Annotated in this window: 194 protein-coding genes, 7 tRNA genes, 3 rRNA genes, 2 pseudogenes and 1 riboswitch (2 of these 207 running past the window's edge); of the genes and pseudogenes, 148 read left to right on the top strand and 58 right to left on the bottom strand. The window is 72.4% G+C overall.

From position 1 onward, the window contains the following. Nucleotides 1-1,183: the 3' portion of a transcriptional regulator gene (locus OG802_RS06595; protein ID WP_329408091.1), read on the top strand. Its footprint begins 158 nt before the window's first position; the window shows 1,183 of its 1,341 coding nt (coding positions 159-1,341); the start codon falls outside the window, past its left edge; the stop codon is at nt 1,181-1,183. Between the two features lie 120 nt (nt 1,184-1,303). Then, nucleotides 1,304-1,834 carry an NUDIX hydrolase gene (locus OG802_RS06590; RefSeq protein WP_329408090.1) on the top strand — a complete coding sequence of 177 codons (531 nt, stop codon included), beginning with the start codon at nt 1,304-1,306 and terminating at the stop codon, nt 1,832-1,834. A gap of 213 nt (nt 1,835-2,047) precedes the next feature. Here the strand turns inward: OG802_RS06590 and OG802_RS06585 are convergent, their stop codons facing one another. Continuing rightward, entirely contained in the window at nt 2,048-2,908 is an 861-nt protein-coding gene (locus OG802_RS06585; protein ID WP_329408088.1) for a 3-hydroxybutyryl-CoA dehydrogenase, read from the bottom strand. Between the two features lie 182 nt (nt 2,909-3,090). Between OG802_RS06585 and OG802_RS06580 the strand changes: the two genes are divergently transcribed. Beyond that, entirely contained in the window at nt 3,091-4,311 is a 1,221-nt protein-coding gene (locus tag OG802_RS06580; protein ID WP_329408085.1) for a glycoside hydrolase family 10 protein, read from the top strand. Between the two features lie 48 nt (nt 4,312-4,359). On the opposite strand, the gene OG802_RS06575 is transcribed toward OG802_RS06580, so the two are convergent. After that, nucleotides 4,360-4,563, bottom strand: a complete 204-nt coding sequence (locus OG802_RS06575; protein WP_329408083.1) for a DUF1918 domain-containing protein — start codon at nt 4,561-4,563, stop codon at nt 4,360-4,362. A gap of 94 nt (nt 4,564-4,657) precedes the next feature. After that, nucleotides 4,658-5,584 (bottom strand): DMT family transporter, encoded by a 927-nt coding sequence (locus tag OG802_RS06570; protein WP_329408080.1) that lies wholly within the window; start codon nt 5,582-5,584, stop codon nt 4,658-4,660. Between OG802_RS06570 and OG802_RS06565 the strand changes: the two genes are divergently transcribed. The 3 genes from OG802_RS06565 (at nt 5,583) to OG802_RS06555 (ending at nt 8,197) form a co-directional block, all read left to right on the top strand. Further along, nucleotides 5,583-7,034: an aminotransferase-like domain-containing protein gene (locus OG802_RS06565; RefSeq protein ID WP_329408079.1), complete on the top strand. Its 1,452-nt coding sequence runs from the start codon at nt 5,583-5,585 to the stop codon at nt 7,032-7,034. The genes OG802_RS06570 and OG802_RS06565 overlap by 2 nt on opposite strands. Nucleotides 7,035-7,061: 27 nt before the next feature. Further along, complete coding sequence (locus OG802_RS06560) at nt 7,062-7,499, top strand: GNAT family N-acetyltransferase (RefSeq protein ID WP_329408077.1); 438 nt, start codon at nt 7,062-7,064, stop codon at nt 7,497-7,499. A gap of 104 nt (nt 7,500-7,603) precedes the next feature. Beyond that, nucleotides 7,604-8,197, top strand: coding sequence for a histidine phosphatase family protein (locus OG802_RS06555; protein ID WP_329408075.1), 594 nt, complete (start codon nt 7,604-7,606; stop codon nt 8,195-8,197). On the opposite strand, the gene OG802_RS06550 is transcribed toward OG802_RS06555, so the two are convergent. Then, nucleotides 8,179-8,622: a DUF6314 family protein gene (locus OG802_RS06550; RefSeq protein ID WP_329408073.1), complete on the bottom strand. Its 444-nt coding sequence runs from the start codon at nt 8,620-8,622 to the stop codon at nt 8,179-8,181. The two genes, OG802_RS06555 and OG802_RS06550, sit on opposite strands and share 19 nt — an antisense overlap. Nucleotides 8,623-8,757: 135 nt before the next feature. On the opposite strand from OG802_RS06550, the gene OG802_RS06545 reads away from it, so the two are divergent. The 6 genes from OG802_RS06545 to OG802_RS06520 all read left to right on the top strand — a co-directional run bounded on the left by OG802_RS06545 (nt 8,758) and on the right by OG802_RS06520 (nt 16,464). After that, entirely contained in the window at nt 8,758-11,241 is a 2,484-nt protein-coding gene (locus tag OG802_RS06545; protein ID WP_329408071.1) for an alpha-L-arabinofuranosidase C-terminal domain-containing protein, read from the top strand. Nucleotides 11,242-11,544: 303 nt separating this feature from the next. Beyond that, the gene (argC, locus tag OG802_RS06540) at nt 11,545-12,573 is read left to right on the top strand and encodes an N-acetyl-gamma-glutamyl-phosphate reductase (RefSeq protein ID WP_329408069.1); all 1,029 of its coding nucleotides are present in this window, start codon (nt 11,545-11,547) and stop codon (nt 12,571-12,573) included. An 88-nt stretch (nt 12,574-12,661) separates the two neighbouring features. Further along, complete coding sequence (argJ, locus tag OG802_RS06535; protein WP_329408067.1) at nt 12,662-13,813, top strand: bifunctional glutamate N-acetyltransferase/amino-acid acetyltransferase ArgJ; 1,152 nt, start codon at nt 12,662-12,664, stop codon at nt 13,811-13,813. Beyond that, nucleotides 13,810-14,715 (top strand): acetylglutamate kinase, encoded by a 906-nt coding sequence (gene argB, locus OG802_RS06530; protein ID WP_329408065.1) that lies wholly within the window; start codon nt 13,810-13,812, stop codon nt 14,713-14,715. Before argJ ends, argB begins: the two co-directional genes overlap by 4 nt. Further along, the gene (locus OG802_RS06525; protein WP_329408063.1) at nt 14,712-15,911 is read left to right on the top strand and encodes an acetylornithine transaminase; all 1,200 of its coding nucleotides are present in this window, start codon (nt 14,712-14,714) and stop codon (nt 15,909-15,911) included. Before argB ends, OG802_RS06525 begins: the two co-directional genes overlap by 4 nt. A 7-nt stretch (nt 15,912-15,918) precedes the next feature. Beyond that, complete coding sequence (locus OG802_RS06520) at nt 15,919-16,464, top strand: arginine repressor (RefSeq protein WP_329408061.1); 546 nt, start codon at nt 15,919-15,921, stop codon at nt 16,462-16,464. A gap of 247 nt (nt 16,465-16,711) precedes the next feature. Here the strand turns inward: OG802_RS06520 and OG802_RS06515 are convergent, their stop codons facing one another. The 6 genes from OG802_RS06515 to OG802_RS06490 all read right to left on the bottom strand — a co-directional run bounded on the left by OG802_RS06515 (nt 16,712) and on the right by OG802_RS06490 (nt 22,721). After that, on the bottom strand, nt 16,712-17,500 hold the full coding sequence (locus OG802_RS06515) for an FAD:protein FMN transferase (RefSeq protein ID WP_329416966.1): 789 nt from the start codon (nt 17,498-17,500) through the stop codon (nt 16,712-16,714). A 4-nt stretch (nt 17,501-17,504) separates the two neighbouring features. Further along, entirely contained in the window at nt 17,505-18,617 is a 1,113-nt protein-coding gene (locus tag OG802_RS06510; RefSeq protein WP_329408059.1) for an FMN-binding protein, read from the bottom strand. Nucleotides 18,618-18,675: 58 nt separating this feature from the next. Next, nucleotides 18,676-20,058, bottom strand: coding sequence for a ferredoxin reductase family protein (locus tag OG802_RS06505; protein WP_329408057.1), 1,383 nt, complete (start codon nt 20,056-20,058; stop codon nt 18,676-18,678). Nucleotides 20,059-20,234: 176 nt separating this feature from the next. Beyond that, nucleotides 20,235-20,969, bottom strand: coding sequence for a L,D-transpeptidase family protein (locus OG802_RS06500; protein WP_329408055.1), 735 nt, complete (start codon nt 20,967-20,969; stop codon nt 20,235-20,237). 80 nt (nt 20,970-21,049) lie between these two features. Next, complete coding sequence (locus tag OG802_RS06495) at nt 21,050-21,631, bottom strand: pyridoxamine 5'-phosphate oxidase family protein (RefSeq protein ID WP_329408053.1); 582 nt, start codon at nt 21,629-21,631, stop codon at nt 21,050-21,052. A 181-nt stretch (nt 21,632-21,812) separates the two neighbouring features. Continuing rightward, entirely contained in the window at nt 21,813-22,721 is a 909-nt protein-coding gene (locus tag OG802_RS06490) for a hypothetical protein (RefSeq protein WP_329408051.1), read from the bottom strand. A 229-nt stretch (nt 22,722-22,950) separates the two neighbouring features. Here OG802_RS06490 and argH point away from each other — a divergent pair, with 229 nt between their 5' ends. The 4 genes from argH (at nt 22,951) to OG802_RS06470 (ending at nt 27,922) form a co-directional block, all read left to right on the top strand. After that, a complete protein-coding gene (gene argH, locus OG802_RS06485; RefSeq protein ID WP_329408048.1) occupies nt 22,951-24,384 on the top strand; it encodes an argininosuccinate lyase in 1,434 nt (477 codons plus the stop codon). A gap of 241 nt (nt 24,385-24,625) precedes the next feature. Beyond that, nucleotides 24,626-25,597, top strand: coding sequence for an aldo/keto reductase (locus OG802_RS06480; protein WP_329408045.1), 972 nt, complete (start codon nt 24,626-24,628; stop codon nt 25,595-25,597). A gap of 145 nt (nt 25,598-25,742) precedes the next feature. Beyond that, nucleotides 25,743-26,384: a TetR/AcrR family transcriptional regulator gene (locus OG802_RS06475; RefSeq protein ID WP_329408043.1), complete on the top strand. Its 642-nt coding sequence runs from the start codon at nt 25,743-25,745 to the stop codon at nt 26,382-26,384. A 14-nt stretch (nt 26,385-26,398) separates the two neighbouring features. Then, nucleotides 26,399-27,922, top strand: coding sequence for an MFS transporter (locus OG802_RS06470; RefSeq protein WP_329408041.1), 1,524 nt, complete (start codon nt 26,399-26,401; stop codon nt 27,920-27,922). A gap of 553 nt (nt 27,923-28,475) precedes the next feature. On the opposite strand, the gene OG802_RS06465 is transcribed toward OG802_RS06470, so the two are convergent. After that, nucleotides 28,476-29,147: a lysophospholipid acyltransferase family protein gene (locus OG802_RS06465; protein WP_329416965.1), complete on the bottom strand. Its 672-nt coding sequence runs from the start codon at nt 29,145-29,147 to the stop codon at nt 28,476-28,478. A gap of 652 nt (nt 29,148-29,799) precedes the next feature. Here OG802_RS06465 and OG802_RS06460 point away from each other — a divergent pair. From OG802_RS06460 to OG802_RS06450, 3 genes are all read left to right on the top strand, one after another. Continuing rightward, a complete protein-coding gene (locus tag OG802_RS06460; RefSeq protein WP_329416963.1) occupies nt 29,800-30,993 on the top strand; it encodes a glycerophosphodiester phosphodiesterase in 1,194 nt (397 codons plus the stop codon). Nucleotides 30,994-31,060: 67 nt separating this feature from the next. Next, nucleotides 31,061-31,567 (top strand): RNA polymerase sigma factor, encoded by a 507-nt coding sequence (locus OG802_RS06455; protein WP_329408039.1) that lies wholly within the window; start codon nt 31,061-31,063, stop codon nt 31,565-31,567. Nucleotides 31,568-31,612: 45 nt separating this feature from the next. After that, nucleotides 31,613-32,110 carry a GNAT family N-acetyltransferase gene (locus OG802_RS06450; protein WP_329408035.1) on the top strand — a complete coding sequence of 166 codons (498 nt, stop codon included), beginning with the start codon at nt 31,613-31,615 and terminating at the stop codon, nt 32,108-32,110. A gap of 11 nt (nt 32,111-32,121) precedes the next feature. Here the strand turns inward: OG802_RS06450 and OG802_RS06445 are convergent, their stop codons facing one another. Then, a complete protein-coding gene (locus OG802_RS06445; protein ID WP_329408034.1) occupies nt 32,122-32,541 on the bottom strand; it encodes a hypothetical protein in 420 nt (139 codons plus the stop codon). 1 nt (nt 32,542) lies between these two features. Next, nucleotides 32,543-32,902, bottom strand: a complete 360-nt coding sequence (locus tag OG802_RS06440) for a hypothetical protein (protein ID WP_329408031.1) — start codon at nt 32,900-32,902, stop codon at nt 32,543-32,545. Nucleotides 32,903-33,730: 828 nt separating this feature from the next. Here OG802_RS06440 and OG802_RS06435 point away from each other — a divergent pair. The 8 genes from OG802_RS06435 (at nt 33,731) to OG802_RS06400 (ending at nt 45,614) form a co-directional block, all read left to right on the top strand. Then, nucleotides 33,731-34,774, top strand: a complete 1,044-nt coding sequence (locus tag OG802_RS06435; protein ID WP_329408029.1) for a methionine ABC transporter ATP-binding protein — start codon at nt 33,731-33,733, stop codon at nt 34,772-34,774. A gap of 62 nt (nt 34,775-34,836) precedes the next feature. Further along, nucleotides 34,837-35,517: a methionine ABC transporter permease gene (locus tag OG802_RS06430; protein ID WP_443055436.1), complete on the top strand. Its 681-nt coding sequence runs from the start codon at nt 34,837-34,839 to the stop codon at nt 35,515-35,517. Nucleotides 35,518-35,627: 110 nt separating this feature from the next. Beyond that, on the top strand, nt 35,628-36,464 hold the full coding sequence (locus OG802_RS06425) for a MetQ/NlpA family ABC transporter substrate-binding protein (RefSeq protein ID WP_329408024.1): 837 nt from the start codon (nt 35,628-35,630) through the stop codon (nt 36,462-36,464). A gap of 152 nt (nt 36,465-36,616) precedes the next feature. Next, a complete protein-coding gene (locus tag OG802_RS06420; protein ID WP_329408022.1) occupies nt 36,617-37,255 on the top strand; it encodes a GNAT family N-acetyltransferase in 639 nt (212 codons plus the stop codon). A gap of 85 nt (nt 37,256-37,340) precedes the next feature. Continuing rightward, the gene (gene cbiE / locus OG802_RS06415; protein ID WP_329408020.1) at nt 37,341-38,558 is read left to right on the top strand and encodes a precorrin-6y C5,15-methyltransferase (decarboxylating) subunit CbiE; all 1,218 of its coding nucleotides are present in this window, start codon (nt 37,341-37,343) and stop codon (nt 38,556-38,558) included. 366 nt (nt 38,559-38,924) lie between these two features. Next, nucleotides 38,925-43,352 carry a nicotinate-nucleotide--dimethylbenzimidazole phosphoribosyltransferase gene (gene cobT, locus OG802_RS06410; protein ID WP_329408019.1) on the top strand — a complete coding sequence of 1,476 codons (4,428 nt, stop codon included), beginning with the start codon at nt 38,925-38,927 and terminating at the stop codon, nt 43,350-43,352. A gap of 147 nt (nt 43,353-43,499) precedes the next feature. Then, nucleotides 43,500-44,732 (top strand): uroporphyrinogen-III C-methyltransferase, encoded by a 1,233-nt coding sequence (cobA, locus tag OG802_RS06405; protein ID WP_329408017.1) that lies wholly within the window; start codon nt 43,500-43,502, stop codon nt 44,730-44,732. 63 nt (nt 44,733-44,795) lie between these two features. Continuing rightward, nucleotides 44,796-45,614 (top strand): TrmH family RNA methyltransferase, encoded by an 819-nt coding sequence (locus OG802_RS06400; protein ID WP_329408014.1) that lies wholly within the window; start codon nt 44,796-44,798, stop codon nt 45,612-45,614. A 38-nt stretch (nt 45,615-45,652) separates the two neighbouring features. On the opposite strand, the gene OG802_RS06395 is transcribed toward OG802_RS06400, so the two are convergent. After that, the gene (locus tag OG802_RS06395; protein WP_329408012.1) at nt 45,653-47,050 is read right to left on the bottom strand and encodes a serine/threonine-protein kinase; all 1,398 of its coding nucleotides are present in this window, start codon (nt 47,048-47,050) and stop codon (nt 45,653-45,655) included. Between the two features lie 197 nt (nt 47,051-47,247). Between OG802_RS06395 and OG802_RS06390 the strand changes: the two genes are divergently transcribed. The 5 genes from OG802_RS06390 to OG802_RS06370 all read left to right on the top strand — a co-directional run bounded on the left by OG802_RS06390 (nt 47,248) and on the right by OG802_RS06370 (nt 51,039). Further along, entirely contained in the window at nt 47,248-47,523 is a 276-nt protein-coding gene (locus tag OG802_RS06390) for a hypothetical protein (protein WP_329408009.1), read from the top strand. A gap of 197 nt (nt 47,524-47,720) precedes the next feature. Beyond that, a complete protein-coding gene (locus OG802_RS06385) occupies nt 47,721-47,915 on the top strand; it encodes a hypothetical protein (RefSeq protein ID WP_329408007.1) in 195 nt (64 codons plus the stop codon). A gap of 326 nt (nt 47,916-48,241) precedes the next feature. After that, nucleotides 48,242-49,183 (top strand): phosphotransferase family protein, encoded by a 942-nt coding sequence (locus OG802_RS06380; RefSeq protein WP_329408004.1) that lies wholly within the window; start codon nt 48,242-48,244, stop codon nt 49,181-49,183. A gap of 80 nt (nt 49,184-49,263) precedes the next feature. After that, the gene (locus OG802_RS06375; RefSeq protein ID WP_256920575.1) at nt 49,264-49,569 is read left to right on the top strand and encodes a TFIIB-type zinc ribbon-containing protein; all 306 of its coding nucleotides are present in this window, start codon (nt 49,264-49,266) and stop codon (nt 49,567-49,569) included. 276 nt (nt 49,570-49,845) lie between these two features. Beyond that, nucleotides 49,846-51,039 carry an IS30 family transposase gene (locus OG802_RS06370; protein ID WP_329416962.1) on the top strand — a complete coding sequence of 398 codons (1,194 nt, stop codon included), beginning with the start codon at nt 49,846-49,848 and terminating at the stop codon, nt 51,037-51,039. Nucleotides 51,040-51,100: 61 nt separating this feature from the next. Here OG802_RS06370 and OG802_RS06365 read toward each other — a convergent pair. From OG802_RS06365 to OG802_RS06345, 5 genes are all read right to left on the bottom strand, one after another. Further along, nucleotides 51,101-51,172: transfer RNA gene (locus OG802_RS06365), tRNA-Val, on the bottom strand. 34 nt (nt 51,173-51,206) lie between these two features. Beyond that, nucleotides 51,207-51,278, bottom strand: a tRNA-Val gene (locus OG802_RS06360). Between the two features lie 26 nt (nt 51,279-51,304). Beyond that, nucleotides 51,305-51,376, bottom strand: a tRNA-Val gene (locus OG802_RS06355). A gap of 1 nt (nt 51,377) precedes the next feature. Continuing rightward, a tRNA-Cys gene (locus OG802_RS06350) sits at nt 51,378-51,451 on the bottom strand. A gap of 38 nt (nt 51,452-51,489) precedes the next feature. Continuing rightward, nucleotides 51,490-51,562, bottom strand: a tRNA-Gly gene (locus tag OG802_RS06345). A gap of 188 nt (nt 51,563-51,750) precedes the next feature. Here OG802_RS06345 and OG802_RS06340 point away from each other — a divergent pair. The 3 genes from OG802_RS06340 to OG802_RS06330 all read left to right on the top strand — a co-directional run bounded on the left by OG802_RS06340 (nt 51,751) and on the right by OG802_RS06330 (nt 54,548). Then, entirely contained in the window at nt 51,751-52,803 is a 1,053-nt protein-coding gene (locus OG802_RS06340; RefSeq protein ID WP_329407999.1) for a chorismate-binding protein, read from the top strand. Continuing rightward, nucleotides 52,800-53,621, top strand: coding sequence for an aminotransferase class IV (locus OG802_RS06335; RefSeq protein WP_329407997.1), 822 nt, complete (start codon nt 52,800-52,802; stop codon nt 53,619-53,621). Before OG802_RS06340 ends, OG802_RS06335 begins: the two co-directional genes overlap by 4 nt. Before the next feature lie 102 nt (nt 53,622-53,723). Continuing rightward, nucleotides 53,724-54,548, top strand: coding sequence for a GNAT family N-acetyltransferase (locus tag OG802_RS06330; RefSeq protein WP_329407995.1), 825 nt, complete (start codon nt 53,724-53,726; stop codon nt 54,546-54,548). 122 nt (nt 54,549-54,670) lie between these two features. On the opposite strand, the gene OG802_RS06325 is transcribed toward OG802_RS06330, so the two are convergent. Beyond that, entirely contained in the window at nt 54,671-55,231 is a 561-nt protein-coding gene (locus OG802_RS06325; protein ID WP_329407993.1) for a DsbA family protein, read from the bottom strand. A gap of 323 nt (nt 55,232-55,554) precedes the next feature. Here OG802_RS06325 and OG802_RS06320 point away from each other — a divergent pair, with 323 nt between their 5' ends. Beyond that, nucleotides 55,555-56,031 carry a hypothetical protein gene (locus OG802_RS06320; protein WP_329407991.1) on the top strand — a complete coding sequence of 159 codons (477 nt, stop codon included), beginning with the start codon at nt 55,555-55,557 and terminating at the stop codon, nt 56,029-56,031. Between the two features lie 163 nt (nt 56,032-56,194). Further along, nucleotides 56,195-56,398 (top strand): hypothetical protein, encoded by a 204-nt coding sequence (locus tag OG802_RS06315; protein ID WP_329417643.1) that lies wholly within the window; start codon nt 56,195-56,197, stop codon nt 56,396-56,398. A gap of 99 nt (nt 56,399-56,497) precedes the next feature. Here the strand turns inward: OG802_RS06315 and OG802_RS06310 are convergent, their stop codons facing one another. Both OG802_RS06310 and OG802_RS06305 read right to left on the bottom strand, forming a co-directional pair. Then, nucleotides 56,498-57,058 carry a CGNR zinc finger domain-containing protein gene (locus OG802_RS06310; RefSeq protein ID WP_329407989.1) on the bottom strand — a complete coding sequence of 187 codons (561 nt, stop codon included), beginning with the start codon at nt 57,056-57,058 and terminating at the stop codon, nt 56,498-56,500. A gap of 275 nt (nt 57,059-57,333) precedes the next feature. Next, nucleotides 57,334-57,747: an SsgA family sporulation/cell division regulator gene (locus OG802_RS06305; protein ID WP_004002642.1), complete on the bottom strand. Its 414-nt coding sequence runs from the start codon at nt 57,745-57,747 to the stop codon at nt 57,334-57,336. A gap of 191 nt (nt 57,748-57,938) precedes the next feature. Here OG802_RS06305 and OG802_RS06300 point away from each other — a divergent pair, with 191 nt between their 5' ends. From OG802_RS06300 to OG802_RS06270, 7 genes are all read left to right on the top strand, one after another. Continuing rightward, on the top strand, nt 57,939-58,400 hold the full coding sequence (locus tag OG802_RS06300) for a TIGR02611 family protein (protein ID WP_329407986.1): 462 nt from the start codon (nt 57,939-57,941) through the stop codon (nt 58,398-58,400). A 90-nt stretch (nt 58,401-58,490) separates the two neighbouring features. Beyond that, nucleotides 58,491-58,562: transfer RNA gene (locus OG802_RS06295), tRNA-Val, on the top strand. Between the two features lie 1,482 nt (nt 58,563-60,044). Beyond that, complete coding sequence (locus OG802_RS06290) at nt 60,045-61,334, top strand: ABC transporter substrate-binding protein (protein WP_329407985.1); 1,290 nt, start codon at nt 60,045-60,047, stop codon at nt 61,332-61,334. A gap of 14 nt (nt 61,335-61,348) precedes the next feature. Beyond that, entirely contained in the window at nt 61,349-62,305 is a 957-nt protein-coding gene (locus OG802_RS06285; RefSeq protein ID WP_329407984.1) for a carbohydrate ABC transporter permease, read from the top strand. Continuing rightward, nucleotides 62,302-63,177, top strand: coding sequence for a carbohydrate ABC transporter permease (locus tag OG802_RS06280; RefSeq protein WP_329407982.1), 876 nt, complete (start codon nt 62,302-62,304; stop codon nt 63,175-63,177). Before OG802_RS06285 ends, OG802_RS06280 begins: the two co-directional genes overlap by 4 nt. 10 nt (nt 63,178-63,187) lie before the next feature. Next, the gene (locus OG802_RS06275) at nt 63,188-63,787 is read left to right on the top strand and encodes a hypothetical protein (protein WP_329407980.1); all 600 of its coding nucleotides are present in this window, start codon (nt 63,188-63,190) and stop codon (nt 63,785-63,787) included. A gap of 106 nt (nt 63,788-63,893) precedes the next feature. Further along, nucleotides 63,894-66,632 (top strand): exo-rhamnogalacturonan lyase family protein, encoded by a 2,739-nt coding sequence (locus tag OG802_RS06270; protein WP_329407977.1) that lies wholly within the window; start codon nt 63,894-63,896, stop codon nt 66,630-66,632. Between the two features lie 93 nt (nt 66,633-66,725). Here OG802_RS06270 and OG802_RS06265 read toward each other — a convergent pair whose 3' ends face one another. Then, a complete protein-coding gene (locus OG802_RS06265; RefSeq protein WP_329407976.1) occupies nt 66,726-69,149 on the bottom strand; it encodes an SCO7613 C-terminal domain-containing membrane protein in 2,424 nt (807 codons plus the stop codon). A 64-nt stretch (nt 69,150-69,213) separates the two neighbouring features. Between OG802_RS06265 and OG802_RS06260 the strand changes: the two genes are divergently transcribed. Together OG802_RS06260 and OG802_RS06255 are read left to right on the top strand one after the other, a co-directional pair. Then, nucleotides 69,214-69,660: an SRPBCC family protein gene (locus OG802_RS06260; RefSeq protein WP_329407973.1), complete on the top strand. Its 447-nt coding sequence runs from the start codon at nt 69,214-69,216 to the stop codon at nt 69,658-69,660. Between the two features lie 39 nt (nt 69,661-69,699). Next, nucleotides 69,700-69,771 (top strand) — tRNA-Val (locus tag OG802_RS06255). Nucleotides 69,772-69,903: 132 nt separating this feature from the next. Here the strand turns inward: OG802_RS06255 and OG802_RS06250 are convergent. Further along, nucleotides 69,904-70,629 (bottom strand): 3'-5' exonuclease, encoded by a 726-nt coding sequence (locus OG802_RS06250; protein ID WP_329407971.1) that lies wholly within the window; start codon nt 70,627-70,629, stop codon nt 69,904-69,906. Nucleotides 70,630-70,796: 167 nt separating this feature from the next. Here OG802_RS06250 and OG802_RS06245 point away from each other — a divergent pair, with 167 nt between their 5' ends. From OG802_RS06245 to thrS, 3 genes are all read left to right on the top strand, one after another. Then, nucleotides 70,797-71,363, top strand: coding sequence for a DUF4365 domain-containing protein (locus OG802_RS06245; protein ID WP_329407969.1), 567 nt, complete (start codon nt 70,797-70,799; stop codon nt 71,361-71,363). Continuing rightward, complete coding sequence (locus OG802_RS06240) at nt 71,360-72,610, top strand: hypothetical protein (protein ID WP_329407966.1); 1,251 nt, start codon at nt 71,360-71,362, stop codon at nt 72,608-72,610. Before OG802_RS06245 ends, OG802_RS06240 begins: the two co-directional genes overlap by 4 nt. An 89-nt stretch (nt 72,611-72,699) precedes the next feature. Further along, a complete protein-coding gene (thrS, locus tag OG802_RS06235) occupies nt 72,700-74,676 on the top strand; it encodes a threonine--tRNA ligase (protein ID WP_329407964.1) in 1,977 nt (658 codons plus the stop codon). Nucleotides 74,677-74,703: 27 nt separating this feature from the next. Here thrS and OG802_RS06230 read toward each other — a convergent pair whose 3' ends face one another. Next, nucleotides 74,704-75,387, bottom strand: a complete 684-nt coding sequence (locus OG802_RS06230; RefSeq protein WP_329407962.1) for a potassium channel family protein — start codon at nt 75,385-75,387, stop codon at nt 74,704-74,706. Between the two features lie 67 nt (nt 75,388-75,454). Between OG802_RS06230 and OG802_RS06225 the strand changes: the two genes are divergently transcribed. Next, nucleotides 75,455-76,018, top strand: a complete 564-nt coding sequence (locus tag OG802_RS06225; RefSeq protein ID WP_329407960.1) for an HIT family protein — start codon at nt 75,455-75,457, stop codon at nt 76,016-76,018. A gap of 175 nt (nt 76,019-76,193) precedes the next feature. Here the strand turns inward: OG802_RS06225 and OG802_RS06220 are convergent, their stop codons facing one another. Next, entirely contained in the window at nt 76,194-77,855 is a 1,662-nt protein-coding gene (locus OG802_RS06220; RefSeq protein WP_329407958.1) for a hypothetical protein, read from the bottom strand. Between the two features lie 207 nt (nt 77,856-78,062). Continuing rightward, nucleotides 78,063-80,249 carry an elongation factor G-like protein EF-G2 gene (locus OG802_RS06215; RefSeq protein ID WP_329407956.1) on the bottom strand — a complete coding sequence of 729 codons (2,187 nt, stop codon included), beginning with the start codon at nt 80,247-80,249 and terminating at the stop codon, nt 78,063-78,065. A 221-nt stretch (nt 80,250-80,470) separates the two neighbouring features. On the opposite strand from OG802_RS06215, the pseudogene pgsA reads away from it, so the two are divergent. The 16 genes and pseudogenes from pgsA to OG802_RS06135 all read left to right on the top strand — a co-directional run bounded on the left by pgsA (nt 80,471) and on the right by OG802_RS06135 (nt 97,165). Then, nucleotides 80,471-81,233, top strand: a pseudogene (gene pgsA, locus OG802_RS06210) (phosphatidylinositol phosphate synthase). After that, nucleotides 81,230-82,147 (top strand): phosphatidylinositol mannoside acyltransferase, encoded by a 918-nt coding sequence (locus OG802_RS06205; protein WP_329407954.1) that lies wholly within the window; start codon nt 81,230-81,232, stop codon nt 82,145-82,147. Before pgsA ends, OG802_RS06205 begins: the two are co-directional and overlap by 4 nt. Then, nucleotides 82,144-83,313: a glycosyltransferase family 4 protein gene (locus tag OG802_RS06200; protein ID WP_329407953.1), complete on the top strand. Its 1,170-nt coding sequence runs from the start codon at nt 82,144-82,146 to the stop codon at nt 83,311-83,313. Before OG802_RS06205 ends, OG802_RS06200 begins: the two co-directional genes overlap by 4 nt. 169 nt (nt 83,314-83,482) lie before the next feature. Beyond that, a complete protein-coding gene (locus OG802_RS06195; RefSeq protein ID WP_329407951.1) occupies nt 83,483-84,025 on the top strand; it encodes a hypothetical protein in 543 nt (180 codons plus the stop codon). 103 nt (nt 84,026-84,128) lie between these two features. Further along, nucleotides 84,129-85,040, top strand: a complete 912-nt coding sequence (gene pdxS / locus OG802_RS06190) for a pyridoxal 5'-phosphate synthase lyase subunit PdxS (RefSeq protein WP_069771884.1) — start codon at nt 84,129-84,131, stop codon at nt 85,038-85,040. Between the two features lie 7 nt (nt 85,041-85,047). Further along, the gene (gene pdxT / locus OG802_RS06185) at nt 85,048-85,659 is read left to right on the top strand and encodes a pyridoxal 5'-phosphate synthase glutaminase subunit PdxT (protein WP_329407949.1); all 612 of its coding nucleotides are present in this window, start codon (nt 85,048-85,050) and stop codon (nt 85,657-85,659) included. A gap of 72 nt (nt 85,660-85,731) precedes the next feature. Beyond that, a complete protein-coding gene (locus OG802_RS06180) occupies nt 85,732-86,484 on the top strand; it encodes a YebC/PmpR family DNA-binding transcriptional regulator (protein WP_329407947.1) in 753 nt (250 codons plus the stop codon). Between the two features lie 142 nt (nt 86,485-86,626). Next, nucleotides 86,627-87,175 (top strand): crossover junction endodeoxyribonuclease RuvC, encoded by a 549-nt coding sequence (ruvC, locus tag OG802_RS06175; protein ID WP_329407945.1) that lies wholly within the window; start codon nt 86,627-86,629, stop codon nt 87,173-87,175. Beyond that, complete coding sequence (ruvA, locus tag OG802_RS06170; RefSeq protein ID WP_329407943.1) at nt 87,172-87,777, top strand: Holliday junction branch migration protein RuvA; 606 nt, start codon at nt 87,172-87,174, stop codon at nt 87,775-87,777. Before ruvC ends, ruvA begins: the two co-directional genes overlap by 4 nt. Nucleotides 87,778-87,787: 10 nt before the next feature. Then, on the top strand, nt 87,788-88,882 hold the full coding sequence (gene ruvB, locus OG802_RS06165; protein ID WP_329407941.1) for a Holliday junction branch migration DNA helicase RuvB: 1,095 nt from the start codon (nt 87,788-87,790) through the stop codon (nt 88,880-88,882). A 177-nt stretch (nt 88,883-89,059) separates the two neighbouring features. Beyond that, a complete protein-coding gene (yajC, locus tag OG802_RS06160; RefSeq protein ID WP_329407939.1) occupies nt 89,060-89,578 on the top strand; it encodes a preprotein translocase subunit YajC in 519 nt (172 codons plus the stop codon). Between the two features lie 133 nt (nt 89,579-89,711). After that, nucleotides 89,712-91,505 carry a protein translocase subunit SecD gene (gene secD, locus OG802_RS06155; protein WP_329407937.1) on the top strand — a complete coding sequence of 598 codons (1,794 nt, stop codon included), beginning with the start codon at nt 89,712-89,714 and terminating at the stop codon, nt 91,503-91,505. A gap of 3 nt (nt 91,506-91,508) precedes the next feature. Then, a complete protein-coding gene (gene secF / locus OG802_RS06150; protein WP_329407935.1) occupies nt 91,509-92,621 on the top strand; it encodes a protein translocase subunit SecF in 1,113 nt (370 codons plus the stop codon). Further along, nucleotides 92,618-93,166, top strand: a complete 549-nt coding sequence (locus tag OG802_RS06145) for an adenine phosphoribosyltransferase (protein ID WP_329407933.1) — start codon at nt 92,618-92,620, stop codon at nt 93,164-93,166. The genes secF and OG802_RS06145 overlap by 4 nt, the downstream gene beginning before the upstream one ends. Before the next feature lie 171 nt (nt 93,167-93,337). After that, nucleotides 93,338-95,875 (top strand): RelA/SpoT family protein, encoded by a 2,538-nt coding sequence (locus OG802_RS06140; protein ID WP_329407931.1) that lies wholly within the window; start codon nt 93,338-93,340, stop codon nt 95,873-95,875. A gap of 75 nt (nt 95,876-95,950) precedes the next feature. Continuing rightward, nucleotides 95,951-97,165: an IS30 family transposase gene (locus tag OG802_RS06135; protein ID WP_443055187.1), complete on the top strand. Its 1,215-nt coding sequence runs from the start codon at nt 95,951-95,953 to the stop codon at nt 97,163-97,165. A gap of 80 nt (nt 97,166-97,245) precedes the next feature. Here the strand turns inward: OG802_RS06135 and OG802_RS06130 are convergent, their stop codons facing one another. Beyond that, entirely contained in the window at nt 97,246-98,475 is a 1,230-nt protein-coding gene (locus OG802_RS06130) for a DUF349 domain-containing protein (protein WP_329407929.1), read from the bottom strand. Nucleotides 98,476-98,641: 166 nt separating this feature from the next. Next, entirely contained in the window at nt 98,642-99,463 is an 822-nt protein-coding gene (locus OG802_RS06125) for a peptidylprolyl isomerase (RefSeq protein ID WP_329407927.1), read from the bottom strand. Between the two features lie 179 nt (nt 99,464-99,642). On the opposite strand from OG802_RS06125, the gene OG802_RS06120 reads away from it, so the two are divergent. The 18 genes from OG802_RS06120 to nusB all read left to right on the top strand — a co-directional run bounded on the left by OG802_RS06120 (nt 99,643) and on the right by nusB (nt 118,134). After that, a complete protein-coding gene (locus tag OG802_RS06120) occupies nt 99,643-100,359 on the top strand; it encodes an MBL fold metallo-hydrolase (RefSeq protein WP_329407925.1) in 717 nt (238 codons plus the stop codon). A 13-nt stretch (nt 100,360-100,372) separates the two neighbouring features. Continuing rightward, entirely contained in the window at nt 100,373-101,635 is a 1,263-nt protein-coding gene (gene hisS / locus OG802_RS06115; RefSeq protein ID WP_329407923.1) for a histidine--tRNA ligase, read from the top strand. 212 nt (nt 101,636-101,847) lie between these two features. Then, the gene (locus OG802_RS06110) at nt 101,848-102,507 is read left to right on the top strand and encodes a vitamin K epoxide reductase family protein (protein ID WP_329407921.1); all 660 of its coding nucleotides are present in this window, start codon (nt 101,848-101,850) and stop codon (nt 102,505-102,507) included. 53 nt (nt 102,508-102,560) lie between these two features. Beyond that, complete coding sequence (locus OG802_RS06105; protein ID WP_329407919.1) at nt 102,561-103,916, top strand: replication-associated recombination protein A; 1,356 nt, start codon at nt 102,561-102,563, stop codon at nt 103,914-103,916. Nucleotides 103,917-104,214: 298 nt separating this feature from the next. Beyond that, on the top strand, nt 104,215-104,829 hold the full coding sequence (rpsD, locus tag OG802_RS06100) for a 30S ribosomal protein S4 (RefSeq protein WP_329407917.1): 615 nt from the start codon (nt 104,215-104,217) through the stop codon (nt 104,827-104,829). A 197-nt stretch (nt 104,830-105,026) separates the two neighbouring features. Then, a complete protein-coding gene (locus OG802_RS06095) occupies nt 105,027-105,467 on the top strand; it encodes a DUF948 domain-containing protein (protein ID WP_329407914.1) in 441 nt (146 codons plus the stop codon). A gap of 9 nt (nt 105,468-105,476) precedes the next feature. Then, nucleotides 105,477-105,848, top strand: coding sequence for a hypothetical protein (locus OG802_RS06090; protein ID WP_329407912.1), 372 nt, complete (start codon nt 105,477-105,479; stop codon nt 105,846-105,848). Beyond that, nucleotides 105,848-108,520: an alanine--tRNA ligase gene (gene alaS / locus OG802_RS06085; RefSeq protein ID WP_329407911.1), complete on the top strand. Its 2,673-nt coding sequence runs from the start codon at nt 105,848-105,850 to the stop codon at nt 108,518-108,520. Before OG802_RS06090 ends, alaS begins: the two co-directional genes overlap by 1 nt. Before the next feature lie 8 nt (nt 108,521-108,528). After that, complete coding sequence (gene ruvX / locus OG802_RS06080; RefSeq protein WP_329416960.1) at nt 108,529-108,993, top strand: Holliday junction resolvase RuvX; 465 nt, start codon at nt 108,529-108,531, stop codon at nt 108,991-108,993. 123 nt (nt 108,994-109,116) lie between these two features. Continuing rightward, on the top strand, nt 109,117-110,913 hold the full coding sequence (gene mltG / locus OG802_RS06075; protein ID WP_329407909.1) for an endolytic transglycosylase MltG: 1,797 nt from the start codon (nt 109,117-109,119) through the stop codon (nt 110,911-110,913). Then, complete coding sequence (locus tag OG802_RS06070; protein ID WP_329407907.1) at nt 110,894-111,751, top strand: shikimate dehydrogenase; 858 nt, start codon at nt 110,894-110,896, stop codon at nt 111,749-111,751. The genes mltG and OG802_RS06070 overlap by 20 nt, the downstream gene beginning before the upstream one ends. Before the next feature lie 172 nt (nt 111,752-111,923). After that, nucleotides 111,924-113,108: a chorismate synthase gene (gene aroC / locus OG802_RS06065; protein WP_329407905.1), complete on the top strand. Its 1,185-nt coding sequence runs from the start codon at nt 111,924-111,926 to the stop codon at nt 113,106-113,108. Further along, nucleotides 113,105-113,620, top strand: coding sequence for a shikimate kinase (locus tag OG802_RS06060; RefSeq protein WP_329407903.1), 516 nt, complete (start codon nt 113,105-113,107; stop codon nt 113,618-113,620). Before aroC ends, OG802_RS06060 begins: the two co-directional genes overlap by 4 nt. After that, a complete protein-coding gene (gene aroB, locus OG802_RS06055; RefSeq protein ID WP_329407901.1) occupies nt 113,617-114,711 on the top strand; it encodes a 3-dehydroquinate synthase in 1,095 nt (364 codons plus the stop codon). The genes OG802_RS06060 and aroB overlap by 4 nt, the downstream gene beginning before the upstream one ends. Nucleotides 114,712-114,939: 228 nt before the next feature. Next, on the top strand, nt 114,940-115,833 hold the full coding sequence (locus OG802_RS06050) for a Pro-rich N-terminal domain-containing protein (protein WP_329407900.1): 894 nt from the start codon (nt 114,940-114,942) through the stop codon (nt 115,831-115,833). Nucleotides 115,834-115,978: 145 nt separating this feature from the next. Next, entirely contained in the window at nt 115,979-117,085 is a 1,107-nt protein-coding gene (locus OG802_RS06045; protein ID WP_329407898.1) for an aminopeptidase P family protein, read from the top strand. Between the two features lie 51 nt (nt 117,086-117,136). After that, complete coding sequence (gene efp, locus OG802_RS06040; RefSeq protein WP_020117452.1) at nt 117,137-117,703, top strand: elongation factor P; 567 nt, start codon at nt 117,137-117,139, stop codon at nt 117,701-117,703. Nucleotides 117,704-117,705: 2 nt separating this feature from the next. Continuing rightward, entirely contained in the window at nt 117,706-118,134 is a 429-nt protein-coding gene (gene nusB / locus OG802_RS06035; RefSeq protein ID WP_329407896.1) for a transcription antitermination factor NusB, read from the top strand. 219 nt (nt 118,135-118,353) lie between these two features. On the opposite strand, the gene bldD is transcribed toward nusB, so the two are convergent. Next, on the bottom strand, nt 118,354-118,854 hold the full coding sequence (gene bldD, locus OG802_RS06030; RefSeq protein WP_030785871.1) for a transcriptional regulator BldD: 501 nt from the start codon (nt 118,852-118,854) through the stop codon (nt 118,354-118,356). 240 nt (nt 118,855-119,094) lie between these two features. Here bldD and pyrR point away from each other — a divergent pair, with 240 nt between their 5' ends. From pyrR to OG802_RS05960, 14 genes are all read left to right on the top strand, one after another. Further along, nucleotides 119,095-119,685 carry a bifunctional pyr operon transcriptional regulator/uracil phosphoribosyltransferase PyrR gene (gene pyrR / locus OG802_RS06025; RefSeq protein WP_329407895.1) on the top strand — a complete coding sequence of 197 codons (591 nt, stop codon included), beginning with the start codon at nt 119,095-119,097 and terminating at the stop codon, nt 119,683-119,685. 105 nt (nt 119,686-119,790) lie between these two features. Next, entirely contained in the window at nt 119,791-120,771 is a 981-nt protein-coding gene (locus OG802_RS06020; protein ID WP_329407894.1) for an aspartate carbamoyltransferase catalytic subunit, read from the top strand. 4 nt (nt 120,772-120,775) lie between these two features. Continuing rightward, nucleotides 120,776-122,062: a dihydroorotase gene (locus OG802_RS06015; RefSeq protein WP_329407892.1), complete on the top strand. Its 1,287-nt coding sequence runs from the start codon at nt 120,776-120,778 to the stop codon at nt 122,060-122,062. Further along, entirely contained in the window at nt 122,059-122,628 is a 570-nt protein-coding gene (locus OG802_RS06010; RefSeq protein WP_329407890.1) for a PH-like domain-containing protein, read from the top strand. Before OG802_RS06015 ends, OG802_RS06010 begins: the two co-directional genes overlap by 4 nt. Next, complete coding sequence (gene carA, locus OG802_RS06005; protein WP_329407888.1) at nt 122,625-123,782, top strand: glutamine-hydrolyzing carbamoyl-phosphate synthase small subunit; 1,158 nt, start codon at nt 122,625-122,627, stop codon at nt 123,780-123,782. Before OG802_RS06010 ends, carA begins: the two co-directional genes overlap by 4 nt. Then, the gene (gene carB / locus OG802_RS06000) at nt 123,775-127,083 is read left to right on the top strand and encodes a carbamoyl-phosphate synthase large subunit (RefSeq protein ID WP_329407886.1); all 3,309 of its coding nucleotides are present in this window, start codon (nt 123,775-123,777) and stop codon (nt 127,081-127,083) included. The genes carA and carB overlap by 8 nt, the downstream gene beginning before the upstream one ends. 51 nt (nt 127,084-127,134) lie before the next feature. After that, nucleotides 127,135-128,241, top strand: a complete 1,107-nt coding sequence (locus tag OG802_RS05995) for a quinone-dependent dihydroorotate dehydrogenase (protein ID WP_329407885.1) — start codon at nt 127,135-127,137, stop codon at nt 128,239-128,241. Beyond that, the gene (gene pyrF / locus OG802_RS05990; RefSeq protein ID WP_329407883.1) at nt 128,238-129,080 is read left to right on the top strand and encodes an orotidine-5'-phosphate decarboxylase; all 843 of its coding nucleotides are present in this window, start codon (nt 128,238-128,240) and stop codon (nt 129,078-129,080) included. The genes OG802_RS05995 and pyrF overlap by 4 nt, the downstream gene beginning before the upstream one ends. A gap of 309 nt (nt 129,081-129,389) precedes the next feature. Next, nucleotides 129,390-129,713 carry an integration host factor gene (locus OG802_RS05985; protein ID WP_003977346.1) on the top strand — a complete coding sequence of 108 codons (324 nt, stop codon included), beginning with the start codon at nt 129,390-129,392 and terminating at the stop codon, nt 129,711-129,713. A gap of 60 nt (nt 129,714-129,773) precedes the next feature. Beyond that, nucleotides 129,774-130,367, top strand: a complete 594-nt coding sequence (gene gmk / locus OG802_RS05980; RefSeq protein ID WP_329407881.1) for a guanylate kinase — start codon at nt 129,774-129,776, stop codon at nt 130,365-130,367. 70 nt (nt 130,368-130,437) lie between these two features. Further along, nucleotides 130,438-130,710 carry a DNA-directed RNA polymerase subunit omega gene (rpoZ, locus tag OG802_RS05975; protein ID WP_003988945.1) on the top strand — a complete coding sequence of 91 codons (273 nt, stop codon included), beginning with the start codon at nt 130,438-130,440 and terminating at the stop codon, nt 130,708-130,710. Nucleotides 130,711-130,834: 124 nt separating this feature from the next. Beyond that, entirely contained in the window at nt 130,835-132,037 is a 1,203-nt protein-coding gene (coaBC, locus tag OG802_RS05970; RefSeq protein ID WP_329407879.1) for a bifunctional phosphopantothenoylcysteine decarboxylase/phosphopantothenate--cysteine ligase CoaBC, read from the top strand. A gap of 240 nt (nt 132,038-132,277) precedes the next feature. Next, nucleotides 132,278-133,486, top strand: coding sequence for a methionine adenosyltransferase (gene metK / locus OG802_RS05965; RefSeq protein ID WP_329407877.1), 1,209 nt, complete (start codon nt 132,278-132,280; stop codon nt 133,484-133,486). A gap of 389 nt (nt 133,487-133,875) precedes the next feature. Continuing rightward, nucleotides 133,876-136,038, top strand: a complete 2,163-nt coding sequence (locus OG802_RS05960; RefSeq protein ID WP_329407875.1) for a primosomal protein N' — start codon at nt 133,876-133,878, stop codon at nt 136,036-136,038. Nucleotides 136,039-136,489: 451 nt separating this feature from the next. On the opposite strand, the gene OG802_RS05955 is transcribed toward OG802_RS05960, so the two are convergent. Next, a complete protein-coding gene (locus OG802_RS05955; RefSeq protein WP_329407872.1) occupies nt 136,490-137,092 on the bottom strand; it encodes a hypothetical protein in 603 nt (200 codons plus the stop codon). A gap of 266 nt (nt 137,093-137,358) precedes the next feature. Between OG802_RS05955 and fmt the strand changes: the two genes are divergently transcribed. Both fmt and OG802_RS05945 read left to right on the top strand, forming a co-directional pair. After that, complete coding sequence (gene fmt / locus OG802_RS05950; RefSeq protein ID WP_329407870.1) at nt 137,359-138,291, top strand: methionyl-tRNA formyltransferase; 933 nt, start codon at nt 137,359-137,361, stop codon at nt 138,289-138,291. Nucleotides 138,292-138,595: 304 nt separating this feature from the next. After that, complete coding sequence (locus OG802_RS05945; protein WP_329407868.1) at nt 138,596-140,023, top strand: RsmB/NOP family class I SAM-dependent RNA methyltransferase; 1,428 nt, start codon at nt 138,596-138,598, stop codon at nt 140,021-140,023. A 71-nt stretch (nt 140,024-140,094) separates the two neighbouring features. On the opposite strand, the gene argG is transcribed toward OG802_RS05945, so the two are convergent. Both argG and OG802_RS05935 read right to left on the bottom strand, forming a co-directional pair. Further along, nucleotides 140,095-141,549 carry an argininosuccinate synthase gene (gene argG / locus OG802_RS05940; protein ID WP_329407866.1) on the bottom strand — a complete coding sequence of 485 codons (1,455 nt, stop codon included), beginning with the start codon at nt 141,547-141,549 and terminating at the stop codon, nt 140,095-140,097. Nucleotides 141,550-141,576: 27 nt separating this feature from the next. After that, nucleotides 141,577-143,727 carry an MMPL family transporter gene (locus OG802_RS05935; protein WP_329407864.1) on the bottom strand — a complete coding sequence of 717 codons (2,151 nt, stop codon included), beginning with the start codon at nt 143,725-143,727 and terminating at the stop codon, nt 141,577-141,579. Nucleotides 143,728-143,888: 161 nt separating this feature from the next. Here OG802_RS05935 and rpe point away from each other — a divergent pair, with 161 nt between their 5' ends. The 6 genes from rpe to OG802_RS05905 all read left to right on the top strand — a co-directional run bounded on the left by rpe (nt 143,889) and on the right by OG802_RS05905 (nt 149,955). Continuing rightward, nucleotides 143,889-144,575 (top strand): ribulose-phosphate 3-epimerase, encoded by a 687-nt coding sequence (gene rpe / locus OG802_RS05930; protein ID WP_329407862.1) that lies wholly within the window; start codon nt 143,889-143,891, stop codon nt 144,573-144,575. A gap of 90 nt (nt 144,576-144,665) precedes the next feature. Beyond that, the gene (locus OG802_RS05925; RefSeq protein ID WP_256917843.1) at nt 144,666-145,709 is read left to right on the top strand and encodes a sugar-binding transcriptional regulator; all 1,044 of its coding nucleotides are present in this window, start codon (nt 144,666-144,668) and stop codon (nt 145,707-145,709) included. A gap of 140 nt (nt 145,710-145,849) precedes the next feature. Continuing rightward, nucleotides 145,850-146,155 carry a barstar family protein gene (locus OG802_RS05920; RefSeq protein WP_329407857.1) on the top strand — a complete coding sequence of 102 codons (306 nt, stop codon included), beginning with the start codon at nt 145,850-145,852 and terminating at the stop codon, nt 146,153-146,155. A 131-nt stretch (nt 146,156-146,286) separates the two neighbouring features. Continuing rightward, nucleotides 146,287-147,729: a GuaB1 family IMP dehydrogenase-related protein gene (locus OG802_RS05915; protein ID WP_329416959.1), complete on the top strand. Its 1,443-nt coding sequence runs from the start codon at nt 146,287-146,289 to the stop codon at nt 147,727-147,729. 287 nt (nt 147,730-148,016) lie between these two features. Beyond that, nucleotides 148,017-149,492, top strand: coding sequence for an amino acid permease (locus OG802_RS05910; RefSeq protein WP_329407855.1), 1,476 nt, complete (start codon nt 148,017-148,019; stop codon nt 149,490-149,492). Nucleotides 149,493-149,502: 10 nt separating this feature from the next. Continuing rightward, the gene (locus tag OG802_RS05905) at nt 149,503-149,955 is read left to right on the top strand and encodes an Lrp/AsnC family transcriptional regulator (protein ID WP_055638498.1); all 453 of its coding nucleotides are present in this window, start codon (nt 149,503-149,505) and stop codon (nt 149,953-149,955) included. On the opposite strand, the gene OG802_RS05900 is transcribed toward OG802_RS05905, so the two are convergent. Further along, a complete protein-coding gene (locus OG802_RS05900; protein WP_329407851.1) occupies nt 149,944-150,411 on the bottom strand; it encodes a hypothetical protein in 468 nt (155 codons plus the stop codon). The two genes, OG802_RS05905 and OG802_RS05900, sit on opposite strands and share 12 nt — an antisense overlap. Before the next feature lie 219 nt (nt 150,412-150,630). Here OG802_RS05900 and OG802_RS05895 point away from each other — a divergent pair, with 219 nt between their 5' ends. From OG802_RS05895 to OG802_RS05885, 3 genes are all read left to right on the top strand, one after another. Then, a complete protein-coding gene (locus tag OG802_RS05895) occupies nt 150,631-151,791 on the top strand; it encodes an MFS transporter (RefSeq protein ID WP_329416958.1) in 1,161 nt (386 codons plus the stop codon). A 770-nt stretch (nt 151,792-152,561) separates the two neighbouring features. Beyond that, a complete protein-coding gene (locus OG802_RS05890) occupies nt 152,562-153,350 on the top strand; it encodes a carbon-nitrogen hydrolase family protein (protein ID WP_329407849.1) in 789 nt (262 codons plus the stop codon). Nucleotides 153,351-153,403: 53 nt separating this feature from the next. Beyond that, nucleotides 153,404-155,101 (top strand): flavin monoamine oxidase family protein, encoded by a 1,698-nt coding sequence (locus OG802_RS05885; RefSeq protein WP_329407847.1) that lies wholly within the window; start codon nt 153,404-153,406, stop codon nt 155,099-155,101. Between the two features lie 25 nt (nt 155,102-155,126). On the opposite strand, the gene OG802_RS05880 is transcribed toward OG802_RS05885, so the two are convergent. Together OG802_RS05880 and OG802_RS05875 are read right to left on the bottom strand one after the other, a co-directional pair. After that, a complete protein-coding gene (locus OG802_RS05880; RefSeq protein ID WP_329416957.1) occupies nt 155,127-155,777 on the bottom strand; it encodes a DUF5995 family protein in 651 nt (216 codons plus the stop codon). A 182-nt stretch (nt 155,778-155,959) separates the two neighbouring features. Next, nucleotides 155,960-157,339 carry a uracil-xanthine permease family protein gene (locus tag OG802_RS05875; protein ID WP_329407845.1) on the bottom strand — a complete coding sequence of 460 codons (1,380 nt, stop codon included), beginning with the start codon at nt 157,337-157,339 and terminating at the stop codon, nt 155,960-155,962. Between the two features lie 130 nt (nt 157,340-157,469). Between OG802_RS05875 and OG802_RS05870 the strand changes: the two genes are divergently transcribed. Then, nucleotides 157,470-157,928, top strand: a complete 459-nt coding sequence (locus OG802_RS05870) for an acyl-CoA thioesterase (RefSeq protein ID WP_329407843.1) — start codon at nt 157,470-157,472, stop codon at nt 157,926-157,928. Here the strand turns inward: OG802_RS05870 and OG802_RS05865 are convergent. Further along, entirely contained in the window at nt 157,888-159,108 is a 1,221-nt protein-coding gene (locus tag OG802_RS05865; RefSeq protein WP_329407841.1) for an MFS transporter, read from the bottom strand. The genes OG802_RS05870 and OG802_RS05865 overlap by 41 nt on opposite strands. A gap of 133 nt (nt 159,109-159,241) precedes the next feature. Between OG802_RS05865 and OG802_RS05860 the strand changes: the two genes are divergently transcribed. The 10 genes from OG802_RS05860 (at nt 159,242) to OG802_RS05815 (ending at nt 168,748) form a co-directional block, all read left to right on the top strand. After that, nucleotides 159,242-160,687 (top strand): ROK family transcriptional regulator, encoded by a 1,446-nt coding sequence (locus tag OG802_RS05860; RefSeq protein ID WP_329407839.1) that lies wholly within the window; start codon nt 159,242-159,244, stop codon nt 160,685-160,687. Between the two features lie 338 nt (nt 160,688-161,025). Further along, nucleotides 161,026-161,156, top strand: a riboswitch (FMN riboswitch). 146 nt (nt 161,157-161,302) lie between these two features. Beyond that, nucleotides 161,303-161,926, top strand: coding sequence for a riboflavin synthase (locus tag OG802_RS05855; protein WP_329407837.1), 624 nt, complete (start codon nt 161,303-161,305; stop codon nt 161,924-161,926). Next, nucleotides 161,923-162,564, top strand: coding sequence for a nicotinamide riboside transporter PnuC (gene pnuC / locus OG802_RS05850; protein WP_329407835.1), 642 nt, complete (start codon nt 161,923-161,925; stop codon nt 162,562-162,564). Before OG802_RS05855 ends, pnuC begins: the two co-directional genes overlap by 4 nt. After that, nucleotides 162,561-163,850, top strand: a complete 1,290-nt coding sequence (locus OG802_RS05845; RefSeq protein WP_329407833.1) for a bifunctional 3,4-dihydroxy-2-butanone-4-phosphate synthase/GTP cyclohydrolase II — start codon at nt 162,561-162,563, stop codon at nt 163,848-163,850. The genes pnuC and OG802_RS05845 overlap by 4 nt, the downstream gene beginning before the upstream one ends. A gap of 67 nt (nt 163,851-163,917) precedes the next feature. Next, a complete protein-coding gene (ribH, locus tag OG802_RS05840) occupies nt 163,918-164,403 on the top strand; it encodes a 6,7-dimethyl-8-ribityllumazine synthase (protein WP_109001591.1) in 486 nt (161 codons plus the stop codon). Between the two features lie 33 nt (nt 164,404-164,436). Further along, a complete protein-coding gene (locus tag OG802_RS05835; RefSeq protein WP_018534786.1) occupies nt 164,437-164,709 on the top strand; it encodes a phosphoribosyl-ATP diphosphatase in 273 nt (90 codons plus the stop codon). A gap of 70 nt (nt 164,710-164,779) precedes the next feature. After that, nucleotides 164,780-165,637, top strand: coding sequence for an ATP phosphoribosyltransferase (gene hisG / locus OG802_RS05830; RefSeq protein ID WP_329407830.1), 858 nt, complete (start codon nt 164,780-164,782; stop codon nt 165,635-165,637). A gap of 14 nt (nt 165,638-165,651) precedes the next feature. Then, nucleotides 165,652-166,134, top strand: coding sequence for a PH domain-containing protein (locus tag OG802_RS05825; RefSeq protein ID WP_329407828.1), 483 nt, complete (start codon nt 165,652-165,654; stop codon nt 166,132-166,134). 206 nt (nt 166,135-166,340) lie between these two features. Further along, the gene (locus tag OG802_RS05820; protein WP_329407827.1) at nt 166,341-167,666 is read left to right on the top strand and encodes a hemolysin family protein; all 1,326 of its coding nucleotides are present in this window, start codon (nt 166,341-166,343) and stop codon (nt 167,664-167,666) included. Continuing rightward, nucleotides 167,663-168,748: a hemolysin family protein gene (locus tag OG802_RS05815; protein ID WP_329407825.1), complete on the top strand. Its 1,086-nt coding sequence runs from the start codon at nt 167,663-167,665 to the stop codon at nt 168,746-168,748. The genes OG802_RS05820 and OG802_RS05815 overlap by 4 nt, the downstream gene beginning before the upstream one ends. 18 nt (nt 168,749-168,766) lie before the next feature. Here the strand turns inward: OG802_RS05815 and OG802_RS05810 are convergent, their stop codons facing one another. After that, complete coding sequence (locus OG802_RS05810) at nt 168,767-170,644, bottom strand: AAA family ATPase (RefSeq protein ID WP_329407823.1); 1,878 nt, start codon at nt 170,642-170,644, stop codon at nt 168,767-168,769. 440 nt (nt 170,645-171,084) lie between these two features. Further along, on the bottom strand, nt 171,085-171,705 hold the full coding sequence (locus OG802_RS05805; RefSeq protein WP_329416955.1) for a uridine kinase family protein: 621 nt from the start codon (nt 171,703-171,705) through the stop codon (nt 171,085-171,087). Nucleotides 171,706-172,017: 312 nt separating this feature from the next. Between OG802_RS05805 and OG802_RS05800 the strand changes: the two genes are divergently transcribed. The 3 genes from OG802_RS05800 (at nt 172,018) to OG802_RS05790 (ending at nt 174,374) form a co-directional block, all read left to right on the top strand. Continuing rightward, on the top strand, nt 172,018-173,394 hold the full coding sequence (locus OG802_RS05800) for a peptidase C39 family protein (RefSeq protein ID WP_329407821.1): 1,377 nt from the start codon (nt 172,018-172,020) through the stop codon (nt 173,392-173,394). A gap of 90 nt (nt 173,395-173,484) precedes the next feature. Then, a complete protein-coding gene (locus OG802_RS05795; protein ID WP_329407820.1) occupies nt 173,485-173,625 on the top strand; it encodes an SCO1431 family membrane protein in 141 nt (46 codons plus the stop codon). Between the two features lie 74 nt (nt 173,626-173,699). Next, nucleotides 173,700-174,374, top strand: coding sequence for a TetR/AcrR family transcriptional regulator (locus OG802_RS05790; protein ID WP_329407818.1), 675 nt, complete (start codon nt 173,700-173,702; stop codon nt 174,372-174,374). Nucleotides 174,375-174,458: 84 nt separating this feature from the next. Here OG802_RS05790 and OG802_RS05785 read toward each other — a convergent pair whose 3' ends face one another. After that, complete coding sequence (locus OG802_RS05785) at nt 174,459-174,683, bottom strand: hypothetical protein (RefSeq protein ID WP_443055185.1); 225 nt, start codon at nt 174,681-174,683, stop codon at nt 174,459-174,461. Nucleotides 174,684-175,059: 376 nt separating this feature from the next. Then, entirely contained in the window at nt 175,060-175,515 is a 456-nt protein-coding gene (locus OG802_RS05780) for a hypothetical protein (RefSeq protein ID WP_329407814.1), read from the bottom strand. A 241-nt stretch (nt 175,516-175,756) separates the two neighbouring features. Here OG802_RS05780 and OG802_RS05775 point away from each other — a divergent pair, with 241 nt between their 5' ends. The 4 genes and pseudogenes from OG802_RS05775 to fxsA all read left to right on the top strand — a co-directional run bounded on the left by OG802_RS05775 (nt 175,757) and on the right by fxsA (nt 180,069). Next, nucleotides 175,757-176,197 (top strand): Lrp/AsnC family transcriptional regulator, encoded by a 441-nt coding sequence (locus OG802_RS05775; RefSeq protein ID WP_329407812.1) that lies wholly within the window; start codon nt 175,757-175,759, stop codon nt 176,195-176,197. A gap of 45 nt (nt 176,198-176,242) precedes the next feature. Continuing rightward, nucleotides 176,243-177,859, top strand: a complete 1,617-nt coding sequence (locus OG802_RS05770) for an amidohydrolase (protein ID WP_329407810.1) — start codon at nt 176,243-176,245, stop codon at nt 177,857-177,859. A gap of 568 nt (nt 177,860-178,427) precedes the next feature. Further along, a pseudogene (locus tag OG802_RS05765) lies at nt 178,428-179,231 on the top strand (polyprenol monophosphomannose synthase); the annotation flags it as partial. Between the two features lie 310 nt (nt 179,232-179,541). Then, the gene (gene fxsA / locus OG802_RS05760; RefSeq protein WP_329407808.1) at nt 179,542-180,069 is read left to right on the top strand and encodes an FxsA family membrane protein; all 528 of its coding nucleotides are present in this window, start codon (nt 179,542-179,544) and stop codon (nt 180,067-180,069) included. Nucleotides 180,070-180,488: 419 nt separating this feature from the next. Here the strand turns inward: fxsA and OG802_RS05755 are convergent, their stop codons facing one another. The 4 genes from OG802_RS05755 to yczE form a co-directional block, all read right to left on the bottom strand. Next, complete coding sequence (locus OG802_RS05755; RefSeq protein WP_020128921.1) at nt 180,489-180,863, bottom strand: RNA polymerase-binding protein RbpA; 375 nt, start codon at nt 180,861-180,863, stop codon at nt 180,489-180,491. 279 nt (nt 180,864-181,142) lie between these two features. Then, nucleotides 181,143-182,495 (bottom strand): MFS transporter, encoded by a 1,353-nt coding sequence (locus tag OG802_RS05750; RefSeq protein WP_329407805.1) that lies wholly within the window; start codon nt 182,493-182,495, stop codon nt 181,143-181,145. Between the two features lie 52 nt (nt 182,496-182,547). Next, nucleotides 182,548-183,315: a glycerophosphodiester phosphodiesterase gene (locus OG802_RS05745; protein WP_329407803.1), complete on the bottom strand. Its 768-nt coding sequence runs from the start codon at nt 183,313-183,315 to the stop codon at nt 182,548-182,550. Next, entirely contained in the window at nt 183,312-184,064 is a 753-nt protein-coding gene (gene yczE / locus OG802_RS05740) for a membrane protein YczE (protein ID WP_329407801.1), read from the bottom strand. The genes OG802_RS05745 and yczE overlap by 4 nt, the downstream gene beginning before the upstream one ends. A gap of 34 nt (nt 184,065-184,098) precedes the next feature. Here yczE and OG802_RS05735 point away from each other — a divergent pair, with 34 nt between their 5' ends. Continuing rightward, a complete protein-coding gene (locus OG802_RS05735) occupies nt 184,099-185,595 on the top strand; it encodes an SCO1417 family MocR-like transcription factor (protein WP_329407799.1) in 1,497 nt (498 codons plus the stop codon). A gap of 231 nt (nt 185,596-185,826) precedes the next feature. On the opposite strand, the gene OG802_RS05730 is transcribed toward OG802_RS05735, so the two are convergent. Next, nucleotides 185,827-187,812, bottom strand: coding sequence for a hypothetical protein (locus tag OG802_RS05730; protein ID WP_329407797.1), 1,986 nt, complete (start codon nt 187,810-187,812; stop codon nt 185,827-185,829). 40 nt (nt 187,813-187,852) lie between these two features. Further along, nucleotides 187,853-188,047: a hypothetical protein gene (locus tag OG802_RS05725; protein ID WP_069772012.1), complete on the bottom strand. Its 195-nt coding sequence runs from the start codon at nt 188,045-188,047 to the stop codon at nt 187,853-187,855. A 263-nt stretch (nt 188,048-188,310) separates the two neighbouring features. Between OG802_RS05725 and OG802_RS05720 the strand changes: the two genes are divergently transcribed. After that, on the top strand, nt 188,311-188,718 hold the full coding sequence (locus OG802_RS05720) for an ankyrin repeat domain-containing protein (RefSeq protein WP_329407794.1): 408 nt from the start codon (nt 188,311-188,313) through the stop codon (nt 188,716-188,718). Between the two features lie 311 nt (nt 188,719-189,029). Then, nucleotides 189,030-190,451, top strand: a complete 1,422-nt coding sequence (locus tag OG802_RS05715; RefSeq protein WP_329407792.1) for a HEAT repeat domain-containing protein — start codon at nt 189,030-189,032, stop codon at nt 190,449-190,451. Nucleotides 190,452-191,354: 903 nt separating this feature from the next. On the opposite strand, the gene OG802_RS05710 is transcribed toward OG802_RS05715, so the two are convergent. From OG802_RS05710 to OG802_RS05690, 5 genes are read right to left on the bottom strand one after another with little or no spacing between them, the layout of a single operon-like run. After that, nucleotides 191,355-192,224, bottom strand: a complete 870-nt coding sequence (locus tag OG802_RS05710; RefSeq protein ID WP_329407790.1) for a biotin-dependent carboxyltransferase family protein — start codon at nt 192,222-192,224, stop codon at nt 191,355-191,357. Next, nucleotides 192,221-192,847, bottom strand: a complete 627-nt coding sequence (locus OG802_RS05705; RefSeq protein WP_329416953.1) for a 5-oxoprolinase subunit B family protein — start codon at nt 192,845-192,847, stop codon at nt 192,221-192,223. The genes OG802_RS05710 and OG802_RS05705 overlap by 4 nt, the downstream gene beginning before the upstream one ends. Nucleotides 192,848-192,849: 2 nt before the next feature. Next, the gene (locus OG802_RS05700) at nt 192,850-193,644 is read right to left on the bottom strand and encodes a LamB/YcsF family protein (protein ID WP_329407788.1); all 795 of its coding nucleotides are present in this window, start codon (nt 193,642-193,644) and stop codon (nt 192,850-192,852) included. A 20-nt stretch (nt 193,645-193,664) separates the two neighbouring features. Continuing rightward, nucleotides 193,665-194,519: a putative hydro-lyase gene (locus OG802_RS05695; RefSeq protein ID WP_329407786.1), complete on the bottom strand. Its 855-nt coding sequence runs from the start codon at nt 194,517-194,519 to the stop codon at nt 193,665-193,667. Then, complete coding sequence (locus OG802_RS05690; RefSeq protein WP_329407784.1) at nt 194,516-195,817, bottom strand: MFS transporter; 1,302 nt, start codon at nt 195,815-195,817, stop codon at nt 194,516-194,518. Before OG802_RS05690 ends, OG802_RS05695 begins: the two co-directional genes overlap by 4 nt. Nucleotides 195,818-195,991: 174 nt before the next feature. On the opposite strand from OG802_RS05690, the gene OG802_RS05685 reads away from it, so the two are divergent. The 4 genes from OG802_RS05685 to OG802_RS05670 all read left to right on the top strand — a co-directional run bounded on the left by OG802_RS05685 (nt 195,992) and on the right by OG802_RS05670 (nt 204,272). Continuing rightward, a complete protein-coding gene (locus tag OG802_RS05685; RefSeq protein ID WP_329407782.1) occupies nt 195,992-196,699 on the top strand; it encodes a GntR family transcriptional regulator in 708 nt (235 codons plus the stop codon). Between the two features lie 349 nt (nt 196,700-197,048). Further along, entirely contained in the window at nt 197,049-198,575 is a 1,527-nt protein-coding gene (locus tag OG802_RS05680) for a hypothetical protein (RefSeq protein WP_329407780.1), read from the top strand. A 118-nt stretch (nt 198,576-198,693) separates the two neighbouring features. Continuing rightward, the gene (locus tag OG802_RS05675; protein ID WP_329407778.1) at nt 198,694-199,572 is read left to right on the top strand and encodes a hypothetical protein; all 879 of its coding nucleotides are present in this window, start codon (nt 198,694-198,696) and stop codon (nt 199,570-199,572) included. A gap of 68 nt (nt 199,573-199,640) precedes the next feature. Continuing rightward, complete coding sequence (locus tag OG802_RS05670; RefSeq protein ID WP_329407777.1) at nt 199,641-204,272, top strand: hypothetical protein; 4,632 nt, start codon at nt 199,641-199,643, stop codon at nt 204,270-204,272. Nucleotides 204,273-204,513: 241 nt separating this feature from the next. On the opposite strand, the gene OG802_RS05665 is transcribed toward OG802_RS05670, so the two are convergent. Beyond that, nucleotides 204,514-205,092 carry a hypothetical protein gene (locus tag OG802_RS05665; RefSeq protein ID WP_329416952.1) on the bottom strand — a complete coding sequence of 193 codons (579 nt, stop codon included), beginning with the start codon at nt 205,090-205,092 and terminating at the stop codon, nt 204,514-204,516. Between the two features lie 421 nt (nt 205,093-205,513). Here OG802_RS05665 and OG802_RS05660 point away from each other — a divergent pair, with 421 nt between their 5' ends. The 4 genes from OG802_RS05660 to OG802_RS05645 all read left to right on the top strand — a co-directional run bounded on the left by OG802_RS05660 (nt 205,514) and on the right by OG802_RS05645 (nt 210,022). After that, nucleotides 205,514-208,363: a sensor histidine kinase gene (locus OG802_RS05660; RefSeq protein WP_329407774.1), complete on the top strand. Its 2,850-nt coding sequence runs from the start codon at nt 205,514-205,516 to the stop codon at nt 208,361-208,363. After that, nucleotides 208,360-208,791 carry a roadblock/LC7 domain-containing protein gene (locus tag OG802_RS05655; protein ID WP_329407772.1) on the top strand — a complete coding sequence of 144 codons (432 nt, stop codon included), beginning with the start codon at nt 208,360-208,362 and terminating at the stop codon, nt 208,789-208,791. Before OG802_RS05660 ends, OG802_RS05655 begins: the two co-directional genes overlap by 4 nt. Nucleotides 208,792-208,800: 9 nt before the next feature. Next, nucleotides 208,801-209,196, top strand: coding sequence for a DUF742 domain-containing protein (locus OG802_RS05650; protein WP_329407770.1), 396 nt, complete (start codon nt 208,801-208,803; stop codon nt 209,194-209,196). A gap of 220 nt (nt 209,197-209,416) precedes the next feature. Continuing rightward, complete coding sequence (locus OG802_RS05645; RefSeq protein WP_329407768.1) at nt 209,417-210,022, top strand: GTP-binding protein; 606 nt, start codon at nt 209,417-209,419, stop codon at nt 210,020-210,022. A gap of 43 nt (nt 210,023-210,065) precedes the next feature. Here the strand turns inward: OG802_RS05645 and OG802_RS05640 are convergent, their stop codons facing one another. Both OG802_RS05640 and OG802_RS05635 read right to left on the bottom strand, forming a co-directional pair. After that, entirely contained in the window at nt 210,066-211,256 is a 1,191-nt protein-coding gene (locus OG802_RS05640; RefSeq protein ID WP_329416950.1) for a lipid-transfer protein, read from the bottom strand. Next, nucleotides 211,253-211,699, bottom strand: coding sequence for a Zn-ribbon domain-containing OB-fold protein (locus tag OG802_RS05635; protein ID WP_329407766.1), 447 nt, complete (start codon nt 211,697-211,699; stop codon nt 211,253-211,255). The genes OG802_RS05640 and OG802_RS05635 overlap by 4 nt, the downstream gene beginning before the upstream one ends. A gap of 242 nt (nt 211,700-211,941) precedes the next feature. Here OG802_RS05635 and OG802_RS05630 point away from each other — a divergent pair, with 242 nt between their 5' ends. After that, nucleotides 211,942-212,478: an NUDIX domain-containing protein gene (locus OG802_RS05630; RefSeq protein ID WP_329407764.1), complete on the top strand. Its 537-nt coding sequence runs from the start codon at nt 211,942-211,944 to the stop codon at nt 212,476-212,478. Here the strand turns inward: OG802_RS05630 and OG802_RS05625 are convergent. Further along, nucleotides 212,469-214,844, bottom strand: a complete 2,376-nt coding sequence (locus tag OG802_RS05625; protein ID WP_329407762.1) for a TIM-barrel domain-containing protein — start codon at nt 214,842-214,844, stop codon at nt 212,469-212,471. The two genes, OG802_RS05630 and OG802_RS05625, sit on opposite strands and share 10 nt — an antisense overlap. A gap of 211 nt (nt 214,845-215,055) precedes the next feature. Here OG802_RS05625 and OG802_RS05620 point away from each other — a divergent pair, with 211 nt between their 5' ends. Both OG802_RS05620 and OG802_RS05615 read left to right on the top strand, forming a co-directional pair. After that, complete coding sequence (locus OG802_RS05620; protein ID WP_329407760.1) at nt 215,056-217,023, top strand: acetoacetate--CoA ligase; 1,968 nt, start codon at nt 215,056-215,058, stop codon at nt 217,021-217,023. 211 nt (nt 217,024-217,234) lie between these two features. Beyond that, nucleotides 217,235-218,131, top strand: coding sequence for a hypothetical protein (locus OG802_RS05615; protein WP_329407758.1), 897 nt, complete (start codon nt 217,235-217,237; stop codon nt 218,129-218,131). 85 nt (nt 218,132-218,216) lie between these two features. On the opposite strand, the gene ptsP is transcribed toward OG802_RS05615, so the two are convergent. Both ptsP and OG802_RS05605 read right to left on the bottom strand, forming a co-directional pair. Then, nucleotides 218,217-219,887: a phosphoenolpyruvate--protein phosphotransferase gene (gene ptsP, locus OG802_RS05610; protein WP_329407756.1), complete on the bottom strand. Its 1,671-nt coding sequence runs from the start codon at nt 219,885-219,887 to the stop codon at nt 218,217-218,219. 80 nt (nt 219,888-219,967) lie between these two features. Then, a complete protein-coding gene (locus OG802_RS05605) occupies nt 219,968-220,417 on the bottom strand; it encodes a PTS sugar transporter subunit IIA (RefSeq protein ID WP_329407754.1) in 450 nt (149 codons plus the stop codon). 570 nt (nt 220,418-220,987) lie between these two features. Here OG802_RS05605 and OG802_RS05600 point away from each other — a divergent pair. The 7 genes from OG802_RS05600 to OG802_RS05570 all read left to right on the top strand — a co-directional run. Continuing rightward, nucleotides 220,988-222,513 (top strand): 16S ribosomal RNA (locus OG802_RS05600). 315 nt (nt 222,514-222,828) lie between these two features. Next, nucleotides 222,829-225,950: ribosomal RNA gene (locus OG802_RS05595) — 23S ribosomal RNA — on the top strand. A 91-nt stretch (nt 225,951-226,041) separates the two neighbouring features. Continuing rightward, nucleotides 226,042-226,158, top strand: a 5S ribosomal RNA gene (gene rrf, locus OG802_RS05590). Together the 16S, 23S and 5S rRNA genes form the textbook arrangement of a ribosomal RNA operon. Before the next feature lie 109 nt (nt 226,159-226,267). Next, nucleotides 226,268-226,876 carry a CDP-alcohol phosphatidyltransferase family protein gene (locus tag OG802_RS05585; RefSeq protein WP_109000976.1) on the top strand — a complete coding sequence of 203 codons (609 nt, stop codon included), beginning with the start codon at nt 226,268-226,270 and terminating at the stop codon, nt 226,874-226,876. A gap of 112 nt (nt 226,877-226,988) precedes the next feature. After that, nucleotides 226,989-229,484, top strand: a complete 2,496-nt coding sequence (locus OG802_RS05580; protein ID WP_329407751.1) for a mannose-1-phosphate guanyltransferase — start codon at nt 226,989-226,991, stop codon at nt 229,482-229,484. 166 nt (nt 229,485-229,650) lie between these two features. Then, a complete protein-coding gene (locus tag OG802_RS05575) occupies nt 229,651-230,487 on the top strand; it encodes a DUF881 domain-containing protein (protein ID WP_329416948.1) in 837 nt (278 codons plus the stop codon). Further along, a protein-coding gene (locus OG802_RS05570) for a small basic family protein (protein ID WP_020133151.1) crosses the window boundary here: on the top strand, nt 230,484-230,686 show its 5' portion. It continues 130 nt past the right edge of the window; only the first 203 of its 333 coding nucleotides appear in the window; its start codon is at nt 230,484-230,486; the stop codon falls past the right edge of the window. The genes OG802_RS05575 and OG802_RS05570 overlap by 4 nt, the downstream gene beginning before the upstream one ends.

Raw genomic sequence — 230,686 nt, 5'->3', positions numbered from 1 at the left:
CGGCCAGGTGCCCGACCTCATCTGCGAGGTGCTCGCGGTGCGGCTGCACCGGCCGGTCACCCTCGACGACATCGGCCTCGGCGTGCCGGGCGAGCCGTCCACCCCGCACGGCGCCTCGCTCTCCGGCTTCGTCGAGCGGGCCACCGCCCTGTGGCGCTCGGACGAGCAGCAGCGCCCGCACCTCCTGGGCGCTCCCGCCGTCACCGGCACGCCGGCCGTGATGCCGGTGTGGGAGTGGGAGAACCCGCCGGAGGACGTGGACGTCTCGCGCGGCGGCCGGCACCGGGTGACCTCCGGCGACATCGAGATGCTGCGCGCCGCTCGCGCCCACTACGAGCAGATGTACCGCAAGGCGGGCGGCATCGCGACCCGCAGCCGTGTCGTCGGCTTCCTGAACGCCGAGACCGCGCCCTTGCTGCGCGGCAGCTACACGGACGAGACGGGACGTCAACTGCACCGCGCGACCGGCGGGTTGGTGGCGGTGGCGGGGATCTGCGCCTACGACTCCGACGCGCACGGCCTCGCCCAGCGCTACTTCCACCAGGCGCTCAGGCTGGCGAAGGCCAGCGGTGACCGGGGACTGGGCGCGTACGTCATCGCCCTGCTGGTGAACCAGTCGCTGTTCATGCGGGAGTACCGGCAGGCCGTGGCGTTCGCGGAGGCGGCGCTGCGGGCGGCGGGCAGGCACATCACGCCCGCTCTCGCCTCCGACCTGTACGCGATGCAGGCGAAGGCGTACGCGCACCTCGGAGACGGCACGAGCGCCCTGTCGTGCATCCGGCGGGCCGAGACAGCCGCCGACCGCATCCGGCGTGGACACGAGCCCGACGAGACCGGATATGTCCAGCCCGGCCTGGTCAACGTCCAGGTGGCCGAGGCGCTGCTCAGCCTCGGCGATCTCACCGCGGCCGCCGAGCACGCGACGGCCGCCGTGGGCACCCCGGCGCACGACCGAGGCCGGGTGCACCGGCTGGCCATGCTCAGCACCATCGAGCTGCGGCAGGGCAACGCGGACAAGGCGGTGGTCACCGCTGTGCGGATGGCCGAGCAGGCGCGCGGGATGGAGTCCCAGCGGCTGCGCGACCGGCTCCGGTCGGTGCGCGAGCACCTCGTGCGCAGCGGCTGCGCGGGCACGGCCGAGGCGGCCGACCTCATCGACGGGGCGCTGCGCGTCCCGCTGTAGGCGGGGCGTCGCGGGCGCCCGCATCCCGGCGGCCGAGGAGGCGCCGGCCCGGCGTCCGCGCCGACGCCGCATGGTTCCTGCTGCGATATTGCCACTTACTCGACGGAAGGTGGCAGAACCGTGCAGTGGACAAAACAGAACGAACAAACTGTGTATGAAAACCGCTGGTTCAGCGTCAACCTGGCAGATGTGGAGCTGCCCGACGGCCGGCATCTGGACCACTTCCTCATACGGCTGCGGCCCGTCGCCGTGGCGACCGTCGTCAACGACGCCAACGAGGTCCTCCTGCTGTGGCGGCACCGCTTCATCACCGACAGCTGGGGCTGGGAGCTGGCCGCGGGCGTGGTGGAGGACGGCGAGGACGTCGCCCGGGCGGCCGCCCGGGAACTGGAGGAGGAGACCGGCTGGCGGCCGGGGCCCCTGCGCCACCTGATGAGCGTGGAGCCGTCCAACGGGCTCACCGACGCCGTCCACCACATCTACTGGTCGGACGAGGCGCGGTACACGGGGCACCCCGTGGACGACTTCGAGTCGGACCGCAGGGAATGGGTCTCCCTCAAGCGCGTCCCCGACCTGGTCGCCCGGGGGGAGGTCCCGGCCGCCAACATGGCGGCCGCGTTGATGCTGCTGCGTCACATGAGGCTCGGCTGAACCCACCGGGCGTGAGGCGCGGACAGCGCACCGGCCCCCACGGTTCCTGCTCCTGCCGCGTGAGGGAGTGACGCGACCTCCCTCCGAAACCCCCTCACAGCCCCCTGGGGGCGGCGACGAACGCCGAAGACCGCTCCCCGCATACCGGGGGAGCGGCCTTCAGCGTGGTGCGGGGACCTGCACAGATCCGCGGCGGAGCCGGATTTCGGCAGGTCAGCCGTACGTGTAGAAGCCCGAGCCGGTCTTGCGGCCCAGCCGGCCCGCGTCGACCATGCGCTGGAGCAGCGGGGGAGCGGCGTAGAGCGGCTCCTTGTACTCCTCGTACATCGAGAAGGCGACCGAGGCGACCGTGTCCAGACCGATCAGGTCGGACAGCTTCAGCGGGCCCATCGGGTGGGCGCAGCCCATCTCCATGCCGTTGTCGATGTCCTCGCGGCTGGCGATGCCCGTCTCGAACATCCGGATCGCGGACAGGAGATAGGGGATCAGCAGCGCGTTGACCACGAAGCCGGAGCGGTCCTGGGCGCGGATCGCGTGCTTGCCGAGCACCTTCTCGGCGAACAGCTGCGCCCGGCCGAGCGTGCCCTCCGAGGTGGTCAGCGCCGGGATCAGCTCGACGAGCTGCTGCACGGGCGCCGGGTTGAAGAAGTGGATGCCGACGACCTGGTCGGGCCGCGAGGTGGCGACCGCCAGCTTCACCAGCGGGATGGAGGAGGTGTTGGAGGCGAGGATCGCGTCAGGGCGGGTCACCACCTGGTCGAGGACCTGGAAGATCTCGGTCTTGACCTGCTCGTTCTCGACGACGGCCTCGACGACCAGATCACGGTCGGCGAACTCGCCGAGGTCCGTGGTGAAGCTCAGGCGCGCCAGCGCGGCGTCCCGCTCCTCCTCGGAGATCTTGCCGCGCTCGGCGGCCTTGGCCAGGGAGTTGAGCAGCCGGGTCCGGCCGATCTCCAGGGCCTCGCCATTGGTCTCGGCGACCTTGACGTCGAGGCCGGCGCGCGCGCAGACCTCGGCGATGCCCGCCCCCATCTGGCCGCAGCCCACCACTCCGACCCGCTCGATGTCGGTCACATCGCACCTTTCGCCGCGCTGACTCTGTTGGCTGTGGCAGGTCTGCCGGGTCCCGGACGGCCTGCTCCGATCGTGCACGTTACTAGCAAGTATCGATGATCGATCGCCGGGGTGGGGGCATGCTGGGCCCCGGAAACGATCCGTGACCGAACGGATCCGCAGAGTATGTGGGGATGTGTGCGATGGGGCGACTGACCCGGCGGGCGTTCGCGCTGGCAGCGCTGTCGGCGTTCACCACGACGGGCGCGGCGGCCGCTCCCGGGCGGGAGCGGCGGGCGACGGGCGAGATGCGGGGCATGTGGCTGGCGACCGTCTCCAACCGGGACTGGCCGTCACGGACCGGACTGACCGCCGCCGCCCAGCGCGCCGAACTGATCGCCCTGCTGGACGTGGCGGTGCGCAGACGGCTGAACACGGTGATCCTCCAGGCGCGGCCCACGGCCGACGCGTTGTGGCCGTCGCCGTTCGAGCCGTGGTCGGAGGTGCTCACCGGCGTCCAGGGCAGGGCGCCGGGCTGGGATCCGCTCGGCACGGCCGTCGAGGAGGCCCACGCCCGCGGCCTCCAGCTGCACGCCTGGTTCAACCCGTACCGCATCGCGACCCACGACGACCCCTCCCGGCTGGTCGCCGCGCACCCCGCGCGCCGGCACCCGGACTGGGTGGTGCGGTTCGGCGGCCGGCTCTACTACAACCCCGGCCTGCCGGAGGTCCGCGCCTTCGTGCAGGACGCGATCCTCGACGCGGTCGCGAAGTACCCCGTGGACGCGGTGCACTTCGACGACTACTTCTATCCGTACCCGGTCGCCGGGCAGACCTTCGACGACCAGGACGCCTACGACGCCCACGGCGGCGCCTTCGCGACCCGGGCCGCCTGGCGGCGCGACAACGTCGACCGGCTGGTGCTGGAGACGGCCGCCCGGATCCGGGACACCCGGCCCGGCACCCAGTTCGGGATCAGCCCGTTCGGCGTGTGGCGCAACGCCGCCACCGACTCGCGCGGCTCCGACACCCGGGCCCTTCAGTCGTACGACGACATCCACGCCGACACGCGCAAGTGGGTCAAGGAGGGCTGGATCGACTACGTCGTCCCCCAGCTGTACTGGAACATCGGGCTGCCGGTCGCCGACTACGCCAAGCTGGTGCCCTGGTGGGCGGAGGTGGCCAGGGGCAGCCGCACCCGGCTGTACATCGGCGAGGCCCTGTACCGGGCGGGCGACCCGGCGCAGCCGGCCGCCTGGCAGGACCCGGCCGAACTGTCGGCCCACCTCGACCTGGCCGCCGCCCACCCCCAGGTGCGCGGGCACGTGTTCTTCGCCGCCGAGGACGTGAGGAAGGACCGGATCGGAGCGATGGCCCGGGTGGTCGCCGATCACTACCCGCAGCCGGCCGCGCCCCCGAGCTGAGCGGAGCGAGCCGACGGGGAACCGAAGAGGGGCTTTACAGGCTGGGCCCTACGGGCGCCGTTCTCCGGCGGTGCGGTGGCGGATCTCGGTGTCGGGGCCGGGCGAGCACACGCCCGTGTGTCCGTCCTCGAAGCGGACGCGGTACGGGGGGTCGCCGCCCGGGCCCAGCACCTCGACGATCTCGCCGACCTTGTCGTGTTGCCCGACCACCCTGCCGTGCTGGACAAGCTGGTCACCCGTGGTTGCGCGCATCTGGGCCTCCTCACAGAGCCGGGCGGGGATCCGTGCCGTCGGGCCGGCGCCTCGCGTCCCGCACGGGCCGTCGCGGGCGGCGGGCGGCTCGTGGTCAGCCGCGCGCCCGCTGGGTGACGGCGATGCAGACGACGACGGCCGCGGCCGTCAGCGGCGCGGCGGGCGTGAGGTGCTCGCCCAGCAGCAGCACCGACCACACCAGTGTGAGCAGCGGCTGCGCCAACTGCAACTGGCTGGCCCGGGGGACTCCGATGGCCGCCATGCCCCGGTACCAGACGACCAGCCCGAGGAACTGCGAGCCGGCGGCGACCCACAGCAGTCCGGCCACGCTGTGCGCGGTGAGGCGGACGGGTTCCACGGCGAGGGCGAGCGCGGCGGCGGGCAGCGTGAGGGGCAGGCAGAGCACCAGCGCCCAGCCGATCACCTGCCAGCCCGGCATCACCCGGGCCAGCCGACCGCCCTCGGTGTAGCCGGCCGCGCACACCAGCAGCGCCCCGAACAGATAGAGGTCGGCGGTGGTCAGGGCCCCGCCGCTCTGCTGCACGGTGAACGCGGCCACCGCGGCCGCGCCGGCCAGGGCCGCCGCCCAGAAGGCCCGCGACGGGCGGGCGCCCGTGCGCAGGGCGGACAGGAGCGCGGTCGTCAGCGGCAGCAGACCCACCACGACGGCCGCGTGCGCGGTCGTGGACGTCCGCAGCGCGAGCGTGGTCAGCAGGGGGAACCCGACGACGACCCCGCCGGCGACGACGGCGAGCCCGGCCCAGTGCCGCCGGGCGGGCGGCGCGATCCTCAGGGAGAGCAGACACACCCCGGCGATCAGCGCGGCCAGGACGCTGCGCACCGCCACCAGCGCCCAGGGGCCGAAGCCCTCCAGGCCCCAGGCGGTGGCCGGGAACGTCAGCGAGAAGGCGACGACGCCGAGAGCGGCCTGGAGGGTGCCGGGACCGCTCCGCCCTTCGGCGGGGTCCGGGATGCTGACCGCTATCGGCGACGGCGCGATAGCGCTACTCTGTGTCTTCATGCATGAGCGTAGCAGTGTGGGTGAACTGGTGGAACGCCTGCGTGAGGAGTTCGACCGCTACTCGCCGGGTGGGAAGCTGCCGTCGAGCCGGGCCCTGGTCGAGAGATACCGGGTGAGCCCGGTGACCGTCTCGCGGGCGCTGGCGCACCTCGCCGCCGAGGGGCTCGTGGCCACCCGCCCCGGCGCGGGCGCCTTCCGGGCCCGCCCGTCGCACACCGCCGCTCCCGCCGGCGACACCTCCTGGCAGGAGGTGTCGCTGAGCGCGGACGGGACGGGCGACCTCGTCCCGCGCTCGGTGGACGCCTCGGGCGTCACGGTCTCGCTGTCCGCCCCGCCGCCCGGAGTGATCGAGTTCAACGGCGGCTACCTCCACCCCTCGCTCCAGCCGGAGCGGGCCATGGCCGCGGCCCTGGCCCGTGCGGGCCGCCGGCCCGGCGCCTGGGGACGGCCGCCGATGGAAGGGCTGCCGGAGCTGCGCGACTGGTTCGCACGCACCGTCGGCGGCCCGGTCACCGCGGCCGAGGTCCTGGTCAGCGGCGGCGGCCAGGCCTCGCTGACCACCGCGCTGCGCGCCCTGGCCCCGCCCGGCGCGCCGGTGCTGGTGGAGTCCCCGACCTACCCCGGCATGCTGGCGATCGCCCGCTCCTCGGGGCTGCGGCCGGTCCCGGTCCCGGTCGACCCGGACGGCGTCAGGCCGGACCTGCTCGCCGACGCGTTCCGGGCGAGCGGCGCCCGCGTCTTCGTCTGCCAGCCGCTGTTCCAGAACCCCACCGGCGCCGTCCTCGCCGCCGGCCGGCGGGCCGAGGTGCTGCGCATCGCCCGGGAGGCGGGCGCGTTCGTCGTGGAGGACGACTTCGTGCGCCGTCTCGCGCACGAGGACGCCGGCCCGCTGCCGCGCCCGCTCGCCGCCGAGGACCCCGACGGCGTCGTCGTCCACGTGGGCTCGCTGACCAAGGCGACCTCGCCGAGCTTCCGGGTCAGCGCCCTGGTGGCCCGCGGCCCGGTGCTGGAGCGGCTGCGCGCCATCCAGGTCGTCGACAGCTTCTTCGTGCCCCGCCCGTTGCAGGAGGCGGCCCTCGAACTCGTCGGCTCGCCGGCCTGGCCGCGCCACCTGCGCTCCGTCGCGGCCGAGCTGCGGGCCCGGCGGGACGCGATGGCCGCGGCCCTGCGGCTGCGGCTGCCCCGCCTCGCCCTGCCGCACATCCCGTCCGGCGGCTACCACCTGTGGCTGCGCCTGCCGGACGGCACGGACGAGGCGGCCTTCACCGCCGCCGCGCTGCGCGCCGGGGTCGCCCTCACGCCGGGCAGGCCCTACTTCAGCGCCGAACCCCCCGCCGCCCACGTCCGGCTGAGCTTCGCCGCCGTCGCCGGGACGCAGGAGATCGCGGAGGGCGTGCGGCGGCTGGAGGCCGCGTGCGCGGAGGCGCTGCCCGCAAACCGTTCGACATGACGTCCCGCGCGCTGTGAGGATCCCGCCATGAGCGACGCACCAGGCTTCCCCGACGGCTACGAGATGTCCACCGACCCCGACCGCATCGACGTCGCCCGCGTGCACCGCTGGCTCTCGTCCGACGCGTACTGGGCGATCGGGCGGACCCTGGACAAGCAGGAACGGGCGACGGCGGGCTCGCTCAACTTCGGGGTGTACGACACGGCGTCCGGCGAGCAGGTCGCCTACGCCCGCGTGGTGACCGACCTGGCCACCTTCGCCTGGCTGTGCGACGTGTACGTCGACCCGGCCGCGCGCGGCAAGGGGCTCGGCACCGCGCTGACCGAGGCGGTGCGCGACCACCTCACGCCGTACGGGCTGCGCCGCATCCTGCTCGCCACGCACGACGCGCACGGCGTGTACGAGAAGGCCGGTTTCCGGCCGCTCGCGGCGCCCGACCGGTGGATGGCGCTCGTTTTCGAGTGACTTGCCCTGTGGTGTCCAGACCTTCGGCCAAGGTTCGGCCCAGTCGTGACAACTAGCGGATAACACCTCTTGACCTGCGCACTTCCGCGGCTCACCATCGCCGCATGCCACTTCGGGTCACGTTCGTCGCCGCCGCTCGCAGCTCCTCGCTGCTCGCGGAGCGCTTCGAGGACGACCGCCCGCTGGACCAGCCGGGCTGGGACGAGGTGCAGCGGGCGGTGCCCGATCTCCTGCCGCTCGCCGCCGCCGGCCTGCGGTACTGCTCGCCCACCCCGCGCAGCCGCGCGACCGGCGACGCCCTCGGGTACGCGCCCCTGGTGCAGCTCGCGCTGCGCGACTGCGACATGGGCCGCTGGCGCGGTCTCACGCTCGGCGAGGCGATGGCCCGGGAACCGCAGGCGGTGGACGCCTGGCTGGCCGACCCGCTGGCGACCCCGCACGGCGGCGAGTCCCTGCTGGACTTCGTCACGCGGGTGGGCGACTGGCTCGACACCCGGCCCGTCGGCGACGGCGACAAGATCGTCGCGGTGGCCGAGCCCAGCGTGATCCGCGCCGCCGTGGTCTACGTGCTCAAGGCGCCGCCCGCGACGTACTGGAACATCGACGTACGCCCCCTGTCGGCGACCACCGTGACCGGCCGGGGCGGGCGCTGGAACCTGCGCCTCGAAGGGGTGCCGGTTCAGCCGACGCGCGTGTAGCGGGTCGTCAGCAGCAGGTCCTTGGCCGGACCGCCCACCCGCCACACCGTCCGCCAGCGGTCCGCGTCCGCGACGGTGTACTCGACCCGGTAGAGGTCGGCCGCGCAGGGGTGCTCGCTCGTGTGCCGTCCGGTCGTCAGGTCCAGGTCGTGGAAGGGACGGCCGTCGGCGAACCGGACGTCCGCCGCGCCGGGCGCCGGCCCCGGCAGGAAGCGCAGGGTGCGCTCGGCCGGCCGGGCGACGCCCCGCCAGGTGAACGTGCCGCTCTCCCGGTGCAGCAGCCCGCCGCCGTCGAGCGGCGCGAAGACGGTCGTGCCCGTGAACGCGCCCGTGTCCCCGCTCGCGAGGTCCCGCACGGACCGCTCCGTCCGCCAGCTCCCGGCCAGATGGGCCAGCACGTCGGTCACTGGCCAGAACTCGCCCATCACCGTTCACTCCCGAAACTTCCGCTGCCGCGCGACCCATTGACGCTCCCCGGCCCCCTCCCTATCTTGCCGTTCGAAGTGCTGATCAGCGTCCGGTATCTCGAACATTCGTGCACGCAGAGCCTCGGAGCATCCATGTCACGCAGCACCGTCCGACTGAGACTCGGTCTCGGGGCGAGCGCCCTCCTGCTGGCCGCGGGAGCGGTCCCGGCCCCCGCGCAGGCCGCCGGCGCCACCGACTACACCCTCGCCGTCGACCCCGCCGCCAAGGGCGCGAAGATCGGCGACACGATGTACGGCGTCTTCTTCGAGGACATCAACCGGGCCGCCGACGGCGGTCTGTACGCCGAACTCGTGCAGAACAGGTCCTTCGAGTACGCCCCCGTCGACAACGGGTCGTACACCCCGCTGACCTCCTGGACGGTCGGCGGCTCCGCCCGGGTCCTCGACGACGCCGGGCGCCTCAACGACCGCAACCGCGCCTACCTGTCCCTGGACGCCGGATCGTCCGTCACCAACTCCGGCTACAACACCGGCATCCGGGTCGAGCAGGGCAAGAAGTACGACTTCTCGGTCTGGGCCCGCGCCGGGCACGGCAGCACCCTCACCGTGAGCCTCCAGGACGCCGGCGGCACGCTCGCCCCCGCCCGCCGGGTGGCCGTGCGCGCCGGCGGCTGGGTCCGGTACCGGACGTCCTTCACCGCGGCCCGCACCAGCGGCGACGGCCGGCTGACGGTCGGCTCCTCGGCCGCGGCCGCCCTCGACATGGTCTCCCTGTTCCCCCGCGACACCTACAAGCACGAGCCCAACGGCCTGCGCAAGGACCTCGCCGAGAAGGTCGCCGCCCTGCACCCGGGCTTCGTGCGCTTCCCGGGCGGCTGCCTGGTGAACACCGGTTCCATGCAGGACTACAGCGAGGCGTCCGGCTGGCAGCGTGCCCGGTCCTACCAGTGGAAGGACACCGTCGGCCCCGTCGAGGAGCGCGCGGTCAACTCCAACTTCTGGGGCTACAACCAGAGTTACGGACTCGGCTACTACGAGTACTTCCGCTTCGCCGAGGACGTCGGCGCGATGCCGCTGCCCGTGGTCCCCGCCCTGGTCACCGGCTGCGGCCAGAACAAGGCGGTGGCCGACGGGGCGCTGCTGAAACGGCACGTCCAGGACACCCTCGACCTCATCGAGTTCGCCAACGGCCCGGTCACCTCCACCTGGGGCCGCAAGCGCGCGCAGATGGGCCATCCCAAACCCTTCCACCTCACCCACCTCGAGGTCGGCAACGAGGAGAACCTCCCGGCCGAGTTCTTCGCCCGCTTCCAGGAGTTCCGCGCCGCCGTCGCGGCCAGGTACCCGGACGTCACCGTCGTCTCCAACTCCGGCCCCGACGACTCCGGTGCGACCTTCGACACGGCCTGGCAGCTCAACCGCGCCGGCAAGGTCGACATGGTCGACGAGCACTACTACAACAGCCCGCAGTGGTTCCTGCAGAACAACGACCGCTACGACTCCTACGACCGCGGCGGCCCCAAGGTCTTCCTCGGCGAATACGCCTCACAGGGCAACGCCTTGCAGAACGGCCTGGCCGAAGCCGCGTTCATGACCGGCCTGGAGCGCAACGCCGACGTCGTCCAGCTCGCCTCCTACGCGCCGCTGTTCGCCAACGAGGACTACGTCCAATGGCGTCCGGACCTGGTGTGGTTCAACAACCACGCCTCCTGGAACTCGGCCAACTACGAGGTGCAGAAGCTGTTCATGACCAACGTGGGCGACCGCGTGGTCCCGTCCACGGCCAGCGGCACCCCGTCCCTCCAGGGCCCGATCACCGGCGCCGTCGGCCTCTCCACCTGGGCGACCGCCGCCGCCTACGACGACGTGCGGGTGACCGGCGCGGACGGCGCCACGCTGCTGAGCGACGACTTCTCCGGCGACGCCTCGCGATGGACGCACACCGGCGGCGGCGACTGGTCGCTCCAGGACGGGCAGTACGCGCAGACCGACACCGCCGCCGAGAACACCATGGTCTCGGCCGGCGACCCCGCCTGGCACGACTACGACCTTCAGGTGAAGGCCACCAAGAAGTCCGGCAAGGAAGGCTTCCTCGTCGCGTTCGGCGTCAAGGACACCGGCAACTACTACTGGTGGAACCTGGGCGGCTGGAACAACACCCAGTCCGCCGTCGAACAGGCCGTGGACGGCGGCAAGTCGACGCTGATCTCCAAGGCCGGCTCCGTGGAGACCGGCCGCGCCTACGACGTCCACGTCAAGGTGCGGGGCCGCCAGGTCACCCTGTACCTCGACGGCCGGGAGTGGGGCGCCTTCACCGACGACAAGCCCGCCGAGCCGTTCCGCCAGGTCGTCACCGAGGACGGGAAGACCGGCGACCTGATCGTCAAGGTCGTCAACGCCCAGTCCGCCGACGCGCGCACGGCGATCGACCTGGGCCGGGCGAAGGTCGCGTCCAGGGCCCGGGTGACCACGCTCGCGGCCGCGCCGGACGCGGTCAACTCGGAGACGGCGACCGCGGTCGCCCCGGTGACCTCCACGTTCACCGGCGTCGCCCGGAAGTTCACGTACACCTTCCCGGCGAACTCGGTCACCTTCCTGCGCATCGGGCGGCGGTAGCCGGACCCGGCCGGCGGGCGTGGACGGCCGCCGTCCACGCCCGCCAGGCGCCCTTGCGCCGCGACCAGCCCCTCTCGGCCGGCCGATCCGGCACCAGGGGGAAGAAGTGGACCGACAGCAGCACTCCCACGGCGTCGGACCACACCCCCGGCTTACTCCACCGGGTCGTCGTCCTGGCCGAAGCCTTCCGCGATGAAGATGAAGATCGACAGGGGGCGATGCCGCTGCCCGGCGCGTGGACACCGCATGGATTGCATAAACGTGCAACGAAACGTATAGTCATGCCGTCCAGGAGGAGGAGTCATGGTGGTACGTGCGGCGGTGGCCGGAGCGAGCGGGTACGCGGGCGGAGAGCTGCTGCGCCTGCTCCTCGCGCACCCCGAGATCGAGATCGGCGCCCTGACCGGCCATTCCAACGCCGGTCAGAAGCTCGGCGGCCTCCAGCCGCACCTGCTGCCGCTGGCCGACCGCGTGCTCCAGGAGACCGCCCCCGAGGTGCTCGCCGGACACGACGTCGTCTTCCTCGCGCTCCCGCACGGCCAGTCCGCCGCCGTGGCCGAACAGCTCGGCCCGGACGTCCTCGTCGTCGACATGGGCGCCGACTTCCGGCTGAGGAACCCGGCCGACTGGGAGCGGTTCTACGGCAGCGCGCATGCCGGGACCTGGCCGTACGGCCTCCCCGAACTGCCGGGCGGCCGCGCCGCGCTGGAGGGGTCCAGGCGCATCGCGGTCCCCGGCTGCTACCCCACGGCCGTCTCGCTGGCCCTGTTCCCCGCGTACGCCGCCGCCCTCGCCGAGAACGAGGCCGTGATCGTGGCCGCCTCGGGCACCTCCGGCGCGGGCAAGGCCGCCCGGACGCACCTGCTCGGCTCCGAGGTCATGGGCTCCATGTCGCCCTACGGTGTGGGCGGCGTCCACCGGCACACCCCCGAGATGATCCAGAACCTCAGCGCGGCGGCGGGCGAGCCGGTGACGGTGTCCTTCACGCCGACCCTCGCGCCCATGTCCCGCGGCATCCTCGCCACGTGCAGCGCCAAGGCCCGGCCCGGCGTCGGCGCGGAAGCCGTCCGCGCCGCCTACGCCAAGGCCTACGCCGACGAACCGTTCGTCCGCCTCCTCCCCGAGGGGCAGTGGCCCGCCACGGCGTCCGTCTACGGTTCCAACGCCGTCCAGGTGCAGGTCGCCCACGACGAGGCCGCGGGCCGCGTCATCGCCGTCAGCGCCATCGACAACCTGACCAAGGGCACCGCGGGCGGAGCCGTGCAGAGCATGAACATCGCCCTGGGACTCGACGAGAGCACCGGGCTTTCCACGACCGGAGTCGCCCCGTGAGCGGCGCAGCCGCGGCCACCGGGCCGCGGACGACGACGATCGCCGCCGCGCCGCGCCGCGCGGCCGCAGAATCGAACGAGGAGATGCAGTGAGCGTCACGGCAGCCAAGGGATTCACGGCGGCGGGCATCGCCGCCGGGATCAAGGAGAACGGCAACCCGGACCTGGCCCTCGTGGTCAACACCGGGCCGCGCCGAGCGGCCGCGGGCGTCTTCACCTCCAACCGCGTCAAGGCCGCGCCCGTCCTGTGGTCCGAGCAGGTCCTCAAGGGCGGCCAGGTGAGCGCGGTGGTCCTCAACTCCGGCGGCGCCAACGCCTGTACCGGCCCGAAGGGCTTCCAGGACACCCACGCGACCGCCGAGCAGGCCGCCGAGGTGCTCGGGCACAACGCGGCCGAGGTCGCCGTGGCCTCGACCGGCCTCATCGGCGTCCTGCTGCCCATGGACAAGCTGCTGCCCGGCGTCCGGGCCGCCGCCGCACAGCTGTCCGAGCACGGCGGCGAGAAGGCCGCCATCGCCATCAAGACCACCGACACCGTCCACAAGACGTCCGTGGCCCAGGGCGACGGCTGGACCGTCGGCGGCATGGCCAAGGGCGCGGGCATGCTCGCCCCCGGCCTCGCCACCATGCTGGTCGTCCTCACCACCGACGCCGACGCCGACAGCGAGACCCTGGACAAGGCGCTGCGCGACGCCACCCGGGTCACCTTCGACCGCGTCGACTCCGACGGCTGCATGTCCACCAACGACACCGTGCTGCTGCTCGCCTCCGGCGCCTCCGGCGTCACCCCCGGGTACGAGGAGTTCGCCGCCGCCGTGCGCGCCGTCTGCGACGACCTCGGCCAGCAGCTCGTCCGGGACGCCGAGGGCGCCAGCAAGGACATCAGGATCGAGGTTGTGGGCGCCGCCGACGAGGACGACGCCGTCGAGGTCGGCCGCTCCATCGCCCGCAACAACCTCCTCAAGTGCGCCATCCACGGCGAGGACCCCAACTGGGGCCGCGTGCTCTCCGCGATCGGCACGACGAAGGCCGCCTTCGAGCCCGACCGGCTGAACGTCGCCATCAACGGCGTCTGGGTGTGCAAGAACGGCGGCGTGGGCGAGGACCGCGACAAGGTCGACATGCGCTACCGCGAGGTGCACATCGTCGCCGACCTCGCCGCCGGATCCGAGACGGCCACGATCTGGACCAACGACCTGACCGCCGACTACGTCCACGAGAACAGCGCCTACTCCTCATGAGCAACGTGACCCGCAAACACACCGCGCTTCCCAAGGCGCAGATCCTCATCGAGGCGCTGCCCTGGCTGGTACGCCACAACGGCAGGACCGTCGTCATCAAGTTCGGCGGCAACGCCATGATCGACGACGACCTCAAGGCCGCCTTCGCGCAGGACGTCGTCTTCCTGCACCACGCCGGCCTCAAGCCGGTCGTCGTGCACGGCGGCGGCCCGCAGATCAGCGCCGCCCTCGACAAGCACGGCATCGTCAGCGAATTCAAGGCCGGCCTGCGCGTCACCACCGAGGACGCCATGGACGTCGTACGGATGGTGCTCGCCGGGCACGTGCAGCGCGAGCTGGTCGGCCTGCTCAACCAGCACGGGCCGCTCGCCGTCGGACTGACCGGCGAGGACGCCCACACCATCACCGCCACCAGGCACCGGCCCGAGATCGACGGCGAGCAGGTCGACATCGGACGGGTCGGCGAGATCACCGCCATCGACACCGGCGCCATCGAGGCCCTGCTCGCCGACGGCCGCATCCCGGTCGTCTCCTCGATCGCCCGCTCACAGGACGACGGACATGTCTACAACGTCAATGCTGATACGGCGGCTGCGGCACTCGCTGCTGCTCTGGGCGCCGAGACCCTCATGGTCCTCACGGACGTCGAGGGACTCTACGAGGACTGGCCCCACAGCGACGAGGTGATCAGCCGCCTCACGGCCGCGCAGCTGGAGAAGCTGCTGCCGGACCTCAGCTCCGGCATGGTCCCGAAGATGGAGGGCTGTCTGCACGCCGTCCGCAACGGCGTGAACACCGCCCGGGTCATCGACGGACGGGTCCAGCACTCGATCCTGCTGGAGATCTTCACCGACGAGGGAATCGGCACGATGGTCGTGCCCGACGGACAGGGGGAGCCGTGAGCGACGCCAACCAGGAGCTGACCGCGCGGTGGCAGGGCGCGTTCATGCACAACTACGGCACCCCGCTGCTGCCCCTGGCGCGCGGCGCGGGCAGCCGGGTCTGGGACGCCGACGGCAAGGAATACCTCGACTTCGTCGGCGGCATCGCCGTCAACGCGCTCGGCCACGCCCACCCGGCCGTCGTGGACGCGGTGAGCCGGCAGATCGCGTCCCTCGGCCACATCTCCAACTTCTTCATGGCCGAGCCGACGGTCGCCCTCGCCGAACGGCTGCTCCAGCACTTCGGCCGGGACGGCAGGGTCTTCTTCTGCAACTCCGGCGCCGAGGCCAACGAGGCCGTCTTCAAGATCGGCCGGCTGACCGGGCGCACGCACGTCGTCGCCACCGAGGGCGCCTTCCACGGCCGGACCATGGGAGCCCTGGCGCTCACCGGGCAGCAGGGCAAGCGCGAGCCGTTCCTGCCGCTGCCGGGCGACGTCACCCACGTGCCGTTCGGCGACGCGCAGGCCCTTGCCGCCACCGTCACCGAGGAGACCGCGCTCGTCGTCCTGGAGCCCGTCCAGGGCGAGCTGGGCGTCGTCGTCCCGCCCCCGGGCTACCTCAAGGCGGCCCGCGCCATCACCGCCGCGACCGGCGCGCTGCTCGTCCTGGACGAGGTGCAGACCGGTGTCGGCCGCACCGGCAACTGGTTCGAGTACCAGGCCCACGAGGGCGTCCTGCCGGACGTCGTGACCCTGGCGAAGGGCCTCGGCGGCGGACTGCCGCTGGGCGCGACCGTCGCCTTCGGCCGGGCGGCGGACCTTTTGCAGCCCGGCCAGCACGGCACGACGTTCGGCGGCAACCCCGTCGCCTGCGCCGCCGGGCTCGCCGTGCTCGACACCATCGAGAACGAAGGGCTGCTCGAGAACGTCAAGCGGCAGAGCGAGACGCTGCGGGACGGGATCACGGGTACGGGGCACCCGTTGATCGATTATGTCCGGGGCGCGGGTCTCCTCCTGGGTATCGTGCTCACCGAGCCCCTCGCGCCCCAGGTGCGCCAGGCGGCTCAGGAGGCCGGGTTCCTGGTGAACGCGCCCGCCCCCGACGTCGTTCGGCTGATGCCGCCGCTGAACCTGCGCGACGACGAGGTGGAGGCGTTCCTGCGGGCACTGCCCGGCATCCTCGACGCAGCGAACGGGGACGGATCCGGGGAATGAGACGACGATGAGCCAGGCGCAGGACCATGACCAGGCCGGAGCGGGCGGCGCCGCCGTGCCGCAGACCCGCACCGCGCGTCACCGCCGGATCGTGGACATCCTCAACCGGCAGCCGGTGCGCTCGCAGAGCCAGCTGGCGAAGCTGCTCGCCGACGACGGGCTGAGCGTCACCCAGGCGACGCTGTCGCGGGACCTGGACGAGCTGAACGCCGTCAAGATCCGCAACAACGACGGCGACCTCATCTACGCCGTGCCCAGCGAGGGGGGTTTCCGGACCCCGCGGGCGCCGCTCGGGGAGTCGGCGAAGGAGGAGCGGATGCGGCGGCTGTCGCAGGAGCTGCTCATCTCCGCGGAGGCGTCCGCCAACCTCGTGGTCCTGCGGACCCCTCCGGGGGCCGCCCAGTTCCTCGCCTCGGCCATCGACCAGGCGGAGCTGCACGACATCCTCGGCACCATCGCGGGCGACGACACGCTGCTGCTGATCAGCCGGGAGCCGGCGGGCGGACAGGCGCTGGCGGACCATCTGCTGCGGCTGGCCCAGAACGGGCACTAGGTCCGTTGCGGCGCTGTGACGGTGGGTGACCTCGGCCTCGGTGTTCGGTGCGGGTGGGGGGGGTTCTGCGCAGTTCCCCGCGCCCCTGAAGGGGTTGGTGCCGGGTGGTCGTTCGCGTGCGGGTGGGTGGGGGCTGGTCGCGCGGTTCCCCGCGCCCCTGGGTGGGTGACCTCGGCCTTGGTGTCCGGTGCGGGTGGGTGGGGGCTTTGCGCGGTTGCCCGCGCCCCCCTTCTCCGGGGCCGGGGGTTCAGCCCAGGCGGCGGGCCAGGCCTCCCGTGCAGCGGACCTCGTCGCCCGCCGTGATCAGCAGCGCCTCGACGTCCGGGAGCGCCTCCAGCCACGCCAGCGCCTCCCGCGACCCCATCGCGAACGCCGCCGTCGCCCAGCAGTCCGCCCAGGTCAGCCGGGGCGTCACCACGGTCACGGCCACCAGGTCCGTCACCGCGGAGCGGCCCGTGCGAGGGTCGACGATATGGGCGCCGCGTTCCGCCGTGCCCGACGTGGCGACCGCCAGTTCGTCCGCGCCCGCCGCCGACACCACGGCCGCCAGGCCGCCCGGCCGCAGGGGGTCGGACACCCCGACCCGCCACGGCCGCTCCGGGCCGGGAACGCCCAGCAGCTGCACGTCCCCGCCGCCGTTGACGCTGACCCCGCTCGCGCCCGCCGCCGAGATCAGCCGGGCCGCGCGCTCGGCGGCCCAGCCCTTGACGACGCCGGTCGGGTCCAGCCGGCCCTGGTAGCGCATGCTGAACCAGCCCTCGCTGACCCGTTCCGCCTCCTCGCCCAGCGCCAGTACCTCGGCGACCTCGGGGTCGCACTTCCCGGCGGTCAGTTCACCGCGCGCCAGCCGGGACACCTGACTGTCCTCGCGGTAGGTGCTGAACACCTCGTTCACCCGGTGCAGGGAGGCGATCGCCTCCTCCAGCGCCGCCCGCACCGGCTCGGGCTCGCCGCCGCGGACGTCGAAGGAGAAGACGGTCCCCATGACCTCTTCGGCATGCCGCATCACGGCGGGGGCGGGGGCGGGCTCCGTCACGGTGTCAGCCACCGGCCTGGTCCAGCGCCGACTGAAGCGACTTCTTGTAGCCCTCGCTGGTGTAGGTGGCGCCGGAGACGGAGTCGATGTCGGCGCTGCCCTTGGCGACGGCCTCCTGGTTGAGCTTGGGGACGGACAGTTCGGTCTTCTGGTCGCTGGTGCCGCCCTTGGGGGCCTGGACCGCCTCCGCCTTGGTGATCTTGCCGCCGGCGACCGTGATCCGGACCTGGACCGGCCCGTACTGCGTCTGCTGGACGGCGCCCGTGACGGTCTTGGCCTGTGCGGCGCCCGCCGAGGATCCCGCGTTCCCGGAGCCCGACGCGGAGCCGGACCCCGAGCCGCCCTTCGCCTTCGCCTGGTCCAGCGCCGACTGAAGCGACTTCTTGTAGCCCTCGCTGGTGTAGGTGGCGCCGGAGACGGAGTCGATGTCGGCGCTGCCCTTGGCGACGGCCTCCTGGTTGAGCTTGGGGACGGACAGTTCGGTCTTCTGGTCGCTGGTGCCGCCCTTGGGGGCCTGGACCGCCTCCGCCTTGGTGATCTTGCCGCCGGCCACCGTGATCCGGACCTGCACGGTTCCGTACTGCGTCTGGACCGCCGCGCCGGTGAAGGCCCCCGAGGCCTGCGCGCTGCCCGACCCCTGGGAGGACCCGGGCCCCGGCCGGGCGCTCGCGTTCGCCTTGTCGATCGCCGACTGAAGCGACTTCTTGTAGCCCTCGCTGGTGTAGGTCGCCCCCGAGACGGTGTCGATGTCGGGGCTCTGCTCGGCGACGACGGCGGCGTTGAGCTTGGGCACCGCCAGCGCCGTCTTCTGATCGCTGGTGCCGCCCTTGGGGGCCTGGACCGCCTCCGCCTTGGTGATCTTGTTCGCGACCACGGTGATCCGGACCTGAACGGCCCCGTACTGCGTCTGGACGGCGTCGCCGGTCATCGTGCCGGTCACCGGCGCGCCGGCTCCGCCCTGCGCCGCTTCCTGCGCCGCCGCCGCGCCCGTCCCCGAGCCCGCGGCCTGCGCGGAAGCGGGGTCGGACGACGGCTTCAGCGACAGCAGCAGCACGATCCCTGACACGGTGGCGGCGGTGGCCAGCACGACCCGCCGAAGAGGGTGGCTCTTCCTCATCGCTTGACTGAGCTCCTGGTTCCGGTTGGTGGGCGAGGTTCCCGTGCGTACGGGTCGCTCACATCTCGAACGACTCGTGGTGGATGCGGCGGGCGGGAACCCCGGCGCCGCGCAGTGCCTCGTGCACGCCCTGGGCGAACCCGTTCGGCCCGCACATGAAGACGTCGTGGTTCTCGATGTCGGGGATCTTGCGCTGGAGGGACTCCGACGAGATGTCGGGGCGCTCCCCGTCGGGGCTGTTGACCGCGTACATCAGCCGCGCCCCGCGCTCGTCGGCGATCTTCGCCAGCTCGTCCCACAGGGCCAGGTCCTGGGTGCTGTTGGCCCGGTAGAGGAGAGTGATGTCACCGGCTCCGCCCGGCAGCGTCTCGAACAGCGCCCGCATCGGCGTGATGCCGACCCCGCCGGCCACCAGCAGCACCTTGCCGCGGCTGCGCCGGGACGCCGTCATCGCACCGTACGGACCCTCGGCCCACACCTTGGTGCCGGGCGTCAGCTCGCGCAGCGCCGCACTGTGGTCGCCGATCGCCTTGACGGTGATCCGCAGCAGCTCCGGGCGGGGCGCCGCCGACAGCGAGTACGGGTGGGAGCTGAGGCGCATCCCCGGCGCCATGAACCGCCAGCGGAAGAACTGTCCGGCCTCCGCGCCCATCCGGTGCAGTTTGCGGCCGCCGATCAGCACGGACACGATGCCCGGCGTCTCCTCGATGACGGCCTCGACGTACATGCGGTGACGCAGGTTCAGCCGGAGCGGGGTGATGACCCGGTACCAGACGACGAGCGCGGTGACCGACCCGTACAGCGCGTACCAGGCGGTCTTCGCGGTCGGTTCGACGGCGAAGTCGTTGCCGGTGGTGATCTGGTGCCAGAAGGTCAGGAACACGGCCCCGTACGTCAGCAGGTGGATGTGGTACCAGGTGTCGTACGGCATCCGCCGGCGCACCGGCGCGATCGAGACCAGCCCGATCAGCAGGAAGAGGCCGGTGCCGATGGCCGCCTTGCCCATGTCGGGCAGCTGCTCGACGGAGTCGACCGTCTGCTGGACGATGTCCCCCAGCGTCTTGCCGGCCTGCAGCGCGTACCCCCACATGATGAGGAAGACGTGCGCGAAGACCAGGCAGAGCGTGTACCGGCCGCTCATCGCGTGCCAGCGGGCGACCCGGTCCGAGCCCACCCGCCGCTCCAGTGCGGGCACCCGCGCCATCTGCAGCACGACGAGCGCCATCAGGTACCCGGCGAGCAGCCCGGTGATCCGTCCCGCGTTGAGGATCTTGCTGTTGTCGTCCGCGATGTTCGGCGTGTTGCTCCACCACAGCCACAGCACGCCCGCCGCGCCCGCCCACACGGCGAGCAGCAGCGGAACGGCCGGTGAGCGGCGCGGACGGATGCGGCGCATCGTCTGGCGGCGGGCGGCACGGCCGCCGGCGATCGTCGTGGTCACTGTTCCTCCGTGGGTACTGACCCTTGGCCCTCAGATACGGGCCGCGAGCGCGGAGTGTTCATCTGCGCACCGAGACGTCGGGAGCGTTATGGGAGCGGTCCGGGAGCGGGGCGACCGCCGGTAACCCGTGCTCGGGCGCTCGGTCCGGGCCCGCACCGCTCCGGGAGCGCGGCGGCTCAGTACCGGGTGATCGCCGTCGGCCCGGCGGACGTGCCGATCGCGATGTGCGGACGCCCGTCCGGCCGCGCCCAGGCGAGGATCCGGCGCAGCGCGTCCGCGGGGGCCGACACACAGCCCGCCGTCGCTCCCCGCCCGTCGACGTGGAGGAAGATCCCCGCTCCGCGACCGCGCACGGGCCTGTCGTAGTTGAACCCGATCACGAGCGCGTGGGCGTACTGCGTCCGGTACGTCACCAGATGCTCGGACTCGGCGGCACGGCAGTCCGCCGGCCGCGGCTGGGTCCACCGGTTGTAGGCGCCGGACGCGTTGTCCTGGCACCACCAGGAGTCCTGGCGCACGGGACGGTAGGGATACGTCGTCCCGCGCGGCGCGGGCCGCAGCCCGAAGGCGAACGGGAGGCCGTACAGGCCCGTCGGAGTGGTGTTCGTCCCCTGGCGGCGGGCGGCCCCCTCGACCAGCCCGTTCGCGCCGAACCGGGCGGGGGCGGATCCGGCGCGCACCCAGCGGCCGCCCCGCAGGTCCCACCAGGCGAGCGTGCCCGAGGCGCCGTCCGCCTTCGGGGCCACGGCGGTGATCAGCTGGGTCCCGCCGCCGGTGGCCGCCATCCTCGCGGGCAACGGCGTGCCGGCGCCGGGGAGCGGGGCGGCCGGGCCGGAGTGCGGGGCGGCGGCGCCGGGCAGGAGCAGCGAATGCCACAGGAGGACGGCGGCGATGACGGCGGGGGAGCGCATGATCAGACGCTAGGCGCGGGCTCCGGCGTCGGCAGGCGGGGTGGGCCGACCGTGAACGCCGGCGCCCGGGCGGGGGAAGGTCAGAGCGGGCTCAGGGGCAGCGGCAGCCCTGGCAGGCCGTCCAGGCTCGTGGCGATGTGGTCCTTCTTCGCGAAGTAGGCGCTGAGCGAGTCGTCGTCCTCCCGCGCGAACCGCCTGCCGTGCAGCTCGCGGTCCTCGTCGTACGTCATGAACGGCACCGCGTACCCGCAGCTGTCCCGGACGAGTTCGGCGTGCACGACGATGATCGCGCGCAGCCCGTGCCGGGTCGGATCGATGTCGGGGAAGCGGGCGAGCAGCTCCCGGAAGCGGGGGTCGTCGCGGAAGACCGGCTCGCCCCGCCCGTGCACCCGCACGATGTTCGGCGGGCCCTGGAAGGCGCACCACATCAGCGTGATCCGGCCGTTCTCGCGCAGGTGCGCGACGGTCTCCGAGGTGGATCCGGCGAAGTCGAGGTAGGCCACGGTGTGCTCGTCGAGCACCGCGAACGAACCCCGGAGTCCCTTGGGGGAGAGGTTGACCGTGCCGTCGCCCGCCAGCGGCGCGGTCGCGGTGAAGAAGAGGGGCTGCTCCTCGATGAACGTCCGGAGCCTGCCGTCTATGCGCTCATAAGTCTTTCCCATGTCTAATGATTATCCGGGAAAGCCTTTCGTGTGTCTAAGGAGATACGGGATCCGTCCGTCCCGCCGGCTCCGCACGACCGGGAATGCGCGACCGCGAGTATGCGACCGGGTGTGTGCGGACGGGCAGGCGGCCGCCCCGGCCCGGGTCACTCCGGGCGGGGCGGCCACCGGGCCTGTCACGTCACTTGTTCAGCGTGCAGGCGGCGAGGACGTTCAGCCCCTGCGGCTTGGTCCCCTTGCGGCCGATCGAGATGGCGATGCGGTCGATGGTGGACTCGCGCTTGCCCTGGAGCGGGCCGAGGATCGCGTTCTGCACGAAGTTGGGGCCGCCCTGACCGACCGTGTTCTTCAGCCGGGTGTTGGCCTCGTTGATCTGCGTCTGGAGCAGGGCGAGGTTGCGGTCGACCTCGGCCTTGGCGGTGGCGGGCACGGCCGGCAGCTGCGAGGCGACGTCCGGGCAGGTGATCGTGCCGACCGCACCGGCGTTGCCCGCGTTCCCGGCGTTGTTGTTGCCGTTGCCGTTGTTGCCCTGGTTCCCGGCGTTGCCGTTGTTGCCGTTGTTCGCGTTGTTCCCCGCGTTGCCGTTGTTCCCGGCGTTCCCGTTGTTCCCGTTGTTGCCCGTCGCGGGAGCGGCCGCGCCGCCTCCGTTGAGGGCGCACGGGGCCAGCGCGTCGAGGCCGGCCGGCTTGGCCGCCGTGCGGCCGATCGCCGTGGCGATGCGGTTGACGGTCGAGACGCGCTTGTCCTTCAGCGGACCGAGGATCGCGTTCTGCACGAAGTTGGGGCCGCCCTGACCCACGGTGTTCTGCAAGCGCGTGTTGGCCTCGCTGATCTGCGTCTGGAGCAGGGCGAGGTTGCGGTCGACCTCGGCCTTGGCGGAGGCGGGAATCGCCGGCAGCTGCGAGGCCACGTCCGGGCACGTGATGGTGCCGGGACCGGCGGCGAGGGTCTGGGCGTTGGTCGCGCCGCCGCCCTTGGACTCCCCGGCCAGGGCGGTGTTCACCACGACCGCACCGGTCAGAGCCACGGCGACGGCGCCGCCGATGATCGCCACGCGACGCTTGTTGTACTTGGGAAGAGCCCTGGACATGCGGTTGCCTCACTTGGGTCAGGAGTGGGTGTGTGTCAACGCGGCGCCGGCGTTCAGGGGTGAGTACGGGTAAGCGGTTGCCATTGTTCAAGGTGTCTTCGAAAAGTCTTCGGGAGAGGGGTGGGCTTCCCTGTGGGGTGAGGCTGGATTGACGAATCATGCGGAGGTCTGCATACTCATGCATGACGTTGAGGTGCAGCGTTGAGGTCAGCGGTGAGGAGCAGCGCAAGTGAGCAGCAACAGCGGTGACGTAAGGCTCTGGGGCGGCCGTTTCGCCGACGGTCCGGCCGAGGCCCTGGCCAAGCTGTCCGCGTCCGTCCACTTCGACTGGCGGCTCGCGCCCTACGACATCGCCGGATCCCGCGCCCACGCGCGCGTGCTGCACAAGGCGGGCCTGCTCACCGACGACGAGCTGACCCGGATGCTCGACGGACTCGACCTGCTCGAGTCGGACGTCGCCGACGGCTCCTTCGTGGGCACGATCGCCGACGAGGACGTCCACACCGCCCTGGAGCGGGGCCTTCTGGAGCGCCTCGGCCCCGACCTCGGCGGCAAGCTGCGTGCGGGCCGTTCCCGCAACGACCAGGTCGCCACCCTGTTCCGGATGTACCTGCGCGACCACGCCCGGATCATCGGCGGCCTGCTCGCCGAGCTCCAGGACGCCTTCGTCGGCCTGGCGGAGGCCCACCCGGACGTCGCGATGCCCGGCCGCACCCACCTCCAGCACGCCCAGCCGGTCCTCTTCGCCCACCACGTCCTCGCCCATGTGCAGGCGCTGTCCCGGGACGCGGAGCGCCTGCGCCAGTGGGACGAGCGCACGGCCGTCTCGCCGTACGGCTCCGGCGCCCTCGCCGGCTCCTCCCTCGGCCTGGACCCGGAGGCGGTCGCCAAGGACCTCGGCTTCGAGCACGGCAGCGTCGGCAACTCCATCGACGGCACGGCCTCACGCGACTTCGTCGCCGAGTTCGCCTTCATCACCGCGATGATCGGCGTGAACCTCTCCCGGATCGCCGAGGAGATCATCATCTGGAACACGAAGGAGTTCTCCTTCGTCACCCTCCACGACGCCTTCTCCACGGGCTCGTCGATCATGCCGCAGAAGAAGAACCCCGACATCGCGGAGCTGGCCCGGGGCAAGAGCGGCCGCCTCATCGGCAACCTCACCGGACTGATGGCCACCCTGAAGGCCCTGCCGCTGGCCTACAACCGCGACCTCCAGGAGGACAAGGAGCCGGTCTTCGACTCCTGCGACCAGCTGGAAGTCCTGCTGCCCGCCTTCACCGGCATGATCGCCACCCTCACGGTGCACCGGGAGCGCATGGAGGAGCTGGCCCCGGCCGGGTTCTCCCTGGCCACCGACATCGCCGAGTGGCTCGTCAAGCAGGGTGAGCCGTTCCGCGTCGCGCACGAGGTCGCCGGCGAGTGCGTCAAGGTCGCCGAGGCCGACGGCAAGGAACTGGACGAGCTGACGGACGAGCAGTTCGCGAAGATCTCCGCCCGTCTCACCCCCGAGGTGCGCTCGGTCCTCAACGTCCCCGGCGCCCTCGCCTCCCGCGACGGCCGCGGCGGCACCGCGCCCAGCGCGGTCGCCGTCCAGCTCGCCGAGGTCAAGCGGAACGTGGCGGCCCAGCACGAGTGGGCGACGGCCAAAGCGAAGCGGTAGCCGGCGGCCCGCGCCGCCCTCCCCGGCCAGTCGTCCGAGGCCAAGGGCCGAGGGGCGGGATCCGTCGGGGTCCGTCGGGTCCGTGGGGGTCCGGCGGCCGAGGTCGAGGTCCAGGTCCGAAGGGCGAGGGGCGAGGCCGGCGGCGGTCCCGATTCCGGGTCCGGGGTCCGGGGCCGGTGTCCGGGGGCGCGGGATACGTTGGTCGGGAGCCGTACCGGAGCCGACCCCCACGGAGCCCGCGATGCCCTTCGCCCGCCTGGCCGCCGCAACGACCCCCACCTGCCACATCGGCTTCGGCCTCGCCGCCGTCGGCCGTCCCGGCTACATCACCCTCGGCCGGGACGGGGACCTCGGAGCGGACCGCAGCGTCGAGGCGTTGCGCGCCCGCACCCATGAACTCCTCGACGCGGCCTACGCCCAGGGCGTGCGCTACTTCGACGCGGCCCGCTCCTACGGCCGTTCCGAGGAGTTCCTGGCCGACTGGCTGAAGGCCCGGCCCGACGTCGCCGACGTCGTCGTCGGCAGCAAGTGGGGCTACACCTACACCGCGGGCTGGACCACGGACGCGGAGCGGCACGAGGTCAAGGACCACGGGCTCGCCACATACGAACGGCAGCGCGCCGAGACGGCCGCACTGCTCGGCGACCGGCTCGACCTCTACCAGATCCACTCGGTGACCCCGGACAGTCCGGCCCTCACCGACAAGGAACTCCACGCGAAGCTGGCCGAGGCCGCCGCCCGGGGACTCACCGTCGGCTTCTCGACCAGCGGCCCCGAGCAGGCCGCCGCCGTCCGGGCCGCCCTGGCCGTCACGGTCGACGGCGAACCCCTCTTCCGCACCGTCCAGTCGACGTACAACGCGCTGGAGACCTCGGCCGGTCCCGCCCTCGCCGAGGCGCACGACGCCGGCCTCACGGTGATCGTGAAGGAGGGCATGGCCAACGGCCGTCTCGCCGGTCCCCACGCGCCGGACGCCCTGAAGCAGGTCGCCGCCGAGGCCTCCCTCGGGTGCGATGCCGTCGCGCTCGCCCTGGTCCTGCGCAGGCCCTGGGCCGGCGTCGTCCTCTCCGGCGCCGCGACGGCCGCGCAGCTCGCCTCCAACCTGCACGCGGCCGTCGTCGACCTGGACGACGACCAGCTGGAGCGGCTCGACGCCCTCGCCGAGGAGCCGCGCGCCTACTGGGAGCAGCGCGGCCGCCTGCCCTGGCACTGACGGAGCGGCCGCCCGCGGCGCAAACCGGTACGCACCCTCACCCCTCACCCGCCCCACCTCCTCACGCTCACCCCGAGCCGTGGGGGCGTGAGGCGTGCGTGCCCGTAGTGAGACAAAGATGTCTCACATGGTCTATGGTTGTCTCATGGCCGTCGACCGTGACCACGTGCTGCGCAGCGCAGCCGCCCTGCTGACCCGTAAGTCCACCGCGACGATGGACGAGGTGGCCAAGGCGGCGGGCATCAGCCGCGCCACACTGCACCGGCACTTCGCCGGACGCGACGCGCTCGTCCGCGCCCTGGAGGCGCTCGGGATCGCCGAGTGCGAGGCCGCCCTGGACGCGGCCCGCCTCGACGACGGCCCGGCGAGCGACGCCGTGCGCAGGCTGGTCGCCGGCATCGAGTCCGCCGCCGGGCTGCTCGCCTTCCTCTACACCGAGAACCAGCTGTTCGAGGGCGAGGAGCAGCACGCGGGCTGGACCCGGATCGACGACCGGATCTCCGCCCTCTTCCGGCGCGGTCAGCTCGGCGGGGAGTTCCGCATCGACCTGACGCCGGCCTGGCTCACCGAGGCCCTGTTCGGCCTGCTGGCCTCGGGCGTCTGGATGGTGCAGAGCGGCAAGGGCGCGCCGCGGGACTTCTCGGGCATGGTCGTCGAACTGCTGCTCGGCGGAGCACTCCGGCACCCCGCGCTCCCACGCGACCCGACGCCACACGACCCGGCCGCCCACGAGCCGGTCCCACCCGAGCAGGCCCCTCATGACCCCGCTCCCCGCGATCCCGCATGACGAAGAGAGGAACCATGACCAGCACCCTGCGGCCGACGGCCACGACGGAGGCGGTGAGGCGCCCGGACCGCTGGCTCGCGCTCTCCGTCCTCGTGCTCGCCGTGCTGCTGGTGGCCGTCGACGCGACCGTCCTCGGTCTCGCGACCCCTTACATCAGCGAGGATCTGGCGCCCTCCGGCACCCAGTTGCTGTGGATCGGGGACGTCTACTCGTTCGTCATCGCCGGTCTGCTCGTCTCCATGGGCAGCCTCGGCGACCGCATCGGCCGCAAGCGGATCCTGCTCGCCGGGGCCACCGCGTTCGGGCTGATATCGGTCCTCAACGCCTACGCGACGTCCCCGGAGACGATGATCGCCGCCCGGGCGCTGCTCGGCGTGGCCGGCGCGACCCTGATGCCCGCCACCCTCGCCCTGATCCGCAACCTCTTCCACGACCCGCGCGAACGCAGCCTGGCGATCGGCATCTGGGGCGCGGCCGCCTCCGCCGGCACCGCGGTCGGGCCGGTCCTGGGCGGTTTCCTGCTGGAGCACTTCTGGTGGGGCTCGGTCTTCCTCATCAACGTGCCGGTGATGGTCGTCCTCGTCCTCGTGGGCGTCAGGACGCTCCCCGAGTCCCGCACCCCGCATCCGGGCCCCTGGGACCTGCCGAGCGTCCTGCTGTCACTGTTCGGCATGATCGGCGTCGTGTACGCCGTCAAGGAGGCCGCCACCCACGGCTTCACCTGGGCCTCGATGGGCACGGGTCTGCTGGGCGCGGCGGCGCTGTGCGGCTTCGTCCGCCGCCAGCTGACCCTCCCGACGCCGCTGCTGGACATGCGGCTGTTCCGCAACCGCGGCTTCAGCGGCGCGGTGCTGGCCGACCTGCTGACCATCCTGGGCCTGTCCGGCCTGGTGTTCTTCCTCTCCCAGTACCTGCAACTGGTCCAGGGCCGCGCTCCGTTCGAGGCGGGGCTGGCCGAACTGCCCGCGGCGGTCGGCGCGGTGGCGGCCGGGCTGGCGGCGGGCCGGGTCGCGCGCCGCTTCTCGGTGCGGGGCGCGGTCAGCGGCGGCCTCGCGGCGATCGGTCTCGCCCTCGCGGCCCTGACGACGGTCGGACCCTCGACCGGCTACCCGGTGCTGGGGGCCGTCCTGCTGGTGGTCGGCGTGGGCGCCGGGATCTCCTTCACGGTGACGGCCGACGTCATCCTGGGCTCGGTGCCGAAGGACCAGGCGGGAGCGGCGTCCGCGGTGTCGGAGACGGCGTACGAACTCGGCGCGGCCCTCGGCATCGCCGTGCTCGGCTCCATCGTGACGGGCGTCTACCGCGGCTTCCCGGCCCCGGCGGGCACTCCGCAAGGGGCGCACGAGTCGCTCGGGGGCGCGGCGGAGGCGGCCGGGCACATGCCCGCGGCCGCGGCGGGCGAGATGCTCGCATCGGCCCGCGGGGCGTTCGTGGACGGCCTGAACACGGCGTCGGGGGTGGGCGCGGCGGTCCTGCTGGCCACGTCGGCGGCGGCCTGGTTCATGCTCCGCAACGAACGCCTGGCCGAACACCCCTGAACCCCGCGCCCACCAGGGGCGTGGGGTCCCTAGTCAGGGGCGCGGGGAACTGCGCGACCAGCCACAACGCACCCGCACCCGAAAACCCGCCCCCGGCGCTCATCAGGGGCGCGGGGAACTGCGCGATCAACCACGACGCACCCGCACCCGAAAACCCGCCCCCGGCGCCCCCGGCGCTCATCAGGGGCGCGGGGAACTGCGCGACCAGCCACAACCCACCCGCATCCGAAGACCCGCCCCGGCGCCCCCGGCGCTTGTCAGGGGCGCGGGGAACTGCGCGATCAACCACGACGCACCCGCACCCGAAAACCCGCCCTCGGCGCACCCGGTGCTTGTCAGGGGCGCGGGGAACTGCGCGATCAACCACGACGCACCCGCACCCGAAAACCCGCCCTCGGCGCACCCGGTGCTTGTCAGGGGCGCGGGGAACTGCGCGACGAGCCACGACGGACCCGCACCCGAAGACCCGCCCCGGCGCCCCCGGCGCCCTCACGCGAGGGACCCGCCCCCAGGACAACTCCCCGAGGACGAACCCCGCCCGACCGCCGGAGGCTTACGCCGCCTTCGCCTTCGTGGCGTACATGTCCACGTACTCCTGCCCGGACAGCAGCATGACCTCGGTCATCACGGAGTCCGTCACGGCGCGCAGCACATAGCGGTCCCGGTCCATCCCGTCGTAGCGGGAGAATTCCATCGCCTCGCCGAAGCGCACGGTGACCCGCCCCGGCCGGGGCATGCCCGCGCCGCCCGGCTGGAGCTTGTCCGTGCCGATCATCGCGAAGGGGACGACCGGCGCGCCGGTCATCAGCGTCAGCCGGGCGATCCCGGTGCGGCCACGGTAGAGGCGGCCGTCGGGGGACCGGGTCCCCTCGGGGTAGATGCCGAAGACCTTCCCCTCCTCCAGCACCCGGCGGCCGGTCATCAGCGCGGCCACGCCTCCGCGGCCGCCGTCGCGGTCCACCGGGATCATGCCCACCCCGGTGAAGAACCAGGCCATGAGACGGCCTTTCAGGCTCTTGCCGGTGACGTACTCGTCCTTGCCGATGAAGTACACCTGCCGGTCGCACACCAGCGGCAGGATCATCGAGTCGATGAAGGTCAGGTGATTGCCCGCCAGGATCACGGGGCCGTCGCCGGGGATGTGCTCCGCGCCCTCGACCTGTGGGCGGAACATCAGGCGCATGATCGGTCCGAGCACTGCCTTGATGAGCGCGAAGCGGGACAACGAGCCCTCCGATGTCAAGGGAAACGGTATGAGTATGTGCAGGTGAGGACTAGGACGATACTCGCGGCCGCGGACCCGGCGCACATCGGGTCACCCAGGTCTTACGCACTGTTGACACACGAGTACCTGGACGGCCGAGCCGCCGCCCGTCCGTCACCCGTGCGGAACGGGCGCGAGACCGCCACGGAACCGCCACGAAACCGCCGGGCAGCCGCCGGGAAGACCGGGGAGCCGGGGCCGTCCGCGCGCCCTGGTCTACCGGCCGCCGTCCCGCGGCCCTCGCCCCCGCGCCGCCACCGCCGTCGGTCGCCGTCGGCCGCCGAGGTGGTTGCCGTCGCCGTCACCGGACCGCGTTCCCCCGCGGGCCGCGGCGAATCCGTCCGACCCGACCGAGCCGACGACCCGTCACATCGCGGTAGCCCCCGCCGCGCGTCCGGCGTACGTCCGGCGCACATCCGTCGTACGCCCGGCGTACTTCTGTCGTAGGGAACATCCCGCCCCCGATGTACGGCCCACGCCAGGCAGACGCCGTCACCCGTCACCCGCGTGTTGGGGTCGCGGTCTCCCGGTGGTCATGTTCACGCCCCTACGATCGGCCCGCACGGACGAGCCGACGGCAGGAGGCCTCATGGGCACGCAGGGCACACAGGGCATGCAGGGCACGCAAGGATCGGACCAGCAGGCGGGCGGGGGCGGCACCGGACGGCGGGCGCTTCTCGGCGCGGCCGTGCTCGGCGCCGCCGGGGGCGTCCTCGGCCTGTCGGGCACCGCCGGAGCCGCCGAAGCCGCGCCGTCGCGGTCCGGGTCCGGCCGCGGCGGCGGGCTGCGGAGCCTGCCCGTGCCGACGATCATCGGCCACCGCGGCGCCAGCGGCTACCGACCCGAGCACACCTTCGGCTCCTACGAGCTGGCGCTCGACCTGGGCGCCGACATCGTCGAGGCCGGCGACCTGGTCCCCACCAGAGACGGCCACCTCGTCTGCCGCCACGAGCCGGAGATCGGCGGCACGACGGACGTCGCCGAGCACCCCGAGTTCGCCGCCCGCAGGACGACGAAGGTGCTCGACGGCGTCCCCACCACCGGCTGGTTCACCGAGGACTTCACCCTCGCCGAGCTGAAGACCCTGCGGGCCGTCGAGCGCATCCCGGCGAACCGCCCGCACAACACGCTCTACAACGGGCGCTGGGAGATCCCCACCTTCGAGGAAGTCCTGAAGTGGCAGGACGAGCAGACCCGCAAGCGCGGCAAGCAGGTGTGGATCTACCCCGAGACCAAGCACCCCACCTACTTCCGCAAGCTCGGCCTGGGCCTGGAGGAACGGGTCGCCAAGTTGCTGCACAGGCACGGCAAGGACAGGAGGAACTCGCCGGTCGTCCTGCAGTCCTTCGAGCCCACCAGCCTCCAGCGCCTCGACAAGCTGGTCGACAACCCCCTCGCCGTGCTCCTGTCCACCGCGGACTCCCGCCCCTGGGACTTCGTCGAGACCGGCGACCCGCGCACGGTCGCCGACCTGATCACCCGGGCCGGCCTGCGTGAGATCGCGGGCTACGCCCAGGGCATCGGCCCCACCCTCGACCTGGTCATCCCGAAGGACGCGGCCGGCAACCTCACCGAGCCGACCACCCTGGTGAAGGACGCCCACGCGGTCGGCCTGGTGCTGCACCCCTACACCATGCGCAACGAGAACCTCTTCCTGCCCGCGGACTTCCGCAAGGGCACGGACGCGGACGGATACGGCGACCCCTTCGGCGCCTTCCGCACCTACTTCGCCACCGGCATCGACGGCGTCTTCACGGACAACCCGGACACCGGAGTGCTCGCCCGCGCCGACTTCGTCAACGGCTGATTCCTCGTTGGAGTGACAGTCGACCGCCCGGGCAACCGCCGGCCCGGGCGGTCGCATCGTGGCGCATATGACGCACGACTTGCTCACCGCCCTGCGCCCGCTGCTCAACGCGGAGGCCTCCGCCGAGGCCCACGCCGCCGGCGCCGAACCCGCCGACCTCGAACAGGCGGTGTGGCTGCGCCTCCTGGAGCACCTGGCCACCGACGGCCCGCCGCGCGACCCGCAGAACTGGCTGCGCCGGGCCGTGCGCGCCGAGGCCCGCCGCACCCGCCGCACCGTCCGCCGTGAACAGCCCTACGTGGCCGACCCGGCCGAGGACGCCGAACGGGGTCCCGAGCAGCTCGCCCTGACCGCCGCCCGCCACCGCGCCCTGCGCGAGGCCGTGCACCGCCTGCCCGGCCGCTGCTCCCGTCTGCTGCAGGCCCTGCTGTCGCCGGACGACCTCACCTACCGCGAGATCGCGGGGAAGTTGGGTATCTCACAGGGCAGTCTCGGGCCGGAACGTTCCCGATGTCTGGGATGTCTGCGGCGTTTGCTTCCGCCGGAGGTTGCGGCCCGCGAAGCGCGGGGATAGGAGTGGGGGACCACAGGCGATCAGGTGAGCGGGAGGCGTGCGCACATGGGCATGAGCGTGACCATCTCGGTGGCGGGCGAGCAGGACACCGAGCAGATCTTCAGGCTGCAGTACCTGTGCTTCCAGAGCGAAGCCGCGCTGTACGGCAACTACCGCATCGCCCCCCTCGTCCAGACCCTCGCGTCGGTGCGCGAGGAACTCGCCGCCGACTGCGTCTTCGTGGCCCGGCTGGGCGACGAGGTGGTCGGCTGCGTGCGCGGCAACCTCACCGAGGACGGCGCCGCCGCCATCGGCAAGCTCTGCGTCCACCCGCGTCTTCAGGGGCACGGCATCGGCGCCAGGCTGCTGCGGGCCGCCGAGTCGGCCCTCGCCGAGGAGCGCGGGGCCAAGAAGTTCCGCCTCTTCACCGGCCACCGCAGCGAGGGCAACCTCCGCCTGTACCGCCGCGTCGGCTACGAGACCGTCGGCACCTCCCAGGGCGCGGACGGCGTGCCCATGATCGTCCTGGAGAAGCAGGCGGGGGAGTACGCGGCCACCGCGTAGCGCGCGGGCGGCTATCCGGCGGCGGCGTTCCGGGAGCGCCGCAGCCAGTACAGGGCCGACAGCGGCAGCAGGACCGGGATGAACACGTACTCCATCCCGTACTGCGACCACACGGTCGAGTCGGGGAACGCCGACGGCTCGGCCAGCGTCCAGGTGCCCACGATCAGCACGCCCGCGAGTTCGGCGGCGCAGCAGACCTGCGCCGCCCTGCGGGCCGTCTCCCCGCCCCGCACCAGGGTGTACGTGATGAACCCGTACACCACGCCGGCGACGGCCGACAGCACGTACGACAGCGGGGCCCGGTCGAACTCGGTCGCGATCTGGTACGCCGACCGCGACACCGCCCCGACCACCATGACGCCGTAGAACCACACCAGCAGCAGCCCGGGCCCGCCGATCAGCCGGACCGGCTTCTCCTGCGTCGCCGTCATCTCAGCCTCCCCAGATGTCGAAGAGCCGCACCTCGAGCACGGCGAGCACCACACCGGCCGCGGCGACCGTCACCGAACCCCAGCGGGTGCGCTCGCCCAGCGACAGGAGACCGGCCGCCGGCACGCACGCGAACGCCCCCAGCAGGTACGCCACGAAGATCGTCGTGCCCTGCTCCGGCTTCTCGCCCCGCGCCAGCTGCACGATCCCGATCACCAGCTGGACCACCGCCAGCAGCGAGACCACGGCCATCCCGATGAAGTGCCAGTCCTTCGTCGGCTGGTCGCGGTAGGCGGCCCAGCCGCACCAGGCGGCGAGGAGCAACGCGGCGACGCCGGTCGCCAGCGTCAGGGCATCAAACATGCAGCGACCCTATTACGCCGTATTCCGCCTCCCGCCGTCGGCCCCGCACCCCCGCACACGCGCCGGGAGGCCGCGCCGCCCCGGACGCTCCGCGCGGCGAGCCCCGCCCCCGGCGCCCGCGCTCCGAGGACGGCCGGCCCCACCCCGGCGGGGTCGGCCCCACTCCGGCGCCCGCGCTCCGGGGGCGGCCGGCCCCCGCCCCGGCGGGGTCGGCCCCACTCCGGCGCCCGCGCTCCGGGGGCGGCCGGCCCCCGCCCCGACGGCCGCCGCCGCCCCCGTCCCGCGGGGGCGGGCCGTCGGTCCGGCCACCGTGGCGTTGGCCACAGCCGGCCCCGGACCGCGCGCCTGCGCCGCTCCCCGCGACCCCGGGGCCGAGCCCCGTCCACCCCGTCGCCGCCGGTCAACGGCAGGGCCGCGGGTAACCCCGCCCTCGGCTGACATGCGCCGAAGCGGTGTCCACGGCTGTCCAGCATCCGGACACCGCGATCCCGGTCAGGACCGTACGTCTGCTTTACTGATGCTCATGACCACGACGAGCAGCCGCATCCGTGCGACCGAGGCGACCATGACGCCCGGTGCTCGTTGTCTGTGTCGAATGCGCGCCTTCTAGAGGGCCCCCGCACCACCTCCGCGCTCGCGCCCCGAAGCGAGCCGCCGTGGCAGGTCCGTACGCCGCATCCCAGCCGTACGAGACCGCAGCCGCGCCCCGCGCACGCGTTCCCCCCGGATCCCCCGCCGGAGCGAGAGCCGTGCCGCGCCCAGACAGCCTGCATCCGTGCGCCCGGGCACACCCGCGCCCGCGCACTCGACAGTGACGGAAACCCCCACGTGATCACCACCACGGGCCTGAGCAAGGTCTACCGCTCGCGCGGCCGTGCGGTCACCGCCCTCGACGGCGTCGACCTGCACGTGCGCGAAGGCGAGGTGTACGGCGTCATCGGCCAGTCCGGCGCCGGCAAGTCCTCGCTCATCCGCTGCATCAACCTCCTGGAGCGCCCCACCTCCGGCACGGTCACCGTCGCCGGACAGGACCTCACCGCGCTCGCCGGACGCGGTCCGCGCGCCGGCAAGGAGCTGCGGCAGGCGCGCAGCCGGATCGGCATGGTCTTCCAGCACTTCAACCTGCTGTCCTCGCGGACCGTGCAGGACAACGTCGAGCTGCCTCTGGAGATCCTCGGCAGCTCCGGGAAGGAACGTTCCCGCAAGGCGCTGGACCTGCTCGACCTGGTCGGCCTGGCCGACAAGGCGCAGTCCTACCCCGCCCAGCTCTCCGGCGGCCAGAAGCAGCGCGTCGGCATCGCCCGCGCCCTGGCCGGCGACCCCAAGGTGCTGCTGTCCGACGAGGCCACCAGCGCCCTCGACCCGGAGACCACCCGCTCCATCCTCCGGCTGCTGCGCGACCTCAACCGGCAGCTCGGCCTGACGGTCCTGCTGATCACCCACGAGATGGACGTGGTGAAGTCGGTCTGCGACTCCGCCGCGCTCATGGACAGCGGCCGCCTCGTCGAGTCCGGCACGGTCAGCGAGCTGCTCGCCACCCCCGGCTCCGAACTGGCCGCCGCCCTCTTCCCCGTCGGCGGCGAGGCCACCGGCGACGACCGCACCGTCGTCGACGTCACCTTCCTCGGCGAGGCCGCCACCCAGCCCGTCGTCTCCCAGCTGTCGCGCACCTACAACATCGACATCTCGATCCTCGGCGCCGCCATCGACACCGTCGGCGGCCTCCAGATCGGCCGCATGCGCATCGAGCTGCCCGGCCGCTACGAGGACAACGTCGTGCCCATCGGCTTCCTGCGCGAACGGGGCCTTCAGATCGACGTCGTGGACCGGGCGGCGCCCGGGCCCGCGCTGCTGAAGGAGGCCGCCAAGTGAGCGGAACCCAGTGGTCCGAGATACAGCCCCTGCTGTCCCAGGCCTGTTGGGACACCCTCTACATGGTCGGCTGGTCCACCCTCGTCGCGGTCGTCGGCGGTCTGCCGCTCGGCGTCCTGCTGGTGCTGACCGACCGCGGCGGCCTGTTGCAGAACACCGTCGCCAACAAGGTGATCGGGCAGGTCGTGAACATCGCCCGCTCGATGCCCTTCATCATCCTCATGGTCGCGCTGATGAACTTCACGCGCACGGTCACCGGGACGACCATCGGCCGCGAGGCCGCGATCGTGCCGCTCGCCATCGGCGCCATCCCGTTCTTCGCGCGCCTGGTCGAGACGGCCGTCCGGGAAGTGGACGGCGGACTCGTCGAGGCCGTGCAGGCGATGGGCGGCAACACCTGGACCATCGTGCGCAAGGTGCTCGTCCCCGAGTCCCTGCCCTCCCTCATCGCCGGCACGACCACCACGATCGTCGCCCTCATCGGCTACTCCGCGATGGCCGGCACGGTCGGCGCCGGCGGCCTCGGCGACATCGCCATCCGCTACGGCTACCAGCGCTTCGAGACCGAGCTGATGTGGATCACGGTGGCCATCCTGGCCGTCGTCATCGCGCTCATCCAGTTCGCCGGGGACTACGCGGCCCGCTCCCTGCACCGCCGCGGCGGCCGCTCCGGCCCCGCGCCGAAGCTGCGCCTGCTCCGGGCGAAGGAGCCCGCGGCCCCCGACGTCGGCAAGGCCGTCTGACCCGGCCCCCACGGCCACCCCGCCTCGGCCCGCCCCCCACCGGGCCGCTGCCCAAGACTCCCCGCACCACCCGACGCGGGGCGCACCACCCTTCAGGAAAGGCACTTTTCGTGCGTAACACCGCCAAGATCACCACCGCCGTCCTCGCCGCCGGAGCCCTCACCCTCGGACTCAGCGCCTGCGGCTCGGACAAGGACTCCGGCAGCGCCGACGCGAACGCCACGCTCACCGTCGCCGCCACCCCCACCCCGCAGGGCGAGATCCTCACCTACGTCAAGGACCACCTCGCGGCGAAGGCCGGCCTCAAGCTGGAGGTCAAGGAGTTCACGGACTACGTGACGCCCAACACCGCCGTCCAGCAGGGCGAGGTCGACGCCAACTACTTCCAGCACCAGCCGTACCTCGACGACTTCAACAAGAAGAACGGCACCGACATCGTCGCCGTGCCCGGCGCCGCGGTGCACCTGGAGCCGCTCGGCCTGTACGCGAAGAGCGCCAAGAAGCTCACGGACCTCAAGGCGGGCGCCACCGTCGCCCTGCCGAACGACACCACCAACGAGGCCCGCGCGCTCAAGCTGCTGGAGGCGGGCGGCCTGCTCCGGCTCAAGTCCGGCGCCGGCTACGACGCGACCCCCAAGGACGTCGCGTCCAACCCCCGGAACCTGAAGTTCAAGGAGCTGGAGGCCGCCCAGCTGCCCCGCTCCCTCGGCGACGTCGACGCGGCCGTCATCAACGGCAACTACGCGCTGGAGGCCAAGCTCAGCCCGGCCAAGGACGCCCTGGCCGCGGAGTCCGCCAAGGACAACCCCTACGCCAACTTCCTCGCCGTGAAGAAGGGCGACGAGACCGACCCGCGCGTGGTGAAGCTCGCCAAGCTGCTCACCTCGCCCGAGGTCAGGAAGTTCATCGCCGACACGTACGACGGCGCCGTCGTCGCCGCCTTCTGACCTCGACCGACGTCCCCCGCACCCGAGGTCCGCGCCCGCGGGCGGCGCGGACCCCGTGGTGTGGTTCAGCGCCGCATGCTGCATGCTGGGCAGTTCAGCGGGCCCTGACGGGTCGGCAGGTTCACGAGGTCCCGAAGGTTACGGAGCGGCGCATGACGAGCACCTTCCCCACCATCTCCATCAGCACGGAGCGGTTGGGCCTGCGTCCGCTCGACGAGGACGACGTGCCCGCCCTGGCCGACATGATGAACGACGAGCAGGTCGCGGCCTGGACCTCCGTCCCGCAGCCCTTCGACGAGGCGGCCGCCCGCCGCTGGATCACCGAGTACGCCCCCGCCGAACACGCCGCGGGCCGCGGCCTCGACCTCGCCGTCACCGAGTTCCTCACCCAGCGCCTCGTCGGCGTCGTCCAGCTCGCCAAGACCAACTGGCACGTCCGCTCCACCGAGCTGTCGTACATCGTCGCCCCCTGGGCGCGCGGCGAGGGCTACGCCTCCGAAGCGGCCATGGCCACCGCCCGATGGCTGCTGACCGACCAGAAGTTCGAACGCATCGAGCTGCGCACGGCCGCCGACAACACCGCCTCCCAGCAGGTCGCCCAGAAGATCGGGTGCATCAGCGAGGGCGTGCTGCGCGGCGCCTGCATAGCGCGCGTGCGCGGCGAGGACGGCGGGTGGAGCGAGGTCCGCACCGACTACATCGTGTGGAGCCTCCTCCCCGAGGACCTCGACACCGGCGGCGAGCACTTCGCGGAGAGCGGCGGTTTCACCTCGTACACCGACTGGAACTGACCGGGCCGCGCCCCTTCCCGCACGCCCCGACCAGGTACCCTCACGAAGCCCGCTGCCTGCGTGAACCCGGGGGAGACTGACGACCATGGCCGACCGCGTCACGGTGATCGGCTGGGACGGCTCGCCGCTGACCGCCGCGGCCCGCTCCGCTCTCGGCGCGGCCACCCTGGTGGCCGGCGCCGCCCACCATCTGACGCTGCCCGAGGTGCCGCCCACCGCGGAACGCGTCCGGCTCGGCAGCGTCGCCCTCGCCGCCCGCCGCATCGCCGGCCACCGCGGCACCGCGGTCGTCGTCGCCGACGGCGACCCGGGCTTCTTCGGCGTCGTACGCGCCCTGCGCGCCCCCGAGTTCGGCCTGGAGGTCGAGGTCGTCCCCGCCGTCTCCGCCGTGGCCGCGGCCTTCGCGAGGGCCGGCATGCCCTGGGACGACGCCCAGGTGGTCGTCGCCCACCGGCGCACCCTGCGCCGCGCGGTCAACGTGTGCCGGGCCCACACCAAGGTCGCCGTCCTCACCTCCCCGGGCGCCGGGCCCGCCGAGCTGGGCCTGCTGCTGGAGGGCGTGCACCGCACCTTCGTGGTGTGCGAGGAACTCGGCACCGACCGCGAACAGGTCAGCGTCGTCACCTCCGACAAGGCGGCCGACCACATGTGGCGCGACCCCAACGTCGTCATCGTCATCGGCGGCCCCACCGGCCCGGTCGTCGCCGGGGAGAGCGGCTGGATCGCGGGCCGCGACCCCGGCGCCGGCCCGCGCGGCTGGACACTGCCCGGCGAGGCGTACGGCGGGGTGCTCGGCGAAGGGGAGACGCCGCTGCTGCGCGCCGCCCAACTCGCCCGGCTGGGCCCGCGCGTGGGCGACCTCGTCTGGGACGTCGGCTGCGGCAGCGGAGCGTTCGCGACCGAGGCCGCCCGGGCGGGCGCCGCCGTCATCGCGGTCGACCGGGACCTGGAGGCCTGCGCCCGCACCGACGCGGCCGCACGCCGCCACGGGGTCCAGCTCCAGATCGTCCACGGCGGAGCCCCGCACGTCCTGGAGAACCTGCCCGAACCGGACGTCGTCCGGGTCGGCGGCGGGGGAGCGCCGGTGGTCTCCGCGGTCGTCGACCGCCGTCCGCAGCGCATCGTCACCCACGCGGCGACCCGCGACGCGGCCGAACGCGTGGGCCGCGACCTCTCCGAGCACGGGTACGGCGTCGAGTGCGCCCTCGTCCAGTCCGTCGAACTCGACACGCGGGCCTGGACGGAGACGGAGCGGAGCGTCGCGTTCCTGCTCACCGGGGTTCTCGCCGACCGCCGGCCGTGACCGGGACAGCCCTCCCCGTGATCCTGTTGTCGTACCGCGCGCGGTAGGCTGGCCGATCGTCGTACCGCTTCCGGTCGCCCGACGCTTCGTCGGCCAATGTCCGGAAAACACCTCCCTTTTGGGCTGCGTGTGGTACGGCAGAACCGGAGGGCGCGCAACGTGGCGCAGTCCACAGCGGAGCCTCGCCGATCAAGCTGTCGCGAGGCGACGACGGCCGGGACAATGCCACTGAATGGCTTTGTCGCTATTTCGGGCGGGTCGTTCGTGCCGCTGGGCGCGGACGCTCGTTCTTCACTACGGGGCGGTCGGTGCGCCGCTCCGGGTGAGCCGGCCGCAGAAGCACTAACCGATGGGCGAGGGGTACGCATGACCGACACCGGCCAGGTCCCGGGCGAGGGGCTGCCGGAGAGCGCAGGCATGGTGGAGCAGCCGGGCGTCCCCGCGCACGGTGCGTACACCTACCTCTCCGAGACCCCCGCCGAGGACGAAGACCTGTTGCTGCTGCCGGGTGCCCAGAGCGCGTGGGGCAACGAGGTCGCGCCGCCCGCGCCGGAACCGGTGGTCGAGGCGGTCCACGAGCCGGGGCCGCACGAGACGGCCGGCCGCGACAGCGGTTCGGTCGACCTCACCGGCGTCCGCCTGCCCGGCCCGTCGGCCCCGCAGGCCACCCCGCGCCGCCCCCTCCACCTCGGCCCCCCGATCCCCGACGCCTCCGCCAGCCCGGTCCGCTCGCTCGCCGACCGCGGCCCCGCGGGCGCGCCGGTGCGGCAGTCCGGCGTGGCGGTCTCCGGCCCCGAGTACCTCGACGTGCCGCACCTGCGGGACATGCCCCCGCAGGGCGCGTCCCCCTGGGGCGCCGCCCAGACCGCGGCGCAGACCACGGTCCAGGACGTCGCCCAGGCCCCGGCCGTTTCCGCCGTTTCCGGGGGGACCGCCGGGGAGACGGCCGTCCCCGCCGCGGTCGCCCGGACCCGGCAGGCCGAGCCCGCGGGCGCGGCCCAGGCCGTGGTCGCCCGCGTGGCGACCGAGGCGATCGCCGCGACCGCCCCGCCGGAGGCCGACGAGCCCGGGACCGCGCCGGAACCCCGCGTCGCCCGGGGGTACGGGATCGTCGACACCGGCGAACTGCTCGGCGCCGCGATGATGGCGGAGGCCCAGCAGCAGCCCGCCGACGAGCCGTCCGCCGCGGACGCTCCGGTGACCGCCGTCGAGCAGCCGGCCGAGACGACGGGCACGCCGGAGACGGCGCCGGACGCCGAGGCCGCGCCCGCGGAACAGCCCCCCGCCGCCCCGGAACCGGTTGCCCCGGAAGCAGCAGCCCAGCCCGAGCCGTCCGCCGAGCCCGCTGGGCAGGCCGCCGCCGAGGCCGTGGAGACCGCGGAGACCGCCGAGCCCGCCCCGGCGCAGACCGCCGTCGCCGACCCGGCCGAGGCGGCAACCGCGGCCGAGAGCGCCGTCGCAGGTCCGGCCGTCGCGGACGCCGGTGAGGCGGCGGCGAGCCCCGCCGACGCCGACGCGCCCGAAGAGGCGCACGCGCCGCAGGAGCCGGAAGCAGCCGAGCAGCCGCAGCCGCAGGAGCCCGTCACGGCGACCGACGACTCCTCGGCGCAGGAACCGCAGGTTCCGCACGAGCCGCAGGCCTCCGAGGCGCCTCAGGCGCCCGAGACCGACGCGCCCGCGGCCGCTGCCGTACCCGCGCCCGGCAGCGTGACCGGCGCTCCCTCGGAACCGGCGCCCCCCGTGGCGCCCGCCCCCGAGCCCGTTCTCGCCCCCGAGGCCGCCCCGGCCGTGGAGGAGCCTCAGGCCGTGACCCCCGAAGCGCCGGAGCCGGAGGCGTCCGCGGAGGAGACGCCCGCCGCCCAGGTCTTCGAGGCCCCCGCGTCCGGCACCGCCCCGGAGCCCGCGCTCGCCGCCCCCACGGCGACCGTCGTCGAGCCGGACGCCGCGGCGCAGGCGGAGCCCGTCGCGGCACCCGCCGAACCGGTTGCCGAGCAGAGCGCCGGGCAGACCGCCGAGGAACCGGCGCCGCCGTCGGAGGCGCCGGAAGCGTCCGCCGAGGCCGCGGTCGCCGCCCAGCCCGTCCACGCGGCGGACACCGCGTCGCCCACCCCGGACGCCGACCCCGAGACTCCGGCCGCCGCCGTCCCGGACGCGTCCTCCGCGCCGGAGCCCGCGACCCCAGTCGTCCAGCCCCCGGCGGAGACGATGGAGGCTGCCGAGACGACCGAGACGACCGAGACGACCGAGACGGCAGAGGCTGCCGAGACGGCAGAGGCTGCCGAGACGGAAGAGACCGCCGAGACGGAAGAGACCGCCGAGGCTGCCGGGGCGGTTGAGACGCTGTCGGCGTCCGAGCCCGCCGGACCCTCCGACGAAGCGGCTCCCGCGCCCTCCGCCCCCGAGCCCGCCGTCCCCTCCGCCCCCGAGCCCGCCGTCCCCTCCGCCCCCGAGCCCGCCGTCCCCTCCGCCCCCGAGCCCGCCGTCCCCTCCGCCCCCGAGCCCGCCGTCCCCGCCGCTCACGAGCCCGCCGTTCCCCTCGCGGCCGAAGCGCCGCCCGTCGAGCCCGCCGCGGCCGTTGCCCCGCAGCCCGCCGAGGAGACCGACGCCGAACTCCGGCACGCGGCCGCCCCCGTGCCGCAGCAGGAGCAGCCCGAGTCGGTCCACCCCGTGCCGGACCTGCCGTCGGCCCCGACCGTGCCCGCCGGAGCCTCGGAGCCCCCCGCGGAGCACCTCGCGCCGGCCCCGCCGAACGTCGTCGCGGCCCCCGAGTCGCAGCAGCCGGGGCCCGAGCCGACGACGGCCGGACCGGAAGCCGGGGCCGAGGCGGTCGCGCAGACGGCCGCCGTCCTCTCCGCCGTCCCCGCCGCTCCGGTCCCCGCCCCGCGCGGTGCCGAGCCCGTCGTGACCGAGGCCCCGGCGGCCTTCGACGCGGAGCACGAGACCCAGACCGACGCCGACGCCGACCCCGACGTCGTACAGAGCCCGGAGGACCTGCGGACCAGGGCCGCCGACCAGGAAGAGAGCCCGGCCGTCCCCGTGGAAGAAGCGCGAGAGTCCGCCGGCCCGGCAGCCCCCGCCTACGACGACGCCGAGCGCGCGGCCGTCCTGAAGGTGATGCGCGAACGCCGGGACATCCGCAACGGCTTCCGCAGCGACCCGATCCCGCACGAGGTGCTGCTGCGCGTCCTGGAGGCCGCGCACACCGCGCCCTCCGTGGGGCACTCGCAGCCCTGGGACTTCGTCGTCATCCGTTCGGCCGACACCCGTCGGGCGATGCACGAGCTGGCGACCCGCCAGCGGGACGCGTACGCGAAGTCCCTGCCCAAGGGGCGGGCCAAGCAGTTCAAGGAACTGAAGATCGAGGCCATCCTCGACACGCCGGTGAACATCGTGGTCACCGCCGACCCCACGCGTGGCGGCCGGCACACCCTCGGCCGGCACACCCAGCCGCAGATGGCGCCGTACTCCTCCGCCCTCGCCGTGGAGAACCTCTGGCTCGCCGCGCGCGCCGAGGGCCTCGGCGTCGGCTGGGTCAGCTTCTTCGACGAGCGCGAGATGGTCCGCGCGCTGGGTCTGCCCGAGCACCTCGAAGTGGTCGCCTACCTGTGCGTCGGCTACGTCGACGAGTTCCCGGACGAGCCCGAGCTGATGCAGGCGGGCTGGGCCAAGCGCCGCCCGCTGTCCTGGGTCGTCCACGAGGAGACGTACGGCCGTCGCGCACTGCCCGGCGAGGACCCGCACGACCTGCTCGCCGAGACCGTCGCCAGCGTCCGCCCGCTCGACGCCAAGGCGCTCGGCGAGGCCTGGGAGCGGCAGAAGCGGATGACGAAGCCGGCCGGCGCGCTCGGCATGCTGGAGATCATCTCCGCCCAGCTGTCCGGGCTGTCCCGGCAGTGCCCGCCGCCCATCCCGGAGCCCGCGGCCGTCGCGATCTTCGCCGGCGACCACGGCGTGCACGCCCAGGGCGTCACCCCGTGGCCGCAGGAGGTGACGGCCCAGATGGTCGCCAACTTCCTCGGCGGGGGAGCGGTCTGCAACGCCTTCGCGGCCCAGGTCGGCGCGGAGGTCTGCGTGGTGGACGTCGGCGTGGCCGCCGACCTGCCCGGCACCCCCGGTCTGCTGCCGCGCAAGATCCGCGCGGGCACGTCCGACATGACCACCGGCCCCGCGATGACCCGCGAGGAGGCCCGGCAGGCCATCGAGGTCGGCATCGAGACGGCCCGCGATCTGGTGGCGGCCGGCAACAAGGCGCTGCTCACCGGTGAGATGGGCATCGCGAACACCACGGCGTCCGCCGCCCTCATCTCGGTCTTCACCGGCGCCGACCCGGCCGAGGTCACCGGCCGCGGCACCGGGATCAACGACGAGACCCTCGCCCGCAAGACCGAGGTCGTCCGCCGCGCGCTGGACTTCCACCAGCCCGACCCGGCCGATCCGATCGGCGTCCTCGCCGCGATCGGCGGCTTCGAGCACGCGGCCATGGTCGGTCTGCTGCTCGGCGGCGCCTCCCTGCGCACGCCCGTGATCCTGGACGGCGTCAGCGCCGGCGCGGCCGCCCTGGTCGCCCGGGCGATCGCCCCCGAGGTGCTCGCGGCGTGCATCGCGGGCCACCGCAGCGCCGAGCCCGGCCATGTGGCGGCCCTCAACAAGCTGGGCCTGCGCCCGCTGGTCGACCTGGACCTGCGCCTGGGCGAGGGCACGGGCGCGCTGCTGGCCCTGCCGCTGGTGCAGAGCACGGCCCGCGCCATGCACGAGGTCGCGACGTTCGACTCGGCGGGCGTGACCGAGAAGTAGGACCTGCTCCGGGGCCGGGCGGCACGCGCTTGTGCCGCCCCCGGCCCCGCCGCATGCTGAAGCACCTCTAAAATGCGCACGTCAGGGCCGCTCCAGAGCCGCAGCGCCCGCCCACTGCTCTCTGCCCGTACGAGGAGCCGCACCCTCATGGCCGAACACCCCGCCTACCCCGTGGGCCTCCGTCTCGCCGGCCGCAGGGTCGTCGTCCTCGGCGGCGGCCAGGTCGCCCAGCGCCGCCTGCCCGCCCTGATCGGGGCGGGCGCCGACGTGCACCTGGTCTCCCCGGAGGCCACTCCGTCCGTCGAGGCGATGGCGGACGCGGGCGAGCTGCGCTGGTCCAGGCGCCCCTACGCCGAGGGAGACCTCGCCGACGCCTGGTACGCCCTGATCGCCACCAGCGACCCGGCCGCCAACCGGCAGGCCTCGGCCGAGGCGGAGGCCTGCCGCGTGTGGTGCGTGCGCTCCGACGACGCCGACGCCGCGACCGCCTGGACCCCGGCCACCGGCCACAGCGAGGGCGTCACGGTCGCCGTCCTCACCACGACGGCCCGCGGGCGCGACCCGCGCCACACGGCCGCCGTGCGCGACGCCGTCGTCGAGGGCCTACGCGACGGCACCCTGGTCGCCCCCCACCACCGCACCCGGACCCCGGGCGTCGCCCTCGTCGGCGGCGGCCCCGGCGACCCGGACCTGATCACGGTCCGCGGCCGCCGGCTGCTCGCCGAGGCGGACGTCGTCATCGCCGACCGGCTCGGCCCGCGCGACCTCCTCGCCGAACTCCCGCCGCACGTCGAGGTGATCGACGCGGCCAAGATCCCCTACGGCCGGTACATGGCCCAGGAGGCCATCAACAACGCGCTCATCGAGCACGCCAGGCAGGGCAAGTCGGTGGTCCGGCTCAAGGGCGGCGACCCGTACGTCTTCGGCCGGGGCATGGAGGAGCTCCAGGCGCTCGCCGAGGCGGGCATCGCCTGCACGGTCGTCCCGGGCATCTCCAGCTCGATCTCGGTGCCCGGCGCGGCCGGCATCCCGGTCACCCACCGCGGGGTCGCCCATGAGTTCACCGTGGTCAGCGGGCACGTGGCCCCGGACGACGAGCGCTCCCTGGTCGACTGGGCGTCCCTCGCGAAGCTCACCGGCACCCTGGTGGTCCTGATGGGCGTCGACAAGATCGGGAAGATCGCCGAGACGCTCGTCGCGCACGGCAAGCCGCCCGGCACCCCGGTCGCCCTCGTCCAGGAGGGCACGACGGCCGCCCAGCGGCGCGTGGACGCGACCCTTGCGACGGTCGCCGAGGCGGTCCGCACCGAGGAGGTCAGGCCCCCGGCGGTGATCGTCATCGGCGCGGTCGTCGCCGTCGGCCCCCCGACCTCGGAGTAACCGCCGGTAACGCAACCGTTCCGAGCCGTTGGCACCACACCCAGGACAAGGCAGTATCACCCTGTGGCCGATCTCATCACCGTTGACGACCCCGACGACCCGCGCCTGCGCGACTACACCGGCCTGACCGACGTCGAGCTGCGCCGCAAGCGCGAGCCCGCCGAGGGCCTGTTCATCGCCGAGGGCGAGAAGGTCATCCGCCGGGCCAAGGACGCCGGGTACGAGATGCGTTCGATGCTGCTCTCCGCCAAGTGGGTCGACGTCATGCGCGACGTCATCGACGAGCTGCCCGCGCCGGTCTACGCCGTCGGCCCGGAGCTGGCCGAGCGGGTCACCGGCTACCACGTCCACCGCGGCGCGCTGGCCTCCATGCAGCGCAAGCCGCTGCCCACGGCCACCGAACTCCTGCACAGCGCCCGCCGGGTCGTCGTCATGGAGTCCGTCAACGACCACACCAACATCGGCGCGATCTTCCGGTCGGCGGCCGCCCTCGGCATGGACGCCGTGCTGCTCTCCCCGGACTGCGCGGACCCCCTGTACCGCCGCAGCGTGAAGGTGTCGATGGGCGCCGTCTTCTCCGTGCCGTACGCCCGCCTCGACAGCTGGCCCAAGAGCCTGGACTCGGTCCGGGAGGCCGGCTTCGCCCTTCTCGCCCTCACCCCGGACGAGAAGGCCCGCAGTCTCGACGAGGCGGCGCCGCACCGGATGGACAGGGTGGCGCTCATGCTCGGCGCGGAGGCCGACGGCCTCTCCACCCAGGCGCTCGTCGCCGCCGACGAATGGGTCCGCATCCCCATGTCCCACGGCGTCGACTCGCTCAACGTGGGCGCGGCGGCCGCGGTCGCCTTCTACGCCGTGGCGACGGGCCGCCCGCAGCAGTAGGGCACCGCGCCGCGCATCCCGGCGGGCGCCCGCGCGCGTCAGCCGCCGAGCGGACGTGTCCCGGCCGGGTCGGCCCCGTCGACCGGCACGTGCGGCGCGGGGGGCGTCCGCTCCTGGCGGTCGCGGACGACGCCGTCCTCCACGCCCAGTCCGCGCGCGGGGCCCTCACAGCCCTGGACGACGGCGATGCCGAGCGCCACGAACAGCGTCACCACGACGAACACGAAGATCCGCTGACGCAGCAGCCGGGGGTTCGCGGGCCGCCGCCAGGTTCCGGTGCCGCGCGGCCGCGGACGGCCCGCCCCGCCGCGCGGCACGGGTCTGCCGCCGTTGCCCGGACGGGTGTTGCGCGCGCCCGGAGCGGGCCGGGCCCCGGACCGCGGTCCCGGCGCGCCGCCGCCCCGGGAGGGGCTCCCGCCCCGGACCGGCGTCCCGCCGCGCGAGTGAACGGGGCCGCGCGAGGACGGCGTCCCGCCCCGCGGCGGAGGAGTGCCGGGCCCGCTCTGGTGGCGCAGCGTGCGCTCCGAGCGGCCGGTGTCGGGGAGGCGTCCGGTGGGACGGTCCGCCTCGGCGGCCCGCGGCGCCGGCGGCCGCGCCTCCGCGAGACCCTGCGCCTCGCGGGTGGCGATCTCCTTCAGGCGCAGGGAGAGGTCCAGGGTGCTGGGCCGTTCCTCCGGGTCCTTCGCCAGACAGGCCCGCACCAGCGGCGCCAGCGCGTCCGGCACCCCGTGCAGCTGCGGTTCCTCGTGCACCACGCGGTAGAGCATGACCTCGGAACTGCCGTGCCCGAAGGGCGAGTCGGCCGTCGAGGCGTACGCGAGCGTGGCGCCGAGCGAGAACACGTCGGTGGCCGGTGTGACCAGCGCACCCCGCACCTGCTCCGGCGCCAGGAACCCGGGCGAGCCGACCGCCGTGCCCACGTGCGTCAGCGTCGAGGCTCCTGTGGCCCAGGCGATGCCGAAGTCGATGATCCGGGGGCCCTTGGGGGAGAGCAGGATGTTGGACGGCTTCAGGTCCCGGTGCACGACCCCGGCCTCGTGGACGGCGACGAGCCCCTCGGACAGCGCGGCCCCGATGGAGGCCAGCTCGGCGGCGCCGAGCGGCCCCTCGTCGTTGACCTTGTCGTGCAGGGAGGGGCCGGGCACGTACTGGGTGGCGAACCAGGGGCGTTCGGCGTCCAGATCCGCCGCGACCAGCCGCGCCGTACACCCGCCCCGGATGCGCCGGGCGGCCGACACCTCGCGCGCGAACCGCGAACGGAACTCCTGGTCCTCGGCCAGATCAGGCCGGATCACCTTCAGCGCGACCCGCTGGCCCTTCTTGTCGGACCCCAGGTAGACGACGCCCATGCCGCCCGCGCCGAGCCGTCGGTGAAGCCTGAACGAGCCGACGACACGCGGGTCCTCGCGCCTCAGGCGCATCATCGCCATGTTCATCCCCGCTGCCCGGTCCGTTTGACGTGGCACAGCTTACGTTTCCGCGGCCGTTCGCGCGCAGAGGCCGCGCCCTCCGGCCCCGATCGATTGTCAGTGCCCGGTGGGAGAATTGAGAGGTGGTCAGGGGGCCTGGGAACAGCAGCGCATTGGCGGCTCCGTGATCTCAACCCACCTGCCTCAGAAGGGGGATTGAACCCGTGAAGGGTGACCGCGTGGAGATAGTCGTCGACGCCGGCGACACGACCCGGACATACGAGGTGACGGCGAGCAGGGCGGGCCGCCGCGTGGAGACGGCGGTACGTCGAGGGGTGGTGGAAGTGAGCGAAGTCACGCGAAACGGCACCCCGGTGCGTACGGCCCGTTTCATGGCCAACAGGGTGCTCGCCCTGGTCGAGCACCCGATCCCCCGGGAGGAGAGCTCGGACATACCGGCCCGCAGCGGGCACCCCTTCCGGGAAGACCCCGAGACCTAGGTCCCGGTCTCCACCCAGGGGAGTAGTCCGCAGGTCATGGCTCATCCTCCGGGAGGCCCGGCAATCGGTACGAGGGCATGACGTGCGGCGAGGGCCCTCCGCCTAGATTTGAGGTCAAGCGGCGGGTGCAGCACTCGTCCCCCGAGGTCAGACACCCGCCGCTGCCGACCACAACCGATCAGGTCAGGAGAGGGACCATGGCCCTTACGGCACCGCGGACGATGATCCGCACAGCGGGACACACCACGCGTCCTCGCCGAACGGGCCGCCGCCACCCCCTGGTGGCGACGCTGATGGCCCTTCCCCTGGCGGTCCTGCTCCTCGTCGTCTTCGACGGCTGGGAGACAGTGGCCACACAGGCGTCGTCCGTGGGAGTGATGCTGGGGCGCTGAGCGGCGACCCCAGGCCCGGATGAGCGGTCCGGGCGGGGACATCCACCCATTTGAAACCCCGTGGGGACGGGGGTGCGGCGGACGGCAAGAGATGCAGGCGCAGCTGGGGAGCTGCGCCTGCATTGCTTTTCCCCCGCGGGCCGGCCGGCGGCGTGGGTGCGTACGCTCACGGCAGCGCCTGCCCGGCGGTTCGGGCCGTACGGCGGCGACGGCTTCCCGCCGGGCATGATCCGTACCGCACGCCCGGGGCGGACGTCCGGCGCCCGCCCCCGCGGGGTGATCCGCCGGCCAGGCTCTCGACCCGCACGCCGCACCTCTGGAGTTCCGTGACCGCCCGTCCCCTGCTCGCCCAGCTCGCCCTGCGGGCCGCGTCCCGCGCCCATTCCACGGTCACGGACTGCTCCTGTGAGGCGGCGGCCACCCTGGCCGACCGCGCGGACGCCACCGTCGTCCGGCACGCCGGCACCGTCGCGAAGGCGCACGCCCCCGGCACCGGCCGGGCGGACCTGGCCGCACGCCTGGCCGTCGCCGCCGCTCTTCCCGACGTTCTCCTCCCGCCGCTCGCGGCGGCCCTGGCCGGGCTGCACGGCCGCCTCGTGACCTTCTGGCCGTACGGTGCCCCGGTGGACCCGGCCGACCCGGACGCCGCTCCCTGGGAGGCCGCGGGCGCGCTGCTCGCCCGTCTGCACCGCACGCCCGCCCCGGCCGGCCTGCCGCCGATGCGCGGCCCCGCCAAGGCCGCCCTGGCCGTGGCCCGCCTGACCGCCGCGGGGCCGCATCCGGCGAGCGCGGCCGTCCTGGGCGCGTGGCGGGCGCTGCCCGCGTGGGCGCGCGCCGAGACCGCGGCGTCCGGGCCCGGAGCCGCCCTCTGCCACGGCGACCTCCACCTCGGCCAGCTCGTCCGCCATCCCGCGCCGGACGGCCCCTGGCGGCTCATCGACGTCGACGATCTCGGCGTCGGCGTCCCGGCCTGGGACCTCGCCCGCCCCGCCGCCTGGTTCGCCTGCGGCCTGCTCCCGCCCGAGGAGTGGACCCGTTTCCTCGACGCCTACCGCGCCGGCGGCGGCCCCGCGGTTCCCGCGGCGGGCGACCCGTGGCCCGCCCTCGACGTGCCGGCGCGCGCACTCACCGTGCAGACGGCGGCACGTGCCGTGACCAAGTCGGTAGCCGAGGGCAGGCCGTTGGACGAGGTCGAGGAGTGTCTGGTCGACGCCTGCGCCCGGATGGGATCCGTCCCGCCGCGGTCGGCGGCGGACTCGCCCAAGTAGGGTGCAACCGACCGCGGCCGGACAGTGTCTGTCCTGGCGGCAGGCGAAAGAGCACCGACCGGCGAGGAGTTGAGCCGAACATGCAGTGCCCGAAGTGTCACGCTCAGATGCACACGTACAACCGCAACGGCGTCCAGATCGAACAGTGCAGCAACTGCCGGGGGATCTTCCTCGACTACGGCGAGCTGGAGGCGCTCACCCGGGTCGAGTCGCAGTGGTCCCAGCCCGCCCCGCCGCCTCCGGGCGCCCCGCAGGCGTACCCCGCCGCCCCTGCCGCCCCCGCCTGGGGCGCTCCGGCTCCGCACGGCGGCGGTCACCACGGCGGTGGTCACTACGGCGGCCACCACCGCCACAAGAGCTTCGGCCACATGCTGTTCTCCAGCTGAACCGGGGCACGCGAAAGCCCCCGACCGCCGAGGGGCGGGTTCTATTGATCCCCGCAACACCCTGGAGTTCAGGGAGTTGCGGGGATCGTGGATTTTGAGGTGCTGAAGGCGAAGTTCTTCGAGGCGCTGGATCGGGAGGACGGCGGCATCACCGCTGCCGCTCGCGCAGTCGGAGTGAACCGCAATACGGCGTTCGGATGGGCCCGTCAGGCTGGTGTCCGAGGTCGCGGCAAGCCCGGCACATCCGGGCATCCCGGTCGGGCGGAGTACGAGCGGCTGCGTGCGGCCGGAGTCCATCGCCGCGATGCCGCCGCGCAGGTCGGCGTCCACGAGCGCACCGCTCGGGACTGGGACCAAGGGATCCGGCAGATCGGCCACTCGCGCCTGCATGCAGACGGCCGCCTGATCGACTATACGACCGGTGTGATCACCATCGTTACTGCCGCGTCGAAGCCGTCCGTTGCCGCGGTCGAGGCCGGGCTGCACCCCCGTTTCCTCACCGTGGCCGAGCGGGAGCTGATCGCCGACATGCGCCGTGAGGGCCGCTCGCTGCGCGCGATCGGACGGGCACTCGGCCGGCCGGCCTCCACCGTCAAGCGTGAGATCGACGCCCGTGCGGTCAACGGCGTCTACCGGCCGCACCAAGCCCAGCGGGCATGGGCGAAGAGCCGGTCGCGTCCAAAGGACTCCAAGCTGGCCCGGGAAGGAGCGTTGCGCGACTTCGCTACGGCCAAGCTCCAGGAACGCTGGTCGCCCGAGCAGATCTGCCACGCTCTGCTCATCGAGTTCCCCGACGACGAGAGCATGCGCGTGAGTCCGGAGACGATCTACCAGGCCATCTACGTCCAGGCCCGCGGCGGACTGCGCCGCGAGGTCGCCCTGGCGCTGCGCACCGGACGCACCCGCCGCAAGCCCCACCGCAGCCCGGAGCAGCGCACTCGCCGCTTCGTCGACGAGATGGTGATGATCTCCGAGCGGCCGCCGGAGGTCGAGGACCGGGCTGTTCCTGGCCACTGGGAAGGCGATCTGATCGTCGGCCCCCGCAGCGAGAGCGCGATAGTGACCCTGGTCGAGCGCTCCACCCGCTACGTCCTGCTCGGACATCTGCCCGGCGGGCACACGGCCGAGGAAGTCCGCGATGTGCTGGTGCCGCTGATCCAGACCCTGCCCGAGCACCTGCGTGGCTCGCTGACCTGGGACCAGGGCTGCGAGATGGCCGCGCACAAGCAGTTCACCGTGGCCACCGGCGTGCCAGTCTACTTCTGCGACCCCCACTCGCCCTGGCAGCGCGGATCGAACGAGAACACCAACGGCCTGCTGCGGCAGTACTTCCCCAAAGGCACCGACCTCTCCGCGCACAGTCCCGCAGACCTCGAACACGTTGCCCAGCAACTCAACGGCCGGCCACGCAAAACGCTCGGCTGGAGAACCCCAGCCGAGCGCCTGCGTGATCTACTGACGGCCGCATAAGCCATCAGGTGTTGCGAGGACCCCGAGAATCCGCCGAGGCGGCCGGGGGCTTTCCGGTGTGTGGACGATACTGGGATTGAACCAGTGACCTCTTCCGTGTCAGGGAAGCGCTCTCCCGCTGAGCTAATCGTCCTCGGGAACACGATCCGGGGATCATGTGCAGTGCGTGCGCGATACTGGGATTGAACCAGTGACCTCTTCCGTGTCAGGGAAGCGCTCTCCCGCTGAGCTAATCGCGCGGGTCCGGATCCTCGAGCGGATCCAGTGGACGATACTGGGATTGAACCAGTGACCTCTTCCGTGTCAGGGAAGCGCTCTCCCGCTGAGCTAATCGTCCTTGGAGGTGGAGACGGGATTTGAACCCGTGTAGACGGCTTTGCAGGCCGTTGCCTCGCCTCTCGGCCACTCCACCAGGAGTGTAGGGGACCGGGAAGCCCCCTGTTTCCTTCGAGCGGACGACGAGGCTCGAACTCGCGACCTCAACCTTGGCAAGGTTGCGCTCTACCAACTGAGCTACGTCCGCTTGTCGTTTCGTTCCGCTCTCACGGCCCGGCGACGAGTTGAACTCTAGCGGATTCCCGGGCCAGTACAAAAACGCGTTTGTGCAGCGTGCTGCGCTGTGCCCGGACGCGGACCTGGTCAGGGCGGTCGGCCGGGACATCCGGGACATGCGCGGGCCGCCCGCGGACGGCCCGCCCTAGACTCGACAACGTGCTCGACCTCCCTCCTCTCGCCCGTTTCGGCGGCCGTGTCGCCACCGGTCTCCTCGACGTGACCGGCGATCCCGCGGCCCTCGACTCCACCGGCTTCTGGGCCGTGTGCGCCGACTTCGAGGGCCGCACGGTCTGCGCGCGTTTCGCCGACGTGCGGGAGGAGCCCGTCCCCGCCCCCGTGCCGGGAGCATGGCGGGGGCCCGCCGCCGGCGACTGGACGTCGTCCCTCGACCGTGCCGCGTACACGGCGGGCGTACGGCGCATCCGCGAGCACATCGCGGCCGGCGAGGTGTACCAGGCCAATCTGTGCCGCGTCCTGAGCGCGCCGGTGGCCCCCGGCGCCGATGTGGACGCGCTGACCGCGCTGCTGGCACGGGGCAATCCGGCACCGTACGCAGGAACGATTCGCCTGCCCGCGCACGGCGTCGAGACGGCCACCGCCTCCCCCGAGCTGTTCCTGCGCCGCGACGGCCGGGTCGTCGAGTCCGGGCCCATCAAGGGGACCGGGCGCACCGAGGCGGACCTCCTTCCCAAGGACTACGCCGAGAACGTGATGATCGTCGACCTCGTCCGCAACGACGTCGGCCGGGTCTGCGCCACCGGCAGCGTGACCGTCCCCGACCTGTGCGCCGTCGAGAAGCACCCGGGCCTCGTCCACCTCGTCTCCACGGTCCGCGGCGAACTGCGCGCGGGCGTCGGCTGGGCGGGCCTGTTCGACGCAGCCTTCCCGCCCGGCTCGGTCACCGGCGCCCCCAAGTCCAGCGCCCTGCGCGTCATCGAGGCGCTGGAGACGGCCCCGCGCGGCCCGTACTGCGGAGGCATCGGCTGGGTCGACGCCGACCGGGGCACGGGCGAGCTGGCCGTCGGCATCCGCACCTTCTGGATCGAGCGGTCCGCCGCGGGCGGCGCCGTGCTGCGCTTCGGCACCGGCGCGGGGATCACGTGGGGCTCCGACCCCGACGCCGAGTGGGAGGAGACCGAGCTGAAGGCATCGCGACTGCTCGCGGTAGCGTCGGGTGCGTACGAGGTGAATGAAGGGACGCATACGTGAAGATCTGGCTCGACGGCGCGCTGCGGGACGGCGCCACCGCCCGCGTCTCCGTCTTCGACCACGGGCTGACCGTGGGCGACGGCATCTTCGAGACGGTGAAGGCGGTGGACGGCGCGACCTTCGCGCTCACCCGCCACCTGGACCGGCTGACCCGATCGGCCCGCGGCCTCGGCCTGCCCGACCCCGACCACGACGAGATCCGCCGCGCCTGCGCCGCCGTCCTCGAGGCCAATCCGATGCGGCTCGGCCGGCTGCGCATCACCTACACGGGCGGCCAGGCCCCCCTCGGCTCCGAACGCGGCGGACACGGTCCCACCCTCGTCGTCGCCCTGGGCGAGGCCGCGCGGCGCGCCGACTCCACGGCCGCCGTCACCGTCCCCTGGACCCGCAACGAACGCGGCGCGCTCAGCGGACTCAAGACCACCTCGTACGGCGAGAACGTCGTCGCCCTGGCCCGCGCCCACCGACAGGGCGCCAGCGAGGCGCTGTTCGGCAACACGCTCGGCCGGCTCTGCGAGGGCACCGGGTCCAACGTCTTCGTCGTCCTGGACGGTGAGATCCACACGCCCCCGCTCGCCTCGGGCTGCCTCGCGGGCATCACGCGCGAGCTGACCGCCGAGTGGACCGGTGCCCAGGAGACCGACCTGCCGCTGGACGTGCTGGAACGGGCCGACGAGATCTTCCTCACCTCCACCCTGCGCGACGTCCAGGCCGTCCACAGGGTCGACGGCCGCGAACTGCCCGATGCGCCGGGCCCGGTGACCGCCAAGGCGATGCGGATCTTCGCCGAGCGCAGCGGGAACGACCTCGACCCGTGACGGCCGGGGCGGCCGCGACCCCTGGGGCCGCGCGGACCGGGTGCGGGGGAGCGAGGGAAAACAGGCTGCCGATACGGTCCGCGGCGGGGTAGAACACCCCTGATGACCACGACTCTGCGGCCGACCGAGCCGCTGCAACGGGCCGCCGACGGGGCGCTGTCGCGCCACTTCCAGGTGTGCGTCAACAGCCGTCCCGTCGGAGAGGTCCGCCTCTCGACGTCCCCCGTGTTCGGACCCGGCGTCGCCCTGATCGCCGACCTGCGCGTCGAGGAGCGGGACCGGGGGCGGGGCAGGGCCACGGTGGCGGCGCTGGCCGCCGAGGAGGTGGCCCGCGGCTGGGGCTGCACCCGCATCGAGTGCAGGGTGCCCGCCGACGCGGGGGCCGCGCTGCGGCTGGCGACCGCGCTCGGCTACGTCCACCGCAACCGCGGCATGGAGAAGACCCTCCCGGCCGGCCCGCCCGCCCTGCCCGACGGCAGCGTCGGCAGGCCCATGACGGACGCCGAGTTCGGACCCTGGAGGGAGCGCGCGCTCGCCGCGTACGCCCAGGACTGGGCCGAGCGCGGCGTGCCCGAGGACGAGGCGCGGGCCAAGTCGCGGCGGGACCACGAGCGGCTGCTGCCCCAGGGCCTGGCGACGCCGGACACGCTGATCAGCGTCCTGGAGCACGACGGCGAACCGGTCGGCCTGCTCTGGCTGTCGTTCACCGGCGACAGGGCGTTCGTGTTCGACGTCGAGACCGACGAGGCCCACCGGGGACGCGGTCACGGCCGCTCCCTGATGCTGCTGGCCGAGGCGCAGGCGATCGGGAACGGCAAGAAGGTCCTCGGCCTCAACGTCTTCGCCGGCAACACCCCTGCCGAGCGGTTGTACGACTCGCTCGGATACGTACCGGTGGGTTACTCGATGTACAAGAACCTGCTCTGAGACCCCGGCCGGGCGCGGAGCCGACCAAGGGGCGGCCGGTCGGAGCGACCGTGCCGTGCCCTGCCGCGCCCCGCCGTGCCGCCCGGACAGCCCGGCACGGCACGGCCTCTTCCTCCCGGGTCTCAGTCCTGCTCGGCCAGCAGCCGGTCGGCGATCTCCTCGATCCGTCCGCGCAGCCCCTCCTGGCTCCTGCCGCCGTCCAGCCGCTCGCCGCCGATGACGTACGTCGGGGTCCCGGTCACGCCGATCGCCTTGCCCTCGGCCTGGTCGGCGTCCACGATCAGGATGTGCCGGCCGTCGATCAGAGCGGTGTCGAACTCCTCGGCGTCCAGCCCCAGTTCACCGGCGACCTCGACAAGGAAGGGTTCACCCCTACGGTCCAGCTCCTCGACCCGTGCCAGCACGGCCTCGACGTAGGGCCAGCCCCGCCCCTGCTCCAGCGCCTCCTCGGCCGCCTGCGCGGCGGCGAAGGCGTGCTTGTGCTTCTCCAGCGGGAAGTGGCGCAGCCGCGGCTCCAGCCGGTCGCCGTAGCGCTCGCGCAGGGCGCGCAGATCGTCGAGCGCGCCACGGCAGTCGGGGCACTGCAGCTCGCACCAGACGTCGAGGACGACGGCACGGCCGGGCCCCGAGGGGGAGGCGGGGGACGAGGGTGAGGCGGAGGAGGCCGGGGACGAGTCGCTCATGGGGTCAGTCTCCCAGTCCCCGCCCGGTCGTCCCAATCCGGACGGGGGATCGCGGGTCCACCGGGAACACGCACGACCCGGAGGGACGATCAGGGGGTGGGCCGGTACGGCACCTGCGGAGGAGCCGACCCGGAGATGTCCCTGATGTCCGGCCCGAGCATGGCCTGCGAGGCCCGCGCAGGTGCACGATGGAAGGGACGAAGAAGCGACGCGTGGGCGAACCGGCGCACCGACGCATCGGTGCACCGGCCCGTGGGCGGTGCCGCCGAGTCGATCAGATCCTGATCTCGCCCTGAACAGCCAGCCGTAGCCTGGAGGACCGGATGATTGCCGAGACCGTCTGTTCCGCCGTCGCCGTGGCCGGCCTGGGCATCGCGGCGGTCACGGCCTACCGCAAACGCTTCCTGAGCGCGGCCCGCATCGCGGCCTACGCACTCGTTCCGCTCGGTCTGGTGATGACCGGCGCCGTCGGATGGGTCGTCGACACCGCCTTCAGTCCCACCGCCTGGGCGGGCTTCGTCGTGCTCGCCGGGGCCTGGGCCCTGTTCGCCACCACCCGGGCCGTGGAGCGCCGCCGCGGCGGCACCCGCAAGGAGCGAAGGGCCGCGGCCCGCGCCGCCCGGACGGACGCGGTGGCCCCCGCCGCCTCCGCCCCCTCGCTGGGGCAGGCGTCCCGTCCGGCGTCCGGCTCCGCGTCCAGGCCCGCGGCCGCCCCACGAGGGGCCGCGGGTTCCGGCGGTTCCGGGGGTTCCGACGACTTCAGCGACATCGAGGCCATCCTCAAGAAGCACGGCATATGAACCGGTGCCGAACCGGCCGCCGAGGCGGGAAGCGTGAGCCGTGCGGCGTGAAGCGCGCCCGGCGGGGCCCGGCGACGAAACGACACAGTCGACCGGCGCCCGCGCGAAAACGATCACAGCCTGAAACCGACGCCACGGATTCCGGCGACCACCCGCTCATTCCGTGCGTGTTGATCGCGCGGGGGGCGCTGCCTGCGCCATCATCGCCCGCGAGATGCTGGACACGACACAGAGCGACGCCGCGCCACCTCAGGACGAGCCGCGCGGGTGCCTCTTCGCCCTTTCCCAGCCACCGCTGATGATCTTCCTGGCGGTGATCGGGTGTCTGCTGCTCATGGCTTCGCTGCATGATCTGCTGCTGCTGTGAGCCGTACCCGCGGTCCCCGGCGTCATCCGCCGGGGCCCGTCGGCATCGAGTGACCGAGCGGCCCTCCGGCGGACCCGCGCCGAGGGGCGGAGCGGGTGCTCAGCCCGCGGCCTCCTTGCGGCGCGCCCGGTAGGCGGCCACATGCAGCCGGTTGCCGCAGGTGCGGCTGTCGCAGTACCTGCGGGACCTGTTGCGCGAGAGGTCGACGAAGGCGCGCCGGCAGTCCGGGGCCTCGCACCGCCGCAGCCGCTCCTGCTCCCCGGCGACCACGAAGAACGCCAGCGCCATCCCGCAGTCGGCCGCCAGGTGGTCGGCGATGGACGCGCCGGGCGCGAAGTAGTGCACATGCCAGTCGTAGCCGTCGTGGTCGGTGAGACGCGGCGTGGTGCCCGCGGCCGCCACCAGGTCGTTGATCACCCCGGCGGCGACGTGCGGGTCGGTCGCGGCGAAGATCCCCGCGAACCGTCCGCGGATCCTGCGCACCCCGGACAGGTCGAACTCGGAGAGCACGCCGACGTCACTTATGGCGTGCCTTCGCACGAAGTCCTCGAGGGCGGCGACGTCCGGCAGCGCGTCCGGGGTCGTGCCGTCCTCCGGGGCGGTGTTCACCAGATCCACCACGGCGTCGAGAGCACACCGGGTGTCGTGGGTGATCAGCACGTTTCGCTCCCTGGCCTGGAGGTCGGGCGGGTGCCCGCCGATGCTGGCCGATGGTAGCCGCACCGGGCCGCCGAACCACGGCCGATCCGGGACCGGGTTTCCCCGGCCGGTGCCGAGCGGCGGCCGGGGGAGCGCCGCCGGGGGCGGCTCCGGACACGCCGACGCCGCCCCACGGCAGCCCGTGGCGCGGCGTCGGCGCATGCCCTATGCGGTTGTATCAGCCCGAACCGTCTCCCCGAGTGGACGGCGCCGGGCGGCTCGGTGTGAGCCTCGCCCTAGCTTTCCGCCAGGATGTGCGAGAGCTCCTGGTCGAGATCGAAGTGCCGGTGTTCCGTGCCGGGAGGCACGGCGGCGTCCGTCCGCTTCAGGAAGGACTCCAGGGCCCGCGCCGGGGCCTCGAGCAGGGCTTCGCCCTCAGGAGAGCTCAGGGCGATGCAGACGACGCCCTGACCGTGGCTGCGCGACGGCCAGACACGGACGTCGCCCGTGCCGGTGGGCCGGTGCAGCCCTTCGGCGAGGAGGTCGCGGGCGAACACCCACTCGACGGTTTCCTCGGCTCCGGTGTGGAAGGTGGCGTGCACGGCGTAGGGGTCGGCCGTGTCGTACCGCAGGCCTGCGGGGACAGGCAGGGAGGACTCGCTCGACACAACGAGGCGCAGGTGCAGCTCGCAGCTGACCGTGGTGTTCATAAGCGCCAGGGCCTTTCGCTCAGTGTGCGCTCGGGGATTCGCACGTCGGCGAAATCGACATGCCACCTACGGTGCCGTTGTAAACCCCTCTGCGTGTTTTGCGTGCCTTTACGTAACTCTTCCGGCCGACACCTCGTTCGCGAAGTACCACCATTCCGGTGACCGGAATCTCTCGGGTAGGGTCTGGCTGTATGAATACGGGGAGTGACGAGTCCGCCGACGCGATCGCGGCGGCGGACGCGGCGGGACGGGACGGAGCGGTGCGGGATCAGCACGGACAGGGGCTCGGCTCCAGAGCCCCCGAATTCGTCAAGGCGCGCCGCGTGCTGCACCTGAGCTGGCAGGTCGGCGTGTTCGTGCTCGGCCTCGCCGTCGTGGGCGCCGGCATCGTGATGCTGCCGCTGCCCGGTCCCGGCTGGGTCGTGATCTTCGGCGGCATGGCGATCTGGGCGACCGAGTTCGTCTGGGCCCAGCTGGTGCTCCGCTGGACCAAGCGCAAGGTCACCGAGGCGGCCCAGCGGGCACTGGATCCGAAGGTGCGGCGCCGCAACATCATTCTGACCTCGATCGGCGTGATCGTCATCGGGGCGGTGCTGGGGGTCTACCTGTGGAAGTTCGGCCTGGAGATGCCCTGGAACATCAAGGACCAGTGACGCGCGGAGGGCGGCCCGCGGGAACCTCCGTCCGCCTCCGTACATGGTCACAGCCACCCCCTGACATGGGGTAATGTTCTTCCTGCGTCCGGGCGATTAGCTCAGTGGGAGAGCGCTTCGTTCACACCGAAGAGGTCACTGGTTCGAACCCAGTATCGCCCACCCGGAACGTCGGCCCGACTGCGAGAACGCAGTCGGGCCGACGCCGTTCCCGGCCACACCCCGGAGCCCCGCCTACGTTCCGGCGCCCCGCGCCTGGTCCGGCGCCTGTGCCGGTTCCGGCGTCCCGCCATCGGTAGCCCGCTCCTGTCCCGGTGTCGGTCTCGGCCTTCGGTGTCGGTCTCGGCCTTCGGCCTCCGTCTCGGCATCCCACCGCCTCGCGGCCCTCGCCGCTGCAACGCCCCTGGTCCCGGCTGCCTCCCTGCGCCTTCCGGCTTCCTGCCCGGAGCGACCTCGCCGCTGCTGCGTGTCTTTGCTCGACGGTCCGGTCCCGCACGGGCTGCGGCGGATCACGGCCCACGACGGCCGCCGGCCGCTGCGGGGCTCCGGCGGGGCCGAGGGGGCGGTGCGGCCGGTGAGACCCGTGTGGCCCGCGTGGTGCGGGTTCTGGGGCCCGCATGTGAGGCCTGTGCGGCTCGTGATCGGCCCCCACGATGCCGCTCCTTGCCGCCGGCCCGCCTTCGATGGCGGCCCACCGCCAGCCGGCCGGCCCGACGCCGACCCGTCCAGCCTGGCCGACGGCGCGTCTGGCCCCCAGCCTCCCGGCCCCCGGCCCCCTGCCTCGGGCCTCCCGGCGTCACTGTCCGTCACTCCAGGTGCCCGCGCCCCAGCCCTCACCTCCGGCACTCACCCACCGGAACCACCACACCCCACATCCCCCACCCGCCGGAACCACCACCCCCCCACACCCCACATCCCCCACCCGCCGGAACCACCACCCCCCCACACCCCCCACACCCACCCTCGTAGCGCCTCCCGCCCTCGGCGCTCACCCCGCTCCCCGCACCCCACCACGTTCCGCCGCACGCCCCCGCTCAGCCCCATCCCGCTCCCACCCGCTCCACCCACCACCCCTAAACACCTTCTTGAACTCCCTGGTCCCAGTCCCACCGCTCAGCACCAAAACCCCCGGCCCCGCCCCCCAAGGGCCCCCAACCCGCCCCACCCCAAGGGCACCCCGCACTCCCTGCACCTACCTCACACTCCGTCAATTCGCCCCGTACCACCGTCATCCGCCCCACCCAGCCCAGCCCAACCCCCAATCCGAACCCCCACTCCCAACCCCCCAATCCGAACCCCCACTCCCAACCCCCCAATCCCAACCCCCAACCCCGCGCGGGACATCACCGTTCAACCCATCGCCGACATGACCTGACCCCCCGTTCGATGCGCCCAACACACACCCCGACACAACCCCCAGCTCCACCCCCAGCCCACCCTCCAACACACCCCTCCCACCAGCGACTTCGCCCTCGCCTCGACGCCGAGCCGTCGGCGTGTGGTCGCCTTGCCGTCCCGTCGCCGGACAAGAAAATCCTGTCCGAATCATTGACGGTCTCTCAACCCCCTCGTACCTTGTGCCAGCAAGCGCTTTCTTGAAACGATTCACGCAAGCGGCAACGACGCTGCGGGGAGGGCCCGACTGTGGGAACCAGCAGGAATGTTGAGAGGCGAACGATCCTCAAGGCCGCGGGGGCGACGGCGGCCACGCTGGGCCTGGCCGCGACCACCGGGTGCGGGGGAGACAGCGGGACCTCCGCCGACGGGACGGTGACGATCCGTTATGCGTGGTGGGGTGGCGAGCCGCGCACCATCGCCATCAAGAAATCGATCGCGCTCTTCGAGAAGAAGTACCCGAAGATCAAGATCAAGCCCGAATTCACCGACTACGAGGCGTTCTGGGAGAAGTTCCAGACCCAGGCCTCCGGCGGAAATCCGCCGGACGTTTTCCAGAATGCGGTCGGTTTCCTGCGCAAGTACGACAAGCGCGGGGTTCTGATGGACCTCAAGGCGCAGGCGGACGCGGGGAACCTGAAGCTGGACAACTTCCGCAACGGGGTGCTGGCGAACGGTCAGGTCGACGGCAAGCAGATCGGCATTCCGGTCGGCGCCAACACCATGGCGCTCGTGATCGACCAGAAGGCTTTCAAGAAGGCGGGCGTCGAGGCGAAGCCCGGCTGGACCTGGACCGAGTACTTCGCCGCGCTGCAGACGATCCAGGACAAGCTGAAGATCGCCGGCGACACGGGCTACTTCGGCATCATGTATCTCTACGACCTGTATCTGCGTCAGAACGGCAAGGCGTTCTTCACGGAGACCGGCCTCGGGTTCGCCGAGGACGACGTGACGCAGTGGTGGGAGGACGGCTACAAGCGGGTGAAGTCCGGGCTCGTCGCCGACCCCAAGAAGATCGAGCAGGCGAAGCCGAAGTCGGGTCTGTCCGCCGGTCTCGCCGCTTCCGAGTTCACCTGGGACAACTTCTCCATCCGCTACGAGGGCGAGGGCGACTCCGACTACGGGCTCGCGCCGATCCCCACCACGGACGGCAAGAACACCGGCCAGTACCTCGGCTCGCTGATGCTGAGCGCCTTCTCCGGCACCAAGCACCCGAAGGAAGTGGCCCAGTTCATCGACTTCATGGTCCACGACCCCGAGGTCGGCAAGATCATGGGCTACGACCGCGGCATCCTCGCCACGACCGAGCAGTACGACGCCTTCAAGCCGGCGGACGCGCAGAACAAGGGCGTCGCGGCCTACGAGGACCAGGTCGCCAAGGCCGGCGTCCTGGGCAAGATCACCCCGCACCCGTCCGGCGCGGACGTCATCGAGGCGGCCTTCCTGCGGATCGGCGCGGAGGTCGCCCAGGGCAAGACCAAGCCGGCCGACGCCGCGAAGGCGCTGTTCAGCGAGGCCAAGGCCGCGTTCGCGGGCTGAGGGGACGTACCACCATGACGCTCGTCAAGGAAGCGCCCGTCCGTCCGGCGAAGAAGCGGCCCGCCGCTCCGGTCGCCGGACGGCGCGGGCGGCTGCGCGAGAACCTCGCCGGCTATCTCTTCATGTCGCCGTGGATCGCTGGATTCCTGCTGCTCACCGCGGGGCCGATGATCGCGTCGCTCTACTACGCGTTCACCAGCTACAACCTGTTCACGCCGCCGAAGTGGGTGGGCCTGGACAACTTCACGACGATGTTCCAGGACCCGCGCTGGCAGAAGTCGGTCGAGGTCACGCTCAAGTACGTCGTCGTGGCGACACCGCTGAAGCTGCTCCTCGCGCTCGGCGTGGCGCTGCTGCTCGCGCAGAAACGGCGCGGACAGGCCCTGTACCGGGCCGCGTTCTACATGCCGTCGCTCATCGGGGCCAGCGTGTCCGTGGGCTTCGTGTGGCGGGCGCTGTTCTCGGACGACGCCGTGGTCGACCGAGCCCAGAAGATCTTCGGGGTCGACGTCGGCGGCTGGATCGGCAACCCGGACTACGTCCTGTACGCGCTGGTCGCCCTGAGCGTCTGGCAGTTCGGCGCGCCGATGGTCATCTTCCTGGCGGGGCTCAAGCAGGTGCCGCAGGAGCTGTACGAGGCCGCCGAGATGGACGGGGCGGGCCCGCTGCGCCGGTTCTGGAACATCACGCTGCCGATGATCTCGCCGGTCCTCTTCTTCAACGTGCTGCTGGAGTCGATCCACGCGTTCCAGGTGTTCGGCTCGGCGTACGTCGTCTCCGACACCCGGTGCGGACCGGCCGACGCCACGCTGGTCTACACCTGTTACCTGTACCAGAAGGGCTTCAAGGAGGCGCAGATGGGCTTCGCCTCGGCGATGGCCTGGACGCTGGTGGTGGCGGTCGCGCTGGTCACGGCGGTGCTGTTCTGGTCGCAGAAGAAGTGGGTGCACTACGAGGAGGCCGCCAAGTGAGCACTGCCACCACCCGCGTCGCGCGGTCCGCGAACGAGCGGCGGCGCACCGGGTCCCTGGCCTGGCACGTGGGCGCGCTGCTCGTGCTCGCGGTCGTCCTCTACCCGGTGGTCTGGGTGGTCGGGGCCTCGTTCAAGCCGAGCAAGGACATCATCGCCAGCCTCGACCTGCTGCCCGCCAAGCCGGTCTGGGCGAACTTCTCCGGGCTCGCCGACGGCATCTCCGGGATCTCCGTCGCGAGCTTCTTCACCAACTCGCTGATGTACGCCGTCCTGGCCGTGGCCGGCGTGGTGCTCTCCAGCTCGCTGACCGCGTACGCCTTCGCCAAGATCCGGTTCGCGGGGCGGAACCTGCTGTTCACGCTGATGATCGGCACCCTGCTGCTGCCGTACCACGTGCTGCTCATCCCGCAGTACGTGCTGTTCCGCAACCTCGGCTACATCGACACCCTGGTCCCGCTCGTGGTGGGGAAGTTCCTGGCGACGGAGGCGTTCTTCGTCTTCCTGATGGTGCAGTTCATGCGCGGGCTGCCGCGCGAACTGGACGAGGCCGCCAAGCTGGACGGCTGCGGGCACCTGCGGACCTACTGGTCCATCGTGCTGCCGCTGAGCCGTCCCGCGATCATCACCAGCGCCATCTTCGCCTTCATCAACGCGTGGAACGACTTCATGGGCCCGTTGATCTACCTCAACACCCCCTCCAAGTACACGGTCTCGCTCGGGCTGATGATGTTCCGCGACCAGGAGGGCATCTCCGACTACGGCAGCATGATCGCGATGTCGCTGGTGGCGCTCGTCCCGGTCATCGCCTTCTTCATGGCCTTCCAGCGCCATCTCATCGACGGCATGGCGACCTCCGGACTGAAGGGCTGAGGCGGTCACCATGGCGCAAGCACGGGTGAAGGCCCGCTCCGCACGCGGGGAGTCGGTGTTCGGCGAGCGGTTCGCGGTCTTCGCCGAGTGTCTGCTCACCGGGGTGTGGACGGCGGTCGCCTGCCTCGGCGTCGTCACCTATCCCGCGGCCCTCGCCGCCGGGGCCCGGCATCTGCGCCGCCGTACGAGTCACACGGACGGCGGCCTGCGGGAATTCGCCGCGGACTTCCGGTCGGCCGTGCGCGGCGGGTGGGCCGTGGGGCTCGCCGGCTGGGCGGCGGCCGCCGCGGTGACGTTGGACGTCCTGGCTTCGCGGGCTGGGCTTCCCGGCGGGCGGTTCGTCGGGGCGGTGGGCGTCTTCGCGCTGATCGGGCTCGCCGTGGCGCTGCTGCGGGCGGCCGCCGTCTGGACGCCCGGCGCCCGCTGGCGGGCGCTGCTCGCGGACGCCGGACGGCGCACCGTGCGCGATCCCGCCGGGTCCTTCCTGATCGTCTGCGGGCCGGCCGTCGTCGCCGTGTCCGCCTGGTTCCTCCCGCCGCTGGCGGTCCCCGCGCTGGGGGCCGCCGTCGCGGCGGCCGTCGCCGTCGAGGTGCGCCGCCCGCACCCCTGACGGCGGCGACCCGTTCCAGGGACGGCGCTCCGGGCGCCGTACCTCGATCTGTCATGCCCCTGACCATCCCGTTGCGCACGCCGCACGGAAAGGAAGGCTGCATCCCATGTCTCCCATCCCCCGCAGGTCCCTGCTCAAGGCGGCGGCCGTCGCCGGCGCCGCCGCACAGTTCAGCTGGGCCCTAGGAGCCAAGGACGCCGAGGCCGCGCCGAGAGCCGCGGCGGCGGACACCGACCCCGTCACCCTCGACTGGCTGGAGGACGGCGGCCTCGGCGCCGCCCCCGGCTCCACGCTCGGCGTGCCCTGGCCCATGGGCGCCTACCGCGAGGACCAGACGTTCGCGCTGACCGACGCCGACGGCAAGGACGTCCCCGTCCAGTCCTGGCCGCTCGCCCACTGGCCCGACGGCTCCCTCAAGTGGACCGCCCACGCCGTGAGTTCGGGGACCGGCAAGCTCACCCTCGCCGCCGGCGCACCGGCCGCCCCCGCCCAGAAGGTCACCGTCGTCAGGCGCGGCGGCACCATCGACGTGTCGACGGGCGTCATCACCGCGAAGATCGGCACGTCCGGGACGACCCTCGTCAAGTCCGTCACCCGTGGCTCCACCGAGATCGCCAAGAACGGCCGTCTGGTGCTGATCCGCCAGCCCGAGATCGAGGACGAGGACCAGGGCGCCGTCCGGACCGAGCGCTTCGACGGGGCCGTCGACGGCGTCACCGTCGAGCAGTCGGGCCCGGTCCGCGCGGTCGTCCGCATCGACGGCAAGCACCGCAGGGGCGGCCGCAGTTGGCTGCCGTTCTCCATCCGCCTCTACTTCTACGCGGGCGCCGACTCCTTCCGCATGGTGCACACCATCACCTACGACGGGAAGCAGGAGCCCGGCAAGGCGAGCGGCGACTTCATCCGGGGCCTCGGCGTCCGCTTCACCGTTCCGATGCGCGACGAGTCCTACGACCGCCACGTCCGCATCGGCGGCGAGGGCACCGGCCTGCTGCGCGAGGCCGTCAAGGGCATCACCGGACTGCGGCGCGACCCCGGAGCGGCGGTGCAGGCCGCCCAGTACGCGGGCCAGAAGCTGCCCGACCCCGCCACCTGGGACCAGCGGGTCACCACCCGCCTCCAGTACATCCCCGAGTGGGGCGACTACACCCTCTCCCAGCTCTCCGCCGACGGCTTCACCCTGCGCAAGCGCACCAAGAAGGGCCACGGCTGGGTCGGCGCCGGCGGCGGCGGCAGGCGGGCCTCCGGCTTCGGCTACGTCGGCGGCGCGAGCGGCGGGTTCTCCTTCGGCCTGCGGGACTTCTGGGAGAAGCACCCCGCCCAGCTCGACATCCGCGACGCCCAGACCGACGCCGCCGAGGTCACCCTCTGGCTCTGGTCGCCCGAGGCGCAGCCCATGGACCTGCGCTTCTACCACGACGGCATGGGCCAGGACACCTTCCCCGAACAGCTCGAAGGCCTCAACATCACCTACGAGGACTACGAGCCCGGCTTCGGCACCCCCTACGGCATCGCCCGTACCTCCGAACTCCTCTTCTGGGCCAACGCGTCGACGCCGACGCCCGAGAAGCTCGCCGAACAGGTCGAGGCCGTCCGGGTGCTGCCGCAGCTCGCGGCCCCGCCCAAGCAGCTCATCAAGGCCGAGGTCTTCGGCCCCGGCCTGTACTCCGAGCCGGACCGCTCCACCCCCGCCAAGGCGAAGATCGAGGACCACCTCGACTTCCTCTTCACCTACTACAAGGGACAGGTGGAGCAGCGCCGCTGGTACGGCTTCTGGGACTACGGCGACATCATGCACACCTACGACGCCGTCCGGCACCAGTGGCGGTACGACATCGGCGGCTACGCCTGGGACAACTCCGAGCTCTCGCCGGACATCTGGCTCTGGATGGCCTACCTGCGGTCCGGCCGCGCGGACATCTTCCGCTTCGCCGAGTCGATGACCCGGCACACCGGGGAGGTCGACGTCTACCACCTCGGCCAGTGGGCGGGCCTGGGCACCCGGCACGGCGTCCAGCACTACGCCGACAGCGCCAAGCAGCAGCGCATCGCCAACACCACCTACCGCCGCTACTACTACTTCCTCACCGCCGACGAACGCGTCGGCGACCTCATGCACGCCAACGTCGACTCCGACGAGACGTTCCTCGCCCTGGACCCGCTGCGCAAGATCCGCACCGAGCCCTACACCCCCGACCGGCACGCCCTGTCGATCGGCTTCGGCACCGACTGGAGCGGGCTCGTGTCCGCCTGGCTCACCGAGTGGGAACGCAAGGGCCCCAAGTGGGAGAAGGCCAGGGCGCGCGTGCTGTCGACCATGGAGACGATCGCCGCCCAGCCCAACGGCTTCGTCCAGGGCAGCGGCCTCTACGACCTGGACACCGGCCGGTTCGCCGTCGCCGACAAGCCCAAGGTCGAGGTCTCGCACCTGTCGGCCGTCTTCGGCCTCAACGAGCTGTGCGCCGAGCTGATCCACCTGGTCGACATGCCGAAGTTCAACGAGGCCTACTTCGACTACTGCCGCTACTTCAACGCCACCAAGGCGGAGCAGACGGCACGCTACGGCTCCAACTTCGGCACCCTGCTGCTCTTCCAGGGCCACTCGCGCCTCGACGCCTACGCAGCCGTCCAGACCGGCGACGCGGCGCTCGCCAAGCGGGCATGGGCGAAGTTCTACGGTTCCGACGGCTACACCGAGTCCTCGCCGTGGAAGACGGAGCCGCTCAGCGGTCCCGCCACCCTGGTCGCGGGCAGCGAGGCCGCCTGGGTCGCGACCAACGACACCGCCCTCTACGGCCTCGCCGCCATCGAGAACCTGGCGCTGCTCGGCGACAAGATGCCCTAGGAGCCGCCCGAGGCCTGTCGTCCGGACCACCCCGCGCGGACGCGGCGCCGGCGGATCCCGCCGAAGCCCCGCGTGCCGTCCGGACGGCAGGCCCTAATGCATCCGGCCCAGCACATCCCGCACCCGCCGGACGTCCCGCAGCCGCCGCTCGTACGTCGCCCCGAGGACAAGCAGCAGCAGGCCGGCGAGTGCGGGCGGCGCCCAGCGCGGCAGCGCGTCGCTCACCTGGACCAGATAGGGGGCGAGTTCGTGCAGCGCGTCCAGGGTGAGGACCGAGCCGCCCAGCACCAGCGGGGCCTGTAGGCGGTGCCGGGCGCCCAACAGGGTCAGCAGCAGAGCGGACGCGCCCAGCAGCAGGGGGCGGATCCAGCCCTGGTCGCTCCAGGCCGCGGCCAGGCTCGGCACCAGCGTCGCCGCGAGACCGGGGCCGTACGCGGTCCAGGAGGAGGCCTCCGGGTCCCGGCGCCGGCGCGTCATCCCGACGAACAGCGCCGGGACCGTCGCCACCAGGGTGTACGCCTCCGTGACGCCCACCTGCCAGGACGCCAGCCGCACCCAGGACGCCAGCACGGACAGGACGGCGGCCGCGTAGCCGACGCGACGCCGGTCCGGGCGCACGGCCGTGGCCGCGGCGACGACCGCGCACATGGCCAGCACCAGGGCCAGCAGCGGCGGGTCGGACACCGCGAGCCCGACGGCGGCCACGGTGGCCCCCGCGCCGACGACCTCCACCACGACGGTCGTCACCGGGTCGGCGGTGCGCCACGCGACCAGCGCCGCCGCCGCGGGGACCACGAGCACCAGCAGGGCGATGTGCTCCGGCCGCCAGCCGGACGCGGCGCCCACGGCCACGGCCAGGGCCGTCGCCCAGCCCAGGGACGCCCCGGCGGACACGGCCGCCGCACGGCCGCGCCACGCGGCCCCCGCGAACAACGCGGTCAGCGTCGCGAGCACGGTCGGCGTCGCCGCCTGCGCGGCCAGGGAGAGCAGGGCGAGTGCGAGCGAGACGAGCAGGGCGGACGCGGCGATCGCCCACGGGCCCACCGTCGTCCGCGCCGCCGACGCCAGCAGCGCGGCGACCGTGGCGCCCAGCACGAACAGGCCCACCGCGTAGGGAAGTTCGAGAGCCGTGGGGACGACGATCAGCGCCGCGAGGAGCAGCCCGAGCGAGGCGGTCCGGGCCTGGGCGCGCCACTCGCCGTCCCGGACCGCCGTCGCCAGGACCACCGCGACGGCGGCGAGGAGCAGGGGAGCGGTGACCGCGTACGGCGGCCAGGACGCGTCCATGGTCACCGCGGCACGGGCGTCGGCCGGGGCACCGGACCAGACGCGCCCCAGCCAGGCCGCGGAACCCAGCAGGGTGACGCCGACGGCCGGCGCGGCCCACAGCACCGCCCCCGCCTGGACCAGACCCGAGGCCCAGGCGACACCCCGGCGCACCTCCTCCGGGCCCCGGACGGCGGCCAACAGGGCGATCCCGCACGCCAGATACCCGGGCACGGTCCAGTCGCCCGGCGTCCACGCCCGCAGGACGCCGCCCGCGGCGGCGACCGCGCACAGCGCGCCGGCCAGCGTCGGGCCCGTCGCGAACGCCGGGCCGGGGGCGAACCGGGCCGCGCCCAGGGAGATCGCCGCGGCGAGGACGAGGAGCGCCGCCGCGCGGCCCGCCGCACCGGGGCCGTCCGCCGCGAGCGACAGTCCGGCCGCCGCCAGGGCGCCCCAGCCGCCGGCGGCGCACGCGCACACCAGCGCGACCGTGCGCACCGGCCGCCAGGTGACCCGCAGCGCGACCGCCGCGTCGAACGCGGCCGTCAGCAGCACCGCCGCCGTGACCGAGTGCGACCCGCCCCCGGCCGCGACCGCCCAGAGCGGCAGCACGAGCTGGGCCACCGTCAGGGCGGCCGGGCGGGGCAGCCGCGGGGCGGCCGGGCCCGGCAGCGCGGCGAGGGCCGTGCCGTACGCCGCCCAGACCGCCGCCAGCGCCGCCGACGCCCCCGCCGCGTACGCCGTGCCGTCCGCCGCGCCGAACGCGACCTCGTACAGGGCGTACGCGTCGAGCACCGTCAGCGCGAGACCGAGGCCCGCGAGCGACTCGGCGGTCGAACGCAGCCCCCGCCGCAGCAGCGCCACGGGCGCGCCGAGCACCGCGAGCGTGACCGCGCCCAGGACCGCGCTGCGTCCGGCGATCCCGAGGTGGCCCCAGCTGACCAGCGTGAACACCATCGCCGCGACGGTGAGCAGGACCCCGCCGAGCAGGAGGAGGACGTTCTGCACACCGGGTGCGGTGGCCTCCGGGCGGCGGGCCGGGACCGCGGGCGCGGACCGGCTCGGCCATCCCGGCGCGACCGGCGCCGCCGCCTGCTGAAGGGCGGCGACCAGCCAGGCGCGGCGGGCCAGCAACTGGGCCCGGCGGAGCTCCAGTTGGCGCAGCTCGGTGTCGAGGAGCCGCAGCTCCTCGGCCGGGGGCGGAAAATGCGTCATGCCTGGGAGTGTGGTTCGCGTCACGACCCTGGGCATGAGCGCGCGTACTCAGACCGTACTCATCCGCACTGGCAGGGCCGTGCGCGGGCACACTCAGCCCATGGACTGGACCCGTTACCGCTTCCACAGCCGATGGGCCCTGCCCGCGCCGCCCGACCGCGTGTACGAGGCGCTGGGCCGGGCCGAGGACTACCCGCGCTGGTGGCCGCAGGTGCGCGAGGTGGGCCGGGTCGACGACACGACCGGCGTCGTCCGGGTCCGCTCCGCCCTCCCGTACGACCTGACCTTCACCGTGCGCGCGGTGCGGAGCGATCCGGCCGCCCGGGTCCTGGAGATCGCGCTGTCGGGCGAGCTCGACGGCTGGGCGCGCTGGACGGTCACCGCCGACGGCCCCGGCGCCGTCGCCCGCTACGAGCAGGCCGTCCGCGTGGACAAACCGCTGCTGAGGCGGTTCGCCGTGCCGGGGCGGCCGCTGTTCCGCCTGAACCATCGGCTGATGATGCGCGCCGGGCGGCGCGGTCTCGCCGCGTACCTGGAAGCGGTTTGAAGGAAGCGCGCGGAGCCCTGTATGGTTCAGTGCGTTCCCGGGCGATTAGCTCAGTGGGAGAGCGCTTCGTTCACACCGAAGAGGTCACTGGTTCGAACCCAGTATCGCCCACCGGGAGAGGCCGGTCCGCGTCAGCGGACCGGCTTTTTCGTGTCCGCGGGCAGCCGCCCCGGACGTCCTGTCTCGCGCCCCGAACGTCGCCGTCCTGGTCTGCCTCGCGGACGTCCCGGACGTCCCGGCTTCCTAGGCGGCCGCAGGCATCTCCGGCCGCAGGGGCCACGACGTGTCCACCGTCTCCGGGGTGCCGCTGCGGGCGAACCACGCCTGGAGCCCCCGCGCCTGCGCCGCGTGCCAGGTCGTCTGCAGGGTGTGCAGCTCGGCCGGGGACAGCCGCTCCAGCCGCGTCGCGAACCGGCGGCCCAGCGCCCGGACGACCTCCAGCGCGGCCAGCGCGTCCGCCGCCGCGTCGTGCGCCTCCGCCAGCGTCACCTCGTAGTGCGCGCACAGGTCGGTGAGCGTGCGCCGGCCCTTGCGGTAGCGGTCCAGATGCTTGTCCAGCACCCGGGGGTCCAGCACCCGCAGCGGCGTCGCGTCCAGCCAGGCGCCCAGCGACGAGGCGCGGTGCCTGCGCAGCTCGCGGTCGAGCAGCGTCAGGTCGAACGGCGCGTTCATGACCACCAACGGCCGTCCGGCCGCCGCCTGTTCGGCGAGCAGCTCGGCTATCTCGAACATCACCGGCGACGGCCAGCGCCCGTTGCGCTGAAGGTGGTCGTCGGTCAGCCCGTGCACCTCCGTCGCCCCGGCGGGCACCGGGACGCCCGGGTTCACCAGCCACCGGCTCACCCGCGGCCTCCCTCCCGGCGCGTCCTGGACGACGAGGGCGGCCGACACGATGCGGTCGGTCTCCACGTCGACGCCCGTCGTCTCCGTGTCAAATGCGGCCAGTGGCCCCTCGTACCAGTTCGCCATCCCACTCAACCCCTCGGTCAGCCATGGCAGCTGACGCACCGTCTTCTGCCGCTTTGGTGATACCCGGGCTGTTTGCGCCGTACGCCGGAAGGACACAACACGAGTACGGGTCTTTGCAGTTCAGCGGCCCGTCCCGAGGACCGGCTCCGGTGGGAAGGCTGTTGGCCATGGCGATTGCGCAGCCCGAGCGGGGCGGGCTGCTGCCTGAACGCGCGGACGTTCACCGCGGCACGCTCGCCACCACCGCCTGCATGGAGACGCTGCAGGTGGGCTATCTGCACGCCGTCGCGGCCGCCGCGGGCTGCTCGCTGTCCCAGCCCTTCCCGGACAACGGCATCGACTGGCACGTCAGCCACAGCGCGCCCGGCCACACCGTCGACGACGAGGTCACCATCAAGGTGCAGCTCAAGGCCACCTACCAGGTGCGCCCCGACCCGCCGGGCCGCTTCTTCTCCTTCACCCTCGACAACGACCATCTGCGCAAGCTCGCCCGCACCCCCGTCTCGGTGCACAAGATCCTCGTGGTGATGATCGTCCCCCGGTCGCGGGAACAGTGGCTGCGGGCCGGTCACGACCGCCTCGACCTGCGGCACTGCTGCTACTGGGTCAATCTCGCCGGCCATCCGCTCACCGGCCGGACCCGGACCACCGTGCGCATACCGACCGCACGCATCTTCGACGACCGGGCGCTGTGCGAGATCATGACGCGGGTCGGGACGGGAGGCAGACCGTGACCCACCGCCCCCTCGACGAGCGGCTCCGGCCCGTGCGGCCGCACCCCGCGACGCCCTGGAACCAGCCCCCCGAGCCCGGCGAGGTCGACCCCGCCGTCCTCGGCGTCCTGCTGCGCCGGCACGGCTGGCAGCGGCGCGGGGGAGCGGCGGGCCGCTACGGCCGCTGGACCCCGCCCGGACCCGGCGGCGCCGGGACCAGCCTCCTCGTGCCGGAGAGCCGCGCCTTCCCCGACAGCGACGACCTGCTCGGCGAGGCGCTCGCGGCACTCGCCCGCAGCGGCACCCCGGCCGCGCGCGAGGTGCTCGTCGCCCTGGCCGTGCCCAGCGACGAGATCCGCTGGTGGCGGGACTCGCCGACCGGGCCCGCCGGGGCCGCCTCCTGGGCCGTGGAGGAGCAGCTGCGCGCCGCGGCCCGCCGGATGCTGCTGGCCGGCGCGCTCGCCACCCGCGCGCGTGCGGGCTACCACGGCGCCCGGCACCGGCGCGCCGCCCTGGCCGCGCTGGACGACGTCCTGGTCGGGACCGCGACCGGCGGGCGCCGGCTGACGGCCTTCGTGCCGGTCGCCGGCGCCCGCTCCCTCGCGGTCCGTCTCCACCAGGCCCTCTACGCCGTCCGCGAGGCCGTCGACTACCAGCGGGCCACCGGCCGCACGGACGCCTTCGACGGCGCCGTGGAGGCCGGCGCCAGCCGCGAGCTGACCGAGGCGCTGATCGCCCTCGTACGCGGCGCCGAGGGCGCGCGGATCGCCGTCGAATGGTCGCCCGCGGCCGGCGTCCCCGCGCACTGCGCCGCGGGCGGGGAACCGGTGGAGTTCTCTCCCGGCGACCTGTCCGTGCTGCGCGAGGCGGGAGCCCGCTATCTGCGCGAGGAGCCCTCCGTGAGCGTGCGGATCACCGGCACGGTCGTCCGGCTGCGCAGGGCCGGACCGCGCGGCGACGGCAGCGTACGGCTGCGGGTGCTGGCCGGCGCGGAGATCGCGCATCTGCGGCTCACCCTCGGCGAGGAGGACTACCGCGTCGCCGGGCAGGCCCATCTGGTCGGACTGCCGGTGCGGGTGCAGGGCCGGCTGGAGAGCCGGGGCGGGTTCCGCAGGCTCACCGGCGCCCGCGGGGTCGCCCCCGTACAGGTGGACGAGGCCGAACGGGACCGGCTGATGAAATCGGTGCGGGACAGCGCGGCGGACGCGGACGTCTTCGAGGAGGCGTGCGCGCGGGACGCCCTCGAAGAGGAGCGGCCGGGTAACTGATTTCGCGGTCGGTGGGTGCGGGTCGGTACGATCGCCTCTTGCGCGCGCTCACGGTATGGCGCCGCACCCCCTTCAGTCAGGAGAGACCGGTGTCAGACGTCCGTGTGATCATCCAACGCGATTCCGAGCGGGAAGAGCGCACGGTGACGACGGGCACCACGGCCGCCGAGCTGTTCGCCGGCCTGCGCTCGATCGTCGCCGCGCGGGTGGCCGGCGAGCTGAGGGACCTGTCGTACGCGGTCCGCGAGGGCGACGAGATCGAGGGCGTCGAGATCTCCTCCGAGGACGGCCTGAACATCCTGCGCCACTCCACCGCGCACGTCATGGCCCAGGCCGTGCAGGAGCTGTTCCCCGAGGCCAAGCTGGGCATCGGCCCGCCGGTCAAGGACGGCTTCTACTACGACTTCGACGTGGAGAAGCCCTTCACGCCCGAGGACCTCAAGGCCGTCGAGAAGAAGATGCAGGAGATCCAGAAGCGGGGGCAGCGGTTCGCCCGGCGCGTCGTCACCGACGAGGCCGCCCGCGAGGAGCTCGCCGACGAGCCCTACAAGCTGGAGCTGATCGGCCTCAAGGGCTCGGCCTCCAGCGACGACGGCGCCGACGTCGAGGTCGGCGGCGGCGAGCTGACGATCTACGACAACCTGGACGCCAAGACCGGCGAGCTGTGCTGGAAGGACCTCTGCCGCGGTCCCCACCTGCCCACCACCCGCGCCATCCCGGCCTTCAAGCTGATGCGCAACGCGGCCGCCTACTGGCGCGGCAGCGAGAAGAACCCCATGCTCCAGCGTATCTACGGCACCGCCTGGCCCTCGAAGGAGGAGCTGAAGGCCCACCTCGACTTCCTCGCCGAGGCCGAGAAGCGCGACCACCGCAAGCTGGGCAGCGAGCTCGACCTGTTCTCCATCCCGGAGCAGATCGGCTCCGGCCTCGCCGTCTTCCACCCCAAGGGCGGCATCATCCGCCGGGTCATGGAGGACTACTCGCGCCGCCGGCACGAGGAGGAGGGCTACGAGTTCGTCTACACCCCGCACGCGACCAAGGGGAAGCTCTTCGAGACCTCGGGCCACCTGGACTGGTACGCCGACGGCATGTACCCGCCCATGCAGCTCGACGAGGGCGTGGACTACTACCTCAAGCCCATGAACTGCCCGATGCACAACCTGATCTTCGACGCGCGCGGCCGCTCCTACCGCGAACTGCCGCTGCGCCTCTTCGAGTTCGGGACCGTGTACCGGTACGAGAAGTCGGGCGTCGTGCACGGCCTCACCCGCGCCCGCGGCTTCACGCAGGACGACGCGCACATCTACTGCACCCGCGAGCAGATGTCGGAGGAGCTCGACAAGACGCTCACCTTCGTCCTCGGCCTGCTGCGCGACTACGGCCTGACCGACTTCTACCTGGAGCTGTCCACCAAGGACCCGGAGAAGTTCGTCGGCTCCGACGAGGCCTGGGAGGAGGCCACGGAGACCCTGCGCCAGGTGGCCGAGAAGCAGGGCCTCCCGCTCGTGCCCGACCCGGGCGGCGCCGCCTTCTACGGCCCCAAGATCTCCGTCCAGACGAAGGACGCCATCGGCCGCACCTGGCAGATGTCGACGATCCAGCTCGACTTCAATCTGCCCGAGCGCTTCGACCTGGAGTACACCGGCCCGGACGGCGCCAAGCAGCGCCCGGTCATGATCCACCGCGCGCTGTTCGGCTCCATCGAGCGGTTCTTCGCGGTCCTCCTGGAGCACTACGCGGGCGCGTTCCCGGCGTGGCTGGCCCCGGTCCAGGCGCTCGGCATCCCGATCGGCGACGGGCACGTGGAGTACCTGGAGAAGTTCGCCGCGGCCGCGAAGAAGAAGGGGCTGCGCGTCGAGGTGGACTCCTCCTCCGACCGCATGCAGAAGAAGATCCGCAACGCCCAGAAGCAGAAGGTGCCCTTCATGGTCATCGCGGGCGACGAGGACATGGCGGGCGGCTCGGTGTCCTTCCGCTACCGCGACGGCTCCCAGGAGAACGGCATCCCGTTCGACGAGGCCATCGCGAAGATCGCGAAGGTCGTCGAGGAGCGCGCGCAGGTCTGACGCCGTGCGGTGCGGGCCCCGGGGGAGTCACTTCCCCCGGGGCCCGTCGTCCTTCCCCGGGGCGCCGCCCGTGACCTCGCCCTCCCGTGCGAACACCTGGATCAGCCACGACGAGAACGAGCCCGTGACCGCGCCCAGCAGCGCCAGCCCGCAGGCCATCAGCCCGACCGCGAGCAGCCGGCCCCCGGTCGTCACGGGAACGACGTCGCCGTACCCCACCGTGGTGAGCGTCGCCGCCGCCCACCACAGCGCATCCCCGAACGTGTGGATGTCGGCGCCCGGGGCGTCGCGCTCCCGGTCGTAGACGGCCAGCGCGCACGCGAAGCCGAGGAGCAGCGTCGTCATCCCCGAGTACGTGATCACGCGCGCGTACAGCGCCAGCCGGGGCTCCCCGCGCCGACGCTGCACGGCCTCGTACACCCGGACCACGCGCAGCGGGCGCAGCAGGGGCAGCAGCACGACCACCGTGTCCAGCTTGTGCCTGCGGACGAAGCCCAGCCGCCGTCCGCTGAGCCGCCAGCGCACGACGTAGTCGGCGCCGAACAGCAGCCACGCGGCGGCCATCACCCCGGTGCAGGCGTCCCGCCACCCGGCCCCCAGACCCTGGGCCAGGACCAGCACGGCGTACATGGCGAGGAACACCAGCGAGGCGACCGCGAGGGGGATCTCGGTGCGCTGCTCCCAGCGGACCTGAGGGCTGACTTCGTCCATCGGGCCAGCTTCGCCCGGCCGCCGTTCACGCCAACCCCGGCGACACGCCGCGAACGGGCGAAGCCATATGCTGACTGGCATGACGAGTGAGCCGGAGCAGCAGATCGGAGTGGGGACGCAGGACTCGTTCCAGCGCCTGTGGACGCCCCACCGGATGGCCTACATCCAGGGTGAGAACAAGCCGACCGGCCCCGGGGCCGACGACGGCTGCCCGTTCTGCTCGATCCCGGCGAAGTCGGACGAGGACGGTCTGGTCGTCCGGCGCGGTGAGCACGTGTACGCGGTGCTCAACCTGTACCCGTACAACGGCGGCCACCTGATGACCGTGCCCTACCGGCACGTGGCCGACTACACCGACCTGACCGTCGCGGAGACCGCCGAGCTCGCCGAGCTGACCAAGCAGGCGATGACCGCGCTGCGCACCGCGTCCGGCGCGCACGGCTTCAACATCGGCATGAACCAGGGCGGCGTGGCGGGGGCCGGCATCGCCGCCCACCTGCACCAGCACATCGTGCCCCGCTGGGGCGGCGACACGAACTTCATGCCGGTGGTGGGACACACGCGCGTGCTGCCCCAACTCCTCGCCGACACCCGCAAGATGCTCGCGGACGCCTGGCCGGCCGGACACTGACCCGCACCGGACGCCGGGTCGGCGATCGCCGGCCCGTCCGGCGCTCGAGGACGAGGCCGTTCAGGCCGAAGCGGGGGCCGGGGGCGGGCGGCCCCCGGCGCCGGTCACGCCGACCGACGGCGCCACACCACACCGCGCCCACCCCGGGTGAGGCCCCCGCCCCACCGCCGGAGGCTCACGCGTCGTAGGTGTCCGCCTTGCGGGGCGACACCTCCTGCACCGCGCCGCTCAGGGCCGACGAGCGGGAGCTGAACTTCTCGATGTCCACGTCGTGCTCCCTGAGCACCTTGAGCGCCGCGGAGTGCACCACGCGCAGCACGGGGGTGGCCGCCCGCAGCGCGTCGTCGGCCATGAAGCGGTGGCGCCAGGGCTGGTCGGCCCAGGCGTGCCGCAGACCGAACGGCTCGGGCAGGGTGATGCCGCCGCCGAGCCACTTGAGCAGCGGCGGATACCAGCTGATCGTGGCGCGCGCGGCGAGCCTGACCACCTCGTCGGCGGTGACGAGCGGCAGCTTGACCGTCCGCGTCTCCCAGAACCGCACGCTCTTGGCGACCTCCTTGACGGGGGCCTCGGGCTTGGTGGTGAACAGGCCGTTGACGGGCCCCAGGGCGTGCCCGGTCACCTCGATGCGCAGCGTCTCGTGCAGCACCGTCACCGTGATCAGCATGGTGAGGATCAACTGGCCGTCCCACAGCGGCCACTGCACGCCCAGGTAGTGCCGGTCGCCGCCGCCGAACTGCTGGTTGTTGCAGATGTCCTCTATGGCCCTCGGCTTGACCTGGTACGCCTCGACGTCCGTGCCCTCGGGCCGGGCGACCGCCTTGGCGTTCTCGCCGACCGGGGTCACGATCCAGTGCCGGACCGAGGGCGGCGGGAAGCCGCCGGTCTTCAGGCTCTGCCGGTTGAGCACGCTGAGCTGGTCGTGGATGGCCCGTATCACCGTCCAGCTGCGGAACTCGTGGACGCCCTTGTTCGGGTCGGTGGGCACCAGTTCCTCGGCGAGGTGCCAGGCGCCCCAGCGGGTGCCCATGCCGAGTATGCCCTTGGGGCCGGCGTAGAAGACCGAGTTGGACTGCTGCTCGGCGCTGAGCCGGGCCAGTGACTGGCGCAGCTGCTCGGCCGCGGTCTGGTTCGGGCTGGTGGGCACCGCCTCGGGGACCTTGGCGCCGACGCTGCCGCCCGACAGCAGGCTGTCCCAGCGCCCGCGCAGATCCACCGCGGTCCGCTCGCAGATCCGCTTGGCCAGGAACCACCCGGCCACCGGCGCCACGACGCAACCGCGCGCGTACCAGCCGACGACGCCCGCGAACGGCATCTTGACCAGGAAGAGGACGGCGAGCGCCCCCACGGCGACGAGCAGCCCGGTGCCGACGCCGGAGATCCGCTTGTCGTCCAGCCTGCCCATGGTCGCCCGGAGCTGGAAGACCAGCAGCCACACCAGCAGGCCGGGCAGGAAGAGCACGCCGCACAGCAGCATGACGCCGGTGAGCTTCTTGTCGCGTTCCCGTCGGATGCGGGTGGCCGCCAGGCAGTGCTCGACGACCGCCTGGGGTTCGCTGCCGAAGGACTGGATGAGCGGTTTGCGGCCGACGCCGAGCATGCGGTCGATCACCGCCTGCGAGAACGCCTCCCCGAGGTTGGGCCGGAAGATCCTGGCCCATTTGCGGCCCGTGGCGACCGCCGTCTGGTGCCATTCGTTGTCGGCCTTCTTGATTTCCTCGACCGGGCTGTCCCGGTAGGCGGCCGAGGCCAGGCCGAGCGTCGGCGTCTGCCCGCCGTCGCCCATCTGCGGCACCTGTGGTCCGAAGATGTCCGCGTAACCGCTGCCAACGGTCATTCCCGCCCCCGATCGCCGCCGCACTCGCCCTTGCGGCCTTCCCGACTTGCGTACTTCGCACACCTGTTGATCAGGTCATCAGCGTATCCGCAGGCGCCGACATCCGTCGGCGGACGGCCGAAGCCGCCCGCCGGAGCGGAAGCAACCGTTCCACCGCGGTGCCGCAGCGGTCACTTGAGGGCGGTCCCGCATCAAAAGCGGTCCCGACTACGTCTGTTGCCGGACTCTCTCGGCAACCTGCTGGGGCATCGGCTCGTGACGGGCGTACGCCCGGTGGAAGCGCGCCGTGCCGTGCGACAGCGAGCGCAGGTCGACCGCGTACCGGCCGATCTCGATCTCGGGCACCTCGGCCCGCACCAGGGTGCGGCTGCCGCTGGTCTGCTCGGTGCCCAGCACCCGTCCGCGCCGTCCCGACAGATCGCTCATCACGGCGCCCACGTAGTCGTCGCCGACCAGGACCGACACCTCGGCCACCGGCTCCAGCAGGTGGATCCTGGCGTCGGCCGCGGCCTCCCGCAGCGCCAGCGCGCCGGCCGTCTGGAACGCGGCGTCGGAGGAGTCCACGGAGTGCGCCTTGCCGTCCAGCAGCGTGATCCGGACGTCGACCAGCGGGTGCCCGGCCACCACGCCCTTCGCCGCCTGCGCGCGGACGCCCTTCTCGACGGACGGGATGAACTGGCGCGGCACCGCGCCGCCCACGACCTTGTCCACGAACTCGATGCCCGAGCCGCCCGGCAGCGGCTCCACCTCGATCTCGCAGACGGCGTACTGGCCGTGCCCGCCGGACTGCTTCACGTGCCGTCCCCGCCCCGCGGACGGTGCCGCGAACGTCTCCCGCAGGGACACCTTGTGCGGCACGACGTCGACCTGGACGCCGTACCGGGAGCGCAGCCGCTCCAGGGCGACGTCCGAGTGGGCCTCGCCCAGGCACCACAGGACCACCTGGTGGGTGTGCTGGTTCTGTTCGAGGCGCATCGTCGGATCCTCGGCGACCAGGCGGGCGAGGCCCTGCGAGAGCTTGTCCTCGTCGGCCTTGCTGTGCGCCTGGATGGCCAGCGGCAGCAGCGGGTCGGGCATCTGCCAGGGCTCCATGAGCAGCGGGTCGTCCTTGGCGGAGAGGGTGTCGCCGGTCTCCGCGCGGCCGAGTTTCGCCACGCACGCGAGATCGCCCGCGATGCAGTGCGTCAGGGGCCGCTGCTGCTTGCCGAACGGCGCGGACAGGGCGCCCACGCGTTCGTCGACGTCATGGTCCTCGTGGCCGCGGTCGGCCAGGCCGTGCCCGGAGACGTGGACGGTCGCGTCGGGGCGCAGCGTGCCGGAGAAGACGCGCACCAGCGAGACCCGGCCGACGTACGGGTCGGAGGAGGTCTTCACGACCTCCGCGACGAGGGGGCCGTCCGGATCGCAGCGCTTCAGCTCGCGCGGCTCGCCGCCGACGGTCATCACGCGGGGCGCCTCCCGCTCCAGGGGCGTCGGGAAGCCCCTGGTCACCAGTTCCAGTAGCTCGACCGTGCCGAGGCCCTGGCGGGCTCCCTCGCCGGCCGGGGCGGCGGCCAGGACGGGGAAGAACGTGCCGCGTGCGACGGCCCGCTCCAGGTCCTCGACCAGCGTGCCCACGTCGATCTGCTCGCCGCCGAGATAGCGGTCCATGAGGGTCTCGTCCTCGCTCTCGGCGATGATCCCCTCGATCAGCCGGTTGCGGGCCTCCTCGAGGTCCGGCAGCTGGTCCGCGCCGGGCTCCGACTCCTTGCGTTCGCCCGTCGAGTAGTCGAACAACTTCCGCGACAGCAGCCCGGTCAGGCCGGTCACCGGCGCATGGCCGTCGGGTCCCTCGGGGCCGCGCAGCGGCAGGTACAGGGGCAGCACGGCGTCCGGGTCGTCGCCGCCGAAGGCCTCCGCGCAGATCCGGGTCATCTCCTCGAAGTCCGCGCGGGCGGCTTCCAGGTGCGTGACGACGATCGCGCGGGGCATGCCGACGGCCGCGCACTCCTCCCACACCATGCGGGTCGAGCCGTCCACGCCGTCCGCCGCCGAGACGACGAAGAGGGCCGCGTCCGCGGCGCGCAGACCGGCCCTGAGCTCACCGACGAAGTCGGCGTATCCGGGGGTGTCGAGCAGGTTGATCTTGATGCCGTCCCATTCGACGGGCACCAGGGAGAGCTGTACCGAGCGCTGCTGCCGGTGCTCGATGTCGTCGTAGTCGGAGACGGTGCCGCCGTCCTCCACGCGGCCCGCCCGGTTCACCGCTCCCGTCGTGAGCGCGAGAGCCTCCACCAGCGTCGTCTTGCCCGATCCGCAGTGGCCGACCAGCACCACGTTCCGCACGGACGCGGGACGGTCGGCCGCTGTGGCCCTGCCGGCGGCTCCGGGGTGTGCGTTCGCCTTGTCGCCCATTTCCTTGCCTCCCGTACACGGTGAGGTCACTGGGGGCGCGGGCACCACGGCCCCGCGTGCGGTGGCGGCTGCGGCGACGCCCGCGGTCCTTCGAGCTTTCCACTCCCGTCACCGCGCGTCCATACGACGGACGCGACCCGCCCGTGCGGCGGACGCCCCGACACGACGGACACACGGGGGGCCGGGTGCCCGACCGTCGCACACACACGCGCGTGGCTACGATGGGCCAGCCGGTGGCCAGCAGGGGCCGCGCGGCCACACCGAACCCTCGGGAAGGCCATGCTGAACAAGTACGCGCGTGCATTCTTCACGCGTGTCCTCACACCGTTCGCCGCGTTTCTCATCCGCAGGGGCGTGAGCCCCGACACGGTCACGCTCCTCGGCACCGCCGGCGTGATCGCGGGCGCGCTGGTCTTCTATCCCAGGGGGGAGTTCTTCTGGGGCACGATCGTGATCACGCTCTTCGTGTTCTCCGACCTCGTCGACGGCAACATGGCCCGCCAGCTGGGCCGCACCAGCCGCTGGGGCGCCTTCCTGGACTCCACGCTCGACCGGGTCGCCGACGGCGCGATCTTCGGCGGCTTCGCGCTCTGGTACGCGGGCAACGGCGACGACAACGTCCTGTGCGCCGTCTCGATCTTCTGCCTGGCCAGCGGCCAGGTGGTGTCGTACACCAAGGCGCGCGGCGAGTCGATCGGCCTGCCCGTCGCGGTGAACGGGCTCGTGGAGCGGGCGGAGCGCCTGGTCATCTCCCTGGTCGCGGCCGGCCTCGCCGGCCTGCACGGCTTCGGCGTGCCGGGCATCCAGGTGCTGCTGCCGATCGCCCTGTGGATCGTCGCCGTCGGCAGCATGGTCACGCTGATCCAGCGCGTCGTCACGGTCCGCCGCGAGTCCGCGGAGGCCGAGGCAGAGGCAGAGGCCCAGGCGGCCGCGGCCCGGGAGACCGGGGGCCACGAGGCCCGGGGGAGCGAGGCCGCGAAGTGAGCGCCCGGGAGCGCCTGGCCGACGCGTTGTACGGTCTCGGCTGGAGCACCGTCAAGAAGCTTCCCGAGCCCGTCGCCGTACGGCTCGGCCGCACCGTCGCCGACCTCGCGTGGAAGCGGCGCGGCAAGGGCGTGCGGCGGCTGGAGAGCAACTACGCGCGCGTGGTGCCGGACGCGAGCCCCGAGCGCCTGGCCGAGCTCTCGCGCGCCGGGATGCGCTCGTACCTGCGGTACTGGATGGAGTCCTTCCGGCTGCCGGCCTGGAGCTCCGCGCGCGTGCGAGGCGGCTTCGCCCCCGAGGGCCTGCACCATCTGACGGACGGCATCGCCTCCGGCCGGGGCGTCGTACTCGCCCTGCCGCACATGGCGAACTGGGACCTGGCCGGCGCCTGGGTCACCACCGAGCTGAAGACGCCGTTCACCACGGTCGCCGAGCGCCTGAAGCCGGAGACGCTGTACGACCGCTTCGTGGCCTACCGGGAGGGCCTCGGCATGGAGGTGCTGCCGCACACCGGCGGCGCCGCGTTCGGCACCCTGGCCCGCCGGCTGCGGGAGGGCGGCCTGGTCTGCCTGGTCGCCGAGCGCGACCTGTCGGCCTCCGGCGTCGAGGTCGACTTCTTCGGGGAACGGACGCGGATGCCGGCGGGTCCCGCCCTGCTCGCCCAGCAGACCGGCGCGCTCCTGCTCCCCGTCACCCTCTGGTACGACGACTCGCCCGTCATGCAGGGCCGCGTGCACCCCCCGATCGAGACGCCCGGGTCAGGCACTCGGGCCGAGAAGACGTCCGTCATGACACAGGCGCTGGCGGACGCCTTCGCCACCGGCATCGCCGACCACCCGGAGGACTGGCACATGCTCCAGCGCTTGTGGCTAGCGGACCTGGAACCCCGCCCCTCGGACGGGGACCCGGCGTGAGGATCGGCATCGTCTGCCCCTACTCGTGGGACGTGCCCGGCGGCGTCCAGTTCCATATCCGCGACCTCGCCGAGTACTTCATCCGGCTCGGCCACGAGGTGTCCGTCCTGGCCCCCGCCGACGACGACACCCCGCTGCCCCCGTACGTGGTCTCGGCCGGCCGCGCCGTGCCGGTGCCCTACAACGGCTCGGTGGCCCGCCTCAACTTCGGCTTCCTGTCCGCCGCGCGCGTGCGGCGCTGGCTGCACGACGGCGCGTTCGACGTCGTCCACATCCACGAGCCCACATCGCCGTCCCTGGGCCTGCTCACCTGCTGGGCCGCGTCGGGCCCGATCGTGGCCACCTTCCACACGTCCAACCCGCGCTCGCGCGCCATGATCGCCGCCTACTCGATCCTCCAGGCGGCCCTGGAGAAGATCAGCGCGCGGATCGCCGTCAGCGAGTACGCCCGGCGCACCCTGGTGGAGCACCTCGGCGGGGACGCGGTCGTCATCCCCAACGGCGTCGACGTCGACTTCTTCGCCAGGGCCGAGCCCAACCCCGCCTGGCAGGGCGAGACCCTCGGCTTCGTCGGCCGCATCGACGAGCCCCGCAAGGGCCTGCCGGTGCTGATGAAGGCGCTGCCGCGGATCTTCGCCGAACGGCCGGACGCCCGGCTGCTGATCGCCGGCCGCGGCGACGAGAAGGAGGCGGTGGCCGGCCTGCCCCGCGAGCTGCGCGCGCGGGTGGAGTTCCTCGGCATGGTCAGCGACGAGGACAAGGCGCGATTCCTGCGCAGCGTCGACCTCTACGTCGCGCCCAACACCGGCGGCGAGAGCTTCGGCATCATCCTCGTCGAGGCCATGTCGGCCGGCGCCCCCGTGCTCGCCTCCGACCTGGACGCCTTCGCCCAGGTGCTCGACCAGGGCGCGGCGGGCGAGCTGTTCGCCAACGAGGACGCGGACGCCCTGGCCGGGGCGGCGGTGCGCCTGCTGGGCGACCCCGCCCGCCGGGCCGAACTGCGCGAGCGGGGCAGCGCGCACGTACGGCGATTCGACTGGTCGACCGTCGGCGCCGACATCCTCTCGGTGTACGAGACCGTCACGGGCGGCGCGGCGGCGGTCGCGGCGGAGGACGACCGCGGGCCGACCGGCCTGCGCTCCCGGCTCGGCCTGGCACGGGACTGATGACCCGACACCGTCGTCCGGGGCCGTGCCCGCGTCCGCGGACCGGGCGGGCTCGGGCAGGCGGACCGCGCACCCGGGAACGTGAGGGCCGGGGGCCGGTTCCCGTCCCCCGCGAGGCGTACGGGAGCCGGGCACGCGCGCGTGGGGCGCACCGGTAGCCTTGCCGCCCGTGACCGCAACCCTGATCTGGATCCTGGTCGTCCTCCTCGCGATCGGCCTCTACCTGAGCTGGACCGCGGGACGGCTGGACCGGCTGCACGCGCGCATCGACGCGGCCCGCGCGGCCCTGGACGCGCAACTGCTGCGCCGAGCCTCGGTGGCGCAGGAGCTGGCCACTTCCCAGGTCCTCGACCCCGCTGCGTCGATCGTCCTGTACGAGGCCGCGCACGCCGCCCGGCAGGCCGAGGAGGAGCAGCGGGAGGTCGCCGAGAGCGAGCTGAGCCAGGCCCTGCGCGCCGTCTTCGCGGACGCCCAGCAGCTGGAGGGCGTCCGCGTGGCGCCCGGGGGAGAGGCCGCGGCCCGCGAGCTCGCCGAGGCGGTCCGCCGGGTGCCCATGGCCCGCCGCTTCCACAACGACGCCGTGGGCGCCGCCCGCCGGCTGCGCGAACACCGCAAGGTCCGCTGGTTCCGGCTGGCCGGCCACGCCCCGTTCCCGCTGGCCTTCGAGATGGACGACGAGGCGCCGGCCGCCCTGCTGGACCGGGCGGCCTGACGAAAAGGATCCACCGGCTGTTCATTGGCCCTTGCTGTGGCCTGGCCCGTTCGCGTTTCCTCAGTGCTGCACAAATCCTCTTTTAAACGAGTGAGGTCCCCCCGTGTCCAGCACGATCTCCGAAAACCAGACCCCCGAGACCGGCACCGCGCGCGTGAAGCGCGGCATGGCCGAGCAGCTCAAGGGCGGCGTGATCATGGACGTCGTCACGCCGGAGCAGGCGAAGATCGCCGAGGACGCGGGCGCCGTCGCCGTCATGGCCCTCGAGCGGGTCCCGGCCGACATCCGCAAGGACGGCGGCGTGGCCCGGATGTCCGACCCCGACATGATCGAGGGCATCATCGAGGCCGTCTCGATCCCGGTCATGGCCAAGTCCCGCATCGGCCACTTCGTCGAGGCCCAGGTGCTGCAGTCGCTCGGCGTCGACTACATCGACGAGTCCGAGGTCCTCACCCCGGCCGACGAGGTCAACCACAGCGACAAGTTCGCGTTCACGACGCCGTTCGTCTGCGGCGCCACCAACCTGGGCGAGGCCCTGCGCCGCATCGCCGAGGGCGCCGCCATGATCCGCTCCAAGGGCGAGGCCGGCACCGGCAACGTCGTCGAGGCCGTCCGCCACCTGCGCCAGATCAAGAACGAGATCGCCCGGCTGCGCGGCTTCGACAACAACGAGCTGTACGCCGCCGCCAAGGACCTGCGCGCCCCCTACGAGCTGGTCAAGGAGGTCGCCGAACTCGGCAAGCTCCCCGTCGTGCTGTTCTCCGCGGGCGGTGTCGCCACCCCGGCCGACGCCGCGCTGATGCGCCAGCTCGGCGCCGAGGGCGTCTTCGTCGGCTCCGGCATCTTCAAGTCCGGCGACCCGGCCAAGCGCGCCGCCGCCATCGTGAAGGCCACCACCTTCTACGACGACCCGAAGATCATCGCGGACGCCTCCCGCAACCTCGGCGAGGCCATGGTCGGCATCAACTGCGACACCCTCCCCGAGGCCGAGCGCTACGCCAACCGCGGCTGGTAACGAGCCCATGAGCAGCGAAACCCCCGTCGTGGGCGTCCTGGCCCTCCAGGGCGACGTCCGGGAGCACCTCGTCGCCCTGGCCGCGGCCGACGCCGTGGCCAGACCGGTGCGGCGCCCCGAGGAACTGGCCGAGGTCGACGGCCTCGTCCTGCCCGGCGGCGAGTCCACGACCATCTCCAAACTGGCCGTCCTCTTCGGCGTGATGGACCCGCTCCGCGCGCGTGTGCGCGACGGCATGCCGGTCTACGGCACCTGCGCGGGCCTGATCCTGCTCGCCGACAAGATCCTCGACCCGCGCTCGGGCCAGGAGACGGTCGGCGGCATCGACATGATCGTGCGGCGCAACGCCTTCGGACGGCAGAACGAGTCCTTCGAGGCGGCGGTGGACGTCAAGGGCGTCGCCGGCGCACCCGTCGACGGCGTGTTCATCCGCGCCCCCTGGGTGGAATCCGTCGGCGCCGCCGCCGAGGTGCTCGCCGAGCACGACGGCCACATCGTCGCGGTCCGTCAGGGGAACGCGCTCGCCACGTCGTTCCACCCGGAACTGACGGGCGACCACCGCGTGCACGCCCTGTTCGTCGACATGGTGCGCGCGAAGCGGGCGGCCGACTCCTTGTAGGATTCGGGGGTCCCCCAGGCTCTCGACGCCAGGGGGTTCGGACGAGACGGGTTACGCGAAGGAGACAGGCAGATGTCCGGCCACTCTAAATGGGCTACGACGAAGCACAAGAAGGCCGTGATCGACGCCAAGCGCGGCAAGCTCTTCGCGAAGCTGATCAAGAACATCGAGGTCGCGGCGCGCATGGGCGGCGTGGACCTGGACGGCAACCCCACGCTGTACGACGCCGTGCAGAAGGCCAAGAAGTCGTCGGTTCCGAACAAGAACATCGACTCCGCGATCAAGCGCGGCGGCGGTCTCGAAGCCGGTGGCGCCGACTACGAGACGATCATGTACGAGGGCTACGGCCCCAACGGCGTGGCCGTCCTCATCGAGTGCCTCACGGACAACCGCAACCGCGCCGCCTCCGACGTGCGCGTCGCCATGACCCGCAACGGCGGCTCCATGGCCGACCCGGGCTCCGTCTCCTACCTCTTCCACCGCAAGGGCGTCGTCATCGTCCCCAAGGGCGAGCTGAGCGAGGACGACGTGCTGGGCGCGGTGCTCGACGCGGGCGCCGAGGAGGTCAACGACCTCGGCGACTCCTTCGAGGTGCTCAGCGAGGCCACCGACCTGGTCGCCGTCCGCACGGCCCTCCAGGACGCCGGCATCGACTACGACTCCGCCGACGCCAACTTCGTCCCGACCATGCAGGTCGAGCTGGACGAGGACGGCGCGCGGAAGATCTTCAGGCTGATCGACGCGCTGGAGGACAGCGACGACGTGCAGAACGTCTTCGCCAACTTCGACGTCAGCGACGAGGTCATGGAGAAGGTCGACGCGTAACGCCGTCGCGCACTGAGCGGCTCCGGCGGGCTGGTGGGACACACCCCACCGGCCCGCCGCCGTTGTCGGTGGCAGCAGATAGCCTGCACGAACCGGGGGTAGCCCCGGCTTCGCTGGGGGAGATCGAGAGGGAGGGGGCACGGTGCGCGTACTCGGGGTGGACCCCGGTCTCACGCGGTGCGGTGTCGGGGTGGTCGAAGGAGTGGCCGGCCGGCCGCTCACCATGATCGGCGTGGGCGTCGTCCGCACGCCCGCCGACGCCGAGTTGGGGCAGCGGCTGGTCGCCGTGGAGCAGGGCATCGAGCGCTGGCTCGACGAGTACCGGCCCGAATACGTCGCCGTGGAGCGGGTGTTCAGCCAGCACAACGTGCGCACCGTCATGGGCACCGCCCAGGCCAGCGCCGTCGCGATGCTGTGCGCCGCCCGCCGCGGAATCCCCGTCGCCCTGCACACCCCCAGCGAGGTCAAGGCCGCCGTCACCGGCAGCGGACGCGCCGACAAGGCCCAGGTCGGCGCGATGGTCACCCGCCTGCTCCGGCTCGACGCGCCCCCCAAGCCGGCCGACGCCGCCGACGCCCTCGCGCTCGCCATCTGCCACATCTGGCGCGCCCCCGCGCAGAACCGACTCCAGCAGGCCGTCGCCCTGCACGCGGCCCGGTCCCCGATCACATCGAAAGGCCGTACGGCATGATCGCCTTCGTCAGCGGCACCGTCGCCGCGCTCGCCCCCGACTCCGCGGTGGTCGAGGTGGGCGGCGTGGGCATGGCCGTGCAGTGCACCCCGAACACGCTGTCCACGCTCCGCCTCGGCCGCCCGGCCAAGCTCGCCACCTCCCTCGTCGTACGGGAGGACTCGCTGACCCTGTACGGCTTCGTGGACGACGACGAACGCCAGGTCTTCCAGCTGCTGCAGACCGCGAGCGGCGTCGGCCCCCGGCTGGCCCAGGCCATGCTGGCCGTGCACGCCCCCGACGCGCTGCGCCGGGCCGTGGCCACCGGCGACGAGAAGGCGCTGATCGCGGTCCCCGGCATCGGCAAGAAGGGCGCCCAGAAGCTGCTGCTCGAACTCAAGGACAGGCTGGGCGAACCGGTCGGCGCCCCCGTGGTCGGCGCACCCGTCACCAGCGGCTGGCGCGACCAGCTGCACGCCGCCCTGATCGGCCTCGGCTACGCGACCCGCGAGGCCGACGAGGCCGTCGTCGCCGTGACCCCGCAGGCCGAGGCCGCCGACGGGGCGCCCCAGGTGGGCGCGCTGCTCAAGGCCGCACTGCAGACCCTGAACCGCGCCCGCTAGGAGAACGTCAGTGAACTGGGACGACACGAGCGACGAGACCGCCCCCGAGCGGCTCGCCGACCCCGCCGCGGACCGACTGGTGGGCTCTGTCGCCGACGGGGAGGACCAGGCGGTCGAGGCCGCCCTGCGCCCCAAGGACCTGGGCGAGTTCATCGGCCAGGAGAAGGTCCGCGAACAGCTCGACCTCGTGCTGCGCGCCGCACGCGCGCGCGGAGCGACCGCCGACCACGTGCTGCTCTCCGGAGCGCCCGGCCTGGGCAAGACCACCCTCTCGATGATCATCGCCGCCGAGATGGGCGCCCCGATCCGCATCACCAGCGGTCCCGCCATCCAGCACGCGGGCGACCTCGCGGCGATCCTGTCCTCCCTCCAGGAGGGCGAGGTCCTCTTCCTCGACGAGATCCACCGCATGTCCCGGCCCGCCGAGGAGATGCTCTACATGGCGATGGAGGACTTCCGCGTCGACGTCATCGTCGGCAAGGGGCCCGGCGCCACCGCCATCCCCCTCGAACTGCCCCCCTTCACGCTGGTCGGCGCCACCACGCGCGCGGGCCTGCTGCCGCCCCCGCTGCGCGACCGGTTCGGCTTCACCGCCCACATGGAGTTCTACGAGCCCGGCGAACTCCAGCGCGTGATCCACCGCTCGGCCGACCTCCTCGACGTGGAGATCGACCCCGCCGGCGCCGCCGAGATCGCCGGCCGCTCCCGCGGCACCCCGCGGATCGCCAACCGTCTGCTGCGCCGCGTGCGCGACTACGCGCAGGTCAAGGCCGACGGAAAGGTCACCCGTGAGATCGCCGCGGCGGCCCTCAAGGTCTACGAGGTGGACGAGCGCGGCCTCGACCGCCTGGACCGCGCGGTCCTGGAGGCCCTGCTGAAGCTGTTCGGCGGCGGTCCGGTCGGCCTGTCCACCCTCGCCGTCGCGGTGGGGGAGGAGCGCGAGACCGTCGAGGAGGTCGCCGAGCCGTTCCTCGTCAGGGAGGGTCTCCTCGCCCGCACCCCGCGCGGAAGGGTCGCCACCCCGGCAGCGTGGACGCATCTCGGTCTCACGCCGACGCGGCCCCAGGCCCTGGGCGGCGGACAACCGGACCTGTTCGGCACCTGACGGAAGGGGGCCGAGGCCGGGGCTTTGGCCGGGTAAGGAACCCAGGTGCCATGCTGAGCGTTGTTCCCTGCGCGCGGACTCGCTTAGACTCCGCCGATGCCGCCCCTGTCGGCAGCACACAACCCCCATCCATCAGGCCGCTCAAGCGTCGCGGTCGTTTGAAGGAAGTTCCGACCCGTGAGTCCTGTGACCCTCCTCCCGTTCATCGTGCTCATCGGGGCCATGTTCCTGATGACCCGGTCGGCCAAGAAGAAGCAGCAGCAAGCGGCCGCCATGCGCAACGACCTGCAGCCCGGCAGTGGCGTCCGCACCATCGGGGGCATGTACGCGACGGTCAAGGAGGTCAATGACGACACCCTCCTCCTCGATGCGGGGCCGGGCGTGGAGCTGCTCTTCGCGAAGAACGCGATCGGCGCCGTCCTGACCGACGACGAGTACAACCGCATCGTCCACGGCGTCGAGCACGACCTGAAGTCCGACACCGACATCGTCCCCGACGACGCCTCCTCCCTCACCGAGTCCGCCGACACCGACGACTCCGCCGACGAAGCTGCCGCCGCCTCCGACGAGAAGGTTGTCGACCTCGGCAAGAAGGACGGACCCGACGACGTCCGGGAGAAGGCCGCCGAAGCCGACCAGGCCGATGCGGGCGAACAGCCGAAGAAGACCGACGGCGACTCCGACGCGCAGAAGTAGCCACGTCCCCGGCGCTCACGGGTCACACCCGTACGTGCCGGGCGCGCGCATCTCGCCAGGGGATCCCGACACCATGTCATGGCCGCCGCCGCGCTGACCCGGCGCGAGGCGGCCCGAGAGGGAGTACGAGAAGGTGGCAGCACCTAAGAAGGGCCGGAGCGCGAGTGCCCAGAACAAACCATGGCGCTCGCTGGCCCTGATCCTGATCGCCATCGTGGGGCTCACCGGAGGCATGTTCGCCTCCGGTCACACCACTCCGCGTCTCGGCATCGACCTTGCCGGCGGTACCAGCATCACGCTGGAGGCGAAGGCCGAACAGGGATCCGCGATCAACAAGGCCAACATGGACACCGCGGTCGACATCATGAACCGCCGTGTCAACGGGCTGGGCGTCTCCGAGGCGGAGGTGCAGACCCAGGGAAACCGCAACATCATCGTCAACATCCCCAAGGGCACCAACTCCGAGGAAGCCCAGCAGCAGGTGGGCACCACCGCCAAGCTGTACTTCCGCCCGGTCCTGGCCCAGGAGGCCACGGGTCCCGCCGCCCCCACCCCCTCGCCGAGCACCTCCGCGAGCGGCGGCGCGAGCGCCTCGCCGAGCACGTCCGCGAGCCCTTCGGCGAGCGCCTCCGCCACCGGTGAGAAGGCGACCTCCTCGACCTCCCCGTCGGCCTCGGCCACCTCGCAGGGCCGTGCCGTCACCGACGGCCTGAAGGCCGACGGCACCCCCTCGGCTTCCGCGAGCGCCAAGGCGAGCTCCTCCCCGAGCCCGTCCGCCAAGCCGTCCGGCGGCGCCTCCACCGGCCCGGACGCCGCGCTCCAGGCCAAGTTCGCGACCCTGGACTGCTCCAAGGAGGAGGTCCGCACCAAGGCCGGCGAGGGCATCAAGCCCGACGTTGCGACCGTGGCCTGCGGTGAGGTCGACAAGGTCTGGTACAAGTACCTCCTCGGCCCGGCGGCCGTCGACGGCACCGACGTCAAGAAGGCCCAGGCCGTCTTCGACACGCAGGGTGCGGCCGGCTGGCAGGTCAACATGAACTTCACCGGCAAGGGCTCCAAGAAGTTCGCCACGATCACGGGCCAGCTCGCGCAGAACCAGCAGCCGCAGAACGAGTTCGCCATCGTGCTCGACGGCGACGTCGTCTCCAGCCCGTACGTGCAGAACGCGATCACCGGCGGCCAGGCCCAGATCTCCGGCAGCTTCAAGCAGGAGGAGGCCCAGAGCCTCGCCAACATGCTGTCGTACGGCGCCCTGCCGCTGTCCTTCCAGACGCAGAGCGTCACCACCGTGACGGCGGCCCTCGGCGGCGACCAGCTGCACGCCGGTCTCGTCGCGGGCGCCATCGGCCTCGCCCTGGTCGTCCTGTACCTGGTGGTCTACTACCGGGGTCTGTCGCTCATCGCGATGGCCTCGCTGCTGGTCTCCGCCGCCCTCACCTACGTGCTCATGGCGCTGCTCGGCCCGGCCATCGGCTTCGCGCTGAACCTGCCGGCGGTCTGCGGCGCCATCGTCGCCATCGGCATCACGGCGGACTCGTTCATCGTGTACTTCGAACGGGTCCGGGACGAGATCCGCGAAGGCCGCACCCTGCGCCCGGCCGTCGAGCGCGCCTGGCCGCGCGCCCGGCGCACCATCCTGGTCTCCGACTTCGTGTCGTTCCTCGCCGCCGCCGTGCTGTTCGTCGTCACGGTCGGCAAGGTCCAGGGCTTCGCGTTCACGCTGGGTCTGACCACCGTCCTCGACGTCGTCGTGGTCTTCTTCTTCACCAAGCCGCTCATGACGCTCATCGCCAGGCGGAAGTTCTTCGCGAGCGGCCACAAGTGGTCCGGCCTCGACCCGAAGGGCCTGGGCGCCAAACCGCCGATCCGCCGCACCCGCCGCCCCTCCGGTCCCGGCGCCGGCCCCGTCGAGACGAAGGAGGCCTGAGCGATGTCGAAACTCGGCAATCTCGGCGCCCGACTGCACCGTGGCGAGGTCAGCTATGACTTCATCGGCCACCGCAAGCTCTGGTACGGCATCTCCATCCTGATCACCATCACGGCCATCCTCGGCCTGGCGGTGCGCGGCCTGAACATGGGCATCGACTTCCAGGGCGGCGCCGTCTTCACCACGCAGGAGACCAGCGTCTCCGTCTCGCAGGCCGAGGAGTTCGCCAAGGACGCCTCCGGCCACGACGCGGTCGTGCAGAAGCTCGGCAACGGCACGCTGCGCATCCAGATCGCCGGCATGGACATCCAGCAGTCCAACGAGATCAAGGCCGACCTGGCCAAGGACCTCCAGGTCGACCGGGACACGATCACCGCCGAGCTGGTCGGCCCCAGCTGGGGCGACCAGATCGCCAACAAGGCCTGGCAGGGCCTGGCGATCTTCATGGTGCTGGTCGTGATCTACCTGGCGATCGCCTTCGAGTGGCGCATGGCCATCGCGGCGCTCGTCGCCCTGATCCACGACATCACCATCACCGTCGGCATCTACGCCCTCGTCGGCTTCGAGGTCACGCCCGGCACGGTGATCGGTCTGCTGACCATCCTCGGTTACTCGCTCTACGACACGGTGGTCGTCTTCGACTCCCTCAAGGAGCAGACGAAGGACCTCACCAAGCAGACCCGCTTCACCTACAGCGAGGTCGCCAACCGGTCGATCAACGGCACCCTGGTCCGCTCCATCAACACCACGGTCGTCGCGCTGCTGCCGGTGGCGGGCCTGCTCTTCATCGGCGGCGGCTTCCTCGGTGCGGGCACGCTCAACGACATCTCGCTGTCGCTGTTCGTGGGCCTCGCCGCCGGCGCCTACTCCTCGATCTTCATCGCCACGCCGCTCGTCGCCGACCTCAAGGAACGCGAGCCGCAGATCAAGGCGCTGAGGAAGCGGGTGCTGGCCAAGCGCGCCCAGGCCGGCGACGAGCCGCAGCGGACCGAGGCGCCCGGCGCCGACGACTACGACGACGAGTCGGAGGACGCCGCTCCCGCGGTCGTCGGGCCGCGCAACCAGACCTCGCCCCGCGGCCGCGGCCGCGGCCGTCCGTCGGGGAAGCGCCGGTGACCGAGACCACCGACCTCACGACGCTGCTGCTCAGCCGCATCCGTGACGTGGCCGACCACCCGGAGCCGGGCGTGATGTTCAAGGACATCACCCCGCTCCTGGCGGACCCGGCGGCGTTCAGCGCGCTCACCGACGCCTTCGCGGAGATCGCCGTCCGCACCGGCGCCACCAAGATCGTCGGCCTGGAGGCCCGGGGCTTCATCCTGGGCGCCCCGGTCGCCGTCCGCGCGGGCCTCGGCTTCATCCCCGTGCGCAAGGCGGGCAAGCTCCCCGGAGCGACCCTCGCCCAGGCCTACGACCTGGAGTACGGCTCGGCCGAGATCGAGGTGCACGCGGAGGACCTGAGCGCCGGCGACCGCGTCCTCATCGTCGACGACGTCCTGGCCACCGGCGGCACCGCCGAGGCGTCGATCCAGCTCATCCACCGGGCGGGCGCCGATGTCGCGGGCGTCGCCGTCCTGATGGAACTGGGCTTCCTCGCGGGCCGGCCCCGGCTGGAGGCGGCCCTCGGCGGAGCGCCCCTGGAGTCCCTGCTGACCATCTGACCAGGGCCGTACGCGAGCGGGCGGGCGCCGGAGGAATTCCGGCGCCCGCCCCTTGCGTTCTCCGGGCGGACGGGCCTCTCATCGGCCTGGAGGCGATCCCGCGGCCCGGGATGGCTACGATGGGTGCTCCGGAGCCTGACCGGGGACCCGGATCGCGCACGAGGAGTCCTCTTGCCAGACGAGGCCCAGCACCTGACCGCCGCCAAGCCCGAGTCCGCCTCGGGCCCCGCGGCCGCGCCCGCGCCGCACCCGTCGCACGCGCAGGACGACGGCCGGGGGCCGGTCGAGCACGACCGCACGGCGCCCGTCGACAAGCCGGACGAGCAACCGCGCCCCAAGCCGGCCCCGCCCGAGCCCTCCTCGGCCGCACCGGCCCCCCGCCCGGCCGCCGCCGCGCAGCCGTCCGCCCGCTCCGGCTCCTCCAACCGCGTCCGCGCCCGGCTCGCCCGGCTCGGCGTCCAGCGCCAGAACCCGTACAACCCGGTCCTGGAGCCCCTGCTGCGGATAGTGCGCAGCAACGACCCCAAGATCGAGACGGCGACGCTGCGCCAGATCGAGAAGTCCTACCAGGTCGCCGAGCGCTGGCACCGCGGTCAGAAGCGCAAGAGCGGCGACCCGTACATCACGCACCCGCTCGCGGTGACGACGATCCTCGCCGAGCTGGGCATGGACCCGGCGACGCTCATGGCGGGCCTGCTGCACGACACCGTCGAGGACACCGAGTACGGCCTGGAGGACCTGCGCCGCGACTTCGGCGACCAGGTGGCCCTGCTGGTCGACGGCGTCACCAAGCTCGACAAGGTCAAGTTCGGCGAGGCCGCGCAGGCCGAGACGGTGCGCAAGATGGTCGTCGCCATGGCCAAGGACCCGCGCGTCCTGGTCATCAAGCTCGCCGACCGGCTGCACAACATGCGCACCATGCGCTACCTCAAGCGCGAGAAGCAGGAGAAGAAGGCGCGCGAGACGCTGGAGATCTACGCGCCGCTCGCCCACCGCCTCGGCATGAACACCATCAAGTGGGAACTGGAGGACCTCGCCTTCGCGATCCTCTACCCCAAGATGTACGACGAGATCGTACGGCTGGTGGCCGAGAGAGCGCCCAAGCGTGACGAGTACCTGGCCATAGTGACCGACGAGGTCCAGGCCGACCTGCGCGCCGCCCGCATCAAGGCGACCGTCACCGGCCGCCCGAAGCACTACTACAGCGTCTACCAGAAGATGATCGTCCGCGGCCGTGACTTCGCGGAGATCTACGACCTGGTGGGCATCCGCGTCCTCGTGGACACCGTCCGCGACTGCTACGCGGCCCTCGGCACCGTGCACGCGCGATGGAACCCGGTCCCCGGCCGGTTCAAGGACTACATCGCGATGCCCAAGTTCAACATGTACCAGTCGCTGCACACGACGGTCATCGGCCCCAACGGCAAGCCCGTCGAACTCCAGATCCGCACGTTCGACATGCACCGCCGCGCCGAGTACGGCATCGCCGCCCACTGGAAGTACAAGCAGGAGGCCGTCGCCGGCGCATCCAAGGTGCGCTCCGACCAGCCGCGGACCACCGGCAAGGACGACCACCTCAACGACATGGCGTGGCTGCGCCAGCTCCTGGACTGGCAGAAGGAGACCGAGGACCCCGGCGAGTTCCTGGAGTCCCTGCGCTTCGACCTGTCGCGCAACGAGGTCTTCGTCTTCACCCCCAAGGGCGACGTCATCGCGCTGCCGGCCGGCGCCACACCGGTGGACTTCTCCTACGCCGTCCACACCGAGGTCGGCCACCGCACGATAGGAGCCCGGGTCAACGGGCGCCTGGTGCCGCTGGAGTCGACCCTGGACAACGGCGACCTGGTGGAGGTCTTCACCTCCAAGGCCGCCGGAGCCGGGCCGTCCCGGGACTGGCTGAACTTCGTCAAGTCGCCGCGCGCCCGCAACAAGATCCGGGCCTGGTTCTCCAAGGAACGCCGCGACGAGGCGATCGAGCAGGGCAAGGACGCCATCGCGCGCGCCATGCGCAAGCAGAACCTGCCGATCCAGCGCATCCTCACCGGCGACTCCCTCGTCACCCTCGCCCACGAGATGCGCTACCCGGACATCTCCTCGCTGTACGCGGCGATCGGCGAGGGCCATGTGGCCGCGCAGAACGTCGTGCAGAAGCTCGTCCAGGCGCTCGGCGGCGAGGAGGCGGCCTCCGAGGAGATGGACGACGCGGTCCCGCCGTCCCGCGCCCGCGGCCGCAAGCGGCGCAGCAACCAGGACCCGGGCGTCGTCGTCAAGGGCGTCGACGACGTGTGGGTCAAGCTGGCCCGCTGCTGCACCCCCGTCCCCGGCGACCCGATCATCGGCTTCGTCACGCGCGGCAGCGGCGTCTCGGTCCACCGCAGCGACTGCGTCAACGTGGATTCACTGTCCCGGGAGCCCGAGCGCATCCTCGAGGTCGAGTGGGCACCCACGCAGTCCTCGGTCTTCCTCGTCGCCATACAGGTCGAGGCCCTGGACCGCTCCCGGCTGCTGTCCGACGTCACCCGGGTGCTCTCCGACCAGCACGTCAACATCCTGTCCGCGGCCGTCCAGACGTCCCGCGACCGGGTGGCCACCTCCCGCTTCACCTTCGAGATGGGCGACCCCAAGCACCTGGGGCACGTCCTGAAGGCCGTACGCGGCGTCGAGGGCGTCTACGACGTGTACCGGGTGACATCGGCCCGCCGGCCGTAGCCGAGCACGCGAGAGGCCCCCGTACACGAGCTTGGGTTCTAGTGGTCGTCGCAACACCCCAGTTCAAGGGGTGCGATGGACTTCGAGATCCGCAAGATCCGGACGGCTCAGGGCCGCAGTCAACTGGTCCGTGAGCGGGAGGAATACTTCCGGCTCATGGACCAGGGGCTGAGCAGCCGGGAGGCATGCCGACGCGTCGGAATCAACATCCGGACGGGAAAGCGATGGCGTAACGGCCGCAATCCGTCGGGCAGGAGTAAGGCGGCACCACCGGCGAATGCGGTGGTGCCGCCTTCTGGTCCGTCCCGGTACCTGCGCGAGGCCGACCGGATCTACATCGCCGACCGGCTGCGTGAGAAGGCGTCGGTCCGTGCGATCGCCGCCGGACTGGGCCGCAGCCCGTCGACCATCAGCCGGGAGATACGCCGCAACCGGCACCCCGAAAACGGCCAGTACCGGCCCTTCGCCGCCCAGGCACGCGCCGATTCCCGCCGGCCAAGGCCCAAGCCCGGCAAGATCGGCCGGACGCCTGAGCTTCGGAACTTCATCCAGGACCGCCTGGACCTTCGGTGGAGCCCGGAGCAGATCTGCCATGCTCTGCGGATACGGTTCCCTGAGCGGCCGGAGATGCAAGTGGTCCACGAAACGGTCTACCAGGCCCTCTACGTCCAGGGCCGCGGTGAACTGCGCCGCGAGCTGGCCCGCGTTCTGCGCACCGGACGCATCCGCCGCAAGCCGCACCGCCAGGCCGCCTCCCGACAGCCGCGGTTCGCCACCCCCATGGTCATGATCAGCGAGTGCCCCGCCGAAGCCGACGACCGGGCCGTGCCGGGCCACTGGGAGGGCGACCTGATCATCGGCAAGGACAACGCGTCCGCCATCGGCACCCTGGTCGAGCGCGCCACACGCTACGTGATGCTCCTGCACCTGCCCGACGGCCGCAGCGCGGAACACGTCCGCGACGCCCTGGTCACCACTGCCCAGACCCTGCCCTCCCACCTGATCCGCTCACTGACCTGGGACCAGGGCAGCGAGATGGCTGCCCACGGCGCCTTCACTCTGGCCACCGACGTTCCGGTCTACTTCTGCGACCCGGCCAGCCCCTGGCAGCGCGGCTCGAACGAGAACACCAATGGCCTGCTGCGGCAGTACTTCCCCAAAGGCACCGACCTGTCGAGCCACACCCGCGAACACCTCGACACCGTTGCTGCCGAGCTGAACGGCCGACCACGCAAAACGCTCGGCTGGGAAACCCCAGCCGAGCGCCTGCATAAACTGCTCAAGGCCTGATCAACACGACCACGTGTTGCAACGACCCCTAGAAACCGCCGAGGTACGGGGGCCCCTTCGTCATCCGGCCGGCCGGGCGGTCAGCCGCCGAACTCCTGCAGACCCTTCAGCGCCTGGTCCAGTAGCGCCTGACGGCCTTCGAGCTCGCGCTCCAGCTTGTCGGCCCGCGCGGAGTTGCCCTGCGCGCGCGCCTGCTCGATCTGGCCCTTCAGCTTGTCCACGGCGCCCTGGAGCTGACCGGTCAGACCCGCGGCACGCGCGCGTGCCTCCGGGTTCGTCCGGCGCCACTCGGCCTCCTCGGACTCCTGGATCGCCCGCTCCACGGCGTGCATCCGGCCCTCGACCTTCGGCCGGGCGTCCCGCGGGACGTGGCCGATGGCCTCCCAGCGCTCGTTGATCGAACGGAACGCGGCCCGCGCCGCCTTCAGGTCGCCGATCGGGAGCAGCTTCTCGGCCTCCTCGGCCAGCTCCTCCTTGAGCTTCAGGTTCTCCGTCTGCTCCGCGTCGCGCTCGGCGAACACCGAGCTGCGGGCGGCGAAGAAGACGTCCTGGGCGCCGCGGAAGCGGTTCCACAGGTCGTCCTCGTGCTCGCGCTGGGCGCGGCCCGCCGCCTTCCACTCCGCCATCAGCTCGCGGTAGCGCGCGGCCGTCGGACCCCAGTCCGTCGAACCGGACAGCGCCTCGGCCTCGGAGACCAGCCGCTCCTTGACGCGCCGGGCGTCCTCGCGCTGCGCGTCCAGCTGCGCGAAGTGAGCCTTGCGGCGCTTGGAGAACGCCGAGCGCGCGTGGGAGAACCGGTGCCACAGCTCGTCGTCCGACTTGCGGTCGAGGCGGGGCAGGCCCTTCCAGATGTCCACCAGCGCCCGCAGGCGTTCACCCGCGGCCCGCCACTGGTCGGACTGCGCCAGCTGCTCCGCCTCGGTGACCAGGTCCTCCTTGGCCTTGCGAGCCTCGTCGGACTGCTTGGCCCGCTGCTGCTTGCGCTCCTCGCGCCGCGACTCGACGGTCGCCACCAGCTTGTCGAGCCGCTCCCGCAGCGCCTGAAGATCGCCCACCGCGTGATGCGCGTCGACCTGCTCGCGGATGTGGTCGATCGCGACCTGGGCGTCCTTGGTCGACAGGTCGGTGGTCTGCACTCGCTTCTCGAGGAGGCCGATCTCGACAACCAGGCCCTCGTACTTGCGCTCGAAGTAGGCCAGGGCTTCCTCGGGGGAGCCCGCCTGCCAGGAACCGACCACCTGCTCGCCGTCGGCCGTACGCACGTACACGGTGCCCGTCTCGTCGACGCGGCCCCACGGGTCGCTGCTCACAGCGCCTCCTCCACATGATGCCGCCGAGGGGCTTCGGCGCCCCCGGGCATCGTCCACAGTTTCGTCACGGCCAACATAGGCGACCGGCGGGCCGCCTGTCCGCATCCAGCGCGACCGAAATTGCGCAGTTGACCGCCCCTTGTCGCCGACTCGTCATCGGCTGTCGTCAGGACTTCGTGACCGTCGCCTTGTTGATCACTACCGTCGCGTTGGGGGCGCCGTCACCCGCGCCGGTGTTCTCGCCCGCGGCGGCGATCTTCTTCAGAACCTTCATGCCGTCGGCCGACAGCGTCCCGAACGGCGTGTAGCTCGGCGGCAGCTGGCTGTCCTGGTAGACGAGGAAGAACTGGCTCCCGCCGGTGTGCGCCTGACCGGTGTTGGCCATCGCGACCGTGCCCGCCGGGTAGACGTTCGCCTTGAGGTCGGCGTCCTTCAGGTTCTCGTCAGGAATGGTGTAGCCGGGGCCGCCGCTGCCGCTGCCCGTCGGGTCGCCGCACTGCAGCACGTAGATCTGGTTGGTGGTCAGACGGTGGCACTTGGTGTGGTCGAAGAAGCCCTTGCCGGCGAGGAAGTCGAAGGAGTTCACCGTGTGCGGCGCGGCCTTCGCCTTGAGCGCTATGCCGATGTCGCCGCAGGTCGTCGACAGCGTCATCGTGTACTTCGCCGACTTGTCGACCGTGAGCGCCGGCTCCTTCTTCCACGACTGCGTCTTGACCGACCCGGCGGCCGGCTTCTCGCACGGGTCCTTCGCCGCGCTCGGGGCGGCCGACGGCGTCGTCTGCGAACTCGCGTCCGCCTTCTTGTCGTCGTCGTTCTTGAGGACACCCGTCGTGTACAGCGCCACACTGCCGATGACGACCACGCCGAGCACCGACGCGATCACCGTGTTGCGCATGCGCGCCTTGCGTCGGGCGCTCGTGCGTCGCTGCTGCTGCCGCAAGAACTTCTCCCGGGCGAGCTGACGCTTCCGCTGTTCCTGGGTGACCACCGGGTTCTCTCCTCATGCGTCTCGTACGTCGACTGGGACGCGTGCGTCTTGTGAGCCGACCGCCTGCGTGTGCCCCGTACCGTATATGGGTTCGCTGAGGAATCGGCAGCGCCGGTAGGCTCTGACCACTGGCGCAGCCGCCAGAAGCCCACGCGTATCGACACAAACGAAGGACGATCGTGCTCATTGCCGGGTTCCCCGCCGGGGCCTGGGGGACGAACTGTTACCTCGTCGCCCCCGCCGCCGGTGAGGAGTGCGTGATCATCGACCCGGGCCACCAGGCCGCCCCCGGAGTCGGCGAAGCGGTGCGCAAGCACCGGCTCAAGCCCGTCGCCGTCGTCCTCACCCACGGCCACATCGACCATGTGGCCTCGGTCGTCCCGGTCTGCGGCGCGCACGACGTGCCCGCCTGGATCCACCCCGAGGACCGGTACATGATGAGCGACCCGGAGAAGGCCCTGGGCCGGTCCATCGGGATGCCGCTCATGGGCGAGCTGACGGTGGGGGAGCCGGACGACGTCCGCGAGCTCACCGACGGCACGAGGCTGGCGCTGGCCGGTCTGGACTTCTCCGTCGCGCACGCCCCGGGCCATACCAAGGGGTCGGTGACCTTCCAGATGCCCGAGACGGCCGACGTCCCGCCGGTCTTGTTCTCCGGGGACCTGCTGTTCGCCGGCTCCGTCGGACGCACCGACCTGCCCGGCGGTGACATGGCCGAGATGCTCGACTCGCTGGCCCGCGTGTGCCTGCCGCTCGACGACTCGACCGTGGTGCTGTCCGGCCACGGCCCCCAGACGACCATCGGCCAGGAGCGCGCCGCCAACCCGTATCTGCGGCAGGTGGCGGCCGACGGCCAGGGAGCGGGTTCGCACACCCCTCCCCGACGAGGAATGTGACGAGAGACCTTCCGTGAGCACCTTCCAGGCCCCCAAGGGCACGTACGACCTGATCCCGCCGGACAGCGCCAAGTACCTCGCCGTCCGCGAGGCCATCGCCGCCCCGCTGCGCAACTCCGGCTACGGCTACATCGAGACGCCCGGCTTCGAGAACGTGGAGCTCTTCGCGCGCGGCGTCGGCGAGTCGACCGACATCGTGACGAAGGAGATGTACGCCTTCGAGACCAAGGGCGGCGACCGCCTCGCCCTGCGCCCCGAGGGCACGGCGTCCGTGCTGCGCGCCGCGCTGGAGGCCAACCTGCACAAGACGGGCAACCTGCCGGTCAAGCTCTGGTACTCCGGCTCGTACTACCGCTACGAGCGCCCCCAGAAGGGCCGTTACCGCCACTTCTCCCAGGTCGGCGCCGAGGCCATCGGAGCCGAGGACCCGGCGCTGGACGCCGAGCTGATCATCCTGGCGGACCAGGCCTACCGCTCGCTGGGCCTGAGGAACTTCCGCATCCTGCTCAACAGCCTCGGCGACAAGGAGTGCCGCCCGGTGTACCGGGAGGCGCTGCAGAACTTCCTGCGGAGCCTGGACCTCGACGAGGACACGCTGCGCCGCGCGGAGATCAACCCGCTGCGGGTCCTGGACGACAAGCGCGAGTCGGTCCAGAAGCAGCTCGGGGACGCGCCCCTGCTGCGCGACTACCTCTGCGACGCCTGCAAGGCGTACCACGAGGAGGTCCGCGAGCTGATCACGGCGGCCGGCGTGGGCTTCGAGGACGACCCGAAACTGGTCCGCGGCCTCGACTACTACACCCGGACGACCTTCGAGTTCGTCCACGACGGGCTGGGCTCGCAGTCCGCGGTGGGCGGCGGCGGCCGCTACGACGGGCTCTCCGAGATGATCGGCGGCCCCGCGCTGCCGTCGGTGGGCTGGGCGCTGGGCGTCGACCGCACGGTGCTGGCGCTGGAGGCGGAGGGCGTGGCGCTGGAACTGCCCGCCACCACCTCGGTGTTCGCCGTGCCGCTCGGCGAGGAGGCCCGCCGGCTGCTCTTCGCCAAGGTCACCGAGCTGCGCAAGCTCGGCGTCGCGGCCGACTTCTCCTACGGCGCCAAGGGGCTCAAGGGCGCCATGAAGAGCGCCAACCGCAGCGGCGCCCGCTACACGGTCGTCGCCGGCGAACGCGACCTCGCCGAGGGCGTCGTCCAGCTCAAGGACATGGAGTCCGGCGAGCAGCGGGCGGTCGGCGTGAACGAGATCGTGGCCGAGCTGGAGTCGAGGCTCGGTTAGTCCCCCGTCCGGGTGTCCGGGGGGTGCCGGGCCGGGTGGTCCGGCACCCTTCGTTCGTGTGTGCCGGTCCGCTTCGCCCATCGGCCGAAACCGAACGCTCGGGGCCCGCCGTGCGTACTTCCTTATGTCCGCCGAACGGTGGAGACACGGTCCGGTGCGGCACAATGTCCCCTGCCCGAAGATGGTCCCTCTCAAGTGACGGAATCGGCGTGATGAGCAAGACGACAGTCAAAGACGTCTCCACGGAATCCGAGCCCGGACGCGTCGCCGCGCCGGAGCCACGGACCGTGGGCGGCAGCCGTGCGTTGGCGATCCTGCTGCTGATCACCGGCGCTGCCGGTGTGCTCGCCGCCTGGGTCATCACGCTCGACAAGTTCAAGATCCTCGAGGCCAAGGTCGAGGGCAGGAGCTACACGCCGAGTTGCAGCATCAGCCCGATCATCAGCTGCGGCAGCGTCATGGAGAGCAAGCAGGCCGCCGTCTTCGGGTTCCCGAACCCGATGCTCGGCCTGGTCACGTACGGCATCGTCGTCTGCGTGGCCATGAGCCTGCTGGCCGGCGCCCGCTTCCCCCGCTGGTACTGGCTGACCTTCAACGCCGGCACGCTGTTCGGCGTGGGCTTCGTCACGTGGCTCCAGTACCAGTCGCTGTACAACATCAACGCCCTGTGCCTGTGGTGCTCGCTGGCCTGGGTCGCGACGATCACCATGTTCTGGTACGTCACCTCGTCCAACGTGCGCAACGGCTTCCTGCCCGCGCCGGACGGGCTCAAGCGGTTCTTCGGCGAGTTCACCTGGGTCCTGCCGGCCACCCACGTCGGCATCATCGCCATGCTGGTCCTCACCCGCTGGGGCGCCGACCTCTGGGCCTGAGCCCGTCGCCGCACCCGGCGGGAGTGTCGTACCCCTGACGTAGGCTCCGACGTGTGGAGCCCGACCTGTTCACCGCCGCAGCGGAAGACCGCCAGGAGAAGGACCCCGCCGGGAGCCCCCTGGCGGTCCGGATGCGCCCGCGCACCCTCGACGAGGTGGTGGGCCAGCAGCACCTGCTGAAACCCGGCTCACCGCTGCGCCGTCTGGTCGGCGACGGCGCCAAGGGCCCGGCCGGGCCCTCCTCCGTGATCCTCTGGGGGCCGCCGGGCACCGGGAAGACCACCCTGGCCTACGTCGTGTCCAAGGCCACCGACAAGCGGTTCGTCGAACTGTCGGCCATCACCGCCGGGGTCAAGGAGGTCCGCGCGGTCATCGACGGCGCGCGCCGCGCCATCGGCGGCTTCGGCAAGGAGACCGTCCTCTTCCTCGACGAGATCCACCGCTTCAGCAAGGCCCAGCAGGACTCCCTCCTCCCGGCCGTGGAGAACCGCTGGGTGACGCTGATCGCGGCGACCACCGAGAACCCCTACTTCTCGGTCATCTCCCCGCTGCTGTCCCGCTCCCTCCTGCTGACCCTCGAACCCCTCACGGACGACGACCTGCGCGGCCTCGTCCGGCGCGCCCTGGCCGACGACCGCGGCCTCAAGGGCGCCGTCACCCTCCCCGAGGAGACCGAGGCGCACCTCCTGCGCATCGCCGGCGGCGACGCCCGGCGCGCCCTGACCGCCCTGGAGGCCGCCGCCGGCGCCGCCCTCGACCAGGACGAGACGCGGATCAGCCTCCAGACGCTGGAACAGACCGTCGACCGGGCCGCGGTGAAGTACGACCGCGACGGCGACCAGCACTACGACGTCGCCAGCGCCCTGATCAAGTCCATCCGGGGCTCCGACGTGGACGCCGCCCTGCACTACCTGGCCCGCATGATCGAGGCCGGCGAGGACCCGCGCTTCATCGCCCGCCGCCTGATGATCTCCGCCAGCGAGGACATCGGCCTCGCCGATCCCCAGGCCCTGCCGATCGCGGTGGCCGCCGCCCAGGCCGTCGCGATGATCGGCTTCCCCGAGGCCGCCCTCACGCTCAGCCACGCCACCATCGCGCTCGCCCTGGCCCCCAAGTCCAACGCCGCGACCACGGCGGTCGGCGCCGCCCTGGAGGACGTCCGCAAGGGCCTGGCCGGGCCCGTCCCGCCGCACCTGCGCGACGGGCACTACAAGGGCGCCGCCAAGCTGGGCCACGCACAGGGGTACGTGTACCCGCACGACCTGCCGGAGGGCATCGCCGCCCAGCAGTACGCGCCGGACGCGGTCCACGGCCGGGAGTACTACACGCCCACCCGGCACGGAGCCGAGGCCCGCTACGCGGACGCCGTCGAATGGACCCGGCAGCGCCTCGGTCGCAAGGGGTCCTGAGCACCCTGTAGACTCGCCCGAAGCGCTGGGTCCCGTGCAGTCAGAACGGGACAGTCAGCCGGAGCACCGGTCTTCGGACCGGCTCCAAGGAGCGTCGCGCACCGTCGAAGGTGTCGCGGGCAGCCCACCACCACCCGGATTCCCGGAAACGGTCGGTGGGCCACTCGCGTGCTGCACGTATGTGCCCAGACCAGGGGAGCGGCTGCCCGACAGGTCCCATGCGGACCCGACGGGTTTCCCCGGCTGCGGATTGCGACCTCCCTCCACCCTGACAAGCCGAACCAGGAAATGAGAGACAGTGGCGAACCAGCCCCGCCCCAAGGTCAAGAAGTCGCGTGCCCTCGGCATCGCGCTCACCCCGAAGGCCGTCAAGTACTTCGAGGCCCGCCCCTACCCGCCGGGCGAGCACGGCCGTGGCCGCAAGCAGAACTCGGACTACAAGGTCCGTCTGCTCGAGAAGCAGCGTCTGCGCGCGCAGTACGACGTGTCCGAGCGCCAGCTCGTCCGCGCCTACGAGCGTGCCTCCAAGGTCCAGGGCAAGACCGGTGAGGCCCTGATCATCGAGCTCGAGCGCCGTCTCGACGCGCTGGTCCTGCGGTCGGGCATCGCCCGCACGATCTACCAGGCCCGCCAGATGGTCGTCCACGGCCACATCGAGGTCAACGGCCAGAAGGTCGACAAGCCCTCCTTCCGCGTCCGTCCCGACGACGTCGTGATGGTCCGCGAGCGCAGCCGCGGCAAGACGCTCTTCGAGGTCGCCCGCGCCGGTGGCTTCGCCCCCGACGGCGAGACCCCGCGCTACCTCCAGGTGAACCTCGGCGCCCTGGCCTTCCGCCTGGACCGCGAGCCGAACCGCAAGGAGATCCCGGTGATCTGCGACGAGCAGCTCGTCGTCGAGTACTACGCCCGCTGATCCCCTCCCGGATCGGCCCGCGGCCGTCGTAGGACTTCCGCGCCCCGGCCCGTCGTCCCCCCGCCCTTCGGAGCGGGCGGGGCGGCGGGTCTTCGCGCACCCCTAATCCGGTACGGAACGGCCGCGTCGGCGCGATAGGCTCGCCTCCAGAGGAGCTGCAGAGACAGCTGTCCGTCAGCACAGGGAGCGGGTGCGCAGTGTCCGGTGGAGAGGTGGCCGGCATCCTGGTGGCCGTGTTCTGGGCGATCCTGGTGTCCTTCCTCGCCGTCGCGCTGGCGAGGCTGGCCCAGACGCTCAGAGCGACGACCAGGCTCGTCGCGGACGTGACCGAACAGGCCGTCCCGCTGCTCGCCGACGCCTCCGCGGCGGTGCGCTCCGCGCAGACCCAGATCGACCGGGTCGACGCGATCGCCACCGACGTCCAGGAAGTCACGTCGAACGCCTCGGCGCTCTCCACCACCGTCGCCTCCACCTTCGGCGGCCCCCTGGTGAAGGTCGCCGCCTTCGGCTACGGCGTGCGGCGGGCCCTCGGCGGCCGCAAGGACGGCATGCCCGCCGGGGACCCCCGGCGTACCGTGATCGTGGGCCGCACGGTCTCCCGGCGGGAGAAGCGCAAGCCCCGTGGAAAGAGGGACTGAGAGCCAGCGATGTTCCGCCGCACCTTCTGGTTCAGCACGGGCGTCGCCGCCGGTGTCTGGGCCACCACCAAGGTCAACCGCAAGCTGAGGCAGCTGACCCCCGAGAGCCTCGCCGCCACCGCGGCGAACAAGGCGCTCGAGACGGGAGCCCGCCTCAAGGACCGGGCGGTCGGCTTCGCGCTCGACGTCCGCGACAACATGGCCCAGCGCGAGGCCGAACTGGGGGAGGCGCTCGGGATCCACGAGGACCCCGCGCTCCCCGCACCCAGGCGACACCCCGCCATCGAGAACGGCCGCGGCCCGTCCGGGCGCTCCGGCCGCCTCGACGACACGACGTACTCGCAGCAGAAGAACCCGTACAACCGGAATGAGGACCACTGATGGAGTCGGCCGAGATTCGCCGCCGCTGGCTGAGCTTCTACGAGGAGCGCGGGCACACCGTCGTCCCTTCGGCGTCGCTCATCGCGGACGACCCGACTCTGCTCCTCGTCCCCGCCGGCATGGTCCCCTTCAAGCCGTACTTCCTCGGCGAGGTCAAGCCGCCGTGGGCGCGCGCCACCAGCGTGCAGAAGTGCGTGCGCACGCCGGACATCGAAGAGGTCGGCAAGACCACCCGCCACGGCACGTTCTTCCAGATGTGCGGCAACTTCTCCTTCGGCGACTACTTCAAGCAAGGCGCCATCGAGTACGCCTGGGAGCTGCTCACCAGCGCCCAGGACAAGGGCGGTTACGGCCTGGACCCGGAGCGGCTCTGGATCACCGTCTACAAGGACGACGACGAGGCCGAGCGCATCTGGCACGAGGTCGTCGGCGTGCCCAGGGAGCGCATCCAGCGCCTCGGCATGAAGGACAACTACTGGTCCATGGGCGTCCCCGGACCCTGCGGCCCCTGTTCCGAGATCAACTACGACCGCGGCCCCGAGTTCGGCGTCGAGGGCGGCCCCGCCGTCAACGACGAGCGGTACGTGGAGATCTGGAACCTCGTCTTCATGCAGTACGAGCGCGGCGAGGGCATCGGCAAGGACAACTTCGAGATCCTCGGCGAGCTGCCGAGCAAGAACATCGACACGGGCCTCGGCCTGGAGCGCCTCGCCATGATTCTGCAGGGCGTGCAGAACATGTACGAGATCGACACCTCCATGGCCGTCATCAGGAAGGCCACCGAGCTGACCGGCGTCGCCTACGGCGAGGCCCACGACTCGGACGTCTCGCTGCGCGTGGTCACCGACCACATGCGCACGTCCGTGATGCTCATCGGCGACGGCGTCACCCCCGGCAACGAGGGCCGCGGTTACGTGCTGCGCCGCATCATGCGCCGCGCCATCCGCAACATGCGCCTCCTGGGCGCCACCGGCCCGGTCGTCAAGGACCTCATCGACACCGTCATCGAGATGATGGGGCAGCAGTACCCGGAGCTGGTCACCGACCGGCAGCGCATCGAGACCGTGGCCCTCGCCGAGGAGGCCGCCTTCCTCAAGACGCTGAAGGCCGGCACGAACATCCTCGACACGGCCATCAGCGAGACGAAGCAGTCCGGCGGCGCGGTCCTCGCCGGCGACAAGGCCTTCCTGCTGCACGACACCTGGGGCTTCCCGATCGACCTCACCCTGGAGATGGCCGCCGAACAGGGCCTCTCCGTGGACGAGGACGGCTTCCGCCGCCTGATGAAGGAGCAGCGGGACAAGGCCAAGGCCGACGCCCAGGCCAAGAAGACCGGCCACGCCGGCGTGGGCGCCTACCGCGAGATCGCCGACCAGGCCGGGGCCACCGAGTTCATCGGCTACTCCGACACCGAGGGCGAGTCCACGATCGTCGGCATCCTCGTCGACGGCGCCTCCTCGCCCGCCGCCTCCGAGGGCGACGAGATCGAGATCGTCCTCGACCGCACCCCGTTCTACGCCGAGGGCGGCGGCCAGATCGGCGACACCGGCCGGATCCGGGTGGACACCGGCGCGATCGTCGAGATCCGCGACACCCAGAAGCCGGTGCCCGGCGTGTACGTCCACAAGGGCGTCGTCCAGGTCGGCGAGGTCACGGTCGGTTCCAAGGCCCACGCCTCGATCGACCGGCGCCGGCGCACGGCCATCGCCCGCGCCCACTCCGCCACCCACCTCACCCACCAGGCGCTGCGCGACGCCCTCGGCCCCTCGGCCGCCCAGGCCGGTTCCGAGAACCAGCCCGGCCGCTTCCGCTTCGACTTCGGCTCCCCGGCCGCCGTGCCGACGGCCGTGATGACCGACGTCGAGCAGAAGATCAACGAGGTGCTCGCCCGCGAACTCGACGTCCAGGCCGAGGTCATGGGCATCGACGAGGCCAAGAAGCAGGGCGCCATCGCCGAGTTCGGCGAGAAGTACGGCGAGCGCGTCCGCGTCGTCACCATCGGCGACTTCTCCAAGGAGCTGTGCGGCGGCACGCATGTGCACAACACCGCCCAGCTGGGCCTGGTGAAGCTGCTGGGCGAGTCGTCCATCGGTTCCGGCGTGCGCCGGATCGAGGCCCTCGTCGGCGTCGACGCCTACCACTTCCTCGCCCGCGAGCACACGGTCGTCGCCCAGCTCCAGGAGCTGGTCAAGGGCCGCCCCGAGGAGCTTCCGGAGAAGGTCTCCGCCATGCTCGGCAAGCTCAAGGACGCCGAGAAGGAGATCGAGAAGTTCCGCGCGGAGAAGGTGCTTCAGGCCGCCGCGGGTCTCGTGGACTCCGCCAAGGACGTCCACGGCGTCGCCGTCGTCACCGGGCAGGTCCCGGACGGCACCACGCCGGACGACCTGCGCAGGCTGGTCCTCGACGTACGCGGCCGCATCCAGGGCGGCCGGGCAGCCGTGGTGGCCCTCTTCACGGTCAACAACGGCAAGCCGCTGACGGTCATCGCCACCAACGAGGCCGCCCGCGAGCGTGGTCTGAAGGCCGGCGAGCTGGTCCGCACGGCCGCCAAGACGCTCGGCGGGGGCGGTGGCGGCAAGCCGGACGTCGCCCAGGGCGGCGGCCAGAACGCGGCCGCCGTCGGCGACGCCGTGGACGCGGTCGAGCGGCTCGTGGCGGAATCGGCCAAGTGAGCCGTCCGATGCGCAGGGGCCGGCGGCTCGCGATCGACGTCGGGGACGCCCGGATCGGGGTCGCCTCGTGCGACCCCGACGGGATCCTCGCCACTCCGGTGGAGACGGTCCCCGGCCGGGACGTTCCGGCCGCCCACCGCCGGCTGAAGCAGCTGGTCGAGGAGTACGAGCCGATCGAGGTCGTCGTCGGCCTCCCTCGCTCCCTCAAGGGGGGCGAGGGGCCCGCCGCGGTGAAGGTGCGCGGATTCGCACAGGAACTGGCGAACGGGATCGCTCCCGTATCCGTACGTCTGGTCGACGAGAGGATGACGACCGTGACGGCCGCTCAGGGACTGCGCGCCTCGGGCGTGAAGGCCAAGAAGGGCCGTTCGGTGATCGACCAGGCAGCGGCTGTGATCATCCTGCAGCAGGCGCTGGAATCCGAACGAGTGTCAGGCGAGGCGCCCGGCGAGGGCGTCGAAGTGGTCGTCTGATCGCGATACGGTAACGTTCCGCGCGATGTGGTGGTGTTCGAACAGCCGCCGCACAGAGAGAGGCGGCACGGTGACGGGCCCGCGACAGCCGAGTGATCGCCGCCTCGCGGCTCTAGGGGATCGATGACTGAGTATGGCCGGGGCCCAGGCTCCGAACCGTGGCATCCGGAGGACCCGTTGTACGGGGACGGCGGATGGGAGGGGCAGCAGGCCCCCACGGGTCATCAGCCTGCCTACGGCGGCCAGCAGCAGCACCACTACCCGCAGCAGCAGCACCCGCAGCAGCAGCATCCCCAGCAGGGCGAGTACGGAGACTGGAGCCAGGGTCAGGGGCAGCAGTACGACGGGCAACAGGCCCCGTACGACCCGCAGTACCAGGGCTACGGCCAGCAGCAGTACCCCGGCCAGGGACAGCAGCAGTACGCCCAGCAGAACCAGCAGCACGGTTACCACGAGGGATACCAGGAGGGCGGCTGGGACGGGACGGGCACGCACGCCCACGTCCCCTACGCGGCCGACCCCGGCGACCCCTACGGCCAGCAGGCCGCCGCCTACGGCGCGCAGCAGCCGGACTTCTACGGCACCCAGGACGCGTATCCGCCGCCGGAGCCGCCCGCCCGCCGGCGTCCCGAACCCGAGCGCGAACCGGAGCCCGAGGCGGCCCCGGAGGCCGGAGCGGGGCAGAACACCGACTGGGACCCGGGACCCGACCAGGGTGAGCACGCGTTCTTCGCGGGCGACGACGACGAGGCCGACGAGGACGAGGAACCGGACCGCGGGAAGCGCCGCGGCCGGGGCGGCAAGGGCGCCGGCGGCGCGAAGAGCGCCAAGGGCAAGAAGAAGAGCCGCAACGGCTGCGCCTGTCTGGTCGTCGTCCTGGTGTTCGCCGGCGGCCTCGGCGGCGTCGGCTATGTCGGGTACCACTACTACAAGAATCGTTACAGCGCGGCTCCCGACTTCGCGGGCGCGGGCACCGCCCAGACGGTGAGCGTGCAGGTGCCCAAGGGATCGGGCGGCGCGGACATCGGCCGTCTGCTGAAGGAGGCCGGCGTCGTCAAGAGCGTCGACGCCTTCGTGTCCGCGTGCACGAGCAACCCCGACGGGGGGAAGATCCAGGCGGGCGCCTACATCCTGAAGAAGCAGATGTCGGCGAAGAGCGCCGTCGCGATGATGCTCGACCCCAAGAGCCAGGCCAACGTGCTGGTGACGCCGGGGCAGCGCAACGTAGCGGTCTACCGCGGCATCGACGCGAAACTCGGCCTCGCCCCCGGCACGACCCGGAAGGTCGCGGAGAGCAAGCACGCGTCGCTCGGGCTGCCCGAGTGGGCCGGTGACAACGAGGACATCAAGGACCCGCTGGAGGGCTTCCTCTTCCCGGGCACCTACGACGCGGCCAAGGGCATGAAGCCGGAGACCGTCCTCAAGGCCATGGTCGACCACGCCAACGACGTCTACGGCGCGTACGACTTCGCGGCCAAGGCCAAGGCACTCAAGCTGGACAGCCCGCTCCAGGTCGTCACGGTCGCCAGCCTGGTCCAGGCCGAGGGCAAGACGCACGACGACTACCGCAAGATGGCGGAGGTCGTCTACAACCGGCTCAAGCCCACCAACGACCAGACCAACCAGCTGCTCCAGTTCGACTCGACCTTCAACTACCTGAAGGGCGAGAGCAAGATCCACATCAGCGAGTCCGAGATCAACAAGAACAAGGACCCGTACAACACCTACACCAACAAGGGCCTGCCGCCCGGCCCGATCGGCAACCCCGGTGAGGACGCGCTGAAGGCCACGCTCAACCCGACCTCGGCCGGCTGGATCTACTTCGTCGCCACCGACGGCAAGAGCAACACCGAATTCGCCAAGACCTACGCCGAGTTCAAGCGACTCAAGGAAAAGTTCGATGCCAGCTCGGGCAACTGACGCCCGCCGGGCCGCCGTGCTCGGCAGCCCCATCGCCCACTCCCTCTCCCCGGTGCTGCACCGCGCCGCGTACGAGGCGCTGGACCTCACGGAGTGGACGTACGACCGCTTCGACGTCGACGAGGAGGCCCTGCCCGCCTTCCTCGACGGGCTGGGCGCCGAATGGGCCGGTCTGTCGCTGACCATGCCGCTCAAGCGCGCGGTCATCCCGCTGCTCGACGAGATCAGCGAGACCGCCGCCTCCGTCGAGGCCGTCAACACCCTCGTGTTCGCCGGGGACGGCCGCCGCCTCGGCGACAACACCGACATCCCCGGCATGGTCGCCGCCCTGCGCGAACGCGGCATCGAACAGGTCGAGTCGGCCGCGATCCTCGGCGCCGGCGCCACCGCGTCCTCCGCGCTGGCCGCCCTCACCCGGGTCTGCGCCGGCCGGATCGTCGCCTACGTCCGCAGCGAGGCCCGCGCCGCCGAGATGCGGCAGTGGGGCGAGCGGCTCGACGCCGAGGTCGTGATCGCCGACTGGGCGGACGCCACCGACGCGCTGCGCTTCCCGCTGGTCGTCGCCACCACCCCGGCGGGCGCCACGGACGCCCTCGCCGCCTCGGTGCCGGAGCGCCCCGCCGCCCTCTTCGACGTGCTCTACGACCCCTGGCCGACCGAGCTGGCCGCACGCTGGTCCATGGCCGGCGGCGCCGTGGTCAGCGGCCTCGACCTGCTGGTGCACCAGGCGGTGCTCCAGGTGGAGCGGATGACCGGCCGGACCCCGGCCCCGGTGGAGGCCATGCGCAGGGCGGGCGAGCGGGCCCTGGCCGCCCGCGGCGCGCCGCACCGCCCGTAGCCGTCCCGCGCGCCCCCGCGTCCGCTTGCTGGACCGGCGACCGGCGTCGCGGCCCGGACGTGGGAGGATCGGGGGTGGCGGGCCAGGGCCGCGCACCCGGTCACGCCGACGACGTACGCGAAGGACACGCGTGCGCAGAGCAGTACCAGGGCGCGAGCACTGAGGAGCATCGTTGAGCAGGCTGCGTTGGCTGACCGCGGGGGAATCCCACGGTCCCGCACTTGTCGCGACGCTGGAGGGCCTTCCCGCCGGCGTGCCGATCACCACCGAGATGGTCGCCGACCACCTCGCGCGGCGGCGGCTCGGCTATGGACGCGGTGCGCGGATGAAGTTCGAGCGCGACGAGATCACCTTCCTCGGCGGTGTCCGCCACGGTCTGACCATGGGCTCTCCCGTCGCCGTCATGGTGGGCAACACCGAGTGGCCCAAGTGGGAACAGGTCATGGCGGCCGACCCGGTCGACCCGGAGATCCTCGCCGGCCTCGCCCGCAACGCCCCGCTCACCCGCCCGCGCCCCGGCCACGCCGACCTCGCCGGCATGCAGAAGTACGGCTTCGACGAGGCCCGGCCGATCCTGGAGCGCGCCTCCGCGCGGGAGACGGCAGCCCGGGTCGCACTGGGCGCGGTCGCCCGGTCGTACCTGAAGGAGACGGCCGGCGTCGAGATCGTCTCCCACGTCGTGGAGCTGGCCGGGGCCAAGGCGCCCTACGGCGTCGTGCCGACCCCGGCCGACGTCGAGAAGCTGGACGCCGACCCGGTCCGCTGCCTGGACGCCGACGCGTCGAAGGCGATGGTCGCGGAGATCGACCAGGCCCACAAGGACGGCGACACCCTCGGCGGCGTCGTCGAGGTGCTGGCCTACGGCGTCCCCGTCGGGCTCGGCTCGCACGTGCACTGGGACCGCCGGCTGGACGCCCGGCTGGCCGCCGCGCTGATGGGCATCCAGGCGATCAAGGGCGTCGAGGTCGGCGACGGCTTCGACCTCGCGCGCGTGCCCGGCTCCAAGGCGCACGACGAGATCCTCGCCACGGGCGACGGGATCAGGCGCGCCTCCGGCCGCTCCGGCGGCACCGAGGGCGGGCTGACCACCGGCGAGCTGCTGCGCGTGCGCGCCGCGATGAAGCCGATCGCGACCGTGCCGCGGGCCCTGCAGACCGTCGACGTCGCCACCGGCGAGGCGACCCAGGCCCACCACCAGCGCTCCGACGTGTGCGCGGTCCCGGCCGCCGGGATCGTCGCCGAGGCGATGGTGGCACTGGTGCTGGCGGACGCGGTGGCGGAGAAGTTCGGCGGCGACAGCGTCGCCGAGACCCGCCGCAACGTGCGCTCGTACCTCGACAACCTGCACATCCGATGAGCGGGCCCCGGGTCGTCCTGGTCGGCCCCATGGGCGTCGGCAAGTCGACCGTCGGCCAACTGCTCGCCGAGCGGCTCGGCGTCGCCTACCGCGACACCGACGACGACATCGTCGCCGACGCGGGCCGCGCCATCGCGGAGATCTTCGTCGACGAGGGCGAGGACGCCTTCCGCGCGATGGAGAAGCGGGCCGTGCGGCGTGCCCTCACCGAGCACGACGGCGTCCTGGCGCTGGGCGGCGGCGCGATCCTGGACCCGGACACGCGCGGCCTGCTGGCCGGGCAGTGCGTGCTCTACCTGGCCATGGACGTGGAGGAGGCCGTCAAGCGGACCGGCCTGAACGCGGCCCGCCCGCTGCTCGCCGTCAATCCGCGCAAGCAGTGGCGCGAGTTGATGGAGGCCCGCCGCCATCTGTACGAGGGCGTCGCCACCGCGGTCGTCGCCACGGACGGCCGCACCCCCGAAGAGGTCACCCGAGCAGCCCTGGACGCACTGGAGTTGAAGGAAGCATGAGCAGCGAATCCGTGACGCGGATCCGGATCGGCGGCAGCGCGGGGACGGAGCCCTACGAGGTGCTGGTCGGCCGCCGGCTGCTGGGCGAGCTCGGCGCGCTGATCGGCGACCGCGTCAAGCGGGTCGCCGTGATCCACCCCGAGGCGCTCGCCGAGACCGGGGACGCGCTCCGCGCCGACCTGGCCGAGCAGGGCTTCGAGGCCGTGGCCATCCAGGTGCCCAACGCGGAGGAGGCCAAGACCGCCGAGGTCGCCGCGTACTGCTGGAAGGCGCTCGGCCAGTCCGGCTTCACCCGCACGGACGTCGTCGTGGGCGTCGGCGGCGGCGCGACCACCGACCTGGCCGGATTCGTCGCCGCGACCTGGCTGCGCGGGGTGCGCTGGATCGCCGTCCCGACGACCGTGCTCGCCATGGTCGACGCGGCCGTCGGCGGCAAGACCGGCATCAACACCGCCGAGGGCAAGAACCTCGTCGGCTCCTTCCACCCGCCGGCCGGGGTCCTCTGCGACCTCGCCGCGCTGGACTCGCTCCCGGTCAACGACTACGTCTCGGGGCTCGCCGAGATCATCAAGGCCGGCTTCATCGCCGACCCGGTGATCCTCGACCTCATCGAGTCCGACCCGGAGGCGGCCCGCACCCCGCAGGGCCCGCACACCTCCGAGCTGATCGAGCGGTCCATCAGGGTCAAGGCGGACGTCGTGTCGTCCGACCTCAAGGAGTCCGGGCGGCGGGAGATCCTCAACTACGGCCACACCCTGGCGCACGCCATCGAGAAGAACGAGCGCTACAAGTGGCGGCACGGCGCGGCCGTCTCCGTCGGCATGCACTTCGCCGCCGAACTGGGCCGCCTCGCGGGCCGGCTGGACGACGCGACGGCGGACCGGCACCGCACGGTCCTGGAGTCGGTGGGCCTCCCGCTGCACTACCGCCACGACCAGTGGCCCAAGCTGCTGGAGAACATGAAGGTCGACAAGAAGTCCCGCGGCGACCTGCTGCGCTTCATCGTCCTGGACGGCCTGGCCAAGCCGACCGTCCTCGAGGGCCCCGACCCGGCCGTCCTGCTCGCCGCCTACGGCGAGGTGGGCGAGTAGGACCCGCCGGACGCCCGCGCGGGACCGCCCGGGCGGCCTTGCGGCCCTTCCGCCCGATTCGCCGTCCGCACCGGGCACTTCGGACCGCCCCCGGCCGTTCACGAAACGACAGCCGAGGGCGACACCGTTCGGACGGGTCCACCTCCCACGCCCTTTAGGCTGTGGTCCGAACGGGGGTCCGCCCCCACAGCCAGCGCCCATTGCCTGTACGAGACGGAGTGGCACCGGATGCAGCACGCAGTGGGTTCTCCGCTGCCGCCGCCCCACCAGCCGGGGCACGGTCCGGCCGCCGGCTGGTCGCCGGCCGCGCACCACCCGGGCCCGCACCAGCCGGGCGGCGCCCCGCACCAGCCGGGTCACCTCGGCGCCCCCGCGGGCCCCGTCCCGCCCGCGCCCCAGCCGCCGGTCCCGTCGGCGCCGCCGCCCGCGCCCCAGCACGCCCCGGCCCCCCAGCACGCCCCGGCCCCGCAGGGCCCGGACGCCACCGGGCACGTCCCGCTGCCGCCCGGCGCGCCCGTCCCCATGCCCAGCGCGCCGCCCGCCGCCACGGTCCCCGACCCGGCGGGCACCACGCTCGCGGTGCTGCTGATCGGCCCCGCGGGCGCGGGGAAGACCAGCGTCGCCAAGTTCTGGGCCGAGCACCGCCGGGTGCCCACCGCCCACGTCAGCCTCGACGACGTGCGCGAATGGGTCCGCTCGGGCTTCGCCGACCCGCAGTCGGGATGGAACGAGCACTCCGAGGCCCAGTACCGGCTGGCCCGCCGCACCTGCGGCTTCGCCGCCCGCAACTTCCTGGCCAACGGCATCTCGTGCATCCTGGACGACGCGATCTTCCCCGACCGCCCGGCCGTGGGCCTCGGCGGCTGGAAACGCCATGTGGGGCCGGGCCTGCTGCCCGTCGTCCTGCTGCCCGGTCTGGAGGTCGTCCTGGAGCGCAACGCCGAGCGCGCCGGCAACCGCCGCCTCACCGACGAGGAGGTCGCCCGCATCCACGGCCGCATGGCCGGCTGGTACGGCTCCGGCCTGCCCATCATCGACAACTCCCAGCTCGACGTCCCCACCACGGCCAGGGTGCTGGACGACGTGCTGGCGCGGGCGATCGCCAGCCCGCCCAAGTGGTGACCGGCGCGGCGGGGCAGCGGCGCGGCCGCTGACGACGGCCCGGAGGTCCGGCGCCGGACGGGAGCGGTGCGCGCGCCCGGGGCGTCGCGTCCCCCGAACGCCTTCCCAACCGGCGCGATCCGGTCGGCGCTCCTACGCTCGTGTCATGTCAGAGGTGCACGAGTCCCGCCGAAACCGCCTGAGGGAACGTTGCCACGCGGCCGGCACCGCGGCGGCGCTGATCTCCCGTCCCGCCAACGTGAGGTATCTCGCGGGCGCCGCCCCGAACGGCTCCGTCCTGCTGCTGGGCGGACGCGAGGATCTCCTGGTCTGCTCCGGACCGCTCGACGAACGTCCCGGCGACGCCCGGCCGGACGACGCCCTGCGCGTCCACTGCCTGCCGCACGCCGACGGCGATCCCGCGGTCGCCGCCGCCGGTCTCCTGGCGGCCGGGGGCGACGACTCCCTCGCCATCGAGGAGCACCACCTCACGGTGTCCCGGCACCGCGAGATCCGCTCCGTCGCGCCCGGGCTGCGCCTGGCCGACCTCGGCGGCGCGGTGGAGCAGGCGAGGGTGGTCAAGGACGAGGAGGAGATCTCCTGCCTGCGGATCGGCGCGGAGATCGCCGACCAGGCCCTGGGAGAGCTGCTGGAGTCCATCCTGGTCGGACGGACCGAACGCCATCTCGCCCTCGAACTGGAGCGGCGTCTCGTCGACCACGGCGCGGACGGCCCGGCCTTCCCCACGTCCGTGGGCACCGGCCCGAACTCCGGCCGCCGCGGGCACCGGCCGACGGACCGGCGGGTCGAGGAGGGCGACTTCCTGTCCGTCTGCCTGGGGGCGGCCTACCGCGGCTACCGCTGCGAGATCGGCCGCACGTTCGTGATCGGCACGTCTCCGGCCGACTGGCAGATCGAGCTGTACGACCTGGTCTTCGCCGCCCAGCGTGCCGGACGGGAGGCCCTGGCACCCGGTGTGGCCTGCCGTGACGTGGACCGTGCGGCACGCCAGGTGCTGGCGTCGGCGGGGCACTGCGAGGGTCTCCCGGCGTTCGTCGGGCACGGTGTCGGACTGGAAATCGAGGAGGACCCGCAGTTGACTCCCGCGGCCATGGGTAAACTGGACGCTTGCGTGCCGGTCACCGTCGAACCCGGGGTCCACCTACCGGGTCGGGGCGGCGTCCGGATCGATGACACGCTCGTCGTGCGCCCCGAGGCGGACGGCGGACCCGAGCTACTCACCATCACGACCAAGGAGCTGCTCGCCCTCTAGGCAGGTGCGTGCCCCGGGGTCGTCCACGTCAGTCCAGGAGATTCCGCAACCGTGGCTTCCACGAACGACCTCAAGAACGGCCTGGTGCTCAAGCTCGAAGGCGGCCAGCTCTGGTCCGTCGTCGAGTTCCAGCACGTCAAGCCCGGCAAGGGCCCGGCCTTCGTGCGCACCAAGCTCAAGAACGTGCTGTCCGGCAAGGTGGTCGACAAGACCTTCAACGCCGGCGTCAAGGTCGAGACGGCCACTGTCGACAAGCGCGACATGCAGTTCTCCTACATGGACGGCGAGTACTTCGTCTTCATGGACATGGAGACCTACGACCAGCTCATGGTCGACCGCAAGGCCGTCGGCGACGCCGCCAACTTCCTGATCGAGGGCTTCACGGCCACCGTCGCGCAGCACGAGGGCGAGGTGCTCTTCGTCGAGCTGCCGGCCGCCGTCGAGCTCGTGGTGCAGGAGACCGAGCCGGGCCTGCAGGGCGACCGCTCCACCGGCGGCACCAAGCCCGCCACCCTGGAGACCGGTCACCAGATCCAGGTCCCGCTCTTCATCACCACCGGTGAGAAGATCAAGGTCGACACCCGCACCAGCGACTACCTCGGCCGGGTGAACAGCTAACCGTGGCTGCCCGCAACACGGCCCGCAAGCGCGCCTTCCAGATCCTCTTCGAGGGCGACCAGCGCGGAGCCGACGTCCTGACGGTCCTCGCGGACTGGGTCCGGCTCTCCCGGGCCGACACCCGGCAGCCGCCGGTGAGCGAGTTCACGATGCAGCTGGTCGAGGGCTACGCGCAGCACGCGCGGCGCATCGACGACCTGATCTCGCAGTACTCGGTCGGCTGGACGCTGGACCGGATGCCGGTCGTCGACCGCAACATCCTGCGACTCGGCGCCTACGAGCTGATCTGGGCCGACGAGACCCCGGACGCCGTCGTCCTCGACGAGATGGTGCAGCTGGCGAAGGAGTTCTCGACGGACGAGTCGCCCTCGTTCGTCAACGGCCTGCTCGGCCGCCTCAAGGAGCTCAAGCCGTCCCTGCGGCGCGAATAGCCCGCCGGGCGGGCCGGGACGCCGCGGGCCGTCACAGGCGGTCTGCGGGCCGTCAGCGGCTCGTGGCGGCGCCCCGCGTCCCTCGGGGGCGTGAACATGCCGGAGGGCCCACAGCGCACGCTGTGGGCCCTCCGGCATGTTCACGCCTTGCGCGGACGTGGCCGGAACCGTCGGGTTCCGGCCACGGCGAGGGTACGTTTCTGCTCAGCCGCGAGGCGGCTAGTTCTCCTCGTGGGAGACGGCGCGGCGCGCGTCCGCGTCCAGGACGCCCCAGCTGATCAGCTGCTCGGTCAGGACCGAGGGCGACTGGTCGTAGATGACGGCGAGGGTGCGCAGGTCGTCCTGGCGGATCGACAGCACCTTGCCGTTGTAGTCGCCGCGCTGCGACTGGATGGTGGCCGCGTAGCGCTGGAGCGGGCCCGCCTTCTCGACCGGCACATGGGCCAGTCGCTCCAGGTCGAGGACCAGCTTCGGCGGGGGCTCGGCCGCCCCGCCCGGGGTGGTGCCCGGCAGCAGTTCCTGCACGGGAACGCCGTAGAAGTCCGCCAGCTCGGCAAGGCGCTGCACGGTCACGGCGCGGTCGCCGCGCTCGTACGAACCGACCACGACCGCCTTCCAGCGTCCCTGGGACTTCTCCTCGACACCGTGGAGGGAAAGGCCCTGCTGGGTGCGGATCGCACGGAGCTTGGCCCCGAGCTGCTTGGCGTATTCGCTGGACATATAGCTCCCCGGCACTGGGTCGACGCGGCACGAGCCGCGTGCTGGTAACTCACTGTGAGGTTACGCAGCGTGATTCTCCCGCGTCAAGCCGAATGGTCCACACCGACTCTTCCGTGGTAGTGCCGACCGATTAGGCCAAGGGGGTGACGGCGCCGCCCTCCCGGCCTGCTACCGTGGATGGCGCAAATCCGACGTCCTTTAAGGTCCGTCCCGTGAGGCGGAGAAGGAGGTCCGTTTCGTATGGACAAGCGTGCCATCGAGCAGGACATCGAGCACGACCCCCGGCAGGCCGACGCGCGGCCCGTCCTCGAGGGCCCCGACATCGTGCGCGTGCTGACCCGCATCGCCCACGAGATCGTCGAACGCGCCAAGGGCGCCGACGACGTGGTGCTCCTCGGCATCCCGACCCGCGGCGTGTTTCTCGCCCGGCGGCTCGGCGCCAAGCTGGAGCAGATCACCGACCGCAAGGTCCCCGTCGGCTCCCTCGACATCACCATGTACCGCGACGACCTGCGCATGCACCCCCCGCGCGCGCTGGCCCGCACCGAGATCCCCGGCGACGGCCTCGACGGCAGACTGGTCGTCCTCGTCGACGACGTGCTCTTCTCCGGCCGCACCATCCGCGCCGCCCTCGACGCCCTGAACGACCTCGGGCGCCCGCGCGCGGTGCAGCTCGCGGTCCTGGTCGACCGCGGCCACCGCGAACTGCCCATCCGCGCCGACTACGTCGGCAAGAACCTCCCCACGTCGCTGCGGGAGACGGTCAAGGTCCAGCTCGCCGAGGAGGACGGACGCGACACCGTCCTGCTCGGCTTCCAGCAGACCCAGTAGCAGACGGATCGCGTACGCCGCCGCCGTGCTCACGTACGCCCCTTCGGCGCGCCTCCGCCTGCCCGGAACCTCCCGAATCCTGAACTGCCTTACGGAGCCTGACAGATGCAGCGTCATCTCATCTCGGCCGCCGACCTCACCCGCGACGACGCCGTCCTGATCCTCGACACCGCCGAGGAGATGGCCCGGGTGGCCGACCGGCCCATCAAGAAACTGCCGACCCTGCGCGGCCGCACGATCGTCAACCTCTTCTTCGAGGACTCCACGCGCACGCGCATCTCCTTCGAGGCCGCCGAGAAGCGGCTGTCCGCGGACGTGATCAACTTCTCCGCCAAGGGGTCGAGCGTGTCCAAGGGCGAGTCCCTGAAGGACACCGCCCAGACGCTGGAGGCCATGGGCGTCGACGCCGTCGTCATCCGGCACGGCGCCTCCGGGGCGCCCTACCGGCTGGCCACCTCGGGCTGGATCGACGCCGTCGTCGTCAACGCCGGCGACGGCACCCACCAGCACCCCACCCAGGCCCTCCTGGACGCCTTCACCATGCGCCGCAGGCTGGTCGGCCGGGACGCCGGGATCGGCCAGGACCTCTCCGGCAGGCGCATCACGATCGTCGGCGACGTCCTGCACAGCCGGGTCGCCCGCTCCAACGTCGACCTGCTGCACACCCTCGGCGCCGAGGTCACCCTCGTCGCCCCGCCCACCCTGGTCCCGGTCGGCATCGAGAGCTGGCCCTGCGCGGTCTCCTACGACCTCGACAGCACGCTGCCCAAGTCCGACGCCGTGATGATGCTGCGCGTGCAGCGCGAGCGGATGAACGCCGCGTTCTTCCCGACCGAGCGCGAGTACTCGCGCCGCTACGGCCTCGACGGCGAGCGGATGGCGCGGATGCCCGAGCACGCGATCGTGATGCACCCCGGCCCGATGGTGCGCGGCATGGAGATCACCGCCGAGGTCGCCGACTCCGACCGCTGCACCGTCGTCGAACAGGTCGCCAACGGCGTGTCCATCCGGATGGCCGTCCTCTACCTGCTTCTGGGCGGCAACGAACCCGCCGTCAGCCACGCCCGCTCCACCGAGGAGAAGTAAGAACATGAGCAAGATCCTGATCCGTGGTGCGAAGGTGCTCGGCGGCGAGCCGCAGGACGTCCTCATCGACGGGGACACGATCGCCGAGGTGGGCGCCGGCCTGAGCGCCGACGGCGCCGAGGTCGTCGAGGCCGCGGGCAAGGTGCTGCTGCCGGGTCTGGTCGACCTGCACACCCATCTGCGCGAGCCGGGCCGCGAGGACTCCGAGACCGTGCTGACCGGCACCCGCGCCGCCGCCTCCGGCGGCTACACGGCCGTCTTCGCCATGGCCAACACCTTCCCCGTCGCCGACACCGCCGGCGTGGTCGAGCAGGTCTACCGCCTCGGGCAGGAGCACGGCTACTGCGACGTACAGCCCATCGGCGCGGTCACCGTCGGCCTGGAGGGCCGCAAGCTCGCCGAGCTGGGCGCCATGCACGAGTCGGCCGCCGGGGTCACCGTCTTCTCCGACGACGGCAAGTGCGTCGACGACGCCGTGATCATGCGCCGGGCCCTGGAGTACGTGAAGGCCTTCGGCGGGGTCGTCGCCCAGCACGCGCAGGAGCCGCGGCTGACCGAGGGCGCCCAGATGAACGAGGGCGTCGTCTCCGCCGAGCTGGGGCTGGGCGGCTGGCCCGCGGTCGCCGAGGAGTCGATCATCGCCCGCGACGTCCTGCTCGCCGAGCACGTCGGCTCCCGCGTCCACATCTGCCACCTCTCCACCGCGGGATCCGTCGAGATCGTCCGCTGGGCCAAGTCCCGCGGCATCGACGTCACCGCCGAGGTCACCCCGCACCACCTCCTGCTCACCGACGAACTGGTCCGCTCCTACGACCCCGTCTACAAGGTGAACCCGCCGCTGCGCACCGAGCGGGACGTCCTCGCCCTGCGCGAGGCGCTCGCCGACGGCACGATCGACATCGTGGCCACCGACCACGCCCCGCACCCGCACGAGGACAAGGACTGCGAGTGGGCCGCGGCCGCCATGGGCATGGTCGGCCTGGAGACCGCGCTGTCGGTGGTGCAGGAGACCATGGTGCGGACGGGCCTGCTGGACTGGGCCGGGGTCGCCGACCGCATGTCCACCACGCCCGCCCGGATCGGACGGGCCGCCGGCCACGGTCGTCCCGTCTCGGCTGGTGAGCCCGCCAACCTCACGCTCGTCGACACGGAATACCGTGGGTCCGTGGACCCCGCGGGCTTCGCCTCGCGCAGCCGGAACACCCCGTACGAGGGGCGTGAGCTGCCGGGCCGGGTCACGCACACCTGGCTGCGGGGCAAGGCCACGCTCGTCGACGGGAAGCTCACGTGACATCTGCTGCACTACTGCTCGCGGCCGAGAAGGAATCGGCCCAAGTGACCGACTGGGCCGCACGGGTCGGCTGGGTGGTCGGCCTCGGCCTCTTCGTCGCGCTCGTCTACTGGCTGATGCGCGAGGGCTGGAAGTGGCGCGGCACCCTCCAGGGCGACCTGCCCGAGCTGCCCACCGTGCCGGACGAGCCGGGCCCGGTGAGACTGGGCATGAGCGGCCGTTACCACGGCTCCACCACCGCCGGGCAGTGGCTCGACCGCATCGTGGCGCACGGCCTGGGCACCCGCAGCCGGACCGAGCTCACCCTGACGGACGCGGGACTGGACGTCGTGCGCCCCGGCGCGAGCGACTTCTTCATCCCGGCCGCCGCCCTGCGTGAGGCCAGGCTCGACAAAGGCATCGCCGGCAAGGTCCTCACCGAGGGCGGACTGCTGGTGGTGACCTGGGCGCACGGCGACCGGCTGCTCGACTCCGGGTTCCGCTCGGACCACGCGGCCGAGCACGCCGCCTGGGTCGACGCCATCAACTCCATGATCAAGAACGACACGACGGAAGGCGCACGATGACGACCTCCACCAGGGGAGCCGCCAGGACTCCCGCCGTACTCGTCCTGGAGGACGGCCGCATCTTCCGCGGCCGCGCCTACGGGGCCGTGGGGGAGACCTTCGGCGAAGCGGTGTTCTCCACCGGGATGACCGGCTACCAGGAGACCCTGACCGACCCGTCGTACGACCGCCAGATCGTCGTCGCGACCGCCCCGCAGATCGGCAACACCGGCTGGAACGACGAGGACGACGAGTCGGGCCGCATCTGGGTCGCCGGCTACGTCGTGCGCGACCCCGCGCGCGTGCCGTCCAACTGGCGCGCCAAGCGCTCCCTGGACGACGAGCTCTGCGCCCAGGGCGTCGTCGGGATCTCCGGCGTCGACACCCGCGCCCTCACCCGCCACCTGCGCGAGCGCGGCTCCATGCGCGCCGGCGTCTTCTCCGGCGAGGCGATCGCCCCCGACGGCGAGCTCTTCGCGCGCGTGCAGGCCCAGCCCCACATGAAGGGCGCGAGCCTGTACGAGGAGGTCGCCACCAAGGAGGCCTACGTCGTGCCCGCGGTCGGCGAGAAGCGGTTCACCGTCGCCGCCATCGACCTCGGCATCAAGGGCATGACCCCGCACCGCATGGCCGAGCGCGGCATCGAGGTGCACGTGCTCCCGGCCACGGCGACCGTCGACGACGTCTACGCCGTCGCCCCGGACGGCGTCTTCTTCTCCAACGGTCCGGGCGACCCGGCCACCGCCGACGGACCCGTCGCGCTCATGACCGCCGTGCTGGAGCGCAGGACGCCCGTGTTCGGCATCTGCTTCGGCAACCAGATCCTCGGCCGCGCCCTCGGCTTCGGCACCTACAAGCTGAAGTACGGCCACCGGGGCATCAACCAGCCCGTGCAGGACCGCACGACCGGCAAGGTCGAGGTCACCGCGCACAACCACGGCTTCGCCGTGGACGCGCCGCTCGACAAGGTCAGCGAGACGACGTTCGGCCGCGTCGAGGTCTCGCACGTGTGCCTGAACGACGACGTCGTGGAGGGGCTGCAACTGCTCGACCAGCCGGCCTTCTCCGTCCAGTACCACCCGGAAGCGGCAGCGGGCCCGCACGACGCCGCCTACCTGTTCGACCGCTTCACGACCTTGATGAGCACCGTCCCGATGGAGGGCCAGCGTGCCTAAGCGCACCGATATCCAGTCCGTCCTGGTCATCGGCTCCGGCCCGATCGTCATCGGCCAGGCCGCCGAGTTCGACTACTCCGGCACCCAGGCGTGCCGCATCCTGCGCGCCGAGGGCCTGCGGGTGATCCTGGTCAATTCCAACCCGGCGACGATCATGACCGACCCGGAGATCGCCGACGCCACCTACGTCGAGCCGATCACCCCCGAGTTCGTCGAGAAGATCATCGCCAAGGAGCGGCCCGACGCCCTGCTGCCCACCCTGGGCGGCCAGACGGCCCTCAACACGGCGATCTCGCTCGCCCAGAACGGCGTCCTCGACAAGTACGGCGTCGAACTGATCGGCGCCAACGTCGAGGCCATCAACAAGGGCGAGGACCGCGACCTGTTCAAGGGCGTCGTGGAAGCCGTCCGCGCCAGGACCGGCCACGGCGAGTCCGCCCGCTCGGTCATCTGCCACACCATGGACGAGGTGATCGCCGGGGTCGACGAGCTGGGCGGCTACCCGGTCGTCGTGCGCCCCTCCTTCACCATGGGCGGCGCCGGCTCCGGCTTCGCCCACGACGAGGAGGAGCTGCGCCGCATCGCCGGCCAGGGCCTCACCCTCTCGCCGACCACCGAGGTGCTCCTGGAGGAGTCCATCCTCGGCTGGAAGGAGTACGAGCTGGAGCTGATGCGCGACAAGCACGACAACGTCGTGGTCGTCTGCTCCATCGAGAACTTCGACCCCATGGGCGTGCACACCGGCGACTCGATCACCGTCGCCCCCGCGATGACGCTGACCGACCGCGAGTACCAGGTGCTGCGCGACGTCGGCATCGCGATCATCCGCGAGGTCGGCGTCGACACCGGCGGCTGCAACATCCAGTTCGCGGTGAACCCCGAGGACGGCCGCGTCATCGTCATCGAGATGAACCCGCGCGTGTCGCGGTCCTCGGCGCTCGCCTCCAAGGCGACCGGATTCCCGATCGCGAAGATCGCGGCCAAGCTCGCCGTCGGCTACACCCTCGACGAGATCCCCAACGACATCACGCGGGAGACCCCGGCCTCCTTCGAGCCCACGCTCGACTACGTGGTCGTCAAGGCCCCGCGATTCGCCTTCGAGAAGTTCCCGAGCGCCGACTCCACGCTGACCACGACCATGAAGTCGGTCGGCGAGGCCATGGCCATCGGCCGCAACTTCACCGAGGCCTTCCAGAAGGCGCTGCGCTCCCTGGAGAAGAAGGGCAGCCAGTTCACCTTCGTCGGCGACCCCGGCGACAAGGACGAGCTGCTGCGCGAGGCCGCGCGCCCCACCGACGGCCGCATCAACACCGTCATGCAGGCCATCCGCGCCGGCGCCACGCCCGAGGACGTCTTCGAGTCCACGAAGATCGACCCCTGGTTCGTCGACCAGCTCTTCCTGATCAAGGAGACCGCCGACGACCTGGCCGCCGCCGACCGCCTCGACGGCGTACTGCTCGCCGAGGCCAAGCGGCACGGCTTCTCCGACCTCCAGATCGCCGAGATCCGCGGGCTGCGCGAGGACGTCGTGCGCGAGGTCCGCCATGCGCTGGGCGTGCGCCCGGTCTACAAGACGGTCGACACCTGCGCCGCCGAGTTCGCCGCGAAGACGCCGTACTTCTACTCCTCCTACGACGAGGAGAGCGAGGTCGCGCCGCGCGAGAAGCCCGCGGTGATCATCCTGGGCTCCGGCCCCAACCGCATCGGCCAGGGCATCGAGTTCGACTACTCCTGCGTCCACGCCTCCTTCGCGCTGAGCGACGCGGGCTACGAGACCGTGATGGTCAACTGCAACCCCGAGACCGTCTCCACCGACTACGACACCTCCGACCGCCTGTACTTCGAGCCGCTGACGCTCGAGGACGTGCTGGAGATCGTCCACGCGGAGGCGCAGGCCGGCCCGATCGCCGGCGTCATCGTCCAGCTCGGCGGACAGACCCCGCTCGGCCTGGCGCAGGCCCTGAAGGACAACGGCGTGCCGATCGTCGGCACCCCGCCCGAGGCCATCCACGCGGCCGAGGACCGGGGCGCCTTCGGACGCGTCCTCGCCGAGGCGGGCCTGCCGGCCCCCAAGCACGGCACCGCCACCACCTTCACCGAGGCCAAGGCCATCGCGGACGAGATCGGCTACCCGGTCCTCGTCCGGCCGTCCTACGTGCTCGGCGGCCGCGGCATGGAGATCGTCTACGACGAGACCCGGCTGTCGTCCTACATCGCCGAGTCCACCGAGATCAGCCCCACCCGGCCGGTCCTGGTCGACCGCTTCCTCGACGACGCCATCGAGATCGACGTCGACGCCCTGTACGACGGCGAGGAGCTGTACCTCGGCGGCGTCATGGAGCACATCGAGGAGGCCGGCATCCACTCCGGCGACTCGGCGTGCGCCCTGCCCCCGATCACCCTGGGCGGCTTCGACATCAAGCGCCTGCGGGCCTCCACCGAGGCGATCGCCAAGGGCGTCGGCGTACGCGGCCTGATCAACATCCAGTTCGCGATGGCCGGCGACATCCTCTACGTGCTGGAGGCCAACCCGCGCGCGTCGCGCACCGTGCCCTTCACCTCGAAGGCCACCGCGGTGCCGCTGGCCAAGGCCGCCGCCCGGATCTCGCTGGGCGCGACCGTCGCCGAACTGCGCGCGGAGGGCATCCTCCCGGCGACCGGCGACGGCGGCGAGCTGCCGCTCGACGCGCCGATCTCCGTCAAGGAGGCCGTGATGCCGTGGACCCGCTTCCGGGACACCTCCGGCCGCGGCGTCGACACCGTCCTCGGCCCCGAGATGCGCTCCACCGGCGAGGTCATGGGCATCGACTCCGTCTTCGGCACTTCGTACGCCAAGTCGCAGGCGGGCGCCTACGGCCCGCTGCCCACCAAGGGCCGTGCGTTCATCTCGGTCGCCAACCGCGACAAGCGCTCGATGATCTTCCCCGCGCGCGAGCTGGTCGCCCACGGCTTCGAACTCCTCGCCACCTCCGGCACCGCCGAGGTCCTGCGGCGCAACGGCATCAACGCCACGGTGGTGCGCAAGCAGTCCGAGGGCACCGGCCCCAACGGCGAGAAGACCATCGTCCAGTGCATCCACGACGGGGAGGTCGACCTCATCGTCAACACCCCGTACGGCACCGGCGGCCGTCTCGACGGCTACGAGATCCGCACGGCGGCCGTGGCCCGGTCCGTGCCGTGTCTGACGACGGTCCAGGCGCTCGCCGCCGCCGTCCAGGGCATCGACGCCCTCAACCACGGCGACGTGGGCGTCCGCTCGCTCCAGGAACACGCCGAACGACTGACCGCGGCCCGCGACTAGCAGCCCTGAGGGGGACACCGGAAACGGTGTCCCCCTCTTCATGAGGGAACCATGTACAAGATCTTCTTCAAGCTCGTCTTCCGCCGGATGGACCCCGAACGGGCCCACTACCTCGCCTTCCGCTGGATCCGCCTCGCCGCCCGGGTCCCCGTGCTGCGCACCTTCGCGGCCGCCGCCCTCGCCCCCCGCTACAAGGAGCTGCGCACGGAGGCCCTCGGGCTGCGCATGCACGGCCCCTTCGGACTCGCCGCCGGCTTCGACAAGAACGCGATCGCGATCGACGGCATGGCGATGCTCGGCTTCGACCACGTCGAGATCGGCACCGTCACCGGCGAGCCGCAGCCCGGCAACCCCAAGCGGCGGCTCTTCCGTCTCGTGAAGGACCGGGCGCTCATCAACCGGATGGGCTTCAACAACGACGGCTCGCTCGCCGTCGCCGCCCGCCTGGCCTCCCGCACGCCCGTCTTCAAGCCCGTGGTCGGCGTCAACATCGGCAAGACCAAGGTCGTCCCCGAGGAGGAGGCCGTCGGCGACTACGTGAAGTCGGCCGAGCGGCTTGCCCCGTACGCCGACTACCTGGTCGTGAACGTCTCCTCGCCGAACACGCCCGGCCTGCGCAACCTCCAGGCCACCGAGGCCCTGCGGCCGCTGCTCGTCGCCGTCCGCGAGGCCGCCGACCGCGCGGTGGGCGCGCGCCGGATCCCGCTGCTGGTGAAGATCGCCCCGGACCTGGCCGACGACGACGTCGACGCCGTGGCCGACCTGGCCGTCGAGCTGGGCCTGGACGGCATCATCGCCACCAACACCACCATCGCGCGCGACGGCCTCGGACTGACCTCCGACCCCGCGCTGGTCAAGGAGACGGGCGGACTGTCCGGCGCCCCGCTCAAGGCCCGCTCCCTGGAGGTGCTGCGCCGCCTCTACGCGCGCGTGGGCGACCGGATCACCCTGGTGGGCGTCGGCGGCGTGGAGAACGCCGAGGACGCCTGGCAGCGCATCCTGGCCGGCGCCACGCTGGTCCAGGGGTACAGCGCGTTCGTCTACGAAGGGCCCTTCTGGGGCCGGGCCGTCCACAAGGGCCTCGCCGCCCGCCTGCGGACCAGCCCGTACGCCACCCTCGCCGACGCGGTCGGCGCCGACGTGAGGAAGACCGCATGACCATGGAGCCCTTCGGCGCCCGGCTGCGCCACGCGATGGACGAGCGCGGCCCGCTGTGCGTGGGCATCGACCCGCACGCCTCCCTGCTCGCCGAATGGGGGCTGAACGACGACGTCCGCGGCCTGGAGCGGTTCAGCCGCACGGTCGTCGAGGCGACGGCCGACCGGGTCGCCCTCCTGAAGCCGCAGAGCGCCTTCTTCGAGCGGTTCGGCTCGCGCGGGATCGCCGTCCTGGAGCAGACGGTCCAGGAGGCGCGGGCGGCCGGCGCCCTGGTCGTCATGGACGCCAAGCGCGGCGACATCGGCTCGACCATGGCCGCCTACGCCGAGTCGTTCCTGCACAAGGACGCGCCGCTGTTCTCCGACGCCCTCACCGTCTCGCCGTACCTGGGCTACGGATCGCTGGCGCCGGCCGTGGAGCTGGCCCGGGAGAGCGGCGCGGGCCTGTTCGTGCTGGCGCTCACCTCCAACCCGGAGGGCGGCGAGGTCCAGCACGCGGTGCGCGCCGACGGGCGGGACGTGGGCGCGACGATGCTGGCGCACCTGGCGGCGGAGAACGCGGGGGAGGAGCCGCTGGGCTCCTTCGGGGCGGTCGTCGGGGCCACTCTGGGCGATCTCTCGGCGTACGACCTGGACGTCAACGGGCCGCTCCTCGCGCCCGGCGTCGGGGCCCAGGGGGCGACCCCGGCGGATCTGCCCCGGGTCTTCGGGTCCGCGGTGCGCAACGTGGTGCCGAACGTGAGCCGGGGCGTGCTGCGTCACGGCCCCGACGTCGTCGCTCTGCGTGACGCCGTGGAGCGGTTCGCGCGAGATGTGCGCACGGCCCTGACCTCCGCCTGACGGGCGCCGGCCGCCCGACCGGGGGTTCGGCCGGGCGGCCGAGGGCGGACTCGGGCAGGGATACATCCTCAAATCCAGGGCAGTATGTCCTAAATGTCCGGCCCTACGGAGGCTGACCAGGACTTTTCCGCTGTTCTCGCTGACTCTGGCGGAGTTGGCCGCTAGTCTCCGACGAGTGGGGGCAGCCCCACGCTTTTCGAAGCAGTGGGGGAGAACGGGCAAGCGTGTCGCCCGTGGCTCCCTGGTGAGGGGCGATCACGTTCCTCGCCGGTCCGTATCCGACAGTTCGACATCCGAGGTGACGTAGGCGTGGCTCTTCCGCCCCTTACCCCCGAACAGCGCGCAGCCGCGCTCGAAAAGGCCGCCGCGGCTCGCCGGGAGCGGGCCGAGGTCAAGAATCGACTGAAGCACTCCGGCGCCTCTCTTCACGAGGTCATCAAGCAGGGTCAGGAAAACGACGTCATCGGCAAGATGAAGGTCTCCGCCCTCCTGGAGTCGCTCCCCGGCGTGGGCAAGGTCCGCGCCAAGCAGATCATGGAGCGACTCGGCATCTCCGAGAGCCGCCGGGTTCGCGGCCTCGGCTCCAACCAGATCGCCTCCCTGGAGCGTGAGTTCGGCAGCACCGGCTCCTGATGGCCGGGTCCTGCCGGCAGGGGGTCCCGGGCACTCCGGGATTGCTGGAATAATCGCTGCATGGCTGCAACATTCCGGGGGACGACCCCCGAGCCCCCGGACGTACGTCCGCGGCTGACCGTGCTCTCCGGCCCCTCCGGGGTCGGCAAGAGCACGGTCGTCGCTCATATGCGCAAGCAACACCCGGAGGTGTGGCTGTCGGTGTCGGCGACGACCCGCAAGCCCCGCCCCGGCGAACAGCACGGCGTCCACTACTTCTTCGTCACCGACGAGGAGATGGACAAGCTGATCGCCAACGGCGAGCTGCTGGAGTGGGCCGAGTTCGCCGGCAACCGCTACGGCACCCCGCGCGCCGCCGTCCTGGAGCGCCTGGAGTCGGGCGAGCCGGTGCTGCTGGAGATCGACCTCCAGGGCGCCCGGCAGGTCCGCGAGTCCATGCCCGAGGCCCGGCTGGTGTTCCTGGCCCCTCCGTCCTGGGAGGAACTGGTGCGCCGGCTCACCGGGCGGGGCACCGAACCGCCCGAGGTCATCGAACGCCGCCTGGCGGCGGCAAAGATCGAACTCGCCGCCGAGCCGGAGTTCGACGTGACCCTCGTCAACACCTCCGTCGAGGACGTGGCGCGTGAGCTGCTAGCCTTGATGGATGTTGTGTGATCGCGAGCCCGTTCTCTTCGCGGCCTTCGTGATCACGACCGGTCTTTTCCCATCCATCGGAAGGTAGAGCGTGTCCTCTTCCATCTCCGCGCCCGAGGGCATCATCAACCCGCCGATCGACGAGCTCCTCGAGGCCACCGACTCGAAGTACAGCCTCGTGATCTACGCGGCCAAGCGGGCCCGCCAGATCAACGCGTACTACTCGCAGCTCGGCGAGGGCCTCCTCGAGTACGTCGGTCCGCTCGTGGACACCCACGTCCACGAGAAGCCGCTCTCGATCGCCCTCCGCGAGATCAACGCCGGACTGCTGACGTCCGAGGCCGTCGAAGGCCCCGCCCAGTAGTATTTTCGGCTCGCAGTAGGTTTTTCCACAGGCCCGGCAGCACGACTGCCGGGCCTGTGGTGTGTGATGGACTCGTACGCCGGCAGTCACGGCGGACGCAATCGTCGAGGTCCGGGGAGAGACGGTGGACACACCGAAGGTCGTTCTGGGGGTCAGCGGCGGCATCGCCGCCTACAAGGCCTGCGAGCTGCTGCGCCGGCTCACGGAGTCCGGGCACGACGTGCGCGTCGTCCCCACCGCCTCCGCGCTGCACTTCGTCGGCGCCGCCACCTGGTCCGCCCTCTCCGGCCACCCGGTCTCCACCGAGGTCTGGGACGACGTCCACGAGGTCCCGCACGTCCGCATCGGCCAGCAGGCCGACCTCGTCGTCGTCGCCCCGGCCACCGCCGACATGCTCGCCAAGGCCGCCCACGGCCTGGCCGACGACCTCCTCACCAACACCCTCCTCACGGCCCGCTGCCCGGTCGTCTTCGCCCCCGCCATGCACACCGAGATGTGGGAGCACCCCGCCACCCAGGAGAACGTGGCGACGCTGCGCCGCCGGGGCGCCGTCGTCATCGAACCGGCCGTCGGGCGGCTCACCGGCGTCGACACGGGCAAGGGCCGCCTGCCCGACCCCGGCGAGATCTTCGAGGTCTGCCGCCGGGTCCTCGCCAGGGGCGTGCGCGAGCCCGACCTGACCGGCCGGCACGTCGTCGTCAGCGCCGGCGGCACCCGCGAACCCCTCGACCCGGTCCGCTTCCTCGGCAACCGCTCCTCCGGCAAGCAGGGCTACGCCCTGGCCCGCACCGCCGCAGCCCGCGGCGCCCGCGTCACCCTGGTCGCGGCGAACACCGGCCTGCCCGACCCGGCGGGCGTCGACGTCGTGCAGGTCGGCACGGCCGTCCAGCTGCGCGAGGCGGTCCTGAAGGCGGCCGCCGACGCGCACGCCGTCGTCATGGCCGCCGCCGTGGCCGATTTCCGGCCGGAGACCTACGCGGCCGGAAAGATCAAAAAGAAGGACGGCAAGGAACCGGACCCGATCGTTCTCGTGCGGAATCCGGACATCCTCGCCGAGCTGTCCGCCGACCGGGCGCGCGCCGATCAGGTGGTCGTCGGCTTCGCCGCCGAGACCGACGACGTCCTGGCCAACGGCCGGACGAAGCTGCGGCGCAAGGGGTGCGACCTGCTGGTGGTGAACGAGGTGGGGGAGCGCAGAACGTTCGGCTCCGAGGAGAACGAGGCGCTCGTGCTGGGCGCCGACGGCAGCGAGACGCCCGTGCCCCACGGGCCCAAGGAGGCCCTGGCCGAAATCGTGTGGGACCTGGTGACGCAGCGACTGGGCTGACTGTTTGATGCGCTTCGTCGTCGGCCCCCGCCCGGCTCGATTGGGACGCGGCGCCCCTGGCCAAGCGTGCTCGGCTTTCGGCACAATGCCCGTGCCGCAGGTCACAGCGCTCCCGAGAGGCGAGACGGGTGGGCCGGTGGCGGGGTATCACCGATAAACTGTTCTCGGACGACGCCGGGCGCAGCTCCCGTCGCGTCCGCCAATGATCAGCCAGCAGCCGCTGCAACCCCAGGGAGCGTTGTGTCCCGTCGCCTGTTCACTTCGGAGTCTGTGACCGAGGGTCACCCCGACAAGATCGCTGACCAGATCAGCGACACCATTCTCGATGCCCTGCTGCGTGAGGACCCGACCTCCCGGGTCGCCGTCGAGACCTTGATCACGACCGGTCTGGTGCACGTCGCCGGCGAGGTCACCACCAAGGCCTACGCCCCGATCCCCCAGCTGGTGCGCGACAAGATCCTCGAAATCGGCTACGACTCCTCGAAGAAGGGCTTCGACGGCGCCTCCTGCGGCGTCTCGGTGTCCATCGGCGCGCAGTCCCCGGACATCGCCCAGGGCGTCGACACCGCGTACGAGAACCGCGTCGAGGGCGACGAGGACGAGCTGGACCGGCAGGGCGCGGGCGACCAGGGCCTGATGTTCGGCTACGCGTCCGACGAGACCCCGACCCTGATGCCGCTGCCGATCTTCCTGGCGCACCGCCTGTCGAAGCGTCTCTCGGACGTCCGCAAGAACGGGACCATCCCCTACCTGCGCCCCGACGGCAAGACCCAGGTCACCATCGAGTACGACGGCGACAAGGCGGTCCGCCTCGACACCGTCGTCGTCTCCTCGCAGCACGCCTCCGACATCGACCTGGAGTCGCTGCTCACCCCCGACATCCGCGAGTTCGTCGTGGAGCCGGAGCTCAAGGCGCTGCTGGACGACGGGATCAAGCTCGACACCGAGAACTACCGTCTGCTGGTCAACCCGACCGGCCGTTTCGAGATCGGCGGCCCCATGGGCGACGCCGGCCTCACCGGCCGCAAGATCATCATCGACACCTACGGCGGCTTCGCCCGCCACGGCGGCGGCGCCTTCTCGGGCAAGGACCCGTCCAAGGTGGACCGCTCGGCGGCCTACGCGATGCGCTGGGTGGCGAAGAACGTCGTCGCGGCGGGTCTCGCGGCCCGCTGCGAGGTCCAGGTCGCCTACGCGATCGGCAAGGCCGAGCCGGTGGGTCTCTTCATCGAGACCTTCGGCACCGCCAAGATCGACGCCGAGAAGATCGAGAAGGCCATCGACGACGTCTTCGACCTCCGCCCGGCGGCGATCATCCGCGACCTCGACCTGCTGCGCCCGATCTACGCCCAGACCGCCGCCTACGGTCACTTCGGCCGTGAGCTGCCCGACTTCACCTGGGAGCGCACGGACCGCGTGGACGCCCTGCGCAAGGCCGCGGGCCTGTAGGGCCTCATCGGCCGCGCCGGACCGCCTGCCTGCCCGCCCCGGAGCCCTCCGGAGCGGGTTGGGCCGTCCTTCCGGCCCCTGCTGTGCACGACGTCGGCTCCCGGGACCCGCTGCGGTCTCGGGAGCCGACGTCGTCGTCCGCGGCCTCCGCCGCCCGGTCGCGCCCTTGCGGCCCGGCGGCGGAGGCCGCGGACCGTCGTTGTCACCGGCAGGCCCTCGGGCAGCGCCACCGCCCGTGAGCCATGGGCCACCGGACCGTCGCGGGCGACCGGCCGTCGGCCGTCTGTCGGTCGGTGACGAGGCACATCGGGGAACGGTTCCCCGGTGTCGCCGTCGGTCGGTTCGGGCGTCGGCCGCCGTTGTCAGTGGCGTTTGGTAAGAATGCAGGCGTGAGCAGCGAGAACGGGCAGGGGGGCGGTGGGGCGGCCGGGGACGGCGCCCCGCCGGAGCAGCTCGCGCTCATCCGCGAGAGCGTGCGGCGGGCCAAGACGCCCCGGGCCAAGCCCCGGACCTGGCGGGGGGCCGCGCTGGCCGAGGAACTGCCGGTCGCGCGGGTGCTCGTCGACAAGGGCGTCCTGCATCTCGACCGCTACTTCGACTACGCCGTCCCGGCCGAGCTGGACGCGGACGCGCAGCCCGGTGTCCGGGTCCGGGTGCGTTTCGGGGCCGGGCGGGGCCGGGTGCGCGACGGGCGGCGCGAGGGAGGCGGGCTGATCGACGGGTTCCTCGTCGAACGGCTCGCGGTCTCGGACTACTCGGGGCCGCTCGCGGCGCTCGCACAGGTGGTGTCGCCGGAACCGGTGCTCGGGCCGCGGCTCCTCGGGCTGGCGCGGGCCGTCGCCGACCGCTACGCGGGGAGCCTCGCCGACGTGCTGCAACTCGCCGTGCCGCCGCGCAACGCCCGGGCCGAGCAGCGGCCCTCGCCCGCTCCGCTGCCGCCGCCGGCGGCGCCTCGGGCGGGCACCTGGGCCCGGTACGAACAAGGAGGCGCGTTCCTGGAGTCGCTGGCGTCCGGCGGCGCGCCGCGCGCCGTGTGGAACGCGCTGCCCGGGCCCGAGTGGAGCGGGGAACTGGCGCGGGCCGTCGCCGCCACGCTCGCCTCGGGGCGCGGGGCGCTGGTCGTCGTACCGGACGGACGGGCCGCCGCGCGGGTCGACGCGGCGCTGACGGCGTTGCTGGGGGAGGGGCGGCACGCGCTGCTCACCGCGGACGCGGGCCCCGAGAAGCGCTACCGGGAATGGCTGGCGGTGCGACGCGGGTCCGTGCGCGCCGTCGTCGGCACGCGCGCCGCGATGTTCGCGCCGGTCCAGGACCTCGGGCTGGTCGCGCTCTGGGACGACGGGGACGACAGCCACAGTGAGCTGCACGCCCCGCAGCCGCACGCGCGCGAGGTGCTCCTGCTGCGGGCCGCACAGGACAAGTGCGCTTTCCTGATGGGGGGTTGGAGCTGCACCGTGGAGGGCGCCCAGCTCGTCGAGAGCGGGTGGGCGCGGCCGCTGGTCGCCGGACGGGAAGCGGTGCGGCGGGCCGCCCCGCTGGTGCGGACGGTCGGCGACCACGACCTGGCGCGGGACGAGGCGGCGCGGGCCGCCCGGCTGCCCACCCTCGCCTGGCAGGCCGTCCGTGAGGGGCTGCGGCACGGGCCGGTGCTCGTGCAGGTGCCCCGGCGCGGGTACGTGCCGCGGATGGCGTGCGCGCAGTGCCGGGCCGCGGCCCGCTGCCGGCACTGCTCCGGCCCGCTGGAGGCCCGGGACGGGGATGCGGGGGGCGCGCTGTGGTGCGCCTGGTGCGGGCGCGAGGAGAGTGCCTGGCACTGCCCGGAGTGCGGCTCGTTCCGGCTGCGGGCCCAGGTCGTGGGGGCGCGACGGACCGCCGAGGAGCTGGGCCGGGCGTTCCCCGCCGTGCCGGTGCGCACGTCGGGGCGCGAGCAGGTGCTGGACACGGTGTCGGCGTCGCCCGCGCTCGTGGTGACCACGCCCGGCGCGGAACCGGTCGCCGAGGGCGGATACGCGGCCGCCCTGCTGCTGGACGGCTGGGCCATGCTCGGCCGTCCCGATCTGCGGGCCGGGGAGGACGCCCTGCGCCGCTGGATCGCCGCCGCCGCGCTCGTGCGCCCGCAGGAGGCCGGGGGGACTGTGGTCGTCGTCGCCGAGCCGACGCTGCGGCCGGTGCAGGCGCTGGTGCGGTGGGACCCCGTGGGGCACGCGGTGCGCGAACTCGCCGAACGGGCCGAGCTGGGCTTCCCGCCGGTGTCGCGGATGGCGTCGGTCTCGGGGACGGCGGAGGCGGTGACCGGGTTCCTGCGGGCGGTCGAACTACCCCGGGAAGCCGAGCTGTTGGGGCCGGTGCCGGTCCCGGCGGCCCCCGCCGGCCGGCCCCGCCGGCCCGGCTCGCCGCCGCCGGGGGAGCAGTGGGAGCGCGCGCTGATCCGGGTGCCGCCGGGCCGGGGCGCCGCGCTGGCCGCCGCGTTGAAGGCGGCGCAGGCGGCCCGGATGGCCCGCGGCGGCGAGGAGGCGGTGCGGGTCCGGGTCGACCCGCCGGACATCGGATGAGCCCCTGCGGCCTGTGCCGCGCGGTGGCCTGGGGCGTGTGCTGAGCGGTGGCTTGCGGCGTGTGCTGAGCGGTGGCTTGCGGCGTGTGCTGAGCGGTGGCTTGCGGCGTGTGCTGAGCGGTGGCTTGCGGCGTGTGCCGCGCGGTGGCCTGCGGCCTGTGTCGCCCGGTGGCCTCCGACCCGTGTCGCACAGTGGCCTCCGGCCGGTGCGGGGGCGTGGCACCGGTGAGCGAGTCGCCACCAGTGGGCCAGTCGCACCAGTGGGCCAGTCAGAACCGGTGGGCGAGTGGGCGCCGGTGGGGCGCGGACTTCGACGGGGGCCAGCCGCCGGTGGGCGGCGCGGGTGCCGGTCGGCGGCGCGGGCGTCGGGCTGCGCGGGCGTCGGCGGGGGGAGATGCGGCTGCCCTCTCGGGTGCGGCCGAGAGGGCAGAGGGGGGTTCGGGGCGAAGGCGTCAGCCGTTGCGGGGGCCGGGGAAGGCGGTCGGCCGCACCTCGTCGCGCAGGGCGGGGCTGCCGGCCGTCGGCTGGGTCGGCATGGAGCGCGCGGCGGGGACCGTGGGGACGGTCGGGAAGCCGGTGTTGACGCCGAGCGGGCGGCCGCCCGCGGGCTCCGCCGGACGTTCGGCCTCGGCCGTCACCGTGGCCGTGCCGGCGCCCGTGGCCGTCGCGGCGGCCGTGCCCGCGGCGGCGGCGGCGCTCTGCGCGGTGGCGCGGCGGGCGCCGTAACGGCGGTGGACCGCCTGCTTGGTGACGCCGAGCGCGGAGCCCACCGCGTCCCACGAGAAGCCGAGCGAGCGGTCGAAGTCCACGGCCGCCGTGACGAGCGTCTCGACGCTGTCGCGCAGTTCCTGGGCGAGGCGGACGGTGGGGGCGGGGGCGCGTCCGTAGACGACGAAGCCCGTGGAAGGGCCGGAACGGCGCGGGCGGTAGACGTTGCCCAGCTGGGCGGTGAGGGTGCGCAGCGCGTCCACCTGCCGGCGGACCCGCTCGATGTCCCGCACCAGCAAGTGCAGGCTGGCCCGGGCCTGGGCGTCGTGGGTTGCATGGTCGGCCATGAACAAGCCTCTCGAACCGGCGTCGAAGAAAGTGGGTCAACTCTTTCTTGACAACGCGGGGGCGCTCCGCTGGTCACGGTGTGGGGGCGTATGGGCATATGCGTACGCCCCTGGGGGTCCGGTGCGCGCGGTTCGTCCCCGGCGGGGCGCGTGCCGTCGGCGGCCGGCTCCGCCGGGCGGTGACGAGCCGTCCGCGGCGGTCGCGGCGGTCGTCATAAACTTGTGTGCTGCCCGCCGTCCGTCCCTCCGAGAGGCACCGCCCACTCATGAAGCTCGTCTTCGCCGGCACCCCCGAGGTCGCCGTTCCCGCCCTGGACGCTCTCATCGCCTCCGGGCGCCACGAGGTGGCCGCCGTCGTGACCCGGCCGGACGCGCCGGCCGGCCGCGGGCGCAGGCTGGTGGCCTCCCCGGTGGCCCAGCGGGCCGAGGAGGCCGGCATCGAGGTGCTCAGGCCCGCGAAGCCCCGGGACCCGGAGTTCCTGGAGCGGCTGAGGGAGATCGCGCCGGACTGCTGCCCCGTCGTGGCCTACGGGGCGCTGCTGCCGAAGGCGGCGCTGGACATCCCGGCGCACGGCTGGGTCAACCTGCACTTCTCGCTGCTGCCCGCCTGGCGCGGGGCCGCTCCGGTGCAGCACGCCATCATGGCGGGCGACGAGATCACCGGCGCCTCCACCTTCCTCATCGAGGAGGGCCTCGACTCGGGGCCGGTCTACGGGACGGTCACCGAGGAGATCCGGTCCACCGACACCAGCGGCGACCTGCTCACCCGGCTGGCGTTCGCCGGCAGCGGGCTGCTCGCCGCGACGATGGACGGCATCGAGGACGGCGCCCTGAAGGCCGTGCCGCAGCCGGGCGAGGGCATCACCCTCGCCCCGAAGATCACCGTGGAGGACGCGCAGGTCGACTGGGCCACGCCGGCCCTGCGCGTGGACCGCGTCGTGCGCGGCTGCACCCCGGCCCCCGGGGCGTGGACCACGTTCCGCGGCGAACGGCTCAAGCTGATCCAGGTCCACCCCGTCCCTGAGCGGACCGACCTCGCGCCGGGCGCGCTGGCCGTCGGCAAGAACAGCGTGCACGTCGGCACCGGCTCCTGCGCGGTCGAGCTGGTGTGGGTGCAGGCCCAGGGCAAGAAGCCGATGCGGGCCGCCGACTGGGCGCGCGGCGTGCGGATCGCGGACGGCGAGACCGTCGGGGCGTAACGCTCCCGCACGGGCCCGCGCCGTGAGCGGTCGGGCCCTTGCTGTCGTGCGCGGCGCACCGGACCGTGCGCGTTCGTCCGGCGATCCGCGCGTTCGTCCGGCGGACCCTGGCGTTCGTGCGGCGGTGCGGCCGGGCCGGCGAGGACGCACCGGCCCCGCGGGCGACGCCCGTCCCGGCCGCCGGGCGGGGCCCGCTCGTCCCTGTGCTTGCGCCGTCACTCCCACCCGCCCCTCGAAACCGTCCCGCGTGCGCGCCGACGTACGCTGGACGCGTCTTCCCTCCTGCAATCCGGAGCACCTTTTCGTGAGCGATCAGCCACAGCGTCCCCGCAAGTCGGGCAAGCCCTACCGCCGCCCCCAGAAGGACCCGGTCCGCCTCCTCGCCTTCGAGGCGCTGCGGGCCGTGGACGAGCGGGACGCGTACGCCAACCTCGTGCTGCCGCCGCTGCTGCGCAAGGCGCGCGAGAAGGAGGGGCCCGACAAGTTCGACGGGCGGGACGCGGCCCTCGCCACCGAGCTGGTCTACGGCACGCTGCGCCGCCAGGGGACGTACGACGCCGTCATCTCCGCATGCGTCGACCGGCCCCTGCGCGAGGTCGACCCGCCGGTCCTCGACGTCCTCAGCCTCGGCGCGCACCAGCTGCTGGGGACGCGCATCCCGACGCACGCCGCCGTGTCCGCGTCCGTGGACCTCGCCCGCGTGGTGCTCGGCGACGGGCGCGCCAAGTTCGTCAACGCCGTGCTGCGCAAGATCGCCCAGCACGATCTGGACGAGTGGATCGAGAAGGTCGCCCCGCCCTACGACGACGACCCCGAGGACCACCTCGCCGTCGTGCACTCCCACCCGCGCTGGATCGTCTCCGCGCTGTGGGACTCGCTCGGCGGCGGCCGGGCCGGCATCGAGGACCTGTTGGAGGCCGACAACGAGCGGCCCGAGGTGACGCTGGTCGCCCGGCCGGGACGCGCCACGACCGAGGAACTGCTCCGGGAGGAGGCCGCCGTCGCCGGGCGCTGGTCGCCGTACGCCGTCCGGCTGACCGAGGGCGGCGAGCCCGGCGCCGTCGACGCCGTCCGGGAGGGACGGGCGGGCGTCCAGGACGAGGGCAGCCAGCTCGTGGCGCTCGCGCTGGCCGCCGCGCCGCTCGACGGGCCGGACACGAAGTGGCTGGACGGGTGCGCCGGCCCCGGCGGCAAGGCCGCGCTGCTCGCCGCGCTCGCCGCCGAGCGCGGAGCGGTCCTGCTGGCCTCGGAGAAGCAGCCGCACCGGGCGGGCCTCGTCGCCCGGGCGCTGGCCGGCAACCCCGGCCCCTACCAGGTCATCGCCGCCGACGGGACGCGGCCGCCGTGGCGGCCGGGCTCCTTCGACCGGGTGCTGATGGACGTGCCGTGCACCGGTCTCGGCGCGCTGCGCCGGCGGCCCGAGGCGCGCTGGCGGCGCCGCCCGGAGGACCTCGACGGGTTCGGGCCGTTGCAGCGCGGACTGCTGCGCACGGCGCTGGACTCGGTCCGGGTCGGGGGCGTCGTCGGGTACGCGACCTGTTCGCCGCACCTCGCCGAGACGCGGGCCGTCGTCTCCGACATCCTCAAGCAGTGCCCGGAGGCCGAGCTGATCGACGCGCGGCCGCTGCTGCCGGGCGTCCCGGCCCTGGGGGACGGCCCCGACGTCCAGCTGTGGCCGCATGTGCACGGGACCGACGCCATGTACCTGGCGCTGATCAGGAAGACCGGCTGACACCACCCGGCCCTTCTTCACGGTCCTCGGCGGGCTTTCGCCCCACAGGGGTCGGTCCGTGCCGATGGCGTTCAGTCCGTGCCGAACTCCATGGCGGCGCGGTCCAGCAGCGCGTCGTCCTCGGAGACCTCGCCGCGCGAGGCGATGGCCTCGGCGCCGCCCTCGGGCATCTCCGGCATGGTGCCGATCAGACCGGTCGCGGCCGCCTGGGCCGCGCCGATGGCCGGGCTGCCGGTGCCGATCAGCCCGAGCACGGCATACTGCTCCAGCTTGGCGCGCGAGTCGGCGATGTCGAGGTTGCGCATGGTGAGCTGGCCGATCCGGTCCACCGGACCGAACGCGGAGTCCTCGGTGCGCTCCATGGACAGCTTGTCGGGGTGGTAGCTGAACGCGGGGCCCGCGGTGTCGAGGATCGAGTAGTCCTCGCCGCGCCGCAGCCGCAGGGTGACCTCGCCGGTCACGGCCGCGCCGACCCAGCGCTGGAGCGACTCGCGGATCATCAGCGCCTGCGGGTCGAGCCAGCGTCCCTCGTACATGAGGCGGCCGAGGCGCCGGCCCTCGTTGTGGTACTGGGCGACGGTGTCCTCGTTGTGGATCGCGTTGACCAGCCGCTCGTACGCCGCGTGCAGCAGGGCCATGCCGGGCGCCTCGTAGATGCCGCGGCTCTTGGCCTCGATGATGCGGTTCTCGATCTGGTCGGACATGCCCAGGCCGTGCCGGCCGCCGATGGCGTTGGCCTCCATGACCAGGTCGACGGGGGAGGCGAACTCCTTGCCGTCGACCGTGACCGGGCGGCCCTGGTCGAAGCCGATCGTCACGTCCTCGGCGGCGATCTCGACCTGCGGGTCCCAGAACCGGACGCCCATGATGGGCTCGACGGTCTCGACGCCGGTGTCCAGGTGCTCCAGGGTCTTGGCCTCGTGGGTGGCACCCCAGATGTTGGCGTCGGTGGAGTAGGCCTTCTCGGTGCTGTCCCGGTAGGGCAGGTCGTGGGCGACCAGCCACTCCGACATCTCCTTGCGCCCGCCCAGCTCGGTCACGAAGTCCGCGTCCAGCCAGGGCTTGTAGATGCGCAGGTGCGGGTTGGCGAGCAGACCGTAGCGGTAGAACCGCTCGATGTCGTTGCCCTTGAAGGTCGAGCCGTCGCCCCAGATCTGGACGTCGTCCTCGAGCATCGCCCGGACCAGCAGCGTGCCGGTGACGGCCCGGCCCAGCGGCGTGGTGTTGAAGTACGCGCGCCCGCCCGAGCGGATGTGGAACGCCCCGCAGGTGAGCGCGGCCAGGCCCTCCTCGACCAGCGCGGCGCGGCAGTCGACCAGGCGCGCGATCTCGGCGCCGTACGTCTTGGCGCGGCCGGGCACCGAGGCGATGTCGGGCTCGTCGTACTGGCCGATGTCGGCGGTGTAGGTGCACGGGACGGCGCCCTTGTCACGCATCCACGCGACCGCGACCGAGGTGTCGAGCCCGCCGGAGAAGGCGATGCCGACGCGCTCGCCGGCGGGGAGGGAGGTGAGGACCTTGGACATAGGAAGATTATGCATGAACTCGCATGGTCATGCAAAGGGTTCTTTCTGCTCCTCCGGTTCCGGCGGTCGCCGCGCCCCGGCGGCGCCGTCGTCGCGGGACAGCCGGTGCGGCCACCACACCCGCGGGCCGACGTCCAGGAACAGCGAGGTGACCAGGATCGAGCGCACGATGAAGGTGTCCAGGAGGACGCCGAGGGCCACCGCGAAGCCGATCTCCGCGAAGGCGACCATGGGCAGCGTGCCGAGCGCCGCGAAGGTCCCGGCCAGGACAAGGCCCGCCGAGGTGATCACCGCGCCGGTCGCCGCCAGGCCCGTCACGACGCCCTCGCGGGTGCCCTGGTGGGCGGCCTCCTCGCGGATCCGGGTGGTCAGGAAGATGTTGTAGTCGATGCCCAGGGCCACCAGGAAGACGAAGACGAACAGCGGGAAGTCGGTGGACTCGCCCGCGTAGTCGAAGACATGGCGGAACGCCAGCGCGCTGAGGCCCAGGGCCGCCGCGAACGACAGGATGACCGTGCCGACCAGCAGCAGCGGCGCGACCAGGGCGCGCAGCAGGCCGCACAGGATCAGCAGGACCACGGCCAGGACCAGCGGGATGATCACGAGGTTGTCGTGCGTGGTCGCCGCGTCCATGTCCAGCAGGGCCGCCGTGCCGCCGCCGACGAGCGCGTCGGCGCCGGGCACCGCGTGCACCGCGTCCCGCACCCGTTCCACGGTCCGCTTCGCGGCCTCGCTGTCCGACGGCGCGGTCGTCGTCGCCTCGAACAGCACCTTGCCGTCGTGCACCGGCCGGGTGCCCGGGGGCACTGCGAGAGACGTCGGCACGACCCCGTCGGTGGCGGCCACCGCCCGCCTCGCCTGCCGGGCCCGCGACTGGTCCGCGACGATGACGAGGGGATCGCCGCTGCCCGCCGGGAAGTACCGCTCCGACACCTCCTGGCCGGTGATCGAGTCCGGCTTGCCGGTGAAGGCGTCCGCGTTGGAGATCCCCTCGGCGCGCAGCTGGATCAGCCCCAGGGAGCAGACCGCGAGCACGAGCGTCGTCACGGCCCAGATCATGCGCGGGCGGCGGGCCATGCCCCGGCCGGCACGGGCCCAGGCGCCGCGCCCGGTCGGGTCGGCCGAGCCGGAGTGCGGGATCACCGGCCAGAAGATCCAGCGGCCCAGGATCACCAGCAGCGCGGGGAACAGGGTCGTCATCGCGAGCAGCGCGACCGCCACGCCGATGGCCGCCACCGGGCCCAGCCCCGCGGTGGAGTTCATCTCGGCGACGGTCAGCACGAGCATGCTCAGCACGACCGTGGCGCCCGAGGCCAGCACCGCCGGGCCCGCCCGGTGCAGGGCGCGGGCCATCGCCTCGTGCCGGTCCTCGTGACGGCGCAGCTCCTCCCGGTAGCGGGCGACCAGCAGCAGGGCGTAGTCGGTCCCCGCGCCGAACACCAGCACCGTCAGGATGCCGGCGCTCTGGCCGTTCACCGTCAGACCGGCGTGCTGCGCCAGGAAGTAGATCAGCGCCTGCGCGGTGAACAGCGCGGCGACCACGCCGAGCACCGGGACGAGCAGCAGCGTGGGGCTGCGGTAGGTGATCAGCAGCATGACCACGACCACGCCCATCGCGGACAGCAGCAGGGTGGAGTCGATGCCCTCGAAGGCCTCGGAGAAGTCCGCCGAGGTGCCGCCCGGCCCGGTGATGTGCACCGCCGGCCCGGCACTGTCGCCGCCGACGACGTCCCGGATCGAGTCGACGGCCGGCACGATGCGCTGCCAGCCCTTCTCGTCCATGGTGATCGGCACGTAGATCTGGGCGGCGCGCGGGTCGGCCGGGCGGTCGTAGACGGGGCCGCGGGTCTCGGCGCCCCGGATGCCGTGGTCGGTGAGCCGCCGCAGAGCGGCCGCGTCCTCGGCGATCCGGGCCCGGTCCCGCGCCGTCAGGCCGCCGTCGCGGGCGTAGACGACGACCGCCGGGATCTGTTCCGGCCTGAAGTCCTGTGAGATCTCCAGGACCTGGGTGGACTCGGCCGACCCCGGCAGCCAGGAGGCCGCGTCGTTGTCCTGGGCGTCGGAGAGCTTCGAGGCGAAGGGCGCCGTCAGGAACAGCACCACCACCCACAGCGCGAGCACGAGCCACTTGGCCCGCCGCCCGCAGACCAGATGTGCGACACCGCGCCGCTGGTTCATCGCCGCCCCCCGAGCCCGTTCCCGGCCGCCGGCCGCGACCGCGTCCCGCGCGAGGAGCGCGGCACCGTACGACCGCCCGCGCCCGGTCCGCCGACGGCGAACCACGTTCGCCCCGCCGGACCGGTGCCCGCAACCCTCGCGGGGCATGGCAGGCTTGGGTCATGGCCGTGCAGATCAACCCCAGCATCCTGTCCGCCGACTTCGCCCGCCTCGCGGACGAGGCGAAGGCGGTCGGGGGAGCCGACTGGCTCCATGTCGACGTCATGGACAACCATTTCGTGCCGAACCTCACGCTCGGTGTGCCGGTCGTAGAGTCACTGGCCCGTGCGACGGACACTCCGCTGGACTGCCATCTGATGATCGAGGCCCCCGATCGCTGGGCCCCGCAGTACGTCGAGGCGGGCGCCTCGTCCGTCACCTTCCACGTCGAGGCCGCCGCCGCGCCCGTCCGGCTCGCCCGCGAGATCCGGGCGAAGGGCGCGCGCGCCTCCATGGCGCTCAGGCCCGCCACGCCGATCGAGCCGTACGAGGACCTGCTGCCCGAACTGGACATGCTGCTGATCATGACGGTCGAGCCCGGCTTCGGCGGTCAGGCCTTCCTCGACATCATGCTCCCCAAGATCCGCCGCACCCGCGAGTTGATCAGCAAGCACGGTCTCGACCTGTGGCTGCAGATCGACGGCGGGGTCTCGGCGGCCACGATCGAGCGGTGCGCCGAGGCGGGCGCGGACGTCTTCGTGGCCGGCTCGGCCGTGTACGGTGCCGACGACCCGGCCGAGGCGGTCCGTGGCCTGCGCGCTCAGGCGGAGGCGGCGACCGCCGGCGCCACCTGGGGTTGTGGCCACTGAACCGACCACTTGCCGACAGGAATGTGAACGGCTCCCACCAGAGCTGATCAACTGCGCCGGATCTGCGAGGATGAACGGCGTATCCAGAGTGTGAACAGCAGTGAGGAGAACGCCGTGTCGGGTATGTCGGCGGGCCGGTCAGCCATGCGGATGGGACCCGCTGAGCTGGTGCAGGCGGCGGCCATGGCCCGCCGCTTCTACCTCGAGGGCAAGTCCAAGATCCAGATCGCGGAGGAGTTCGGCGTCAGCCGCTTCAAGGTGGCCCGGGTCCTGGAGACCGCCCTCGAACGGGATCTCGTACGGATCGAGATCCGCGTGCCGGCCGAACTGGACGCCGAGCGCTCCGACGCGCTCCGCGCCAGGTACGGCCTCAGGCACGCCGTCGTGGTCGAGTCCCCGGCCGAGGCCGAGGAGACCACGGACCCCGAGAACCTGGGGGAAGTGGCCGCCGACCTGCTCGGCGAACTGGTCGACGAGGGGGACGTGCTGGGACTGGCCTGGGGCCGGTCCACGATCCACATGGCGGCGGCGCTGGACCGGCTGCCGCCCTGCACGGTCGTGCAGCTGACGGGCGTGTACGACGCCGGGACCGCCGAGCGCGGCTCCGTCGAGGCGGTGCGCCGTGCCGCCCAGGTGTCCGGCGGCGACGCGCACCCCATCTACGCGCCGATGCTGCTGCCGGACGCGGCCACCGCGATAGCGCTGCGCCACCAGACCGGGATCGCCCGGGCCTTCGACTACTTCGACAAGGTCACGGTCGCCTGCGTCTCCATCGGCTCCTGGGAGCCGGGCATCTCGACGGTGTACGACATGCTCAGCGACGAGGAACGGGGGCACTACGCCTCCCTCGGCGTCGCCGCGGAGATGTCCGCCCACCTCTTCGACGCCGACGGCCGCAGGGTCGGCCGCGACCTGGGCGAGCGGTGCATCACGGTCAAGGCCGACCAGCTGCGCCGGATCCCCGAGGTCGTCGCGATCGCCGGCGGCCAGCGCAAGGCGGCCGCGATCGACGCGGTGCTGCGGTCCGGGCTCGTCACCAGCCTGGTGACGGACACGTCCGCGGCCGACTACCTGATGACGGCCGGACCGACGCCCAAGCCCGCCCTCAACCGGTCGGACCCCGACGGGATCTGACCGGCAGCGGACAGGATCCGGTGGGATCCGACGGATTCCGGCGGGCTCCGGGGATGATCAGAAGATCAGAAAGAGAGGGGGGCGGGTCTTCGGGCCGCCCCCCTCCGCCGTGACCACGACTCGCTCAGGACGGTGCCTGGATGACGGAGCACATGCTCGAACTGGACCTCGACGGCGTCCCGGACAAGGCGGCCCTCATGGACCGCTGCGCCCGTCATCTCGAACTCCCCGACGGGTTCGGCCGCAACTGGGACGCCCTCGCCGACAGCCTCACCGGCCTGCCCGACGGGCCCGAGTCCGGACCGGTGCTCGTCGTCGTGCGCAACTGGCGGCAGTACGCCAGGTCCCGGCCCGAGGAGTGGGAGATCGCCCAGGAGGTGTTCGCCTCCGCCGTGGACCGCACGCCCGCGCTGTCCGTCGTGCTCGCCCTCGGAGGATCCTCCTAACGCGCCCGTGAGCTGCTTGGACGTTCCGTCCGGGCATCGCATCCCGGCCCCCGTGGGAGAATGAAGTACGTGCTTCTCCCCCTGGCTGACCTGTCCGGGGGTCACCTCTGATCGACTGGGATGTGCAGCACGTGCGTTTCCTCAACGACATCCAGCCCGCCTACGACCTCACCTACGACGACGTCTTCATGGTGCCGAGCCGCAGCGCGGTCGGGTCGCGTCAGGCCGTGGACCTCAGCGCCCCGGACGGCACGGGCACCACGATCCCGCTGGTCGTCGCCAACATGACCGCCGTCGCCGGTCGCCGCATGGCCGAGACCATGGCCCGCCGCGGCGGACTCGTGGTGATCCCGCAGGACATCCCGATCGACGTCGTCACCGACGTCGTCACCTGGGTCAAGAGCCGCCACCTGGTGCTGGACACCCCGATCGTGCTCGCCCCGCACCAGACCGTCGCCGACGCCCTGGCCCTGCTGCCCAAGCGCGCGCACAACGCGGGCGTCGTCGTCGACGACGAGTTCCGCCCGGTCGGCGTCGTCACCGACGCGGACCTCAGCGGCGTCGACCGCTTCACGCAGCTGGAGGTCGTCATGTCGCGCGACCTGCTGCTCCTCGACGCCGCGATCGACCCGCGCGAGGCCTTCAACACCCTCGACGCGGCCAACCGGCGCTACGCCCCCGCCGTCGACGCCGAAGGGCGGCTCGCGGGCATCCTCACCCGCAAGGGCGCCCTGCGTGCCACGCTCTACACCCCGGCCGTCGACGCACAGGGCAAGCTGCGCATCGCCGCGGCCGTCGGCATCAACGGCGACGTCGCGGGCAAGGCCAAGCAGCTCCTCGACGCCGGTGTGGACACCCTCGTCATCGACACCGCGCACGGCCACCAGGAGTCGATGATCAGCGCGATCCGCACTGTGCGCGCCCTCGGCCCCCGGGTGCCGATCGTGGCCGGCAACATCGTCTCCGCCGAGGGCGTCAGGGACCTGATCGAGGCCGGCGCCGACATCGTCAAGGTCGGCGTGGGCCCCGGCGCGATGTGCACCACCCGCATGATGACCGGCGTGGGCCGGCCGCAGTTCTCGGCCGTCCTGGAGTGCGCGGCCGAGGCCAGGAAGCACGGCAAGCACGTGTGGGCCGACGGCGGTGTCCGCCACCCCCGCGACGTCGCCATGGCGCTCGCCGCGGGCGCGTCCAACGTGATGGTCGGTTCCTGGTTCTCCGGCACCTTCGAGTCCCCGGGCGACCTCCAGCACGACGCGAACGGCCGCCCCTACAAGGAGTCGTTCGGCATGGCGTCCGCGCGCGCCGTGCGCAACCGCACCTCCGAGGAGTCCTCCTACGACCGGGCCCGCAAGGCCCTGTTCGAGGAGGGCATCTCCACCTCCCGCATGTTCCTCGACCCGGCCCGCCCCGGCGTCGAGGACCTGGTCGACTCGATCATCGCGGGCGTGCGGTCGTCCTGCACGTACGCGGGCGCGGCGTCCCTGGAGGAGTTCGCCGAGAAGGCCGTCGTGGGCGTCCAGAGCGCGGCCGGCTACGCGGAGGGCAAGCCGCTGCACGCCAGCTGGAGCTGAGACCCGCCGTCCGGGTCACGGCGCGGACGCGGGGGCCGGCGCCCGGCCCGGCCGGGGGCGCGTGCGGCGCCCTGCACGGGGTGCGCAACGAACACCCGCCGTGCCGGGATGAACGCAATGATCATGCGGGCACGCGCAAGGTTGCTGCATTACAGCGGCAACGTCCCGGCTCGTAGGGTTCTGCGCTGTACGCAGTGTGGCGGGGACCCCGCTCGGCGGGTCCCTGAACGCACAGGTGCGCCGCCGGTCCCCGCGACGCCGCACGGCAGCGACGAAGGAGTCAGCGCGTGCTCGACCAAGGCGCACCCCCGCACCAGCGCAGTAACCCCGCCCCCGCGTCCCCGGGGCCGTTCGCGCGCCTCATGCGGCGCAAGCCCGTGGAAGCCCTGGTCGCCGAAGGCGGCCAGGGCGAGGGCGGATCCCTGCGCCGCTCGCTCGGGCTGTGGCAGCTCACCATGATCAGCATCGGCGCCACGCTCGGCACCGGCATCTTCGTCGTGCTCGGCGAGGCCGTCCCCAAGGCCGGACCGGCCGTCACCCTCTCCTTCGTGATCGCCGGTCTCACCGCCCTCTTCTCGGCGCTCTCCTACGCGGAGCTGGCCGGCACCATCCCGGTCGCCGGGTCCTCGTACTCGTACGCGTACGCGACGATGGGCGAACTGATCGCCTGGATCTGCGGCTGGTGCCTGGTCCTGGAGTACGGCGTCTCGGTGGCCGCCGTCGCCGTCGGCTGGGGCGAGTACCTCAACGAACTGCTCGACGGGACCATAGGCGTCACCCTCCCCGACGCGCTGTCGGCGCCGCCCGGCGACGGAGGCGTGTTCAACCTGCCCGCCCTCCTCGTCGTCCTGCTGGCGATGGCCTTCCTGCTCGGCGGCGCCCGCGAGTCCGCCCGCGCCAACACGATCATGGTCACCGTGAAGATCGCCGCGCTGGTGATGTTCTGCGCGATCGGCGTCCAGGGCCTGCGCTCCGGCAACTACGAGAACTTCATGCCGATGGGCATGGCCGGCGTCAGCGCGGCCGGAGCGACCCTGTTCTTCTCGTACATCGGCTTCGACGCCGCCTCCACCGCCGGCGAGGAGGCCAAGAACGCCCAGCGCGACCTGCCGCGGGCCATCATGCTGTCGCTGGTCGTCGTCACCGCGCTGTACGTGCTCGTCGCGGCCGTGGCCGTCGGCGCCAAGCCGTGGCGGCAGTTCGGCGACTCCGAGGCCGCCCTCGCCCAGATCATGCGCGAGGTGACCGGACAGTCCTTCTGGGGGACCCTCCTCGCCTTCTGCGCCGTCATCGCCATCGCCAGCGTCGTCCTGACCGTCCTGTACGGCCAGACCCGCATCCTCTTCGCGATGTCCCGCGACGGCCTGGTGCCCAAGGTGTTCTCCAGGGTCCACCCCAGGACCGGCACACCGCGCGCCAACACGGTGATCGTGTCGCTCTTCTGCGGCGTCCTGGCCGCCGCGATCCCGCTGGGCCAGCTGGCGGACGCCACCAGCATCGGCACCCTGTTCGCCTTCGGCCTCGTCAACATCGCGGTCGTGGTGCTGCGCCGGACCCGCCCGGAGATGCCCCGCACCTTCCGCGTACCGCTGTCACCGGTCCTGCCCGCCGTGGGCTTCGGCCTCTGCGTGTGGATGATGGGCAGCCTGTCGGCCGTCACCTGGGTGGTCTTCGGAGTCTGGATGGCGGTCGGGCTCGTGTTCTACTTCCTCTACGGCCACCGCCGCTCCCGACTCGCGTCACCCGCACCATCTGAGAAGTGATCGACCCACTGTGCTGAACGATCTCGACGAACGCATCGTGCACGCCCTCGCCGAGGACGCCCGCCGCTCCTACGCGGACATCGGGCACCTGGTCGGCCTGTCCGCGCCCGCCGTCAAACGGCGCGTGGACCGGCTGCGGGCGACCGGGGCCATCACCGGCTTCACCGTGCGGGTCGACCCGGCGGCCCTCGGCTGGGAGACCGAGGGGTTCGTCGAGATCTACTGCCGGCGCAACACCTCCCCGGAGACCATCCAGCGGGGCCTGGAGCGCTACCAGGAGGTCGTGGCGGCGTCCACCGTCACCGGCGAGGCGGACGCCGTCGCCCAGGTCTTCGCCGCCGACATGCGCCACTTCGAACGCGTCCTGGAACGGATCGCGGGGGAGCCCTTCGTGGAACGCACGAAGTCGGTGCTGGTGCTCTCCCCGCTGCTGCGCCGCTTCTCCTCGGGCTCACCCACCTGACCTGCCGTCCCGCGCGCGCCGGCGGACCCCGGCCAGCATCCGCAGCACGAGGACCCGGTGGCCGCCCGTGCCGATGACCAGAGCCCGGTACAGGGCCCCGACCCGGCCGGGGAACACGGCCCGCGTCTCGGCGCTCAGCCGGGTCCGGCCCGGCCCCGCCTCGTCGAGGCGGAAGACCAGCGAGTACGACGCGAAGCGATGCCCTCCCACCAGGACCAGCCGCCGGCCGGGCACCGCCTCCGCCACCCGGAAACCGGCGAGCGTCGCCCCCGCGGCGAGCGGACCCGGCCCGGACGCCGATCGCTCGTCGGCTCCGACCAGACGGGCGTAGCGGCCCCAGCCGCGCCCGGCGAAGGCACGGCCGAGCACCTCGCCGAGCGCGCGCCAGACCTCCGCGCGCTCCGCCGGGACGACCGTCGCCAGCTCGTCCACGCGGGGCAGTGCGGCGTTCTCCATCAGGACCTCCGTGACGTCGGACCCGTCCCCCACCGCGACCCTCCCACAGGACGCGAACGCCCGGCCGGGCGGCCCGGTCGGACAGGCGACCGGACGACCGGACGACCGGGCGGCCGGGCGGCCCGGACCGGAAAACCGCTGGGCGGCCGGACGGGACGCGGCTAGCATCGATCCATGACCTGGCGACATTGATCCACGACCGGCTCCGGCGTCCGTCGACTGACCGTCACGCTCTACGCGTACGCGTTCCTCGACGAGTTCGTGCTGCTCTACCCGGTGTACGTCCTGCTGTTCGCGGACGGCGGGCTGTCCGTCGGGCAGATCTCCTCCCTCTTCGTCCTGTGGTCGCTGACCGGCGTCCTGCTGGAGGTCCCCTCCGGCGCCTGGGCCGACGCCGTGTCCCGGCGCATGCTCCTGTGGCTGGGCCCGCTGCTGGGCGCGGCCGGCTTCGCGCTGTGGGTGCTCGTCCCGTCGTACTGGGCCTTCGCGGCCGGGTTCGTCCTGTGGGGAGCGCGCGGCGCCCTGAGCTCCGGCGCGCTGGAGGCGCTGGTCTACGAGGAACTGGAACGGGCCGGCGCGGCGGACCGCTACGCCCGCATGACGGGCCGCGCCCACGCCCTGGGCCAGGCGGCCGTGATGACGGCGACGGCGCTGGCGGGCCCGGTCCTCGCGGCCGGCGGCTACCGGGCCGTCGGCGCGGCGAGCGTGCTGGCCGCCCTGCTCTGCGCCGCGGCCGCCACCCGCTTCCCCGAGCACCGCACCCCGGCCGCGCCGTCCGAGGACGGCTGGGCCGCCACCCTGCGCGCCGGGTTCGCCGACGTCCGGGCCGACCGGCGGGTCCTCGGCGCCCTGCTGCTCGTGCCGGCCGTCACGGCGGTGTGGGGCGCGCTGGACGAGTACACCCCGCTGCTGGTCGGGGAGACCGGCGTCCCCGACGCCGAGGTCCCCCGTCTGCTCGTGCTGATCTGGGCCGCGGTGACGGCCGCCGGTCTGCTCGCCGGCCCGGCCGAACGCCTCGGCCGCACCGGACTCGCCGTGCTGCTCGCGGGCGCCGCGCTCGCCCTGGCCGCGGGCGCGCTCACGGCCAGGCCCGTCGGCATCGTCCTCGTCGCCCTCGCCTTCGGCGGCTTCCAGCTCGCGACGGTGCTGGCCGACGTCCGCCTCCAGCGCCGCATCGAGGGCGCGGGCCGGGCCACCCTGACCTCGGTGGCGGGCCTGGGCACGGACGTGGTGACCATCGGGGTGTACGGCGTGTACGGGTTCCTGGGGTCGGCCTTCGGCCACGGCGCCGCGTTCGCGGCATGCGCGGTGCCGTACCTATTGACGGCGCTGGCATTGGCGGGGGCGCGGCGGCAGAGAGCACGGTCGGGGCCGCGCTGACCTCCTGTGCGGGGGCGTCGGGTGTACGGCGTGTACGGGTTCGCCGGGTCGCCCTCGGGCGCGGCGCCGCGTTCGCGATGGGCGCGGTGCCGTATCCGATGACGGCGCCGGCATTGGCGGGGGCGCGGCGGCAGAGAGCACGGTCGGGGCCGCGCTGACCTCCTGTGCGGGGGCGTCGGGTGTACGGCGTGTACGGGCTCGCCGGGTCACCCTCGAGGGCGGTGTGCGCGGTGTGTGGCGTGCCGTACCCGTTGACGGCGTTGGCGGGGGCGCGGCGGCAGAGAGCACGGTCGGGGCCGCGCTGACCTCCTGTGCGGGGGCGTCGGGTGTACGGCGTGTACGGGCTCGCCGGGTCACCCTCGGGGGCAGGGCGCGGTGTGCCTGGCCCGGCGCCGTTCCTGATGACGACGCCGGCCGCCGTGTCGTCGGCGACCGTGAGGAGGATGCCGCGGCCGGGGGAGCCGGCACGGCGAGTGCGCGGTGGGCGGATGACCGGGCTGGCCACGGCCAGGGCGCGGTGGGCGGACGTCGGCCTTGGCCGTGGCCGGGGCGGCGGCCACGGGGGAGGGGGCCGGTGGGCGCGCAACGAATCGCCGTTGTGGCCCTCGCGCACGCAACGTTGTGGTCACCGGTGCGCAACGGCTCCTGCTTGTCGGGCCCGCGCGACCGACCGTACGGTCTATCTGGCCCCCGCGACGGTCTCGCGACGGCCCTCCCGGCAGCCCTCGCGACGGCTGCCCCCGCCCCTCGTACCCCGGTGAGGATCACGCATGCGCACCGCCCTGCTCCAGAGCTCCGGCCGCCCCGGCTCCGTCGTCGAGAACCTCAAGGTGCTCGACGAGGCCGCGGAGCGGGCCGCTGCCGCGGGCGCCGCGCTGCTCGTCGCCCCCGAACTGTTCCTCACCGGCTACGCGATCGGCGACGACGTCGCCCGCCTCGCCGAGCCCGCCGACGGCAACTCCGCGGACGCCGTCGCCGAGCTCGCCGCGCGGCACGGCCTCGCGATCGCCTACGGCTACCCCGAGCGGGACGGCGAGACGGTCTTCAACTCGGCGCAGCTGATCTCCGCCGAGGGCGTCCGGCTCGCGAACTACCGCAAGACCCACCTCTTCGGCTGCTTCGAGCGCGAGCAGTTCCGGCCGGGCGGGCAGCCCGTGGTCCAGGCCGAGCTGAACGGCATCACCGTCGGCCTGATGATCTGCTACGACGTCGAGTTCCCGGAGAACGTGCGCGCGCACGCCTTGGCCGGCACCGACCTGCTCGTCGTGCCGACCGCGCAGATGCACCCCTTCCAGTTCGTCGCCGAGTCGATGATCCCGGTGCGCGCCTTCGAGAACCAGATGTACGTCGCCTACGTCAACCGGGCCGGGCGCGAAGGGGAGTTCGAGTTCGTCGGACTGTCCGCGCTGGCCGGGCCCGACGGGATCGTCCGGGCCCGCGCCGGACGCGAGGAGGAGCTGGTGTTCGCCGACGCCGACCCCGTCGCCCTCGCCGCGTCCCGGGCGGCCAACCCGTATCTGCACGACCGCCGCCCCGGCCTCTACGGGTCCCTGGTCTGAAGCCCCGTCGCTCCCCGAGTCCCTTCGTCTTCGCCGCAAGGAGTCCGCACCCCATGACGTCCACCGTGCCCAACGCCGTCGAGCACGCAGACGAGCACCAGCCGCCGATCACCATGTTCGGCCCGGACTTCCCGTACGCGTACGACGACTTCCTCGCCCACCCGGCGGGGCTCGGCCAGGTCCCCGCGACCGAGCACGGAGCCGAGGTCGCCGTCATCGGCGGCGGGCTGTCGGGCATCGTGGCCGCCTACGAGCTGATGAAGATGGGCCTCAAGCCGGTCGTCTACGAGGCCGACAGGATCGGCGGGCGGCTGCGCACCGTCGGCTTCGAGGGCTGCGACCCCTCCCTGACCGCCGAGATGGGCGCGATGCGCTTCCCGCCGTCCTCCACGGCGTTGCAGCACTACATCGACCTGGTGGGCCTGCGGACCGAGCCCTTCCCCAACCCCCTGGCCGAGGCGACCCCCTCGACGGTCGTCGACCTCAAGGGCGAGTCCCACTACGCCGAGACGATCGACGACCTGCCGCAGGTCTACCGCGACGTCGCCGCCGCCTGGAACAAGTGCCTGGAGGAGGGCGCGGACTTCTCCGACATGAACCGGGCCATGCGCGAGCGCGACGTGCCGCGCATCCGCGAGATCTGGGCGAAGCTCGTCGAGAAGCTCGACAACCAGACCTTCTACGGCTTCCTCTGCGACTCCGAGGCGTTCCGGTCCTTCCGCCACCGCGAGATCTTCGGCCAGGTCGGCTTCGGCACGGGCGGCTGGGACACCGACTTCCCCAACTCCATCCTGGAGATCCTGCGGGTCGTCTACACCGAGGCGGACGACCACCACCGCGGGATCGTCGGCGGCAGCCAGCAGCTTCCGCTGCGGCTCTGGGAGCGCGAGCCGCAGAAGATCGTCCACTGGCCGCACGGCACGTCGCTGGCGAGCCTGCACGAGCGCCGCGAGCCCCGCCCGGCCGTGACCCGGATGCACCGCACCGCCGGCGACCGGATCACCGTGACGGACGCGGCCGGTGACATCCGCACCTACCGCGCGGCGGTCTTCACCGCCCAGTCCTGGATGCTGCTGTCGAAGATCGCGTGCGACGACTCGCTCTTCCCGATCGACCACTGGACCGCCATCGAGCGCACCCACTACATGGAGTCCAGCAAGCTCTTCGTGCCCGTGGACCGGCCGTTCTGGCTGGACAAGGACGAGGAGACGGGCCGGGACGTCATGTCGATGACGCTCACCGACCGCATGACGCGCGGCACCTACCTCCTCGACGACGGCCCCGGCAAGCCCGCCGTCATCTGCCTGTCGTACACCTGGTGCGACGACAGCCTGAAGTGGCTGCCGCTGTCGGCGAACGAGCGGATGGAGGTCATGCTGAAGTCGCTCGGGGAGATCTATCCCAAGGTCGACATCAGGAAGCACGTCATCGGCAGCCCGGTGACGGTCTCCTGGGAGAACGAGCCCTACTTCATGGGCGCGTTCAAGGCCAACCTGCCCGGCCACTACCGCTACCAGCGCCGCCTGTTCACGCACTTCATGCAGGACCGGCTGCCCGAGGACAAGCGGGGCATCTTCCTGGCGGGCGACGACATCTCCTGGACGGCCGGCTGGGCCGAGGGCGCCGTCCAGACCGCGCTGAACGCGGTCTGGGGCGTGATGCACCACTTCGGCGGCACGACCGACGCGACCAACCCCGGTCCGGGCGACGTGTACGACGAGATCGCGCCGGTGGAGCTGCCGGAGGACTGAGGGCGGGCCTCGCCCCGGGGGGCCCTCAGAGCGGGGTGAGCATCATCCGTCCCGCGAACCCGACGGCCGTGTCGAGCCGTTCGGTGAACTCCTGCGCCACGTCGGGGAGCCGCCGCAGCGCCCACAGGGCCCGGGCCGCCGTCCAGGTGGCGTCCCTGGCCCGTTCCAGGCTCCAGGAACCGAGCAGGTGGGTCAGGGGATCGGCGATCTGCAGCAGGTCGGGGCCCGGCATCAGCTCCTCGCGGACGCGCTCCTCCAGCGCGACGAGGACGTCGCCCACGCGGTCGAACTCGTCCTCCAGGTCGGCCGGTTCGCAGCCGAGGCTGTGGCAGGCGTCCACGACGGCGAGCGCGAGGTCGTGCCCGATGTGGGCGTTGACGCCCGCGAGGGCGAACTGCAGCGGCCGCACGCCGGGATGGCGGCGGAACTGAAGCAGCGGACGCCAGCAGGCCGGCGCGCGCCCGTCCGACGGCGCCGGGTCGACCGCGTCCAGGTAGCGCTGGGCGAACCGCACGTCCAGCGTGGCCGCGGCTCGCGGGTCCGGGAAGCGGCCCCGGTCGATGCGCCGGTCCACCTCCCGGGTCACCGCCAGGTAGACGCGGTTGAAGACCGCGACGCCGTCCCGTGCGGGCAGGGCCGCGTCCAGGGCGCGCATCCGGGCGAGCACGTCGTCGATGCTCACGGCGAGCGGCACGGACGGGTCGGCGCCCGCCTCGGCGGGCGGGGAGAACTGTGTCAATCGCGGCATGGGGGCAGGGTGGCAGTCCGGGGCCGCCCCGCGGGGCGGCGGGCCCGACGCTTCCCCGGAACGGGCGAACGGGCCTGCCGCGCCGGGCGCGTTCGGCCCGTCGTGCGCCTCTAGGAACCGGCGTCGTCGTAGCTGCTCGTGCCCTCGTCGAGCAGCGGCCGCTGCGCCTTGAGATGGTCGGGCGCGAAGGCGCGCAGCGCGTGGTAGCCGGTGATGACGACGACGGTGCCGAGCGCGATGCCGCTCAGCGAGAACGTGTCGGTGAACTTCAGCGTGACGTTGCCGACGCCGATGATGATGCCCGCCGCGGCCGGCACCAGGTTCAGCGGGTTGCGCAGGTCGACGCCGGCGGTGATCCAGATCTGCGCGCCGAGCAGGCCGATCATGCCGTACAGGATGACGGTGATGCCGCCGAGGACGCCGCCGGGGATCGCGGCGACGATCGCGCCGAACTTCGGGCACAGGCCGAACAGGAGGGCGAACCCGGCGGCGGCCCAGTACGCGGCCGTCGAGTAGACGCGGGTCGCGGCCATCACGCCGATGTTCTCGGAGTACGTCGTGTTGGGCGGTCCGCCCAGGGCGGTGGACAGCATGGAGCCGACGCCGTCGGCGGAGATCGCCGTGCCGAGCCGGTCGTCCAGGTCGTCGCCGGTCATCTCGCCGACCGCCTTGACGTGCCCGGCGTTCTCCGCGACCAGCGCGATGACGACCGGCAGGGCCACCAGCACCGCCGACCAGTCGAAGGACGGGCCGTGGAAGGAGGGCAGGCCGATCCAGTCGGCGTGGGCGACGCCGGACAGGTCGAGCCGCCAGTGGTCGGTGACCTTGCCGCTCGCGTCGGCGGAGTGGATCCGGCCGAAGATCCGGTCGAACGCCCAGGACACGGCGTATCCGAGGACGAGGCCGAGGAAGATGGCGATGCGCGACCAGAACCCGCGCAGACAGACCACGGCCGCGGCGGTGCACGCCATCACCAGCAGCGCGGTCCACTGGTCCTGCGGCCAGTAGGTCGAGGCGGTGACCGGGGCGAGGTTGAAGCCGATCAGCATCACCACCGCGCCCGTGACGATCGGGGGCATCGCGGCGTGGATGATCCGCGCCCCGAACCGCTGCACGGCCAGTCCGACGGCGAACAGCGCGACCCCGACGACGAACACCGCGCCGGTGACCGTGGCGCTCGTCCCGCCCTGCGCGCGGATGACCGCCGCGACGCCCACGAACGACAGGGAGCACCCGAGGTAGCTGGGCACCCGGCCGCGTGTGGCGAGCAGGAAGACGACGGTCGCGACGCCCGACATCATGATGGCGAGGTTGGGGTCCAGGCCCATGAGGACCGGCGCCACGAAGCTCGCGCCGAACATCGCCACCACGTGCTGGGCGCCCAGGCCCACCGTGCGCGGCCAGGACAGCCGTTCGTCGGGGCGGACCACCGCGCCGGGCGCGGGGGTGCGTCCGTCGCCGTGCAGTTTCCAGCGGACGCCGAGATCCATGGGTGCGGGTCGCTTTCGTGAGGGAACGGCTGTCCTGGTCATTCTCACGCGCCCGGGGGAGGGTGAGCGACCGCTTAGGGGAGGCTTAGGATGGTGGCCGTTGTTCCGTACCCGCACAGGAGTGCCCGCCGTGACCGCCGAAGCCCCGCCCGCCCCCGCTGTGTCGTACGGCCGGCTCGTCCCCGTCACCGTCCACTTCGACGATCTGGACGCGCTCGGACTGCTGCACAACGCCCGCTACCCGCTGATGGTCGAACGCGCGTGGACGCAGCTGTGGCAGGAGTACGGCGTGCGCTTCGAGGGCGACTGGGCCACCGCCGGCGACGCCTGCAACGCCGTCCGGGAACTGCGGATCAGCTACGAGGCCCCGGTCACCAGGACGGGCGCGTACGCCGTGCACCTGTGGCTGGAGCGGCTCGGCACCACGGGGCTGACGTACGGGTTCCGGTTCTGTTCGACGGACGGGACGCTGACCTACGCGCGCGGCGAACGCGTCCTCGTGCGGCTGGACGCGGCGACCATGCGTCCCGCGCCCTGGAGCGAGACCCTCAGGAGCGGGGGCCGGGCGCTGCTGCGGCCCGCGCACTGACCTTCGCATCCGTGCGCTCGCCGCCGCGCAGCACGCCGGCGAAGGCCACCAGTCCGAGGGCGAGCACCGTCACGACGACGAACGACACCGTCAGGCTGGTCGCCTGCGCCACCCCGCCGATCAGGCTGGGGGCGATCAGCCCCGAGGTGTACGTGATGGTCGCGACGCCCGCGATGGCCTGGCTGGGGTTGGGCCCGCTGTGGCCGGCCGCGGCGAAGCACAGCGGTACGACGACCGCGATGCCCAGCCCCATCAGCCCGAACCCGCCGATCGCCACCGCCGGATGATCCGCGACGACGATCAGCAGCCCGCCCAGCGCGGCCAGGACGCCTCCCGCACGGACCGTGCGCACCGCCCCGAACCGGTTCACCACCGCGTCCCCCGCGATCCGGGCCACCGCCATCGTGAGCATGAAGCCGGTGGTGCAGGCCGCCGCGACGCCCGCCGACGAGGCGAGCCGGTCGCGCAGGTACACCGCCGACCAGTCCAGGCTCGCGCCCTCCGCGAAGACCGCGCAGAACCCGACGGCGCCGATCAGCAGGGCCGAGCGGGGCGGCAGCGCGAACCGCGGGGGCGGCTCCTGGTCCGCGGCCGGCCTGATGTCCAGCACCCATCGGCAGGCCACGAGCCCGAGGGCGGTGAGCACGGCCGCCGCGAGGGCGTGATGCAGACGGGCGTCCGAGCCCAGGTGCGCCGCGAGCGTGCCGCCGGCCGAGCCGACCAGCGCGCCCGCGCTCCACATGCCGTGCAGGCCCGACATGATCGACCTGCCGAGCCGGCGTTCCACCTCGACGCCGAGGGCGTTCATCGCGACGTCCGCCATGCCTGCCGCGGCCCCGTACGCGAACATCGCCAGACACAGCAGCGGCAGGTTGGGCGCGAGGGCGGGCAGCAGCAGCGACAGCGTCCACAGGGCGAGCAGCACGCGCAGGGCGGTGCGGCTGCCGAGCCGATGGCTGACCGAGCCGGCCAGGGGCATCGCACAGGCCGCGCCGAACGCGGTGAAGGCCAGGGCGAAGCCGAGCTGTCCGGTGGAGACGTCGGCGTGGTCCTGGATCCACGGCACCCGGGTGGCGAACGAACCGGTGACCGCGCCGTGCACGGCGAACACCGCCGCGACGGCGTACCGGGCCCGCCGCACCTGCGTGGGGGTGTGGTCCACGTCGCCCGCTCCGCTCATTCCTCGCCCTCTCCGGGTCCGCGCCGCCTCGTCGCGGTGCCGACGTAAACTATCAGGAACCCTGCCTGATAAATAGAGGGAACGGTCGCGAGCCGTCGGCCGGGTCCCCCTCGGCCGTGGGAGGATTCCCGCCATGCCCGCATCCCCGAGCACCGCCCGGGTCATCAACGACCGGCTCGCCCTGCGGCTGCTGCAACGCGAAGGCCCGTTGACGGCCGGGCAGTTGAAACAGCTCACCGGTCTGTCCCGGCCCACCGTCGCCGACCTCGTCGAACGGCTCACCGCCTCGGGGCTGATCGAGGTCGCGGGGGAGACGGGGGAGCGGCGCCGCGGACCCAACGCGAGGCTCTACCGCATCGTCGCGGGCCGCGCCCACCTGGCCGCCCTGGACGTGCGCACCGAGGGCGTCGCGGTGCTCGTCTCCGACCTCGTCGGAGAGGTGCTCGCCGAGGCGTCCGTGCCGATCGGCGGCGACCTCGGCACGGGCACGGCCGTCGAGCGGGCGGTCGCCCTCGTCGAACGGGCGGCCAAGGAGGCGGGGGCCGACCCGCTGCACACCCTGGGCGTGGGCGCGCCCGGCCTGATCGACCCGGTGAGCGGCGAGCTGCACGACTCCAGCGGGCTGCCCGAATGGCACCGCCGACTGATGGCGGCCCTGCGGGAGCGGTTCCCCGACGCCCGCCTGCACGTCGAGAACGAGACCAACCTGGCCGCGCTGGCGGAACAGCGCGAGGGCGGCGCCCGCGACCGCGACACCTTCGTCCTGCTGTGGCTCGGCCACAGCGTCGGCGCGGCCGTCGTGCTGGACGGCGTCCTGCGCCGGGGCGCCTCCGGAGGCACCGGCGAGATCGGCTTCCTGCCGGTGCCGGGCACCGACGGCCTGCCCTCGGCCACGGGATGCGAGGGAGGCTTCCATTCCCTGGCCGGCTCGGCGGCGATCACCGCCCTGGCGGACGAGCACGGCCTGACGGCGGGGCCACCGGCCCGCACCGACGAACCGGCCGCCGCCGATCTGGTGCGCCGGGCAGTGGCGGCGACCCGCCCGACCCCACCCGACGACCACCCCCCGGCGGCCACGACAGCCCCGACCGACCTGGCCGCCCCCGCCCCGGCCCCCGTCGAAGCCGGCGCCGAAGCCGGCGTCGACCGCCTCAGGGACACCCGGGACGCCTCCGCCGCCCCGGCCGCGCCGGATGCTCCGGCCGGGACGGCCGGGCGGGTCACGGCCGGGAGGCGGCCGGACGAAGCCGCCGACCGGTTCCTCGACGCCCTCGCCGACCGGCTGACCCTCGGCGTCGCCTCCGTCGTCGCGGTCCTCGACCCCGGCTGTGTGGTCCTCGGCGGTGAGGTCGGCCGGGCCGGCGGCGACGAGTTGGCGCTCCGGGTGGCGCGGCGGCTGCGCCGGATGGCGCCCCTGCCGACGGAGGTGCGCCCCAGCGCCCTGGGCGGCGGCGCGGTCCTGCGCGGAGCGCTGCTCACGGCCCGCGAATCCGCACAGGACGAGCTGTTCGGCAGCGGTGAGGCGGAGCCGCGCGCCCTGCCGGGGGCCGCTCGGCGACGGATGCGCGTCACCGGGTAGTCCTCGGCTCGTGGGCCGGCCCGACCGGCCGGGAGAGGTGGGCCTCGGACTCGTCCGCGCGCACGGCTTTCACGCGGTCCCTCCGTCGGAGCCGCGGGAGGGTCGAGGGGGACCCGGCGGCGGGCAAGGGCCGTCGTCACCGCCGCCGGGTCGTACGCGTCGACCCTAGAAAGGACTAGACCAAAGCGTCAATAGGTATGGACCAATGGCGCGTTCGGTGGACGGGCGGAGGTCGCGGTGACGGACGTGCACGTGATCGCGACGCTCTGTGAGGCAGCCCACATTCTTCACCTGTATGGACGCGCATCCGGCATGGCACACTGACCCTGTACCTAAAGCAGCGCACTCCGGGGTCGGTGAAAGTCCGAACCGGCGGTTACAGTCCGCGACCCGGCCGCTTCCAGCGGCCGGTTGACCAGGTGAAATTCCTGGACCGACGGTTAAAGTCCGGATGGGAGGCAGTGCGCGGCGGGCGGGCATTCGTGCGTGCCGTCGTATATGTACTCGTCTCTGGACGAGTCTGTCCGGCGTCGCCCCCGGTGTCCTCGCCCGTACCTGCTGTCGTCATCGACAGGCCCCGGAGTCCGTGCCCGAAGAGGCAGGAGGACCCGGGAAGTGTTCACCGGAATCGTCGAAGAGCTGGGTGAGGTCACCGCCGTCGAGAATCTCGGCGACGCCTCCCGCTTCCGGCTGCGCGGCCCCGTCGTGACCGACGGCGCGAAGCACGGCGACTCCATCGCCGTGAACGGGGTCTGTCTCACCGTCGTCGAACACGAGGGCGACGAGTTCACCGCCGACGTCATGGCGGAGACCCTGAACCGTTCCAGCCTCGGCGCCCTCGGCGTCGGCTCCCGGGTCAACCTCGAACGCCCCACCGCCGTCGGCGCGCGCCTCGGCGGGCACATCGTGCAGGGCCATGTCGACGGCACCGGCGCGGTGCTGGAGCGCAGGCGCTCCGAGAACTGGGAGATCGTCAAGATCTCGCTGCCCGACGGCCTCGCCCGCTACGTCGTGGAGAAGGGCTCGATCACCGTCGACGGCATCAGCCTCACGGTCGTCGACGCCGGCCCCGACCACTTCACCGTCAGCCTCATCCCCACCACCCTCGCCCTGACCACGCTCGGCCTCAAGCAGCCCGGCGACCCGGTCAACCTCGAGGTGGACATCGTCGCGAAGTACGTGGAACGCCTGCTGGGGAGCACGCAGGGCGCGACCGGCACCCCGGGAGCGGCGCTGTGAACTGGCTGAACTCCGAGGCCTTCGTCATGTTCGACCAGCACATCATCTGGTCGGACATGATCGGGAACATCCTCGGCCTGATCACCCTCGCGCTCGGCTGGCGCCGTTCGCTGCTGACCTGGCCGGTGCAGTTCCTCTCCGGCCTCGTCCTCTTCGTCGCCTTCTACGGCCATCTCGCCGGCAGCGCCGGCAAGCAGGTCGTCGTGATGGTCGTCGCCCTGTACGGGTGGTGGCAGTGGAACCGCAGCAGGGGACGCTCGGCGGACGGGCAGATCACCCCGCGCTTCGCCACCTGGACCGAGCGCGCGGCCATGGCCGGCGCGGCGGCCCTCGGCACCGTCGCCGTGGCCCTGCTCTTCAAGGCCCACCCGTCCCTGTCCTGGGACCCCTGGCCCGACGCCTACATCTTCGTCGGCACCGTCGTCGCCATGTACGCCCAGGCGCGCGGCATGGTCGAGTTCTGGATCGCCTGGCTCCTCGTCGACGTCGTCGGCGTCCCCCTCAACTTCGCCAACGGCTACGCCTTCTCCGGCTTCGTGTACGTCATCTACGGCGCGCTGGTCCTGTGGGGCATGCGCGACTGGTGGCTGCGCTCCCGCAAGGCCTCGCAACCCGCTCTGGAAGGAGCGCCGGCATGAGCACAGCACCGATCCTCTACAGCACCGGGGGCGTCGAGGACTTCTCCCTCGACCCGGTCGAACAGGCCATCGCCGACATCGCGGCCGGCCGGCCCGTCGTGGTCGTCGACGACGAGGACCGCGAGAACGAGGGCGATCTCGTCGTCGCCGCGGAGATGGCCACCCCCGAGATCGTCGCCTTCATGATGAGCGAGTGCCGCGGCCTGATCTGCGTCCCCATGGAGGGCGAGGAGCTGGAGCGGCTGGAGCTCCCGCAGATGGTCCAGGACAACACCGAGTCGATGAAGACCGCGTTCACGGTCTCCGTCGACGCGAGCGCCGCCCACGGCGTCACCACCGGCATCTCCGCCGCCGACCGCGCCACCACCCTCCAGCTCCTGGCGGGCGGTCAGGCGCAGGCGGCCGACTTCGTCCGGCCCGGTCACGTCTTCCCGCTGCGGGCCAAGCCCGGCGGCGTGCTGACCCGCAACGGCCACACCGAGGCCGCCGTCGACCTCGCCCGCCTCGCGGGCCTGCGGCCGGCCGGCGCGATCGTCGAGATCGCCGGCGAGGACGGCCGGATGCTCCGGCTGCCGGAGCTGATCCCCTTCGCCCGCAAGCACGGCCTGACGATCATCTCCATCGAGGACCTGATCGCCTACCGCCGCGGCTCCGAGCCCACCGTGCGCCGCGAGGCCGAGACCCGACTGCCCACCGTCCACGGCACGTTCACCGCCTACGGCTACCGCTCCACCGTCGACGGCGTCGAGCACGTCGCCCTCGTCCACGGCGAGATCGGCGACGGCGCGGACGTCCTGGTCCGCGTCCACTCCGAATGCCTCACCGGCGACGTCTTCGCCTCCCAGCGCTGCGACTGCGGCCCCCAGCTGGACGCGTCCCTGGAGCGCATCCAGAGCGAGGGCCGGGGCGTGGTGGTCTACCTGCGCGGGCACGAGGGCCGGGGCATCGGCCTGCTGTCCAAGCTGCGCGCCTACGAACTCCAGGAACAGGGCCACGACACCCTGGACGCCAACCTGGAGCTGGGCCTGCCCGCCGACGCCCGCGACTACGGGGCCGGGGCGCAGATCCTCGACGACCTCGGCGTGCACAGCGTCCGCCTGATGACCAACAACCCCGAGAAGACCGAGGCGCTGGTCCGGCACGGCATCGAGGTCACCCGGCGCGAGCCCATGCCCGTGCAGGCCGGCGAGCACAACATCCGCTACCTGCGCACCAAGCGGGACCGGATGGGACACGACCTGCCCTGGCTGGACGCGGCCCCCGTGTCCCCCTGCGGCAACCAGTGACCACCCCCGGCGCCGACGGCACCCACAGCACCGACAGCACCGAACGACACCGAGGAGAGACGAGAACGTGAGCGGCAAGGGCGCACCGGAACTGTCCGTACGCAATGTGGGTGACCTCCGGGTCGCCGTCATCGCGGCCCAGTGGCACGAGAAGGTGATGGACGGCCTGGTCGACGGCGCGCTGCGCGCCCTGCACGACCTCGGCATCGACGAGCCGACCCTGCTGCGCGTCCCCGGCAGCTGGGAACTCCCGGTCGTCGCCAAGGCGCTGGCCGGCCGCGGGTACGACGCGATCGTCGCCCTCGGCGTCGTCATCCGGGGCGGCACGCCGCACTTCGAGTACGTGTGCCAGGGCGTCGTCCAGGGCCTCACCCAGGTGTCCGTCGAGACCGGGGTGCCCGTCGGCATGGGCGTCCTCACCTGTGACACCGAGGAGCAGGCCCTGGACCGGGCCGGCCTGGAGGGCTCCAACGAGGACAAGGGGCACGAGGCGGTGACGGCGGCGGTGGCCACCGCGGCCACCCTCCGCTCAGTATCCGAACCCTGGCACTGACCCACCCGGTGTTGGAGCTAGGCTGACCTCACCATGTCGAACAAGACTTTCGAGGAGCTCTTCACCGAGCTCCAGCAGAAGGCCGCCACCGGCGACCCCGCCACCTCCCGTACCGCCGAACTGGTCGGGAAGGGCGTCCATGCCATCGGCAAAAAGGTCGTCGAAGAGGCCGCCGAGGTCTGGATGGCCGCCGAGTACGAGGGCAAGGAAGCCGCCGCCGAGGAGATCTCGCAGCTGCTCTACCACGTCCAGGTGATGATGGTCGCCCGCGGAATCTCGCTGGACGACGTCTACGCCCACCTGTAGAAACGCCCCCGGCACCCCCCTCTGCACACACCCGCCCCAGCCCCCGTACCACGCGAAGGAAGCCGACCTCATGCTGCGCATCGCCGTCCCCAACAAGGGTTCCCTGTCAGGCCCCGCGGGGGAGATGCTGCATGAGGCCGGCTACCGGCAGCGCCGCGAGTCCAAGGAACTGCGGATCGTCGACCCGGTCAACGACGTGGAGTTCTTCTACCTCCGTCCCCGCGACATCGCGATCTACGTCTCCTCCGGCCGCCTCGACATCGGCGTCACCGGCCGCGACCTGCTGGTCGACTCCGGCGCCGAGGCCGAGGAGATCCTCCCCCTCGGCTTCGCCCGCTCCACCTTCCGCTTCGCCGCCAAGCCGGGCACCGCGCACTCCCTGCACGACCTCAAGGGCCGCACGATCGCCACCTCCTACGAGGGGATCGTCGCCAAGCACCTGGCCGAGCAGGGCGTCGACGCCTCCGTCGTCCACCTCGACGGCGCCGTCGAGACGGCCATCGAACTGGGCGTCGCCGAGGTCATCGCCGACGTCGTGGAGACCGGCACCTCGCTGCGCAACGCCGGTCTGGAGGTGTTCGGCGACCCGATCATGCAGTCCGAGGCCGTCGTCATCCGCCGCACCGGCGCCGGCGCCGAGGACGCCGCCGAGCCCAGGGTCCAGCAGTTCCTGCGCCGCCTCCAGGGCGTCCTGGTCGCGCGGACCTACGTGATGATGGACTACGACTGCCGCGTCGAGCAGCTGGAGAAGGCCGTCGCGCTGACCCCGGGCCTGGAGTCGCCGACCGTCTCCCCGCTGCACAACGAGGGCTGGGTCGCCGTCCGCGCCATGGTCCCCGCCAAGGAGGCCCAGCGGATCATGGACGACCTCTACGACATCGGCGCCCGCGCCATCCTGACCACGGCCATCCACGCCTGCCGACTCTGAACGCATCCGGGAACATGTCCGATCTCACAGGTGGCGACCTGCCCACCCTCCCCGTCACCTTCCGGCCGGGCCGCACCCGCGTGGTGCTGCTCACGGCCGGGGTCGCCATCCTCGTCGTCATCTCCGCCGTGGCCCTGCTGCTGGAGCAGCTCGGCCCGGGGGAGCGGCTCAGCTTCATCCTGACCGGCGCGCTCATCTTCTGGGCGCTGGCCCAGATCGCCCGGGTGCGGGTCGTCGCCGACGAAGCGGGCGTCACCGTGGTGAACATCGCAGGCCGGCGACGCCTGGCGTGGGCGGAGATCCTCCGGGTGAACCTCCGACCGGGCGATCCCTGGGTCTTCCTCGACCTCAGCGACGGCACCAGCCTGCCGGCCCTCGGCATCCAGCCCGGCATCGACAAGCGGCAGGCCATCGCCGACGCGCGCAGCCTGCGGGCGCTCGCCGAAGCACGGTCGGTCCGGGACCCCGAGACGCCCCCGGAGCAAGATCAGGGCTGACTCGGCGCCGTCCACCCTGCCGTTCATGGCCCTGTCTTGATTAATCTGGTGACGGAGGCGCTGCCCTTGCGCCTCCGCCCCTGTTGTGCCCTGCCGGGCTCACGGGGGTTCCTGCTACCCGAGGAGTGACTCCCTCCGGCGATGGACGGTTCGTCCTGTAGTACCTGCGCCGCCCCTGTCCGACCTGTATCGCAGGCGGCGGCATCATGACCCATCCCCTGCTGCTCCTGGCAGCCGCGTTCCTGCTCATCCTCGCCAACGGCTTCTTCGTCGCCGCCGAGTTCGGCCTCGTCACGGTCGAGCGCCCGGACGCCGAGAAGGCCGCCGCCGAGGGCGACCGACGGGCCGGCACGGTCGTCGGATCGCTGAAGGAACTGTCCTTCCAGCTCTCCGGCACCCAGCTCGGCATCACCATCACCTCCCTCGTCGTCGGCATGCTCGCCGAACCGGCGCTCGCGGAGCTGCTGCGCGGTCCGTTCACCACGCTCGGCGTCCCCGACGGCGCCGCCTCCGGCGTGGCCGTCGTCGTCGGCATGCTGCTGGCCTCCGCCGTGCAGATGGTGATCGGCGAGCTGGTGCCCAAGAACTGGGCGGTGTCCAAGCCCCTCCAGGTCGCGCGCTTCGTCGCGGGCCCGCAGGCCGGCTTCTCCCGCCTCTTCCGCCCGGTGATCGCCGCGCTCAACACCGTCGCCAACCGGCTGGTGCGCGCCCTGGGCGTCGAGCCCACCGCGGAGCTGGCCTCCGCGCGCACCCCCGGCGAGCTGGTGTCCCTGGCCCGCCACTCCGCCCAGGCCGGCGCGCTCGAACAGGACACGGCCGACCTCTTCGTACGGACGCTGTCCCTGGCCGAGCTGACCGCGCAGCACGTCATGACACCGCGCGTGAAGGTCAGCGCCCTCCAGGCGTCGGCGACCGCCGAGGACGTCGTCAACCTCACCCGCGCCACCGGCCTGTCCCGGTTCCCGGTCTACCGCGAGAGGATCGACGAAGTCGTCGGCATGGTCCACCTCAAGGACGCCCTGGCGGTCCCGGTCCACGACCGGCTGCGCACCCCGGTCGTCCGGATCGCCCGCCCGGCCCTCCAGGTCCCCGAGACGCTGCCCGTACAGCCCCTGCTGGCCCGGCTGCGCAGCGAACAGCCCATCGCCGTCGTCGTCGACGAGTACGGCGGCACGGCCGGAGTGGTCACCCTGGAGGACATCGTCGAGGAGATCGTCGGCGAGGTCCGCGACGAGCACGACGGCCAGGACGCCCCGGAGCTGGCCGCGGCCCCGCCCGAGGAGGGCAGACCCGCCTGGGACGTGGACGGCAGCTGCCGCGTCGACACCCTGCGGCGCATAGGGCTGGAGGTCCCCGAGGGACCGTACGAGACGGTCGCCGGCCTGGTCGCCGACCTGCTCGGCCGCATCCCGGCCGTCGGCGACCGGGCCGAGCTGCCCGGCTGGCGGCTCTCGGTGCGCCGGATCGGCCACTACCGGGCCGAACGGGTCCGGCTGGTGCGCACCGGCCAGGTCGTGGAGGTCGCCCGATGAGCGCCCTGCAACTGCTCTTCGCCGCACTGCTCGTGCTGGCCAACGGGTTCTTCGTCGGCGCCGAGTTCGCCCTGGTCTCCGTGCGCCGCAGCCAGATCGAGCCCCTGGGCACCGCGCGGGCCCGCCAGGTCCTGTACGGCCTGGAGAGCCTGCCGCAGATGATGGCGGCGGCCCAGTTCGGCATCACCGTCTGCTCCCTCACCCTGGGCGCGGTCGCCGAACCCACGGTCGCCGAGCTGCTGGAGCCGCTGTTCGAGTGGATCGGAATCCCGCACGGGGCGATCCATCCGCTCGGCTATGTCATCGCCCTCGCGGCCGTGGTCTTCTTCCACCTCGTCATCGGCGAGATGGTGCCGAAGAACCTCGCCATGGCGGCCCCCGAGAAGGCCGCGCTGTGGCTCGGCCCCGGCCTGGTCGCCTTCGCCCGGGTGTGCCGGCCGATCACCGTGGCCCTCGGCGCCTGCGCCCAGGGCATCCTGCGGCTCTTCCACGTGGAGCCCAGGGACGAGGTCGAGGCCGTCGTCACCAGCGAGCAGTTGAACCGGCTGCTGGAGGACTCCGGCGAGGCCGGCCTGCTCGACCCCGAGGAACGCGAACGGCTGGAGGACGCGCTGGAGCTGGGCTCGCGTCCGGTGACCGACGTGCTGCTCACCCGCGAGTCGCTGGTCACGGTCAGCCCGTCGGTCACCCCGGGCGAGATCGTGGAGCTGACGGCCCGCACCGGCTACTCCCGCTTCCCGGTGGCCGCCGAGAACGGCGCCTTCATGGGCTACCTGCACGTGAAGGACGTCCTCGACGTGGAGAACTCCGAGCGGGCGGTGCCCCAGCAGGTGTGGCGTCCGATGACCAAGCTGCGCTCCGACCTGCCGCTGGACGACGCCCTGACGGTGATGCGCCGGGCGGCCACCCATCTGGCGCAGGTCGCCGACGCGTCGGGCAGGGTCCTCGGCCTGGTCGCCCTGGAGGACGTCCTGGAACTCCTCGTGGGCGAGGTCACCGACCCGGCGCACCGGGAGGTTCCCGAGGTGCGGCTGGCGGAGCCGGCGGCGCGCGGCGGAACGGAGCAGGCGCTGGCGAGCTGAGCGGGGCCGCGGGATCCGTCATCGCGCCGACGGATCCTGCGGCCCCCTCCCCGACAGCACCTCGCCGTAGGCCTGCATCAGATCCGGCAGCCGCAGTGTCGACAAGTCGTCCCGGGTCAGTGCGCCCGGGTAGGTCGACAGGCGCAGATCCCGGTAGGCGCAGCTCTTCTCGTACAAGGTCCGCAGGAACCGCCCGTTGCCCAGCTCGTCGATCCAGCCCTGGTCGACGACGTGCCCGGCGATCGAGCGCAGCTCGTCCAGCGCCTCCTCGTCCCACGCGTCGCCGTTCTCCGCGGCCAGCACCTCGCCGATGGAGGTCAGTTCCAGGGGCCGGTAGGAGGGGAAGTCGACGCGGGACGTGAACCGGGAGGACAGCCCGGGGTTCGCGGCGAGCAGCCGGTCCATGCCCTCCGGGTAGCCGGCCAGGATCACCACCAGGTGGTCCCGGTTGTCCTCGGCCCGCTTCAGCAGGACCTGCAACGCCTCGTCGCCGTACGCGTCGCCCTTGCCGTAGCCGGAGTTGGAGAGCGAGTAGGCCTCGTCGACGAAGAGCACCCCGCCCAGGGCCGAGTCGATCAGCTCGTTGGCCTTCACCGCCGTCTGGCCCAGGTACTCGCCCACCAGGTCGGCCCGCTGGGCCTCCACGAGGTGGTCGCCGCCCAGCAGGCCGAGAGCGTAGAAGACCCGGCCGAGGATCCGCGCCACGGTGGTCTTCCCGGTGCCCGAGGGTCCGGAGAAGACGAAGTGCCTCTTGGGCGGCTGGACCGGAAGCCCCTGCCCGGCCCGCAGCCGGGCCATGTTGAGCTGCGCCGACAGCGCCTTGACCTGGCGTTTCACCGGCTCCAGTCCCACCATGCGCTCCAGCTCGGCGAGCGCCGCCTCCAGGAGGGCGGGGTCGGTGGGCCCGGCCGGCAACGGCACGGCAGGGGCGGGGTTCGCGTTCCGCGCGACGGGCTCGGCCACCGGCGCCGGCGGGGCGGCGGGGGACGGGTCGACCGGATCGGTGAGCCGCAGGTCGCGCCCCTCGGCGCCGAACACGGGGTCGAAGCCGTCCGGGCCGTCCACCGCGTCCTGACCGAGCCCCGTGAGGGTGATCGCGGCGAGATCGGCCGTGTCGTCGTAGCCGTCGCAGCCGTCGCCCTCGGCGATCGCGGCGAGCCGGGCCGAGGTGTCCATGAACGCGGCGTCGACGCGGTGCACCGCCCGGTACAGGGGCAGGGCGGCCGCCGACCGGCCGGTGCCCTCGTGGGCCCTGGCCAGCCAGTACCGCAGTTCCTTGCGCTGCGGCTGCTCGCTGCGGCAGCGCATCAGCGCCGCCGACAGCAGCGGCTCGGCCTGCCCGTACATCTCCAGGCGCACCCGGGCCATCCCGCCGAACAGCCCGGCCTCGATGCCCAGCAGGGAGTCGTCCAGCAGCGGGTCGGTGTGCCGGACCAGCTGCTCCCAGTCCTTGACGAGGTAGGCGCGGCAGGCGTGCAGGAAGCGCACCTGGTGGTCGGCGTCCACGGGCGGGAGTCCGGCGAGCGCCCGGTCCAGCTCGGGCACATGGCGGCCGTCCAGCCAGTGCGAGGCGTGCGCGAGCAGCAGGTCGCGCGGGCTCTCCAGCACCGGCTGCACCCACCAGCCCAGCCAGTACCAGGAGTTGAGGGTGCGGCGGTGCCGGGTGCGCTGTTCGCCGAAGCGCTCGCGGTGGCGGAACATCCGCAACAGGGCGGTCGTCGTGTCGACGCGCAGCGCGTGCAGCCCGAGCCAGCCGTCGGCCATTCCGGGGTCGATCCGCACCGCCGTGCGGAACTCCTCCTCCGCCTGCGGATAGGCGCCCATGGTGTAGGCGTCCACGCCTCGCAGCCAGGCCAGGTCGGCCGGGGCCTCGGGGCCCTGCGTGCCGAAGTCCATCACGTCCCCCACAAACCGTGCCCCGTCGGTCTGCCGCCGGGCCGTCGCCCGCCGGCTGCCTTGGTCGAACCGCTGTACCGCGGACCGGAGTTGCAAGGTGCGCGCAGCAGTCGTCCAGGTCGCACCGAGGGCATCGTACCCGCGCGGAAGGTGCCCGCCGTAGGGTGCCGCACAGGACGTTCCACGAGGTGGGAGCACATGGGGCGCACGACGAAACCGTGACCCAGGGTGAGCGGACGGCCCCGCGCAGCGCCCGGAAACGGGGGCCGGGGACCGGGAAGAGGGCAGAACGAAGCCCCCGATCACGGGGGAACAACCGGGGGCTTCGCGTCTGAGAGCGGCTGCGATGCCGCACATTGAGAACGTAAGACCTGTACGGGCCGCCGGTCAAGCGGAGTTGAGGCAGTTGGCGAACTTCGAACGCAAGAGTCTTCACAGGTTCACCACATCGCGGCCGGTCCCTCACCATGAGTGACATCCTGGTGCGGACCAGGCCCTCCGCGCGGTCCCGGCAGCACCTCGTATCCCTCGGGCGACTGCCGTACCAGCGCGTCGGCGTACGGCCGCGACGGATCGGCGGCGAAGTGGCCGAGTTCGGCCGGAACCCAGCCGTCCCAGAACTCCCGCTGCTCCTCCCCGTCCCGTGACCGGCCGCGCGCCCAGGCCTGCTCTGCCGGCACGTCCATCCACAGCAGACACGAGAGCACGGGCCGCAGGGCCCGGCGTCCGGCGCCGACTCCCTCCACGAGGACGACGGGTTCCGCGGGCAGGGTCCGGGGGGCGCCGAAGCGCCGGGCGCGCCAGTCGTAGGGGGTGTACCGCGCGCTCTCGCCGCGTTCGAAGGGCTCGATCACCTGGGTGAGCAGCTGCTCGGTCCACGCGAACAGCCTCGCGTGCGAGGCGATGTCATCGAGGTGCAGCACCGGCGCCCCGCCGATCGCCTCGGCCAGCGCCGCGGCGAACGTGGACTTCCCCGAGCCGGCGTGGCCGTCGACGCCGATCAGACGGACCGGCCCGCAGGACGGCGGCAGGCGGCGGAGCCGGGAGGCGAGCTGGTGGATGGCGGGTCCAGGTGGGAGAGGGGGAACGGGAGAAGGAGGAGAAGGGGGGTAGGAGGAACGGGGGGGCGCGAGGCCGGCGGGAGGGCCGGGGGCCGGTACCCGCCGTTCGGGACGGCCCGCGAGCACGTCCGGGCCGGGAACCCGGCGTCGGGACGATCCCCGCGTCCCCCCGGAATCCTACGTGCGTACGCCACACCGGTGGTTCGGCCCCACGTCCGTGGGCGTGGCCCGGGCGGCGGTGCTGGAAGGCGGGTCCGCGGCCGTTCATAGTGGGCGCACAGCCGCGCCGAGACCTCGGGGGTCCTTCCGCCCATGAGCAGAGCCGAACAGCCGTCCCGCAGGAGAGTCCTCGCCGTCACGGTCGCCGCCGCGGTGGCCGGTGCGTCGGCCCCGGCCGCGACGGCCGCACCGGCCGCCGGCCCGGGGGACGCCGGCGACGCCGAAGCGGCCCCGGCCCGGTCCGTCGACCACCGCGCCTGGACCACGTACGCCGACTGGTCCGGCGGCGCCGCCCAGGGAACCCGTGCCGTGGCAGGAACCCGCCCCGGAGTCGTCATCGCCGCCCCGCTGGGCTCGGTCGACTACACGGACCCGCACACCAAGGCCACCGCCGCCTGGGAGTACGCGACCTGGACGTCCCCGGCCCGGGCGCTGGCGGTGCCGGCCACGGAGGTGGTCGCCTCCTGGAACGCGAGCACCCCGGCCGGCACCTGGCTCCAGGTCGAGCTGAAGGGCACGTACTCCGACGGCGAGGACACCCCCTGGTACGTGATGGGCCGCTGGGCCTCCGGCGACCAGGACGTCCGGCGCACCTCGGTCGACGGCCAGAAGGACGGGCGCAGCACCGTCTGGACCGACACCCTCGCCGTCGACGACGCCGCCACGGGGCTGCGGATCGCCGCCGTCAGGCTCCGGCTCACCCTGTACCGCCGCCCCGGCTCCGGCGCCACCCCCACCGTGTGGCGGCTGGACGCCATGGGCTCCGACGTCCCGGACCGCTTCACCGTCCCGGCCTCCGTGCCCGGCGTCGCGCGGGAACTGGTCGTCCCGCGCTACTCGCAGGAGATCCACCGGGGCCGCTACCCCGAGTACGACAGCGGCGGCGAGGCCTGGTGCAGCCCCACGTCCACACAGATGGCCGTCGAGTACTGGGGCGGCCGGCTCACGCCCCGGCAGCTGGCCTGGGTCGACCCCTCCTACAGCGACCCCCAGGTGTGCCACGCCGCCCGGTACACGTACGACTACCAGTACGGCGGCTGCGGCAACTGGCCGTTCAACGCCGCCTACGCGGCCACCTTCACCGACCTGCGGGGCGTGGTGACCCGGCTCGGCTCCCTCACCGGCCTCGAGACGCTGATCGCCGCCGGCATCCCGGCCATGACGTCCCAGTCGTTCCTCAAGGAGGAGCTGACGGGGGCGGGTTACGGCACCTCCGGGCACCTGATGACGGTGATCGGCTTCACGGCCCGGGGCGACGTGATCGCCAACGACCCGTTCTCGGCGGACGACGCGGCGGTGCGGCGCGTGTACCCGCGGCGGGAGTTCGAGAACGTCTGGCTCAGGACCCGGCGTCACGACGCGAGCGGCAAGGTCGTCTCCGGCAGCGGAGGCGTCTGCTACGTCTACTTCCCGGCGCGGCCCACGGCCCGCCAGTGCGAGGCCCTCGCCGCGGTGGGCATCCCCGTGTGAGCAACGTCTCCGCCGCAAAGGTCCCGGGAGATGGCAAGGTGGACGGATCGTGGGGGGATCCACCAGTACGTCCGACCTCAGCGAGCCGCCATGACCGCACAGACAGCCACCGCCGCCCGAGTCCGCACCGGAGGCCCCGACGCCGACGGCCCGAAGATCCTGGAGCACGTCGCGGGCTGGGTCCTCGTCGCGGTCGTCGCGATGCTGGTCACCCAGCTCGGACTGCTGTGACGGGCGTGTCCTGACGCGCGGTTGACCTGACATACTGCGGACGTCCCGCCGACCGCCCGAGATCAGGGTCGACATTGAACATCAGTGAACAGCGCGAAGTCGTCCGGCCCCGGGCGCGCGGCACCGAGCGCTCACTGGCGCGCCGCGCCGAACTCATCTCCATCGGGCGGAAGTTGTTCGCCGACACGTCGTACGACGCCCTCTCGATGGACGACATCGCCCGGCAGGCGCACGTCGCCAAGGGGCTGATCTACTACTACTTCCAGTCCAAGCGCGGCTACTACCTGGCGATCATCCAGGACTCCGTCGCCGCCCTGGTCGCCTTCGCGGCGAGCCGCGCGGACCTGCCCCAGGTGGACCGCGTGCACCGCACCATCGACGGCTATCTGCGCTACGCCGAGCACAACCAGGCCGCGTACCGGACGATCGTCAGCGGCGGCGTGGGCTTCGACACCGAGGTGCACGCCATCCGCGACGGCGTGCGCGCGGCGATCGTGGCGACCCTCGCCGAGGGCGCGTACGGCAGCGGCGACATCCCGCCGCTGCCCCGGATGGCCCTGCTGTCCTGGGTGTGCAGCGTGGAGGGGGCCACCCTGGCGTGGATCGAACGGCCCGAACTCTCCCGCGAGGTCATGGGCGATCTGCTGGTGAAGACGCTGGGCGGCTGCCTGCGCGCCATCGAGGAACTGGACCCCGCCTTCCCCGCACCGGCCCCGGCCCGCCGCCCGTCGACCACCGGACGGCCCTGACCGGTCCGCCGTCGCCGGTGTCCGGGCTCGGTTCCCGGACGAAGGCGCCCGCGCCCCGAGCCGCTGCCGGTCCCCGTGCCGCACTCAGCGCATGTCGCCCAGCGGGTCCGCGGAGCCGCCGAACTGCCCCGGCCGCACCTGCGGAGCCGCCAGTCGCACCCACTCGGGGTCGTGGCGGCCCGGCAGGGTCCGGCCCCGGTCGGCCCAGACGCGCAGCAGGTCGCGGTAGATGGGCGGGTCCTGAGCGGCCGGCGCGGCCGGCGGAACCGATCCTGCGCCGACGGGTTCGGGGCGCGGCGCAACGAACAACTGGCGGTGACGCCCGGGTGCAGCCGAATAGGTGGGGGCCATACCAGCGCAACGGCGACGCCGCGGGGCAGGTCACCGGCCACCGTCGTAGAGCGTGAGTTCGGGGGGTGCCCCGGTCTCCCGTTCGCTCACGCCGCGTCAGATGGCGGGCCGTGACGGTGCGCCCGATGCGACCCGAGGCGATCGTCCTGCCCCCGACGCGACCGGCCGGGCGTGACCCGTCAGCCGTCGAGAGCCCAACAGGCCGTGCGTGTACGGCTTCTGACGTGCCGACAGGAGGCTCCCGTCCGGCAGCGGTCGGCGTCGGACGCGGGCACGACCGCACCCGGCGTGCGCAACGGCCGGCCGACTGCCGTCGGGCGCGCGAGAGTTCGCTTCAGGCCGCGGCGCGGCGCATCGCCGGGACGCGCATCGGACGCGAGCCCTGGCCGCCTACGTGCGAGAAGGGCTGCGTGCGCCAGTCCAGGCCCTGAGGGAGCGTCAGCAGCAGCGCCGTGTCCTGCTCCTGGGGTTCCGCGGACTCGTCGGCGGACCGGGCCTCGGACGCCGCGCGTCCCGTCCCGGCGCAGACCGTGAGCCCGAACGGGTTCCACGGCGAGGCGCACAGCGCGTGCTCCGGCAGGATCTCCTCGTCCGCCAGCAGCGCGATGGGCTGCGCGCAGTCCGGGCAGATCACGCGGTACATCTCGAAGGTGTCGTAGGCGTCGAAGTGGTCGGCGTCATCGGCGTCGAAACCGTCGGCGTCGAAGGGTTCGACGCCCTCCGGCTCGGGTTCGACGACCGACTGGAGCCGCTTGGGCGCGGTGCGACCAGGGCGCTTGGGATTCTGCATGGGATTCTCCCCCTCGGACTGGGCCGTGAAGGCACTGCGGCCTCGACCACAGCAAGCACTTCCCAGCCGGTACGCGCGGTAACCACCGGGCCCTCACCAAGCCTTGACAAGTGCTGTGGCATTCGTCACATGCCCGACGCAGATGCCGCACGCCCCACGCGCCCCCGCCACATCACGAACCGGCTATGACCTGGGCTGCATACGTATACGCGGAGATCGCCCGCACGGTAGGTTCTGCGTCATGGAGGAGCTGGACCGACAAATCGTGCAGCTGCTCGTCAAGGACGGGCGGATGAGCTACACCGATCTGGGCAAGGCCACGGGCCTGTCCACGTCCGCCGTGCACCAGAGAGTGCGCAGGCTGGAACAGCGCGGCGTCATCCGCGGGTACGCGGCCGTCGTCGACCCGGAGGCCGTCGGGCTGCCGCTGACCGCGTTCATCTCGGTGAAACCGTTCGACCCCAGCGCCCCCGACGACATCGCCGAGCGGCTGGCGGGTCTGCCCGAGATCGAGGCCTGTCACAGCGTCGCCGGGGACGAGAACTACATCCTCAAGGTGCGCGTGGCCACCCCGCACGAGCTGGAGGAGCTCCTGGGACGGCTCCGGGCGCTGGCCGGGGTGTCGACGCGCACGACGGTCGCCCTGTCCACCCCGTACGAGGCCCGGCCGCCGAGGATCTGAGGGACCCCGTGCCGGGCGGCCGGCGCGAGGCGCGAGACTGTTCCCATGAGTGAGCGCGCCCCCCAGCCGAAAACCGTCCTGCTCCGCCGCGGAGAGGTCCACAGTCCCGCCGACCCGTTCGCGACCGCGATGGTGGTCGAGCGCGGCCAGGTCGCCTGGGTCGGCTCCGAGGGCGCCGCCGACGCCTTCGCGGACGGCGTCGACGAGATCGTCGACCTGGAGGGCGCGCTGGTCGCCCCGGCGTTCACCGACGCCCATGTGCACACCACCTCCACCGGCCTCGCGCTGACCGGCCTCGACCTGTCCGGGGCCCCCTCCCTGGCCGCCGCCCTCGCCCGCGTGCGGGACTTCGCGGCCGCCCGCCCGCTCGACAAGGTGCTCCTCGGGCACGGCTGGGACGCCTCCGGCTGGCCGGAGGGGCGTCCTCCCCGGCGCGAGGAACTGGACGAGGCCACCGGCGGCCGGCCCCTCTACCTCAGCCGCATCGACGTCCACTCGGCCGTCGCCACCACCGCGCTGCTCGACCTGACGCCCGGCGTGCGCACCGCGGCGGGGCACGCCGACGGGGAGCCGCTGACCCGCGACGCCCACCACGCCGTCCGGGCCGCCGCGTTCGCAGCCGTGACGCCCGGACAGCGTGCCGAGGCCCAGCGGGCCGCCCTGGCACACGCCGCCTCCCTCGGCATCGGCTCCGTCCACGAGTGCGGCGGTCCCGAGATCTCCTCCGAGGACGACTTCACGGACCTGCTGCGGCTCGCCGCCGAGGAGAGCGGCCCACGGGTGGTCGGCTACTGGGCGGAGCGGGACGTCGACAAGGTCCGGGAGCTGGGCGCGCTCGGCGCCGCGGGGGACCTGTTCGTCGACGGCGCCCTCGGCTCCCACACCGCCTGTCTGCACGGCCCGTACGCCGACGCGGACCACACCGGCGCCGCCTACCTGGGCGCCGCCGAGGTGGCCGCGCACGTGGTGGCCTGCACCGAGGCCGGACTGCAGGCCGGGTTCCACGCCATCGGCGACGCCGCCGTCGGCGCCGTCGTCGAAGGGATGCGCGCCGCGGCGGACAAGGTGGGCCTCGCGCGGATCCGCGCCGCCCGCCACCGGGTGGAGCACGCCGAGATGCTCACCCCGGAGACGATCGCCGCCTTCGCCGAACTGGGCCTCACCGCCTCCGTGCAGCCCGCCTTCGACGCGCTGTGGGGCGGCGAGGAGGGCATGTACGCCCAACGCCTCGGCGTCGAGCGGGCCCGCACGCTGAACCCCTTCGCCGCCCTGCTGCGGACCGGTGTGCCGCTCGCCTTCGGCTCCGACAGCCCGGTCACCCCTCTCGACCCGTGGGGCACGGTCCGCGCCGCCGCCTTCCACCGCACGCCCGAGCACCGGGTCTCCGTGCGGGCCGCGTTCACCGCCCACACACGCGGCGGATGGCGGGCGATCGGCCGCGACGACGGGGGCGTCCTGGTGCCGGGCGCACCCGCCGACTACGCGGTCTGGCGGACGGACGAACTCGTCGTCCAGGCCCCCGACGACCGGGTCGCCCGCTGGTCGACCGACCCGCGCTCCGGCACCCCCGGGCTGCCCGACCTCACCCCCGGGGCCGGACTGCCGGAGTGTCTGCGCACCGTGGTGGGCGGGCGGACCGTGTTCGTGCGCCCGAGCGAGTGATCTCCCGGACCGGCGCGGCGAAGATCACCCGTCCGCAGGGCCTCGTGCCGACGGCTTCCCCTCCCCTCTGACCAGGGCGTTGACGAAAGACGCGCAGGTCGAACGCCGGTTGACAGCCGACTGCGCAAGGCCGGTAGGTTCGGCGGAGTCCACCGCCGGACGCCCCGCCGGAGAACGTCCACGCACTCGCCGCGGCGCCGCTGGGTCAGGGACGGTGCGCCGAGCCGGCGCACCGCCGCTGGCAGCCAGGCTCAGCGCCCGCGCCGCAGCGAGGGAACGTTCTGGCCGGTCGGGGAGGTGTGACCCGGGTGGGGCCCGGGCGCTCAGTAGACAACGGCTTTCGGTCGACCCGCAGCCAGCGGATCCCGGGCCGGCCCGAAGAGCGCCGGGCCCCCATCCGCAGCGGGCTCGCGTCCCGCCCGCGCGGGCAGGGGCGCACATACGAACCCAAAGGCGCGTTCTTACCCCGTTTTCGGGGACTCGACACCACGATTCGAACGTCCTGTCACGTCATCGCAGGCGGCGGCCACTATGGTGGTCCCTTGCGTACGAACTTGAAGGGGCAGCAGTGAACGACGGCGACGGGACCCGCGCGGCACAGGACCGGGGACGGCAGTTCGGTCCGCTCGGCACGGCCTTGGTGATCATTCCGACCTACAACGAGGCGGAGAACATCAAGAGCATCGTCGGCCGGGTACGCAAGGCTGTCCCGGAGGCCCACGTCCTCGTGGCCGACGACAACAGCCCGGACGGCACCGGCAAGCTCGCCGACGAACTGGCCGCCGGGGACGAGCAGGTGCGGGTGCTCCACCGCAAGGGCAAGGAGGGCCTCGGCGCCGCCTACCTCGCGGGCTTCCACTGGGGCCTGGACAACGGCTACGGCGTCCTGATCGAGATGGACGCCGACGGCTCGCACCAGCCCGAGGAACTGCCGCGGCTGCTCACCGCGCTCAAGGGCGCCGACCTCGTCCTCGGCTCACGCTGGGTGCCGGGCGGCAGGGTCGTGAACTGGCCCCGGTCCCGCGAGGTCATCTCCCGCGGCGGCAGCCTGTACTCCCGCCTCGCCCTCGACCTTCCGCTGCGCGACATCACCGGCGGCTACCGCGCCTTCCGCCGCGAGACCCTGGAGGGCCTCGGCCTCGACGAGGTGGCCTCGCAGGGGTACTGCTTCCAGGTCGACCTGGCGCGCCGCGCGGTCAAGGCCGGTTACCACGTGGTGGAGGTGCCCATCACCTTCGTCGAGCGTGAACTCGGCGACTCCAAGATGAGCCGCGACATCCTCGTCGAGGCGCTGTGGCGGGTCACGGCGTGGGGCGTGGGGGAGCGGGTCGGCAAGATCACCGGCCGCGGAGCCGGAAAGCCGGAGCGCCCGCGGACGACGCCCGCCCCCGCCCACGGCACCGCCGCGCCGACCTCGGAGTCCGGCGGCGACCCCGCGCGGCCCGAGAACGCCGCCGGCGACGCCCCGGAACCGGAGGACGCCGGCAGTGGGCCCGCCCGGGCCGCGGGTGACGCCCCGGTGGACGGGAGCGCGGACAGCGCCGCGGTCGAGTCCGCCGGTGACGCCGCCGACGCGCGTACGGAGGGCGGATCCGGCGGATCCCGGGCCGACGGCGCGTCGCACAGCGACAGCTGATCCTGCCCTTATGCCGCTCTGAGCCGCGTCCGGGCACACTGGAGGCATGACGACTGGCTCTCCGATCCGCGCGTACCCGACCGACGCCCAGCCCCGCCGTCCCCAGCCCCGCCGCTCCCGCCTGCGGACGTTCCTGCCGCTGGGCCTCGCCGCGTGGCTGGTGCTGGAGATCTGGCTGCTGACCGTCGTCGCGGGCGCGACGAGCGGCCCGGTGGTCCTCCTGATCCTCGTCGCCGGGTTCGTGCTCGGCGGCGTCGTGATCAAGCGTGCGGGGCGGCGGGCCTTCCAGAACCTGAACGAGGCGCTCCAGCGCGGCTCCGCCCCGCGCAGCGGCGGCAACGGTCTCATGATGCTCGGCGGTCTTCTGCTGATGATCCCGGGCTTCGCCTCCGACGCGATCGGCCTGCTCCTGCTGCTCCCGCCGGTCCAGAAGGCGGTCGGCGGCTTCGGGGAGCGCAAGCTGCGCGAGGCCGCCGGCACGCCGGGCACCCTCGGCGACGCGTTCCAGCAGGCCCGCATCCACCGCCCCGACGGCAAGGTGGTCCAGGGCGAGGTCATCAGGGACGAGCAGTGAGCCCAAGCCCCCAGGGCTGCTGACCCGGCCCCGGTCTTCGGAGGGGTGTCGGGCGTCGGGCTGAGCATCGGGCATCGGGCTGAGCCTCGGGCTCGGGCGTCGGGCTCGGGCTCGGGCTCGGGCTCGAGGCGAGCTTCGGACGGGCGTGGGACCGGCGTGGGGTCGGCTCAGCCTCGGGCTCGGGCTCGGGCTCGGGCTCGGGGCGAGCTTCGGACGGGCCTGGGGACCGGCGTGGGGATCGGCGTGGGGGTCGGCTCAGCCTCGGGCTCCGGGTGCGCGCGTCGGATGCGGACGGGTGCCGCGCTCGGGCAACGGCTCCGGGCCCGGACAGCACGAAGACCGCGGGCGCCGTACGTGGATCACGTACGGCGCCCGCGGTCGTTGTCGTGCGCTGTGAAGCCGGCGCAGCCCCTCAGGAGCTACGCGCTTTTACGGCTGTCGCGGGGATGTACCGCAAGGTTCATCGCCCCGGACCGCAGAACGGCCAGGCGCTCCTCGAGGACCTCTTCCAGTTCCTCGCGGGTCCGCCGCTCCATCAGCATGTCCCAGTGCGTACGCGCGGGCTTGGCCTTCTTTTCCTCAGGGCCGTCGCCGTCGACGAGAAGTGCAGGGGCTCCGCAGACCTTGCACTCCCACTCCGGCGGAATCTCCGCCTCGACCGAGAAGGGCATCTCGAACCGATGCCCCTTCTCGCATGCGTACTCCACGGCCTGGCGCGGGGCCAGGTCGATACCGCGGTCCGTCTCGTAGCTGGTCACCACGAGGCGCGTGCCGCGAAGAGCTCGCTCACTCATGAATCGTGCCTCCCGGGCTTGTCGCCCACAGGACAGGTGTGTCGCTGTCGTCGTCATCCGGTCAACGTCCGGGCGGCGGTAAAGATTCCCGATCCGAGTCCGTTACGGGTCGTGCGTCGCCGTCGTAGCCGCAGCCTTGTCAACCAGTGCAGTACCCACCGGCGCCCGGTTTGTCACATCTGAAAGGAGATGTCACCCAGCGTTTCGGCATCTTTGACGCGCAGTAACGGTACGCCTGGCAGGCCAAACGCGTACACTACCGCCCTTTCGCCTTGAGTGCTAAATCCTCTCGGGCAACGGGTTCCCCGCGTCGCGGATCGCCCGCCGTACGGGTACCCGCGCCAGCAGGACGAATCCGATCAGGAAGAAGGCGACGAGCGAGACGATCGCGTCCCGGTAGCTGCCGGTGAGCTGGTAGGTGACCCCGAACAGCAGCGGGCCGAGCCAGCTCATCCCCCGGTCGCTCATCTCGTACGCGGAGAAGTATTCGGCCTCCTTGCCGGGCGGGACGAGATGGGAGAACAGGGAGCGGGACAGGGCCTGGCTGCCGCCGAGGACCAGCCCGATGGCGGCCGCGAGCAGGAAGAACCCCACCGGCGCGCCGGCCGGCAGGAAGTAGCCCGCGCCCAGGGTGAGCGTCCAGGCCGCCAGCGAGCCCAGGATCGTCCGCTTCGCGCCGTACGTCCGGGCCAGCCGCCCCATGCCCAGCGCGCCCGCCACCGCCAGCACCTGCACCAGCAGGACGGCGCCGATCAGCGTGGACTGGCCCAGGCCCAGCTCCTCGGAGCCGTAGACCGAGGCCTGGGAGATCACCGTCTGGATGCCGTCGTTGTAGACGAGATAGGCCAGGAGGAACGAGAGGGTCAGCGGATGACGGCGCATGTCGCGCACCGTCGCGGCGAGCTGCCGCAGCCCCGGCGCCGTCGCCTCGGCCCGCGCGGCGACGGGCCGGTCGCGCAGCCGCAGCAGCGGGATCAGCGTGAAACCGCCCCACCACAGTCCGGCCGAGGCCAGGCAGATGCGGACGGCCGTGGACTCCGAGACGCCGAAGGAGTCGTGGGCGAGGTACAGGACCAGGTTCACGACGAGGACCAGCGACCCGGCCGCGTAGCCGAAGGCCCAGCCCCGGGAGGAGACGGCGTCGCGTTCCTCCGGCGGGGCGATCTGCGGCAGATAGGAGTTGTAGAGCATCATCGCCACCGACTGGGCCGCGTTGGCCACGATCAGCAGCGCCCCGCCCAGCAGATACCGGTCGCCGCCGAGGAAGAACATCGCGGTCGTCGCCGCGGCGCCCGTATAGGCGGCCGCGCCGAGCAGCGGCTTCTTGCGGCCGGTGCGGTCGGCGGCCGCACCCACCAGCGGCATCACGACGACGGCCACGATCACCGACAGGGACACCGAGTAGGCGAAGAAGGAACCCGCCCGGACGGGAACGCCCAGGGGATGCACGTAGCCGTCCGGATCCGCCGCCGCCTTGGCCACCGAGGTCAGGTACGGGCCCAGGAACACGGTGAGCACGCTCGTCGAGTAGACGGAGCAGGCCCAGTCGTAGAAGTACCAGCCGCGCTGCTCGCGCCGCCGGCTGTCGGCCTCTTCGCCGGACGTCGCCGTCCGCACGGTCTCGATGCCCACCCGCGCCCTCGCTTCCCGGTGCCGGAGTCGCGTGCGGGCGGTGGGCCCGAGGTCAGACCCAGACGCCCCGGTCCTCCATGACCTTGCGCAACGCGTCGATGTGATCGGTCATGATGCCATCGACGCCCAGGTCCAGGAGCCGGTGCATCCGATCCGGATCGTTGACCGTCCACACGTGCACCTGAAGCCCGCGCGCGTGCGCGGCGCGCACGAAGCGGTGGTCCACCACGGGGATGCCCGACTGGGCCTCGGGCACCTGCGCGGCGACCGCCGAGCGGCGCGGCCACACGGGCAGGCCCCAGGACCGCAGCCGCAGGTCGAGAACGCCCCTGGTGCCGTACGACGTCGCCAGGCGCGGCCCGGCCAGCCGCTGGGCCCGCGCGACGCGCGCCTCCGAGAACGAGCCGACGCAGACGCGGTCCCACGCCCGCGCGCGGGCGATCAGGTCGAGCAGAGGGCGCAGGGCGGGCTCCGCCTTGAGGTCGACGTTCCACCGCACCTCGGGGAACGTCTCCAGGAGCTCCTCGAAGAGCGGCACGGGCTCCTGGCCCCCCACGCGCGCGTGACTCACCTGCGACCACGGCAGGTCGGCGATACGGCCCGCGCCGTCGGTGACCCGGTCCAGCGTGGTGTCGTGGAAGGCCACCAGCCTGCCGTCACGCGTGGTGTGCACATCCGTCTCGATGTAGCGGTACCCCGTCTCCACCGCACGCCGGAACTGCGCCACGGTGTTCTCCCGCCCGGCCCCCGCCCCGCCGCGGTGCGCGAACGGGATGGGCCCCGGATGGTCGAGGTAGGGATGGCGTTCGAGGCTGGTCACGGTCGCAGTATCGCTCCCCCCGGTGTCCCGGTGGCAACGACCGCGCTGCCGCCGGACGCCGCGGGAAGGGCGAAGACGCGCAGGAAGAACTGGGCGAGCGGTCCGATCGTCACCGCGTACAGCAGCGTGCCGACGCCGATCGTGCCGCCGAGGGCGAAACCGGTGGCCACCACGGCCACCTCCACCGACGTCCGCATCAGGCGGACCGAGCGGCCCGTGCGCCGGTGCAGACCGGTCATCAGCCCGTCCCGCGGGCCCGGCCCGAAGGCGGCCGCGATGTACAGGCCGGTGGCCACGCCGTTGAGGACGAGACCGGCCACCAGCAGCGGTGCCTGCGCGGCCAGCGTGCGCGCCTCCGGGACGCACGCCAGGGTGCCGTCCATCGCGAGCCCGACGACGAACACGTTGGAGACCGTGCCGAGGCCCGGCCGCTGACGCAGCGGGATCCACAGCAGCAGCACCGCCGCGCCCACGCCGATCGACACGACGCCGATCGACAGGCCGGTCAGCTCGGCCAGGCCCTGGTGCAGCACGTTCCACGGCTCCAGGCCGAGGCCCGCCTGCACGAGCAGCGCGGAGCTGGCGCCGTAGAGGACGAGCCCCGCGTAGAGCTGGAGCAGCCTGCGGACGACGCGGCCGCTCGGCTCCCGCGCGGACCGCTCCTGCGGTGACGACTCGGACAAGGGGTCCCCCCTGGTGGTGGCAGTGGCCTGACTCGTGACACTCTGTGGCGTGGAAGCACACCGCATCCATGGCCAATTCGGGGAAGGTGGACTGGTAGACATGGCGCAGTGGACCTCTGCGGTGGGAGCCGCACAGCTCGCCCGGCTCCTGAAGTCCCAGCAGGACCGTCCGGCCGGGCCCGGCGCCCGCCGCCCGCCCGCCTACCGCGCGCTCGCCGACGGCGTCCGGCTGCTGGTGCTGGAGGGCCGCGTCCCCGTCGCGGCCCGCCTGCCCGCCGAACGGGAACTGGCCCTCGCCTTCTCCGTGAGCCGTACGACCGTCGCCGCCGCCTACGAGGCGCTGCGCGCCGAGGGCTTCCTGGAGTCCCGGCGCGGCGCGGGCAGCTGGACGGCCGTGCCCGCGGGCAATCCCGTCCCGGCCCGCGGCCTGGAACCGCTGCCCCCCGAGTCCCTGGGGTCCGTGATCGACCTGGGCTGTGCGGCCCTGCCCGCCCCCGAACCCTGGCTCACCCGGGCCGTGCAGGGCGCACTGGAGGAACTGCCCCCGTACGCCCACACGCACGGCGACTATCCGGCGGGCCTGCCCGCGCTGCGCGCGATGATCGCCGACCGCTACAGCGCGCGCGGGATCCCGACGATGCCCGAGCAGATCATGGTCACCACCGGCGCCATGGGGGCCATCGACGCCATCTGCCACCTCTTCGGCGGACGGGGCGAGCGCATCGCCGTCGAGTCGCCCTCCTACGCCAACATCCTCCAGCTCATGCGCGAGGCGGGCGCCCGGCTGGTGCCCGTGGCGATGGCGGACGGCCTGGCCGGCTGGGACATGGACCGCTGGCGCCAGGTCCTGCGCGACGCCGCACCGCGCATCGCCTACGTCGTCGCCGACTTCCACAACCCGACCGGCGCGCTCGCCGACGACGACCAGCGCCGCCGGCTGGTGGAGGCGGCCCGCTCGGCCGGCACGGTGCTCGTCGCCGACGAGACCATGAGCGAACTGTGGCTCGACGACGTGGCGATGCCGCGCCCGGTGTGCGGCTTCGACCCCGGCGGCTCGACCGTGATCACGGTCGGTTCCGCGAGCAAGGCCTTCTGGGCCGGCATGCGCATCGGGTGGGTACGGGCCGCTCCGGACGTCATCCGCAGCCTGGTGGCCGCCCGCGCCTACGCCGACCTGGGCACACCGGTGCTGGAGCAGCTGGCGGTGAACTGGCTGTTCAGCACCGGGGGCTGGGAGCAGGCCGTGGAGCTGCGCCGCCGCCAGGCCCGCGGCAACCGGGACGACCTGGTCGCCGCCGTGCGACGGGAGCTGCCGGAGTGGGAGTTCACCGTCCCCGAGGGCGGACTGACCCTGTGGGTGCGGGCCGGCGGACTGTCCGGGTCCCGGCTCGCCGAGGCCGGGGAGCGGGTCGGGCTGCGGGTCCCCTCCGGCCCGCGGTTCGGGGTCGACGGCGCCTTCGAGGGGTACGTCCGGCTGCCGTTCACCGTGGGCGGCGCGGTCGCGGACGAAGCGGCCACGCGCCTGGCCGCCGCCGCGCGGATCGTGGAGAGCGGAGGCGCGGCGGGCGGCGAGGGACCGCGCACCTTCGTGGCGTAGCCGGCGGGCGCGGGAGACGGGGGAGGCCCTGGAGTCGGGGGAGCCGGGGGAGCGGCCGGGGCGGGTCGGCGAATGCCGGGCCCTCCGGTCCGGCCCCGGGGACGGGGGCCGGACCGGAGGGCCCGGAGGACGGGCCGGTGCGGTGCGCGGGCCCGAGCGGTGCGCGGGCCGAGTCGGCTGGGGCGCAGTCGCCCTCGGCCCGGCCCGACCGGCCGGCGTCCGGCTGCTTCGCTACTCCGCGGCGGCCGGCTCGGCCACGGCCGCTTCCGGCAGCGCCGGCTCCAGGACGGGCCGCTCCAGAAGCGCCGTCTCCGGGGCGGCCGTCCGCGTGGGCCCGGCCGTCCGCGCGGTCACCGTCTGCGGAGCCGTGGCGGGCGGGGCCGGGGCCGGCGGGGTGCTGGGCGGGGCGCTGGGCGGCGGCGGTGCGGTCTTCGTGACGATGATCTTCGGGACGGCGGTGCCGACCGGTGCCGGCGTCGGCGCCCCGCCGCTCCACCCGCCGTCGGACACCTGAACGTCGTCCGGACCTTTCGAGGTCTCCGGGTCCTCCGGGGTTTCCGGATCCACCGGGGCGCCCGTGCCCGCCCGGTCGTCCGGCGTGGTCTGTGTGTCGTCCGCCGTCTCGGTGCCGGAGGCGGTGGCCGATTCGGCCGGGGCGTCCGTCTCGACGGGAGCCTTTGTGCCGGACGCCGTCTCGGCGCCGGCCGGTGCGGTGCGCGGCGGGAGGAGGTCCAGCACGGCCTGTCGGTGCGCGTCGCTCGTCGCGTCGTCGTACGGGTCCGGCGTGGCCGGGACCTGGAGGCGGTGGACCGGCGCGGAGCCCAGCCGGGCGTAGCCGCGACCCGGCGGGAGATCGTCGACCGGGGTGGTGTGCGGGGGCGCTCCGAGCACCGCCGTCAGCTGTTCCGCCGGGGCGGGTCCGAGGGTGACCCGCGCGCGGGTGTGCCGGCACACCGCTTCGCTCAGGGAGTCCAGGGCGTCGAACTGCTCGGCCACGACCACGGTCACGGCTGCGGCGCGCCCGTGCCGCAGCGGGACCTGGAGGAGGGACTGCGGATCCTTGCGGCCCTCGGCCTCGGCCAGGTGGGTGAAGGCGGTGGGGCGGTCCAGGAGGATCCACAGCGGGCGTTTGGCGTCCTGCGGCGCCGGATATCCCGCCTGGCGGGCTTCGTTGGCCGCGACGAGCCGGCGCTCGGTCTCGCCGGTCGCCCACTCCAGCGCGGCCAGTGCGCCGTCGAGTCCGATCTCGACGCCCAGCACGCCCTCGCGGCCGGCCAGGCAGGCGTACTCGCCCGTCCCGCCGCCCTCGACGATCAGCACGTCGCCGTGTTGCAGGGCCTGGAGGGCGATGGAGCGCAGGAGGGTCGAGGTGCCGCTGCCCGGGTGGCCGACCGCCAGCAGGTGAGGCTCGGTGGAGCGGATGCCGGTGCGCCACACGACCGGCGGGACGTCGCGGTGGTCCGTGCCGAAGGCGAGCGGGAGGGTGCGCTGCACCCGGGAGGGGTCCGTGAAGCCCAGGACCGTCTCGCCCGGCGCGGAGACGAAGCGCTGGGCCGCGATGTCGGTGGGCAGCGGGGACAGGACGCTGACCGTGAGCTCGTTGCCCTCCTCGTCCCAGACGAAGAGGTACTCGCGGCCGCGGCCGGACTTCGCGGCGAGCAACTGCTCGATCCGCGCGCGTGAGGCGGCCTCGCCGTCCGGGAAGTAGGCCGGATAGCGGATCACCAGGTGGGCCATGCGGCCCGAGTCGTCGAACTCCTGGGTGGGGAAGACCGTCTCCCAGTCGCCGCCGTGGACGTAGAGGGGAGACGGGTCTTCGGCCGTCGAGAAGTGCGGGACGAGAGCCTCGTACAGCACCTGGAGTCGCTCGATCTGCGATTCGTCAGGGCCGTCGGGAGCCGGTGGGGTGCGGTCCCTGCCCTGCCAGGCCGCCGCCGACGTCAGGGTGACGACGGCGAGCAGCGGGCCGTACGGCACGAGCACCACCACCAGGATCACCGAGGCCGCCAGGAACAGCAGCGGACCGCGTCTGTCCCTGGGGGTCTCGGTCCATCTGCGCCGTCCGGCCGAGGCCAGGCGGCGCAGTCCGCGGGTCGTCGTGATCAGCGGATGGAGGACATCGGTGGCACTGTCGGCCGCCGTGCGGGCCAGCTCCCGGCTCCGGGCGATCTGTGCGCTGCCTGTGCTCAGGATGCGGGGGAGGGGGCGCCGGGCCACTGCTGTCTCCTGGAGGTGCGTGCGGACGGGACGTGCGGCGTCAGAACTTGATGCCGCCGAGGAGGCTGGCCAGGCTCTCGCCGCCGGCCTTGATGCTCGGGGCGATGGCCGTGCTGGCCATGTAGAACCCGAACAGGGCCGAGACGATGGCGTGCGACCCCTTCAGGCCGTCCTTGCGGAAGAAGAGGAAGACGACGATGCCGAGCAGGACCACGCCTGACATGGACAGGATCATTTGGTTTCTCCTGGTTCGCGGGGGACAGTCACCATGAGTACTTCCAGGCTCACAGGATGTATCCATACGATAAAAGGTGCAACTGGGTGAAATGCGGCTGATTTCCCCCAGGCGGCGGCACGTCCGGTGGGCTGCCCGAGCAGGAGAATTGCGGTGAAAAGGGGCTCAGGTGATCTTTGCCGCGTACCGCACCGGCCAGGTGACCGACGAGCCAGTACGCTGGCGATTCACCTGAACGGCAGCAGCGAGAGGCGGTCCGGCCGATGACCGAAGCCCCCGACCCGGAGGTCGTGGAGCTGGCGACCAAGATCTTCGATCTGGCCCGCCGGGGACAGACCGAGGAGCTCGTGGCGTACGTCGACGCGGGCGTCCCGGCCAACCTCACCAACGACCGCGGCGACTCGCTCCTGATGCTCGCCGCGTACCACGGCCACGCCGACGCGGTCCGGGCCCTGCTGGCCCGCGGCGCCGAGGCGGACCGCATCAACGACCGCGGCCAGACCCCGCTCGCCGGGGCCGCGTTCAAGGGGGAGACGGACGTCGCCGAGGCCCTGATCGAGGCGGGCGCCGACCCCTCGCAGGGCACGCCGTCGGCCGTCGACACGGCCCGTATGTTCGACCGGACGGAGCTGCTCGACCTGTTCGGCGCGCGCCGGGCGGACCGTTCGTGAGCAGTCCGGCGAAGAGGTTGTGACCGGGTAAATCGACCACCACGGGGGAGGCGGTACGAGGCCGCCGGAAATTTCGGTCGCGGCAGGCAGAACAGCCGGGTCATCATGACGTCGTGATTCACGGACGCGATGGCTGGGCAGGTGTTGCCGCACCGCGCGGGCCGTGACGCGGTCCGCATGGGCCACCGACGAGAGGCAGAGGAAGATGGTCTACAGCAAGCAGGAAACGGCGGGCGCCCCGACGTGTTGTCACGCGGCCAGGTAATGCACGTCCCCCGGTTGCGTCGACGCTTGATGTGAGGCTGTTTCCCATGTTCGATCCGGTCATAGCGCCCAGCGGTACGCTGCTCGGCCTGCTCCAGAGGGGCCGCGGCGACGGCACACTGCACGCGCTCACCGCCCCGCGCGCCGAGGCGCTCGCGGCGCTGAACCACTGTGTGCAGCGGGATCCCCGCCACGACTGGCAGGTGGAGAACCGCTCCCTCTACTACGCCCGTCTCTACCTCGACCTCAACGGCGAGCTGGACGAGATCGAGGCCCATCTCTTCGACGTCGAGGACGTCTTCGACACCGAGGAGTCACGCACGGGCCTCGCCCTGGCCGTCCTCGGCCACCTCGCCTCCTACGGCAGGCGCGACGCCCTCGACCTGCTGCGCCGATACGCCGCCACGGGCGCCAACTGGGCCTGGGCCCTGGACGAGCTGGCCCTGCGCGACGACGACGCCGGACTGCGCGCCCTCGCCGCACCGGTGCTCGCCAGGTTCGCCACGGACGCGGAGGGCGAGGCCGAACTCGCCGCCGCCGTACGCGACGCCTTCGAGCCACGGCCCTGGCGGCTGTGGGCCGAAGACCCCCGCGAGTACATCGCCGCCCGCGTGCGCGCCGCACACGAGGCCGGCTGCTTCGACCGCTGGCAACGCCAGATGAGTCCCACCGGACCACGGCCCGGCTGGAGCGTGCGGGCCGTGTTCGAATGGGCGCAGCAGGGCTTCGAGCGCGGAGCCGCGCTCCACGTCCCCGCCGCCCGCTGCCTGTCCGCCGTGGCGGGCCCGGAGGACCGTCCCGAGATCGTGCAGGCCGCCAAGGACGGCGATGACGGCGCCCGGTGCACCGCCCTGCGCTACCTCGCCGACTGCAACGACCCGGACGCCCTCCTCCTCGTCGAACAGGCCGTCGCCGCCGGTTCGGCGACCGTCGTCGAGGCCGCCGTCGACGCCTTCGAACGCATGCGCAGCGTCGCCGCCGTCGACCGGGCCCGGGGCTGGGTCCACCGGCCCGACGCCCTCGGCGCGGCCGCCGGCCGCATGCTCGCCTGCCGGGGCGGCGCGAAGGACAGGGAACTGGTCCTCGGCGCCCTGCGCGAGGCCGTGCGCGGGGAGGGCTGCGACGCGCCCACCCTGTGGACCCTCGTCGACGGCGCCGGGCGGCTCGGCATCGCCTGCGCGGCGCCCGTGCTCCGCCACATCTACCGCGAGACCGCCTCGTCCCATCTGCGCGGGCGCTGCGCCCGCGCCCTCGCCGCCACCGACCCCTCCTACGCCACCGGCTTCGCCGTCGAATGCCTGTGGGACTGCGAGGAGGGCACCCGAGAAATCGCCGCCCGCCACGCCGAGACCGGTGACGCCCGGGTCGTGGAGCGGCTGCGCCGGCTCGCCGCCGACCCCGCCGAGGAGGCCGAGGTCCAGACGGCCGTACGGAGCCGGATCGGACCCGACGCGGCATCCGCCATGTGATCGCGGGCCAGGCCGCCGCCCGAGCACTCCCGGCGGCGGCCCGCCCGGCGGGCGTACTGCGGGCGACCGACGGGCGGAGGGCGCGCGACCCGTCAGCCGCCGACCGGAAACCGTCCGACCCGCGCGCGGTGCGTGACACCCCGCGCGTGAGCCCCGTCGGACGTCGGGCCGCGGGCCAGGCCGGCGCCCGAGCACTCCCGGCGGCGGCCCGCCCGGCGGGCGTATTGCGGGTGACCGACGGGCGGAGGGCGCGCGACCTGTCGGCCGTCGACCGGAAACCGTCCGACCCGCGCGCGGTGCGTGACACCCCGCGCGTGAGCCCCGTCGGACGTCGGGCGTCGGACGTCGGGCGGAAAGCATCCGGCCCGCGCGCGGTGCGTGACACCGCGCGTGAGACCCCCGCAGGGCGCGGACACCGTCGACAGGCGCTGCTCCTCTGTACGCCGCCGGCCGGAGCCGACCGTCCCGCCGAAGCTCCCGCGCCGGCCCGAGGCCGCGGCGCCCGGCGCCTCGCACCGCCGCGCGTCCAGTGCCCGCCTGAGCCGCAGCTCCCGCCGCGCACGGCGTCGGAGAGCCCCGTCGGCCGAGGCGCGCGGGCACCGCGCGGGTGACGCACGGGCGCACCCGGTCTCCTCTCTCGCTCTCCCACCCTCGCTCTCCCCTTGTGGGCCGACGAGGCGTGTCCTCACGCGCGTGTGGTGCGCGAGCGCTGCCGTCGGCCTACTGACGTCCGGCGGTGCCGGGTCGCCGCGACGGAGCGCTGTTCACTTCGGCGCGACGGCCGGACGCTGCCCGGGTGGGAGCCGGAGTGCCCGGCGTGCCGGGACCGCGAGAGCGCGGGCTGACGGCGGGCTCACCCGATACGGGCGGCCCCGCGGCCTCGTCGGTGAGCGGGTGCCGGTGTCACCGTCTGCGCACGGCCACGAAGCGGACCGGTGTCCCGGGACGTGCCTGCGCCGCGGCCGGGAGGTCGGCCGCGCGGACGACCGCGATCACCGGGTAGCCGCCGGTGGTCGGGTGGTCGGCGAGGAAGACCACCGGCCGGCCCGCGGGCGGCACCTGGACGGCGCCCAGCACCATGCCCTCGCTGGCCAGCTCGCCGTCCACGGCACGCTCCAGCGCGGGCCCCTCCGTGCGCAGCCCGATCCGGTTGCTCGCCGAGGAGACGCGGAACGTCCGGGACGTGAAGACCCGCAGGGCCTCGGGGGTGAACCAGTCCGCGCGCGGGCCGGGTGTCACCCGCAGGACCAGCTCGGCCGGGGGCGCCGGCTGAGGACCGACGTCCACGCGCGCGTACGGGGCGAGTTCGCGCCCCAGGTGCAGGACCGTGCCGTTCGTGAGCGGCGCGGGGCCGAGACCGGACAGCAGGTCGGTGGAGCGGCTGCCGAGGACGGGTTCGACGGCGATGCCGCCGGCCACGGCGACGTATCCGCGCACCCCGCTCAGGGCCGGTCCCACGTCCAGCACCGCTCCCGCGGGCACCCGCACGGGGGCGCCCCAGGCGACCGGCCGGCCGTCCACGGCGACCCGGCACGGCGCGCCCCCCACGGCCACGGTCACGTCGGAGCGCGGTCCGAGGGCGCAGCCGTCGAGGGTGGTCTCCAGGACGGCCGCGTCGGCCGGGTTGCCCACCAGTCGGTTGACGAGGGCCGCCGCGGGCCGGTCGAGCGCCCCGGACCGGGGCACCCCGAGGTGCGCGTACCCGGGGCGGCCGCGGTCCTGCACCGTGGTGAGCGCCCCGGGGCGGACGACGACCAGTGCGCGGTCGCTCATGCCGTTCCCGCCGGGCCGACCGGGACGAACCGCACGCGCGTGCCCGGCGACAGCAAGGCGGCCGGCTCGCGCGCGGGGTCGAACAGCACCGCGTCCGTGCGCCCGATCAGCTGCCAGCCGCCGGGCGACGAGCGCGGGTACACGCCCGTGTACGGCCCCGCCAGCGCCACCGAGCCCGCCGGCACGGCCGTGCGCGGGGTCGCCCGGCGGGGGACGTCGTAGCGGGGCGCGAGGCCCGTCAGGTAGCCGAAGCCGGGCGCGAACCCGCAGAAGGCGACCCGGAACTCGGCGGCCGCGTGGATACGGGCCACGTCCTGTGCGCGCACACCCCAGTGGGCCGCGACCACGGACAGGTCGGGACCGTCGTAGCGGGTCGGGATCTCCACCACCGTGTGCTCGCGCGGGGGAGCGGGCGGGACGTCCGCGACCGCGAGCTCGGACGCCACCCGCCCGGGTTCGCTCAGGCCGTCCAGGAGGACCGTGCGGGCCGCCGGAACGATCTCACGCGCCCGCAGCAGGCCCGCCGCACGGCGACGCAGCAGCTCCGCGTGCAGGGCCTCGGCCTGCTCGCCCGACGCGACCTCGACGAGCAGGGCGTCGTCCCCGACGGGCAGCACACGCATGCTCACGCGAAGGCCTCCACCCGGACGCCCGACTCCTCCAGCCGGCGGCGTACCCGGCGCGCCAGCTCCACCGCGCCGGGCGTGTCGCCGTGCAGGCACAGGGAACGCGCGCGTACGGCGACGGAGGAACCCGCGTGGGAGTCGACCCGGCCCGAGCGGGCCAGGCTCACCGACCGCGCCACGACGGCCTCCGGGTCGCTGATCACGGCGCCGGGCCGGCCGCGCGGCACCAGCGTGCCCTGCTCGGTGTACGCGCGGTCCGCGAACGCCTCCGGAACGACCGGCAGCCCCGCCTCCCGGGCCCGGTCCAGCAGGCGCGAACCGGGCAGCCCGAGCACGGGCAGCGAGGCGTCCGCGAGGAGCACCCCGGCGATCACCGCGCCGGCCTGCTCCTCGTCGTGCACGACCCGGTTGTAGAGCGCGCCGTGCGGCTTGACGTACGCCACGCGCGCGCCCGCCGCCCGGGCGAACACCTCCAGGGCGCCGATCTGGTAGGCCACCTCGGCCGCCAGTTCCTCGGCCGGCACGTCCATCGCGCGCCGGCCGAAGCCGGCCAGGTCCCGGTAGGAGACCTGCGCGCCGATCGTCACGCCGCGCTCGGCCGCCAGCGCGCACACCCGCCGCATGGTGACCGGATCCCCCGCGTGGAAGCCGCAGGCCACGTTGGCGCTGGTGACGACGGACAGCAGGTGCTCGTCGTCCGTCAGCCGCCAGCGGCCGAACCCCTCCCCGAGGTCGGCGTTCAGGTCGATGGCGGTCGTCTCGGGCGAGGCGGTCGTCACGGGCGTCCCGGTCATGGTTCCTTCGTATCTCCTTGTCAGGCCACGCGGTACTGCTCGTCGCGGGCGTCGGTGACGAACATCTGTCCCGGGGCGTGGGTGAGGGCGAACGGCGGGCGTGAGGCCGTCACCGCGGCCTGGGGGGTCACCCCGCAGGCCCAGAACACCGGGATGTCGTCGGGCTCGGCGTCCACCGGATCGCCGAAGTCCGGCCGCCCGAGGTCGGCGATGCCCAGCCCCGACGGATCGCCGCAGTGTACGGGGCCGCCGTGCACCGCGGGCAGCAGGCTGCTCTCCCGGATGGCGGCCGCCAGGCGCCCCGGCGGCACCGGACGCATCGACACCACCATCGGTCCGTGCAGCCGCCCCGCCGGACGGCACTGACGGTCGGTCACGTACATCGGGACGTTGCGCCCCTGTTCGAGGTGGCGGATGGGCACGCCCGCCCCCGACAGCGCCCACTCGAACGTGAAGCTGCAGCCGATCAGGAACGACACCAGGTCCTCACGCCAGTACGCGCGCACGTCCGCCGGCTCGTCCACCAGCTCGCCGTCCGCCCACACGCGGTAGCGGGGCAGGTCGGTGCGCAGGTCCGCACCCTCGGCCAGGACGGTCGTCCAGGAGCCGGCGTCCGTGACGTCGAGGACGGGGCACGGCTTCGGATTGCGCTGGCAGAACAGCAGCATGTCGTAGGCCCAGTCCACGGGCACCGAGATCAGGTTGACCTGCGTGTGGCCCGCCGCGATCCCGGCCGTGGGGCCCGCCAGGCCCGCCCGGAAGCGGGCCCGGGCGGTTTCGGGGCTCCACGCGTGCGCGTGCGGCTCGGCGAGCGCGACGGGACGGTCCCCGTCCGAGGGCGGACGGCGGTCCCGCGTGACGAGGGGACGGTTCACTCCAGCTCCTTGCCGCGCGTCTCGGGGAGGCCCAGCAGCGCCAGGGCGGCGATCGCGTAGCCGATCGCGCCGAAGGTCAGTGCGCCGCCGACGCCCCAGCTGTCGGCCAGGAAGCCGACCGTGGTGGGGAAGACCGCGCCCACGGCGCGGCCGGTGTTGTACGTGAAGCCCTGCCCGGTGCCGCGCAGGGCCGCCGGGTACAGCTCGCTCAGGAAGGACCCGAAGCCGCTGAAGATGGCCGACATGCAGAACCCGAGCGGGAAGCCGAGGACGAGCAGCAGGGTGTCCGCGCCGCTCGGGATGTTGGCGTACGCCAGGACGCACACCGCCGACAGCAGGGCGAACAGCCAGATGTTGCGGCGCCGGCCCAGCCGGTCGGTCAGATATCCGCCGGTGAGGTAGCCGAGGAAGGCGCCCGAGATCAGGAAGGTCAGATAGCCGCCGGTGCCGACCACCGAGAGTCCGCGTTCCGACTTCAGATACGTCGGCACCCAGGTGGCGAGGGTGTAGTAGCCGCCCTGCACGCCCGTGGAGAGCAGGCCCGCGAAGAGCGTCGTCCGCAGCAGCGGACCCTTGAAGATCGCAGGGAACGAGCCCTTCCGGGCGCTGCGTTCCCGGGTCGCCGCGGCCTGCGGCGCGTCCTGCACCCGGCGTCGCATCCACACGACGAGCAGGGCGGGCAGCGCACCCGTCCAGAACATGATCCGCCAGGCCATGTCGTCGCCGGCGAACGAGAACACCAGCGTGTAGGCGATCGCCGCGAGGCCCCAGCCGACGGCCCACGAGCTCTGGATCGCGCCGAGGGTACGGCCCCGGTGCCGCGCGCTCGCGTACTCGGCGACCAGGACCGCGCCCACCGCCCACTCGCCGCCGAAACCGAGCCCCTGGAGGGACCGCAGCACCAGCAACGCCTCATAGGTGGGCGCGAAGCCGCAGGCGACGGTGAACACCGCGTAGGTGATCACCGTGATCATCAGGGCCCTGACCCGGCCGATCCGGTCGGCCAGGACGCCCGCCACCGCGCCGCCGATCGCCGACGCGACCAGGGTGACGGTGGTGAACAGGCCGGTCTGGCCACTGTCCAGGCCGAAGTACGCGGCCAGCGCGACCATGCTCAGGGGCAGCGTGAAGTAGTCGTAGGAGTCGAGGGCGTAGCCGCCGAACGCGCCGGCGAAGGCGCGGCGGCCGCGCGGTCCGAGGGCGCGCAGCCAGGCCAGGGCGCCGTCGTCGGGTGAGGGTCCGGTCGCCGTCGGCCGTTCTTCGGCGCTCGGGGCCCGCGGTGGAGTGGGAGTGCTCATGTGCACCTCGCTGACGGAGGACGGAGGGTGCCGGGACTGAGCCGTGCCGTGCAGGACGCACACCGCCGCGTGTGGGGGACGGGACGATGTCGTGGAACCGAAGGTAGAGGATCGTTGAACGATTCTTCAATACCCGTGTTGTCTCGTTCTCCGGGCTGCGATTGAATTCCGGGCATGGCAGAGCAGCTGGCGGGACTGGCCGACGACCGCGCCCTCCTGGGCCGCACGAGCACGGCCGAACGGGTCTCCGACATCCTCAGGAGCCGCATCGCCGACGGCTACTTCCCGCCCGGGACGCGGCTCTCGGAGGACAGCATCGGCGGGGCGCTCGGCGTCTCGCGCAACACCCTGCGCGAGGCGTTCCGGCTGCTCACCCATGAGCGCCTGCTCGTGCACGAGCTGAACCGGGGCGTGTTCGTCCGGGTCCTGACCGTGGAGGACGTCGAGGACATCTACCGCACCCGCGCCCTCGTCGAGTGCGCCGTCGTGCGGGGGCTCGGAGAGCCGCCCCACGCGCTGGAGGGCCTGCGCGCGAGCGTCACCGAAGGGCAGCTGGCAGCCGTCGGGAACGACTGGAAGGCCCTGGGCACCGCCAACATCCACTTCCACAGAGAACTCGTCGCCCTGGCCGGGAGCGCGCGCACCGACGAACTCATGCGCAGCGTCTTCGCCGAGCTGCGCCTGGCCTTCCACCTCGTCGACGAGCCCCGCCGGCTGCACGAGCCCTATCTCCAGCGCAACCGCCAGATCCTCCAGGCCCTCGAGGCGGGGGACGAGGCGGGCGCCGAACGACTGCTCACGGTCTACCTCGCCGACTCCCTGGAACGGGTGGTCGACGCCTACCGGCGCGGGGTGGCGGAGGACCGCGGCCGCGCCCTGTAGCGGCGCGGGCACGGAGAACCGCACGACCGGTTCCGTGGGCCAGTACGTCCACGGCCCAGGCGCTGGGATGTGACGGCCCGCGGGGCGCGGACGCCACGGAACCCGCGGGAGGGGCCACGGACGCCACGGGACCCCACGGGCAGGGAGCCGTGGGACACCACGAGCCGCGCACACCACGGGCCACGAGCCGCGCACACCACGGGCCACGGGGCGCGGACGTCACGGGCCGCGGGCCGTCGACGTCACGGCCGCGTACGTCCGCTCGTCCACCGCGCGGCCCCGGCCCGGCCGCCGGAGGCGATCCGCGCCGTTTGGGTCGATGTCAGACCGAGGACCTAGTCTGTGCACCGTGACTTCGCCTGCTTCGACGGACCGTGTTCCGCCCCAGCTCAGCGCGGGGCCGCGCCCCGCGCAGGGTCCGGCCGCCGACGAGGGGCTGGCGCGGCGGCTGCGCGCGCTCGCCTGCACGGCGCCGATCCACGACCTCGACGCACGCAAGGCCAACCTGGCCGGCGAGTACTCGGTCTACGGCATGGCGGAGATCGCCCTGGCCGCGATCGACCTCGTCACGCTCAACATGGACTTCGACACCGGCGCGGACCACGACCAGATAGTGGCCCGTCTGCTGCCCCGCATCGCCGCGCAGGCCCCGCGACGGCCCGTCGCCGAGCACGAACGGGTGGCCCGCTGGGTCCTGGAGAACCTGATCAACGTCGGCAGTGTGGACCGCGGCTTCCGCGCCGCCTACGGCATGTTCGCGCCGGACGGCACGTACGTGCGCCGTGACTACGACTTCAAGCTGATCGAGGAGGTCCCCGGCTACGGCGGTGCTGTCTACCTGCGCACCACCGACGAGGCGGTCAACGTGCTCGTCGGCGCCCTCGACACGGACGTCACCAGCGCGCAGATCGCCGCCGAGGTCAAGCTGGAGGTGCTCATCCGCCGCGGCCGCCTCGCCGACGCCCAGCTCGCCGCCGAGCAGGCCCGCTACCGCACGGTGCAGTACTCCGAGACGCTCCGGCGCGCCCTGGAGGCCACCCGGCGCAACGTGCGGGCGGTGGACTGGCTGAACGCGGTGCCCGACATGATCGCCGAGGCCTTGGACCACGTCGCCGACCGCTACCGCCACGAGAACGCGATCCTCACCAACATCCGCAAGGCACGCGACGAGATCGAGGACGCGGAGAACAAGCGCCGGGCCGCCGAACTCGTCGACATCGTCAAGGACTGCATCCGCCGCCACACCCAGTTGCAGTCCCGGCTGCTGGAGGCCGGCCCGCTGTTCCGCGCCGAGCAGGACCGGCAGGCCTTCGCCACCCCCATGACCTCGTCGGGGACGGACCTCTACGGGCATCTCGTCGCCCCCCTCCTGCCGCTGCCGGTGGAACAGGCGGTCCGGGTCACCGACGCGTTCTTCGCGCACGGCACCGGGCTGCGCACCCCGGTGTCCGTGCGCATGGGCGACCTGGTCGACCTCCTGCTGACCCCGCCCCAGGAGCGGGAGCACCTCGGCGCGGAGATGCCCGAGCCCGACCTGATCGCCACGCCGGACGACAGCCGCTTCAGCGAGGAACAGCTGGCCGCCGCGACGCGCCTGCTGGACCTGCCCGCGGACGCCCCGCGGCGGCTGTCCGGGCTGCTGGCCGAGGCCCGCCGCTCCGACCCCGATCTTCCGTACCTGGTGGCCCTGCTGGCCGTGCACGCGGCCAGCCCGGCCGTCGGCACCGCCTACCGGCAGGGCGAGCAGAAGCTGCTGTTCGCCGTGGACGACGGGACGGAGCTGGACGACCCCGAGTTCGGCGGCGCCGACCTCATCGTCGGCACCGCCCTGCTGGACTCCGCCGGGATGGCCGCGGACCGCACGGAGGCGGCATGAGCCCGCCGGAGAACCGCAGGAACGCACCCGTCATGAACGAACCCCGCAGGAACGCACCCCAGCGCACGCACACGCAGCGGCACGCGCACGCGAGCCGCGACAGCAAGGAGCCGAGGCCGTGACCGAGCACGTCGACCGGAGTGAGCCGGAGGCCGCGACCGTACCGGCCTCCGCCGCCGTCACCCCCGCCGACGCCGCCGACGCGGCGCGGCTCGTCGCCTTCGGCCTGCAGCCCAAACTGCAGCCCGCGCGCGACCAGGAGTACGCCGACCTGCTGCGCCGTCACCGCGAGGACCCCGCGTTCGCGCGGCTCGCCGACGCCGTCGCCGCGGGCCTGGGGCTGATCGTGCTGGAGGTGTCCCCCCGCGCGGGCATGGCCGTGACCGCCGCCGAGGACTCCGTGTTCGCCGTGCGCATGGGCGACTACGCCCGCCGCACCTCCGCCGACGGCGGCGACCGCTTCCTGCACGGCCTCGCCCACCTCTGCGTCGCCGCGATGGCCTTCCCGCGCCCCGAGGACCTGGCCGACGACGGATACATCGGCCGGGTCAGCGTCAACGGAGTCGACTCCTTCGTGCGCCAGGCCTGTCATCGCCTCGAACGACGCGCGCAGGAACAGGGCGAGAACACCGACCCCGCCAGCGACGCACCCGGCCTCGAGGCCGCCTGGCGGATCTGGGCCAGACGCAGCTCCACGGGCGCCACCAAGGACGCCCGCAGACTCGCCGGCTCGACGACCGGCATCGTCGGCAAGGCCGTCGCCTTCCTCACCGACTCCGGCTTCCTCCAGCGCACCGGCGACGACAACGGCGGCACCTACCGCACGACCGCCCGCTACCAGCTCCAGGTGCGCGACATGGCGGGCAGCGCCGCCATGGCCGAACTCCTGGAGCTCGGCGTCGTCCCGGTCACCGACGGAACACCGACCCTGCTGCCCGCCGAGGAGAGCGACGACCTGGAGCTGGTGGCCGACGCCGGTCTTCCCTTCCACGCCTAGCCCCGCCCGCGCGCCCGCGCACTCACCCCCTGATCCGCCGATCTGCCGAAGACTTACGAGAGTCCGCCATGTACGAGCTGTCCCGGGTCCGCCTCTACTCCATCGGTCCCGCCGGTGCGCGCTACGCCGACACCGTGCTTGACCTGCGGGGCGTCGGCGACGTCGTGCCCGACCCCGCCCCCACCCAGGCGGAGTTCTTCGCGGACGAGCCCGTCGGCCCGCCGCGCCGCCCCGCGCCCGCCGGCGTGCTCTTCCTGGAGAACGGCGGCGGCAAGTCCGTCCTGCTGAAGCTGATCTTCTCGGTCATGCTGCCGGGCCACCGCAACACCCTCGGCGGAGCCAGCTCCGGCGTGCTGCGCAAGTTCCTGCTCGCCGACGACTGCGGACACGTGGCTCTGGAGTGGCAGCACGTGCTCACCGGCGAGTGCGTCGTGGTCGGCAAGGCGAGCGAGTGGCGCGGCCGCCAGGTCTCCAACGACCCGCGCAAGTTCGCCGAAGCCTGGTACTCCTTCCGGCCGGGCCCCGGTCTGAGCCTGGACAACCTGCCCGTCGCGGAGTCCACCGCCGTGCGCCCGCCCGTCGAGGGCGCCTCCGGCGCGCGCGGCCGACGGCGCACCATGAAGGGCTTCCGGGACGCCATCACCGAGGCGGGCAAGGCGTACCCGCACCTGGAGGTGCACTGGGAGGAGATCCACGACCGGTGGATCGAGCACCTCGGCGACCTCGGCCTCGACCCCGAACTCTTCCGCTACCAGCGGGAGATGAACGCCGACGAAGGCGAAGCGGCCGGCCTCTTCGCCGTCAAGAAGGACTCCGACTTCACCGACCTGCTGCTGCGCGCGGTGACCGACACCCGCGACACCGACGGCCTGGCCGACCTCGTCAGCGGCTTCGGCAACAAGCTCGGCCGGCGCGCCGAGCTCATCGCCGAACGGGACTTCACCGCCGGGTCCGTGGACCTGCTGGGCCGGATCGTCGAGGCCGCGGAGACGAGGGCCCGCGCGCGGGACGTCCACACCGGCGCCGAGCGGCGCACCCGCGCGCTGGCCCGCCGGCTCTCCGCGCGCGGACTGCGGGAGAAGCAGCGGGCCAGCGACCTCGCCCAGCGGGTCACGGCCGCCGCCTACGCCGTCACCCACTCCGAGGGCGCACGCGGGCGAAGTGCCCTGATCGCCGCCGAACTCGCCTACCGGAACGCCTCGCTGGCGCTGTCGGCCGCCGAGAAGTCGGCCGCCGCGCAGAAGCGGGAACTCGCCGACGCCCGCACCCTGCACGCCGCCTGGCAGGCCGCCGAGGCGGTGCTGCGCCACCGCACCGCCGCCGACCGTGTCGCGCGCGTGTCCGCCGCGATCCAGGAGGCCGAACGCGACGCCGCCCCCGCCCTCGCCGCGCGCGCCAGGGCCGCCGTCGACCTCGTACGCGCCCTGCATGCGGCCGCGGAGAGCGCCGAGAGCCTCGCCGACGAGGAGGAGGAGCGGTCGGCCGCCCTTCAGGAGGTCGGCGAGTCGGCGCACCGCGACGCCACGTCCGCCGCCACCGACGCCCAGCGCGCCCGCAGCGAGGTCGGCCACCTGCGCCAGCGTCTCGCCGAGGTCGAGCAGGAGACCGCCGAAGCCGTCCGCGCGGGCTGGCTCGACGACAGCGCGCCCGACGCCGACCCCGCCCGTGCCGCGCTCGCCGCCAGCGACGCCGAGAAGACGGCCGTCGCCGCCTGGGACACCGCAAGGGAGGCCTCGCGCCGAGCGGGCGAGCACGCGCGCGAGGCCGCCTCGGCCGAGTCCCGCGCCGAGCTCACCGCGGCCCGCGCCGCCGACGCCGCCACCGCCGCCCAGCGCGCCTACGACGCCGAGCGGCGGCTCGCAGACTCCCTGGCCGGCGAGGAACGGCTCGCCGAACTGCTGGGGCTGACCGGCGCCCGGCCGCACCGGCACATTCCGCAGCCACGGCAGGACGGCGAGTCCTCCGACGGCGCCCTGCTGTCCCCCGAGGACCTGGACCGCTGCGCCGACGAACTGCGCGAACTCCTCGACGACGCCGTCTCCTCGGCCGAACGGCAGCTCTTCGAGCTGCGCACCGCCGCCGCCGACGACGCCCGCATCCTCGGCGCTCTCGGCGACGGCGGACTGCTGCCGCCCGGCCCGGACGTCCTGGCCACCGTCGAGTTCCTCGGCGAGCACGGCATCCCCGCGCTGCCAGGCTGGCGCTACCTCGCCCAGGCCGTCGCCCCGGCCGACCACGCGCGGGTGCTCGCCGCCCGCCCCGAGCTGGTCGACGGCGTGATCATCACCGACCCCGGCTCGCACACGCGCGCGCGTGAGGTGCTCGGCGAGGCCGCGCTGCTGCCGCGCTCGGCCGTCGCCGTCGGCACCGCCGCCGCCCTCCTCGCGCCCACCCCGCCGGCCGGCTCCGACGGCGGCGACGTCTTCCTCGTCCCGCCGAACCCGGCCATGCACGACGAGCACGCCGCCGACGAGGAACGGCAGACGCTGCGTGCGCGGGCGACCGCGCGGGACGAGGACATCCGACGGCTCGCGGCGCGGCTCGGCAAGGACCGGGAACTGGCGGCACGGCTCGCGTCCTGGCGTACCGGCTGTCCCGCCGGGCGCCTCACCGAGCTGGCGCGGGCCGCGGGGGAGGCCCGCGCGTTCGCCGACGAGACCGAGGCCGAGCTGGCCGAGGCGCGGAGCGTGCGCGCGGAGGCCGAGGAGACCGCCGCCGAGGCCGCCCAGGCACGCGACGAGCGCCAGGAGGCCGCGCAGAAGGCCCGCCGGGCCGCCGACGCGCTCGCCGGACTCGCCTTCCGGCTGCGCGAGCGCGCCGGCTGGCAGGCCAAGGTGCGTGAACTCACCGACGAGGCGGCCGAGTCGGAGGCCCGCGCCCAGGCCTGCCTGGAGCGCGCCCGCGCCGCCGACGAGGACCGGCGCGGCGCCCAGCGGGCCGCCGACGACGCCCGCCGCACCGCGCGGGCCCTGCGCGCCGAGCGCGCCGAGATCGCCGGCGCCCCCGACGACGTCCCCGCGGACGACGCGAACGCCTCCGGGGCCTCCCTGCCCGCCCTCCGCGAGGCCTACCGGGCCGCCTCCCAGCTGTACGAGAAGGTCGGCGTCGGCGCCGACCTGCGCGCCGAGCAGGCCCGCGCGGAGAGCGACGAGAGCGCGGCCCGCGCCGAACTGGACCGGCTGAGCAACAAGGTCCGCACGCGCGCGGAGCAGTTGCTCCAGTCACCCGACGGCTCCGACGGACCGTCCCGGCAGGCCGCCGCCGCACGCGCGGAGGAACTGGTGCAGCTCCTGGAGACCCGCGTCTCCACCGCGAGCGAGCAACTCGGCCGCCTGCGCGGCGAGGCGGAGCGGCACGCGCCCGAGGACGGCGCGGCGCACACCGACCTCGCCGAGGAGCTCCAGCCGCGCGACGCGGAGCACGCACAGGCGCTGCTGCGCACCGCGACCTCCGAACTCGCCTCCCGCACCGAGGCTTTGGAGCGCTCCCGCGAGGCGCACGCCGAACTCCTGGCCGCCCACCGGGCCGCCGAGGACGCGGCGGGCGGGTTCGACGAGACCGCCGCCATGCTGCGCGACCTGCTGCGCGAGCACACTCCGGAAGAGGAGCAGGAGGAGGCCGAGCCCTACCCCGGCACCCTGGAGGAGGCCCGCCAGTCGGCCGCCGAGGCCCGCCGCTCCCTGCGCGGCTGCGCCGCCGACCTGTCCGCCGCCGAGTCCGCCGTCCGCGAGGCGAGCGACATCCTCGTACGGCACGCCAACTCCACCCGCTACGAGCAGGTGCGCACCCCCGCCCGCCAGCAGATCCGCGAGCTGCCGGCCTCCGCGCTGCCGGAGCACGCCAAGAGGTGGGCGGACGCCTTCGCGCCCCGACTGCGCGTCCTCACCGACGAGTTGGCGCAGCTGGAGCGCAACAGGGACTCGATCGTGCACCGGCTGCGGGGACTCGTGGAGTCCGCCCTCGCCACCCTGCGCTCGGCCCAGCGGCTCTCCCGGCTGCCCGAGGGGCTCGGCGAGTGGTCCGGCCAGGAGTTCCTGCGCATCCGCTTCGAGGAGCCCGACCAGGCCACCCTCACGGAACGGCTCGGCGAGGTCATCGACGACGCGACGCGGGCGGCCGTCAAGAAGAACTCCGACCTGCGACGCGACGGCATGTCGCTGCTGCTGCGCGGGGTCGGCGCGGCGCTCCAGCCCAAGGGCGTCGCCGTCGAGATCCTCAAGCCGGACGCCGTGCTGCGCGCCGAGCGCGTCCCCGTCGGCCAGATGGGCGACGTCTTCTCCGGCGGTCAGCTGCTCACCGCGGCGATCGCCCTGTACTGCACCATGGCCGCCCTCCGGAGCAACGACCGGGGCCGGGACAAGCACCGCCACGCCGGGACGCTGTTCCTCGACAACCCCATCGGCCGCGCCAACGCGACGTACCTGCTGGAACTCCAGCGCGCCGTGTCGGACGCCCTGGGCGTCCAACTCCTCTACACCACCGGCCTGTTCGACACGACGGCGTTGGCGGAGTTCCCGCTGGTCATCCGACTGCGCAACGATGCCGACCTCAGGGCGGGCCTGAAGTACATCAGCGTCGAGGAACACCTGCGCCCCGGCCTGCCCCAGCAGGCCGCGGCCGCGGAAGGCGACACGGCGCAGGTGCACAGCGAGATCACGGCGACCCGGATGTACAAACGCCCCGTACCCGACGCCGGCTGATCACGGACTGCCCCGTCGTCGCGGCCCGGACGGGCCGCGATAGCCGATAGCCGATTCCGGGTCGAGGCGTCGGCCCGGGCGATGGCAAAGATCAGGGACAGAGATCAGGGACAGAGATCGGAGGCAGGGCGCGCGGCCTCACAGCCGCGTTCCCTCCGCCGTCTCCCACACGACCCCGGCGACGTCATCCGCTGTCAGCAGGAGTGCAACAGCCGCCCGTCAGGCGCGCAGGAGCCGCCCCTCAGGAGTGGGAGAGCCGACCGGCGGCGCCGGCCTGCCGACGTATCCGCTCCTGCCCGCGCGCGGCGATCCGTGCCTGCCTGCGGGCCCGGCGCCGCTCACGCCGCAGGGAACGCGCGGTGCTGCTCGGCGTCGACACCACCCCGTTGCGCTGGTTCCAGACCTGCCGGGTCACCCAGACGTCCAACGCGCCCCAGGTGGCCAGCACCGTGCTCACCACACTGCTGATCACCATGGGGAAGGCCAGCCACGACCCGGCCATCGTGCACAGGAAGGCGACCATGGCCTGAATCAGCGTCACGGCGATGACCAGCACCGCGCGTACGGCCGCCGTGCGCACCGGATCGGGCATCCGGCGGCGGCGCGCCGGTTCCTCGACCCACAACGGCCGGTAGGCCACCCGGGCCGGCCGGGCGGCGCGCTCCGCCGACGCGGACCGCTCCCCGGCGCGGGCCTGTCCGTCCGCCGTTCTGCGACCGTCCGCGGGACGGCCGCGATCCGGTGCCTCGGGTTCCCGCAGCGCCGTACCGGCCGCCACTGTGCCGTCCTCCGGCGCTTCGCGCCGCTCCGCCGTGCCCATCACCGTGTCACTCCCCACCGCCAGCAGACCGCTCGCCTTCGGGTCGAATGACCCTGCTCCCCAGTGGCTGCCCGGCTTGCGCTGATTTACGCCGCCCAGGTGCGGCATACGGCTCGTGTGGCCGGTTCCGCCCCCGCTTCCCGCTCAATAGGACGTGTGACCAGCCCGGAAGATTCCCGAGTTGCGAAAAATTCTGGCCAACTCATGTGTGCGGCCGCTCGGATCCGGCCGGAGCCCGAGGTCCGGATCCGGGGAGGCCATCTCCCACAATGGCCGGACAACACACCATGTCCGGTCCTCGGTACGGTAGTTCGCCTTCGGGACGGCTCTTCGAGATATCTGCCCGTCGGTAGTAGGCTCGCGCCGTTTGTTGACGCACATGTGTACCCCCTGCCTGTGGGGGGCCGAGCAGGGGGAGGCCATGCGCTTTCGCGGGAAGTCGATCCGCCGGAAGATCGTGGCGCTGCTTCTCGTGCCGCTGGTTTCCCTGACGGCGATCTGGGGTTTCGCCACGGTGCTCACGGGGCGTGAGGCGAGCCGGCTGTTCACGGTGTCGTCCCTCGTCGAAAAGGTCGGCTACCCCGTCGAGGACACGGTCCGCGTCGTCCAGCAGGAACGCCGCCAGACCCTCGTCTTCCTCGCCGATCCCCGCGCCGCCGACGCGCTGACCGCCCTGCGCCGTACCCGGACCGCCACCGACGAGGCCATGGCCGAGATCCGCGGCAACGCCCGCGACCCCGAGGTGCGCGACGTCCTGGACCAGGACGACAGTGAGGGCCTCACCGCGGTCCTCGACGCCTTCGACGGAATCGCGGTCCTGCGCCGCAGCGTGGAGGAGCGCACCGTCACCCGGGCCCAGGCCCTCGCCCTCTACACCCAGCTGATCGACCCCTGCTACTCCCTGCTGGTCAAGCTGGACGTCGTCGACAGCGTCGAGATGGACAAGCAGTACCGGGCCCTCGTCGGCGTCGCCCACGCGCGGGAGCTGCTCTCCCGGGAGGACGCCCTGCTCGGCTCCGCCCTCGTCGTGGGCCGGCTCAGCCGCGAGGAGATCCGCGAGGTCTCCGATCTGAAGGCCCAGCGGGACGTGCTCTACGACATCAGCCTCGTCCAGCTGCCCACCGCGGAGCGCGACCGCTACGAGAGCTTCTGGAAGAACGCGGCCACCGCCCCGCTGCGCAGGATCGAACAGGCCGTCGTCGGCGCCACGCCCGGCGACCCGCCCCGCGGGGTCGGCGCCAGGAGCTGGGACACCGCGGCCGGCAGCGTCCTGGACGAACTCGGCGCCCTGGACGAGCAGGCCGACGACCGCTACCAGGACCGGGTCCGCCCGGTGGCGACCGAGGTCATCGTCAGGGCGGTCGTCGCGGGGGTCTTCGGGCTGGTCGCCCTCCTCGTCTCCCTCGTGCTGTCCGTGCGCATCGGCCGGAGCCTCATCCGCGACCTGCGCCAGCTCAGGATGGAGGCCCACGAGGCGTCCGGGGTGCGGCTGCCCAGCGTGATGCGCAGGCTGTCCGCGGGCGAGCAGGTCGACGTCGAGACCGAAGTACCGCGCCTGGAGTACGACAAGAACGAGATGGGCGAGGTGGGCCAGGCCCTCAACACCCTTCAGCGCGCCGCCGTCGAGGCCGCCGTCAAACAGGCCGAACTGCGCTCCGGCGTCTCCGAGGTCTTCGTCAACCTGGCCCGTCGCAGCCAGGTGCTGCTGCACAAGCAGCTCACCCTGCTCGACACCATGGAACGCCGCACCGAGGACACCGAGGAACTCGCCGACCTCTTCCGCCTCGACCACCTCACCACCCGCATGCGCCGGCACGCCGAAGGACTGGTGATCCTCTCGGGGGCCGCCCCCTCAAGGCAGTGGCGCAAACCCGTACAGCTCATGGACATCGTGCGCGCCGCCGTCGCCGAGGTCGAGGACTACGAACGCATCGAGGTCCGCCGGCTGCCCCGGCTGGCCGCCACCGGACCGGCCGTCGCCGACCTCACCCACCTGGTGGCCGAACTCCTGGAGAACGCCACGGTGTTCTCCCCGCCGCACACCGCCGTCCAGGTGTACGGGGACCGCGTGGCCAACGGCTTCACGCTCGAGATCCACGACCGCGGCCTCGGCATGGCCCCCGAAGCCCTTCTGGACGCCAATCTCCGGCTCGCCGAGACCCCGGAGTTCGAGCTGTCCGACACCGACCGCCTCGGACTGTTCGTGGTGAGCCGGCTCGCCCAGCGGCAGAACGTCCGCGTCTCCCTGCAGCCCTCGCCGTACGGCGGGACGACCGCCGTCGTCTTCATCCCGGACGCGCTGCTGACCGACGACGTCCCCGACACCAACGGCATCGGCTTCCGCCTCGACCGCCCCAGGCCGCCGAAGGAGACCGCGTCGGCGGACAACCGCAGGTCCGCGCTGACCCCGGGCACCGCTCAGCTCCCGGGAGTGCCCGCCTCGCTGCTCGACGGGCCGGTCGAACTCGAGGCCCCCGTCGGCCTGGGAGCCCTCGGCGAGTTCCAGGTCCCCCTTGCGGAGGACGACGACGACCAGGGCGTCCTGTTCCGCCCCCGCCGTTCGCTCACCGACCCCGGCGAGCCGGGCGCCGAAGCCGACCAGCACCGCAGGCCGCCCACCGCACCGGGCGCCCCCGCCGGACCGCTCGGGGACGTCCCCGACGCACCCGTGCCGCTGCTCCCCGGGCGCCGTACGCCGAAGCTGGTCAGCTCGCACGGGCGACCGGTCCACGACCAGCGTCCCCCGCGCGCGGGGGACGACCCGGACCTCGCGGCCCGGCCCGGCCCGCGCCGCGTCGACGACGGCACGCCGGCGCCCCTGCCGTCACGCCGGCGCGGCACGGCCGCCCGGATTCCGCACACCGGTGACGCCGACGACGCCCTCGCGGGGCAGGAGCACGCCGGACGCGGCCCGCAGGACCCGTCCTCGCCCCCCGCGCTTCCGCGCCGCGCACGGCACACCGCGGCCCCGTCCGAGGGCCCTGACGGCGACGCCGGCCGGCGACGGGACGCGGATCCGGACACCGGCTCCGGCACGGGAGCGCTGCCGCGGCGCGTGCGTCAGGCGAACCTGGCCCCGCAACTGCGGCAGGGCCCCGCCCCGCGCGCGGAGGACCGTACGGACCCGGCGGACCGGGACGCCGACGAGGTACGCAGCCGCATGGCCTCGCTGCAGCGCGGCTGGCAGCGCGGCCGCGTCGAGAACGCCGCGGGCGACGACGCCCACAGCGGCACAGCACCACAAGGAACGACAAAGGGGGACGGTCGATGACCGCACCGAACACGACCGGCCACACCAGCACCAACGGCGAGCTGAACTGGCTCCTCGACGAACTCGTCGACCGCGTCGCGGGCATCCGCAAGGCCGTCGTCCTCTCCGGAGACGGTCTGCCGACGGGAGTGTCCAAGGACCTGTCCCGTGAGGACGGCGAGCACCTCGCCGCCGTCGCGTCCGGGTTCCACAGCCTCGCCAAGGGGGTGGGCCGCCACTTCGAGGCCGGCAGCGTGCGCCAGACGGTCGTCGAACTCGACGAGGCGTTCCTGTTCGTCACCGCCGCCGGTGACGGCAGCTGCCTCGCCGTGCTCGCGGACGCCGACTCGGACGTAGGTCTCGTGGCGTACGAGATGACGCTGCTGGTCAAGCGGGTCGGCGTACATCTGGGCACCGCCCCGCGCACCGATCTGCCCTCGGGCGGGTAGTGGGACGGCATGAGCACAGACGGTCAGGGAAGCAGTCACTGGTTCGACGACGAGGCCGGGCCGGTCGTCCGTCCGTACGCCATGACGCGCGGCCGTACCACCAGTGCGGTCCAGCATCGTCTCGACCTGATCGCGGTCGTCGTCGCGGAACCGCATGCCGACGACGCGGAAGCGGACCCCTCGCTGTCGCCCGAGCACGTGGACATCGCGGCGCTGTGCCGGGACGCGCCGCAGTCGGTCGCCGAACTCGCGGCCGGACTGAACCTCCCCATCGGGGTGGTGCGCGTCCTGGTGGGCGACCTCGTGGACGCGCGGTTCGTCCATGTGAACCGGCCGGTGCCGCCGGCCGAACTGCCGGACGAAAGCATTCTGCGTGACGTGATCGACGGCCTGCGCGCCCTGTGAACACCGCGGACGGGGCGAGGCCCGCTCCCGGCGTCCCGCCCTCGGGGCCCACAGGCCGCCGCAACCGCCGCAGGGCCCCGGTCCAGGGCCCCGGCGGGTACCGAGAGCCCCGGCCCGGCAGACGGCCTCCCCGCCCGCCCCCGATCAACCGGTCCGGCCACCGAACCGGCCACCGAGCCACAAACCACAAGCCACAAGCCATCGAGCAGGAGAGAGATCGATGATCTTCGGGCGTTCTGAGCGCGACAAGCCCCCGGTCGAGCCCGTCACGCTCAAGATCCTGGTCGCCGGCGGCTTCGGCGTGGGCAAGACGACTCTCGTCGGCGCCGTCAGCGAGATCAGGCCGCTGCGCACGGAGGAGTACCTCACCGAGGCCGGTCGGCCCGTGGACGACACCACGGGCGTCGAGGGCAAGCACACCACCACCGTCGCCATGGACTTCGGGCGCATCACCCTGCGTGAGGACCTGGTGCTGTACCTGTTCGGCACGCCCGGCCAGGAACGGTTCTGGTTCATGTGGGACGAGCTCTCCGAAGGCGCGCTCGGCGCCGTCGTGCTCGCCGACACCCGCCGACTGGATGACTGCTTCGCCGCCGTCGACTACTTCGAGCGGCGCTCCATACCGTTCCTCATCGCGGTCAACTGCTTCGAGGACGCCGTGCGTTACCCCGAGCAGGACGTGCGCGGGGCACTCGACCTCGACGACGACGTCCCGGTCGTCCTGTGCGACGCCCGCGACCGCAGATCGGTCAGAGACGTCCTCGTGGGCGTCGTCCAGCACGCGATGGACTACGGATCCGAACGCCGCGAGACCGTCACCACCTGACCGCTGACCCGCCGTCACCGCCGCACGCGCGCGCCCGCGGGTCTCACCGCACCGCGACCACCGCCGAGCCATGGCCGAACAGCCCCTGGTTGGCCGTGACGGCCACGCGCGCGTCCGGGATCTGCCGGTCGCCCGCCTGCCCCCGCAACTGCCAGGTGATCTCGCAGACCTGGGCGATGGCCTGGGCCGGCACCGCCTCCCCGAAGGAGGCCAGGCCGCCGCTCGTGTTCACCGGTATGCGGCCGCCCGGCGCGGTCGCGCCCTCCCGCAGCAGTTTGGCGGCCTCGCCGACGCCGCACAGGCCCAGGTCCTCGTACCACTGCAGTTCCAGGGCGGTCGACAGGTCGTAGACCTCGGCGAGCGACAGATCCTCGGGGCCGACGCCCGCCTCCTCGTACGCGGCCCGCGCGATCGACGCGCGGAACGGCTCGGCGTCCGGCGCGGCCTCTCTGGCGGAGTCGGTCGCGATGTCGGGCAGGTCGAGCACCGTACGGGGGTAGCGGGGGGTCACGGTGGACACGGCCCTGATGCGCACCGGGTCCGCCGCCCCGTGCCGACGGGCGAACTCCATGCTCGACAGCACCAGGGCCGCACCGCCGTCGGAGGTGGCGCAGATGTCCAGCAGCCGCAGCGGATCGGCGACGACGGGAGAGGCGGCGACCTCCTGCGCGGTGACCCGCCTGCGATAGCGCGCGTACGGGTTCAACGCTCCCAGGGCCGAGTTCTTCACCTTGACCTGTGCGAAGTCCTCCGGGGTATCCCCGTGCACCGCCATGCGCCGGCGCGCGTACAGCCCGAAGTACGCCGGATTGGTCGCGCCGAGCGCGCGGAAGCGCAGCCAGTCCGGGTCGTCCGGCCGGTCTCCTCCCGCCGGGCGGAAGAAGCCCTTGGGCGCGGCGTCGGCGCCCACCACCAGCACCACGTCCACCCGGCCCGCGAGGATCTGGGACCGGGCCGCGTCGATCGCCTGCGCCCCGGACGCGCACGCCGCGTACACGCTCGTCACCCGCGCCCCCTGCCACCCCAGCGCCTTGGCGAACGTCGCTCCGGCCACATGGCCCGGATATCCGCCGCGCACGGTGTCCGCGCCGACGATGGAGCCGACGTCCCGCCAGGCCACGCGCGCGTCCGTGAGAGCCGCGCGAGCCGCCTTCACCCCGTACTCGACGAAGCCGCGCCCCCACTTGCCCCACGGATGCATTCCGGCGCCGAGCACCGCCACCTCCGCCGTCATCCCGCCACCCCCGTCGGCCGCCATCGCCAGATCGTCCAGGTCGTCTCCGCGTCCTCGTGGAGCACGCCCGGGACGACCTCCACCTCCATGCCCACCGCCAGATCGACGACGGTGATCCCGGGAACCGCCTGTCCCAGCACCACGATCCGCTCGGACTCCAGCTCCACAGCGATCAACGCGTACGGCTCCCACGGAAGTTCCGGATCCGTCACATAGGGTGACGGAGGCCGGTACCGGCTGTCCGTGTACGACCACACGCGTCCACGGCGGGACAGCGGCGCCTCCTCCAGGTCGTCGCTCTGGCAGTCCGGATTGCGGCAGTAGACGTCCTCACGGGGGAAGAAGACGGCGCCGCATGCCGAACATCGCGTGCCGAGCAGCGTGAAGTCGTCTCCCTCCCCGGTGAACCATCCGGCGACGACGGGCGTGCGTGTCCGCGACAAGGTTCCTCCCGAACTCGTCATCTGACGACTCGTCAGAAGTGTGGCACGGTGCCGGGCAAATAGGCAGAGAGCGGCAGAGAGCACACGCGATGACAGCGGACATGACAGCAGACCCGGCACGCCCCCGGGGCGCCGCCGAGGGCCTCCGGCGGGCCCGGACGGACTGCTGCGCCGACGCACCTCCCGAAGGGCCGGGTCGCCGCCGTACGCCGCCCTCCCCAAGATCGGATACGCTCCGCCGCGTGTCCGAAACTCTGCACTCCACTTCGAACTCCGCGCACGGCTCCCACTGTTCGAGCTGCGGAGCGCCCTACGGCGAAGGCGTCACCGGCTGGCCACGCACCTGCCGGGTCTGCTCCACCGTGGCCTACCGCAACCCGCTGCCGGTGGCCGTCGCGCTCCAGCCCGTGTACGACACGAAGGGCACCGCCCTCGTCGTCATCACCCGGACCATCGCCCCCGCGCGCGGAGGCATCGCCCTGCCCGGCGGCTTCATCGACGACCGCGAGGACTGGCGGCAGGCCGTCGTCCGCGAGCTGATGGAGGAGACCGGCATCGAGGCCGCGTCCCGCGACGTGCGGCTCGCCGACGCCATGAGCTCACCCGACGGTCACCTGCTGCTGTTCGGCCTCCTTCCCGAACGCCCCGCGGACCGACTGCCGGCGTCCGCCGCCACCGACGAGACCGAGGGCTGGCTCCTGCTGCACCGGCCGGAGGAACTCGCCTTCCCGCTCCACACCGTCGCGGTGCGGGCGTTCTTCGAGGGCCGCTACATCTGACGTCGCCGCTCGCCCAGCCCGCGCACGCGCACGGGGTGGGACGGCGTCCGCGGCGCGTCCTCACCCTCCCGCTCCACGACGACCCCTGAGCCCTCCCAGCGGGTGACGTACCGCTCGATCTCCGGCTCCTCCCGCCCGTCGGCAGCCTCCCGCACCACCAGGCCCCCGCCCGTCCGCCCGGGCGCAGGCGCCCACACCTCCAGTTCCAGCCCGCCGCCGTCGCCGCGCACCGGCAGCACGGCGCCCGCGCGCGCGAGCACCGGAACACGCGACAACGGGGCGTCCACGACCACCTCGCCGGGCCCCTCGTAAGCCCGGCCCGTCGCCGTGTCGTACCAGCGCCCCCGCGGAAGCCGCACCGTACGCCGGTCGGCGCCCGGTTCCAGCACGGGCGCCACCAGCAGACACTCGCCCAGCAGGAAGACGTCCTCGCAGTCCCGCAACGCCCGGTTCCGAGGCGATCCCCACCACACGGGACGCACGCAGGGAACGCCCGTACGGCTCGCCAGATGCGCCAGCGTCACGAAGTACGGCAACAGCCGGCGACGCTCGACGAGCACCCCACGCGCGTGCGCCAGCACCTCCGTGCCGAACTCCCACGGCTGCCGCCCGCCGCCGCGCCCACCCGCGCGCGTGCGGAACACCGGCAGATACGCCCCCAGTTGCAGCCGACGCAAATACAGCTCCGGGGAGGGACCGCCGTCGAAACCGGCCGTGTCCGGCCCCGAGAAAGGCACCCCGCACAGCCCGAGGCCCATCACCAGCGACAACGACGCCCGCAGCCCCGGCCAGCCCGTGCCGACGTCCTCGCACCGGACACTCCCGTACCGCTGAAGACCCGCCCAGCCGGACCGGGACACCAGGAAAGGGCGCTGCTCCGGCTCAAGCCCTCGCAGACCCTCGTACGCCGCCCGGGCCATGCACAGCCCGTACACGTTGTGCGCCTCGCGGTGATCGCCACCGCGCCCCTCCAGCGAGTGCCGGGCCGACCTGGGCAGCGTCGGCTCCCCGAAAGCGGCGAACGACGTCGGCTCGTCCCTCTCGTGGCAGAAACCGGCGAAGCCCTGTGCGATCCGCTCGGCATGGAGAGCGCCCCACCACTCGCGCACACGCGCGTGCGTGAAATCCGGGAACACCGACTTCCCGGGCTGCCCCACACCCTCCACGAGTTCCCCCGCCGCGCCACGCACGAACGCGTCCTCGGCGACCCCGCCGTCGAACACGGCGGTGCCCGGCGCGGCCTTGACCGCCGGATCCACGACGGACACCAGACGCGTCCCCTCCCGCCGCAGCTCCTCCGCCAGCCCCGGCAGTTCGGGGAAGCGGTCGCGATCGACGCTGAACACCTGTTGCCCGTCGTAGTGGTCGACGTCCAACTGGACCGCGTCCAGCGGCAGCCCGTGCTTCCGGTACCCCTCGACGACCCGGCGGACCTCCCGCTCGTCGAGGGCGCGCGGCGCGTGCTGATGACCGAGGGCCCAGGCCGGAGGCGCCGCCGGCGCCCCGGTGAGCGAGGCCCAGGTGAAGAGCACGCGCGCGGGGGTGCCCACCATCACCCAGCAACGCAACGGCCCGCCGTCCATCCGCACCTCGCACGCCCCCGGCCGGTCGTGCCCGGACCCCGCGCCCACCTCACCCTCCCGCAGCACGACCCTGCCGTCCCAGGACGAGTCGTGGAACACCAGATGCGAGCCCGCGTCGGCCACCACCAACTGCACCGGCATCGTCAGACGGGCCCGATCGCCCCCGACACCGCCCCCGCGCGCGGGACCGGAGTTCCACAGCCGGTACGTCCCGTCGCGCAGCCGCGGCCCGGAGGCCCGGCCGCCGAGGCCGAAGAACCGCGCGTCCGCCGCGACCTCCGAGCGCTGCATCCACCGTGCCGCACCGCCCTCCCGCCGCTCCCACCACCGGGGCGGCAGATCACGCCGCAGCACCACCCCTCCCGGCGTGCACACCTCGACGGCCCCCCGCCGGGAGACCACCACCGTCACCCGCTCCGCCACCACCCGCCAGCCGCCGTCCTTGTCCGGCTCCAGCACCACGCGCCGGTCCGGCTCCGGACAGGGACCGGCCAGCGCGTACGACGGCTCGGGCTCCGCCCCGTCCCACCCCCAGAACACGGCCCCGTTCACGGCCACCCGGACCCGCAACTCCGAACGGCTGAACCGGAGAGTCCCCCCACCGGGACCCGGCCGCGCCTCCTGAAGCAGGCCGGGCGCCCGCGCGCGCTCGGGCCCCCGTGCCGGCAGCCAGGCCGCGTCGGCACGCCTCCTGCGCCACGACGCCCGCACGGTGCGCACCCCCTGGGCGACCCCCGCGGAACCGACCGCCTTCATCGAATGCACCAGGTCACGACCGCTCATACCGCTCACCCTGTCACTGACCGCGTCCCGCGCGCGGGTCGTTCAACTGCCGTTCACCCGGGACGGGAGCACACCCCACCACACACTGCGGGGCCCCGCCCTGGTGCAGAAGTCGATCACATGGCATCGTCCGTGTCAGCCGCGTCACGCGCACCACCCCCTGCTCGTGCGCGGGCGACGCACACGACGCGCACAGTCCGGGAGCCGATTCATGCCCACCGCGAACCCCGAGCCACTCTGGCGGCCAGACCCGCAGCGCACGGCCGAGGCCCAGATCACCGCATTCCAGACCTGGGCGGCCGAGCACCACGGAGCCCCCTCCGGCGGCGGATATGCCGCGCTGCACCGCTGGTCCGTCGACGAGCTGGAGACGTTCTGGAAAGCCGTCACGCAGTGGTTCGACGTACGGTTCTCGACGCCGTACACGCGCGTGCTGGGCACGCGCGCCATGCCCGGCGCCGCGTGGTTCCCCGGCGGGACGCTGAACTACGCCGAACACGCCCTGCGCGCCGCCGCCACCCGACCGGACGAGCCGGCCCTGCTGTACGTCGACGAGATCCACGAACCGAGCCCGGTCACCTGGGCCGAGCTGCGCCGCCAGGTCGGCTCACTGGCCGCCGAGCTGCGCGCGCTCGGCGTCCGCCCCGGCGACCGGGTCAGCGGATACCTGCCCAACATCCCACAGGCCGTCGTCGCCTTCCTCGCCACCGCGGCCGTGGGCGGCGTGTGGACCTCCTGCGCGCCCGACTTCGGCGCGCGCAGCGTCCTCGACCGGTTCCAGCAGGTGGAACCGGTCGTCCTGTTCGCCGTCGACGGCTACCGCTACGGCGGCAAGGAGCACGACCGCCGCGCGGTCGTCGCCGAACTCCGCGCCGAACTGCCCACCCTGCGCGCCGTGGTCCACATCCCCCTGCTCGGCGCCGAAGCGCCCGAAGGCGCCCTCGACTGGTCGGCCCTGACGGCCGCCGACGAGGAACCCGTCTTCGAACAGGTCCCCTTCGACCATCCGCTCTGGGTGCTCTACTCCTCCGGCACGACCGGCCTGCCCAAGGCCATCGTCCAGTCCCAGGGCGGCATCCTCGTCGAGCACCTCAAGCAACTCGGCCTGCACTGCGATCTCGGCCCCGAGGACCGTTTCTTCTGGTACACCTCGACCGGCTGGATGATGTGGAACTTCCTCGTCTCCGGCCTCCTGACGGGAACCACGATCGTCCTGTACGACGGCAGCCCCGGCCACCCCGACACAGGCGCCCAGTGGCGCGTCGCCGAACGCACGGGGGCCACGCTCTACGGCACCTCGGCCGCGTACGTGATGGCCTGCCGCAAGGCCGACGTGCATCCCTCCCGCGACTTCGACCTCTCCAGGATCCGGTGCGTGGCCACCACGGGGTCCCCACTCCCGCCCGACGGCTTCCGCTGGCTGCACGACGAGGTCCGCGACGACCTGTGGATCGCCTCCGTCAGCGGCGGCACCGACGTCTGCTCCTGCTTCGCCGGAGCCGTCCCCACCCTCCCGGTGTACATCGGCGAGCTCCAGGCCCCCGGCCTCGGCACCGACCTGCAGGCCTGGGACCCCGACGGCCGCCCCGTGATCGACGAGGTCGGCGAGCTCGTCGTCACCAACCCCATGCCCTCGATGCCGGTCCGGTTCTGGAACGACCCGGACGGCAGCCGCTACCACGACAGCTACTTCGACACCTATCCCGGCGTCTGGCGGCACGGCGACTGGATCACGGTGACCTCGCGCGGCTCCGTCGTCATCCACGGCCGCTCCGACTCCACGCTCAACCGCCAGGGCGTGCGCATGGGCTCGGCGGACATCTACGAGGTCGTCGAGCGCCTTCCCGAGATCAAGGAGTCCCTGGTCATCGGCATCGAGCAGCCCGACGGCGGGTACTGGATGCCGCTCTTCGTCCACCTCGCCCCCGGAGCCGTCCTCGACGAGGCGCTCCTGGACCGCATCAAACGGGCCATCCGCGAACAGCTCTCCCCGCGCCACGTCCCCGACGAGGTCATCGAAGTGCCGGGAGTCCCGCACACCCTCACCGGCAAGCGCATCGAGGTCCCGGTCAAACGACTCCTCCAGGGCACCCCGCTGGAAAAGGCCGTCAACCCCGGCTCCATCGACGACCTCGGCCTCCTGCACTTCTACGAGGACCTCGCCCGCAAGCGATCCTGACCACCCCCCGGCCGGACCGCCGGCCGAACACCGCGGCTGGTCCGAGCCTCGCCGAGCACGACCGCGAAGGCCCGGACCACCGCCGAATTCCCCTGCGACCAGGGCTTTTCTGTGCCGCGCCGGTCAGCCGACGACCCGTCGCCCCCTCACTGTCAGTGCTGCCGGTTACTGTGAGTGAGCATTGATCGACGTGCACACCAGGGGGAAAACCGTGGCAGACACCGACCAGCACACCATGCGACGCGACCTGCGCCGGGAGATCGCCGGAACCATCGGCGTCCTCACCGACGAACACGACTTCCGCGTCATGCGGCGCTACCGCACCTTCACGTTCGACGACCACGCCGCCTACCTCGAGCAGGTCGAAGGCCTGCTCAGGACACGCGCCCAGCAGGGCAGCCACACCACGCTGGCCCTCTTCGACCCGCAGGACTACGCCGACTACTGCAAGGCCAAGGGCCTCGACGCCGACGATCCCGCCAACCGGACCCGCTTCACGGCCGCACTCGCGACCACCGGCCCCACCGTCCCCTACGAGGGCCAGCCCCTCGCCGACCTCCTGCCCACCCTCGTCGACGAGGCCGTCCGACAGGCCACCTGGGAATACGCCGCCACGCTGCTCGCCCGCCTCGGCCCCTGCGCCACCTGCGGGGAGGACATCGGCCGCGCCGCCTTCACCCGCGCCTCGGACCTCCTCGCCCGCATCCTCGACACCGCGCCGCCGGGGGACAGGCACCTCGTCTGCAGCGTCACCGCCCCACCCGAAACGCTCGTCGCCGTCCTCCAGGCCGACGACGAGACCGACGACACCGGCCTTCCGCTCGACGACGCCGAGGCCCTGGAGTTCACCACGGTCCTCGCGCTCGGGCTCGCCACCCAGAGCCCGGGCGGACTGGTCATGCGCACCACCGCCCCGGGCGCCCGCGACCAGATCTACGGCTGGCGCCTGCGCGGCGAAGGCCTCGAACCCCTGACCGCCGGCGAAGTCTTCGACGCCTACTGCACCGACGTCGAGTCCGGCGAGCTCATCTCACCAGAGTCAGGCGTCGACTACTGCTTCCCACCGAACCTCGGCCCCGGAGGCAGGCCCCCGGGCCACGCCCACTGACCCGCGGACCACACCCGCACACGCGCCAGGGGCGCCCCACCCGAAGGCGGAGCGCCCCTGTCCACCGGCCGACGGCCGGCCGCGACTACTCGCCGGACAGCACGGCCTGCGCCGCGTCCCGTGCCTCCTGCGCGCTGTCGCACGCCCGCGCGGCGGCCGCCGCGCGCTCGCACTGAGCCAGCGTGTACTTCGCCAGCGCACTGCGCACATACGGAATCGACGCCGACCCCATGGAAAGAGAGGTGACGCCCAGCCCCGTCAGCACACACGCCAGCAGCGGATCGGCGGCGGCCTCGCCGCACACACCGCAGCTCTTGCCCTCGGCCTTGGCCGCCTCGGCGGACACGGCGACGAGGTCGAGCAGCGCCGGCTGCCACGGGTCCTGAAGCCGGGACACCGCACCCACCTGCCGGTCCGCCGCGAACGTGTACTGCGCGAGGTCGTTCGTCCCGAGGGACAGGAACTCCACCTCCTGGAGGATCGAACGAGCCCGCAGCGCCGCCGACGGAATCTCGACCATCGCGCCGAACTTCGCCCGCAGCCCCGCCTCGCGACAGGCGTCCGCGAACGCCTTGGCGTCGGTGCGGTCCGCCACCATGGGCGCCATCACCTCGAGGTAGACGGGCAGCCCCTCGGCGGCCTTCGCCAGCGCGGTCAGCTGCGTCCGCAGCACGTCGGGGTGGTCCAGCAGCGTCCGCAGCCCCCGCACACCCAGCGCCGGGTTGGGTTCGTCGGCCGGAGTCAGGAAGTCCAGTGGCTTGTCCGCCCCCGCGTCCAGCACCCGCACGACGACCCGGCCCTCAGGGAACGCCTCGAGCACCTGGCGATAGGCCTCGACCTGCTTCTCCTCGCTCGGCGCGTTCTTGCTGTCGTCGAGGAAGAGGAACTCGGTACGGAACAGTCCGACGCCCTCCGCGCCGGCGTCCAGGGCAGCCGGCAGGTCGGCCGGTCCTCCCACGTTCGCCAGCAACGGCACCTTGTGACCGTCGGCGGTCGCACCCGGCCCGGTCGAGGCGGCCAGCGCGGCCCTGCGCTCGGCGGCCGCCGCTTCGAGCCGTGCCTTCTTCTCGTCGCTCGGATTCACATGGACGTCGCCCGTGCTGCCGTCGACCGCGATCATGGTGCCCTCCGCGAGCTCGCCGGCGCCCGGCAGAGCCACGACGGCCGGCACCCCGAGCGCGCGGGCGAGGATCGCACTGTGACTCGTCGGCCCGCCCTCCTCGGTCACGAAGCCGAGCACCAGCGTCGGGTCCAGCAGCGCGGTGTCCGCCGGAGCCAGGTCCCGTGCGACCAGCACGTAGGGATCGTCGCTGTCGGGCACCCCGGGCATCGGAACGCCCAGCAGCCGGGCGACGATACGGTTGCGCACGTCGTCCAGGTCAGCCACGCGGCCCGCCAGATACTCGCCGGCCCCGGCGAGCAGTTCACGGTAGGCGGCGAAGGCGTCGTACACGGCACGCTCGGCCGTGCTGCCGACGGCGATACGCCGGTCCACGTCCACCATCAGCTCGGGGTCCTGGGCCATCATGGCCTGGGCCTCGAGCACCGCCTGGGCCTCGCCTCCCGCCAGATTGCCGCGCGCCGTCAGGTCGGCCGCCACCGCCTCCACGGCCTTGCGGGCGCGCCCCTGTTCGCGCTCCGCGTCCTGCGCCGGGTTCTGCTTGGCGGGCGGTTCGAGCACCGCCGTTCCCATGTGCCGAACCTCGCCGATCGCCACACCGTGGCTCACACCGACGCCTCGCAGCGTTGTCTCCATCTCGCCCGTCTCCCATAGTGCGGCGGGTCCCGCCGCCGCGGTGGTTGTCCTGCGTGCCGTCGACCGGGACGGCGCCGGCGTCACTTCCAGGAAAACAGAGTGTCGCCTGCCCTCACTTCGCCGTCCTCGCAGAGGTCGCCGAGGGAATCGGCCGTGGCTTCCAGGGCGACGATCGGGCACACCGGGGACTTCCCGGCCGTTTCCACCGCACTCGGGTCCCACCGCACGATGCCCTGCCCACGCGTGACGGTGTCCCCCTTGTTCACGAGGAGCTCGAAGCCCTCACCGTTGAGTTGCACGGTGTCGATCCCGAGATGGGTGAGCACGCCGTGACCGTCCGCGTCGACGACCACGAAGGCGTGCGGGTGGAGGGAGACGATGACTCCGTCCACGGGCGCGACGGCCTCGGAGCGCTCGCGCACCGGGTCGATCGCCATGCCCGGGCCGACCATGGCCCCGGCGAAAACCGGATCCGGTACCGCGGCGAGTCCGATGGCGCGTCCTGCAAGCGGGGACGTCACGGTGGTCATGGAGAACCTCCCGGGGTGGAGATGTATGTATATGAGCCGTTACTGACTGCCAGGGCGGCGCACTGTGCAGCAGGGTATGTCACATGATGTACCGGTTCTGCACAAGAACAACCGATCGTGGTCTAGACCACTACCCTAGTCGATTTGCGGCGGCTCTGCGGCCCCGTGTACAGTCGTACTCCTGCTCAGGGTGAGCGAAGCGATCAAGCACGCTCGCCGGGCAGCAACCAAACTCGTCAGATCCCTTCTCTGGATCATCTTCCGCATGTCTGCGGGACGGTGGTCAGGGGGCCGGAAAAACCCTGATAGAGTTTGAGAAGCAAGACCGAAGGGAAGCGCCCGGAGGAAAGCCCGAGAAGTTCGGGTGAGTACAAAGGAAGCGTCCGTTCCTTGAGAACTCAACAGCGTGCCAAAAATCAACGCCAGATATGTTGATACCCCGTCCCCGGCCGTGAAAGCCGAGGATGAGGTTCCTTTGAAAAAAACACAGCGAGGACGCTGTGAACGGTCGGGCCTATTCCGCCTGACCGTTCCGCTCTCGTGATGTGTGGTCCCGATTACGGGAAAACATTCACGGAGAGTTTGATCCTGGCTCAGGACGAACGCTGGCGGCGTGCTTAACACATGCAAGTCGAACGATGAACCACTTCGGTGGGAATTAGTGGCGAACGGGTGAGTAACACGTGGGCAATCTGCCCTTCACTCTGGGACAAGCCCTGGAAACGGGGTCTAATACCGGATACCACTTCCACTCGCATGGGTGGGGGTTGAAAGCTCCGGCGGTGAAGGATGAGCCCGCGGCCTATCAGCTTGTTGGTGAGGTAATGGCTCACCAAGGCGACGACGGGTAGCCGGCCTGAGAGGGCGACCGGCCACACTGGGACTGAGACACGGCCCAGACTCCTACGGGAGGCAGCAGTGGGGAATATTGCACAATGGGCGAAAGCCTGATGCAGCGACGCCGCGTGAGGGATGACGGCCTTCGGGTTGTAAACCTCTTTCAGCAGGGAAGAAGCGAAAGTGACGGTACCTGCAGAAGAAGCGCCGGCTAACTACGTGCCAGCAGCCGCGGTAATACGTAGGGCGCAAGCGTTGTCCGGAATTATTGGGCGTAAAGAGCTCGTAGGCGGTCTGTCGCGTCGGATGTGAAAGCCCGGGGCTTAACCCCGGGTCTGCATTCGATACGGGCAGACTAGAGTGTGGTAGGGGAGATCGGAATTCCTGGTGTAGCGGTGAAATGCGCAGATATCAGGAGGAACACCGGTGGCGAAGGCGGATCTCTGGGCCATTACTGACGCTGAGGAGCGAAAGCGTGGGGAGCGAACAGGATTAGATACCCTGGTAGTCCACGCCGTAAACGGTGGGAACTAGGTGTTGGCGACATTCCACGTCGTCGGTGCCGCAGCTAACGCATTAAGTTCCCCGCCTGGGGAGTACGGCCGCAAGGCTAAAACTCAAAGGAATTGACGGGGGCCCGCACAAGCAGCGGAGCATGTGGCTTAATTCGACGCAACGCGAAGAACCTTACCAAGGCTTGACATACACCGGAAACGGCCAGAGATGGTCGCCCCCTTGTGGTCGGTGTACAGGTGGTGCATGGCTGTCGTCAGCTCGTGTCGTGAGATGTTGGGTTAAGTCCCGCAACGAGCGCAACCCTTGTTCTGTGTTGCCAGCATGCCCTTCGGGGTGATGGGGACTCACAGGAGACTGCCGGGGTCAACTCGGAGGAAGGTGGGGACGACGTCAAGTCATCATGCCCCTTATGTCTTGGGCTGCACACGTGCTACAATGGCCGGTACAAAGAGCTGCGAAACCGTGAGGTGGAGCGAATCTCAAAAAGCCGGTCTCAGTTCGGATTGGGGTCTGCAACTCGACCCCATGAAGTCGGAGTTGCTAGTAATCGCAGATCAGCATTGCTGCGGTGAATACGTTCCCGGGCCTTGTACACACCGCCCGTCACGTCACGAAAGTCGGTAACACCCGAAGCCGGTGGCCCAACCCCTTGTGGGAGGGAGCTGTCGAAGGTGGGACTGGCGATTGGGACGAAGTCGTAACAAGGTAGCCGTACCGGAAGGTGCGGCTGGATCACCTCCTTTCTAAGGAGCACTTCTCACCGATCCCTCCGGGGTGAGGTCAGAGGCCAGTTCATCGGCGAACGTCCGATGCTGGTTGCTCAAGGGTGGAACGTTGATTATTCGGCACTCTCAGTCATCTCGGGCTGCAAGTACTGCTCTTCGGAGCGTGGAAAGCTGATCACGAGTGGCGGGGGTGCCGGGCACGTTGTTGGGTGTCTGAGGGCACGGCCGCAAGGTCGTCCTTCTGATGCCGGCCCCAGTGAACTCCAGCTCAGGTTGGGGGTGATGGGTGGCTGGTCGTTGTTTGAGAACTGCACAGTGGACGCGAGCATCTGTGGCCAAGTTTTTAAGGGCGCACGGTGGATGCCTTGGCACCAGGAACCGATGAAGGACGTGGGAGGCCACGATAGTCCCCGGGGAGTCGTCAACCAGGCTTTGATCCGGGGGTTTCCGAATGGGGAAACCCGGCAGTCGTCATGGGCTGTCACCCGCTGCTGAACACATAGGCAGTGTGGAGGGAACGCGGGGAAGTGAAACATCTCAGTACCCGCAGGAAGAGAAAACAACCGTGATTCCGGGAGTAGTGGCGAGCGAAACCGGATGAGGCCAAACCGTATGCGTGTGAGACCCGGCAGGGGTTGCGCATACGGGGTTGTGGGATCTCTCTTTTACGGTCTGCCGGCCGTGAGACGAGTCAGAAACCGTTGATGTAGGCGAAGGACATGCGAAAGGTCCGGCGTAGAGGGTAAGACCCCCGTAGTCGAAACATCAGCGGCTCGTTTGAGAGACACCCAAGTAGCACGGGGCCCGAGAAATCCCGTGTGAATCTGGCGGGACCACCCGCTAAGCCTAAATATTCCCTGGTGACCGATAGCGGATAGTACCGTGAGGGAATGGTGAAAAGTACCGCGGGAGCGGAGTGAAATAGTACCTGAAACCGTGTGCCTACAAGCCGTGGGAGCGTCGGAATGGAGCTTGCTCCATTCTCGTGACTGCGTGCCTTTTGAAGAATGAGCCTGCGAGTTTGCGGTGTGTTGCGAGGTTAACCCGAGTGGGGAAGCCGTAGCGAAAGCGAGTCCGAACAGGGCGTTTTTAGTAGCACGCTCAAGACCCGAAGCGGAGTGATCTAGCCATGGGCAGGTTGAAGCGGAGGTAAGACTTCGTGGAGGACCGAACCCACCAGGGTTGAAAACCTGGGGGATGACCTGTGGTTAGGGGTGAAAGGCCAATCAAACTCCGTGATAGCTGGTTCTCCCCGAAATGCATTTAGGTGCAGCGTCGTGTGTTTCTTGCCGGAGGTAGAGCACTGGATAGGCGATGGGCCCTACCGGGTTACTGACCTTAGCCAAACTCCGAATGCCGGTAAGTGAGAGCGCGGCAGTGAGACTGTGGGGGATAAGCTCCATGGTCGAGAGGGAAACAGCCCAGAGCATCGACTAAGGCCCCTAAGCGTACGCTAAGTGGGAAAGGATGTGGAGTCGCACAGACAACCAGGAGGTTGGCTTAGAAGCAGCCACCCTTGAAAGAGTGCGTAATAGCTCACTGGTCTAGTGATTCCGCGCCGACAATGTAGCGGGGCTCAAGCGTACCGCCGAAGTCGTGTCATTCACACAATAGGGCCAACGCCTGTGTGGATGGGTAGGGGAGCGTCGTGTGCCGGGTGAAGCAGCACCGGAAGGTAGTTGTGGACGGTTCACGAGTGAGAATGCAGGCATGAGTAGCGATTCACACGTGAGAAACGTGTGCGCCGATTGACTAAGGGTTCCTGGGTCAAGCTGATCTGCCCAGGGTAAGTCGGGACCTAAGGCGAGGCCGACAGGCGTAGTCGATGGATAACCGGTTGATATTCCGGTACCCGCTGTGAAGCGTCAAACATCGAACCAGGCGATGCTAAGTCCGTGAAGCCGTTCCGGACCCTTCGGGGAATGGAAAGTGGTGGAGCCGGCGAACCAGACTTGTAGTAGGTGAGTGATGGGGTGACGCAGGAAGGTAGTCCATCCCGGGCGGTGGTTGTCCCGGGGTAAGGGTGTAGGACGGTGTGTAGGCAAATCCGCACACCATATAGTCTGAGACCTGATGCCGAGCCGATTGTGGCGAAGTGGATGATCCTATGCTGTCGAGAAAAGCCTCTAGCGAGTTTCATGGCGGCCCGTACCCTAAACCGACTCAGGTGGTCAGGTAGAGAATACCGAGGCGTTCGGGTGAACTATGGTTAAGGAACTCGGCAAAATGCCCCCGTAACTTCGGGAGAAGGGGGGCCACGTTTGGTGAGAGGACTTGCTCCTCGAGCTGGGTGTGGCCGCAGAGACCAGCGAGAAGCGACTGTTTACTAAAAACACAGGTCCGTGCGAAGCCGTAAGGCGATGTATACGGACTGACGCCTGCCCGGTGCTGGAACGTTAAGGGGACCGGTTAGTCACATTTCGGTGTGGCGAAGCTGAGAACTTAAGCGCCAGTAAACGGCGGTGGTAACTATAACCATCCTAAGGTAGCGAAATTCCTTGTCGGGTAAGTTCCGACCTGCACGAATGGCGTAACGACTTCTCGACTGTCTCAACCATAGGCCCGGTGAAATTGCACTACGAGTAAAGATGCTCGTTTCGCGCAGCAGGACGGAAAGACCCCGGGACCTTTACTACAGTTTGATATTGGTGTTCGGTTCGGCTTGTGTAGGATAGGTGGGAGACTTTGAAGCGGCCACGCCAGTGGTTGTGGAGTCGTCGTTGAAATACCACTCTGGTCGTGCTGGATGTCTAACCTGGGTCCGTGATCCGGATCAGGGACAGTGTCTGATGGGTAGTTTAACTGGGGCGGTTGCCTCCTAAAGAGTAACGGAGGCGCCCAAAGGTTCCCTCAGCCTGGTTGGCAATCAGGTGTTGAGTGTAAGTGCACAAGGGAGCTTGACTGTGAGACCGACGGGTCGAGCAGGGACGAAAGTCGGGACTAGTGATCCGGCGGTGGCTTGTGGAAGCGCCGTCGCTCAACGGATAAAAGGTACCCCGGGGATAACAGGCTGATCTTCCCCAAGAGTCCATATCGACGGGATGGTTTGGCACCTCGATGTCGGCTCGTCGCATCCTGGGGCTGGAGTCGGTCCCAAGGGTTGGGCTGTTCGCCCATTAAAGCGGTACGCGAGCTGGGTTTAGAACGTCGTGAGACAGTTCGGTCCCTATCCGCTGCGCGCGCAGGAATATTGAGAAGGGCTGTCCCTAGTACGAGAGGACCGGGACGGACGAACCTCTGGTGTGCCAGTTGTTCTGCCAAGGGCATGGCTGGTTGGCTACGTTCGGGAGGGATAACCGCTGAAAGCATCTAAGCGGGAAGCCTGCTTCGAGATGAGTATTCCCACCCACTTGATGGGGTAAGGCTCCCAGTAGACGACTGGGTTGATAGGCCGGATGTGGAAGCCCAGTAATGGGTGAAGCTGACTGGTACTAATAGGCCGAGGGCTTGTCCTCAGTTGCTCGCGTCCACTGTGTTGGTTCTGAAACCACGAACAGCCCCATGCCCATGGTCACGGGTGTGGTGCGGCTGACAGTTTCATAGTGTTTCGGTGGTCATAGCGTGAGGGAAACGCCCGGTTACATTCCGAACCCGGAAGCTAAGCCTTACAGCGCCGATGGTACTGCAGGGGGGACCCTGTGGGAGAGTAGGACACCGCCGAACTCCTTTTAGAGCTCTGGCTCTTGGGCATACAGCCCGAGGGCCAGAGCTTTTTTGCGTTGGGGTAGGGTCAGGGGGCATCGTTGGCTCATTCTCTACTGGAGGCCCCCGGGTGGAGGTCCAGGAGACCCGCGTTCAGACAGACCGGGTACTCACCATCCCGAACATCCTCAGCATGGCGCGTCTCGTCGGCGTGCCCCTGTTTCTGTGGCTGATCCTCCGGCCCGAGTTCGGAGGCCCGCAGAGCGACGGCTGGGCCCTCCTCGTGCTCGCTTTCAGCGGGGTCAGCGACTATCTGGACGGCAAGCTCGCGCGGCGCTGGAACCAGATCAGCAGCCTCGGCCGGCTCCTCGACCCGGCAGCCGACCGGCTCTACATTCTCTCGACCCTGGTCGGCCTCACATGGCGCGAGATTCTCCCGCTGTGGTTGACGGCGGTACTTCTCGCGCGCGAGCTGGTACTGCTGGTGATGGTGGGAATCCTCAGGCGGCACGGCTATCCGCCGCCCCAGGTGAACTTCCTGGGGAAGGCCGCCACCTTCAACCTGATGTACGCCTTCCCGCTGCTCCTGCTCAGTGACGGAAGTGGGTGGTTGGCGTCACTCGCTGCTATTTTCGGATGGGCGTTCGCCGGGTGGGGTACAACCCTGTACTGGTGGGCAGGAGTCCTGTACGTGGTACAGGTCCGCCGCCTCGTTCGTGCGGACGCTGTGGCCGACTGACCTCGCCGATTCGCAGCAACAGTGGCTCGATGGCCTGCGGCGTGAAACTGCGGGACAATCTGGACGGGTGAAGTCGGCTAGACCGTCGTCTCTTTAGGAGGACGCTTCCGACATGAAGGCCGTCGTGATGGCCGGAGGCGAAGGCACGCGCCTTCGCCCTATGACCTCGAGCATGCCCAAACCGCTCCTGCCGGTGGCCAACCGGCCGATCATGGAGCACGTTCTGAGGCTGCTCAAAAGGCATGGGCTCAATGAGACCGTCGTAACCGTTCAGTTCCTGGCTTCGCTGGTCAAGAACTACTTCGGTGACGGCGAAGAGCTCGGAATGGAGCTCAGCTATGCCAACGAGGAGAAGCCACTCGGTACCGCCGGAAGCGTCAAGAACGCAGAGGAGGCGCTGAAGGACGACGCCTTCCTCGTCATCTCCGGTGATGCCCTGACCGACTTCGACCTCACCGAACTCATCAACTTCCACAAGGAAAAGGGGGCACTGGTCACCGTCTGTCTGACGCGGGTGCCGAATCCGCTGGAATTCGGTATCACCATCGTCGACGAAGAGGGCAAGGTCGAGCGCTTCCTGGAGAAGCCGACCTGGGGCCAGGTCTTCTCGGACACCGTCAACACCGGTATCTACGTCATGGAGCCCGAGGTCTTCGACTACGTCGAGGCCGACGTGCCGGTCGACTGGTCCGGTGACGTCTTCCCGCAGCTCATGAAGGAGGGCAAGCCGGTCTACGGCTTCGTCGCCGAGGGCTACTGGGAGGACGTGGGCACGCACGAGAGCTACGTGAAGGCCCAGGCCGACGTCCTGGAGGGCAAGGTCGACGTCGAGATCGACGGCTTCGAGATCTCGCCGGGCGTGTGGGTCGCCGAAGGGGCCGAAGTGCACCCGGACGCCGAACTGCGCGGGCCGCTGTACATCGGCGACTACGCGAAGGTCGAGGCCGGAGCGGAGATCCGCGAACACTCGGTCATCGGGTCGAATGTCGTCGTGAAAAGCGGCGCCTTCCTGCACAAGGCCGTCGTGCACGACAACGTGTACGTCGGGCAGCACAGCAATCTGCGCGGCTGCGTCGTCGGCAAGAACACCGACATCATGCGGGCCGCCCGGATCGAGGACGGCGCCGTCATCGGCGACGAGTGCCTGATCGGTGAAGAATCGATCGTGCAGGGCAATGTGCGGGTCTACCCGTTCAAGACCATCGAAGCCGGCGCGTTCGTCAACACCTCGGTGATCTGGGAGTCCCGCGGGCAGGCCCACCTCTTCGGCGCGCGCGGTGTGTCCGGCATCCTGAACGTCGAGATCACACCGGAACTGGCCGTGCGGCTGGCGGGTGCGTACGCGACGACCCTGAAGAAGGGGTCCACCGTCACCACGGCCCGCGACCACTCCCGTGGCGCCCGGGCGCTCAAGCGGGCGGTGATCTCCGCGCTCCAGGCCAGCGCCATCGACGTACGGGACCTGGAGAACGTTCCGCTGCCCGTGGCGCGGCAGCAGACCGCGCGCGGAAGCGCCGGCGGGATCATGATCCGGACCTCGCCCGGCGTGCCGGACTCCGTCGACATCATGTTCTTCGACAGCCAGGGCGCCGACCTCTCGCAGGGCAGCCAGCGCAAGCTGGACCGCGTGTTCGCACGGCAGGAGTACCGGCGCGCGTTCCCGGGTGAGATCGGGGACCTGCACTTCCCCGCCAGTGTCTTCGACTCGTACACCGGATCGCTGCTGCGGAACGTGGACACGACCGGGATCGCGGAGTCCGGGCTGAAGGTCGTCGTGGACGCCTCCAACGGCAGCGCCGGTCTGGTGCTGCCCAGCCTGCTCGGCAAGCTCGGGGTGGACTCGCTCACGATCAATCCGGGTCTGAACGAGGCGCGGCCCACGGAGACCGGCGACCAGCGCCGCTCCGGGCTGGTGCGGCTCGGGGAGATCGTGGCCTCCTCGCGGGCCGCGTTCGGCGTGCGGTTCGACCCGGTCGGCGAGCGGCTCTCCCTCGTCGACGAGAAGGGGCGGATCATCGAGGACGACCGCGCCCTGCTGGTCCTGCTCGACCTGGTGGCCGCCGAACGGCGCAGCGGGCGGGTCGCCCTTCCGGTGACGACGACGCGCATCGCCGAGCAGGTCGCCGCCTATCACGGGACCCAGGTCGAATGGACGACGACGTCGCCCGACGATCTCACCCGGGTCGGACAGGACGAGACCACCATCTTCGGCGGTGACGGCAAGGGCGGCTTCATCGTCCCGGAGTTCAGCAGCGTCTTCGACGGCACGGCGGCCTTCGTGCGGCTGATCGGGCTCGTGGCCCGTACGCAGCTCACCCTCAGCCAGATCGACGCGCGGATCCCGCGCGCGCACGTCCTGAAGCGGGATCTGGCGACCCCGTGGGCCGTCAAGGGGCTTGTGATGCGCAGGGTCGTCGAGGCGGCCGGAGATCGCTTCGTGGACACCACGGACGGGGTCCGGGTGGTGGAGACCGACGGCCGCTGGGTGATGGTGCTGCCCGACCCGGCCGAGGCCGTCACCCACCTGTGGGCCGAGGGGCCGGACGACGCGTCCGCGCAGGCCCTGCTCGACGAGTGGGCCGCGGTCGTGGACAGCGCCGGCCGCTGAACCGCCTGCACACGCGTGTGCCGGACAGGTGTCCCCAAGGGAGCCTGTCCGGCACGCGTGTGGGGCCGTTCGGAGGTACGGGACGCGACGTGCGACGATGTGCGGCATGCCGCAGCCGCCCCCCGTTCGGAGCACACCCGCGCGCGTGTCGCGCCCGGACGCCTCCATGTCGCTGCTCACCAACGTGATGGACCACAGCCTCGACGACGGCTACGCCGAGGCGGCCGCGCGTAAGGCGACCGAGGGTGCCGGGGGCCTGCCGAGGACGGCGCGGGCGAAGCTCGTTCTGGCCGCGGGGCTGGTGCTCGCGGCCCTGGTGGTCACTGTGGGCGCGGTGCAGGCGCGGGTCGCGGCTCCGGTCGTCGCCAAGGAGCGCGAGGAGCTGATCGACCGCATCGACCGCGAGACCGAGGCGGCCGACAACCTGGAGAGCACGGTCGACAAGCTCCGCGACGACGTGAGCGACCGGCAGCGGAAGGCGCTCGAGCACAGCGGCGGCGGCGAGCGGGCGGACCTGGTGGGGATCCTGGCCGGTGCCGTCGAAGTGCACGGTCCCGGAGTGAAGCTGGTGGTGGACGACGCCAAGGAGGCCAGCTCGGGCGGTGGCGGCGGCCCGCGCGAGACCGCGGGCTTCTCCGACACCGGCCGCGTTCGTGACCGTGACATGCAGCGGGTGGTCAACGGCCTGTGGGCCTCGGGCGCCGAAGCCGTGTCGATCAACGGACAGCGGCTGACGGCGCTGTCGGCGATCAGGGCCGCGGGTGAGGCGATACTGGTCGACAACAAGCCGCTCGTGCCGCCGTACACGGTGCTGGCGGTGGGGGACGGGAAGAACCTGAGCACGCGGTTCCAGGACAGCGCGGACGGGCTGTACCTGAACGCTCTGCAGGAGAATTACGGGATCCGGACGGCCATCTCGGTGGTGGACGACGTCCGGCTGCCCGCCGCACCGAGTGTGATCGTACGTACTGCACAGCCGAGAACTGAGAAGGACGCATCGTGATCGCCGTACTGGGCCTCGTCGTGGGAGTCGTGGCCGGACTGTTGGTCCAGCCCGAGGTTCCGGCAGCCGTCGTGCCGTATCTGCCGATCGCCGTGGTGGCGGCGCTGGACGCCGTGTTCGGCGGACTGCGGGCCATGCTCGACGGCATCTTCGACGACAAGGTGTTCGTGGTGTCGTTCCTGTCGAACGTGGTGGTGGC

This window comes from Streptomyces sp. NBC_00704, from assembly GCF_036226605.1.
GTDB lineage: Bacteria > Actinomycetota > Actinomycetes > Streptomycetales > Streptomycetaceae > Streptomyces.
The sequence above is the reverse complement of the archived record's forward strand: the minus strand, read 5'-3'. Positions and strand labels throughout refer to the sequence as shown.

What these genes read in the sequence shown, in the direction of transcription:
- OG802_RS06580 (WP_329408085.1), top strand. Translation starts at nt 3,091, where the DNA reads ATGGGGCGACTGACCCGGCGGGCGTTCGCGCTGGCAGCGCTGTCGGCG.
- OG802_RS06575 (WP_329408083.1), bottom strand. Translation starts at nt 4,563, where the DNA reads ATGCGCGCAACCACGGGTGACCAGCTTGTCCAGCACGGCAGGGTGGTC.
- OG802_RS06565 (WP_329408079.1), top strand. Translation starts at nt 5,583, where the DNA reads ATGCATGAGCGTAGCAGTGTGGGTGAACTGGTGGAACGCCTGCGTGAG.
- OG802_RS06570 (WP_329408080.1), bottom strand. Translation starts at nt 5,584, where the DNA reads ATGAAGACACAGAGTAGCGCTATCGCGCCGTCGCCGATAGCGGTCAGC.
- OG802_RS06560 (WP_329408077.1), top strand. Translation starts at nt 7,062, where the DNA reads ATGAGCGACGCACCAGGCTTCCCCGACGGCTACGAGATGTCCACCGAC.
- OG802_RS06555 (WP_329408075.1), top strand. Translation starts at nt 7,604, where the DNA reads ATGCCACTTCGGGTCACGTTCGTCGCCGCCGCTCGCAGCTCCTCGCTG.
- OG802_RS06550 (WP_329408073.1), bottom strand. Translation starts at nt 8,622, where the DNA reads ATGGGCGAGTTCTGGCCAGTGACCGACGTGCTGGCCCATCTGGCCGGG.
- OG802_RS06545 (WP_329408071.1), top strand. Translation starts at nt 8,758, where the DNA reads ATGTCACGCAGCACCGTCCGACTGAGACTCGGTCTCGGGGCGAGCGCC.
- argC (WP_329408069.1), top strand. Translation starts at nt 11,545, where the DNA reads ATGGTGGTACGTGCGGCGGTGGCCGGAGCGAGCGGGTACGCGGGCGGA.
- argB (WP_329408065.1), top strand. Translation starts at nt 13,810, where the DNA reads ATGAGCAACGTGACCCGCAAACACACCGCGCTTCCCAAGGCGCAGATC.
- OG802_RS06520 (WP_329408061.1), top strand. Translation starts at nt 15,919, where the DNA reads ATGAGCCAGGCGCAGGACCATGACCAGGCCGGAGCGGGCGGCGCCGCC.
- OG802_RS06510 (WP_329408059.1), bottom strand. Translation starts at nt 18,617, where the DNA reads ATGAGGAAGAGCCACCCTCTTCGGCGGGTCGTGCTGGCCACCGCCGCC.
- OG802_RS06500 (WP_329408055.1), bottom strand. Translation starts at nt 20,969, where the DNA reads ATGCGCTCCCCCGCCGTCATCGCCGCCGTCCTCCTGTGGCATTCGCTG.
- OG802_RS06495 (WP_329408053.1), bottom strand. Translation starts at nt 21,631, where the DNA reads ATGGGAAAGACTTATGAGCGCATAGACGGCAGGCTCCGGACGTTCATC.
- OG802_RS06490 (WP_329408051.1), bottom strand. Translation starts at nt 22,721, where the DNA reads ATGTCCAGGGCTCTTCCCAAGTACAACAAGCGTCGCGTGGCGATCATC.
- OG802_RS06480 (WP_329408045.1), top strand. Translation starts at nt 24,626, where the DNA reads ATGCCCTTCGCCCGCCTGGCCGCCGCAACGACCCCCACCTGCCACATC.
- OG802_RS06475 (WP_329408043.1), top strand. Translation starts at nt 25,743, where the DNA reads ATGGCCGTCGACCGTGACCACGTGCTGCGCAGCGCAGCCGCCCTGCTG.
- OG802_RS06470 (WP_329408041.1), top strand. Translation starts at nt 26,399, where the DNA reads ATGACCAGCACCCTGCGGCCGACGGCCACGACGGAGGCGGTGAGGCGC.
- OG802_RS06460 (WP_329416963.1), top strand. Translation starts at nt 29,800, where the DNA reads ATGCAGGGCACGCAAGGATCGGACCAGCAGGCGGGCGGGGGCGGCACC.
- OG802_RS06455 (WP_329408039.1), top strand. Translation starts at nt 31,061, where the DNA reads ATGACGCACGACTTGCTCACCGCCCTGCGCCCGCTGCTCAACGCGGAG.
- OG802_RS06450 (WP_329408035.1), top strand. Translation starts at nt 31,613, where the DNA reads ATGGGCATGAGCGTGACCATCTCGGTGGCGGGCGAGCAGGACACCGAG.
- OG802_RS06445 (WP_329408034.1), bottom strand. Translation starts at nt 32,541, where the DNA reads ATGACGGCGACGCAGGAGAAGCCGGTCCGGCTGATCGGCGGGCCCGGG.
- OG802_RS06440 (WP_329408031.1), bottom strand. Translation starts at nt 32,902, where the DNA reads ATGTTTGATGCCCTGACGCTGGCGACCGGCGTCGCCGCGTTGCTCCTC.
- OG802_RS06430 (WP_443055436.1), top strand. Translation starts at nt 34,837, where the DNA reads ATGGTCGGCTGGTCCACCCTCGTCGCGGTCGTCGGCGGTCTGCCGCTC.
- OG802_RS06420 (WP_329408022.1), top strand. Translation starts at nt 36,617, where the DNA reads ATGACGAGCACCTTCCCCACCATCTCCATCAGCACGGAGCGGTTGGGC.
- cbiE (WP_329408020.1), top strand. Translation starts at nt 37,341, where the DNA reads ATGGCCGACCGCGTCACGGTGATCGGCTGGGACGGCTCGCCGCTGACC.
- cobT (WP_329408019.1), top strand. Translation starts at nt 38,925, where the DNA reads ATGACCGACACCGGCCAGGTCCCGGGCGAGGGGCTGCCGGAGAGCGCA.
- cobA (WP_329408017.1), top strand. Translation starts at nt 43,500, where the DNA reads ATGGCCGAACACCCCGCCTACCCCGTGGGCCTCCGTCTCGCCGGCCGC.
- OG802_RS06395 (WP_329408012.1), bottom strand. Translation starts at nt 47,050, where the DNA reads ATGAACATGGCGATGATGCGCCTGAGGCGCGAGGACCCGCGTGTCGTC.
- OG802_RS06385 (WP_329408007.1), top strand. Translation starts at nt 47,721, where the DNA reads ATGGCCCTTACGGCACCGCGGACGATGATCCGCACAGCGGGACACACC.
- OG802_RS06375 (WP_256920575.1), top strand. Translation starts at nt 49,264, where the DNA reads ATGCAGTGCCCGAAGTGTCACGCTCAGATGCACACGTACAACCGCAAC.
- OG802_RS06330 (WP_329407995.1), top strand. Translation starts at nt 53,724, where the DNA reads ATGACCACGACTCTGCGGCCGACCGAGCCGCTGCAACGGGCCGCCGAC.
- OG802_RS06325 (WP_329407993.1), bottom strand. Translation starts at nt 55,231, where the DNA reads ATGAGCGACTCGTCCCCGGCCTCCTCCGCCTCACCCTCGTCCCCCGCC.
- OG802_RS06320 (WP_329407991.1), top strand. Translation starts at nt 55,555, where the DNA reads ATGATTGCCGAGACCGTCTGTTCCGCCGTCGCCGTGGCCGGCCTGGGC.
- OG802_RS06305 (WP_004002642.1), bottom strand. Translation starts at nt 57,747, where the DNA reads ATGAACACCACGGTCAGCTGCGAGCTGCACCTGCGCCTCGTTGTGTCG.
- OG802_RS06300 (WP_329407986.1), top strand. Translation starts at nt 57,939, where the DNA reads ATGAATACGGGGAGTGACGAGTCCGCCGACGCGATCGCGGCGGCGGAC.
- OG802_RS06285 (WP_329407984.1), top strand. Translation starts at nt 61,349, where the DNA reads ATGACGCTCGTCAAGGAAGCGCCCGTCCGTCCGGCGAAGAAGCGGCCC.
- OG802_RS06275 (WP_329407980.1), top strand. Translation starts at nt 63,188, where the DNA reads ATGGCGCAAGCACGGGTGAAGGCCCGCTCCGCACGCGGGGAGTCGGTG.
- OG802_RS06270 (WP_329407977.1), top strand. Translation starts at nt 63,894, where the DNA reads ATGTCTCCCATCCCCCGCAGGTCCCTGCTCAAGGCGGCGGCCGTCGCC.
- OG802_RS06265 (WP_329407976.1), bottom strand. Translation starts at nt 69,149, where the DNA reads ATGCCCAGGGTCGTGACGCGAACCACACTCCCAGGCATGACGCATTTT.
- OG802_RS06260 (WP_329407973.1), top strand. Translation starts at nt 69,214, where the DNA reads ATGGACTGGACCCGTTACCGCTTCCACAGCCGATGGGCCCTGCCCGCG.
- OG802_RS06250 (WP_329407971.1), bottom strand. Translation starts at nt 70,629, where the DNA reads ATGGCGAACTGGTACGAGGGGCCACTGGCCGCATTTGACACGGAGACG.
- OG802_RS06245 (WP_329407969.1), top strand. Translation starts at nt 70,797, where the DNA reads ATGGCGATTGCGCAGCCCGAGCGGGGCGGGCTGCTGCCTGAACGCGCG.
- OG802_RS06230 (WP_329407962.1), bottom strand. Translation starts at nt 75,387, where the DNA reads ATGGACGAAGTCAGCCCTCAGGTCCGCTGGGAGCAGCGCACCGAGATC.
- OG802_RS06225 (WP_329407960.1), top strand. Translation starts at nt 75,455, where the DNA reads ATGCTGACTGGCATGACGAGTGAGCCGGAGCAGCAGATCGGAGTGGGG.
- OG802_RS06220 (WP_329407958.1), bottom strand. Translation starts at nt 77,855, where the DNA reads ATGACCGTTGGCAGCGGTTACGCGGACATCTTCGGACCACAGGTGCCG.
- OG802_RS06215 (WP_329407956.1), bottom strand. Translation starts at nt 80,249, where the DNA reads ATGGGCGACAAGGCGAACGCACACCCCGGAGCCGCCGGCAGGGCCACA.
- pdxT (WP_329407949.1), top strand. Translation starts at nt 85,048, where the DNA reads ATGAGCAGCGAAACCCCCGTCGTGGGCGTCCTGGCCCTCCAGGGCGAC.
- OG802_RS06180 (WP_329407947.1), top strand. Translation starts at nt 85,732, where the DNA reads ATGTCCGGCCACTCTAAATGGGCTACGACGAAGCACAAGAAGGCCGTG.
- ruvA (WP_329407943.1), top strand. Translation starts at nt 87,172, where the DNA reads ATGATCGCCTTCGTCAGCGGCACCGTCGCCGCGCTCGCCCCCGACTCC.
- secF (WP_329407935.1), top strand. Translation starts at nt 91,509, where the DNA reads ATGTCGAAACTCGGCAATCTCGGCGCCCGACTGCACCGTGGCGAGGTC.
- OG802_RS06135 (WP_443055187.1), top strand. Translation starts at nt 95,951, where the DNA reads ATGGACTTCGAGATCCGCAAGATCCGGACGGCTCAGGGCCGCAGTCAA.
- OG802_RS06110 (WP_329407921.1), top strand. Translation starts at nt 101,848, where the DNA reads ATGAGCAAGACGACAGTCAAAGACGTCTCCACGGAATCCGAGCCCGGA.
- OG802_RS06090 (WP_329407912.1), top strand. Translation starts at nt 105,477, where the DNA reads ATGTTCCGCCGCACCTTCTGGTTCAGCACGGGCGTCGCCGCCGGTGTC.
- alaS (WP_329407911.1), top strand. Translation starts at nt 105,848, where the DNA reads ATGGAGTCGGCCGAGATTCGCCGCCGCTGGCTGAGCTTCTACGAGGAG.
- ruvX (WP_329416960.1), top strand. Translation starts at nt 108,529, where the DNA reads ATGCGCAGGGGCCGGCGGCTCGCGATCGACGTCGGGGACGCCCGGATC.
- mltG (WP_329407909.1), top strand. Translation starts at nt 109,117, where the DNA reads ATGACTGAGTATGGCCGGGGCCCAGGCTCCGAACCGTGGCATCCGGAG.
- OG802_RS06070 (WP_329407907.1), top strand. Translation starts at nt 110,894, where the DNA reads ATGCCAGCTCGGGCAACTGACGCCCGCCGGGCCGCCGTGCTCGGCAGC.
- OG802_RS06060 (WP_329407903.1), top strand. Translation starts at nt 113,105, where the DNA reads ATGAGCGGGCCCCGGGTCGTCCTGGTCGGCCCCATGGGCGTCGGCAAG.
- aroB (WP_329407901.1), top strand. Translation starts at nt 113,617, where the DNA reads ATGAGCAGCGAATCCGTGACGCGGATCCGGATCGGCGGCAGCGCGGGG.
- OG802_RS06050 (WP_329407900.1), top strand. Translation starts at nt 114,940, where the DNA reads ATGCAGCACGCAGTGGGTTCTCCGCTGCCGCCGCCCCACCAGCCGGGG.
- OG802_RS06045 (WP_329407898.1), top strand. Translation starts at nt 115,979, where the DNA reads ATGTCAGAGGTGCACGAGTCCCGCCGAAACCGCCTGAGGGAACGTTGC.
- bldD (WP_030785871.1), bottom strand. Translation starts at nt 118,854, where the DNA reads ATGTCCAGCGAATACGCCAAGCAGCTCGGGGCCAAGCTCCGTGCGATC.
- pyrR (WP_329407895.1), top strand. Translation starts at nt 119,095, where the DNA reads ATGGACAAGCGTGCCATCGAGCAGGACATCGAGCACGACCCCCGGCAG.
- OG802_RS06020 (WP_329407894.1), top strand. Translation starts at nt 119,791, where the DNA reads ATGCAGCGTCATCTCATCTCGGCCGCCGACCTCACCCGCGACGACGCC.
- OG802_RS06015 (WP_329407892.1), top strand. Translation starts at nt 120,776, where the DNA reads ATGAGCAAGATCCTGATCCGTGGTGCGAAGGTGCTCGGCGGCGAGCCG.
- carA (WP_329407888.1), top strand. Translation starts at nt 122,625, where the DNA reads ATGACGACCTCCACCAGGGGAGCCGCCAGGACTCCCGCCGTACTCGTC.
- OG802_RS05995 (WP_329407885.1), top strand. Translation starts at nt 127,135, where the DNA reads ATGTACAAGATCTTCTTCAAGCTCGTCTTCCGCCGGATGGACCCCGAA.
- pyrF (WP_329407883.1), top strand. Translation starts at nt 128,238, where the DNA reads ATGACCATGGAGCCCTTCGGCGCCCGGCTGCGCCACGCGATGGACGAG.
- gmk (WP_329407881.1), top strand. Translation starts at nt 129,774, where the DNA reads ATGGCTGCAACATTCCGGGGGACGACCCCCGAGCCCCCGGACGTACGT.
- OG802_RS05955 (WP_329407872.1), bottom strand. Translation starts at nt 137,092, where the DNA reads ATGGCCGACCATGCAACCCACGACGCCCAGGCCCGGGCCAGCCTGCAC.
- fmt (WP_329407870.1), top strand. Translation starts at nt 137,359, where the DNA reads ATGAAGCTCGTCTTCGCCGGCACCCCCGAGGTCGCCGTTCCCGCCCTG.
- argG (WP_329407866.1), bottom strand. Translation starts at nt 141,549, where the DNA reads ATGTCCAAGGTCCTCACCTCCCTCCCCGCCGGCGAGCGCGTCGGCATC.
- OG802_RS05935 (WP_329407864.1), bottom strand. Translation starts at nt 143,727, where the DNA reads ATGAACCAGCGGCGCGGTGTCGCACATCTGGTCTGCGGGCGGCGGGCC.
- rpe (WP_329407862.1), top strand. Translation starts at nt 143,889, where the DNA reads ATGGCCGTGCAGATCAACCCCAGCATCCTGTCCGCCGACTTCGCCCGC.
- OG802_RS05920 (WP_329407857.1), top strand. Translation starts at nt 145,850, where the DNA reads ATGACGGAGCACATGCTCGAACTGGACCTCGACGGCGTCCCGGACAAG.
- OG802_RS05900 (WP_329407851.1), bottom strand. Translation starts at nt 150,411, where the DNA reads ATGGAGAACGCCGCACTGCCCCGCGTGGACGAGCTGGCGACGGTCGTC.
- OG802_RS05890 (WP_329407849.1), top strand. Translation starts at nt 152,562, where the DNA reads ATGCGCACCGCCCTGCTCCAGAGCTCCGGCCGCCCCGGCTCCGTCGTC.
- OG802_RS05885 (WP_329407847.1), top strand. Translation starts at nt 153,404, where the DNA reads ATGACGTCCACCGTGCCCAACGCCGTCGAGCACGCAGACGAGCACCAG.
- OG802_RS05875 (WP_329407845.1), bottom strand. Translation starts at nt 157,339, where the DNA reads ATGGATCTCGGCGTCCGCTGGAAACTGCACGGCGACGGACGCACCCCC.
- OG802_RS05865 (WP_329407841.1), bottom strand. Translation starts at nt 159,108, where the DNA reads ATGAGCGGAGCGGGCGACGTGGACCACACCCCCACGCAGGTGCGGCGG.
- OG802_RS05860 (WP_329407839.1), top strand. Translation starts at nt 159,242, where the DNA reads ATGCCCGCATCCCCGAGCACCGCCCGGGTCATCAACGACCGGCTCGCC.
- OG802_RS05845 (WP_329407833.1), top strand. Translation starts at nt 162,561, where the DNA reads ATGAGCACAGCACCGATCCTCTACAGCACCGGGGGCGTCGAGGACTTC.
- OG802_RS05835 (WP_018534786.1), top strand. Translation starts at nt 164,437, where the DNA reads ATGTCGAACAAGACTTTCGAGGAGCTCTTCACCGAGCTCCAGCAGAAG.
- hisG (WP_329407830.1), top strand. Translation starts at nt 164,780, where the DNA reads ATGCTGCGCATCGCCGTCCCCAACAAGGGTTCCCTGTCAGGCCCCGCG.
- OG802_RS05825 (WP_329407828.1), top strand. Translation starts at nt 165,652, where the DNA reads ATGTCCGATCTCACAGGTGGCGACCTGCCCACCCTCCCCGTCACCTTC.
- OG802_RS05820 (WP_329407827.1), top strand. Translation starts at nt 166,341, where the DNA reads ATGACCCATCCCCTGCTGCTCCTGGCAGCCGCGTTCCTGCTCATCCTC.
- OG802_RS05815 (WP_329407825.1), top strand. Translation starts at nt 167,663, where the DNA reads ATGAGCGCCCTGCAACTGCTCTTCGCCGCACTGCTCGTGCTGGCCAAC.
- OG802_RS05810 (WP_329407823.1), bottom strand. Translation starts at nt 170,644, where the DNA reads ATGGACTTCGGCACGCAGGGCCCCGAGGCCCCGGCCGACCTGGCCTGG.
- OG802_RS05800 (WP_329407821.1), top strand. Translation starts at nt 172,018, where the DNA reads ATGAGCAGAGCCGAACAGCCGTCCCGCAGGAGAGTCCTCGCCGTCACG.
- OG802_RS05795 (WP_329407820.1), top strand. Translation starts at nt 173,485, where the DNA reads ATGACCGCACAGACAGCCACCGCCGCCCGAGTCCGCACCGGAGGCCCC.
- OG802_RS05780 (WP_329407814.1), bottom strand. Translation starts at nt 175,515, where the DNA reads ATGCAGAATCCCAAGCGCCCTGGTCGCACCGCGCCCAAGCGGCTCCAG.
- OG802_RS05775 (WP_329407812.1), top strand. Translation starts at nt 175,757, where the DNA reads ATGGAGGAGCTGGACCGACAAATCGTGCAGCTGCTCGTCAAGGACGGG.
- OG802_RS05770 (WP_329407810.1), top strand. Translation starts at nt 176,243, where the DNA reads ATGAGTGAGCGCGCCCCCCAGCCGAAAACCGTCCTGCTCCGCCGCGGA.
- fxsA (WP_329407808.1), top strand. Translation starts at nt 179,542, where the DNA reads ATGACGACTGGCTCTCCGATCCGCGCGTACCCGACCGACGCCCAGCCC.
- OG802_RS05755 (WP_020128921.1), bottom strand. Translation starts at nt 180,863, where the DNA reads ATGAGTGAGCGAGCTCTTCGCGGCACGCGCCTCGTGGTGACCAGCTAC.
- yczE (WP_329407801.1), bottom strand. Translation starts at nt 184,064, where the DNA reads ATGCGGTGTGCTTCCACGCCACAGAGTGTCACGAGTCAGGCCACTGCC.
- OG802_RS05735 (WP_329407799.1), top strand. Translation starts at nt 184,099, where the DNA reads ATGGCGCAGTGGACCTCTGCGGTGGGAGCCGCACAGCTCGCCCGGCTC.
- OG802_RS05725 (WP_069772012.1), bottom strand. Translation starts at nt 188,047, where the DNA reads ATGATCCTGTCCATGTCAGGCGTGGTCCTGCTCGGCATCGTCGTCTTC.
- OG802_RS05720 (WP_329407794.1), top strand. Translation starts at nt 188,311, where the DNA reads ATGACCGAAGCCCCCGACCCGGAGGTCGTGGAGCTGGCGACCAAGATC.
- OG802_RS05715 (WP_329407792.1), top strand. Translation starts at nt 189,030, where the DNA reads ATGTTCGATCCGGTCATAGCGCCCAGCGGTACGCTGCTCGGCCTGCTC.
- OG802_RS05710 (WP_329407790.1), bottom strand. Translation starts at nt 192,224, where the DNA reads ATGAGCGACCGCGCACTGGTCGTCGTCCGCCCCGGGGCGCTCACCACG.
- OG802_RS05705 (WP_329416953.1), bottom strand. Translation starts at nt 192,847, where the DNA reads ATGCGTGTGCTGCCCGTCGGGGACGACGCCCTGCTCGTCGAGGTCGCG.
- OG802_RS05700 (WP_329407788.1), bottom strand. Translation starts at nt 193,644, where the DNA reads ATGACCGGGACGCCCGTGACGACCGCCTCGCCCGAGACGACCGCCATC.
- OG802_RS05690 (WP_329407784.1), bottom strand. Translation starts at nt 195,817, where the DNA reads ATGAGCACTCCCACTCCACCGCGGGCCCCGAGCGCCGAAGAACGGCCG.
- OG802_RS05685 (WP_329407782.1), top strand. Translation starts at nt 195,992, where the DNA reads ATGGCAGAGCAGCTGGCGGGACTGGCCGACGACCGCGCCCTCCTGGGC.
- OG802_RS05670 (WP_329407777.1), top strand. Translation starts at nt 199,641, where the DNA reads ATGTACGAGCTGTCCCGGGTCCGCCTCTACTCCATCGGTCCCGCCGGT.
- OG802_RS05665 (WP_329416952.1), bottom strand. Translation starts at nt 205,092, where the DNA reads ATGGGCACGGCGGAGCGGCGCGAAGCGCCGGAGGACGGCACAGTGGCG.
- OG802_RS05660 (WP_329407774.1), top strand. Translation starts at nt 205,514, where the DNA reads ATGCGCTTTCGCGGGAAGTCGATCCGCCGGAAGATCGTGGCGCTGCTT.
- OG802_RS05655 (WP_329407772.1), top strand. Translation starts at nt 208,360, where the DNA reads ATGACCGCACCGAACACGACCGGCCACACCAGCACCAACGGCGAGCTG.
- OG802_RS05650 (WP_329407770.1), top strand. Translation starts at nt 208,801, where the DNA reads ATGAGCACAGACGGTCAGGGAAGCAGTCACTGGTTCGACGACGAGGCC.
- OG802_RS05645 (WP_329407768.1), top strand. Translation starts at nt 209,417, where the DNA reads ATGATCTTCGGGCGTTCTGAGCGCGACAAGCCCCCGGTCGAGCCCGTC.
- OG802_RS05640 (WP_329416950.1), bottom strand. Translation starts at nt 211,256, where the DNA reads ATGACGGCGGAGGTGGCGGTGCTCGGCGCCGGAATGCATCCGTGGGGC.
- OG802_RS05625 (WP_329407762.1), bottom strand. Translation starts at nt 214,844, where the DNA reads ATGAGCGGTCGTGACCTGGTGCATTCGATGAAGGCGGTCGGTTCCGCG.
- OG802_RS05620 (WP_329407760.1), top strand. Translation starts at nt 215,056, where the DNA reads ATGCCCACCGCGAACCCCGAGCCACTCTGGCGGCCAGACCCGCAGCGC.
- ptsP (WP_329407756.1), bottom strand. Translation starts at nt 219,887, where the DNA reads ATGGAGACAACGCTGCGAGGCGTCGGTGTGAGCCACGGTGTGGCGATC.
- OG802_RS05605 (WP_329407754.1), bottom strand. Translation starts at nt 220,417, where the DNA reads ATGACCACCGTGACGTCCCCGCTTGCAGGACGCGCCATCGGACTCGCC.
- OG802_RS05580 (WP_329407751.1), top strand. Translation starts at nt 226,989, where the DNA reads ATGAAGGCCGTCGTGATGGCCGGAGGCGAAGGCACGCGCCTTCGCCCT.
- OG802_RS05575 (WP_329416948.1), top strand. Translation starts at nt 229,651, where the DNA reads ATGTCGCTGCTCACCAACGTGATGGACCACAGCCTCGACGACGGCTAC.